Genomic DNA, 230,686 nt, shown 5'->3' with positions numbered 1-230,686 from the left:
CCGCCGCCGGTACCTTCTTTTGATTTGATAAAGCCATGTTTTTTTAACATACCAAGTACTTTGCGAATTCGGACCGGATGTACTCCGGCACTTTCTGCGATTGCATCGCTCGTCGACATTCTGTCAGGCTGCAGTGCAAGCAATGTTAAACTGTGAATGGCAAGGGTAAAATCACTGTTCATAGCCTGCCTCCTATCAACAATCTGTAATACTATATATTACAGTTAAAATAGCCAAATGACAATTAATCAGCTTTTAATTAGCCATGTTTTCCATTTCGTAGCTGGTAAATGTGCGAAGTTTTCGCGGCAAGAAGCTGCGGATTTCTTCTTCATTGTAGCCAACCTGCAATCTTTTGTGGTCCAGGATAATCGGCCGGCGCAGCATTTGCGGATTTTTAATGATCAGGTCATATAGCTGATTCAGCGGAAGAGAATCAATATCCATGTCCAGCTTTTGATACGCTTTTGAGTTCTTAGAAAGAATATCTTCCGTTCCGTCTTCCGTCAATCGCAGAATCGATTTGATTTCATCCACAGTCAGCGGTTGGGAAACGATATTTCTTTCGATAAAATCGATTTGATGCTCCTGAAACCAGGCTTTTGCTTTACGGCACGAAGCACAGCTGGATGTTATATATAAAGTTACCATGAACGACAACTCCTTCTTTTTACTGTAAAAATAAAAATTACAGTTTAGCAAAAAAATACTTTGATTTAAAGGTATTTAATATACTGTAATATTAATCTTTACAGTTCAAAAAGTCAACACTATCTTGGTAAAAAAAATCATCTTAAACAGGCAGAGGTTTTGTCACTTCATTTGTATATCGTTTTAAAAATAAGGTTGCTACCAAGCTCTGTAATCCCTCCCCCAGAGCTTAGCAGATTTTTACTTGTTTCAAATAGGGCCTAACAATCATGATGTTTAGCACTTATTCTGTCGAACAGGTGAAAAAGCAGTTTCCAAACTCGTCACAACCGATATAGCAGCCGGCGAATGGTTGATCTTCTTCCCCTAAAGATACCAGTGTACAAATCCGCCCGATACATACTAAAAAGGAATCATCGGGTATCTGGCTTACCGGAATAATTTTCAGCTTTGATAGCGGGAAATTTCTATTACCAGGATTGCACAATGGATTATCCCCATTTTGCTTGTGATCGTTATTGTCGAACGACATATTCATCTCACCCCCTTCATAACAAAATATTCATTGAAGGAGGATTCTGTATGGATATGAATCCATACACCATATTAAATTAAAGCTTACTGTGTCCATCATCATGACTATGACGGACAATAACAAGCCGAAGATGACAAAAGTGTCCGTCATTTGGGGTATGACGAACAAAAATGAGGCGATAGAAGACAAAAATGTCCGTCATAAAGGGCATGACGGACAAAAATAAACCGAAAGAACATAAAAGTGTCCTTCATTAGGGGTATGACGGTCAAAAATAAGCCGAAAGAAGATAAAAGTGTCCATCATCATGGCTATGACGGACAAAAATGAGGCGATAGAAGACAAAAGTGTCCATCATCGGGTTTATCTCGGACAATAACGAGTGAAAGAAGTGAAATATGCCGAATGGCCATCCTCCAACTAGTTTTATATTTTTTTACCTATTTCACCCATAAACTTAAGTAGACATAATATTTTTATAAGGCACTACACCTATTTCACATGCCATTTTCTCCTCCCAAATTTCAAAATGGGCTTTTCCCTTCGAAACTCGGCCAGAAACTTCACGTCAAACTATATGAGGTGAGGAAAATGAGGAAGATAAAGCGATTCATGCAGCTTGGGCTGAGTATTTTATTGATGGGGTCATTACTCTTTTTTGCCAATGGGTCAGGGTATGCTGACGATGCTTCTGTCACAGTAAAAAAAGGAGATACTTTGTACAGCATTTCAAAAAAATACAACCTGACTGTTAAGGAGTTAAAGGAGTTCAATGGACTTAAGAACAATACCATTTATATTGGTCAAAAATTGGTGCTGCCTGTTTTGAACGAACCAGAACCAATGTATTCGGTGATTGGAGGTTCTTTTACCAAGAAAGACAATGCAATAAAGCAAGTCGATAGACTGAAAAAAGAAGGAATCGATGCAACAGTCACCACGAAGGTCATAAATGATAAAACCTATTACCGCATCCAGGCTGGTGTTTTTACCAAAAAGGCAAATGCTGAAAAACAAAAAAAGATGGTGCAAAAAAACGGCGTCAAAGATGCCTACATTGCAGCGTACAAGAATCTCCAAATTAATGAAGTCCATCTGGGCTCCACTTACAGCAAGGTCCTCCTGCAATTTGGAAAGCCTATAAAAACCGAGGACCAGTTGAATGTCCGGTCCCTTTACTACCGTGGTGAAGGTGCAGGAGTAAGAGTGAACTTCAACATGAAAGATGGTTCAGTATTCGGCTTGCAAGCCTATCCAGAATATTTGGAGCTCAAAACCCTTCCAACTCAGAAAAAGCAAGTTATCAATGAGTATGGATATCCGAATAAAGTACAAAAAACCTCTTGCTACGAAAGTGCCACTTGCGGACAATATATTTACCAATTTAATAAAAATGAACTGATCATCCAGTTCGACCGGGATGGCAAGACCGTTCAATATTTTGACTTAAGGAAAATGCCTTAAAACCGCCATATGGCGGTTTTTTTGCCTATTATTCAAAATTGAATAAAAAAATACCAAATATAAATAATAAGCAGGATACTATCTACTCTAAAAGGAGCATGGACAATGAAAAAATTATTAGTTATTGGTTTAACATTATTCTTGTCACTGGAAATGGCGGTTGGAGTATCTCCTGCATTCGCAAAGCCTCAGCACGAATGTCTCAGCCAGTCAGAGGTCAAGTTTGAAAATCAATTCAGGAAACTGTGGGTTGACCATGTTTTGTGGACAAGCAATTACATAACAAGTGCCACAACTGCTGGTGCCGAGGATCAAAAAGAGGTGCTTGAGAGGCTCCTGAAAAACCAGGAGGATATCGGAAACGCGATTAAGCCTGTATATGGAGAGGAAGCCGGAAATAAACTTACAGATCTGCTTAAGGAGCATATTGTCATAGCCGGGGATATTGTTCAAGCTGCAAAAGACGGGAATAATGTAAAGCTCGATCAATTGAATAAAGCATGGTATAAGAATGCTGACGATATCGCTGCGTTCCTGAGCAAAGCCAATCCTAGTTTAAAAAATGATCAGTTAAAAGAATTGCTCTATAAGCATCTTGGGTTGGTGGCTGATGACCTGTCAGCAAGCTTGAAAAAAGACTGGGGAGCTAGAATTGTTTCGATTGATGATGGAATGTCTCATATCGTTATGATGGCAGATGCCATTTCATCAGCTGTTGTAAAACAGTTCCCTGAGAAGTTCAAGAAATAACAAAAAATCTTGGAGGCTGTTGTGGCTCCAAGATTTTTTTATCGATTTTTTTGCCAGAGATAAAAGGCAATTGAAAACGTCGTAGCAAATACAAGTAAGAAGTTGATTCCAATCATCATTGGAACATAGGTAAATGCATTGATTAAACTTTCTGAGGTTGACCACGATGACGCATTAGGCGGACGAGAAAAAGTCCCTGCCAGATCGGGCCCGTTTGCTCCGATGATTATAAACAAAACACCCAGGAAGAAAAACGTCACCGGTACTTTGAATACCTTGAATTCTTTTTCCACCATTCCCCCCCCTTTCTTCCCTGCTGCTAATCCAGATCTCCTGGTTATATTCATTCCTGGACAGGCATATTAATTACTGTACTTTGACCAAAAGGAGCTATTGAATTGATACGTATATTAGGGTTATCCTCTCTCATGCTATTTTGTATTTATCTGGTTTATGCATATCCGCAAATTGCACAAAAAAATTCTGATGTTGAGACAAACGCTACTGTCCAGGAAGACCCGGAAACGAGTAATAACATACTAGAAACCATCATACCTGAGTTTGAATACCTGCACGAAGAAGCGCTAGACAAGGAAGTAGACGGATATATTGTTGAGACCTACAGAGAATATGAAATTCACCGTGACCAGGCTGGAAACATCATAAAACAAATCCCAACATCAAACTATGAGTATATAAGATATAGGAGCTACTAATTCTGGGCAAAGGCTCTTCTTTGCCTATTTTCATTGGAGAGAATAATTTACCGAGGAGTTACTCTCTCATTGAGCACCACCGCTGAGGATTCTTACTCCATTCGGATCCACTGCCTGTTTAACCGGGAAATTCTCCATAACAGCATCCCGGATGGTTACGGTATTGCCGATTATCGTATGTATATCCTTTACAGGGTTTCCCAACAAATTAAGAATATCGTCTTCCAATCCTTCTTTTTTTGTTTCCACTGTTAAGCCTTCAATTCTATCTTCCATTGAATCTATTAAATCATTGTGTGTCTGCAGCTCTATCCGAAACTCATATGGCGTGGATAAAAAGGTCCTTCGTTCGCCATGATCCACTTTCCAGTTCATTTTTTCTGCATTTTTGCAAATAGCCTCTTGTTCCTTTTCTGATACGAGAAAGCCAATATGGTCAAACATGGGCTTTTTTCCATACCCAAAAGTGATATTGATGCTGCCCTTCCTGGCTTCTATAATCCGGAACATCACTTTTTTTTCACGGAAATCTTCCCATTTTAGCGGTGGATTAAAGTTCTGAAATTCTCCCTGATATTTTCCGATTCGCTGAACGATACGGAAGCCGTGATCTTCATAAAATTTTTCTGTCTCTTCGACATTTGGAGTCCAAAAATGATAATGAAAAAGCAAAGTACCACCTCTTTTTATGGATTTTGTCACCAAGATTACCTAATGGGATTGAACAAATAGACCAATCAGCCAATAGATAACGGCTGCCCACAACAATAAAATCATTGCTCCTGCCAGCCAATTCTTCTTTTTCACCCTTCCGGTTGCTGCCACTTTCTCACGTGATTCCTGAATGACATGATCAGGTAGCAGTTTTAACAGAAGCGCAATTCCCAGCGGTACGAGGATGAGGTCATCCAGGTAACCGAGGATCGGTATAAAATCTGGAATTAAATCGATAGGGCTGAAAGCATAGGCAACTACAATCAATGCGAACAGCTTAATATAAAATGGTGTATCCGGGTGTTTGTAAGCTTCTGCAATAACAAAGATGTCTTCTTTGATTTTTTTCATCCGAACTTTGAATTGTTCCATAGCGTTACTCATTGATGTCCTCCCTTTTAACTTTCACATCCTTTTTCTAGCATAAATAGAGCCTGGCACAATGTCCAGGCTCTTCTATTTTAGGTTGCAGCCTTCGTATGGCAGTCATTAATAACACTTTGAAATGATTAATTCATTAAAACCTGACGGCATTTTTTTGATGCTGTTCAATATAAGCTTTCAGGCCAGTTTTGAACTCCTGGATTTCTTCCTTTGTATTATATGGAGCAAGCCCGATTCGAACCCAACCGCCTGATGGATAGACATCCAACACCTCAGCCATTGTGGAAGCATAGAAGTCTCCATCTGCAACACAAATATTGTAATTTTTGGCGAGCCATGCAGTGACTTCACGTGAATGATGTCCTTCTATGGTAAAAGCAAATGTCGGCGTTTTGCGGCCTGATGCTGCTCTATACAGAGTCACTTCTGGCAGGGTTCTCAGAAAGTTCTCCACTTCGGCAGCAAGCTCCTGCTCATATTCATCAATCGCATGCATACCAGACAGCAATCTTTCTCTTCTCGTCTCGCCATAGCCCAGTTCTTCAATGAATTGGATGGCACCCATCACCCCAGCAATGCCTTCATGATTTTGAGTTCCTGTCTCTAGTTTATAAGGAATCTCTGCAGGAGCAGGCTTCAGCTTATAAACCGGAAGTTTTTCAAAAAGACTCTCCCTGACAACAGCAATCCCAACATGCGGACCAAAAAACTTGTACGCCGAGCACAGAAGGATGTCACAGTCCAACTCCTGAACATTGATCGGTAAATGTGGTACACCATGGACTGCATCGACAACCGTCAGTGCCCCGACCTCCTTCGCCCGTTTTATTACGGGATTCAGATCAGTCACGGTCCCGGTAACATTCGATGACATTCCAACCGCGACCAGTTTTGTTTTTGGCGTAACAATCTGGTCTAACTCATCAAGCTTAAGACTGTACTTATCAGAGTCAAGCTTCAGGAACTTTATTTCTGCACCTTGGTCCCTTGCCAAGGTGATCCATGGATCTACATTTGCACGATGGTCTAGCTCAGTGACAACTATTTCGTCGCCTTCATTGATGAAACCAGCCAGACTACGTGCAATCGCAAAGGCATGAGTGGTCATGTTTGCGCCAAATGCCACTTCATTCGCCTTGCATCCAAGCAAATCCGCTACTGCTTCCCTGCCTTTTTCCAGCATCGCATCTGTGTCGGCACTGGTATTGAAGGTTCCGTGGAGATTCGCCATCCCATTCCTTATGTACCGATACATCGATTCGAGCGCAAAATCAACCATCTGCGTCCCGCCTGGCCCGTCAAAATAAATGACTTGCCGGCCATCATCTCTGCGGCTTAAAGACGGAAACCGTTCCCTCACCTGCTCAATCGGAAACTTATCAGCCAACCTCATCACTCCCTCAGATAAAATATACATATATTATGTCATAATATTCTAACAATAACACCTTAAACCCTTCGACAATCGAAGGGTTTAAATGATTAATTATTTTTATACATCAGTTGTCAGTCAGAAGATAGGCAGAAAAAGTTCCCCACTCTTCCTTAACAGCCTTCTTATCAAATGAAAGCATAATTTCTGCATCCCTTTTGGTATTTGCATATTCAACTGTTATTTTACTGATTTCAGGGTTCAGGACCCACCCCAAGAACAAGGTTAGCTGAATCACTTATTCGTCTTCTGGTACGATTGGGCAGACTATATAGCAATACCCGCTCTCCGTACAAACAATCTCGCAGTCTTCAAACGGATCTTCGCCTGTTCCGTAGCAGGCTAAATAACAAATAGGTCCCATACATACCAAAACACAATCGTCAGGTACTTCTCTCACTGGAATGATTTCTAATCTAGGAAAAGGTACCCTGCTCACATTGCGATCACAAAACAAATCAGAAATATCCCCTAAATGATTTTTCCTCCTCATCTTCTCACCTCCATGTTACCATGTTATTCATTGGAGAAGACAAGGGTATGGATGTTCGTCAGGATTGAACCTAAGACATCATAGAGAAAATTGGATTATGACACCAGATAAGAAATGACATCTGAAATTCGCTGTTTAAAAGCTGTGTAATGATGCTCGGCCCCTTCAATCACTTTCAATTCTGCCTGTACTTCTTTCTGTTCAATTATTGAAAAAACCGATTTGTTTGTATCAAGAAACAGTGCTGCGAGTTTTTTGCCGCCTTCATTGGTACCGCAATCTAAATATATTTTTTCAAGTGAAGTTAAATCTGTATCCTTAAGCAGCTGCTCGATTTCTTCCTGATTCCGATAAAAGCCGGAAGAAAGTCCAGCAACTCTCTTAAAAATATGAGGATATGTGCATGCAGCGTAGACTGAAATCAAACTCCCCAATGAAATGCCTGCCATATAGGTTTGATTTGGGCTGGCAGGATACTCAGAATCAATTAAAGGCTTTAATTCATTTACAATAAACTCCATATACTCCTTCCCTTTCCCGCCTTGGGTACTCGGTTTGCCAAGCAGCTTTGTTGTATACTCACCATTTTTCCAGGGACAATACTCATTGACCCGATCTGCAGAATTCTGGTCAATTGCCACCACCATCAGGTCAATCTTATTCTTTTCCAGGAACTTATCCAGCTCAAGACCAACACCGCCAATTGACTCTTCATTGCCAAATACATTCTGGCCATCATGCATATACACCACTGGATACCGTTTACCCGCGTCTCCAGAGGGGACATATATCCGGATTCTTCTTTCCTTGCCAAACAATGAAACTTCAAAACTTTCTATCATAAACAGTACACTCATTTCATTTTTTGCAGAAAATTTTACCATAAAATAATCCATAATTATTATTTATTTTTAAAAAAGGGCTTCTCCTAACTATGCAAACTTCCTCTTAACCACGGTTTCGGGCGATATGAACCGATTGGAATCTGGATCAGGCTCGTTTGTTCACTCATTTTGTAAAGCTCATCCGCCATGCTTGCATTGAAACCAAGCAGTGGATGCCCTCCCAGTCCAAGGGCGGAGGATGTTAAAAGCAATCTTTGCACGAGCATGCCTGCTTCCATTTGTAAAATTCGGTAGCCTCTGTATCCTAGATCTTCCTGGTAAAAATCCCTATTGCATGCAACATGCAGACAAAGAGGCACCTGCTGCAGATTGACGTTATCAAAGGACAAACCTGACTGCAAGAGCATACGATGGTCTCCTTGTTGGATTTCAAGTAATCTATGTTCCATACTGTCATAATAATAGGCACCATTCGTAATACCTTCAACATTATAGAGAGAACTATAGATCGAAACCCTGGGTTCCTGTCCGGAAAAAATATCGTCCAAATCATTGCGATAACGGAACGAAGTCACCGATTCCTTAAGCAGGACCGCCAACTGCTGGTGACTGATCCGCGTTAAAACAAAATCCATTTCAGGCGAAAAGCGTTTTTTGCTTACTTCTGCCAGATCATATGCTAGTGATTCTGTCTGTGGAAGATTAACCACCTGGTTACTGCGAGCATCATAAGAGCGATTCTGAAGCCGCGTGAATGAGTCGGTTGATTCGAATTTTGCGGCTTCATTCATGGTTATTAATTTAGGAAATTCGAGAACGTTTTTCGACCTTTCTACCCGCTCAAAAACAATTGGCCTTAATTCTCTTTTTAACCTATCCGCTGTTTGAAAATTAAACGTTCCGTTGCCGTTACCAGTCCAGTTTGTCGGTTCCACCGACAGCGGGATCACCGAATAGATGCTCTCCTCGTTTTCTGATAAACCAAGAAAGTGATTGATTGCTGAATCCAGATATTGATAGTAAACCCCGGCAGCAAAACCAAAACGTTTTGCACTCTCCAGCAGCTGCCCCATCAGGACGCCGGCATCCAGGCCTTGCAGCCGATAGGAGAAATTATTGTACTTAAAGAAGTTTTTCCAGAACATAGTGGAGATGAATACTGTGCCGAAGCAGGATGAAAGCTCACAACGTTCTCCTAAGGCAGCGGAAATGTAGGAATCAAAATTTCCAGCCCGCAAAAGGACAAGTCGGTGGTGCGACGGGTCATAATGGTAGACACCATCAGGAAGCCCTTTTACCTTCAAATATATATACAGTTCATTTGGATAGAGCGCTCCGCCAGAGGGAGCAAACCTTCTATAGGAATGGATCGGGTTTGCTTCCTCAGGAAAAACTGACTCGCTCACTTGAGAGAATCCATAAGAATACCAGAGAAAATGGCCAATTCCTTCTAAATCAGGACTGGCTGGCATTCTGTATTCCGCGAGAGACAACGGAACCTCCGCAGAGAGAGGCACCACCGGGAGTCCTTTGTACAGCTTATAGGCTAAAGGCGAATCCTCCCAATTGGGTTCCCAGTTATCCTGGTTGGCACGATCGATATTAAATTGTAAATCCTTCAGAAATTCATCAAGTGTCATTTTCGCACCTCCTATGGGAACGGATGCGGCAAGTGGTTTAGTTCTTCATATGTCAATGGTTCTTTCTTAAAACCAAGCTGCATCGGGACATAGAGCACCCGATCAAGCCCTTTGAGTCGGGTCAGATGGTGCCCGAAAGTCATTGGCAGCATTCCAGGTATCATCACTTTCACACAATAAAGCCCATTTTTCCTAAGTTCTGGCGGAGTCTGGTCGACAACGATGACATTGAGTCCTATTTGACGGAATTTCCCGAGAACTTCATTCAAATCTTCTGTTAAGTCATCATAACGCGACTCCCAGTTAAATGCATCACGAAAACTTTGGATGGACCGGTTGTCATCGAGCAGGAAGTGCAACCGCTCTTCGGACTGTGGCAGTCCGTATAGCATTCCATGGTCATCCATTTGCCGCACAAGATAATCATCCTCAAGCATTTGTAAATACTTTTCCTTGTTCTCTTCGAGTTTCCCATCAAGATTGAGCATCATCCCCGCAAGCTCCTGGATCGCACTTTTGGCAGCCTTCACTGGATCAAGATGGGCCCCTGCAGCACAGATGATGTTCAATCCCTTCCCCTTCAGGTTCTTCGCCATTGCCCAGACGCTTGGTATGCCATGCTCCATCGTAGCGTTATACAAAAGCAAATCATAACCAGCTACCGCACGCATTCGCTCTGCCATTAATTGCAATTCTTCGTCTTCTGCTGAAAAAGGATCAAGGCGGGGCAAGTTCAGCTTTGCATACCAGGATAGAAGGAAGGAATCTCGCTCGACAACCTCCATGATGCCAAAAAAAATTGCCTCTTCCATGCTCCCTCCAAGGGCACAGCCATTGGAAGTTTCATAGACAAATCCCGCTGACCCGCATCCCAGGCTATAATAGGAGAGCAGTTCAGGCACAAGGATTGGCCGCTCTTCTGTCAAAGAATAACCCCAAACCCAATCCATCGGCCGATCAGGATCAAACTTCTGAAATGGAAACCCGGGCTTTTCATATTGCTCATCCGCGTGGACGCCAACTTCTAAAGGGTTCAATGCCTGTGCCTCTAAGTTTCGGTAACTGTCATGAATAACTGGGCGTTTCCCGCGAGGTTCAAGTCCGCAATGGCGTTCAAGGCCCTCCAATATCGCAGTCAGTTCACTATCTGCATAGCATTGTGTCCTTCCAGCTGTGCCTTCGTTGCCCCCTGAGATCATCGGCAGATTGACACTCGAATCAGCGAATGGAGTAACAAGATCGTACATTTTGCTGTTTAACAGTCCTGTCCGGTTGTCAAAGTAGTCCGCATAGAGAACTTCCTTTAATTCATCCAGCGGAGTAGTGCGGTAGCTGCCGGGGCTGATTTTTGGACTTGCTTTTAACGAAATTTTTGCGAGTTCAGCCGAATCCTCAGGAATTGGGCTGCATACCGGGCACAGAGAATCAGCAAGGAAAGAATGCCACGATCCATTTAATGTCTTTAGGTCGGTAAAATACATCCTTCCCTCGAGCTTAGACTTTTTCCCTGCAAGGATCTTATCTGTCTCCTGCACGATTACATGCGCGAGCTGTAAGACTCCGTTTTGTGAGGCCCATGGATCCCTTGTCATCCCTTCTTCAGCAGCCAGCTTTTCCTTCACTGCCTGCATTTCACTTCGTTCCTGGCCCCCAAGCAGCCTTCTCAGATCGGCACATTGTGAACATCCTGGAGTATCTGGGCGAACGAGAGGGCCTGCAATTCCTTCTCCAAATGAAACAAAACCCCGGAGCCATGCGCTCCCTGTCATTTTCATTGTTTCTTCAGCCTCTTGATGGGCAGTGGGATTCCATGCATCGTGCAATACAAGGATCAACTCCGAATTTGCGGGAAGGCTATTTTCAAAATCAGTCCGTCTAAATACCTGGTAACGGGTTGATAATTCTTCCCCCACACGTTCAGCAAGCCTGCCTTCTCCAATTATTACTACGAAGGAACTCAATTCACTCCCTCCTCTCGCAGCAATACACCAACCAGCCCATTGAGTTGCTGATTAAATATCGGGTCAATCCGCAAGTCAAAGACTGACAGCCCCGTTCCGTTCTCTTTCAGGACATCCAAAGCTGCATACATGGTCTCCGTCTGGATTCTTTCTGGACAATCATGAATCGTGATGGTTTGTTTTTGCCACTCTTCAAGCTGCACTTCAGAATCTTGAAGGCAATCACCGTTAACATCGTTTTGAAAATCGTATAATGCATTCTGCAAAGCGTTTCTAAATGCCATTGTTCCATTCAAATCAGTATTGCCATACCAGCCTTTGCTCGTTCCAACCCAGAAAACAGGAAAACCGTTAATGTCCTTTCCTATTCCTACTCTCGGTGCACCCTGCATTGTCGAAAGAGCAGTAATATAGAAACGACAACGATTATCTTCAAGTTGCTCAACGTCCACAAGACTTATCAATTCTTTTTGGCCATCTCTTCGATTATTCAACTTCTCGGACAGACATTTTTGCAAACCGCGGCCAACTGCTTCCGCAAAGGTTTCTCCTGCGCCGACACCCATAAACTCCTCATTATGAAGCAAACCCGCCATTCTTGCTGCATAATCTTCAATTCCCGATAAAGCCGCTTCTATTCGTGCCTCTTCATGGGTAAAACCACTGCATACTCGCGATTCCAACAATTCGGCCGGACCTTCAGACAGCGGATTGGCTGCTTGAACACGACATTGTGCCAGTGGAAGTTGCTTCAGGTCCGCTTCCTCCCAGACATGCAAGATCCCGGTCCCCTTGGAAGTCAATAAGCTAAAGTATTGGAAAAGCCTTTCCGTTTCTGCAGTACTTTGGTTCTCTCCTAGCCGGAACTCCAGGGTTTCTATCTTTTCCAGGGTGGAGACTCTCGTTTCCAATGGATGAGGAAAAAATGAATGCCAGCTTCCTTCAAGTGTCTCTAAATCCAGCAGAAAAATCCGGTTTTTTTGTTCAGCCTTTGTGACGCCAGCAAGATCTTTAAATAATTCAAAAGTGACCACGTTCGCCAGCAATGCTCCTGTTGTCAATGAAGCTGAAGGGACTCCCTGTTCTTGTTCAAAAACAGCGGAATGTAACCGTCTCCAGGCTGACTCCCAGCATACCTCTGAACCTGGATTAAATATTGGGCCAGCCAAGCCTTTATTTTTAAGAATTATAGCTGGAAGGAATGTTTTTTTCTCATCCCTGCAAATGTTTTGCCACATCTTTAATTCTTCCTGATTGCCTCCTTGTGATACATAAAGGATATGGTCAAACGAACTCCGCAGCTCACGCCAGTTCTCTTCTTTTACCTGCAGTTCCTGGTACGCCACCTCGGAATCTGTTTTATGGGCATGTGCCACCAGCTCCGCAAGTCTTTTTCTGTTTGTATGAACTTCACTTGTAATCATGACATTCAGTTCTTTCAGGCCAGATTCCAGTAAAGAAGATACCAGCGAATTTAACATCGGCCCTGAGCCAACCGCAAGGACATTTGAATCGCGGAATTTCTGGAACCTTGCAGCCCCGGAGCCGGCCAAATTGTCAACAAACTCGATTTGCGAGGCGAATTTTTTCATAACTTCCTCAGATAGCGTATGGGAATCATCCTTTGCAGCATCCCGTACAAAGCCATTCTCTAAAAGAACCTCCGCAATTTGAAAGACACGCTCCCTATAAGGCCCGGGCAGCCCATCAGTCAATTTTTCAAGTGAATACTCCCCATTGAACATCGGCAAAAGCTTCTCAACCCACTGATCAATCCCGATTCCCTCAAGACGGAAGGAACAAGAGTTATTACGTAAATACACTCCCCTGTTAGGTTCAGAGAGATAAAACGTATCCCTCTTCACCTTTAAACGCATGCTAGGATCCAATTTTTCCATTTCACTCCTCCTTAGGCTTTTCCAGCCCCCGCTCTGCCTAATTACCTCGCATTATCATCGTATGTATCTCAATTTGTCCCTTATGTCTCATCTGGGAATAACAAAAGCTCCTGCAATTCATTTTGCAGGAGCTTTTTTTACCAGCTATATTATTTTAACCCCGATGGCACCGGCCACAACCGCCGCATCGACCGCAGCCGCCGCAACGGAAGCAACCGCCACATCCGCCACAGCGGAAACAGCCGCCACAACGGAAACCTCCGCAGCCAAAGCAGCTGAAGAAGCAAGAGAAACCAAAACATCCGCCAAAGCCACCTAAACCCAAACCTAGAAAACGCTCATCCCCTGCATGATACATGTTCTGATCCCAGCTGACAGGTTGAGTTGCCTGGAAATCACCAACATTCAACATTTGCAGCTCATTATGAAAATCATTCATCATTTTTCTTTACCTCCTCGAAATAATAAAGGGCCGTTCTACACAACAAAAAACAAAAAGCATAACAAGAAATATTCCTGTAGATAAGATGCAAACAATAATTAATACTCTTCAACAATTTATGTAGACAAAAGGGCCTTTGTCACATATACAAAAGCCTATTTTGTGTGGTGAAGGGAAAAAGAGCAAGTTGTGGGCAATAAGTTAGGTACGCAAAACCAAATCAAACACCTGTAATAGTTGAGTTTTTCACTGCAAAATATTCTGCAAACGACATAGCAAAGATGTACAATAGAGCTATAAAATTTATTCATTTTGGAGGTAAACAAATGAGGGATCATGAAATTGATTACAAAATTTACGGGGACGACATGCAGTTTGTTGAGGTTGAGCTAGATCCGAGTGAAACGGTTGTCGCCGAAGCTGGAAGTCTGATGATGATGGATCAGCAAATTGAAATGGAAACGATTTTTGGGGATGGCTCCGGAAATGGCGGCGGTCTAGTTGGCAAGCTGTTCGGCGCCGGTAAACGCCTGCTGACTGGCGAGAGCCTTTTTATGACAACCTTCACCAATACTGGACACGACAAAAAGCATGTTTCCTTTGCTTCTCCTTACCCAGGAAAAATCATTCCGATGGATTTGAGCGAGCTAGGCGGAAAAATCATTTGCCAAAAAGACGCTTTCCTGGCTGCTGCAAAAGGAGTATCTGTCGGAGTTGAGTTCCAGAGGAAGCTTGGAGCCGGTTTCTTCGGCGGCGAAGGTTTTATCATGCAAAAGCTTGAAGGAGACGGAATGGCATTTGTCCATGCTGGCGGAACAATACATAAGAAAGAACTCCAGGCGGGAGATGTCATCCGCGTAGACACCGGCTGTCTAGTAGCGATGACAAGTAATGTGGATTATAACATCGAAATGGTAAAAGGAGTCAAAACGGCCCTATTTGGCGGAGAAGGATTATTCTTCGCTACACTGAGAGGACCAGGCACTGTATGGATCCAATCCCTTCCCTTCAGCCGACTTGCAAGCAGAGTTTTTGCCGCAGCACCTCAAGGCGGAGGGCAAAACAAAGGTGAAGGCAGTGTACTCGGCGGAGTCTTCCGTATGCTGGATGGCGATTGATTAACAAAGCATGGAAAGTTTTTATGGTTCGGACAAAATCCCTGTTGGCGAGCATGGGTTTTGTCCATAACCACATTCTAATAGATTCTTCATTAAAATAGATTAGAATTATTCAAATTATCAGTTTACAAACAGAACAACCGTTCCATATAATAGTAATAGATTCACTATAATCAAAAGATCAGGGGTGGTAATAAATGAGTAAAATCGCTGAATCACAAAGATCTTTTATTTACCTGGAACTGGACGAGCTTTATTTTAATTCGAACCTCTTGGAACCTCAAAAACAGTCAATCTACCAGGAGTTCAAGCTTTTCCTGGAAAGTGTGAATGACACTTCTCTTCTAACTGAAATCACTGATTCTATATTCGAACTTGGGGTTTCCGAGGAAGACCCATTCCCAGATCTATTAACCTTGAAAAACCAGCTATCAGACAAGCAACTGATGCTCAAATTATGATACGATAGAATGGTAAAAAGCTCAGAGATTTTTGTCCCTGGGCTTATTCTTTTCATATAGCACCTTCCATTATTCCCTCTTAAAGTTATAGACGATGCTATTCAGTAAGCGTTTTTGAGTAATTATTATAAACATTAAAGGTGTTGCTGTATTCGTATCAAGCACGTGACCTAACAAATCTATCCCATTTAGTGTCCAATATAACGAAGATCTTCTATCGGACGCTTTCTCTCGCTTTTCTCTTCTGTTTGTCCCATAGACCTCTTCTATAGGACACTTTCTCTCGCTTTTACATTCTTTTTGTCCAATAGACCTCTTCTATCGGACACTTTCTCCCGCTTTTCCCTTCTGTTTGTCCGATAGCCCCTTCTTTCACCGGCTTCCTACCTCTACGATGGAACAATAGGAGGATAAATCCCCTCATTTTAAAAAAGCACTTGATTACTCAAGTGCTTCGCCTCTATACAATGCTTTTACCGCTTTTACCTAGAGCGTAATAGATTCCGTGCTGAAGGGTCTGTAGGCATTCATATTTTTTCAGTCTGGTCATTGTTTCGGTGATCACCATTGCCAGTTCGGCTGAAATTCCTACAAGAATAACTTCCACCCCTAACAACCTGGCAGCTGAACCAAGTTTATCTATCAACTCTGCAGTGTAAGTGGAAATGTCCTTGTTCAAACCTGTGAGATCCAGCAAAACGTATCTCGCTTGATGCTTGGGCAAATTATTCAAGGTGTTGTTAATCAAATCCTCTGCACGGTTCTCATCATATCTGCCAATCAATGGAACGACGACTATCCCCTCAAGCACAGGAATCATCGGGGAGGATAACTCCTTGACCAGTTTCTGGAGCATCTTCGTTTTTTCCGCTACCAGGCTCTCTAATTCCTGTATATGTTTATCTTCTTGTCTACTTGCCAACCCCCGTATGTTTTGTTGGATACTCATAACAGATGGGAAGTATTCCACAACTGTATATGGATTGGATTCATTTTGGTATTTAATGATCTTATACCAGAAGTTCCTTCCGAATAATCCTGTAAAAACCCCGGCATAATGCGCAGGAACGAAAATACCCTGCTTTTCCTCGGAACCCAATTTGTTCATTTTGTATTCCCAGTCATCTTGGATATATAAGGTGAAGTTTTTTGTATTTACATTCATTTCCTCAACACTTACGTATCCCCATCCTGCTGGTACATATGTATTTGACAGCCATTCCACAACATTGGATGTATTGATTTCCTTCATTTCCTTGAATCCTTCACCAACGATGATGCCCTGTCGGAAACCAGTGGCCTCTAGTACAAGGTTTGTTGCTTCTTCACCTGTAATTTCATTGATTGTGTCAAAGAACGTTTTCATTGCAGACACCCAGAAAAAAACGACGTCCCCACCCTCGAACAATACTTGACCTGAGTTTAAGTCCCATTTAAGTTCTACGCCGCCGACAATAAGATCCTTTTGCATCTCCATTTAAATCCCTCACTAGTCATAGATTATGTAAAATGTACATTGAGATTTATTATCAATTATATTTCGGCTTAAACATCCTAATTTCCTGCAAATTTGTAATTTTTTCTATAATCAAATATACTCAAATTTATTGTTGAACAAAAGGGTCAGTGGTCTCAACAATTCTTTTTTAAATAAGATGAGAAGGCTGCACAGGATTCCCCTATGCAGCCTTCTATTATTAATATGGATCAGATTCGTGGCTTTTCTGAACAGCTTCTTTTGCTGCTTCATTGGCTGACAGTGAGCCTTGGGCATATTTTGATTTGCCTGATTCATGGCCAGGCACATTATCTTCATTCGACATAGCTTCCAATTCTTTCGTTCATTTTTCAATCCCCTCTTTTACACGGCAGCCGTAGTCTTCATCAGCTTGAGTGAAGTGCTCGATCATAGCATCCTGAATCTTTTTACTACATGCAGTTTGGGAAAATTTATGCAGTGTAAGAAAGCCGTCAATAAAACCCATTTCGGTTACTATGAAAAACATTTATCAGTATGTATTAAGGGGGATGTTTTTCTCTTTCCAACCACTCTATACCATGAAACCTTCTAGTTAAATCAACACTCGTCCAATGACCTTTGAGCAACACCCTAAACCATGAAAAAACGCATCGATCCATTGATCAATGCGCTGGGCTTTAAAATATATTAATCACCAATAATCTTCATTTCTTTAAACGGGTAAAAAACGACCTTTGTTGTTCCTACGATATTTTCGATTGGGACGGCTCCGATGTGGCGGCTGTCTTTACTGTTCCTTCTGTTGTCGCCCATTACAAAAACATGGCCTTCAGGTACAACTTCAGCTCCAACAGCGGTCTCTTCCAAGGTAAACGATCCTGTCAGCGGCCCATCAATCAATTGCTTTTTGATGTCATCCAAATACGGCTCATCATATGGCTTTCCATTTATATAAAGAACGTCGTTTTTATATTCTACACGGTCACCTGGCAACCCGATCACCCTTTTAATGTAATCCTTCTCCTCGGTTGCATGGAAAACGACAATATCAAACCGTTTAGGTTCACCGACCTTTGTGACGAACATCCTCTCTTCGTTATGCAGAGTTGGTTCCATGGAAGCACCTTTTACTTCAATTGGAGTAAAGAGAAAGGCACGTATAACAAATGCCAATAATATTGCAATCAGGAAAGCCTTTATCCATTCCCAAAGTTCATTTCGCTGTTTTACCATAGAACTGCATCCTCTCTAAATTTTAATCTTTAAGAGCTTCCACATACTAGCATGGAATTCCTTCTTTCCATTATATCAATTTTTACAAAAAAAAAGAGGCCGAAGCCCCTTTTTGTTGTTTAAAACTTATTTATTCACATACTGCATGAGCGTATCCGGGTCAAAACCAAGAACCCAGTTGCCATTCACTTTCGTTTGCGGCACACCCATCTGCCCAGTTTCTTCAACCAGCTTCTGTGCAGCTTGTTGATCGTATTGTACATTAACTTCTTTGTAGTTTAATCCTTGACCCTCAAGGAATTGTTTCATCATTGTGCAGTAAGGTCAAGTGTTTGTTGTGTAAACTGTAATATCATTCATTTCAAATGCCTCCTTAAAGTTTGTTATACCCTATAATGTATTATCCCAGTTATGCTAAATTTTTGCAAAAAAGATGCACCGGGATACCATTGTTTTTCCCTATTTCCACGAAAAAAAACAGGATGGGAGGTATCGTTTACATCACGGCAAGAACGATGATGAGCGAGGCAAAAACAATAATATTGTGAGAAAAACCTGATTTTCCCCTGCATCCCTAATTGTATTATATTAAGAGCCATCAGATAGGCCTGATCTTAAAATGCCAGGGATAAGATTCGTTTATCAATGCTGGATCATTACCACCGCAGCACTAATTCCCAATACGATTTGCAGCTTATCCAATATCGTGAGTTTCTTTTTCATCTTCCATCCCCCGATTTTCCCCAAAAATAAAGAGAAGTACTTAATTGCCCTATATATGCTGGCATGTAGCAGTTAAAAACTTACATATGTAAAAGCATCGAATGGTTATTGTCTTGGTGCCATCAGCATCACAGATACTCCTACCAGGCAAATCGCCGCGCCAACCCAATCGTATAAATCTGGAGTTTTCTTATCGATTCCCCATCCCCATAATACGGACAGAATAATGAATACCCCTCCGTATGCAGCGTATACTCTTCCGAACGACGGGAAGGCCTGGAATGTGGCGATGACTCCATATATAGCGAGCGCGAATCCGCCACCGATTCCCCAATAAAGTGGTTTTCCTTCCCTCAGCCACAGCCAGATCAAATATCCTCCGCCAATCTCAGCAATTTTCCCGCTAAAATGAACAATATAATGGCACTAAAGATGATTATCACTTCCTAATTGTGTTTGTAACTGTATTATAACTAAAAAATATGCTTCGACGACATCGCTGCATAATGTTATATAGCGGAAAAATTGATTATATAGCAGTTTTTCTTTTTTATAGCGACTTTTTCATATTTATAGCGAGTTTTTCTTTTTTATAACGACTTTTTCATTTTTATAGCGAGTTTAGGCTTTTTATAGCGACTTTTTCATTTTTATAGCGAATTGGAAATTTCATGCGCTTTTTTCCAGTTTCAATTCTATTCATGATAAAATAAGGAAAACTGTTTAGGCGGGTTGTTTATGCTGAGTTGGCAGTATGTTCGAAGTGTCAGTTTGAAAGTTGATGAAGTTCCTTCATTTCGCTCATACCCATTTAATCTCTCCAGCTTTAAAAATTTGGATGAGATAGATTTACATCCAAAGGTGACATTTTTGATTGGTGAAAATGGGATGGGTAAATCGACTTTGCTTGAAGCGATTGCAGTGGGTCTTGGCTTTAATGCTGAGGGTGGTTCGTATAATTTCAATTTTTCCACCTATGACTCCCACTCAGAGCTGGGGAATTACCTGCGGATCGTAAAAGGAGTGGAACGTCCACAGGATGGCTTTTTCCTCCGTGCGGAGAGTTTTTATAATGTTGCTTCTAATATTGAAGAAATGGATCGTGAAGTTATGGGAGGTCCAAAGGTCATTCATTCGTTTGGCGGGCAGCCTCTCCACGAGCAGTCACATGGTGAGGCTTTTTTCTCAACCTTCCTTCACCGCTTTCGCGGAAATGGTCTATACATATTGGACGAGCCAGAAGCGGCTCTTTCCCCGTTAAGGCAAATGTCGATGCTGACCCGAATACATGATCTTGTTAAGGAAAACTCCCAGTTGATTATTGCTACTCACTCCCCGATAATCATGGCTTATCCTGATGCCACGATATATGAATTCAGTGATGAAGGTATTTTTAAAAGAGATTTGGAAGAGACGAATCATTACCGGATCATGAAGCAATTTTTCGAAGACAAATCAAGGATGATCCATCACCTTTTGAGTGAGTAATCATCCTGGAATTAATCCTGAATAGCCTGTGTTAAAATGTAAAAAAGAAATAAAATTCCAGGGGGGAATTGGAATGTATAGCAATGGTTTAATCCTTGAAGGTGGAGGCATGAGAGGTGTCTACACGGCTGGGGTACTTGAATATTTTTTAGAAAATGATTTATTTTTCCCATATATCATCGGCGTTTCTGCCGGTGCGTGCCAGGGCTCTTCCTATATTGCCAGACAGCCAGGGAGAAATAAGCAAGTGACGATTGATTATGTGACACATCAAGATTATATTTCTTATAGAAATTTGTTGTTAAAAAAAGAACTGTTTGGGATGGATTTTATATTTGATAAGCTTCCAAACGAGCTGGTACCCTTTGATTTCGAGACATTCAACACTGCCGCGGAAACCTTTGTGATTGGTACGACAGATTGCTTCACTGGCGAACCTGTTTATTTTAACAAAAATGATGTGCCTGAGGATATTCTTAAAATCATCAGAGCTTCCAGCACTCTTCCATTCATGGCACCTGCGATTGAGTTTAGGGGAAAGACCCTTATGGATGGCGGAATATCCGACCCGATTCCTATCAGGAAAGCAATGGCAGATGGAGTCCAAAAAAGCGTGATCGTACTGACGAAGCCAAAAGGATACCGGAAGAAAAAGTCCTCCTTTTCTTGGCTGCCGCGGTATGTGTATAAAGACTTCAAAGGTCTTCACAAGGCACTTGAAACTCGCTATAAAATGTACAATGAAACGCTCGATTACATCGAAGCTCTTGAAGCGAAAAATGAAGTGATCGTCATCAGGCCATCAATGAATCTCAAGGTTGGCCGTGTAGAACGAAATCCAGATAAACTGACCCAGTTGTATGAAGTGGGCTATGAAGACGCGAAGGAAAAATTCGCCCGGGTAAATGACTGGCTAGGTGCGTGATTCGATGAAGGTTACTGAAGCTCTGGAAATTTTGACAAACAGCCTGGTTAAGGATAAAAGAGTTCAAGCCATCTTTGTAAAGGGTTCTGTAGGACGAGGAGAGCAGGATGAACATTCTGATCTTGATCTATACTGCCTTGTTGACCAAGATGACCTCTCAGATTTCCTTTTGAGCCGAATCGATCATCTAGAAACCTACGGAAAGTTGCTTTTTTATGATGATATTTATATCATCGCCCCGCAGATTATAGCGGTGTACGAAAATATGCTGCACGTTGATTTATTTACGTTTACCGAGGAGATTTTTGTTGAAAAGGACTATTTCAAAGTAATCTATGACCCGTATAATCGGCTGGAAAGATTTGAAGCTTCTCAAACTCTTCGTTTATCTCCAGAAGAATTTCAGGACGCGGTCGATGATATAGCCTGGTTTCTATTTCAGTACAAAAAGTCATCTGCCCGCGGCAATGATTTATGGTCGGTGAATATGCTCAATCATGTGATGACTCACCTTGCGAAAGTGCTGCTTCACAGGTATCGACCGGAACGAGCACAGTTGGGTCTGAAGGTTTTAGAGTCCTCACTCCCAGATGCCATTATTGAGAACGTCCGTCAAATACAGGAAAACCTCACTCCGCAAAAACATCAGATTGCATGTGTACTTCTCCGTGACCTATTGAAAAAAGAATCTGACTGGATTCTTAATGAAGTCGGCAATCCTGATAAAATCTACCCGCTGTGGAAGCTAATGGTGGTGTGTTGACCATTGATCCTGCTGGCTTCAAATTGCTTGCCAGCAGGCTCCAGTGGTCCCCGCCCCACATCTATGCACCTAAAAAAACGACCACTCTCCATCGTTGGAGAGTGGTCCTTCACCTTAAAGCCTGACTCCTATGAATTTCAGTTCAGTCATTTCCTCGATTGCATATTTTACGCCTTCCCTGCCGAGCCCGCTGAGTTTTACACCGCCATATGGATAATTGTCCTGACGATAGACGGAGGCTTCATTGATCCAGACACCGCCCATTTCCAGTTTATCAGCTACCCGGTAAGCACGGCTTATGTCCTTTGTGAAAACCCCGGCCTGCAGACCGTAAATGGAGTCATTTGTATTTTCAATCGCTTCATCCTCGGTCCTAAACGGCATTACGGTGACAATCGGAGCGAACGCTTCTTCTGTTACGACCTTCATCTCCTTTTTGACATTCGTGATAATCGTTGGGTACACGATTGTTCCTTTTCGCTCACCTCCAGTTTCAATTGTTGCTCCCTGTTCTCTTGCTTCTTCTACCCATTCTTGGATTCTCTCAGCAGCATCCTCGTCAATCATTGGGCCGAAGTCCGTTTCCTCATCCAGCGGATCACCAATCTTCAGCTGTTCCGTTGCCTCTTTATACTTCATAAGGAACTCATCATAAACTTCTTCCTGTACATAAATCCTCTGTGCTGAAACACAAACTTGCCCTGAGTAGCCAAATGCAGCATTCACCAATCTTTCAACGGCATCATCAATTTCCGCGTCCTCAAAAACAATATTCGGCGAATTCGAACCAAGCTCCATTGTGACCTTCTTGAAACCAGCCGTATCTCGGATAATTTTTCCGACCGTCAGACTTCCGGTAAAAGTGATTTTCGGGACGTTTTTATGAGGGACAAGGGTTGAACCTGCCACTTTTCCAGTACTGAGCACCAGGTTCAGTACTCCATCCGGCAACCCCGCTTCATGGAAGAGCTTCGTCAGCATATATGCTGAAACTGGGGTTTTTTCTGCCGGTTTAAAAATCACCGTATTCCCGGCTGCAATTGCCGGAGCAATTTTATGCAGCGATAAATTCAACGGGAAATTGAAAGGGGTAATTGCACCAATTACGCCCATCGGCACCCGCTTCACCATTCCCATACGCTGGTCGCCGCGAAGTGCAGCATCCATTGGCAGCACTTCTCCTGTCATATGCTTTGAAAGTTCACTTGAAAACCGGATTACCTGAATGGATCGCTGAATTTCGGCTCTGCTGTGCTTTATCGGCTTTCCTGCTTCTATTGCAACGACCTGGGCAAAGTCTTCCTTTTTATCCTCCAATAGCTGTGCAGCCCTAAGCAGGATATCTGCCCTCTCATGGGCAGGCATCATTTTCATCGTGTTATTGAAAGCCTTGACACTGTTTTCGATCGCTTCCTCCATTTGTGCCTCATCTGCCAATTGCATTTCTGCTACAAGTTCACCAGTGAAGGGGTTTCTAACCTCCATCGTCTCTCCGTTGCTTTCTGTCTGTTCTACTCCATTAATAATAGAAGTAATTTTCATGACATCACCGCCTTTTCCTAGCATAAGATTTCACCTAGTTTCTCTGTTAGCTTCATATTTTCACTGTAATCCACTGGACAATCGATCAAGACCGGCTTATTCATTTCGACTGCTTTCTTGATGGCATCCTTTAATTGTCCGCCTTCTTCGATTCCAATCGCTTCAAAACCATACGATTTTGCAAGCTGAATAAAATCGGGATTACCAAACTTAATGTTGGAGGATCTGTTAAACTCTTTCATTTGTTTCCATTCAATGAGCCCGTATCCGCCATCTCGCCATAACAAAATAATGATCGGCAAATTTAGACGGACAGCTGTTTCAAGCTCAGCACTCGACATTTGGAAGGCACCGTCACCGACCACAGCAACAACATTCCTTTCTGTGTGCACCATTTTGGCCGATATGGCAGCTGGAACAGCAATTCCCATCGAAGCAAGGCCATTGGAAATCAGGCATGTATTCGGTTCAAAGGTATGATACATTCTCGCCATCCACATTTTGTGTGCCCCAACGTCCGAGATGACGATGTCCTTTTCGTTCATAACTGATCTCAAGTCACTGATGATTTTTTGCGGTTTTACCGGGAAGCTTGAATCATCTGAGTAGGATTGGAATTCATCCAATGTTTTTTCCCTTACATGGGATACCCATTTGTTTTCTCTGTCCCCGGCTGTGGTGACTTTCTCCAATTGTTTAAGGTTTTCGTTAATATCCCCTATGACACTGTGTTTCACTGGATAATTCGCGTCTGTTTCAGCTTCAGTTGTGTCGATGTGTAAAATAGGGCTTTCTCCATCTGGATTCCAGTTTTTCGGCGGATATTCTGCCATGTCAAAGCCAACGGCAATGATTAAATCGGATTGTTCAAAACCACAGGTAATATAGTCCTTGCCGCTGATACCTGCTGTCAAAAGGCTTAAGTCGTTTTTCCAGGAAATTGCTCCTTTACCCATAAACGTATGAACAACGGGAAGATTTGCTTTTTCCGCTAGACGTCTGAGACTATCCTCAGCCTGTCCTCTTTCCACTCCCATTCCTGCCAGGATCAAAGGGTGCTTAGCCTGTTCGATAAGCCGTGCTGCGTCCTTAATGACCCGTTCCCCCGCTTCCATTATTGTCGGTTCCATGATCTGAAGAGGACTGCCCTCCACATCCATCGCGGCAATATCCTCAGGCAGGTCAATATGTGTGGCACCAGGCTTTTCACCTGTAGCAACATCAAATGCCTTTCTGACCACCTCTGGAATGATTTCTGCTTTTTTCACCTGTGTATTCCATTTCGTCACAGGTTCATAGATTGAGACCAAATCATAATATTGATGTGATATTTTGTGCTGTCGGTCCAAACCTGCTTGGCCAGTAATGGCAACAATCGGACTGTGGTCCATATTTGAATTTGCCACCCCTGTCAAAAGGTTCGTTGCTCCTGGTCCAAGCGTCGCAAGGCAGACTCCCGGTTTACCGGTAAGTCTTCCATATGTCCCCGCCATGAAAGCGGCATTGGTTTCATGCCTCGTCACGATGAACTCAATACTGGAATCAAGAAGCGCATCCATAATATCTAGATTTTCTTCTCCAGGAACTCCGAAAATGTATTCTACACCTTCACGTTCCAAACACTTGATCAGTAATTCCGCGGCTTTCATATCAACACTCCTTAAATGGAATTTACCATGATCCTCTAATTGTCTATTCCACGCAGGTTCCCGATTAAACGTTACGCCTCCCGAATAAAAAAAGTGCGTACACCCATGGTGGATGTACGCACTTTTTTGTTTTATTTAGATTTAGGCTTGTCCTTCACCCTTGGATTTTTGTCCTGGGGCAAACCAACCGATCAGGGCGATTGCTACCAATACACTGTAGAAGATAGTTGTCCATAATGTACTGTGAGGGAAATCATGATCCAAAATACCAATCTTCTCATGAGCAAGGGTAATAACGGCCAACTTCACACCGACCCAAGCAACGATTGCATAAGCAGTTGTTTCCAATGCAGGGCGCTCATCCAGCAGCTTAACAAACCAGGTTGCTGCATATTTGATCAGGATCAGGCCGGCGACTCCCCCAAGAAGTACTACGAGGAATTTACCACCATCCATACCGCCAAAGTTTCCTAGCGGTGAGTCCGGAAGTCCTAGTGCAAGCGCGACTGCAGCAAGAATTGAGTCAATTGCAAAGGCAAGGTCTGCCAATCCGATTTTGCCCACAGTCGGCCAGAATCCCAATCCTCTTGCTTCTTTCTCATCCTCTTTATGTATGTCCTCATTTTTCGCACCAAATTTAGCTTGGATGACATGCTTTAATCCAAGGTATAATAGATACGCTGCTCCAATTGCCTGTACCTGCCAGACATTTGCAATATAAGAAATCGCAAATAGTGCACCGAAGCGGAAGACAAACGCCATGAGTATTCCATAGCTGATCGCCTTTTTCTTTTGATCATCAGGTAAATGTTTAGCGATGATTGCCAATACTAGAGCATTGTCAGCCGATAACAAACCTTCCAGACCGATCAAAATTAATAATGCCCAGGCATATTCAAGCCAAATTGATTCCATAAACCTCTCTCCTTCCTCATTGGACCCAGGCTTTTTCCGTAATTCATCCACTTTACATACGCATTTTGGGGCTGCAAGGCCTAGAGCATTTTAAAGCAATAAGAAGAATTTATCGAAAAACTAACCCAGAAACCTCTTTTGTCGTTATCAATAGAATGACCCATAAAACCTCGGGCAATCCGCACAATTTACAGAGTCCCATTCTATGTAACCTACATTTATCTATTTCAATATACCTTTTAGAAGGTATAGATAAACTTACCATTATCGACTATAATACTCTATATTTTTCCGAAAAAATATTCAACAATTATCTCTTTTTTTCAGCAAAAAAGAAGCTTGTCTAAAATATCGCACAACCTTTTAGTGATCTATCTTGGATTGTTTCTTTACTGCCATACCAAGTGCCATCATCAGCAGGATGAGCTGCAAGCCGTAAAATATTAAGGAAAAGATTGATTTTAATGCCAGACCGACGAGCACCGATGAACTGGATAAAAGTATCATTCCCACAATTGCCCCATTGCCCTGCCTTTCGGATCTGTTTTTCCAGATAAAACCCGCCGTCGAGATGATGAACACAAAGGTTATAGCGGAAAAAACAAGCTCCACAAATGACACCTCTTTTTAAAATTTTATCAGACTTCCCAATTATATCATTTTTTTCAGAATGTGTTGTATAAATTAAAGTTGCGCGTGAGAGAACCCCTTCAAAGGGGAATTTTGGTTTGAAATGTTTGAGAGAACCCCTGCATAAGGGCTTCTTTTGGCTTGAATGGTACCCTTATGTGTATCAGAATTCGTGCATAAGGGCATCTTTTGGCCTGAATGATGCCCTTATGTCTGTGAGAATCCCTGCATAAGGGCATCTTTCGGCTTGGGAGGCACCCTTATGTGTGTGTGAACCCTGCATAAGGGCATCTCTTGGCTTGAAAGGTACCCTTATGTGTGTGTGAATCCGTGCATAAGGGTATCTCTTGGCTTGAATGGTGCCCTTATGTCTGTGAGAATCCCTGTATAAGGGTATCTCTTGGCTTGAATGGTGCCCTTATGTGTGAGAGAACCCTTTCATAAGGGTATCTTTTCGCTTGAATGGTACCCTTATGTCTGTAAGAATCCCTGCATAAGGGTATCTTTTGGCTTGAATGGTGCCCTTATGTGTATCAAAATCCGTGCATAAGGGCATCTTTTGGCTTGAAAGGTGCCTTTATATATGAGAGAACCCCTGCATAAGGGCATCTTTTGCATGGAAGGTGCCTTTATAAGGGCTATGATCTAAGGTTATCCATCATATCTCTATTATCAAACCCTCCGTCTTATCGACTGGTTTTACAAGCCCCTACTATATATCGACTATATCCGACATCTTTCGCTAACAAAATGTTATCAAATGCTAGCAGTTAGCAACACCTTGCTATATTTCAGGTGAGACAGTTAAAAATCCTCCTGGTGTGACTTATTCATTTGCCTTCTTTTTTGCTTTAATTGACTCACTTTATTGTTGCGCTCTATTGTAGTTTTCGGATGAAAATGATGAACAACTCTCAGTTTTCTTTCTCTTTGCCAGTCATGATCATCTTCATCAAATTCATTTATCAAACAGGCTGCTCGTATTTCGTTTTTAGCTGTCACAACACGCTTGCTTGGGCGTCGTTTACTTGAATGACCACTTCGGTGAAACTTTGGATTCATTTCAGTACACCCCCTGCTTATTATCCCCTCACCCATTATTTTACCATGGCCATAGTTGTCCCATTAATAAATATTAAATGAATAATGATTGCTTAAATATCCGGTATTTCCATAAGAAATGAAAGCTTACCTGCCGTTTCAAATTAAAAAATAATATCTTCCTAAAAAAACCTTTTCATGAGTGTAATTTTACACTATATTGTATGTAAGGTAAACATTTCTAAAAAGGGGGATATGAATGAATAAAAATGAAGTGCTTTTGAGTGGCATTGGAATTGTCGCCTTGTTACTTGTGGCCTGTATTGGTTATCTTTTATTTGCTGATCGTGATGTTTATACATATCATACTGGGCTTGGAAGCAAAATTGCTATCTCGAATGATGATCAGCAAATAGCCTTTTCTATTTTTAACAACGGCAGTGAGGCAATTTATACAGCCAAAATGGATGGATCGGATGTCCATAGAGTAAGTAATCCGGTTAAGGCGTATCATCGTCAGCCAACATTTTCGCCTGATGGCAAGAAGATTTTGTATTTATCACAGAATCGTAACCGAATTCAGTCTCTCTACATTGCCAATAGTGATGGCACAAATCCTGAAAAGCTTTCCAGGAACACTCAGCATGTAACAGAGGCCATTTTTTCAGATGATAATCAGACGGTTTTCTTTGCCAGCACAGCAGCTGAGAATGTAAACAAGTCTGAAGGGGAAACTCAGGATGGTTTGGACCTTTTCTCCGTTAAAATTGACGGCACAGAAATGGAGCAGCTGACTGACAGGGACTTTTATACGATGGAGAGTCTTTATTACTCAGGAAAAGACAAACAAGTGATTTTTAAGGACTACAATGATACGAACGCCTTTGATCTCGAAGATCGTCGAGTGTATATGGCTGATTTCAGCAGTGAATTGCCAAAGGATTACTTCAATATGGAAATTTCACCTGATAATGGATTGGTCGCTTACACGACGGTTTCTGAGGAATCGAAGGACTCTTCACTGTTTGAATATGATTTATATCTTAAGAATTTGAAGAACGGTGACACTCAAAGATTAACAGACTTAAATTCATCTGTTGTCTCACCTGTTTTTTTAAACGATAAAAAAGAAATCCTCTTCCTGAAATATGTCAACTGGCCAAAGGAGCCAGAGGAATATAAATTGATGACAGTAGACTTGGAAACAAAGAAGTTGAGAGAGATTGCGCTGAAACTGCCTGAACTTAAGAGGGACAATTTTGTGATGATGAAGGCAGTTGATAATTCCGTAAACGGCTGGACACTAGGTATCTTGTATACGGTCCTATTCATGTTGATCACACTCTACATCAAGCCGAAAAAAGTATTTACACCGGCATTCATTAGTCTTGGAATCGGAATGCTGACGGTTGCCGCAAGCTTTGTATTCGCATTTATGATGGATCCATGGGCGGGAATTGGCGTCGGAATGCTTGCTGCCTCACTATTGGTATGCAGTGCGGTTTTGTTCATCTTTGCCTTGATTCTGAAGTTGTATCGTAAAGGAGCGAAGTAATCATGTCTGATTCTGTAGGTACCATTTTGACCATTTTGCTGAACATTGCCCTATTCGGAACGGGGAATTATATTGCGGTGAAGCTTTCTCAAGGGAATATTAAAAAACGTCTTTTGGCCGGTGTACTTTTTCTTCTTTGCACACCCATCATCTTTTTCAGCACACTCTATCTCGGTTTTACATGGGATGACACAGGTTGGGGTGCAGGGACTCTGGCTGTTATATTTACCGGGCTTTATATATTGAATGGATTGGTCGTCTTATTGTCCACGATTCATCTTTATTTCAGAAAGTAACTTGAAAGCATCATTTCCAAACCATATTCACACTCTTACACACCAAAAAAAGCTGCCAATGGCAGCTTTTTAATCTTTCTTTTGGTCTTTATCGTCTTCCCTGAATTCCTTTTTGATCTCATCTGTTATTCCATCTGTCGCATTCTTAAATTCCCTCATTGACTTGCCGACTGCTCGTCCGATTTCAGGGAGTTTGTTTGGCCCAAAGATGATCAGTGCAATCACAAGGATGAGAATTAACCCTGGAAACCCTATATTTGAAAGCATTCTATCTCTCCTATTAAAAAAGGTTACTTCTATTATAACGAAAAACGTTTGCGTTTTGAACCCAAACTCTTTTCTACGAATGAAATCCGTTGTTTGGCAAAGAATAACGTTGATATTTTTTTCAAAAGGAGAGATATAAATGAAATGGAGATCGATATTTTTTTGCTTATTTTTAATGGCGGGAATGGCCGGAACTGCCCAGGCACAAACCCAGCTGCCAGCTGACTTTGGAGCAAAGGGGGCACTTCAGGATTCATCGATTACGCTGGATGAAGCCCTTGTTTACGCAATCCAGGATGAATACCTCGCCCAGGCCCGTTATGATGCCGTCATCGGGAAATTTGGCAGCATCAGGCCTTTCACCAATATCAAAGCAGCTGAGCAGCAGCATATTAATGCCCTTTTGGCTTTATTCCAGAAGTATAATAAACAAATTCCAGAAAATAATGCGAAACAATTTGTAACAGTGCCTGAAACATTAAAAGATGCGTTCAACCAAGGGGTTCAAGGTGAAATTGACAACATCGCAATGTATGATAAGCTTAAAACGATACCTGGCCTCCCTGAAGACGCTAAAACGGTATTCACCCAGTTAGGGAATGCTTCTAAAAACCATTTGAGAGCGTTTCAAGCAGGCGCAGAGCGGAATTAAGAAGGCTTATACTCTTTGTAAAAATAAACAGGATTGAAAGGAGATTGGAGCTGGCTCCCATCTCTTTTTTGTATTTCTATCTGAAAAATATACTAATAAATAGAGGATTCTAAGAGTTCGCATCTAATTAACTTCTTAAAAAGGAGGAATAGATCCATGAATCCATTTGTATTTGCTTGTATTGCTCCCCACGGAGGCGAGATTATTCCTGAACTGAAGGGATTAAATCCTGACCGTATGGCTGTCACCAGAGAAAGCATGGAAAAGCTGGGTAACTATATGTCTTTGGCTCGTCCTGATTGTATTGTTGTCCTCACCCCGCATGGAACAAGAATCAATGGCAGATTCTCGATTTCTGATTCTGAAAAGATGATGGGCGGCTGGGAAGAGAATGCTGTATATTATGAGATGGAAAAATTCGTCGATCGGGACCTGGCGAGGAAAATTGATGAAGAGGCAAATAAAAATGGTATCCTGTCTTCCACTATTAATTATGGGACTTCGAGTGGCCCGATTTCCTGTCTGCAATTGGATTGGGGAGCAATCGTGCCGCTCCGTTTCATGCCCGATGTCCCTATTGTAGTAATCACTTCTCCAAGAGAGTTAAGCTTCGATGATCATTTTAAATTCGGTCAATCACTTCGAAACGCAGTTGCACAATATAATGGACGGGTCGGGTTGATTGCCAGCTGTGATTGGTCCCATACTCATGATGAAAAGGGACCATATGGTTTTCACCCTGCAGCGAAAGAATTAGATGAACAGACAGTCCACTTAATTAAGGCAAATGAATTAGAAAAAATGGCAGAATTCAACTCAAGCTTTATTGATGCTGCAAAACCAGATGGCATCTGGCAGACACTAATCCTGGCTGGAGCCATCCCTCCTGAAGAACGTCATGTAGAGTTCCTGTCTTATGAAAGCCCTACTTATTTTGGATTAATTTGCGCTGGATATTTTACAAAAGAAAAAATCCAGTCATGATCACTGGATTTTCTCATTTATTTCAGCCTTTATTTCCTGTATGAGTTTTTCTGATAAGTCTGCAGGAAGAGACGAACCATTTTCAAACACCCAGGCGTTCATTAACTCAAGGTCCGACTTTTGAAAGGTTAACATATACTGTTTCTCTTCATAGGTGATTTCCGCTGTTATATGCTCCTGGTCATAGGTTTCATCATCAATAATCATATTTGTAATCGAATATGGTTTCATGTTTCTACTCCTTTTTGGGGTAATAGCTTAGTAAAAGAATACCCTTAAAGTTTGCTGTTTAACATGATTTCGCCGTTCAAACAGGAATGGACGCTTAGCACCTAGTAGAGAAGGACCGCCAATGGGCGGTCCTTCTCTCAATAGTAATGTCCTTTCGATGTCTGTTCAAAAACCTTCCAATGTCCATTCATGACAGATGAGTGAAAATTCATGACGATAAAATTTCTTGTTGCTTCCTCGTCCTTTGTCTGAATAAAAAAAGTGTCCGAACCCCGATAATCAACTTCTATTACTTCAAGTCCCTGGAACGTTCCGTCTTCTGAAATAAACTGTTTCAGAGCTCTTTTTTCATTAAACTCATAATAAAGGTTATAAGGTCCCATTACAGAAATCATAAGGAACAAAAACAACATTATTATTAGGATTTTTTTCATATTCTACCCTCTAAATAGCTTCTATTCTAACGTGACTATGTGAAACTAGTGAATGAAATTCAATATCCGCACGCAGTTTACATAATAAATTTATGACAAACCTTTTTTGCGAAAACTCATTATGCAAACCATTTAATATAAACTCCCACCGCAATAAAAGAAAGTAGAATGACAACTATGTAAATGACGGATAGATTCGTTGTATTCTTTTTTGCAGCATTCCTGTAGTCGGCATCCCCTTTGCCGAACAGCATTATTGTTAAAAGCAAAGCGCCTATAACAATGATAACAACCAAAACAAGTCCAAGAGTCATGATTACACCTCTGATTCTAAATATAGTCTCCTATAATTATAACCCTTTTTCTTTTCTGGGAGGGTTAAAAAGAATCAATGAGACTTTATTTGTGGAGATCCGCCGACATTTGAGGCCGGCTCTGCTTTTACCTGCTTTAATGTTGCTACGATCAAAAAACTTACGATGACCAATAAGAGCCAAGAACTCACTTTTCCAAGATGAACCAGGCTCCATGCTTCCATTTGATTTGGGTATTGCCAGGCACCGAAAAACGTGGCGATATTTTCTGCTACCCAGATGAAGAATCCGATTAGGACAAAAGATAAAGCAATTGGCATACGATACTTGATTCCGCCAACTTCATATGTAACCCAGGATTTCCAAAAGACGATCATTACCATAGCCGATAACCACCAGCGAATATCCAGCCAGAAATGATGGGTGAAAAAGTTCAAATAAATTGCAGCACCTAATGGAACAACTAGCAGAAACGGCGGCCAATCAACGAGTTCAACTTTCAGCCGCCTCCATGCCTGGCACAGATAACTCGCCACACTGGCATACATGAATCCGCTGTATAAAGGTACACCAAATACTTTCGAGTACCCCTCTTCTGGATATGTCCATGAGCCCATATTTACCTTGAAGATTTCAAGTGCCAGCCCAATGAGATGGAATAAGGTTATTACCTTGAGTTCGTCCCTGGTTTCAAGACCGGAACGCACCATCCACCATTGCATCAATAGGAATATTAGCAGCAGCCAGTCATAACGAGGCAAGAGTGGGAGTTCTATGATTTTTGTGATCGCCAATGAGGCAAAGATCACTACAGGAAACAAGCATGACAGTGCCTGTTCCCAGCCAAAACGCACAAGCTGCATGATTGTTCTCATGGTTAATGCCTCCACTCTTATTCTTGAATATCTCCATCACTCTGATATTCCAATATATCCCCTGGCTGGCACTCCAGAGCCCTGCAAATGGCGTCCAAAGTAGAAACCCTGATAGCTTTTGCCTTTCCATTTTTTAAAATAGAGAGGTTCGCCATGGTGATTCCAACCTTTTCGGATAACTCCGTTACGCTCATCTTTCTCTTAGCCAGCATTACATCAATATTAATTACAATTGCCATTGTTATCACCTCAGACTGTTAAGTCGTTTTCCGACTTTATTTCTATGGCATGCTTCAAAAGCTTTTCGAGGACTGCGGCAAAAGCAGCGATCACGATTGGAGCAAAAGTAAACACCATTCCGATAAGGATGACACCGGGAGCATCGTCATTCTCACCGATCAAATAGAATAATGGCATGCTTGCAAGATATAAAATACTGATTGCAACGGCACAAAACTTGATGTTTTTCAACGCTTTTACAGACCAATCCGAAAATGCTATGTCCTTATCAATATAGCCTAACAGCAGGAAAGCCTGATACAGAGCGATAAAATAAGGAATCGCTGAAGCATACATCACCCCTATGATGGGATACAAAAAATTAGCAAGCACCCAGTTGCCTTGCGATGCATCCCTGATCAGCCATGGCAGAAAAATAAAGCACGCCGCCAGTACCGGGACTGCCAGAAGGAAAACAACCACCTTTAAGAACAATGTTTCACGTTTCATAAAAGCACCTCATTCACTTAATGTCACATTGAATTTAACAAATTATTTATCGTAAATCAATATATTATTTGTGTATTTCATTAAAATTTTATTGTGTTTGCAAAAAAATGGGCATTTCTCTATGTAAAGAAATGCCCACAACAATTATAATTAACTTAATTAAGAATACTCCTTCTTAACGTCAAATCTGCTCATCAATTCATACGGTCTTGCTCTAAATGCTTCATACGGTAAATAGTTCGCTTCCATGGCATCAAGTGCCCTGCTTTTAAATTGTTTTCTAGTAATATAGTGATCAATATTATCCCGGGTTAACTCAGTAAAAATCACTTCCGATGTTTCATTTTCTGCTTTCCTTCCTTCTCCAGACTGATGCTCACCCCGAAAAACGATGCAAGTCACACCGCTTGTGACATTTTGATAGATTCCTGTTATTCCAATCAAGCTAACTTTGATTCCTGTTTCTTCTAAAATCTCTCGGTGAATGGCCTCTTCTAATGTTTCTCCTTCTTCCACCTGGCCACCGGGCATTTCCATTGTATCGGAACGGTGAAAATTTCTTACTAGTAAAACTTCATCTTTTTTATTTGTAATGTATCCACTGACAGACATTATGTGTTTAGGTGGATGATAGGCAGATGGATAAGGTTCTGCCGAAGATAACAGTTCATAACTGTTTTTGCAGGCCAGTCCTTCTGCCTTTTGTATTTCCTCACTATCATCCCTGACTATTTCTAGGTTTTCAAAGTGGGATTTGTTCTTGAATTCCCAGATAGTCAGAATCTCATCTTCCTTGTCATTCACCCATCTGCCTATTAATTTAGCACTATTTTTAACGTATTCGCGGTACTCGTGAGTGTGAAAGATTCGATTGAAGTCCTCCAGTTTACCGGATTGTATTCTTTCTGTTTTTCTTAAAAAAATCATGTTACCACTCCCCTTTTTCCCTATAATTTCCATGAACACAGTTCTAAATCCTGCTAAGGAGAAATTTTGAGGTAACATAAAAAAATAAAGCCGCCGAAACGGCGACTTTATCAGGTATTGTTTTGTTTTACTACGTTGGCTTCCACTGATGCATTTTTATCGCCAATCGACAGCCATGTTACAAATATAAGCATGATCATCGCGCCCATCAGCTGGACATTCTGCAGCATGGTATCGAACCAGATAACCGAGATGACCATGACAGTCAAAGGCTCTACACTCGATAGAATGCTCGTTTCGACAGCGCTGATATAGTTCATGCTTCCGAGGAATAGCAGGAATGCCAATGTACCGAAAACAATCAAAATAGCCATAATGAACATCATTTTAGGCTGAGTAATAATCGACCATTCCTCTGAAAGCCAGACTCTATTAATCAGGCCAAGCATCATGCCGCCGAACAACATGCTCCAACCGACGATGGCCAGGACGCTCCATTCTTTCATGAGCCGTGATGGATAAAGTGTGTAGAACGCAAATGTCAGCCCTACCGCAATTCCCCAGAGCAAGGCTTCTGTGCTGACCAGCAAACTGCTCATGGAACCATTCGTCAATAAAAGGAACAAACCGGCCAACGTTCCGAGGATGCCCAATATCTGATAGCGAGGCGGCCATTTTTTATGGTGAAAAGAAACATAAAGGACCACAAATATCGGAGCAGAAAATTGAAGCAAAGTTGCCACGACAGCATTGCTTGTCTGAATCGCCATTGTAAATGTGAACTGCAATCCGACCATTCCCAGGATACTGAATAAGATCAGCTGATTCCGCCAGTATGGTGTTTTTACTACCGTGAAAATATCTTGTTTTTTCATCGCAAGATACGCCAGGATGCTGCTTCCGGCAATGATCATCCGGATTGTCAGGATAAAAGGAACCGACAATTCCGTATTAGCCAGCACCCATTCCGTGATCGAACCTGTCATTCCCCAAAGCATTGCACCAATAACAATCATAAGGATACCTTTTAATCGCAACATCATGAACGCTCCTATTAACAAAAGATTCTAACCATTATAAAGCTACAAAATGTCATACTAACTATTATACTACCATATAAATTGAAGAAGTCTTTTAAACTAGAGGAAAAGTTAATAGAACTATTGCTGCCACATAACAAAAGATAGTGTTCATGGCGAGAGGTCCTTCCTGCATTTAGCCAACCCTTATTTTACCAGACCGTTTTCTAACGCTAATCTACTAAAACACCTGATCATGGGGTAAATAATGGACATGCCGGAAAAATAAAACGAAAAGTGGTGAATAGATGGAACTTAATAGACAACTACCGATAACCAGACAAAAATTGGCTGGCAAATACCTGCCTTTTGCAATCCTAGGTACTGCCGGGACGCTTTACGCCTTGAGCGTAAACCGCCGGCGAAAGACTGCGGGTTCTTCCCACGCGAAAGTGCTTAAGAAGATTGACCATGGAACCAATGTCATCACTCTTGAATGGGAAGCTCAAGCTGATTCCTACCGTGTATACCGGGACAGCGAGCTCATCTATGAAGGATTTGAACCGAGTTTTGCTGACAATGAGCTGACTCCTGGCACACTGTATTCTTATAGTATCGAATCTCTCGCACAAGGCGAAGTGCAAGAGAGAATGCGAATACAAACGACTACCTCCGTGAATCACAAAGAGAAAGACAATGTTCTCGAGGATCTACTCATTACCACGATCGTCGCAGAGGGTCAAATCAGTTTTGAATGGGAGCCGATCGAGGGTGTAACGGAGTATACCATCCATCGAAACGGTATGCAGCTAGAGAAAGTGACTTCCTGTACATTTACCGACAGAGGGATCCAGGATGATCAATTTTATACTTACACAATTAAGGCAAGACGACCTTTGCAGCGTTCGGAACAAGTAAAATGGGAGCTGAAATCGTTAATTGCCAATGCAGTGGGAGCAATCAAGAAGGATTCTTCTACGAGGATGGCAGCTGATGAAGAGTTTTCCATCACAAAACGGATTGGCCCGATTCGTGTGCTTCTGAAACCAGATCGTCCACACAGCATTAGCAACGGAAACTGGCAGCTGAGATACACAACCTTTTTAAAAGAGGAGTGGTTGAAAAACCCGAATGCCGCTTCCGGGGATCAATATTTTAAGGGTGATCACCGTTCCTTTGAACCTGACTCGTCTCAATATCGGACCAGAGGTGAAGTCTTTATCGATACTGACAGCCAATCCGCATTGCTTAGCAAAAGCACTGGAATTACAGAAGCGTTCAGCGGAAATCAAGAGCCTGTCGAATCCGCTCAAGCGACTGATGATGGAATTCAATTAGAAAAGGTCCTGGCAGATGATGACCGAATTAAGTTTATTCTAAAGCACTCGGTCAGCAATCCGCTTGTTGTGTCCCCTGCCATTGATTATGTTGTGTGCGGAGTCTTTTATAGAGACAATGAATTCGATTTGATCGGAAACCATGATCAGGCACCGGAACATGAAATTTATCTTAAAGAACCAGGCAAAGACAATTGGCAGGTCATCCATCAGGCTCACAGCAAAGGCCTGGAAATGATGGCTGACCCCATGGCAAACCACAACTGGCGCTACTCCTCCTTCACCAACTAAAAAAGAACGGAAAAGCTGTTTGGCTGCTTTTCCGTTCCTTTATATTATAGAAATCTTCTTCTCACATTCGGCGGCGGCAGCATACAGCTATCCTTTTGGCCGAACCATTTGAACCGATTTTTAGCAATTAGATCGTAAACAATATTCCTAACTGGAGCAGGTACAAGGATCAGAACATAGAGCAGCTTCCAGGGACCTTTTAGATGGCGGCTGATTCTGAGAGCGGCGGCTGACTTATAATAAACATTTCCATCCTCAATCAAAATCATGCTGTCCACATCATCTGCAACATTATATTCCCTCAACAGTTCCTGGCCTGCATCACTCTGAAGTGAAGCAAAGCGGAACATCTCTTTGTCATCTCGTTCCAGAATAAATTGGACACTGGCATCACAGAAATTGCAAACCCCATCAAATAGAATAACAGGATGCATGGAATATCCCTCCTTACTTCACCTAACTATATTAACATTTATCCTATTATGTCAAAATGAAACTAATGAGGGCACAGAAAAAGCCGGCAGCATCTCATGACTGCAGGCTCTTTAAATTATGAATTCTATACATTTACATCTGTCCGAACTGAATTTGCGGATATACACCAGATGAAAAGGGTCTTTTTTTTCACATGATTCCCTTCAACATTCCTTTCCAATACATGACAGGAAGGATATTTTTCTTTAGTATATACATGCTGTAACGTTCCTTAGATTGATCGAATGGGAAGGTTTCGGCTGGTTTATTCTCATACAGGAACTCAGCCAGTACCAATTTATTATAGCCAGTAATCAGTGGACAGGAAGTGTACCCATCATAAGAGAGTTTCAACGATTGATTTTTCATGTAGCTAAGCAAGTTACCTGCTGCGACTGGAGCCTGTTTCCTGATTGCTGCCCCTGTTTTTGAGGTTGGAAGGTTCGCGCAATCCCCTACACCAAAGACATTTGAATATTTTTTTGACTGCAGTGTTTTCGAATCAACATCTACCCATCCACCGGCATCGGCCAATTTACTTTGAGCAATAAAATCGGGTGCTGACATTGGCGGGACAACATGAAGCATACTATAAGGAATTTTTTCCGTTTCTCCTGTCCCTGAATTTTCAAAAACTGCAAGTTTGTTAGCTGAATCTACTTCGATTAAGTTCATTTTATATTTAGTAGTTATCCCTTTTCTGGCAATGACCTGTTCGAGGGTATTTGCGTATTTCTTTACTGCAAAAACACTGTCAGATGCTGATGCGAAAATAATCTGGCTCTTATCTCTGACACCAGCCTTTCTGAAGGCATCGTCAGCAAGGTACATAATTTTCTGAGGTGCTCCGCCACATTTGATCGGAGTGTTAGGGTGTGTGAAAATGGCATTGCCGCCTTTGAAGTTCTGAATACTTTCCCAGGTTGAATCAACATAATCGTACGAATAATTGCTGCAGACACCATCCTTGCCGATGGCTTCTTTTAACCCTTTAATTTTATCCCAGTCGATCTGGATGCCAGCAGCCATTACCAGAAAGTCGTAGTGAATTTCGGTTCCGTTTCCTGTCGTGAGACTGTTAGAATCAGCATCAATTGAAGTAACAGCTTCCTGAAGCAGTTCCACTCCAACTGGTATAAGTGATTGCTGGTCCCGCACTGTAACTTCCTTTTTAACCGCACCAGCACCAGCAAGTGTCCACAATGGTTGATAATAATGCTTTTTGGCTGGGTCAACAATAAGAATTTTCCCCTTCAAATCCGGTGCCCCTTTAGCGAGCCTGGCAGCGACCGAAATACCAGCTGATCCACCACCCACAATTACTACCTTATAATTCACCTCATCCACCATCCCTGCAAAGATTTGAAAATCACCATATACCACTATAGGTATTACTATAACCACTATGAAAATTATAATAAATTAATCAGAATATTTCAATTTATTTCTCTCCTCATTTTCATAACAATTGGGTACCTGCCTATTTGTCCCGGGACATCTACCCTATGCTCCACACTTTGAATATAGTGTAGAAGCTATTGGAGGTGACTATGATGAACGGCTTGTATGCACATGGTTCCTCCTCCCAGGATCAGTTGCTAGCATGGGAGAAAGAAGCACTGGAAAAATTCTTCGCTAAAATGGGGGATAAGGAAAAACCTTTTCCCTGCATACCGGCAACGATTGGATTTTCAATGAATCAGTTGAAATACGGATTTGTTGGCAGTCCAAGGAGGGACACTACAATAAAAGAAATTGCTAGTTTGTTATCTAGCTATACAGAGCAATCGAGAGGATTTGGCGATTATACTTCTTTGATTATTTTCTTTGAAACGCCAGAAGAAATGAAGGAAGTTCCTGTCGAAGAATTTGAACAACTATTCTGGGAGCATCTTTCTGGTTTAAATGGGTTGGATAAATTCGACTGGCCAGAGGATCTACCCCAAGATCCCCATAATCCAATCTGGGAATTTTGCTTCAATGGCGAAAAATACTTTATGTATTGTGCTACCCCTGCACACAAAAACCGGAAAAGCAGACATTTTGACGTATTGATGCTCGCGATTACCCCGAGATGGGTACTCCAGGAATTCAATAAATCAAAAAGCTATGCAAAAAGGATCAAGGCCCAGGTGAGAAAACGGCTGGCGAAATATGACAGCATTTCTATTCACCCTGACCTTAACACTTACGGAGCAGAAGATAATTTTGAATGGCGGCAATACTTCCTGAGGGATGATGATACTTCTTTATCCAAATGTCCTTATCATCAAGTCCTGAAGTTTCTTGGCAAACATAAATGAAAGCGCAGGACAGCTCCTGCGCTTTACTGTTGGCTTAGTTGTTTTAGTAAGTCATCGGTCGTTACGATTGTGGCAAACTCCTTTTGAAGCATCGCGAGTTCGAGTTCCTGGATTAAATCAGCTGTATGCTTCACTCCTTTATTGTCCGTGATTTCAAAAGCTGCAATTGCGTCAGACACAAGAAATGTATTAAAGCCCAGGTTACCACTCATTCTGGTCGTTTTAGAAACACAGTGCTGAGTAGATAATCCGGTGATTACAACGGATTTTATCTGATTTTTCTTCAGATAGGACTCAAGCTCCGTTCCGATAAAACCGCTGTTCACATTTTTCGAAAAAATGACCTCCCCGTCCCCTGGCTTGGTGATTTCTTTAAATTCCGTACCTAATGAGTTTCGGTGATGCAAAGGAGACGCCGGGTCTAGTGACAGATGCTTCGTATAGATGATATGGCCATTTTTATTCCGCCACTCAGTTAATAGCCTTGCGATATTCCCCTCTGCTTCCTGGTTGTTCCGCTTTCCCCAATAAGGATCGTCAAAGCCCTTCTGCACATCCAAAATCAACAATGCAGGCAATTCAAGCAAATTCATACTCATCCCTCCTTAGTCATTCCACATTTTTTGTCATTTCGGTATTTTTTACTCATGATGTTCGTCCCCCATGGAAATTACTTCAAATCTATCCTTGAAACATGTTAAACTCTATGAAGGTGTTTTTATACACAATTGAAAGGCGAAAAGGAGGATTATCTTGAAACGACATTCGCTCTTTTTTTTACTAATCATTTCGCTTTTTCTTACAGCGTGCAATAATGATGAACCTGATGAAGAGGTTGTAGCAGAAACTCCTCCGAAAGAGGAGGTTAAAAAGGAACCTGCAAAGCAGGACCTGCCAGGAAAGTTGAAGGATATCAATCTGGAAGTTTCAGAGGAAAACCTGAAGGAATTAAAGCCTGGTACAATGGTGGATGACCTTACATATGAAAAGGATATCGAGGATATCGGTTTCAACACTCCAGAGCTGGAGCCTGAACTTAAAAACAAGCTTCCTGATGAGCTCGATCAATTAGCTCAGGGAACAGATGACCTGGAAACCATAAAAAAAGCCCTTATTTCCTTACTTGCGAGTCCACATTATAAGCAGGTAATTGAAAAAGCTGATGCATATGAGCCTTATTTTGAAGAGCCTTATTTACCAGATCCTGAGAAGACGGAGGGCCCAGAAGAAACTAAAGCTGCAGAGAAAGCCATTATCCTTCTTGATGCAAGCTCTAGCATGCTGCAGCAGTCAGGAGGCAGAGTGAAGATGGATATCGCCAAGGATGCTGTTAAAAGCTTTGCCAAAACCATCAGCCAGTCTGCAGAAGTCTCCCTAGTTGTCTATGGGCACCAGGGATCGGATTCTGATTCTGATAAAGAAGTATCCTGTTCTGGAATCGAAGAGGTTTTTCCAATGGGGAAATACTCGAAGGAAAACTTCAATGGAGCCGTCGACTCATTTGAAAGCAAAGGCTGGACTCCGCTCGCAGGAGCCATTGAAAAAGCTGCCGAGATGACAGCTGGCGATGAAGGAAATATAACCATCTATATCGTCAGCGATGGTGCGGAAACATGCGATGGAGACCCAATCCAAGCAAGTAAGGAACTTGTGGTGAATAACGCAAATCATTCAGTTAACATCATTGGATTCGATGTAGACAGCAAAGCTGAAGACCAACTCAAAGCTGTTGCTGAAGCCGGAAACGGTAAATATTTCAAAGCAGAAGATCCTGAAGAATTAAAAAACACAATCCAGTACGAATGGCTGCCTTCCACGCTCGACCTCGCCTTCGCCTTTACGATGGCGCCTGACGGCTGGGATATGGTCGAGGAATACAAAGTTGCAGAAAAATATCCGCTCGAATTATGGACCATTGGAAGAAAAGAAGCCCACCGAATCATCGATGCAGCAGCCATCATGGCCGAAAATGACTGGATCACCGATGAACAGTATTCTGAACTCCGGGATTGGGGATTTGAACGAAGCGAAGCCATGAAGGAACTTCATTACTCCATGTCCAAAGCCAATCGAGAAAAAGCAGATGCAAAAAGCAAAGAAATCAGGCAAAGAGTCGACGAATGGGTGGCAAAAATGAAAGAACTCAAGAAAGAGCGCGGCGATACCTGGTAACCAACAAGCTGGAATATACCCTTTTCCGACTTAACTACAAGTGGCCCTCAATTTGAGGGCCACTTTTCTTGTTCACAGAATAGCCTTCTTTTGTTCATCTATTGCTCATTTTCTTGCCAAATCTTCAACTCACTATGAACCTATAATTAAGTTGTAAATCTCTTCAAGGAGTTGGCGGAAATGCGAGAGAAAATGCTGGATCTTATTTTAGGCTTTACCCTTTTTTGTATTGAATGGACAATCCTCTTATTGCTCACCTTAAAGGAAAAAGCAGAATACTGAATAGATTTGAAAACTCTTGCCTTTTGCAAGGTTTTTTTATTTTTGGGAGGAAAATCCCTTTGAGTATTAATTTAGTAGTGAGAGATAAAGGGATAGATAGGTAATATAGATATGAGCTAGATAAAAAAACAACCCCACAAAATACTCTGGTTATTTCTAGTCAAATTTGAAATACATGGTAAAATATTTAATAGAATGGGGGATGAATAGATTGGTAACGACCGACTCTTTGAAAAAAGAACTAAAAGGACTGGATTTTAATAACCCTGAAACGATAATACTTAAAGACCTCGATACACTTATTGCACATATGGTAGATTATATTGGCTCGACTGATCCGGAATTAAGAGACAAACTGATTTATACTTCATTTTATTACATCATTAATCAGGATTATTTAAATCACCCGCAACTGGAGTATTTACTCCAAACATGCCTTGATCAGAACCATTTATTTTTAAGCATAGGTTCAAAAAACGATGACTCGGTATTTACCAGAGCATTTTCTTCATTGGTGGTTGCTCTCGTTTTAGGAAAAGATCGCAAAGAGCGATTTCTATCAGAGGATACCGTCAAAAAGACCATTGAAAGCAGCATGAAATACCTTCTTGAGGAAGAAGATACACGGGGATATATCGAGGAAAAAGGCTGGGCCCATAGCATCGCTCATGGTGCCGATTTGCTGGATGAAGCCATTAAGCACCCTTTGTTCGATAAGACCTTGGCAAGCGAATGTCTGGATACGATCAGGAGATGCATTTTAATAGAAACAGCTTATGTGGACGAGGAAGATGAGCGACTGATTGCTGCCATAATTTCTCTATTGGAAAAGGAAATGAATGAAGACATTTTAAAAGATTGGGTTGCTGAACTTTCGGATGAAGTAACAGAAATTAGAGCCAGCAATGGCTTTTCACCTACTTTTTTCCGAAAAAATACTAACTTAAATCAATTCCTGAAAGCACTTTACTTCCGATTACTTTTTCTTGGAAGAGGCACTCAAACTCGCAAAGAAATCGAACGTATTTTAAAGGCCAATCTTTTAGTTTAAAGTGCTCGTTTTACTGAGCATTTTTTCTTTCCCAAAATGATCTCTATTTTATTATATACCATCCTTTTACATCAAAAAGAACGCAAACAGTATGCGTTCTCTTGTCTTTACAACATTTGCTCAGCAATAGCTATTGTATCTTCTTTTATTTGATCCGCGGATATATTTGGATTGGTGTAGCCAATATTATAATAGATACCATCTTTTACAAACGAAAGAGTTCCGTTATAGTATCCTGCTACTCCCTTGGTTATTTGAACTTCTTCTCCTAGCGACTCGGCGTACTTTATTTTAAAGTTATGGACGGAAATCATAAGTATAATTTTATCATCTTTGTTTTTTGAAACACTCATTAAATCGACTTGTAACTCTTTACCATCATGCTTGAAATCTTCAATGGTCATTTTCAGGGGCATGGCGTCAAAAGGAAGATCCTTAGGCGGCTTTACTTCAAATGGCAAAGCTTCTAAACCTACTTTAATGGATGGTACATTATATGGGATGGGGATACTTTTCAATTGTTCCTCGGTGGCATTACCGGCTTGTTCAGCTTTCTCAAGTTTATCAGTGTTGAGGGTACCGTTTTGTTTTTGCTGACAACCGACCAGCAACATTACAAAGATTATAGGAAAAAATGATAGCTTTTTCATTTGTTCTCCCCCTTTACTTTTTAATACGGGGGAAGCCTTCAAATGTTACAAAAAATATCCATAATTTCAAAAAAACAAGGACTACTTCTTACCATTCCAAATCTTCTCTCCAAAACCCACCGCCAGGACACTGAAGATACTTCCAATCAATATAATAAAAGCTGTCATTCCTTCTCCTCCTTTTTTTCCCACCAATGATTAGGCCTTTTCAATGTAGAGGGTAATTTGGTTGCAGGATTTCCCTTGGCGGAGTTGATCTGTGCCTGTGTAAGAAAAAAGCTGCCTTCCAGATTGGCCCCGCTTAAATCAGCGTCCCTCATATCAGCACCGATAAAATCACACACTCTTAGGTCTGCTTCCCGAAGGTCAGATGCAATCAGCAAAACCCCACGAAAATCAGAGCCTTTTAGGTCAGCACGTCTAAGCTTTGCTCCAACCAGATTCTTGCCTTTTGTTTTTTTTCCGCTTTTCACTTTACTTCGGACCAATTCGCTTGTCTGTAACAGCAGTTTGTTTACAACTGACCGATACACGGGGATATCCAAAGCAAGTAGTTCACCAGCCTCTAGATAGGTAAGCTCCTCTATTTTGGCATAGATATCCTTAATCTTAATTTGAAGTGATTTTGCCTCTTTCAATGCCTTTGCTTCATTCAGGTAACAAAGCATTTCATGTAGCTGCTGCATGATTGGAAAAACATCATACATTTCCGTCGCTTTCTCTGGCTGTTTTCGCCAATCAAGTCCTTTATAGGTTACCTGGGAAACTTTCTGGCCAGCCCCAAAGCATTCGTATACGGTACATCCTTTGTAACCTTTATCCCTAAGTTTTTCATGAATTCCACAGCGGAAATCCGCCTGCAAATTCCTGCAAGGAGACCCGCTTTCTTTATCAACAGGAAAATCCGCGGATTTCGCATATGGCAGAGCCACACAGCATAACCCAAAGCAGCTTTCACAATCAGCTCTAAGATTATTTTTAATCAATTGGCTAGTCATTTCTCTCATTGTCTCCATTACCAGAAGTTGTTAAATTTAGATTAACATAAATTCATAATCCCTTAAATAAAAAAAGAGCAGGGATTTTCCCTGCTTAGAGGTTTAACGGGTCTTTGCGACTGCTCCATATTCCGCAACCAGTTGTGATTCTAGAAACTTTGCAAGCTCTAACATTCCGTATTTACCTGCTCTTGCTTCTGCGTCTGAATTGTAATTCGTATTTGTATTAATATCGTAAGTAAAAATTTCACCAGTCTCATTTCTGATAAATTCAATTCCGGCTACTTGAATATTATTTGATTCTAATACTCTCTTATATATTTCAATAACGGGATCTTTAAAGCCTTCAATCACTTGGAATTTCGGCTTTTCCTCTACTTCTTCCCCTACAGGGCAGAACAGGTCGCCGATCTGGCAGGCATCTGCCGGGCATAATTCAAATCCTTCTGATGTATCAACTTTTACTGCGTAAACAAATTCTCCGCCGACAAACTCACAGCGAGTGATATAACTTTCAGGAGACTGGATATATTCCTGAATCAGTGTTATTCCATCAACAGGTTCCTCAAACGACGGGCCCTCCACATATGCCTTAAGTGCTTCAACAGATTGAAACAACTGCACGCCAAGCCCTTTTCCAGCTCGATTGTGCTTCGTGATAAAGGCTCTTCCCTCAAATGGTTTTGCCGCTTCCAGCAGCTGTTGTTTTCCCACAGTGGCGATAGTCCGCGGAGTCGTTACCCCATGCTTGTTCAGCTCAAGGTATTGCTTCACTTTGCTGACTTCCAGTTCCAGAGCCCTTGATCCGTTGTACACCTTCCGGCCATGTCCCTCCAGCCAGGCTATTACCTGAGCCGAATATTCAGGTGCGAACCGATGTCCTCTTGTATGGGAAGAAGCACTCATTCTGCTGTAAAAAATCCCCTCTGGCGGCTTCTTTGAAAAATCAAGCAGCCCTTCGTCCAGATGCCACTCTTCAAAAGGTACTCCCAGCTCCTCCAGGCGTTTTGTTAAATGGACAGTCCATTCACTGTTTTCATGGATGATATAAACTTTACTCATGATCTTCATCTCCTTAAGTTTATTTATCTATCAAACTGTCAGCTGCTTTCTTTTTACCTCCACAAGCGGCATGACCTGTTTCGCGAATCTCTCCATCTCTTCCAGCTGTGGCGAGAATTGCAGCAGAAGCAATCCCAAGCCTGCTTCTTCATACTGTAAAATCCGCTCGGCAATTTGGTCAGGTGTACCTACCAGATTAGGACGCAATCCTCGGTTAGACACCGAATAATCCTGAAGCTGGATTTGCTGCTCCAGCTGTGATTTGCTGGTGAAGTCCTTGAACCCAGCATAGGCACTGGATTCTTTTACAGAAGTGATCCGTTCCAATTCTGCGAATGCTTCTTGCTCAGTGTCCCGGCAAATTACGTATGCTGCCATTCCAAACTCAGACAGTTCAGGATTTAAAGTAGCTTCCCTGCGATTTTTCATATCTTTAATTTTCTGTTCAATTTCTTCCGCCGTTCCGCCGTGCATAACATAAGCATCACATTTCTCGACAATGGTTTGTTTTCCCTTCGGACTTTCGCCGCCCGCATATAAAATTGGATTCGGACGCTGAACTGGTTTAGGGAACAACTTCGTATCCTTCAGCTGATAGAACTTGCCTTCATATGAAAAGCTTTCTTCACCCCATAGCCCCTTCAATACGTCGATGAATTCATGTGTACGATCATAGCGCTCGTCATGCTCTGTAAAAATACCGCCGTACTGGCGTGCTTCTTCCTCCCACCATGCTGAAACCACATTCAGAGTAAAGCGCCCATTGCTGATCTGATCGATGTTTGCTGCCATTTTTGCCGTAACCGCTGGGTTGTGGAATCCTGGCCTCACCGCTGACATGATTTCGATTTTTTCTGTTACTGTAGCCAATGCGGCAGCGGTTGTCCACGCTTCAAGTGAATCATGCTCAGGACCTTTTATATCATTCAAATAAAGTTCGGCAATTAAAGTAGTTGAGTAACCCCATTTTTCTGCTGACTGAATCACTCTCTTTGCATAATCAAAAGTTGGTGGCATTTGTTCATCCTCAACATTTCTTAACCACCCGCCAAAAATCGGCAGCCAAAATCCATACTTCATTCTTCTCTCTCCTCTGCTCAAATCATAATCTCAACTTTACCAACCTGTTAAGTCGGTATTAAAAACAAAAACATGGAGACCATATAGTCTCCCCTAAAACAAAAAGCTCCCTTCATAAAGAAGAGAGCCGTTTTATACTCTCTTCTCATCTTTCAGACAAAATTGTCCGCAGGAATTGGCACAGTATTCGTTCAGAACCTGTTGCCGAGGTTTCGCAGGGCCTATCCCTCCACCTCTCTTGATAAGAAGATATCTGTATTAATTTTTAGTTCGTTAAAGTGATAATATTCTAAATTCAGCCAAAAGTCAATTCGTTTACCGAAGTAAATTTTTAGCTTCCTACCGGAAAACCTAGCAAAAACTTATTCACCCTCTGTGCAGCTTCCTGCAGTCTTTCGGGAGGCTGAACCATGGCAATCCTGACATAGCCTTCTCCCTGCTGTCCAAAGGCGTCACCTGGAACCACAACAATCCCTTCCTCTTCAATCAACTTGAAGGCAAATTCACGAGACTTCCATCCATCCGGAATTTTAGCCCAGACAAACATCGTTGCTGGAGAATTGGCCACCTGCCAGCCGCTATTTCGGAACCCTGCCACCAACGCATCCCGCCTTGCTTGGTACTGTTTCAACTGATCCTCAAGAAAAGAAAAATCAGAAGTCAGTGCAGCAATGGCTGCTTTTTGAATTGGATAAAAAACTCCATAATCGATATGTGATTTAAAGGAAGCCAGTAAGTTTATAACCTCCGAATTTCCCGCCACATAGCCAATTCTGCAGCCAGCCATATTAAACGTTTTTGAAAGCGAATTGAACTCTATGCCAACTTCCTTTGCCCCTGGAACAGACAGGAAACTGATTTGTGGATTTCCGTCATAGATCAATTCAGAATATGCGAAATCATGGACGACTAATATATTATGTACACTGGCAAATTCAACTACTTCTTCAAAGAAGTTTCTATCTGCAAGTGCTGTTACAGGATTTCCAGGATAGCTTAAAATCATCATTTTCGTTTTTCGCAAAACTTCATCTGGAATTTCATTTAGCACGGGCAGGAATTTATTCTCCTCCAACAGCGGCATAGGATAAATTTCCCCTCCAGCAATCGTTACGCTAGCTTCGTAGATTGGATACCCTGGATCTGGGACCAGTACATAATCACCCGGGTCAACTATGGCAGTCGCCAAATGCGCAAGTCCATCCTGTGAACCCATCAACTGCAATACTTCTGTTTTTTCATCAAGCTCGACAGAATACCGCTGGCTGTAAAAATATTTTACTGCTTCATTAAACTCGGCGATGCCCTTTAATGTGTAACCATATTTACCGGGATCCATTGAATATTTCGCCAGTGTTTCCATCACAAATGTTGGCGGCTGGAAATCCGGACTCCCAATGCTTAAGTCTATGACATCCTTGCCATTCATCAATGCCATATGCTTCTTGTCTACTACTTCCTGAAAAATGCTCGAAGTCATCTTTCTGATCTTTTCTGATCCGTAAATATTCATGGACATTCCCCTTTACTGTTCAATGATTCATGATGTTTTCATGGAAGCTGATTCCTCTGAATTTTTTAAATATAAAATCGATTATAGCAGTTTCACTTTATCAGTTCTAGAAAAAAATGAAAAATGAGCTGCATTGCAGCTCACAGAATAAGTTCCATTTTAGAATAAAAGGTGTGCGATCGGCGCTACAATGATAAGTGTAAGGATTGTTCTCTGAATCCAAATGACGACCAATTTTCTCAGGCTGATTGGAATTTCTGTAGACATTATGCTTGGAATCAGTGCAGAGAAAAAGACTATGGCTGAAACTGAAACTACGCCAATAACAAACTTGGTTACCATTGGCGCTTCCGTTACAAGCATGGCAGGCAGGAACATTTCGGCGATTTCAATTGCAGATGCCTTGGCTGCCAGCATGGGTTCAGGAATCTGGAGTATCAATGTGAATGGGTAGAAAATATAGCCAATCAAATCGAATACAGGAGTAAACTCTGCTAAAACAAGACCCAACAGACCTACAGATAGAATGGACGGCAAAATACCCATTGTCATGATCATTCCATCGCGCAAGTTATCCAGAATATTTTTCCCCAGGGAGGGTGCTTTGTTCGCTGCGATCATAGCTTCTTCCCATGCTGTTTTGAGACGCTTCTCCGTCACTGGTTCCTCTGGAACACCTTTTCCCTCATAGTATTCGTCACTCATCGTCCTTAATGGACGCAACCTGACTGTGATAGCGGTTACAATAAATGTAACGAAAAGTGTCGTCCAAAAATACGTATTCCATACTTCCATTAATCCCAGCGTTTTTGCGACTACAATCATGAACGTGGCAGATACGGTAGAAAAGCCGGTCGCAATAATGGTTGCTTCTTTGATCGTATACTTGCCTTCCTTGAACACCCGGTTAGTAATGAGCAGTCCGATTGAATAGCTTCCAACAAAGGATGCAACTGCATCAATCGCTGCTCTCCCAGGGGTCTTCCAGACTGGCCGCATGATTGGCTGCAGAAGAACACCAAAAAATTCAAGGAGGCCATAGCCGACAAGCAATGCCAAAAAAACGGAACCAATCGGAACCAGTACTCCTACCGGAATAACCAGCTTTTCATATAAGAAAGGTCCCATGCCAGGTTCAAATAGCCATGCTGGCCCAACATCTGTCAACATCATTAATGCTACTATAACTCCAATTACTTTCAGAAACGAAAAAATTATAGTCGTCGAATTCTTATTCCAAGTTTTTCTGTAAAAAGGATAGATGGCACCAAATAAAATTACAATAAATGCGTAATACGGAACTGCTGCAGAAAAAGTGGTATTAATCCAGGTCACTAAGTGGTCAAGCGGGATCGACGATTTCCCGCCCACAGCAATTGGAACAAAAAACATGAATATGCCAATCGCACTAAACAGAAAGAACTTAATCATACTCTGGTTTGATAATGGTAGTTCCGGCTGTTTGCCAGCCTTTACTTCAGGCGTGTTCTGCACACAACTTCCTCCTTTATTTGATTATTCAGATTATTCGTAAGAGAGGAGCATGATTTTGCTCTTCTAGTTACCTAAGGAAAAGTGTTCTTTTAATATTTATTCAAACTTGAATGAAAATATAGTGAAAGGATTCTATTTTTTGTTTTAAATTCAGTCGACAATCTCTAATATTCCTTATGTTCACACAAAAAAGGACTGCCAGAGCAGCCCTTACATCGCTATGTCCGTGTAATAATCTTATCAATAATTCCGTACTCCAAGGCTTCCTGTGCACTCATGAAATAGTCGCGGTCAGTGTCCTTTTCGATTTTTCCCACTGGCTGGCCAGTGCGTTCTGATATGAGTTTATTCACATGGTCACGAAGCTTTAGGATTCTTTTAGCGGAAATTTCTATTTCGGTAGCCTGCCCTCTTGCCCCGCCTAGCGGCTGATGAATCATAATTTCGCTATTTGGCAGTGCAAATCTTTTTCCTTTTGTGCCGGCAAGCAAAAGCATTGCGCCAAACGATGCTGCCATCCCGATACAGATGGTGCTGATATCTGGTTTGATATACTCCATCGTATCAAAAATCGCGAACCCTGCAGTTGTTGAACCCCCGGGACTGTTGATGTAGATAGAAATATCTTTGTCCGGATTATCTGCTTCAAGAAATAATAGCTGGGCTATGACACTGTTGGCCACATGGTCGTTGATCTCATCACCAATCATGATGATGCGGTCTTTCAACAATCTGGAATAAATATCGTATGAACGCTCGCCACGATTAGATTGCTCTATGACATAAGGAATCGTACTCACATTGTTCCTCCCTTTTCTGCTTATGCAGCCATTTTGAAAATAGAGAGAGGTGAACGAGAACATGAATGCAATGACATTTCCGGAACGGATGCTGCAAGAGACGGAATCTCCTGAATGTTTTCCAACAAAACTGACGGGTCCTCGGATTGCAGCGATTCGCAAAGTAAGTCTGATAGCAGGTTTTCTTCATCATCGCTCAAATCCTGCCCCAGCTCTCGCAGTCTGCTATCCTTATCAAGCCTCTTTCTTGCCCGATGAAGCGAAGCTTTAACAGCCATTTCACTAGATCCCATCAGCTCGGCAATTTCATGTGACTGAAAACGAAATGCTTCCTTCAAAACCAAAATCACCGCCTGCTTCGGCGTCAATTTGGACAAAAGCGTCTCAACAGTATCGATCACATTCCCTTGAGTGCTCGATTCTAGATTTTCCGGAATCCCCGTTACTTCACGGCTGTGCTTCCTGATTGTATCCACCCACTGGTGATAAGCCATTTTTTTCAGTAAGGCTCTGCTGATCTGGGATGGCTCATAATGACGGATTGCCTTCATGGTCACTTCCTGCAAAAGATCATCACCATCCCAGCTGCTCTGGGTTAAAAACCGGCAATATCGCTGCAGGCTTTGATAATGGCTCATGACACCCGATTCCTCTTCATTATTTACATTCCTGAGCTTGTCGATCGACATTCTGTTCACTCCTTTGAACCTCTCTGCACCTTTAACGGATTGAGGGGGATAAAAGATACGGCCTTTAAAATATTTTTTTAGTAAACGGTATCATTATATATATTACTCACTGTGTTACATTGAAACTAATGTAAAAATTAACGTATGACTTATTTTTGACAGCTATCCATCGTTTTGATCTAATCCTGTCAAGATCACTGGCTTTTTTTGACAGCTTTCCCTCGTTTTGCTCCTAACCTGTCAAGATTACGGGCTTTTCTTGACAGCTTTGCCTCGTTTTGCTCCTAACCTGTCAAGATTACGGGCTTTTTTTGACAGCTTTCCTTCATTTTGCTCCTAACCTGTCAAGATTACGGCCTTTTCTTGACAGCTTTGCCTCGTTTTGCTCCTAACCTGTCAAGATTACGGGCTTTTCTTGACAGCTTTCATTCGTTTTGTTCCTAACCTGTCAAGATTACGGGCTTTTTTTGACAGCTTTCCTTCATTTTGCTCCTAACCTGTCAAGATTACAGGCTTTTTTTGACAGCTTTCCTTCATTTTGCTTCTTACCTGTCAAGATTACGGGCTTTTCTTGACAGCTTTCCCTCGTCTTGCACTAAACCTGTCAAAATACTGACTAATACTAAATGTCTATAGTTCGTTAACTAAACTTAACTACTCTCATATGGTTCAATTATTGTTCATTCGCTTTTCCCAGTTCACCTTAAATTCAGGTGAGGCATCAGGTATAACAAAATCCTCTATCACTTGATTCACTTTTTCCTCCGATACAAGATTGTAGGTCGATAACTTTATTGTTTGATTGTTTATTGTCTTTATAACAAGATATTTCAATGAACTTCCTCCCCACTTAATATCACCGATCTCATTAATGGGAATACTTTTTCTTCTTCCTTTTAAGATTCCCGATTCAATAGTGAATATAGTCCTCCCAGATAGAATCACACTAATGAGTTTTAACAAAATGGAACCAGAAAAGATTAACCCAATGATTCCGATGATGCCGACTAAAAAGCCCCTTACGATTCCTGAATCAGGAGCGACTACGAAAAGAACAAATGCTGATAATAATGTCCCAAATAGTGCAGAGGTAATCATACAGCCGGCTCCAGGAGCTGTATAAACGACTTCCACCTTATTTTCTGTTACTTTTATATTATGTTCTTCCATTTTAAGTTCACCTTTCACAACCATATATAATAAAAGCTTACAGAGCTAATCTCTTTAGCCTGCAAGCTTCTAAAAATTTATGCGCCTTTATTGCTCATACGCTTATTCCAGTTCTCTTTAAATTCTGGAGTCGCATTTGGAATTACATAATCATTAATCACCTGGTTCACTTTTTCTTCTGGAACGAGGTTATAAGAAGATAACTTTACAGTCTTTCTGTTTGTCGTTTTGATTGCCAGATATTTCAATGAACTGCCAGCCCACTTCATATCTGTGATTTCATCAATCTTAACTGCTTTGTTCTTCCCTTTAAAATACCCATCCTGAACTGTGTATACTGCCTTCCCGGTGAGTAATGCTCCCACAACCTTAAACAGCACCATACCGATAAACAACGCTCCAAATCCACCAATGATAACTCCAATAAATGCTCTGACGAACCCTGAAGTAGGGACTATGTAAAATAAGATAAAGAGGGACGCCAAAAACATGATCCCTCCTCCAGTTAGCATGCAGCCAACTCCCCCGCTTGTATAAACTACTTCGACACGATCGTCGTAAATTTTTATGTTATTCTCTTCAATTTTATTTTCCATATTGCACCTTTTTCAATGACTCTATGACATTTTCTTTAATTAATTGGTCAACTTTACTGCGCTCGCACTGATTCATATAAAAAACATCCTCATTTTTTTCAATGATCCAGTTATTCTTGCTGTCATTTGTAAATAACACGACATTCTTTGCTACTGGCTCCTTTTGTTCCGTAAACTCCATGAATAACAGAGTATTTAACAATCCATTAGTTGATTTAAGAGTTTCATAGAATTCCTGTTTTTCCCCATGGAGCACAGGAAGTTCAAAATGTTTTTGGTTACCCTCCAGTGAGTCAAGCAACTGTTCAAATTCTGTCTGGCTTAATTCAAATCCGCTGCCACTACCATCTTCGCTTATGCGGTAAAATGCAGAAATTACATCTGCTGCTTTTCCTGCAGTTACTTTTTCAAAAACATGTACCTGCTCATCGAAAAGCAGGGAATGCTGAAGGACCGTCTTCCCGTTAAAATGGAATGATACAGACTCCTCCCCGCCGTCTTCCCCATGACGGGAAGCTTTGATTGATTGGTCTGAGTAATTTAACATAGAGATGACCTCAGAAAGCTCTTCCACTAACATGAATTTGTGATTTTCATATACCAAAAGACTTTTAGACAAAAGTGAACGTGTTGTAATTTGAAGCAGAAGATCCATTTTTTCATCGTCCAGATCTCCGAAATAAACCTGCTTCAATGCATTCCCATGTTCAAAATATCCTTCATTGTAAAAACAGTAAATTAATTCTTCGATAGAAAGTGAAATTTTATTCATGTTTCCCTCCTAGCCTCCAAACCCAAGGATTGACTTTGCCCCGCTCAATAGGCTTGAAGCATGTTCTTTTACATCATTAAATCCATCCTTCACCTTACTTACACCGGAAGCAATAGCCTCTGTTCCTTTATGAATCCCATCTTTAAAGTGCAGGGCAGTTTTATCGACCCATGCAGGTGTTTTATTTGCAATCTTGTCGCCAACCCAGCTACCAACAAAACCGCCGATTGCAGCACCAGCAACTGTTCCTATAGGTCCAGCTACACTTAGGAGAGTTCCGCCTATAACAGCCCCGGCAACAGAGGTCGCAGATACAACCGTAGTTTTATAAACTGCACTGCCTACCACCTTCGCGTTTTCTTCTTTCAACTTCTCTCCGCTATAAAGGTTATAGTTCTCGGTAATTTTTATCCCTGCGCCAATTGTTTCGGCTCCGGCTGTTATCAGTACGGCCAGTGCGGCATTTGACTTTCCTAACCTCAGCCCGTTTTTCAATACACTTCCTGCATTATTTTTAACTGCATTGAGCATCGTACCGGTTTTACCTTCAGCAATAAGTTTCGAAACGCTGTTACTGAGGCCAACAATGTCCTTTGGGAAATAATTAGCTGTTCGCTTGTAGATTAATTCAGACAGTGTTTTTTTGCCAAAAGCTCTTGTAGGGCTGACCATCAACCGTGCAAGCATATTCATTTTAGAGCTTTCAATTCTGTGAATCATGCTAGCCATAGGCAACCGCATCTTACCCAGTAAAACGTCATCGACTACCTGGAACTTGCGGAGTACTCCATCAATATCTGAGAACCTGAATCCAAGCAAGTGCATGAGTCCTGCCCCTGCAGCATATTGTGCACCATGCAGAAAATCCACCCATCTGCCATAGGTATTATTGTACGTTTCATATAAATTACTGGCAAAGTGTCCATCAATCTGTTTCCTTGCCGCTTCAATCGCCTTATTGACAGCATCCGCCTGACGATTCACGCGGTTTTCCGAATTCCCATAACGGTCGGCGGATTGAGTGGTAAAGGATTTCAATTGCTTCATATGCATTTCAATTCGGTCAGAGGAAGCCGAAACACGCCGAAATTGACCGCTGATTCCATTGCGTCCGAGTATCCGTGGATCAACACTGCTTCTTACCCCGGCAACCTTATTCTGAATGCTTTCAAGTCGGCCGATTGTATGACTCAAGCCTGAAACGGAATTATTTACAGTATTAATGTTAAATACAATTTTTGAAGACAAGGACCTTCACTTCCTGTTTTAAAATTTACAAACAACACCAATGGGTTGGTGAAGTTTTCCATACTTTTCATTATAGATGAGAATGTTTATTAATTAAATATTATTACCTAAATATAGGTTTAAAGGATTATTTAACCAATTTATAATCAAGGTCTTTTTACCCGCATTTTTCAGCAGTTAAACTCGTTTTCGGTGCGAATGTCCAATTAACCAGGAAAATTCCAATGAAAATCAGGGCCCCTCCGGCATAGACATACCATTGCACGACTTCATTCAACAGCACCCAGCCTGAAAGCACACCGAAGAAAGGGGCAAGGAACAGGAAGGCACTTGTTTTTCCAGGATCACCCTGATTTATTAGGTAAAACCAGATTGCAAACTGAACGATTGACGCCATGATGGCCAACCATAAGATAATCGTAATGGAAATGGGGTTGAGCGCCAGCCTTGGTGTTTCCATTGTAAGCCCCATCAACAAAAGGATACTTCCACCAAATAACATCTGGTATGCGGTCAACACCCAAACATTGAAACGGCTTCCCCATTGTTTGATCAGGATGGTGCCAATCGACCATGATACCGCCGCGCCTAGACCTAGAAGTGTTCCGGTGGTGAGTTGCAAATGGAATCCCAAAGTAATAAATACTCCTAGAAAGCCGACAATGGCCCCCAGCCACTGAATAAGCCTGTATCTGATTCCCAGGAAAATGGTCCCCATGATCACAACCATCAATGGATTGGTAAAGGTTAAGATGGAGGATTCTCCTGCCGTAATTGTCCGTAAGCTAAGGAAGATACAGCCCATGACCCCTGCTGTTTGCATCAAGCCAATGACAAATATCCTTCCCCAGTCAGCAAGTTTTGAAGGCAACGGATTTTTCCTGACGATCACAGCCATCAATAATCCGGCAATCGTGAACCTCAATCCAACCAATAATAATGGGGAAACATATGTCAAACCGATTTTCCCGACTGTAAAAGAAGAACCCATCAGAAAGGTAGTCGCAACCACTAGCACAACAAATAAATATGGATGTATCCTGGTTTCAGGCAAATCAATCCCTCCTAACAATTCCTACTATATTCTTTCTCCGGGGATCGAATTCCTTCCATTGCGAAACCGAAAGTTAATCGGCTTTCATGGAGCCTGGCTCACTTAATCATAAAAAAAGGACTGTAATCAACCCCAAAACACTTCGAGGTTGCCTACAGTCCGAGAAACATTTTAGCTATTTTCTTGAACATCCCTATATGCTAAAATTTGCACTTTCAAAGAAGAATAAACTCCCACCGCTGCATTTCCATAGAAAAAGCCCATGAAAACACCTGCCCAGAGGTTATGTGGGTGGGCAATGAAAATAGAAATAATTAAACCAATCAAATTTGCAATTCCAGGAACGCAGGCCTTACGGGGATGCAGCAATATTTTTAGTATCTGTGTCGCAAAAATGACAACTGGGACTGCGATAACTGCATCCCAAAAGTTCGTGTGAATGATTGGAAAAGCCTCCATGTAATGTACCAACCTTCTTTTTAATGAATATCTTTTCCAGTCTATTCATTCTTATTACATAGATTGTTTTTAGCGTTTTTTGAGGGCTTTCATCTCATAAAATTTCCTCGCTTTTCTTTACATCGGCAAACCAGCGCAGCACTCCATTGTGATGGTTTATAATCTGCTGTGCTGATAATTCTGTGGTCGGCCAGGTGCTATGCAAATCAGACACTAAGGTTACTTTATATCCCTTGCTGAATGCACTCCGGCAGGTCGTATCGACGCAAACTTCTGTTTGGATTCCTGCTAACACCAAATGTTGAATGTTCTTTGCTTTTAATTCCTGTTCTAGAGTAGTGTTGACAAATGAATCTGGAGTGTTTTTTTGGACAATGATGTCACCCTCATGAGGTGCTATTTCAGAATGGACTTCCCACAAATAAGTACCATGCACCAAGGAAAGGTCGTTGTGTTGGATGTAGATAATTGGCATCTCCTGCGCACGTGTCCGTTCTATCAGTGTTTTCATTCCTTTTAGCAACCCTTCCCCATTAAATACTACGTTCCCTTCCTGAAACATTTCATTTTGGACATCTATTACTAACAGGGCTTTCCTTTTCATGGCCTCATTTTCTCCCCTTATAAAAGCATCTTCTCTAACTTATTGAGCGCTTCAGTTCCAGCCAGAGTGATAAAATAGGAATCAAATACTCCCTTGCATTGACTCTAGCTGTTGGTACTTTCTTGCTACTTCATCTATCTTTCTGCTGGTTCTTTTTCACTCAGTTCACCATTCTCAATCGTAATTAACCTGGATGCAGAATTGACAAACAGTCCATTTTCAACCACCCCCGGAATCATGTTCAACTGCACCTCAAGTTCAGCGGGGGATTCGATTCGCTTAAAGTCACAGTCCAGTATGTAATTGCCATTATCCGTTATAAACGGTTGAACTTCTTTTTCTCTCAATTTCGGCACACACCCCAGGCTTTTGATATTCCTGGCAGTCATTTCAACTCCAAATTGGACAACCTCCACTGGCAGCGGAAAAGTCCCCAGCTTGTGCGCCAATTTGGTGGAATCGGCAATCACAATAAAGCTGGAAGCAGCATTTGCGATGATTTTTTCCCTTAGTAATGCCCCTCCTCCGCCTTTGATCAAGTTCAAATTGGAATCCACCTGGTCTGCCCCGTCAATGGCAATATCAAGTGCATCGACCTTTTTCAAATCGACCAGGGGAATTCCTTCTTCCTTCGCAAGCGCTGCTGTCTGTTCGGATGTCGGGACTCCTTTGATTTTCAGCCCGCCTCTTACTAATTCACCCAGTTTTCTGATTGTATAATAAACGGTGGAGCCAGTCCCCAGACCAACCACCATTCCATCTTTGATATACTCAACCGCCTTCTCGCCAACCATCCGCTTTTCATTCATTTGTTATCACCTCTCGTTCATTTTACCCTTTAATTAAGAAATACTCGCTATGGCGGTGAATATGGAATCTCTTTTTAGCGTTTAACCATTTTCACGAAATAATCCATTAAATGTCATCTTTTAGCATTTCATATGATTTAAAAAAACAACTTTTTTGTAAAATTAGATGGCCCCAACATTCTCTAACACCTCGGGTATTCACGGATATTTTCTTGAGTAATTGGCCTGTGATTTCAATATTCTTCCTTTTCTCCTCCCAAGACACACTCAAGATAATTCGATAAAAAGACCTTTTTTTCCTTTATGTTGTGTAAGGTGTTGTATAACGTCTTTACTCCTTGATTATTACCTTGACAATATCAGCAAAATCGATGGAAATAGCAATGCCATCTTCAGTGACCAACCGAACCCGCTTCCGGATGGGATCGAGGTAATGGATATGCCCTGTTTCTTCATATGTAAATCCGTCCCACCATTTTGTGATGATGACTGGGTATGTATATTCCATCGCGCAGCAAATCTGGTTCTCCAGTTCCTGGATTTCGTATTCGTCGAGCAGCGGACGAGGCTGCCGCAATTCATCCCGGGCGAGTTCTCTCAACAAGGCACGATGTTCCGGCATAAAATGTGCCGGCATAAATTTCAGCTTTCCTCTGTCTCGTATTCTCATGCTGACCATCCTTTCGGGATAACTTATCTTCATTATATCCCGAACAAACGTTCGTAAACCATACCAATTTTATTTTTCCATGAAAAAAGACCAGCCTCAGCCAGTCTACGCAGTCACTTCATGATATTTAAAATAAGTCGAGAGCTTTGAATCGACATGATCCTTCCACCCATCAAGCGGTACGTTCAAATTCTTTAGTATTTTATAGGCATGAACCCAGGCACTCATCTCTGCCGTTATCCGGTAGGACCAGTCATTCAGCCATTTTTCATAATCCAACTCTCCATTTACAAAGTCAATTAAATGGCCGACTTCATGGGCAAAAGCATAAATATTTTCAAGCGTGGTCGACAATGGAATTGTTATGGACATGTTAGGATTAAAATTGATTTTTTTCTTAGAATCATAAATCACCCTGCAGTTCAACTTCTCCGCCTCTTCTACTAAACGTAAAAAAGTACCATACGTTACCATACCATTTTCCCCTTTTTTCTTTCTAGTTTTCTAACTATTATATACTAATTTCTATAATTGCATACCCTTTTTCTTAATTTTCAGAAATCACCTTTTTAAAGATAGGACATCTTTTCTCGGCATATCTTGATAAAAGGTACAAATAATTGGGAGGTGATTTACTGTGAATATACATGTCATTAAACCTGGGGACAGTCTATGGAGAATTGCACAGGGATACCAAACAACAATCAACCAAATCGTTTCAGCAAATGAACTTGATAATCCTAATGTATTAGTAGTCGGGCAATCGCTTGTGATACCCGAGAATAACCGGGAATATGTCGTCCAGCAGGGTGACAGCTTATGGTCCATCGCCTCCCGTTACGGGGTTACTCTCCAGGAACTCGCAAGCTACAATAATATAACGGATCCATCATTGGTGTTTGTTGGCCAGTTGCTTAAAATGCCTTATTTTTCACACAGGATTCAGGCTGGGGAGACCCTCTGGGCAATTGCACAGCGATATGGAGTGACGGTCAACCAGATTTCAGAGGCTAATAATATTTCGAATCCCTCTCTTATTTATACAGGGTATGTTCTGAGAATTCCCGCACCTGCAAAACCAGTAATCGAGGTTAATGCCTATATAACCAGGATGAGTGAAGCAGGAAGTCTAACTATCTTAAAATATGGCTCCCTTTTTACCTATCTATCGCCTTTTTCCTATAAGGTGAGTGAAAGCGGTGAATTGATTGAACTGCAGGATGCAAGAGTTCTTCAGGCTGCAAAAAGGACCAACACTTCCCCTCTGCTGACAATCACAAATGAAGCGGATGGGGCTTTCAATTCAGACCGGGCGGCTGCCATCCTGCGCAACCCAGCTGTTCAGGATACTATTTTGACCAATGTCCTTGCAGAAATGAGAGAAAAGGGCTATTCAGGACTGAATATTGATTTCGAGTACGTGTATCCCGAGGACCGGCAAAACTACAATGATTTTCTGCGAAAGGCTGTTGCCCGCATGCATCCCGCCGGTTTTACCGTCTCCACTGCCCTGGCTCCGAAACAAAGAGCCGACCAGCAAGGGTTGCTGTATGAAGCCCACGATTATAATGCACATGGACAAATTGTTGATTTTGTCATCATCATGACGTATGAATGGGGCTGGTCTGGAGGCAGGCCATGGGCAATTGCGCCGATAAACGAAGTGAAGAAAGTCTTGGATTATGCAGTCACAGCCATTCCGCGTAAAAAAATCCTGATGGGTGTGCCTTTGTATGGCAGGGACTGGAACATTCCGTGGGAGCAGGGAACTTACGCGAAGACACTGAGTCCAAAAGGAGCAGTTGAACTTGCCGCACAGCAGGGAGTGAACATACAGTTCAACGAACAGTATCAATCCCCCTTCTTCCGCTATACAGACACAAACGGACAGCAGCATGAAGTATGGTACGAAGACGCAAGAAGCGTACAGGCGAGATACGATACGGTAAAAGAATACGGACTGCGAGGTGTGAGCTACTGGGTACTAGGGCCTTCTTTTCCGCAGAATTGGCCTGTGCTGCAGAACAACTTTAGGGTGAGGAAGCTATAAAAAATACAGCAGAATCCTGCGATTTTGGAATCGCAGGATTTTTTAAATGCCATCAAATATGGATCTCGCAAGGAACCTGAACAAATAGAATACCAGCCGGAATGGAAGAAGGATCAACTCCGGAATATAAAAAAGCACATCAAAAACAAAATCCACAAAAGTATAACTGCCGTTCCGCTTCTTTTTCCTTCTCTTTTCCGACCGTTTTTCTGCAAACATACCAGGTTCCTCCTGTGATTTTACTTATCATTGCACTCATTACAAATTATTTTACCCTGATACTGTATAAATGCTTTAGATCTCTGTCATCTCCTTTGATTGGTATTTCATTTTAACTAAGTCACCTGGGTTTTAATACGATTTTTTAGCAAGAAAGTTTCAAATTATATTCAAAATTGATGTAGGTCGGAAACCTCTTTCTGCTTCTAAAATACCTTTCAACCGTCGATAAAATCACTCCAACTGTCGAAAAATGCTGTCCAACCGTTAAAAAAACTGCTACAACCGTTCATATTTTCTCTCTAACCGTTAAATATCTCTTAATCAAAGCCAAAACAATCTCCAATTGTTAAAACCCTGACCAGTTCCGGCCAGGGTTTTAGAATTTTAATATATATCCTGCCTAATAAAGACCCCAAATGAAACAATCAAGGCCGCTAATCCCCAAACAGCCAGCACTACAAGTGAAAAGCCCAGCGACATTCCTTCGATTGGCGGTGCCTGTCCGGACAGGTAGCCTGTCAGATTCAAATTGATCATGAATAGGTATTTTGCCGATTCCCATGAGGAGACCATATTGCTAAGGATGGCACCGGATATAAGTGCTGCGAGCATGACACCCATTCCGGCTGGTGTGTTCCTGATCAGAACGGATAGCATGAAGGTGATCGTGCCGACAATCAGCGCCACAAACCACACAAGGCTGAATTCCATCAGTAGATACTGCCACTGGGGAATCATCTGGACTGCATTCGTGTTCAGTTCATTCCCTTCAACACTGAACCCGGTGATCACAGAGGCTGACCATCCTTGATAACCAAATATTAGCCCGGATATCAAATATGAGAGCACTCCAAACAGGACAACGATGATTGAGACGGATAGAATCAATGCGATGTATTTGCTCATCAGGATCTTCCAGCGCTTCACCGGCCGTGTCAGCAACAGCTTTACCGTGCCTGCTGTCCGCTCAGATGATACGATATCTGCCGCGACAACCATGATCATCAATGGAAGGAACAGGTTGATCGAATGCTCGGCGAACATCCTCGCGAAGCTTGGTGCACCAGGCTCCATCGGGTTCACATTTTTATCGAGATAATATTGTTGCTGCTGGATCCGCAGCAGCAGCTCGCTTTTCCACTCGTCTGAAATCCCGCTGCTCGTGATCCTGTTTTGCGTATCAATGATTTGCTGCTGCAAGGTCGTCCGCCAATCCACATCCCCGAAACGTTCAAGCCGCCTTTCAATTTCCCTGTATTGGGAATAGGTGAAAAGCGCCACAAGAACCGCGATGATTCCAGCGACTATCAGGATTCTCTTTTTGCGGACGATTTTAAGCATTTCATTCCTGACGAGGCTAATCAATCGATTCACCTCCAGTCAACTCAAGGAAAAGGTCTTCAAGCGCAGGCAATTTCCTGTTCATTTCGTTTACTTGAACCCCTCTTTCCACTAACATCTGATTCCATTTTGCCGATTGAGTTTCAAGATAAGGGGTGATAATAGCCCCATCCGGGCCGTCCAGTACATCTGTAACACCACTTAAAATCTCTTTAGCAGTCTCCCGGGGTTCTGCCTGCCAGATAATTTTTTCCTGCAAAGCCAAAAGGTTTTCTACATAATCGACTTTAATCACCGAACCCCTCGAAATAATGGCGACACGGTCACACATCAGCTGGATTTCACTTAACAGATGGCTTGATACAAGAACAGTCAACCCTTCTTCCTCAGCGAGATAACGGATAAAATTCCGCATTTCCCTTATGCCCATCGGATCAAGGCCATTTGTCGGCTCATCAAGGATTAACACCTTCGGCTTGCCAAGCAAGGCCTGGGCAATTCCAAGGCGCTGCCGCATCCCGAGGGAATATGTTTTAACAGGGTCATGAATCCTCTCTTCAAGACGAACTAGTTCGACAACATAATCCATATAGGCACGGTCAACATCTGGCAGCATCCTCGCAAAATGCTCAAGATTCTCCCAGCCTGTCAAATAGGAATAGAGTTCGGGATTTTCCACGATACAGCCCATCTGCGCCATTGCTTTTGTGAAATTCTTCCTGACATTATAACCGCCAATTTCAATTGTTCCGGCACTTGGTTTGATCAAACCGACAAGCATGCGGATGGTCGTCGTTTTGCCCGCTCCGTTGGGCCCAAGGAACCCAAAGACTTCCCCTCTTTTCAAATCAAAGTCGATTCCTTTGATGATCTCTTTTTTGCCGATTGTTTTTCTCAGCCCTTTTACAGACAGCGTAATCTCACTCATCCTTCTCCCCCCTTACCATGTAATCAAAGACGCGATCCGTTCCGCAATCAGCCTGTACCCCTCTGCATTCGGATGGAATTTATCTGTGTACAAATAGTCGTTGACACTCAACTGGAATAAGTCGAAGGTAGGCACATAAATAGCCTTCTTCTTCTCATCAAGAAGTTTATTTGTATCGTAATTCCAGTCACGGACAATTTTCGTCGTTACCGCTGAATCATTTAAATCGATGAATGGATTATACAAGCCAATATGGAAAATGACTGATGAATCATTCAAGCTCCGCAATTCTGTCAGGATGGAATCAAGATTTTTTAAATATTCTTCCTTCGCCAGGGTTATTTTCTGTTCATCCATCTGTAAAATCGTTTGTCCGCTCTGGAACAGATCATTGCCGCCAATCGTAATCAGTATATAATCTGCATCCTGGACTTTCCGCCGGATTTCGCCCTGCTTCAGCTGTTCAAGCAGTTGATTTGAACGATAACCTTTGACTCCATAGTTATGTATTGAAATTTTCTCATTTGATTTTTCTTCTAACTCTTCGACAAGATAACCAATATAACCCTTGCCTGTGTCATCCCCGGTTCCCCGTGTCAGTGAATCTCCGAGGGCAACAATGACCTTGGCGTCTTGATCTGATGGTTTATCCTCAACCGGCTTTGCCTGCTCAATGGCACCAGTTGAACCTTTGCTGAAAAATTGATTTTGAATTGTCCAGCCGAGACCAAACAGCATTATGATCAATGAAAGCACTGAAAAGAACAGTGTTATACCAACAGAATATTTTTTCACCTAAACATCCCTCGTTCCACTAATTGGTAAGGTTTATTTTATAATAATTTTCCCGTTATTAAAAATGATAATACTGTGGCAGATGTGCTGGCAGTGGCTTCCTCTCTTTTAAAAAGCAAAAAAGCGCGCAGCATTTTATGCTGTACGCGCTTTTAGATGGCAAATGCATGTTTCCCTATTGTTTTCACGACATCACGAGTGAAAATCCATTTGCTTGTTGCAGTTTCTGGATTATAAAAATACAGGCAATCAATTCCATTCTCATTTTCCAGTGCATCTTCAACTGCTTTGATTGCTTCTTCGTTTGCAGGTTTATTGATTGCACCATTTTGGACCGGTTGGAATGCGTTTTGCTGGTATATGACTTCTTTTACGGTATCAGGAAATTGTTCGTTCTCCACTCGATTCAGGACAACTTCTGCCACAGCCACCTTGCCTTCATATGGCTCACCTTTTGCCTCCGCATGAACAAGGCGTGCTAGAAGCTTCACTTCCTCTTCCTTGATGAAACGTTTATCTGTGACTGAAGACTCCTTGACGACAACATCCACTTTTTTCGTTTTCAATGTATCCGCCTTAATGGGTTTAGTTGTTTCTGCAGCATAAACTGTATATGAACCAATTACTAATGTAAGGATCGAAACCAGCATAAGAATTTTTTTCATAGTAAACCTCCTGTTTCGTTTATTAGACTTTACAGGCCCTATAATAGGCTAACAGGCTTACAATCATATCACACTAGTGAATCATTGGGTTAAACTTTAACTTATACCAAGAAGGGTAAAAACTGTATCAATTATTACGGGATTATTCTTACTCGTAAACTTTGTTACAAATTTTTAATGCTTATATCTAATTTCCTATCTATTTCGTAAGTCTAAATAACTGTTTTTCTAAAAATTCAGAATAAATATTTTTTACTATCACACTTCATGTTAAGATGTTGGAAACTATTAACAAAGTGGAGGATGATAGAATGAAAAAGAAAAAAGCACTAGGTTACATACTTACAAGCGGTTTAATCTCTGCTTCTCTGCTGGGCACAACAGTCACAAGTTTCGCAGACTCAACGACAACTCCAAATGGTCCATGGGTTCAGGATGAACAGAATCTGTCTTTTGAAAGCCTTATGTCAAATGAGCAACTGGAAAAAAAACTAATACAGATAGAAAAAACCTCCCAGGGCAGGATGGTCCTGGAGCAGTTCGGTACGTCTAATGACGGCTATCCGTTATACGTCAGCAAATTCGGTGACAATGATCCGAGCAAAAAGCGGGTATTAATTTATACTCAGATCCATGGCAATGAAACACTTGGCACCGAGGCAGCTGTTGAATTAATGCAAAAGCTGGCAGCTGGCGGACAAGAAGCGGATAAAATTCTGGAAAAAGTCAGTGTCTGGTTTGTTCCGCGGATCAATCCGGACGGTACTGCCAATCTGTATGAAGGCAAGCCGTTCCCAACTCGATACTCCCATCAAACATGGAACCCAGAGGAACTTGGCCTCCCTTCCGGAACGAAAGCCCCTTGGTATTATAATGCGGAAGGAAGCGAACGAGGACAAAACAACGAAGGAAAAATTGTCTATGGAATCCCTGGTTTTGACCTAAATCGAGATTTTCATCCAAACTATGATTTTGACGTAACTGAAGAGATCAGCAAGGATCCGGCCAAAGTAGCAAGTATTTTAAATGAAAGAGGCACAAACAATGGTTCCCAGGCATCACTTGTCTTCTCTCCTGAAACACGTGCATTGACAAAACTTGTCAAGGAACTAAATCCAGACGTGGCCATCGACTTGCATCACCGCGGATTCAATCGCTTGTCTGAAGATGACAGCCGTTCCGTATCCATACAGCTACTCGCGCAATTCACGACCAAGCCATACACAGATCCTTTCAGCGAGAAAACTTATGACCTGGACCCTGAAGTATTGGAATTAAGCAAGAAAGTAAATGCAGTGGCATATGAATCCTTGCAACGAGGCAATTCATCTTACGGAGCCATTCAAAAATACCCTACGGTCAACTATCCGGGATCGGGTCTTGGCGCCATCCAGCTGAACGGTACAGCAACAATGCTAATTGAAATAAAAGTGCAAACCCAAACCCTTGGCCAAAAACAAAACGGGATGTTAAAGGAAACGGCAAAAGTTCCAGCGATGGCCGTGTTGAACAGCATAGCAGATGGATCAGTTGAAAAAGCGGATCCTGCTGTCTATGATGCTATACCAGAATATGCTCTTCCGGTAAGTCCTGGCGGCGGGCACGACCATTAAGCACAGAAACACCGCACGAGAGTCCCTCCGTGCGGTGTTTCTATTTTGGTTGATGTTCATGACTAAACCACTTCAGACAATGTTTCAAGATATGCATTCGAGCGGTCAAAATAAATAGATCATCAGAGTTATTTTCAACATAGCGTTCGATAATACTGAATCCTTTACTGAACCTGCCCACCAGCAATAAAGTGTATTTTTCATCCCAATCAAACGTATTGATCCTTTTCAGTTCAGCAGCCAGCAATTGAAATTTATACTCTTCTACCCATGACCTGACCTGATACAATTTATCGTGATTTAAAATCAATCCGGATTTCTCCTGATAGCATTTTTGAACAAAGTCGGAAAAACCCCTTATTTGATTAGCCAATAGATTGGCTTTTTGCATTTTAAATTTCAAGTTTTCCCCTCCCTCAAAACAAAATATGCTTTTTGCCGCAAATTTATACAAATCCAGGAAAATAGTCCGTTTTGATATGAATGTAGTTAATTTATAATTATGCGTATTATTGTATTTTTATATAAAAGGAGGAAATTCTATGAAGAAGTCCATTTGGTCCATTCTAGCTGCTTTCGTACTGTTATTCTCTGCCACAGGAAGCGCCTGGGCGTATGCCCCGTCTTTCGTACATAAGTCTGGAACACTCGCCTACGAACATACCAAGTACTTATCTGAAGAAATAGGCAGCCGAGTGACAGGTACCGAGGGAGAAAGTTTGGCAAAAGAATATATTAAGAAACAATTTGAAGATACGGGTTACAACCCTGATGTACAGGAGTTTTCTTTTACAAAGAGGGGTACATCGCTCTCATCCTCAAATGTGATTGCAATCAAACAAGGTCAATCACCTAAACAAATTATCGTTGGCGCTCACTATGATTCAGTTAAGACTGGCAAAGGGGCAGATGATAACGCATCGGGAGTTGGAGTGATGCTCGAAGCAGCACAGGTCCTGCAAAAGGTATCAACTCCATATACCATCGTCTTCATCGCTTTCGGAGCTGAGGAAGGCGGTTTGAATGGTTCAAATTATTATGCAAGCCAGATGACAGCAGCCGAAATTGACAATACGATTGGAATGATCAATCTCGACAGTCTTGCTGTTGGCGACAAAATGTATGTCCATGGCGGCGCAGATGATGCAGGTTTTATCAGGGAACAAGCTTTGAACATTGCAGAAAAAAGAAAGCTTGATATCGGCATAAATCCAGGTCTGAATGAACACTATCCGGCAGGAACAACAGGTGACTGGAGCGACCACGCTCCGTTTAATAAGCTTGGCATCCCATTCGCTTACTTTGAATCTACTAATTGGGAGATTGGCGAATTAGATGGCTATGAACAGACGATGGAATATGGCGGTGTCTGGCACACAGAAAACGACACGCTCACTTTCATCGAAACCGCCTACCCAGGCAGAATCCAGGAACGCCTTTACAGCTACAGCCAGGTCCTGTCAGAGCTACTTAAACATTTTGATAAAACCAGCACATCTAAATAGGATAAGAAAACTGCTCGGGTAAGATTCAAAACCGTTCCGTTTTAAGGTGCATATCTACTAAATGACAATGAAAATGGCGTGCAAACTGACATCAGTTTTGACACGCCATTTTTCTAATTTAATATATTTTCAGTCCTGAAATATAATTGATCTTTTTAGACATAAGCACATTTTTATTTCATTCTTTAACATTCTTGCCCCGTTTATTTAATAACAGATCGGATAAAATGGCCTTTAATCCTCTCATGATCAAACTACCGCTTAGCTTAAACAGAAATATGTTGTTCCAATTCTTTGTTTAGAATAAAATCCCCTTGATCGTTTTTTAGAAACGGCAACACTGAATCAACTGAATCAACATTTAATTCACCATAAATATGTGGATATTTTCTACCACTATTTTCATCATCTTCCCATTTAATATCTGCTTCAACTTTTCTAGAGTCAATGCAAAGAAGCAACAGAGGTTCATCAATATCTTTAAAGTTAGGAGCGACTCTCCAAAAATTTCCAATAGAAGAACAGTGAATAAAACCAAAAGCCTCAATTGATTCTTTGCCGTAATAGGAGTTTTCCTTAATTTTATCCCAATTACTTTTGGTCAAACAATGCAAAATAATCATCTTTTCGCTTCCTTTGTATATATTTAATTTTAATTTAAAAAAAACATTTTAAGCATCTCTAATCTGGTACATACTATATCCTTAGTTGAAAAGTCAAAGTTAATTTAAAATCTCCCAATTCCTCAATTAATTTCTTTGCCTTACCATAAGGAATTTCCTGTGTAAGTACAAATGGTAAACTTTTAGACATCTTAAGTAATTCAGATGTAGACATATTTAATCCCAATATCGCTTTAATTTTAATTAAGTCTCTTAATCCTCCGTCTTGAATGTTTACTACAACTATTTTACAATTTTCTGACCAATCAATATTTGAAGATGTTTCTTTTAAATCAATTCTCAAACCAATATTAACCCATTCATTTAGATTTGTTGAAATTAATTCTGCATGATCAGGAATCATGTCTCCAGAATCTACAATTAATATTTCCTCTTTATCACTCAGTGACAACAGAAAAACTCTTCCACCACTATCATCTCCGATAGAGATAAAACCAGGCGCATACTCCTCTGTTTCCCATGCTTCATTACGTTCAAGAATGTCATCAGTACCATAAATGATTATTCCCTCATTAGTTACTAAACCATTAGAAGCTCGTAATAATTCTTTATATGGAATGGGAAGTGTAGTATTAAACCTTTTTTCTACTATTTCAATATCAATTTCAGTAGCTGCAGGGCTTAAAATTAAACCACTAACACCATTTAGATTCAAGACCAACGCACCTGCTTTTATAAAAATTATTGTTCTTTTCATAGTCAGCACCATATTCCAAGTTTGACTAACTGCTTCACCAAATATTATTTATTAAGCGAATTATCAATCTTGGTATAAACATTAAGATGTTCCAAACGACCTCACCAATTAGTTCAATTAGGGTATCTTTAAAAAAGCCGCCTCTATTTCTTTTTTTATTTTTCATTTTTTAGCTCCCTATTAATCACTCTTTATTGAACAATTCTTATTTGGAACAATACTACCTATTTATTCAATTTCTTTTTATGTTATCCTGCCCCGTCTCCTAATATAGTTACTAATTATTAAACTAACAAGCCCTTAATTTCAATAAGAAAAAGCCACCTGATTCGGCAGCTAGTCAACCTTAACTCCACTTAACCTTTTTGAAAAAGAAGAAATGAAATCATTTATACTCCTATAAACTTCATCTGGCTGGACATTAAATTCGGCAGTCTGATAATTTGGCAGCCATTGAACTCCAACCGTAAGTACATTCGCTTTTTTACCGGCAAGAATATCAGCGTCGCTATCTCCCAGGAAAACAGCCTCGTTTGGTAACAAGTCTAGAAATTCCAATGCCTTATAAATTCCCTCTGGGTGAGGTTTAGGAAACTCGACATCATCGCCTGTAATAATTACATCAAAAAATTCATTTAACCCTAGACAATCTAAAGATATGTCGAGACTTCTTCTTGCTTTCCCGGTCACTATCCCAAGTTTATACCCGTTTGCTTTTAATCTTCTAAGTAAAGTGTTTATATCCTCATTATTCTGAACGAGATTTTCATGTCGATCTCGATATATTTCATAATATAATTCAATAGCTTCATCATAATTATTATTATTAAGGTTTTCACGGATAATTCCAGTCTCTGAGGGTCCGAACATTGCCTTAATTTCCTCCGAGTTAACCTCACGATTATCAAATTGCCTAAACACAGATTCAAATGCCACGAAACATACCGGTAATGTATCAGCAAGTGTACCATCAAAGTCAAAAATCACTGCTTTAATAACAATCACATCCTTTTCCAATACATTACATGTTCTACATTGTGTAATTATTTTCCTTCTTCAACATTACTGGCGGGCATAAAAGGAAAAATGGCGTGGACAATTTCCACGCCATTTGTTGTGCCATTTTCGCTATATTCATTTAATCTTGGAACGGTTTATCAATGTCCCTAAGCAGTTTTCAATCTAAATATTGAGCCATTTTCTTAAGCAATTCACCGGAATTATTTGCAGTCACAAACTCCCCATCCACCATCGCATACGGAGACAACCGGCATTCCTTACATCTGCTTTGGCATTCGAACTCCTTATAATTCACATTTTTGCGACTCAAAAACTCATTATATTCAGCGTAATTTTCTTCTTTTAAAAACTGCTCTAAATTTCGCTGGCAAAATTCAATCTTCACTTTCTTTTGTTTTGAAAAAAGCTTTTGAATTACATTCATATGAGAAACTTCCTTTTCTAAAAAAGTCTAGTTGCCAAAAGGAGTATACAGTGATTGATTATTAAAATAGGCTTCTTTATTAGTAGTATAAACAAGCACAGTAACATATGCCTTATTATAGGATCAAAATAGACAGGGAATATACTTCAATAACACTAACACGAGCATCTTATCAATGAAAAGTATATCATTATTTTTGATATACCATAAACACTTAAATTTTAGTAGTTTTCCAAATAAATTAAGGGGAGAATGATATGATCATTCACGAACGGGAAAAGGATTTTATCATGGTTGCCCAGCATGACCATGCCAGGATTTCTATGGAAACGGCTATAAATTGGAGAGATGATTATTTTGAGGGGTTAGACAGAAAGGACTCTGTGGTTCTCGCTGTTCGAGAGCATGATCGATGTTGGATTGAACCTGACAAAGACCCATTATGGAACGAACAAACAGAGCAGCCCTATTCATTCATGGATTACCCGGGCAGCCCAAAGCTTGACTTTTACAAAAGAGGGATCGATGAAGTCGTGCAAATGGATCCATACGCCGGCTTACTATGCAGCCTCCACTATGCCTCCTTCCTTGAAGATGCGACAAGCACGATAGGAAAGAATTTTTGGAACGAGGAAAAACAAAGACAGGAGTTCTTGCTAAAAGACTTAAGGATTACACATGACCCGGTCCTCACTTTCCATTTAAATCTATTAAAATTCTGCGATAATCTCTCATTGTACATTTGCCTCAATGAACCTGGAACGCCAAAAGAACTTGAGCATTATTTTTACCGGGATGGGTTTCCGCAGCGATTCTCATTTGCTGGGGAAAAACCAATCCACGCCAATTGGTTAGACAAGGAAACTGTCACCCTTTCAATTTCGCCATTTAAAAGACCACTTAAGGTTAAGCTTCCCTATAAGTCTGTTGCCAAAGAGCAAATCATAACATCCGGACTGTCTGCTGCCTACAATAAAAGCGCCCTTTTACAAAGGGAAGTTAACTTTGTTTAAAACGAAAAAGACCGCTTTTTACTAAAGCTGGTCAGGGTTAATAATATACAATTAATGTTAAAAGAGAGACAGTGACTGAACTTAACCCGAAAAAGAATGCACCAATAAGAATTCTCCCGTAAAGATTGCCTTTGAACTCTTTTAACTTTTCATTGTCTGCTGCCCTTTCGTCTTCACGTTCCATTGCTCTTGATTTCGGGGAGATAAATGTTCCGAGTTTATTGAAACCATTCATGAACAAAGACAGAAATCCAGTTTTCAAAATCAGGAAGGCCGCTGCCACTAACAAGGATATAATACCAACCATGAATGACCGATCGATGACTTCCCGCCACGAGAGTGAAAGAACTGGTTTTGCTAACAGCCATGCCAGCATGATGAATAGAAAGGCGGTTATTTTCTTTCCCATTGTCATCCTCCTTATTCGTTAAAATTGTATGACAGGAAAAAACAGGGGGCTGTTTTTTCCTGCCAAATCACAAAATAGTTACGGAATATACATAGTCAGTGTATTACTCAGATACCTTCTTTGCCCATTTAACGTTAGGATAACGGTTATATGGGTAGACAAGTCCCTCAAAATTAGGGGATGTCAGGTATGTGTTCGTATAATGATACACAGGAACAAATGGGAGGTCATCCATCAGCACATCTTCTGCCTGGCGCAGTAAGTCAAAGTGCTTCGCTGGATCCTGTTCAGCTTTCGCCTGGTCCATTAGGCTATCGTATTTTTCATTTCTCCATTCTGTACGGTTATTCGGGCTGTCTCCAAGGAAGTAATCAAGGATGACTGCCGGGTCAAGCAGAACGCCGATCCAGCCCATGCGTGCCATCTGGAAGTTGCCCTGGTCCGTAGTATCAAGGTAAGTCTTCCATTCCTGGTTAGCCAATTTGATATCCACTCCAAGATTCTTCTTGTACATTTCCTGGACAGCTTCTGCAATTTTCTTGTGGTTTTCAGCTGTGTTATACAAAAGCGTTACTTCCGGAAGAGTGGACCAGCCTTCTTCTGCCATTCCTTCTTCTAAAAGCTTTTTCGCTTCTTCGATATCTTCTTTAAAGTACTTGCCGCCTTGATCACGGAAATCTCCATCAGGCGTTTCAACACCAGGTGGCACGAATGCGTATGCAGGTGTTTCACCAGCTTTTGTGATATTCTTCGTCAGGGCGTCCCTGTCGATTGCCATTGCGAATGCACGCCGTACTTTTTCATTCGTGAATGGCTCTTTTGTGATATTAAACATGTACATATATGTTCCAAAGTAAGGGACGTTCTTGAAGTCTTTGTTTTCCTTTTCCTGTTCTACTACATCGGATGGAAGAGTGGTTACAAGATCTAGTTCCCCTGTTTTATACATCTGATAATAAGTAGTTGCATCGTTAACCATTTTCCAGGTAACTTTTGTAAGATTGATATTTTTGTTGTCATAGTAATGTTCGTTCTTTTCGACCACTACTGAACTGTCATGCTTCCATGCAGTCATTTTGAAAGGCCCGTTGCTGACATACCCTTCAGCTCCTGCAGCCCAGTCTTTGTTGTTTTCAACAAGGTCTTTTTTGACAGGGTAGAAAGTCCACATTGTTAAAAGTTCTTTGAAATAGCCAAGCGGATCATTCAGTTCGACCACTAAAGTCTTTTCATCAGTTGCCTTTACTCCAACATCTTCAGCAGAACCTTTTCCTTTGTTGAAGTCTTCAGCACCCTTCACGTAATAAAGGTAGAAAGCGAATTGGCTTCCAGTCGCCGGATCAAGTGTACGCTTCCAGCTGTACTCAAAATCTTCAGCGGATACCGGTGAACCATCAGACCATTTTGCATCATCACGGATGGTAAATGTGTATGTCTTGCCGTCTTCAGATACTTTCACATCTTTTGCCGTACCAAGTACTGGCTTGCCATCCTTGTCCTTTGTGAACAAGCCTTCAAACGTATGATCCAACACCCATCCGGAAGTTGTATCTGTTGCCATTGCCGGATCAAGCGCTGGCGGTTCACTCATTGCATTCAATACAAGCTCTTGCTTAACGCCTTTCGTGCTTTCTTTAGACTCAGAGCCTGATGAAGACTTTTGGCTGCCCCCGCCGTAACAGCCGGATAAAACCGAACTGACGAACATAAGGGCAGCTATCATGGATAGCAGCTTTTTCATTGTTTTTCCTCCTCGAAATTGTCTAGATGTTAGTTATATAGATGGCATGCAACGAAATGGTCCTTTTTGACTTCCCGGAAATCAGGAATTATCTCGGCACAAATAGACATCGCATGCGGGCATCTTGTACGGAAGCGGCAGCCGCTTGGAGGGTTGACCGGGCTCGGGGGATCCCCCTGAAGCACGATCCGCTCCCTTTTCGCGGCACCTGGTTTTGCAACTGGAATTGCAGACATTAGTGCCTGTGTATAGGGGTGAAGCGGTTCAGCGAACAAGTCATTGCTGCTGGCAAGCTCCATCATTTTCCCTAAATACATGACACCGATCCGGTCACTGATATGCTTGACCATCCCCAGGTCATGGGCAATGAACAAATAAGTGAGTCCCTCCTGCTCCTTCAGATCCTCCATAAGGTTGATGACCTGGGCCTGGATGGAAACATCGAGTGCTGAAATTGGTTCATCCGCAACTATGAACTTTGGATTGACCGCAAGTGCCCTCGCAATCCCAATCCGCTGACGCTGCCCTCCGCTGAATTCATGCGGGTATCTTCTTGCATGTTCTGGGCGAAGGCCGACTCGTTCCAGCAAATCATATACACGATTTTGCCTTTCCTGCCCGCGGGCAAGACGATGTGCATCGATTCCTTCCGCAATGATATCGCCTACCCTCATCCTTGGGTTAAGGGATGCGTGCGGATCCTGGAAAATGATTTGCATTTCGCGATTCGCGATTGCCTTCTCCTTCCGATCCATAGTGGATAGATCGACACCGTTATAAAACATGGTTCCTTCTGTAGGGTCTTGAAGACCGACAATGGTTTTTCCCAGAGTCGATTTGCCGCTTCCGGATTCACCCACAAGTCCGAAAGTTTCTCCCCTTTTGATTTCAATTGAGATAACATCAACAGATTTAACTGTCTTGTCCTTTTGGATTGTGAAATACTTTTTTAGATTTTCGATTTTAAGAAGCGTATCAGCAGCTTTAGCTTTTGGCTCTTTAATGGTTGCTTCGGTCATGTTGTTTCCCTCCCTGCAGCGACAAGATCTTCGACTTTCGGTGACCTCGGATCGTTCAGCCAGCATCTTGCATAATGCCCTGACTCTGTCTCGAATGCTGGAGGCATGTCCTGAAGGCAAACTTCCATTGCATATTTGCATCTAGGAGCAAAAGGACATCCCGGCGGCGGCGAGAACAAATCCGGAGGCGTTCCTTCAATCGGGATGAGCCGCTCTTTTGCAGAGCTTGTATGATCGGGAATTGATTCCATCAATCCCCATGTGTAAGGATGGCGCGGGTTTTCAAAAAGTTCATGGACCGTACCGCTCTCGACCATCATTCCTGCATACATGACTATCACTCGTTCAGCTGTTTCTGCCACAACGCCCAAATCATGTGTAATGAGGATAATCGCCGTGTCAGTTTTTTCCTTCAGGTCCCTCATCAGATCAAGAACCTGTGCCTGGATTGTCACATCCAATGCTGTCGTTGGCTCATCAGCAATTAACAGCTCCGGATTGCATGCCAGGGCAATCGCAATCATTGCCCGCTGCCTCATGCCGCCGCTGAATTCATGTGGATACTGGTTATAGCGTTCTTCAGGGTTTGGAATTCCCACGAGGCGGATCATTTCGATTGCCCGCTTTTTCGCCTCCGTTTTTTTCATATTTTGATGGACAAGCAATCCCTCTTCAATTTGTTTTCCAATTTTCATGGTTGGATTGAGAGATGTCATCGGGTCCTGAAAGATCATGCTAATCTTTGAACCTTTCACTTTTTGCATTGCCCGTTTTGATAGTTTTAAGAGATCGTTGCCTTCAAAAAGCACTTCTCCATTTTTGATAATTCCTGGGGGTGTCGGGATCAGCCCCATTAAGGTTTGTACAGTCACGCTTTTACCGCTTCCACTTTCACCAACAATGGCGACAATTTCACCTTTGTCCACATGGAAGGAAACATTTCTGACTGCCTTAACTTCACCGCCGTATGTTTTAAAATTCACTTCGAGGTTGTTTACTTCTAGTAAGTGACTCACAGTTGTTCCCTCCTATTTCCGATTCCTAGGATCCAATGCATCCTGAAGTCCGTCCCCAAAGGCATTAAAGGCAAACATCGTCAGGGAAATCATGAATCCAGGGAAGAATAGCCTCCACCATTGGCCGCTTAAAATGACTCCAAGAGCATCGTTCGCCATCGTTCCCCAGCTTGCAAATGGAGCCTGGACACCTAACCCAAGGAAGCTCAGGAACGATTCTGCGAAGATCGCCTGTGGAATCGTGAAAGTCAGATTAACGATGATGATTCCAAGTGCGTTTGGCAGCAGGTGACGCAGGATGATTTTCGCATGGGAAGTTCCCAGCTTCTCGGCAGCCATGACATATTCCTGCGATTTCAGCTGCAAAATCTGTCCCCTGGTAATGCGGGCCATGCTCACCCACCCTGTAACGGACAGGGCGATAATGATTGATGTCACACCAGGATCCATGATGACCATCAGCAAAATGACGATTAAAAGATAAGGAATTCCATAAAGAATTTCGATTACTCTCATGATGGCGTTATCGACTCGGTCGCCTTTTTTGCTGCGTCCAGCCATGTAGCCGGCAATTCCTCCAATGGTAACACCAAGGATTAGGTCGATCAAGGCGGCAACAAACCCGATTGTCAGGGAGACCCTTGCACCATACCAGGTTCGAGACCACATATCGCGGCCAAGGTCATCTGTTCCAAACCAGTGAGAGCTGGATGGTGCAATATTCCCCTTCATTAAATCCTGGTCGGATGGGCTGTAGGGCACCATCTTCGGGCCAAAGAGCGCGAAGAAAACAATCACTAATAGAAGAGACAAGCCAAGGATGGCCAGTTTGTTTTTCATGATATTGATAAGTGTTTCCTTCCATACGCTCAGTGATGGGCGCTGGATGGGGTCGAGAACTTTCTTTTCTGGAGAAACGGGTACGAATAATTTGCTGTCAAGTTGTTTAGGCTGCATGCTATTTCCCCCCGCTTGTCAATTTAATTCTTGGATCAATCAGTCGGTATGAAATATCAATCAAGAACAGGATCACAACAAGTATGGTACTGAAGAAGATCGTTGTTCCCATGATTACTGGGTAATCCCGGTTAAAGATGCTGTCTACGAAGTATTTTCCCAGGCCAGGGATCGCAAATATTTTTTCTATAACGAATGTTCCTGTAATCAAGACGACTGCCAGCGGCCCGATGAACGTGATGACCGGGAGGATAGCATTGCGGATGCCATGTTTGATGACTAACTGTACGGTAGATAATCCTTTTGCATTTGCGGTCTTAATGTAATTTTGGTTCATGACATCGATCATGCTCGAACGCATGAAGCGAGCGATGACTGCCATCGGCGAAGCAGCCAGGGCAAGAGACGGCAGGATACTATGCTGGAAGCTTCCCCATGACGCGACTGGCAGCATTCGCCATTCCACGGCAAAATATTTGATTAAAAGCGGCGCCAATATGAAGCTTGGCACTGAAATTCCAATAATGGCAATCATCATCGCAAAAAAGTCCAGCGGTTTGTTGTGGTTCAGTGCAGCTATGATTCCCAGGATGAGTCCAAAGAACATTGCGACAGTGAGTGCCTGAATCCCAAGAGTGGCCGATGCCGGCATGCCATCAAGAATGATGTCATTTACGGATCGTGTCTGGGATTTAATTGATGGTCCCAGATCAAACATCATGAGATTTTTCATATAAAGGGCATATTGCACAGGAAGCGGCTCATCAAGGTTGTACTTTGCCCGGATATTTTGCAGAACTTCCTCCGGCAGAACATCTGCATCCGACGCGAATGGATCCCCAGGGATAAATTTCATGATGACAAATGTTAACGTAATGATGACCCAGATGGTCAAAAGCATCGTTAAGAGCCTTTTGACTATGTACATTCCATTCACCTCGTTATTTTAAGATTTAAGCATTTACTGAACCGAGAACTCCATTTGTGGCAGTCATGGCAATAATGACGCAGCCCCACATATGCTTGTATGCCGTAACCATGTCATCGCAGGTGAAGCGGATGCTTTTAGGGCCAGTCAGTTCTACAGTTGGCAAAGTCGTTGTCATTTTTGCCTGCTGCGGGCCTTTAAATTTAAGATCAAACTTAACTGGACCATCAGACACGGTGAAAGGCTTCGCCTGCTTTGCTTTTTTCACAGCCGCTTCTGCCTTTGTACGGATTTCTGCACGTGCAGCTTCTGGATGAAGCAATTCGGCAGCAAAACGGTCAACCGCTCTTTTGGTTACCGCACCTTCAACTTCAGGAAGGGTTTCCTGCACTTCTTTTACATAAGCGTCGTCGCCGCTGATGAATAGCGGAGGAACGCCAAAGGAACCGGCAACATAGGAATTCAATTCCGTTTCTCCTACCACTTTCCCGTTAACCTTCATTTCCTCGACACAGATTCCGGCCAAAGTGTGGCTGATGACTGTTACATCGGAACCGCCTTCGCGTCCATGGTGGCCGACAAACATGATGCCATCGAAGGTCTCATCCAATCCTTCAAGCTGGCACATGACCCGATTGCTTCCGGAAACCAGACGTGCGCGTAGATCCAGCTCTTCAATGATGATATTTGACATATTTCCGTGTCCATCTGCTACAACAATTTCCGTAGCTCCTCCGTTAAATGCGCCTTCGATTGCTGCATTCACATCTGCTGTCATCAGTTTGCGGAAACGCTGATATTCGGACGGAGTTTTTAACTGCTGGTTTGTAGCAACACCTGAAATGCCTTCCATATCTGCGGAAATAAATATTTTCATTTTCTTAACCTCTCCCCTTTTTTCAATTTTTCGATAACTAAAGTTAAATGAAAGCTATAATTCTATTAAAATTCAAAACTCTGCTCTTCTGATAGATTCAAAATAAACGCCTTTAACAAGTCTTTTGTTGCCTCAAGATCTCCCAAATCCACCACTTCAACAGGTGAATGGGCGTAACGGGAAGGAACGGATAGGACACCGGTTGGAATCCCTTTGTTGGCATAGTTGACTGCTCCGCCGTCTGTCCCGATACCGGGGAATACTTCAAGCTGGTAAGGAATGTTCTGTTCTTTTGCAAGATTCACGAGCGTCTCTTTCATGGTTTTATGTACAATCAGGCTGAAGTCCATTACCTTGATTCCTGTACCCCGTCCAAGACCAAGACTCTGGTCCATTGTCTCCTCTGGTGTATCACTGACAGCCGTAGTATCGACAGCAATCGCTGCATCTGCTTTAATATGTTCGGAAGCTGTCTTCGCTCCTCTCAGCCCTACTTCTTCCTGTACTGCAAAAAGGAATATCAGCTCTCCTGCAAAGTTTTCTGCCTGGATTTCTTCCAGTGCCTGCAGCAGGACGGCAACCCCTGCCCTGTCGTCCAACGATTTCGCTCTTACTCTGGGTGCATACTCAGGTCCAAAGACAACGAATTCGCTTCCCCATGTGATCGGCGTTCCGATCTCCACTCCCATTTCGAGGACCTCATGGCGTGAAGAAGCACCAATATCAATATAAAGCTGCTGATGTTTTCTAAGTTTTGAAGGGTCATCAAATTTCACATAATGAGCGGACATTGTACCAATCAGTCCAGGTAACAATCCTTGACACCCCATTACCGTTACCGGCTGCGCCAGAAGGGTTCGGTCATCATTTCCGCCTAGTTTTTCAAATCTCAGCAGTCCGTTCTCCTCGATCTTTTTAACCATAAAGCCCACTTCATCAATATGCGCGGTTAAAATAACTTTTGGCCCAGGCTTGTCCCCTTTCTTCCTGGCGATGACATTTCCGATTGGGTCAATGCTGACCTGATCAGTCCGTTCCTCAAGGTACTCTTTCAAAAAATAGGATACGGAATGTTCATAACCGCAAGGTCCCGAGAGACCTGTCAGTGTTTTCAATAAATCAAGCATCATCTTGCCCCCTCCTAATAATACTCATATGAATTTTTGTAAACATCCAGCTGGATAATACTGTTCATTTCGATGATAGAAGGAAGTTCGTTTATCTTAAGCATGGTTTCGTTTATATCATCCTGTGTTGGTACAGCAATCTGGACCAATAGAGGATATGGGCCTGACGTCAAGGTGATATAGCGTATTTCTCTGAACTCTTTCAAAGAATCGATGGCTTCCTTGATCTTTTGCGGCTGAACCTTCAAAAGAATAATTGCTCCTGCTTTGATCCCAATCGCTACAGGGTTAACTACTCCTACTACATCAAGGATTCCGTTGTCCTTTAGGTTCTTATATCGAAGCCTGACTGTCTTTTCCGTCACATTAAGATTGGCGGCTATTTCAGAAAAAGACATCCTTCCATCATTGGCTAAGTGTTTGATAATTCCCCTGTCCATTTCATCTATTTCGTATTTCAAAACTTATCCTCCTTCCGGTAATAGCTTGTTTATATTTTATCCTTTTTAGTACTTTTGTATTATATAGATATTAATTTAAGTATGTTTTAGCTTCAATAGTATCGTAATAAGGAATTAATATGTATTATAGTAAAAGAATTTTCTAAATTCAATAGATTTTTCAAAAAATCTTTAATACGTTGCAGTATTAACCCTTTTTATTATCAAAATTGTTAACAGAATTTCAAACAACTGTAACCTAATCTTTCACTAACTGAAATCTTTTTATGGGATAATAGCCCTTCTGATAAAAAGAGATAGTTCAACCCGGGTGGTGTTAAAGTGACGAAAAAAAGAGGCAGAAAAATCCGGTGGGGACGAGTGATTGGCGCCCTGCTTATCCTTGCGATCTTTACTGTTGGGCTTTTTACCATATATCAGTACATAGAAGGAACTTACCAAGCATTCAATCAACCATTTAAAAAGGCCGAAGCAGAATCGTTTCAAGGAGAGAAGAATACTCAAGAAGAAGTAAATGTTCTATTATTAGGCAGTGACTCTCGCGGAGAAAAAGCAGCGCGAACTGATTCCATCATGGTTGCCCATTACAACCCAAAAACGCATAAGGTAAAACTGATTTCACTTATGAGGGATATGTATGTGAACATTCCTGGACACGGTCAGCAAAAATTAAATGCTGCCTACTCTTTCGGAGGCCCGGAATTACTAAGGGAAACGATTAAAATGAATTTGGGTCTCGACATACATCATTATGCTATCGTCGATTTTAAAGGCTTCGTAAAAGCCGTCGACCTCCTCGTCCCAAACGGAATTCAAGTGGACATACCATATGAAATGTCCGATGGCATCGGTATGACCCTCGAACAAGGAACACAACAGCTCCACGGAGAAGAGCTATTAGGATATGTCCGTTTCCGCCAGGACCGGTTAAGCGACTTCGGACGAGTCCAAAGGCAGCAGGAAGTAGTCTCTAAATTAAAAGATGAAGCCATAAGCCTTAACAGCGTGGCCAAGCTTCCCGAACTGTTAGATCTCCTAGGTTCATATGTCGAAACGGATATTGAAACATCCACACTCCTGACCATCGGAAAAGACATTCTGACTAATGAAACCGGAGAAATTCAAACCATCCGCCTTCCTGAAGACGGCAGTTTCGAGAATGAACGTTATGAAGGGATTGGAGAAGTGCTCGAGGTTGATTTTGAGCAAAACAAGAGAGCCTTGGAGAAGTTTTTAGAAGATGGAAAAGAATAACTGAAGTATCGGAAACGATGTTTCATGATAGTTGGGGAGTCCATTTAATGGTCTCCTCTTCTTTTTTCTTTGTTATTTTACTGGCATGAAATTTTCATCTCAGTAATCGCTCAATAACTTACAATAATAGGCTTGAGTCTAATTTATTTTTTCCCCGCACCCTGAAAAAAAACGATTGCAAAAGAAAAAAAGAACTCATTAAGAGCCCTTTTTCAAACTAACAAAAACACACGATATGGATTGGAATTTTTAAGGGATTAAATCACATTCTCAGGTGGATCGGTTTTATCTCTCCCGGCTGCTGTTAAAATACCTTAAATAAATTTCAACCAGATCATAAAAAAGGGTATCCGTTCATTAAACAAACAAAAGCTGATTCTTCCATACCGTAGAAAAAAGATGCTTTATATTTTTTATCTGCAGGGTCCCAATAAAAAACTCATATATCCATTACGGTGTACCGTAATGGATATTTTGCAAGCCAATTTAAAATGTTCCTAGTCAATCTTAATCTGTGATTTACTATATAATGTTTTTAATATTTACCGGAACCTCCAGTAACCATCCAACATTTCAAAAACGTGACTTTGGTTCGTGTCAGTTAGGTTCACTAAAAAAAGCGTCTCCCCTTTTTCTTTTAATACCTTAGCAGCCGGACCATCTCCAATTGGTGTAAAAAATAATAAATTAGTTCCGTCCAATTTTAAAATTCTACAACGCGCATTTATTTCCGTATCGATAAATTCCTCACCTTGTTTAAGACCAAATAATTCCCTCCAAATTTCTGGTGTTTTATCCAAATCATGCACGACAAATCCGACACTCTCCAATTTTGGTTGACCAACCATGTGCGACCCTATGACTCCTTGTTCTTCTAATTCTGAATATCTTTCTTCATCCGATTTTTCCCATTGAATAAAAAAAGGTAAAAAAACCTTTTTTTCCGGGTATACAGGGAATAACAATGACCACCTGATTACTTGACCATCACCACGAACTCTCTCCCCAGTTAGCGGCCCATATACTGTTAGTCCTTCTGTCTTAAGTTTTATTGCTAATTTTTCTATTTGATTTGTTCGGATAGCTACGGTCGCAGGACCTTCCCGATTTTCTTTTGCTAACTGTTCAACGATTTGCGTTATCAATTGATTTTCATCATGCTTTTCAGCTATTGATAGATTTTCAATTCCTAAAAATTCAATATAACTTAAGCCAAAATAAGATAGGGTATTATATGTTCCCCAAGACTCATGTCGGCCTCCGGTCACAACATGAAGTCCCCTTTTGTGTAAGGGGGATATTGCTTTCTCTGGTTGCTTTAAGAACCAAACAAGGTGATCAAAGAAAAATTGCATTACTTTACCCCTTTCTAACAATAAAATAAACATTAACAATATTTAATTAATTTTCTCTATTATACTGTAAAGAAGTAGGGGGACGTACTTTTTGCTCTTAAATTGGACGAGGTGCTTAATCTTTCCAATTAACCTTGGAATAACTATACTTCACACAAAAAACCGCTCAGCATTCGGAGCGGTTACTATTTTTGTATTTGTCGGGACCGCCTGGGAATCGAATCCCTCTAGCCTGGCAGGTACCTTGTTTTACGATTTCGACTAATTCATTATTTTAAACAGTAATATTCGGTCAGGTACTTAAAAAATATTCAGTATTTTCATAATTGTGTTAAAATATTGATATTAATTGACCAGGAGGTAAATCATGAAAAGGAATAAGTTAGTAATTGTAGGAGTTGGCCATGTTGGCTCGTATGTTCTAGCTGATGCCATGAAATTGGGGCTTTTTAGGGAAATAGTTGTCATTGATAAAGATAAGGATATTGCTTATGGTGAAGCCCTTGACCAAGCGCATGCAACCGCTCTTACCTATATGTCAAATACAACAGTTTATACCGGGGATTATTCCGAATGTGCTGATGCAGATGTAATTATCTGTGCTGCTGGTCCAAGTATGATAAAAAGTGATCAAGATACAATGCCGGACAGGGCCAAATTAGCTGTTGTCAATTCAGAGGTAATTCGTGAAGTTATGACTGGAATAACTAAATATACGAAAGAAGCAATCGTAATTCTTATAACAAATCCGTTAGATACCATGGTGTACATAGCAGAAAATGAATTCGGATATCCGAAGGGACGAATATTTGGAACCGGAACAATGCTTGATTCTGCACGTCTCCGTAAAATAATCGCTACTAATTATGACATCGATCCAAAAAGTGTAACAGGTTATATGATGGGCGAACACGGACACACAGCTTTCCCAGTTTTAAGCCGCTTAAGTGTGCAAGGGTTTGGTGAAAATGAACTCGACCAAGTTTTTCAGGGAAAAGAACCATTAAGTCGGGAAGGTTTGAAAAAACAAGTTGTAAAGGCAGCCTTTGATGTGTTAAATGGAAAAGGGTGGACAAATGCAGGTGTTGCCCAAGCTGCTGTTACACTGGCAAAGGCAGTAATGCTGGATGAACGCAGCGTTTACCCGGTGTCCACAACATTACACGGGCAATATGGATACGATAGAGATGTTGCATTAAGTATGCCATGTATCATCGGCAGAAATGGCGTAGAAAAACAATTAGAAATTACTCTCGACTCACAAGAACTTAAATGGCTGCATGAATCAGCGGAGTATATCAAAGCAGCGATGAAAGTTGCAAAGACAGGCAAAACTCAGAATTCTAAAATTCCTGGGTGATGTTACATTTCTTTTAAGGCGAACAGGATTTGTACTGTTCGTCTTTTTTTTATATTTCCTAAAGCATAGATGTTTATCTTCAAAGCACGTTAGAAGTCATGTAATTCTACTTTTTTTAAAGGTTTATATCTTCAATCCTCCACTTTTTAATACGGTCATCCCTTCCCCTTGCCTTTGTCAAAACAAATCGATACTTATTTTCAATTTCCGGTACGGTTTTATAGGTGAGATTTTTCTTTCTATGTTTTAATTTTTTCAAGCCCAAGCATGTCTAAATTAAAAACTTATAAGTTTTCTCTAACTAATTTCTTCTTGTTTTTCAGTCTTTTGTCGACTACCTTCAAATTCGCTATCAAATCCAACGTTCTCAACATAGAATAGGTGCCTGCCCCCTGCCTTATATATCTTTACCGGGATTAGGCACCTATTTTCATTTCTATAGCTTGACTTCGACTGGACGGACTGGGCTCTTCTCTTCTGTGCTGACAGCAGGTTTTTTAGACCAGTAAGTGGCAAGTATTGGTCCAGAAATATTGTGCCAGGCAGCTCCCAGAACACTTGGAAGTGCAGCCAGCGGCCCGAAGTGTGCGGTCGCAAGGGCAACGCCAAGTCCTGAGTTTTGCATTCCAACTTCAATCGCAATCGCTCTTCGATTTACTTCATCCTGACCAAGCACTTTTCCTGCAAAATAGCCAAGCAGAAGTCCGAATCCATTGTGAAGCATGACAGCGGTAAAGATCAACAACCCTGATCCGGCAATAGTTGCCGCATTGCCGGAAACGACAGCAGCCACAATCGTGATAATCGCCGCAACTGAAATAAGCGGTAAAACTGCTAAGCTTTTTTCCACTGCAACAGGGAAAAATTTCTTAACTGCCAGTCCTAAAACAATGGGAACAATAATTACTTGGACAATGGACGTGAACATGGCTACAGCATCAACCGGCATCCATTGACCTGCCAGCAAAAGCAAAAGCAACGGTGTAATGATTGGAGCCAATAATGTTGAAACGGAGGTCATGGCAATAGATAATGGTACATTTCCCTTTGCCAGGTACACCATAACGTTAGAAGCAGTTCCCCCTGGTACAGATCCGAGCAGTACCAGGCCGGCTGCCAATTCTGCCGGCAAATTCATTAGTTTTGCAATGGCGAAAGCAACGGACGGCATGATGACGAACTGTGCACAAACTCCGATGAACACAGGCAGCGGTTTCGTAAAGATGATTTTAAAATCGACTGCCTTCAATGTGAGCCCCATTCCAAACATGACTACGCCAAGCAGGATGGTGATATAGCTTCCCAGGCCTAAAAATGGGTCTGGAACCATAAACGCAATCACCGATATTAAAATTACCCAAACAGCAAAATATTTTCCTGCAACAGTACTTACCGCCTCTAATAATTTCATATCATCACACTCTTTCTTTTTTATTCAAGATTTTATTTGGATTCAAAAGGTTATCCGGATCAAGGGCCTTTTTGATTTTCTCCATAACCGCCAATGCTGGTCCATGTTCAATTTGCTGATATTTTTGCTTGCCGACACCCACTCCATGCTCACCCGTGCAGGTTCCACCCTGCTTAAGGGCATAGAGGACAATTTGTTCATTGAGGTCCTCAGCCTTTTTAATCTCCTCAGGATTACTCATATCAATCATCAGGAGAACATGATAGTTTCCATCCCCCACATGACCGAGAATTCCGCCGGTAAGACCGAGTGAATCGACTGCTACCCTTGCATGGCTTATTGCGCCTGACAGCTTTGAAATCGGAAGGCATACATCCGTCACCATCATTTTCTTACCAGGGTGCCCATGGATATAAGCATAAGCAAGATTATGCCGCGCCTCCCATAACCGATTCCTCGCTGCATTATCTGTTTCAAACTGAATATCCAGACAATGATGATCTTCAACGATTTCTGTTGTGAACGCTATATCCTGCTTCAAGCCCGCTTCATTCCCGTGAAACTCCAAAAATAGTGTTGGAGTTTCACTATAGCTAGTTTCACTAAACAGGTTCACCTGCCTCATGGAAGGTTCATCGACAAGCTCTACCCTGGCAATCGGCACACCTGACTGTAAAATCGAAACAACTGCTTCTACCGCATCGTTCAATGAAGGAAAAGAAGCTCTTGCCGCCATCACATGCTCAGGAATCCCATATACTCTTAAAGTCAGTTCCGTAAAGAGTCCAAGAGTACCCTCCGAACCAACAAATAAACCATTCAAATGGTATCCTGATGAAGACTTGGCGGCCAAATTTCCAGTATGTATAATCGAACCATCCGCAAGCACCACTTCAAGATCACGTACTTGGTCACGCATGACCCCATATTTGACCGAAGACGTTCCACTTGCATTTGTCGCTGCCATTCCACCCAGCGTCGCATCTGCTCCAGGATCCACAGAGAAAAACAGGCCATATTTTTTCAATTCTTTGTTCAGCTGCGACCTTGTCACACCAGGCTGTACCCTGACAAGGAAGTCCTTTTCACGTACTTCCACGATTTTATTCATAAGCGAAAAATCGATTGTGATGCCATGTTCGTATGGTATGACATGACCCTCTAGACTGGTTCCAAGCCCAAAAGGCACCACTGGGACTTTATATTTGTCTGCAAGGTGTACAATTTCACTGACTTGCTGTGCTGTTTCCGGAAAAACAACAAGATCGGGAAGACTTTCCCTATGGTATGATTCATCCCGGCCATGCAACTCCCTTACTGACTGATTTTCCGATACCTGCTGTTCAGAAAGGATCTCCTTTAAAGCATGTACGATGTTCATACTAGCTGTTTCCATCCAATACTCCTTCTTTCTGCCACAATGAATTTGGTCAGACCAAAGATAAAATTGGTCCAACAAGTTAAAGTCAATTATACTAACTTATCAGAAAAATTCAATAATTCTTTCAAAACTTTTTGTCTTGATTATTAGATTTTACGTCTGTTAAATTTAGGACAGTATTTGAGAACTATTTTGAAAAGAGGCTACGGTTAATGGCGGAGAAGAAAAAGACCTATCTAGTTTTAGTGGATAAAATTACTGAACGCTATTTGACAGGAAATCTTAAACAAGGTGAAAGGCTGCCTTCAGAAAGAGAATTGGCAAGCCAATTAAACGTCAGCCGGACAACCATAAGAGAAGCCCTGAGGACCATGGAACAAAACGGGGTAATAGAAATCCGCCAAGGAGGCGGAAGCTACGTTAAAATTTCTGACTTCCAATCGAGAAAAGAAGAAATTATTGCAGCTGTCAAAGCTGAGACACCACTTGTTTATGAAACGCTGGAACTTAGGCGCGCCCTAGAAGTTGAATCAGCCTTCCTCGCCGCAAAAAGAGCTGCTTCAGCAGACCTTGAAAAGCTGCGGACGGCTCTCAACAATATGGCACAGTCCCTACAGGATCCTGAGTTGGGGCTTAATGCGGATCTTGACTTTCATATCGGAATTGTCGAGGCCACCCATAACTCCATATTTATACAACTGATACATACCATTAGCGGACATATGAAAGATACCATCAGGGCTACCCAAAAGCATCGCTTTAAAGATCCCTCTCGGTACGGAGATACACTCGACGAGCATAAAGAAATCTATCTAGCGATAGCCTCCGGAAATGCGAATAGAGCCAAGGAACTTATGGAAGATCATATTACAAGGATTAGAGAAGAACTGTTAGAGTCGATGGTGGTTGATCTAGGGAAATGAGATGGATTTTAAGGCAGGATTAGGTTTGTGGATAGTATTGCTGATATCTATAGAGCTGTAATAGATGATGATACTCACTTTTAGTTGACTATAGGTTCATCTGCCCGTTTATTTTGAATACTACTTCTTAGAGTGCGGCTTAAGATTAAAACAGAAAAAAATCCACCCATCATATCTGATAGTTGGATTTTTGGCAGGTTCTAAAACGTTTATACTGTTATGTATTTAATAGAAGGAATAATTGTGTATGTATTAAAAGCGCACACTGTCCAAAGCCAAGTAGTATCATTTAAAAAAAACAGGTAAAACCGATAAGTATATCGAAAAAATGGCGGGACCGCCTGGGAATCGAACCCAGCTAACCTGGCACGCAGGTCACAAGCGGTTTTGAAGACCGTGGAGGACACCAGTACCCCATTCAGCCCCATTTGAAGAACAAGGTCTATTATACTTACAAGCTGTTGATTTTACAAGAGAGTTACTCAAATTGTCACAAGACTTGTCTTCCCTTGACCGCTGATACTATAATAAGTAAAGATATTAGAAATGCGTGGGTGAATGGTTATGTATCAGCTTGAAGGTTGGTTTTTATGGTTTATTTTATTCTGGGTCGTAGTATTGGTTGGCTTATTCGCGATTGGCGGATATTTCATGTTCCGCAAGTTTTTGAAAAAGCTGCCTAAGGACGACGGCAAATCGGATATGGACTGGGAAGAGTATTATGTGAATCAGACGAGGCACATGTGGCCTGATGATCAGAAGGAATTGCTCGAAGATTTGGTAAGTCCGGTTCCTGAATTGTTCAGAGATGTGGCTAGGCACAAGATTGCCGGTAAAATCGGTGAGCTTGCGATTGAGGAAAATGCGGATAAGATTACGCAGGAGCTTGTCATCCGCGGCTATATACTGGCTACACCAAAGCGGGACCATAAATTTTTGCGAAAGCGTCTTGCTGAAAAACAAATCAGCACCGCTCCATTTGAAAGCCTGTTTTAAAACTGCCTTAGCGATAAGGCAGTTTTTTTCGCTTGTAGTTAAGCTGCTCCTCCGGAACGTTTCTTTTTTCGCTTGACGAAAAGTTTGAATACATCATCACTCTTCGTCAGTATGATGACTTTGTCCTTGTATGGCTTCATCAGCTTGATTGACTCTACCAGATTGTTGCCATCATATTGGTGGTTCCACTTAAGCAAATCGATCAGCGTCTTTAGGTTCTCTTTTCGCGGAGAATGTGCCAGCTTTGCTTTTCTTAAAATAAACCTTTTCACAATTCTCCAGTCGCGGACGAACACATTCGTCTTAAACACAAAAATATAGTCAGCTTGCCGGAAGCTTTCTTCAAGCCAGCTATAATACACTCCTTCGATAATCCACTTATCCTCCGATAGAACCTTTTTCAGCATTTCGGCCCTTTTTACCGGAGGAGTTTGGGAACCGAAATACTCAGAATCTTGATCCCAAAAAACGCTGTCCAAATCATGCTTTGGAACCCCAAGCATTTTTGAAAGTTTTGCCGCTATGTATGTTTTCCCGCTACCCGGGCCGCCAATCATATGTATTTTCGTCACTATCTTTCACCCTGTCAATTAGTCTTTGTCGAGATCATTGTCAAAAACTGACGGTGTTCTTTCTTCTTTTATGCCTATATGTGCTTTAATGATAGCCAATTCTTTTAAAATCAGCCTTGTATTCAGCCAGGCTCCAACTGCAGCGAGAAACGCAACCACTAAAATGATTATCAACCAAATATTGATAACAATCAAATTGCTCACCTCTCAACCAATTTTACCACAATCTAACATGAAAAAATGATAGAATTCATGAGGGAGGGATTTTCATGATAGAGATCGGGTTCTGGATCTTTTACTATTTGCTGTTAATGACGATTTTCGTCAGGGCCATTTATATGGTCATCAAGAAAAAACAGGTTGCCCTTGCAATGGTTGTGATATTGCTGATCATTTCTGTGCCTATGGTCAGCCTGATGAATAGCATTGGCAGGCCCCTTGAGATGAATGAATTCGAATTTTTAGCAAAGGAATTCAAACATGGAGCACTATGGGCCATTTTCACCATTGCAGGATACATCTACCTGCTCGTTTGGTTCTTGTTTTCTTTTAAAAAAATAACGAGTTTCAGAATCTGAAACTCGTTTCTCACCTTATTCTTCTTCTCCGCCTGCTATAGGCACCGGACCGCATAGCCTTTACCTCACACACATTCCCTGCGATTAGGAGAACAACTCCAATAGCAATTAAACTAAACATAACTGAAGGTGAAATGGTCGCAATATATCCCATTCCCTTCATGAACATCGGTACAAGGAAAACAGCAAGACCAAGGGCTTTCAGAAAAAATGCATAAAACTTCAAAGACATCTCGGCTCCTCCTGACTGAATCAAGTGGTCTTATCATTGTATTCAGTGAGGGTTGAACAGTTCACAAAAAATTCAATATTTTTAGATTGGTAAAATAGTATGATGGTGGTGACTAATTAAAGGAAGGAAGATGATTGTGGCTTTTAAGGAGCGGAATGAACCCATCATTTTATCAAAACTGCGAATTTTAAATAAAAGACTTGCGTTATCAGATGAGGAAAAAAGGTACCTATCGAACCTCGAAAAAGGATATCAAGGCGAATTACAATTCGATGCCATGACAGAGACACTGACAAGCAACTGCTTAATTTTGAATGAATTGCTGCTCGAAGTAGAGAAAGCAACCTTTCAGATAGATACTCTAATTATATTCGCTGACACGTTATACGTTTTTGAAATAAAAAACAACCACGGAGATTACCTGTACAAACAAGAAGGACTTACCTCGACTACAACCGGAGCATCAATGAAGAATCCCCTTGATCAACTTAATCGCACTAAGCTGCTTTTTAAAAAGCTGTTGAATCAACTCGGCTACAACTTTAAGCTTCAAGGCTCCGTCGTTTTCGTTAACCCCGAGTTCACACTGTATCACGCACAACCCGAACTCCCATTCATTTTTCCCACCCAAATCAAACGACTCCTCAATCATCTCAATAACCAACCCGGAAAAGTATCCACCAACCATAATAAACTTGCAAGCAAACTAGTCTCCATTCATCAAACTGACAGCTTATCCAATAAACTACCTTCCTTTCATTATGATGAACTCAAGAAAGGGATTACTTGTTTGGAATGTGAGTCTTTTGCGGTGACAGCTTCTCATAAGTTTCTAGAGTGTGATGATTGTGGGAGGAGAGAGTTGATAGAGTCAGCCGTGATAAGGACAGTTTCAGAACTTATGATACTTTTTCCTAACAAAGAAATCACTTCTAACACTATTCAGGAATGGTGTAAGGTAATTAATTCAAAAAAGAAGATTAGAAGGATTCTACTTAAGAACTTTGACACAAAAGGCAGTAAACAATGGAGAAAGTATCATTGAAACATCCTTATTCATGACAGGACGGATACTTCTTCTCCTTGTCCTGCATTTTTTGTCCATCAGGGCCTCTATGACGGACACTTTTTCCTTTTTCCCTGCCTTTTTTGTCCGTCATGGCTTCTATGACGGACACTTTTTCCTTTTCCCCTGTCTTTTTTGTCCGTCACGACCTCTATGACGGACACTTTTTCATTTTTTCCTACCTTTTTTGTCCGTCACGACCTCTATGACGGACACTTTTTTCCTTTTTCCCTGCCTTTTTTGTCCGTCACGACCTCTATGACGGACACTTTTTTCCTTTTTCCCTGCCTTTTTTGTCCGTCACGACCTCTATGACGGACACTTTTTCATTTTTTTCTGCCTTTTTTGTCCATCACGACCTCTATGACGGACACTTTTTCATTTTTCCCTGCCTTTTTTGTCCGTCATGACCTCTATGACGGACACTTTTTCTCCTTTTCCTGCATTTTGTGTCCATCATGAGCTCTATGACGGACGTTTTTTCCTTTTTCCTGCCTCTTTTTGACGGTCAGCACCTCTATAATTAACACTTTTTTTATCATTCTGTCCTTTGACAGGAACTTTTCCCATTGAGCATCACTTTCCTGCGTCTTTATCTGATTCGACATAATTCACGAATCAAACAAAAAAACAACCAGCCCCACCTTCGCTGATTGCCTCGATAGCCACACTTGCTATCCTGCCTAGTATTTATATTAATGGAGAAATATAAAATCCGTTGCCTGAATTTGTTAAGGATTTTTTAATATCTGTTAAAGCAGATAGAAGTGGGCACATACCAATAGGAAATTAATGATGACTTTGTAAACCATCGCCAACACTCCTTATATTATGAGATCCCTTCCATCTATACTTTAGCACAGTATTGTAAAGATGAAATGAAGCAAATTCGGCTATTTTGTAAACTTTTTACCTGAAATTCTATTAATATCTAGTTAAGTTAGAGGATACCAGCTTCAAAGCCGCAGCAAGGTCCACATCTTCTTCTAAATGGAGTGGCGACCATGGAATATAAATATGAGGTTCAATCCCTACTCCTGTCATACCACGACCAAGATCAATTCTGGACAAACGCGAGGTTGGATACCATAGTTCATATCCTTCATCCCACCTCTGGATGGCCAGGTTAGCATAATCGTTCAGCCCTGCCGTTGGTCTTCCAATAACGGTAATTTTGCTGGACTTCATGCAAGTTTCCACAAACGAATCACCTGCACTTCCACAAAAAACATCCGTCATCACAACAATCGATTTAGGCACAGACTTTCCTTTTACAAAAGTATCCGGAATAAAATCACCAAAATCGAATTCCACAAAACCTTTCCCGTCATTTCGTTCCCATTCCCTCTGCCATGCTCTCAAGAAAACCATGGTCTGTACATCTTGTACGCCTTTCATCTGCTCCTCTACCATTTCTAGCTGCCGTTCTGTGTTGGCCTCGGTACAGTTGAATAGCATTCTTTCTTCTGGGTCCGCCAGTTCTACTCCTTCTTCTGGCATCAAATAGGGCAAGAGGTTAAAATAGCTTGCATCACTACCTCCATAATTCACTCTGACATCTATAATCCAGTTTTCCAAAGACTCAAGGAGATGTTTATGCTCATCAATCATCCTGATTATAGAATCTGGATCCGCAAAGTCTGTCATCGTCAACAACAGTGTCCTATCATTCAACTTCTCTACAGAATATACTGGCTGATAGTCATCTTTTGGATAAAAATGAAACCAAACTTCACTCCCGGAATCCTTTACACCATACTCATATAGCTCAAGAATCGGCCCCCAGTTTTCCCGTTCGGCATGGCTCTCACTCAATAGGCTCGCATGCCGCTCCCTTAGCTCCGATATCGCCCATCCACCAATCGAAGTAAAAGTCGTACCTTTTACAAGCCGCTTCTCAGCTCCCACCTCGGTGACATAAAGCTTGTCCTCATACCTTCTTACCTTAAACCCTCTGTCCTGCGTGGCTTCCTTCTCCACGTTACGGTCCTCAAAATAAATATGCTTATCCTTGAAGTCTTGCAAATATTCTTTTACGACACTGCCAAAGTCATCTTCCTTTACCTTTTCAAGAAAATACTCCGGCCGATCCCACCCCTGCTTGTCCTTCCACCCTGCATAATCATGATGCATAATATGGACGATATCTTTAAAAATGGCATCCATACTATCCCTCCCTGCATCTAAAAATACTTATGTAATAGTCCTCCACAGGAAAATCTCCGATACATTCAAAGCCATTCTCGCTGTAAAAGCTTTTTAACTTTTCATTTCCTGCCCAGCAATCCAGATACAGTTCCTGCCCGAAACCTCGTGCTTTTTGACATGCCCAGGACACAAGATCAGCACCGTATCCTTTTCCCTGGTAATCGGGGTGTAGAGCTAGCTGGTATAAGTATTTTACGGCTCCCTCAATATGCCATTGCCCCACATCTTTAATGCCAAATGTCCCGATAATTTTTCCATCAACTGATGCAACATACAAAAATCCAACCTGTTCCAGCAGCTGTTTTTCATCCCATGGGTAATTCCACTGATTCACACCTTTTTGGTGTAGTGAAAGCGAAGCTGCATTTAACACAGACAGGATTTCACTAACATCCTCTATCTCTGCTGATCGGATTTCCATACCAATTAGCCCTGCTTCCTGCAAGCGAACATCAATACCAGCGGAACCCTTATCCTCCGCTCGTATTCTTCCCTGGTGGGGAAGTTTTCAGCTTCCGGAGTCCCTTCTCTCAAATCTTCTATTATAAAGCCTGCTTCCACTATGAGCTTGAAGTATTCTTCTACTGTCCGATGGTATTTGATTACCTTTTTCCCAATCCACGGTTCAGAGCGTTCTCCCTGGTTGAAATAATCATCCACAATCCAGTCAGTTCTTCTGCCGCTGCCTTCAGCACTTTTCGAGGAGGAGGTGAGTACCGGGTGCTGAACGCTGAAAACAAACCTTCCGCCGGGGATCAGCGAGTCGTGAACCTTTGTAAAAATACTGCCTAAGTCCTCTAAATAATGCAGTGCAAACCGAGAAAGGACTAAATCATATTCCTCTGCCAGCGGTTGCCATTCTTCCATTGAAGCGTGCAAAATCTGGCCAGAAGTGCCTTTCAAATTTCCCACTGCAACATGCATCATATTTTCGGAACCTTCCAACCCGATATATGCACCAGCACCTTCTCTCAGGAGTTCAACCCCTATCTCGGCATCGCCGCAACCCAGATCGAGTATCTTTTTACCTTTCACATTCCCCTTTAACTCGAGCAAGATTGGTTTTTCTATACTATTATTTGGACTTTGAGGCCGTGTTCTTCTCTTCATGTAATTCTGGAAAAAATCCTCTTCCTCATAAGCCGATGACCCTCTATACTCCATATAACCCCTCCATTGCCTTAATAAGTTAAATCTTCGATATTTTATCATATTAGGAGTGAATTGGAATATAGATTTCTATCATTTCTATATCATTCCCAACAGGATGATAGGTTTCAATTATGTAGTTTCCATCCAGTTCCTTTTGATATCCCTGTCCATCGATCCACTCATCAAGTGTTGAATACAATTTTCCGATTTCATTCCCTTTCCCAGAGATCATTCCGTAACTATGCTGAATTTCTAAGAATTCAATTTCCTCCGGCACGGATACAGGCTTTTTCTCCACAAGGATACCAACGTAAAAGATCCCTTCAGCATGACTGTTACTTACTTTTGGCTCATAAACTGTCACTTCGGTTCCCTCATAGTTCGGAATACGCTGTAAAAATCGCTGTGCCGCCTGAGGTACCAGCTGTGCAAAACTTTCAAATGGCCCACTATGTTTCATCCCAATCACTTTAAATTCCCTGTTCACAACCTGGCACATATTTGATCCTCCTAAAAAAATTCGTATAAACCTTCTTTAAAGTAAAGGTATTCTTCATCTGATACTCGGTATCTGGTATATCCTTCGTAAAAAGAAGTCAGCATTTCCGGCTTATCCCTGAATTTTCGAATCGCCAGAGATTCATCATAACGAGGATCCCCAAGCGTCATACCAGCAACATCGATAAACAAACGGACCTCTCCATCCACCACCAATACGTTATCTGAGGTGCAATCTCCGTGGATGGTCGTTTGTTTTACCTTCTGCGGTTTATCTCTTTCCAACTGTTTCAATAATGTTAAATTGCCATCAGCTTGTCCAGACTCAGCGTATAATCGAGCCCTCATCAACTGGGTTTCGAGCCAGTCTGTTTCTGATTTCAAACCGGCTTCTTGCTCGTGAAGCTGTTTTATAAAATCACCAAAACTCCTCACCAGCCTTTGTTTTTCCTTCATAGTCCCGGCCTTTTTTAATGCAGCAGTCAATGTAATTCCATCCTCAAAAGACATCAGCAAATGGCTGGCATCCTCTTCCTCGACGAAACCATAATACTTCGGAACAGGAATGGAATTTTGGTGGGATAAAGTTTGAAGCACTTCTGCCTCTGACTTTAACCATTCTCGGTATTTGACTTTAGATGCACTTTTCATAATATACATGCCATCAGGTGTAACAACTTTCCTAACCTGAGAGGTACACCCTTGTTCAGGAAGTGTTACGATCTCAATTGCATCCTCCAAAAGACCCGCGAATAAAATTTCGCTGCCGCTCATAAGTAAGTTCCTCCCCCATTCCGCCTCGTTTGAATCTAGTTACTGTTCTGTTCTTTCTATTTATTAATATAGGTTTAACTCCAGATCACAATTTAAAATGAAGTTTGACAAAACTGGCAACCTCGGCTGCAGTTAAATTGGTGTTATTAATCCGAATATAGTTCGCTCGTTCAATTTCACCTTCATATGAATTTAAGCGATACTGATCCATTGATTTCAGCAAATCGTTTTCGGACCGTTCTATGTTTCGCTTGGAAGCTTTTTGCTCCAGCCGATATGTACTTCTGTTTCTTACGAGCCTCTCTTCCAGGTCTGCCTCAAGCTCAACAAAATAAACCGAGCCGCCTTCTGACTCGAATAATTGGCAAACTTTCTCGACATACTCCCAGTCTTCCTTTATATCAAACGCCCAGACATACGTGAAAATCATTCCGCTTTGATCACTTTTTGCCATAGCTTTAAAGAGCTCTTCTCGAAACAGGCCAACTAGCCTTTTCCCTTCCCTTGTCCCATAGTCAAAAAAGGGATTTACCAACTCAATCGTCATATGATTATGAAAAAGTTTTAAATCAGTTATTTTTTCCAGTTCATGCCCCACTGTCATTTTCCCTACCGCCTGCGGGCCAAATATTAAGACAAACTTCATATTGACTCCACTTCCATCCTCTTTTTATACTCTTTGCTTAGCTCACTCCATACATCGAATTTATTTCCATCGAGATCATAAAAAACAAAATTGCGGCCAGCATGTCCCCGGTTTTCAATCTCACCGACATTCATTCCTCGTTCAATAAAATCAGCATGCATCGCTTCAAGAGTGTCTTCACCATCAACCTCAAAAGTAAGAATGAACCTTTCTGATCCATGTACATCCTTAAAGTTTGAACTTTCACCCGGAGACTTCACCAAAAACAGACTAATATCAGCCAAGTTCATAATTGCCTTATCTTCATCCAGATAATTTAAACTTGCACCAAGCATATCCTTATACCAATCCGATGATTTCTCTGGTTCTATTACCGGTATGTAAATTGTCCCGACTCTGATTAATTGATTTTTCAATTGCCTCCACCTCTGTTATAAAGATTCTCTATTTCACTGATATCCCCTTCTTATTTGTTTAAAAATTCCATATTTAAAAAAACACACCCAAAACGAGTGTGCTTTAAGCTCAATCTTATATCCAGTCGTTGTATGAATTTTTAAAATCCCAGCAAACAATATAAAACTTTCCACCTGCCATAGTGAAAGTAACTGCGGGGCCTATAAAAAATTATAGACAAGAACCATCCAAGGATAAGAAAAAAACTCACTCTTTCCCCTTGATTTTCTCCCTTAGTTCCTCTAACTCCTCGATTGAAAGGCCGCCAAGTGCTTGTGATATTTCTGATTCGATCTCTTTTCTGTTTCTTTCACGATATTGATCCCACCAGTCCCGGAGACCCTCCGTGTTGTTAAGCAAATATTCGATGTCAATAACCTCGACTTCATCATCGGAAATATAATTAAGTACGGCTGCCAACATTTTATTTAATTTTTCAATTTCATTATTTTCTTTGTCTTGCTGGATTTCTTTTTCCGGACCCTCAGCTTCTTGTACATCAGGATTCTCTGCTGCTTTCCGTGGCAAGGTCTCACCTTCTTTTTTACCTTTTAGTATGCATTATTCCCTAAAGATTGGATTTTTATTGAACAGATAATTCCCCCCCCATGTTACATTTTTAATGATGAGGTGGTACATTTGCTATGTACATTATCCTTAATGCTACTTTATTATAATCAATGGACTCTTAACAGCAAGCCCGCTGGAATAGTCCTAAAGCTATTTCCTTTCACCATTCCCCAGGTATTGATTGAGACGTTCGCTGCCAAAAAAACAGATTTAATCACATGGAGGAAGGGTTGGACATGGTATCACTCATTCATTAGTTTAGCGATTAAATTATTGTTATGCCGAGGAATCATTTCAACCATCCGAATCATCAATAAAGATGATCTCTCAGTAGATTAATATCCTGAAAAAGACCAAATCAAAGGATGATTTGGTCTTTAGCGATTTTCAATTATCGATGCCTTGTAAAACCTAAATAACGCGTTCCTTGAAAAGTCAGTTCTCCATCATCACCTTCAACCAACTGGCCGTACTCCTGTCCGTTTACATGAAGCTCCAATCTGTCTCCACTATCAAACTCAAATGTCACATAATAAACATTACGTGCTGCAGTTTCTCCACCTCCGCGCACGCTCGTTCTTTTGGTTACAACTTTAGCGAATGAGTTTACGCGTGGTGATTGGTTATTTTTACTCCAGGTACCTAGACTTTTGATAATCGTAAAAATTATTATGCCGAATACCAATATAAAGACCGCTCCTATAAAAATAGGGCCAAACGTAAACATAAAATCCATTCCCATTGGTTCTTCTATCATGAGCCATCCTCCCCCTTGTCACTCAACGCTTATATATCTTTACGAAAATATAAGAAAAAAGATTCAAATCATTTCCAATTACATTATCGTATCCATCAGTTCAACTTCGATTTCCTTCGGATTCGACCAGTCATGAAATACTTCCAAATGCCATTGATCCATCAATCTTCGATATCCGTTTCCTTCAATCCATTGATGAAGCTTGCTATATGTATCTCTTATTTTTCCATTAGATCCTTTGTGCCGTATGACCGCATATCTTTGTGCTGGAATCCTCAGGGTCACCATGTTTTCAGGAATGTCCTCGTAGTCAGATACTTCAACACAAACCCAATAACCATCCTCCTCGTCTGAACAACTGTCAACAACAAAAGCCCCATGCTGCAAAGATGGATTTAATACATTCTTTATTTCATGTACTCGCTCACTCAATTGCTTTGATGCTTTCGGAATTTCCTCGATATATTCATTACCAGGACAGAATACCCGGATGCCTACTAGTTTAATTTCTGAACACTGCTTGATTTCAGTCATAGCCTATTCCTCCCCTCATAGCTGCTTGATATAACATTACTATGCGTGAATTTTAAAGATTAAAATTCCTCTAAATGCAAATGGTAAATAAACATTTCTCCTTCTCTTCCCATAGCCCTTTTACCTTGGTCAACGAAGCCGCCTTTTTTGTAAACATTTTGCGCTATAACATTTGAGTGATTTACAGCCAGTATTATTTCATTCACTAAAGGAAAGTGGTCGTTTGTAAATTGTTTCAATAACCGGATTGATTCTGAACCAATACCCTTTCCTTGATAAGGAAGATTGATGGAATAGGCTCTTAGCAGCATTGCATTCTTGTTTTCACTGTACACCTTCGCTCCCTCCCAGCCATGAAGCACAAAAAATCCCGCCGGATGCCTATCATAAAGAATGACAACTGGATGCCGGTCTGGCTCTACATCACATTTTTCCAGAGCTTCTGCAGGAAGAGCAGTGAATCTCCTCTGTTCATCTAGCAAAGCGTAATTCAATAAGCGACTTTTGAATTCATTATTATAAAGCTGCAGAGAAACCATTTCTTTTTTAGCCATTGACATCCAGAACTCCCCTAGTATTTTATGATATATTAATAGAAACCCTGCCCTCTTTGTTCTCAGCATGATTCCATACTACCTGTATTTCGAAAATCCCTTCCTGAAAAAACAACGGAAACCTTCTTCTAACTGATTCCTGCATGGGCAAATGGCAGGCTTCTTCAATGCTTACCCAAACTGCTTTTCCTTCAGGACCATCCTTTAGGAGTTCCCCTTTGAAATCAGTAGTAATATAATGGAAAATCATATACCTGTCCCTCACGGCAGGATTCACATATTCATAAAGACCCTTATATTTTAAATTGCTTACGTCGAGCCCTGTTTCCTCTTTCACTTCTCTTATAGCACCTTCAACAATGCTTTCCGGAAAATCCACTTTTCCTCCAGGAGGGAGATAACCCTTGAAATGATCATGCTGACGGTCGAGGAGTAATACTTTATCTCCATTTTGGATCATGCACATCGTCCAAATCTTATAGTTTACTTGATCGCTCATATAATCTCCTTATACTTCTTTACTTTCATCTCATTACGTTTCTTTTAAAAACAACCCTAATACCTGGATACGATACCTATAAGCAGTTTAAAATTCTTATCTTTCTTATGTACTCTTTTAAAACCTTCCCTGCAATCCAATATGAACACTGTTTTCCATAGCCAAAATCTTATATATGCCGATTGAAAATGAATGGGTCCCTGTATTCCCCTCACTTCATATTCATTTCCGTACTCCATTTCAATTTCAGTCCTTACCACCCATCTGTTTCCGATGCCTGCCTCGATATATTTCAACTGATGATATCTCCTTATTTCTTACTCCCTAAAATGGCCGTTATTCTTTTATGCATTTCCCTCTCATCAATATATTCAAAGAAACCAATCTGATTTCCCCAAGGATCGGAAAAAGTCGCCCACTTAACAGGAACTTCTTCTCTCTCGTAAATCTCAAATAGCTCAACATCTAGTTCCCTGACTAATCGAGATCGTTCACCCTCAAGCGACCTTACTCCCAAACGCAATGGGCCGCACCCTTCCGCAGGTTTCCCTTCCGCTACCTGAAGCCACGCCCCGGGAATCAACTCCCATTCAGCAAACCCACTATGAGGGGTAAAATCCGGCTCTTTATTAAGTAAATTTTTATACCAGCGCAAACCTTCTTCAAAATCTGTTACTCGCACCTGATACGTCATTTCAAAAATCACTTTTATTTCCTCCTTTGTCTTTAATGATTCATTTCCAATTTTGCACCTCATATCCAAGAACCCAGTCCAGCCTTTTGATTTTCATTTCGTCTGGTGTACTTCTTAGCAGGAGATTTCGTAATCTAATCGCGGCCGAATTTTCGAGTTGCATCATTCTGGCCATCATCCTGGAGCTTTGAACAATTTTTTTAGTACGGGAACTCCTCAATTGTTCATATTGGTTCAGTGCTTTTTCAATTTCCCTTGGATATTGTTCTAGACAATTTGTAAGGACTAGCGCATCCTCCATCGCCTGGGCTCCACCCTGACCGAGATTCGGAAGCATCGGATGTGCTGCATCTCCCAAAAGTACAGCTCTTCCCTTATGCCAATCATCAACTGGCTTTCTGTCAAAAATCTTATGTACAAGGATTTTCGATTCTTCAGTTGATTCAATGACTGCTTCTATAGGACCCCACCAACCCTTAAAATGCTGTAGAACAACGCTTTTAATCTTTTCTGTCGTTATTAGAGTCCCTTCTGGCATGTTCACCGCTGCGAACCAAAACACGCGACCTTTTCCTAAATGAGAAAAACCAAACCTTTTACCCCTTCCCCAAGCTTCAAAGCCTCCACCGAGCTCCACTGGGAAACGATCATCCTCAAAATAAGATATCCCCCTGAAAGCGGTGAAGCCTGAATAACGCAAAGGAGAATCCTCAACAATTTCCTTTCTCACCCTTGAGTGAACACCGTCCGCTCCGATAAAAAGATCTGCAATATCCATCTCACCATTCTCAAAAAAACTGGTGACTTTCTTCCCCTCCTGTTTCAGCCCTGAAAACTTTTTCCCAAACACAACGCTATCAGGTGTTAATTTTTCATATAAAATCCTTTGCAAATCCGGCCGGTAAATCAAATAACTATAAGTGTCATACCGCTCGGCCTGTTTATGGACCGGCATGTTCACAATGAGTCTGCCATCAGAGGTTCTAATTTCTGCCTTCTTCACTGGTGAACCCGCTTGACGCACTTGATTGGCAACCCCTAACTTTTCCAATACCTTAATCGCATTGGCTGCCAGCACAATGCCTGCACCAGTTTCTTTCAGCTCTGTACCTTTCTCAAAGACTTTTACCATCAATCCCTTTTGCTGCAAGGCACTCGCGGCAGATAAACCTCCAATACCAGCACCTATAATCGTTATCTCAGGTTTGTTCATTGCTAAAGACATCTGCCTCGCTCCTTTCTATCCAATCCCGTATTGAATATTCTTTCTTCACTGGTTTTGTTTGGTATGACAGCGTTGTTAGATTCTATCGGACATTTTTTCGCTCATGCACGTTCCCGTTAGTCTGATAGAGTCTGTTTATCGGACACTTTTCCACGCTGCACGGCTAGATTTGTCCTTTAGAGCCCTTCTATCGGACACTTTTTCACGCTGCACGGTTCGATTTGTTCTATAGACCTCTTCTATCGGACACTACTCACTTCTGGACGCTCCAGTTTGTCTGAAAGAGTCGTTTTTTTTAAACTAGTTTCTGAATTGACCTTTTATAGAGAACATCCACCCTCGCATATGGTAAAATTATGTAAAGTTAATCCAAAGAGGTGCTAACTATTGACTAGACCAAGAGCTTTTGCTGCTATCATTAATGAAAATAATATCCTTATGACCAAACATGTCTACCCTGATGGAGAGTTCTGGACACTTCCAGGCGGTGGTTTAGAGGCCGATGAAACGTTCGAAGATGCGGTCGTTCGAGAAGTGAAAGAAGAAGTGAATTTGGATGTAGAAGTAGTGGATTATCTTTTCACCGGTCAATACAGCGGTGGTGAAGAGCAGTGTTTCCTTGTCCGCCAAATGAACCATCAAGAACCTATCCTCGGTTGTGACCCAGAGTATGGCGAGAGCCAAACATTAAGTGAAGTACGGTGGCACTCACTGGAATCCATGAAAGATGACCTGCATGTTTCAAAAGTTTTAGAAGCTTTGAAAATAGTAGTTTAAATCCATCCGCATTCACATATTTGTTCTAATATATAACGGCTGGAAGGTTTGAATTATTTCAAACCTTCCTACCGCTTATTTTTATAATAGATAAAAAGACACAGTCCATTTTCCCGTAAAAACTTCTCTATACATTCATGCCAGAAATCAGCTTTCCACCTTTGCCATATAAGAGGCCGGATTCAACTCTTCGCTTTCTATGACCACTGCAGTTAAACCCTTGTCTGTCTTTGTTTCATGCCACTCGCCTTTTTGCCAGAATACTGCAGTGCCAGGCTCTACTTTAAAGTATTCTTCCGATTCTCCGCGAACAATGCCGGAGCCGCTTACCACCAGCAATAGCTGCGGCATGGTTGCCTGATGAAAACCGATGATCCCATTCTCATCTAGATACATAAACCCAATATGGGTTGCGTTCACTGTCCTTACAATCCTTGACATCACAAAGTCCGAATCAAATTTTGTGATGGCCCCTCCAATGTCCTTTTTAAAATTATAGAATTCCATTTTGCCACCTCCATTCCTTTTCAACAACCCCGGACCGCGTTCACTTTCCAGCCCTGATACTATATTGCTTTACAATCAAATGCTGAGGAGTTTCAGGCACTGCATGAAGAGAGGTTCTGATAAACTCGGGGTACAGCTTTATCTTTGCAAGTTGGCTGATTGGCACCCATTGGTAAACTAATCGTTCTCCTTCTTCCCCAATGAACGCATCTGCTTGAAAATCGAAGCTGCCTTCCAATGGTGATACATGATAATACAAGCCAATTTCATGAAAATCTCTATGTTTGTAGTCAAAGAAGTTTTCGGTAAACCATAACAGCCGATCCACTTTGACGTCTATTCCCAATTCTTCCTTTACTTCTCTTACAATACTGGTTTGTGAATCTTCCATTACAGTGACCCTGCCACCTGGCAATGCCCAGTGTTCATCGTCTGCCTGCCTATGTATGAGTATATGGTTGTTAACTATCATCACAGCTGCGACACGATAATTAAAAACCGTCTTTTCCATGTAAAATGTAGCGTCCATCACTGTTCCTCCCCTTTGTAAAAGCTGTCCAATTCTCTTGCCAGACTGGATCTGCGAAACCCTTTTTGCCGCTTCAATTCCTTCAGTTCCTCTAACGTCTGATAGGAAAGGCGGATGCAATAGTAATTAATATATTCAATGGCAGCAAACAGATATAGAAAAAGAAACCAATACCGCTCCAACTGATTGCGAATCATCAAATAGGCCAATATAAACAAACCTATAAATATGAAAAATGCATTCATCTTTTTAAATAAGGAAAATAATTTAAGCTTTTTAGCCGGCAGCCTGGACAAATTGTCCTGTTTCAACTGTTGCAGCTTCAAATACCAGTAATAACTTCCCTGCATCAAGATAAACTCCAGCAATCCAAAGGCATAAATGGAAGAGAATGCTCCTAAGTATGGAATCGACCATTCAAAAAGCTGGATATATATGATCTAAATGTTTGCAAAGGTAAAAACCGCAAAGAGTTCACCAGTATATAAACTGACTAATTTTCTTTTTACTTTTTACTGCATGACCCTAGTCTGCTAGTGTATATTGCTTCATAAGATTCTTAATCATCGGATTCAGCTTCTCTGGCAAATCATTCACATGAAAAAAGCGGGTCTCTTCCGTTTCCACTCCATCTGCTTTCAATTCTCCACCTTTAATATCCCTAGTCATATACGCAACCGTTACCGAATAAAACTCATCCCCGTTTGGCAACTTTACGTAGTACTCCTTACCCGAGAAAACTCCAACCAGTTCTAGTCTCCCTATTTCGAGCCCAGTTTCTTCGAACACTTCACGTCTGCCTGCATCCTCTGTCGACTCCCCTAATTCAAGAAAACCTCCTGGAACACCCCATTGTCCGTCGTGACGTTTCTGCAATAAAAACTCTTCATTTTCGTTGATCACTGCCACTGCTGTTCCCACTAAAATAAGCGGCTGGTGGCCAATCACCTTCCGCAAATCCTCGATATATCCCATGACAACCTCCAATAGGTAAAAATTAACTAGTTAAACAAGATTCGACAGCGGCTTAGCATTTCCTTCTTTTTCCCATATTTAATATAGAAATTAACTGCTAGTAATTCTAAATTGTGTCCGTTAATCTCTGCTATAAGAGAAACTTTTCCTCTTGTTCTCGCTCTTTTTGTCAGTCATAAAGGCTATATTGGACACTTTTCCTCTGGTTCTCACCCTTTCTGTCCGTCATCATGGCAGTGACGGACACTTTTCCTCTGATTCTCACTCCTTTTGTCCATCTTCAACGCTATAAAGAAAACTCCTCATGTTCTTGCCCTCTCACGATAAATAGCACTACCCAATCGGGCAGTGCTAAGTACATTTTATTATGTTCTAGTAATTATAATGACACCGCCACAGTGGGACATCGCCTGAAATTCCAACTTGCATTCCTCTTTCAACATAGATTGCAATTCATCAAAAACAAAGTAAAATTCATCTTCGTCCCAGAAATCAATACTGTCATGTCTGCAGGTTTCTAGCTCTTGTCTAGTATCAAAAGCGATGTCCCCAATCAAGATTTTTCCTTTCTCCTCAAGCATTGGCAATAATATTCTAATAAACTGTCTTTTTTCCTCGTCGGTTAAATGATGCAATGCATATGTACTGACAATGTAATCATACTTCTTTGCCTTAATATCTTCAGGCAGTCCGTTTGTAATATCCCATTCGATCAAGTTGGCCTTCGGCATCTTGGGTTGAGCGAGTGCAATCATCCGTGATGAAAAATCTATTCCATCGATCTGATGTCCATGGTCATACAGCTTGGATGTCAAAACTCCTGTACCAAAACCGATATCTAAAACCCTCGCATTTTCTTTCCCCATCACTTTTTTAAAAATGGCATTTAAAATAGCCCTATACCCAGCGAATGGGTAGACTCCGCTTTCCTCGCTTACCTGCACGGTCTTATCATAGCCATTCGCCCATAAATCAAAGCCCTGTTTGCTTAACATGGACTTTCCTCCTCTGTTCTCATCTGACGCTATCCAATCTTTGATAATAGTCAAATACATCCTTTTCGAATACAGCTACCGGCTTCCAGGTCACCTGTTCCAACGCCTCATAGAAATCCTCTGTTTCTTTTGTTTTATAAATCAATTCATTCACTACATTTATCCCATATTCTTGGATCAGATAATTTACAGTAAAATAACTTTGCAAATAGGGTTCTGAGATGCCAGCATGACGAACTTCATGAAAATCATCGTCCCAGCTGATTTCCTCAAGGGGCTGTGTTTCGTATGGAATTAAACCGATGTCAACTTCTGTTTTGTCGTTTGCAACATACTCAGCTATCCCTTCCAGGAACCAGGTCGGAAAAAGTCCACCATAGGTTTCCGCTCCAGTTATTTTAATGAAAGTGGCGTAATGTGCATACTCGTGCAAAATCGATTTTTGAAAAAAATACAGTGGTGTTTCATCCCCCTGTAAAATCCCTTCAACATATTCTGTGTCAGCATTTACAACAAGGACCTTCTCAAACTGAGAATAATAACCTGAGACATCATCAATTTTAGAAATCTGTACAATATCTTCTTTTTTCATAAAAATCATATCGATAGGAACGTTTTCATATCTGTCAAAAAGTTCCCCTGATTTCTCTTCAGCCAATTTCAGCGTTTCGATTGTCAAGGGAATCAGTTCTTTGTTCTCTTCCTGATAGTAAATGGAAACATGTTTATACTGCTTGTTCATACCTGCAGCTTTATACTCTTTTTCCAATTCACTGTCAAAGTTCTGGTTGACAAATGATTTGGCAATCACGAAAAAGCTTGAATTTTCACCTGTTCGCTCATTGAATTCATCTTGAAAGGATTTCGCCATTCCGACCCATCTGCTTAAATAAAGACCAAAGATGATTGCAGGGATGATCAGCCATAACCATCTTTTAGCTCCCTTCACTCCTTGCCTCTATTCACTTGCTCTTCAAGCAAAGAGATAATCTTGTCATTCTGCTCGATCATTTTCTCATTTTGTTGTCTCAGCTTCGTAAAATCAAACATAAATGCAAATAACATGATGGTAATGATGATTGTCATTTCCTCACTCCTCCACAGTAAGCCAGTTGATCGCATCGTTTAGATCCTCTGCAATATAGTCAGGCTGCACCTCAGCCCAGCGTCCTTTGTACTCCTTGTTACGGTAATTTTCGAAAGCCTGGTTGCCGCTGCCAGTTTTCACCAGGATTTTCATGCAACCTGCTTCATCAGCAGCGAGTAGATCTGTCCATCGATCACCGATGACGACACAATTTCTTAAATCCAGCCCGTTTTCTTCCGCTGCCCTTTTCAACATACCAATACCAGGTTTCCTGCATTCGCAGCCTTCACCATGACGATGAGGACAAAGGTAAACCCTATCAAAACCAAATGCCTTCAATTCACTGTCAAAGCTTTCAACAGAAGCTTCTTCGTCAGCCACTCCCGGCTGGTTCGTGAACGAACAGACTAAGATCCCGCGCTTTTTCAATTGCTTAATAGATTCTTCAACACCCGGAAACAATGTAAATTCTCCCGGAAAAATGACGAAATCACTTCCACCCAGAGTACCATCCCGGTCGATAAAAACTGCCTGAAAACTTTTCATTTTCACCAACAATCTCTCCCAATGAATAATTACTATAATCATAACATTCCAGATTTTAGATGAATATCCATTTATTATAAAAAGTTCGCCGCTGTCCACTTTTTCATGAATATATGCAATAAAAAAATCCCCTCGCAACATGCGAGTGGATTTCAATAAATTATTGCCGGTCATCCATGCAATTCATTATGCAGCTTTTTGTACTGCATATACATAGCAATCCGCCATGGTACAATCATTCCGAATGCCAGGATCCAGAACATGCCGCTCAGTTCGCCAACATCTATGGTACTGCTGAGAACGAGCTTGGCTATTACGCGGACTATCAATAGACCGATTAATATGAAAACAAAAGCCTTGGACCTTTTAAGAAAAATTTCCCGGCCGCGCACTTCAAATTGCGAAGTTTTAATCAGCAGGATCGAGAATAACATTCCTACTGTAAGTGCCTCAAGAATCTGTAAAAAATGCACCCGGAACATCGGGAAGATAAACATGAGGGCACCGGTACTCATGAAAATTGGCGGCAAAATGATTTTCTTGGCTGATGCTGGTTTTTTTGCTGCCTTCATCCTCATGACTGTCACGAAGATTGCCATTCCAACTGCGCCAACTGTAGATGCCAGAACATAATTCATCTATATTTCATCCCTTATTTTTAGATTACCCTATTATTATAATGAAAAATAGCCATTTAAGATACACTTAAATGGCTATTATTTATCTTAGAACTCTTGATACTGAGTCGACTACTTGGGAATCATCAAACGGCTTGACAATAAAATCCTTAGCTCCCGCTTCGATTGCATCCACCACCATCTTCTGCTGGCCCATCGCTGAGCACATGATGATTTTTGCATCCTTGAAATCCTTTTTGATTTCTTTTACTGCATCCAGGCCGCTCATTTCAGGCATTGTTATATCCATTGTCACTAGATCGGGCTTAAGCTCGCGATATAGAATGACTGCCTCACGTCCGTTTTCAGCTTCTCCTACTATTTCGTGATTTGCTTTCCTCAGAATATTGGTTAAGGTGATCCTCATAAATTTTGCGTCGTCAACTATCAAAATTCTGGCCATTATATCCTCCCCGACAATCACAACAAGTATATTTTATCTGTAAAAATTCCCCTTAATTACTATATAACTATAAATAGTCATTATTTTCAATGTAAAGACACCGACAAAATTCTCATATACAAAAACGGAGGATTATCTCATCTTTAAAATCCTGTGAAATCGCCAAATAACATGGAAAGAACTGAAATCAATTTTGTCATCCAGTCAAAGAATAGCATGACTCCCACCAGAATCATGATATAACCGCCGATTTTCACTATTTTTATATTATGCTTGCGGATCCACTGCATTCTTCCGATAAAGAAAGAAAGAATGAAGAATGGAATCGCGAATCCGAGAGTGTAAGCGATCATATAAAGCATGCCTGAGCCTGGGTTGGAGCTTGCAAGCAGGATGACAGATGCAAGAATGGGGCCAGTACATGGTGTCCAGCCAGCAGCAAATGCCATTCCAATCAAAGATGATCCAAAATAACCAGATGGCCGGTTCTTAAACTCAAATTTACGATCTTTCATCAAGAACTCAGGTTTAAAGAATCCAATCACCATCAATCCGAAGGCCACAATGAAAATTGCCCCAAGCTGACGTATAAGGTCCTGGTACTGGATGAAAAATTGCCCTACAAAAGAGGTCCCGAAGCCGATTGCAATGAAAATGACCGAGAAGCCAAGCAGGAAAAACAAGGTGTGGAGCAAACTCCTTTTTTGCAGCATTGCGTTTTCACTTTTCAATTCCCCTACCGACATACCTGTAATATAGGATAAGAAAGCGGGGTAGAGCGGTAAACAGCATGGAGAAATAAAGCTTAGGAAGCCGGCTCCCATAGCGATAAAAATATTAACATCTGACATCATTCCATCTCCAGTCCATATTCGATAGTCCCATTCTAACAAATTATTTTCACTATTATCATAGTTCAACTGTGAACAATTTATTAATTCTATAAAAATGATGTTTAACTTTAAAAAAACTGGGTAATTAACTTTAGTGTCTTATTTTTACAGGAAAATATTTTACAAATGTTTCTTTTGAAATTTGCCAGTATATGCTATATACTAATATAGCACTTGTAATAATTTCTATATTTATAACGATTTTACATAATATACTGTTGAAACACATAACAGAGAGGATTTTCACATTGTCTAAAGAGCAACTGATCACCCTTATAGAAAAGAAGCGAGAAGAGCTGATTGAAATTGCATCGAAGAACGGCTTGAGTTCCACGATTGCCATTCATTACAGCCAAGAACTCGATGAATTGTTGAACGAATATAATCGCGTCTATATTAAAAAAATTGCAGCCCATTAAAAAACAGCTAAACGCAGCAAGCGTTGTAGCTGTTTTATTTTTATTATCCCACAACACCCTCTAACCGCTCAACTGAACCATTCTGAAGCAGATACATCTTATGGTAAAGTCCCTGTTGGGATATCAATTCCTGATGTGTCCCTCGCTCTATGATTTCCCCGTGATGGAGGACAATGATCTCGTCTGCATCCTGGATCGTTGAAAGTCTGTGTGCGATGGCAATCGTTGTCCTGCCCTTTCGCATTTTGGACAATGCTGTCTGGATAGCTTCTTCCGTTTCGGTATCAATGTTTGCCGTCGCTTCGTCGAGAACAAGGACTTTTGGATTCGCAGCGATTGTCCTTGCAAAAGCGATCAGCTGCCTTTGTCCGCTAGAAAAAGTCGATCCCCTCTCCGTTACCTTGTGTGAATAACCATTTTCAAGCTTGTTGATAAAAGTGTCAGCCTGGACGAATTCAGCCGCTTGCTTGATATCCTCATCACTCAAATCCTGATTATGCAATCTGATGTTATCTCCGATCGTGCCGTAGAACAAGAACGGATCCTGCAGCACAAGTCCCATTTTATTCCGAAGCTCATTCACCGGGTAATTCTTGATGGAATGACCATCGATCAAAATCTCACCGCGCTCAAATTCATAGAAACGCATCAGCAGGTTGATGATCGAGCTTTTGCCGCTGCCGGTGTGGCCGACAAACGCAATCGTCTCCCCAGGTTTTACGGAAAAATTGATATTTTTCAGTACATCCCGCTTGCCATCATACGAAAAGCTGACATCCTTGAATTCGATTTTGCCATCAGTGATTTTATCCGCTTTCGTTCCAGTCTGTGCCGGAGCCAGCTCCTCTTCATCGAGAAGCTTGAACACCCGTGAAGCAGCAACAATCGCCTGCTGATACATGGATAGCCGCATCATCATATTGTTCACCGGTTCAAAAAAACGATCCAGATAATTGATGAATGCGTAGAGCACTCCAATTTCAATCGGGCTGTCAAAGGAAGTGATCCCGAAAAAGCTGAGCACGATGATCAAGGCAAGTACATACACCAGGTCAACAGCCGGCCGCAATAGCAGCCCATCTGCCTTGATGTTTTTCATCCCCGCCTCGAAATGCTTGTCATTGATGTCACCAAACTCCCTTTTCAACCTTTCTTCCTGGCGAAACACCTGGATGATGGACATCCCCTGGAGTGATTCACTGAGCTTTGCATTCAGTTGGCTAAGCCGCTCACGCATATCCTGGTAAAACTTCGAACTCAATTTCCTGTATAAGCTCATGATGAACACAATGAACGGTAAAATCAGCATCGTAAACAAAGCCAGTTTAACGTTCAGGATGAACATCGCGACGAAAATACCGAACAACAAGATCCCGCTCTGGATAAAGGTCGCTATGACACTGACAAACATATCCTTGATCGCCTCAGTATCATTCGTGACCCTGGAAACAAGCGAGCCTGCAGGAGTTTTATCAAAATACTTCAAGCCCAACTGCTGAACCTTCGTAAAGACATCAATCCTCATCTGCTGAATGATTTTAAGCGCGATTTCCTGGAATTTCAAAAGCTGAAAATAGGAAACAAGCACATTGAGGACCTGGATGCCGATATACGCTGAACCAAGCAGTAATAAAGGTTGGAACGGCAAATACCCTTCCCTCAAGTAATCATCGATAAAAATCTTCACTAAAATCGGTCCAAGTACATCCCCAATTGTCGCGAGCAGCAGGAATCCAAATGCGACAGAAATCATTTTTATATGCGGCTTAGCATAAGCAAGAAGCCTGAACAGCACCGACCGCTGTTCTTTTGTGTTTAATACAGTCGTTTTGTCCATGGTCACCCTCCCTGCTCGACAAGTTCTTCAAGCTGCTGTCTCAAATACATCTCTTTGTACCAGCCATCTTCCTCCATTAACTGGTCATGCTTACCACGTTCAGCTATTCGGCCATCTTCAAGGACGATAATCAAGTCCGCATGATGGATCGCACTTAAACGATGAGCAGTGATAATCGTGGTTTTATCTTTCCGATTTTCTTTTAGTGCTGAGAGAATTTGTTCCTCGGTCTTAGCATCCACGGCTGACAGTGAATCATCGAGTACCAGGATTTCAGGATTCATGACAAGAGCACGCGCTATGGAGATCCTTTGCTTCTGGCCTCCTGACAGAGAAACGCCTCGCTCCCCGACAACTGTCTGGTAGCCATCAGTAAATTCAAGAATGTCCTCATGGATGTTCGCCACTCTGGCCGAATTATGGATGACATCCTTCTCGGCAAATGGATTCGCAAAAGCGATGTTTTCTTCGACTGTAGCTGAAAAAAGGAAGTGATCCTGCGGGACATAACCGATTGCCTGCCTCAGCCTGTCAATCTTATAATCCTCGATGTTCCTGCCGCCAATGGAGATGCTTCCATCCAAAAGATCGAATTCCCTGATCAGCAGCTTCAGTAGGGTAGTTTTGCCTGCTCCCGTTTTTCCAACAATTCCGAGCGTCTGTCCTTTTCCAAGCCCAAATTTGACCTTTTTCAAAATCGGGTCCGTGTCACCTGGATAAACAAATGTTTCAATATTATATTGAATATCTCCCTCTGGTACTATGTCCAGTGCCTCGGCTTTGTCCTGAATATCAATCTGTTCATCAAGCAATGCAGAGACACGGTCATACGACGCCCTACCACGCTCGACAATATTAAAAAACCAGCCGAATGCCAGCATCGGCCAAACCAACAATCCGAGATAGGATGTGAAGGAAACCAGCTGCCCGATCGTCAACTCTCCATTTAGGACATATCTTGATCCAAACGCAATGGACAGGAAAAAGGAAATCCCGACTATGATGGAGATCGTTGGGTCAAATAGAGCGTCTACTTTTGCAACGGAGATGTTCTTGTTCACAACATCCTCTGACTGCTTTCTAAAATCCTCGATATCTTCACTTTCCTGGCCAAACGTTTTAATTACTTTTATGCCAGTAATGCTTTCCTGGGTCTTGTCATTTAAATCCGAAAAAGCTTCCTGTGCCTTATGGAATCTTTTATGAAGCATAGTTCCGTACCAGCTTGTCAGCATGGCCATGAACGGCATTGGAATCAAAGCGATCAAGGTAAGCTTCCAGCTGATGGTCGCTGCCATGGCAATAATGACAAACCCGCCTGTCGAAACCGAGTCCACGAAGGTTAGAACCCCGGCACCTGCTGTCTGCTGGATTGCCGACAAGTCGTTTGTTGCATGTGCCATCAAGTCCCCTGTCCTTCTTTTTTGGTAAAAGGATTGCGACATGCTGGTGAAATGCGCATACAAACGGTTTCTCAACAATCGGGACAGTTTTACCGCAGAACCGAAAATCATGATCCTCCAGTAATAACGGAGCGAATACATCGCCAGACCGGAACCAGCCAGCACGACAATCCATTTACCCAGCTTTCCAGCCGTAAGAGTCCCATTCGTAATTTCATCTACGATAATCCCGATTACCCGTGGAGGCACCAGCTGGAGCATCGCTACGAACAGCAAAAGGAAAATCCCTGTTAGATAAGCTTTTTTCTCTGACTTAAAGTACCACAACAAATCCTTGAATACGCTCATATGTATATCCCCCATACGCCTCAAATGCTTAAATAGTTTAACAAATATTTGTAAAATGGGGAAGATTTTTTCTTTTGTGAAAATCAGCTTTTTGGTATTCTTATCCTAAAAAGCGAACATTATCTATTTATTCGATTAAGAAAATACGGTTTTAATAGTTGAAGATTACAAAAAGGATGTTATAATGACTATAAATTAATTTATTCACTCATATAATCGCGGGGATATGGCCTGCAAGTTTCTACCGGATTACCGTAAATGATCTGACTATGAGTGAGCAATGCAGAGGCGGATTTCTGACCTCTTTTTGTCTTAAGTTGCTTTCAAAAGCCCAAAGACCATTGCTTCACTCAGTTATGACGTGAATGCATGGACTTTGGGCTTTTTTTATCGGCTCGGATAAAAGAGGAGGATTAACATGGAACAGCTTATTGAAAAAATCAAAAACGATGGTAGTGTCCTTTCTTCATCCATTCTTAAAGTTGACTCTTTCCTGAATCACCAGATTGACCCACAGCTTATGAATGAAATTGGATCAGAATTTGCAAAAAGATTTGCTGGATCAGGGGTTACGAAAATTGTAACCATCGAATCATCTGGTATAGCACCAGCTGTCATGGCAGGGCTTCACTTAAAAGTACCAGTGATTTTTGCAAGGAAAAGAAAATCTCTTACTCTTGTAAATGACCTGATTACAGCTTCTGTTTACTCCTTTACCAAAAAAGAGAGCAATGACATTGCAGTGTCCAGCAAATTTCTTTCTGAACAAGATAAGGTATTAATTATTGATGATTTTCTCGCAAATGGACAAGCCGCATTGGGGCTGGCAGAAATAGTGAACAAAGCCAAAGCCTCGATTGCAGGTATTGGAATCGTGATTGAAAAAGGATTTCAGGATGGCGGACGTTTGTTGCAGGAAAAAGGCTACCGGGTAGAATCACTGGCAGTCATTCAATCTCTTGAAAACGGCATCGTAGAAATTGAAAATACAGAAGAAGGAAAGGCGGAACTAACACGATGAGACAGAATCCATTTAAAATTGCTTCATTAGGAATCCAGCATGTATTGGCCATGTACGCAGGTGCTGTAATTGTACCGTTGATTGTCGGGGGCGCCCTCGGACTTTCGGGAGAACAACTAACTTATTTGGTTTCAATTGATATCTTTATGTGTGGTATCGCTACGCTTCTGCAGGTTTGGCGGAATAAGTTTTTTGGAATCGGCCTCCCTGTCATGCTGGGCTGTACTTTTACAGCAGTAGGACCGATGATCGCCATTGGCGGACAGTACGGTATCTCTGCCATCTATGGTTCGATACTAATTTCAGGTATTTTTGTCGTTGCTATTTCAAAGTTCTTTGGGAAGCTAGTCCGGTTTTTCCCACCCGTGGTTACCGGTTCTGTTGTGACCATCATCGGAATCACCCTGATTCCAGTTGCAATGAATAATATGGCTGGCGGCCAGGGAAGTCCTGACTTTGGGTCCCTGTCGAATATCGGCCTTGCCTTTGGAACATTGCTTTTCATTATCCTTCTATTCCGTTTTTCCAAAGGTTTTATCCGTGCTATCGCCATTCTGCTCGGACTTGTGGCAGGAACGATTGTTGCTTATTTTATGGGACTTGTTGATTTATCAGCTGTTAAGGAAGCTTCCTGGTTCCACATGCCAGCACCGTTTTACTTCGGCCTACCGACTTTCGAGGTATCAGCCATTCTGACGATGATCCTGGTTGCAGTGGTAAGTTTAGTGGAATCCACAGGAGTCTACTTTGCACTCGGAGATATCTGTGATGAAAAGCTTGAGGAAAAAGATCTGGAGAATGGTTATCGTGCAGAAGGGCTCGCAATCATACTTGGTGCTTTCTTTAACGCGTTTCCCTATACAACTTATTCGCAAAATGTCGGCCTTCTACAAATGTCCGGGGTTAAGTCAAAAAATGTCATTTACACAGCAGGGTTCTTCCTGGTCCTCCTCGGATTGATGCCTAAAATCGGCGCATTGACCACAATCATCCCAACTCCAGTACTTGGCGGAGCAATGGTCGCGATGTTTGGCATGGTCGTTGCCTATGGAATTAAAATGCTAAGCAAGGTCGAGTTCTCATCACAGGAAAACCTATTAATCATTGCCTGTTCTGTTGGAATGGGCCTCGGAGTCACAGCAGTACCAGAGTTATTTTCACAGATGCCGTCCAGCATCCGTATCTTGACAGACAACGGAATCGTTGCAGGAAGCCTGACAGCGATTGCTATGAATCTAGTTTTTAATGTGTTTAAAGAAAACAAAAAAGTTCAGCAAACCACATTTGCCGGACAAAAAGCTTCATAGGTTTATAGAAATGTAGAAAAGAGGTGCCAGCTTGTTGGCGCCTCTTTTCATTGTGAAAAATATAGGTGACATGATTTTCCCTACATTGGACTTTTCGGGCGTAATCGGCTTTATTGGTGACTTCTTTTTCCTAATACTAGAGTTATTGGGGACCATTAAGCTCTATTGGTTACACCGTTTTCCAAATACTGGATTTTCAGGGTCCCAATAAGCTCTATTGGTTATACCGTTTTCCTGAATATGGATATTCAGAGCCCCAATAAGCTCTATTAGTTATATCATTATCCAAATAATGGATTGCAAGGGTCTCAATAAGCTCTATTGATTACATCATTATCCAAATACTGGATTTTCAGGGTCCCAATATGCTCTATTGGTTACACTTTTATCCAAATACTGGTTTTTCAAGTTCCCAATAAGCTCTTTTGATTACAGCATTATCCAAATACTGGATTTTTAGGGCCCAATAAGCTCTATTGGTCACATCATTTCCCTAATACTGGAGTTTCAGGTATCCAATCGACTTCATTGGCGACCTCTTCTTCCTTATACTGGATTGCAAGGTCACCAATCAAGCTAATTAATCACCTTTTTCAGATTCTAACAGACCAGCTTCCTTCTATTGTAACGCCTGACTCAAATCCTCCAGTAAGTCCTCTACATCTTCAATCCCGACTGATATGCGGATCAGACCGTCGGTAATTCCCAATTCTGCTCTTCTCTTTGCTGGAATAGAAGCGTGGGTCATTTTTGCCGGAACAGAAATTAAGCTTTCGACAGCTCCAAGACTTTCAGCAAGCGTGAAATATTTTACTTTTCTAAGTACCTCTGCTGCTTTTTCTTCACTTCCGACATCAAAGCTGACCATTCCGCCAAACCCGCCTGCCTGTTCTTTTGCGATTGCATGTTGTGGATGCGATTCGAGGCCTGGATAATAGACTTTCCCTACATTCTTATGACCAGATAAGAACTCGACGATTTTCTTCGTGTTTGTTTCATGCGCTTCCATTCGCAAGCCCAAGGTCTTTATTCCCCTGACTAATAGCCAGGAATCTTGAGGGCCTAATATCCCTCCGGTCGAGTTTTGGACAAAATGAAGATCTTCAGCAAGCTGTTCATCATTCACGACAACCAGACCAGCTACCACATCACTATGGCCGCCAAGATATTTAGTGGCCGAATGAAGGACGATATCTGCACCAGTATTTAACGGCGTTTGCCAGTATGGAGTGCTAAAGGTGTTGTCAACTATTGTCAACAGTCCATGTTCTTTTGCCAATCCGGCACTTGCCTTTATGTCTGTAACCTTCAAAAGCGGATTTGTTGGCGTCTCGATATATAAGGCTTTTGTGTTTGGCTGGATCGCCGACTTTATTGCATCGAGATCTGTTGTATCTACAAATGTTGACTCTATGCCAATCCGGTTAAGCACTTTATTCATGACACGATAGGTTCCGCCATACACGTCATCTGTCAGGACAATATGGTCTCCTGAATTAAATAGCATCATAACGGCTGTAATCGCAGCCATTCCTGACCCAAAAGCAAATCCTCGCTTCCCGTCTTCCAGGTCCTTGATCAGTTCTTCCAGGGCGAACCTCGTCGGATTCCCTGTCCTTGAATATTCATAGCCGCTATGGACTCCGACATCTTCCTGTTTGTAAGTACTGACCTGGTATATCGGAAAGGAGACAGCACCAGTTGTTTTGTCACCTGGAATACCACCGTGAATCAATTTTGTTTTGCGTTTCATTTATATTCCCCCCTCGTATATTTTTTTGCTTAAATAACGCTCGCTTCCATCAGGAAAGATCGTTACGATTTTTGTGCCTGGAGGGGCTTTCCGTGCTTCCAGTAATGCTGCATGAAGAGATGCGCCAGATGAACTCGCAGCAAGTATTCCTTCATTAGCCGCAAGTTCTTTCACACGATCAAATGCATCCTGATCTGAGACAGTATGAATCTCATCAAAATAAGAAGTGTCCATATAAGACGGAAGAAATTCCATCCCTATGCCTTCTGTTTTATGGGAGCCAGCTGCGCCCCCGTTTAGAATCGAGCCTTCTGGTTCAACAATGACCGTCTTTACTCTTGGGTCCTTCTCTTTTAAAAACCTTGCAGTACCCATGAAAGTACCTCCCGTGCCAGCACCAGCTACGAAAATATCAATCTCCCCTTCCAGGTCATCCCAAATTTCCGGTCCTAACGTTTTATAGTAGGTTTCCGGGTTGGCTGGATTGGAAAATTGTGACGGCGAATAGGAATTTGGGATTTCTGAAAGCAATTGGTCTGCTTTTCGGATGGCTCCCTCCATTCCCTCCGAAGTCGGCGTATGGATGATTTTCGCACCGAGTGCCTTCATGATTGCCTGCTTTTCAAGGCTGAATTTTTCCGGGACGACAAAGATTACATTAATGCCTTTGTTGATCGCCGCTAATGCGAGCCCAATCCCGGTATTTCCTGCAGTCGGCTCAATCAATGTGCCACCGGATGCCAATTTCCCGGTACGGAATCCCTCGTCGAGTAAATCGATTCCCAGGCGGTCTTTAATACTGCCGCCCGGGTTCAGATATTCCAGCTTTGCAAAAAGACGTACTTCGGCAGGCAGATGGAACTGGGTAAGTTCGATCATAGGTGTATGCCCAACCAATTCATGGATACTGCGGTAAACCGTCATTGTATTTAACACTCCCTATTCAGCAAAAACCTGGCGCCATTCATCTTTCTTTTCCAGCATTTTCGCAGCAATTTCTTTAGCACCCTCTAAGCTGTGGCTTGCAGCCCAGCCGCACTGGATTTCGTTGCATGCTGGCACCTCATCTGCCTCAAGTACATCATTCAGTGTTTTTTCCAGTACATTGAGGATATTGTCGTAATCATCATGATTGATCACAGAAAGGTAGAATCCAGTCTGGCAACCCATAGGACTGATGTCTACAACTGTATCATGATGGTTGCGGATATTTTCAGCCATTAAATGTTCCAGCGAGTGAAGACCTGGCATTTCCATATGTTCCTTGTTCGGCTGGCAGAAGCGGATGTCATACTTATGAATGACATCCCCATTCGCACCCTGAGTTGTCCCAGCTAGCCTGACATATGGGGCAGCAACTTTTGTGTGATCAAGATTAAAACTTTCCACATTCATTTTCTTAACCATTATTCTTCAACTCCTCTAACATTAGTAAGATTAGTTCTGCGGAATTTTTAGCGGCCGTTTCAAGGAATTGATCGAATGAGACATTCGAGTCTTTCCCTGCAATGTCTGATAAAGACCTGATGATGACAAATGGCACTTGAAATTGATGGGCAACCTGAGCGATTGCTGCTGCCTCCATTTCCGCAGCATACAACTCAGGCATCTTGCTTCTGATGAACTCAACCCTTTCAGGATCGTTCATAAATGAATCACCAGATGCAATCAAGCCCTTCACAACCTGAATGTCATTGATTTTTTCAGCGCTCTTTTCAGCGACACTTACCAGGTTGTCATCCGGTGAAAAATAAGCCGGCATCCTTGGTACCTGGCCATATTCATACCCAAAGATTGTCACATCTACGTCATGGTGTCTTACCTCAGTTGAGATGACGACATCACCGACATTCAGCTCCTTATGGAAACCGCCGGCCGACCCTGTGTTGATGATGACATCAGGATGGAACTTTTCAATCAACAAGGCTGTTCCCATTGCCGCATTTACTTTCCCAATTCCCGACTTTAGCAGTACAACTTCCTGGTTATCAATCTTGCCATTGTAAAATTCACTTCCGGCAAGATTAATCTCTTCGATGTCTTCCATTTTACTGCGAAGCAAATCCACTTCTTCATCCATTGCACCGATAATTCCAATTCTCATTGCTGCAACTCTCCAATACTGTCTTTAATTTTTGTTTACCTTAACAGCCTCCATCAGCCAAACATAGGGATTCATCTTTTCAAAACGAACCTCAAAACCGTTTTTTTGAAAAAGATGTTTCAGTACTTCAAGAGTTGTATAGTACTCACGCTGAAGGTCTTCAAGGAGATTATTGAAACCCTGCTCTTTTACGATGCGATGCCTTTCCTCGCGATCCTTTTCATCCAAAAAGGCGGTATCAGCAAACACAATTTTTCCTTCAGCCTCTAATAATTCACTATATAGTTTGATTGCGGAATCCTTTTCTTCATCTGTTAAATGATGAAAAGCATAGGTGCTGACGACGGAATCAACTTTTTGGGGTAATTCCGGAAAATGGATAAAATCTCCATCATACAAGTCCATATCCAAAAATCTTGCTTTCGTTTTCTCCCTCATCACTTTGGAAGGTTCTACACCGTAGACCACTCTTCCCAGAGAAATCAGCTTTTCTGTCAGGTTTCCTGTTCCGACTCCAAACTCCAGTACTGTCCCTGTTGACTTAGATGCTACTGCATATAATATTCTATCATAATCTTCGAATACTTCTTTATACTCAGCATCATGACCTGATACGGTTTCGTCATAAAATTCAGCCCAATCATCAAACAACGGGATAAATTCTCTCCCCATTTTACCTCACCCGCTTTTAATTATTATAATTCCTATAAGTATAGTATGAATTAAAATATTATAAGACACATACTAGCACAGAAAAAATTTGAAATCAATTTTTTCTCGTCATTTTACGCTCATCAAACAAGAAAACAACCCGGCAATAGTGTATACTTAATTCATATTAAGAACTTTCAGGGGGAAAATATGGGGAAGAGAGTATTGGTTGCAGAGGATGAGCAGAGGATTTGCCAACTGCTAAAGATGTACCTAGAGAGGGAGTCTTTTGAGGTTGAGGTTGCAAACAATGGTGTAACAGCACTGGAGAAAGCAATCCAAGGGTCCTTTGATATCATCATTCTTGACATTTTAATGCCTGGAAAAGATGGTTTCACAGTCTTGGAAGAAATCAGAAAAACCAAAGCCACGCCCGTGATCATGCTTTCTGCTAAAGGGGAAGCAAATGACCTTAAACGAGGGGAAGAATTAGGGGCCAGCGATTATATTTTAAAGCCCTTTAGCCCAAAGGATGTAGTGTCAAAAATAAAGGATTTGGTATAAACAAAAGGCATTGTGCAGTTACAATGCCTTTTTAGCTTATAAAAACTGACCGTTCCGAATCTCCTGCAATTCTCCATAAAATTCTATTTTGTCGTTATCGATGACGATACCATCACCATCGTTACAAAGGTATATTCCTTCATCATTGAGGGCGGAATAATCCAATAGCTTTTCGTGACGAGCTTCCAGCCGGCCCCCATGTGGCATGAATTCAAATCCTACCAGTCCCAAACCATTCAAACAATCTAACTCCACTTCATTTTCATCCAGAAATGCCGCTATTTTAATGGAATGTGACATGATCATGCTTCCTGCACTGACACCGATTAACAGCTTACCCTCGAGTGCCATCTTACTTATCAGTTTAAGCATATTCCGTTCCTGAAGGTTTTTCAAAAAGGAGAATGTATTTCCGCCAGACAAAAAAATCCCGTCACAACCTTTGAATTCCTCCAGCTTACTTTCATCGAACTCCTGGTCGACATCGAAATATAAGAAGTCCGAAACACCCAGCTTCTCCAGCTCCCGCTTCCCTTTTTCAAAATACATTCTTTCCTTATCGGTTCCCGACGGGACATAGGCAACCTTAAAAGGACTTTGAGACATTAATTCCCCGATTCTGCTCACCAGAGCTGGATTATTATTACTGACCTCACTCAGCAGTACTAATTTTTTCATCAAATCACACTTTCAAGAATTTTTACCAGTTATGTTCAACATTCATCTCATTAAGTCCTTTAAAAAGCTGAAAAAAGAGCCTGGAAATCCAGACTCCTCATTTTTTATTCGACCAAATCACAAATGGTATCAACACAAGCGATAGTACCCCGCCTGCCAGAGATAAGAACGCAAAGCTCGAATTAGCCACGACCATGCCCGATAGCATCCCGCCAGACGCTCCTGACAACGCGACCATAACATCAATCGTTCCTTGCATTTTTGCCCGGTTTGTTGGATTTGTTGCATCGACTAGCAATGCTGTACCGCTGATCAAACCGAAGTTCCAGCCCAGCCCAAGTAAGATGAGAGCCAAAGTAATCCAGAGCATGGACTCACCCGGGGCAACTGCAGCCATAACGCCTGAAGCGAGCAATGTAACTCCTGAAGCAACCGCCATTGCCGCGCGTCCGATTTTATCCACAAGCACACCTGTCAGTAAAGATGGAAGATACATGGCTCCAATATGGAAACCGATGACCATCCCCACTGCACTCAAACCATGGCCATGACTCCCCATATGAACTGGTGTCATGGTCATGATCGCAACCATCACCATTTGGGTCAACACCATGATCAGAGCAGCCACGGCAATACCCCGTTTATCCGTTGCTTCTTCTTCCTCGATAAACTCCCGTCTGGCGACTCTTGCATTCCGTTCTGCCAACGCTATTGCCCTTGCAACGACAAACGGGTCAGGACGAAGGAAAAATAACAGGATCAGACCTGCAACAATATAAGCTGCAGCAGCCAAAATAAAAGGTCCGGATAAAGCCGGAACTCCTACCGATAGTGCGAAGTTCCCCATAACATCTACAAGGTTCGGACCGGCCACAGCACCAAACGTTGTTGAGACCATTGCAATACTGACAGCTGTCGCACGCTGTTTAGCACTGGCTAAATCGGTACCTGCATAACGAGCCTGCAAATTGGTCGCACTACCTGCACCATAAACCAACAGAGCTGCAAACAGCAGATATATATTATTGGTAACAGCAGCAATAATGACTCCAATTGCACCGATTCCACCCGTCAAAAATCCGGAAGCCAGGCCGGCGCGCCGTCCATACCGCTGGGAAAGCCTTCCGACTACGAGGGCTGCCCCAGCCGATCCTAAGGTAAAAAGAGCGGTCGGAAGCCCGGCCACAGTATCAGTGCCAAGCATATCCTTTGCCAGCAACGCTCCTACCGTGATTCCAGCAGCGAGACCTGCACCCCCAAAAATCTGTGAAAGGACAACGATGATTAAAGTCCTCTTATATAAAGCTTTCTGCTTTTCGGGAGATTCCACGTAAGCTTGCAGCCACTCCGGCTGACTCTCTGCCGCCGCTGCTTCATCATATTGTTTTGACATTTTTTCAGCTCTCTCTTTCTCTTCATAGATAAACCGATTATACCACAAAGGGTATGTTTCGGAGTGCAAATGGATCAATAATTTTCAAGCTCAGCCAACAAAGACTGTTGTAATACGTCGACATCCACCACTGCAGAGTCTATGTCCGCAGGAAAATTCGAGGGCTTGATTCCATCAGCCTTCATCCCTGGTATCCATTTTTCAAGCAAATCCTCCAGCTCAATCCTTTTTGTGGTGCAAGCTTCCCATTCGTCCTTTACAAAGGCTTCAGCGAATTTTTCATTAGGGAATAATGGCAGCAATATCCTTTCCATATCATCCTTAGCGGTTGCCCATCCATCATGGTATAGGCCCCAAACCTCTTCATAATCTGCGGCTTTTTTGATAAAGTACTCGTATCTAATCTTAGCAGGCTGCCGTATTACAGCCTCAAATTCTTTTTGGTTCATAACCGTTCGTTTCTCCTATCTATGCCCGTCTTTTCTCGCCTGAATATATCCATAATAGGCGCAAGTCCCGTTCTGACTAAGATCCTTCACCTCGAAACCGCATTTTTCATAAAAAGTGAAGTTGTTCGCTGAAGTATGGGCAAACCAGTCTCCGTGAGGCAATTTTTGAAGACATAACTGCACTAGCTTCTTTCCGATACCCTTTCCTCTGTACTCCGATAGTACAGCCAGCTCCATAATATTTGCAGCCATAATTTGATCTGAAATGACTCTGACCATACCAACCATTTCATTATGGTCCCATACCGTGAAAGCCCAGGTAGAATTTCTAAATATCAATGTAAACTTCTCCTTTTGCCATTCAGGAGTATTCCTTGACCATCCAGCGTCTTGGAATAACTTCTCTACCTGACCTGCAGGAACCCCATTTGTACCTTCGCGGATCACCAATCCGTTAAAATACTGATACATACTTTTTCCCCTTTTTTATGTTTGTCAGGGAACTATATTCTTTATCAGCCACAAGATGTCCTGCCATAGTTTCACATTTACTTTTGCCGGTTAAATTCATCTGCAATGACAAAATCTAATTAAAGGAGGTGCTTTATATATGGTCAGAATCCATAATCCTATTAATGCTGATAAAAACAAGCGAGGCACAGACGGACAATTACATGGCGGAACATTAGAAACGGCAGATGAGTTTTTTGATTCGATTTTTCAGCAAGGAGCAAAAAAGAAGGCCGGAGACAAACAAAAATAACGCCGATTTTGGGCGTTATTTTTATTGATTAGTTGAATCAGCCAATTCAAGATCCCCTCTATCCTTTTAAAAGGCCATTAAGAGAGTTTCTTAGACATTTCACCTTCTGTGCCACTTCAAATTGTCCATTAAATCCGGTTTCTTAGACATTTCCACTCCTAATCCACTCCGAAATGTCCATTAAATCCAGTTTCTTAGACATTTCAGTTCCTAAGCTACTCCAAAATGTCCATTAAATTCGGTTTCTTAGACATTTCAGCTCCTTACCCACTTCAAAATGTCCATTAAATTCGGTTTCTTAGACATTTCAGCTCCTTACCCACTTATAAATGTCTAATAAAACTCCACTAATAAGAAAAGCACCCATGCATATGATGAGTGCTTGTCCTTCTTTATTATTTACCTGTCTGCTTGTTCATTGCTGACATCATTTGATTGATTTTCTTCTGGGATGGTTTCATACCCATTTGCATCATCATCATTTTAAGCATTTGTTCGTTGATTGGCGGATTTTTCTTTAAGTAGCTCTCCATGTATTTACGAGCAATGAAAAATCCTAGCGCTACACCGACAACTAATGCCAGTATACCAACTAGAATTATTGTCCACATAAAACTTCCTCCTTCATGTTGTCTAACATACAGTGTACTAAACCAACAGCTATTATACAATATCTGTGTATTTTTTTCTCTATCAAAAACACTCTTTAATGAACTTTTTCGTCATTTTCTATAAAAAAGCTATCTCTAAAATGTACAGGTGAAAATATTACACGTATTTCCGCTCTTTGATCGGCTTCAGCCATCCATATTTGTTTGATTCAAGGTCGATCGCAAGGAAGGATGATTCACATTTGCGGAGGATTTCAAAGAAGACTGTTTCAGTGTCCACTTGACCATCGGAATCCAACTCGAGCCACCTTTCATGGACCCTAAGTATGGCTAAACTATTGTTTGTTTTGTTTTCATATACATATGTTCCGTTCTCGACATAAAACCCTTGTGTTTTGGAAAGCTGCTGATGCAGAAGCTGATGGATTCGAAGGGCAGGAATGGACTTGGTCACGAAGTCTACTTGTTTTGATATGATGGATTTCAAATAACCTTTTGCTTGACTATATTCTAGAAACAATTGATAAAACATCCGTTCTCTTCCGAAATAATGGGAGGCAAATTCATCTTCTATTAGATATAGCTGGTAGGATCTCACCTGATCCCCTCCTCTGCAGACAAGCTTTTGTCTTTATTATAGAAAAACCATCGGTCTGCGTTTGTCTAAATATGCCGAAAATATCCACTAATCTTGTCGAATTCAAAACTTTCTTACATTTTATTATAAATTTAACATCATCCATTGTCACTACTTTAGCAGCAATGCCAATTTTGGAGTGAATGATACCCTTATTGGCGCAAGAACTCTTGCATAAGAGTATCTTTTGCCTTAAATGGTACCCTTATAGGAGCGAGAACCCTAGCAAAAGGGTATCTTTTGGTACGAAAGGTACCCTTATGAGAGCGAGATCATCTGCATAAGGATACCTTTTGGCTTGAATGGTACCCTTATTGGCACAAGAACCCTTGCATAAGGGTATCTTTTATCGAAAAAGAGGAATAGTCATTCCTACTTAGGGGAATATATCAATGTTACTTTGAAATAGAAAGGATGACTATACATGGCTACTGTACTTTATATTACTGCGAATCCAAAACCCGTAGAAGAATCATTCAGTTTAACGGTTGGTGAGGAATTCATCAAGGCTTACCGCGAGAACAATCCTGCAGATGAAGTCGTTAGACTCGATCTTTATAAAATGGACGTACCGTTTATCGATACAGATGTTTTCAGCGGCTGGGGCAAGTTACAGAAAGGTTCTGCTTTCGAACAGCTCAGTGACGATGAGAAACAAAAAGTTAGTGCAATCAATACTCTTACTGACCAATTCGTTGCAGGAGACAAATATATCTTTGTAACTCCATTCTGGAACTTCAGCTTCCCTCCGAAAATGAAGGCTTACATTGATAATATTGCGATTGCCGGAAAAACTTTTAAATATACAGCAGAGGGACCGGTTGGCCTGCTTGGCGGAAAGAAAGCTCTCCATATCCAGGCGCGCGGCGGAGTCTATTCTGAGGGCCCTGCTAAAGAAATGGAGTTTGGTGACCGTTACCTGCGTACCGTCCTGGCATTCATGGGTATAGAAGATGCAGAAACACTTGCGATTGAAGGAATGGCAGCTATGCCTGAGAAAGCAGAGGAAATCAAGCAACAAGCCATCCAGCGTGCAAACGAACTGGCAAAACAATTTTAGACAAACAAAAAAGCCTGTTTTCAGGCTTTTTTTACTGAATTATTTAACTCCGTCCAATGGAATGTCCTTACGGTGGTCAAAGCTGAAAATGGTTCCTTCGCTAATTTGCTGTTCTACTGCCTTTTCCTGCTGGGCAGCCTGATCTACTAAAGCACCCTCCAACGGAATATCCTTCCCATACTCAAACATACGATACACCTCCTGTATCATATTATGGGTATTTATTACTAATATATTTACCTTTTTGTTTCTTTTCCCTTCAAACTTTAGTAAAAAAACACCCATTAGATGGGTGTTAAGTTTTTAAATGTGTCTCGATAAATCTGAATATAAATCTATATTTTGTTTCAAATCCATCTGGTACTTTTGCTATTTGCAATAATCTTACAAAGGTGATTAAGTTATGCGAATAAACATTGGAAGTTCATGTACCTGTTGATAGTCAAGATGATAACCGGAGATGAAAGCTGTCACAAAGGGAGTTTCTCTACTTTCATTCGTATGAACGAAAAGCAAACATTCCGGTCTTTTCAATATTGGAACAGTCAATTGGAACAGTCAACCAGAAAAATTAAAATGCTCGTTTAGTTGAATCTTCATTTAAACTCCCAGGACTGTTGACCGAAATGGTTTCCATATGCCTGGCAACTTTTGTGCTATAGGTGAAATCTCCATAGCAATATGGATAGCGGAAATTATTCTTGTCTCCCCCACAATTATAGGTTTGCGGATTTTTCTCAACCTGGATCATCGAAAACTTCTTTGCGAGTTCCTCGCTGTGCTTGTTGCCATTTTGAGCAACAAAATCGATGTAGCCGATTCCCATATTATATGCCTGGATAACCGTTGGAAAATCGACTTGCATCTTTTTGCCATAATCCATAACCCGGTGAAAATACTTAACACCCTGCTGTATGCTTTGATGGGGATCCTGGATCGAATTTGGCGCTAATCCCATGGATTCAGAAGCTTGCATGGGATCACCACCCTTTCCTTTGCTTTCCTGCATCATTAGTGCGGCAACAGTAACAGTATGTTCCTCGAGGCCGACCTTTTGCAATTCCTCCGCAATCAACGGAGTATATTTAGCAACCTCACCAATAGAACTGGTCACCCCGACATTCATCTTCTTTAGGTTATAAATATCTAAATCAAGGAACCTATCAAATAGGAAGAAACCTATAAAGGCAAGAAACAATAAAATTGCCAGATTGAAGTTCCTTTGGACTTGATTTTTCTTTTTAGGTTTCTTTTTGGTGTACTTCATTCGTTCTCTCCCAAATGATTTTCTATTTCTATTTTATTAGAAATCATCTGAAGTTAAAAGGGAGCAGCCATCATTTTTAGCAGCTCCCTGAATCCTTATTCTTCATAAATCATTTTACGAGTCATTCCTCCATCAATGACGAGGTCCTGCCCATTTATAAAATCATTATCCTTGTCAGCCAAATATAAGCACGCTCTTGCAATATCTTCCGGTTTCCCGACACGATTGGACCAATGCTGAAGATGGTCCTTCTCACGCAAATCTTCATAATCTACTGTCTGGATCCACCCGGGGCTTATTGAGTTGACTGTAATCCCTTTCTCTTGAAGCGAAGCGGCAAGTGCATGTGTCAAGGCAACGATTCCGCCTTTAGAGGAAGCATATGCTTCTGAATTTGGTTCAGACATAGTTGCCCTCGTTGATGCGATATTTATGATTCGTGCACCTTCATTCATCCTTCTGGCCGCTTCACGTGAGCCGATAAACACACTCCTGAGATTGGTAAATACAACATCCTCCCATTCTTCAGTAGTAAGCTCGAACAACGGCTTGAACCGCGACACTCCGGCATTATTTATCAATACATCTATCTGCCCGAAGTCACTCAACACACTGTCCACAAGATTGACAATGTCCTTTTCTTTTCTGACATCTGTTTGATAAAATCTTGCTTTTCCGCCGATTTCTTTAAGATCGGATATTAATTCTTTTCCCCTGGATTCATCTATGTCTGCGATACATACATTTGCATGTTCTTGCGCAAATGCTCTTGCAATCCCTTTGCCGATTCCATTAGCACCGCCCGTTATAATTACAGTCTTTCCTTTAAACCCACTCGACATAAACAATTCCCCCTCCTAATTTACCAAAGTTGATATATATAGTGATTCCACTTTGCGTAACCATTCAATCTCTTTATGTAAATAAAATAAGCCAGACTGCATATGCAGTCCAGCTGGGGATTATTTACTTTCTGTTGATACTTGCCACTCGATGCCAAACTTATCGGTCACCTGGCCGTAAGCGGGACTCCAGAAGGTTTCCTGAAGGGGCATTGTTACCTTTCCATCCACCTGCAATTTATTAAAGATTTCTTTTGCTTCAGCAGCATCATCCACCAGAAGCGCGATTGTTACCTGGGAACCAAGCTGGTATGGGTGGCCAGGGAATGTATCTGATAGCATGAGGCCAGCACCGCCAATTTTCAACTGGGCATTCAACACCCGGTTCTTCGCTTCTTCAGGAAGAGGATGATCAGGGTTTGCAGGCATATCACCGAATGTTTGCAGACTGATCACTTCTGCTCCCAATGCTTCCTGATAAAATTTCACTGCTTCCTGGCCATTCCCGTTTGTTACTATGTAGGGGACAATTCCTGTTACCATAACAGCACTCCTTCCATTTTTAAGAACATCAGTTCGTTAACATTTTATCATTTACTGTCTCTTTTTTCAATTCTATATAAAAAAAGGTTATTTTCCCAAGGGATATAGCTATGCTAAAATACAAAAAAAAGCGGAGGTTCTTTTAATTAAAAGAGCACGTAACCATTAATGGTTACGTGCTCTTTTATAATGATAATTTTAGTCTTGCTCGATCAATGCTTTTACGCGAGCGACTACATTGTTGACAGAGAATCCATACTCTTCCATGATCTTTTCACCAGGCGCTGATGCACCAAATGTATCGATCGCAAGTACTTCTCCCTCGTCCCCAACATAACGGTGCCAGCCAAGTGATGAGCCCATTTCGATTCCTAGACGCTTCTTGACAGACTTTGGAATGACACTTTCTTTGTATTCCTTTGATTGCTGCTCGAAGCGATCCCATGCAGGCATGCTGACAACCGCAACGTCGATGCCTTCAGAAGCTAAAGCCTCTTGTGCCTTAACTGCAAGTCCTACTTCTGAACCTGCTGCAAGGATCAATGCATCTGCTGTTTCTTTTCCAGCTGGAGAGATGACATAAGCACCTTTTGAAACGCCTTCGTACGCATTCTTGTCCGTATTCTTGATTGTCGGCAGGTTTTGGCGAGTCAGCACCAGAGCTGTAGGATTCTTAGTTGATTCAACTGCCAGCTTCCATGCAGCTGCTGTTTCGTTGCCATCCGCAGGACGAATCACTGACAGGTTTGGCATTGCGCGAAGTCCGGCAAGCTGTTCTACAGGTTCGTGGGTTGGACCATCTTCCCCAACCGCGATGCTGTCATGTGTGAACACAAAGGTTACAGGCAATCCCATTAACGCAGCAAGTCTGATTGCTGGTTTCAGGTAATCAGAGAATACGAAGAATGTTCCGCCAAACACCTTAAGGCCTCCGTGAAGTGCCATACCGTTCATAGCTGCTCCCATGGCGAATTCACGCACCCCGAACCAGATATTGCGGCCTTCGAATGAACCTGGGAAGAAATCGCCTGTTCCCTTAATCATTGTTTTGTTTGAACCAGCAAGGTCAGCTGATCCGCCAATCAAGTAAGGAAGGTTTTTCGCAATGCCGTTAAGTGCTTCACCAGAAGATGCTCGGCTCGCAAGGCTCTTGCCTTCTTCGTATACTGGAATGTCCTTATCCCATCCATCTACTAACTCACCCTTTATAGCTTTTTCAAGCTGGGCACCTAGTTCAGGATACTCACTCTTATATTGAGAGAATTGTTCATTCCATGCTTGTTCAGTTTGTTCACCTTTATCAGCAATTTGCTGTTTAAAGTGATCATAGACTTCACTTGGTACATGGAAGTCTTCTTCAAATGTCCACTTGTAAGCTTCCTTAGTCAGCTTCAATTCATCTGCGCCAAGCGGAGCTCCATGAACATCTGATTTACCGGAGAGGTTCGGTGAACCATATCCGATGATAGTCTTAACTTCAATCATGGTCGGACGATCTGCATCTGTTTTTGCTTCCTCGATCGCTCTAGCGATTTCTTCAAGGTTGTTGCCATCTTCAACGCGGATATATTGCCATCCGTATGCTTTAAAACGCCCCTCAACACTTTCAGAGAATGACTTATTAAGATCGCCATCCAGTGATATATCGTTTGAATCGTATAGAACAATCATTTTGCCCAATTTAAGGTGAGCTGCAAGTGAAGCTGCCTCAGCAGAAACGCCTTCCATTAAATCGCCATCACCGCAGATGCTATATGTATAGTGATCAACGATATTGTAGTTATCCTTATTATAAACAGCAGCCAGGTGACGTTCAGCCATCGCCATACCAACCGCCATGGCAATTCCCTGGCCAAGCGGTCCGGTTGTTGCATCTACACCGGCAGTGTGTCCAAACTCAGGATGTCCTGGTGTCTTGCTTCCCCATTGACGGAATTGCTTAATATCTTCCATTGATAGATCATAACCTGCAAGGTGCAGTAAGCTGTATAGCAGCATAGATCCGTGTCCGGCAGACAAGACAAACCGATCGCGGTTGAACCATTCTGGATTCTTAGGGTTGATATTCATATAACGAGTCCATAATGTGTAAGCCATCGGTGCTGCCCCCATCGGCATGCCTGGATGGCCGGAATTTGCTTTTTCAATCGCATCAATTGATAAAGTACGAATGGAATCAATTGAAAGCATATCAATTTCTTTAAACATTTAATACATCCTTTCTATAGGTACTGGCTACATCATTAATATTATAGCGAGAGAAATTATTATACAACAAATTATGCCTGAAGGAGACAGAAAAGGCCGTATTGTTATTTATTTTGACGCATACTCGCTGTACTTATGTAAGCAAACGGTTCAGATGAAGACGGAATAAGATTTTGACATAGAAGCTAAGAGGCCTTTAAAATTGTTCGATTGCTGATTTTTCACTTCAGTAGTCGTATATAACATTCAGTTTTTTCATCTGTCATGCTGCCTAAATAAAAATGGAATACATTCTCTCATGTATTCCAAATTGAATATATTAATGAAGTTTATTCTTCATTTTTTCTTCTTTTAGTTTTTCAGGTGTAACATCATTGCCTTCTGGATCAACAATGGTAACTCCCTTTAGTGTATTGAGCATTGAAGAACGGAATGACTGGAGATACTCGGCGCGAAGCTTTGTCTGTTCCTTTGCTTCCTCTTCAGTCAGCGTTGATGTTTTTGCTTTCCTTGCCAGTTCATTGATTCTAGCAATTTTATCACTTGATAGCATTGTAAAGCTCCTTTGTGTAAAAAATTACGTCAAATGACATCTTACTAAATTTTTTCTAGTTTTACAAGAAAGGAGCCTCATTCCTCATTTGATTCTATATATTCAAGATATCGTCGATTCACTGTAGCCTTGGATACATTGTAGCCAAATCCTTTCAGAGTAGCGGCAATTTCAGCAAAAGTAAGGCCATTATTCCGCAGCCTGACAATCTCTGCTATCGGCATATCTTTACGTTCCCTGCCGGAATGCTCGCCCTGATTTTTGAGATTGCGCTGAGGCTTGTATCCATGTTCAACCGCGCGTTTCATTCCGCGTTTAATCTTTATATTATGGATCTTCCTCTGATATTCTTCTACCATACTGACAATCTGGAGCACCATGGAATCCGATTCAGAAAGCTGAAGTTCCCCGCTGTGAGAGATGCTGTATAACTTAACGTTCTCCTTTAATATGCAATGGAGAATAGCAACCTTTGCATTACCCCTGCCAAGTCTAGTCTCATCCTGAATCAATACGGCACCGACTGACTTGTCCTTTATCAGCTCCAGCAGTTCAAGGATCCCGTCCCTTTCAAGGTCATACCCGCTGGCTTGTTCCTTGATGATGTTCATCACTTCAAATCCATAATGTTCTGCAAGGCGGAGCAATTCTTCCTCCTGCCTTGCAAGCGAAGTTTCCTGCGTTTCTTTCGTGGTACTTACCCGGCAATAAATAATCGCTTTCATGCTGTCACCTAATTCTATGTACAAATTATCTTTCAGCCCCGGCAATCTGTGTTGGCTCCAGATATTCAGCCGTCACCGGGATGACAAGTTCATCTCCCGGAAAAACCCTTTCTCCAACAATCCCATTTTCCTTTTCTACCCAGCTCACGAATTCATTTTTCGATAAGCGATGTTCACTGGCGTAAGTCTCTGCAATCTCCCATAGTGACTGCCCTTCTTCTATAGTAACAGTTATGTATGCATCCTCATTATGTAAATTTGCTTTTGCCACCAGCGAAAAAATCAGGCTGACAGCAAGAAGGATTAAAGCGTAAGAATAGTTTTCCCATAGTCTTTTCATAATCGACACTCCTAACGAATATATGTTCGCCTATTTGCTTTTTATTATAATACGAACATTTGTTTTGTGTCAACTCAAAATTCGAACTTATGTTTGTATCTATCAAATAGACATGGTATAATTAGGACAAGAAAATATACGAGGTGCGTGAATATGACAAAGTTATCAAAGCGGCAACAAGATATTTTTGAATTCATAAAAGGTGAAGTCAAGAAAAAAGGATATCCGCCATCCGTACGTGAAATCGGCGAAGCAGTTGGACTAGCATCAAGTTCTACGGTACACGGCCACCTTGCAAGGCTCGAAAGCAAAGGGCTGATCAGACGCGATCCAACAAAACCGCGTGCAATTGAAATACTGGAAATCGAAGAGGAAAACCGTATCCCTAAATATAATGTTGTCAACGTGCCTGTTGTCGGTAAAGTAACAGCCGGTATGCCAATCACGGCTATTGAGAATGTTGAAGAATACTTCCCGCTTCCAGACCGCCTTGTTCCTCATGATGAGCAGGTTTTCATGCTCGAAATCATGGGTGACAGTATGATAGAGGCTGGTATCCTGGATGGGGATTATGTAATCGTCAAGCAGCAAAAGACAGCCAATAATGGAGACATTGTAGTAGCAATGACTGAGGATGACGAAGCAACTGTTAAACGTTTCTTCAAGGAGAAGGACTATTTCAGGCTCCAGCCGGAAAATTCATCAATGGAACCGATTATCCTTCGGAATGTATCGATTCTTGGTAAAGTCATTGGTGTATACCGTCATATGCACTAAAAAGCAAGCGGACTCCGCTTGCTTTTTTTTCGTTCTATTAAACTTTCATTCTTTAAATGTTCTATGAAAAAGCATATTTCTTTCCAAAGTAGGTACAAACCCTGACAACTTGTCCCTTTCCGAATAAAATATCGTGTATTTTAGCTATGGAAGACGTTTAATCTCGAATGAGATCCAATCAAAATAATAACTTTGCAGCAGGAGTCTTTTACCCTAACCGCAACAACAGCCAGGTAAGGGCGACAATTGATTTTGAAGATCTTTGCCTTGCTGTCCGTCGTTGCATCATCAACGACCTGGTTGCTGGTGCTCAGGATGAGAATGATCGTGACCGCGATGATAGAAAGTGCGGATGCGTAGACTAATTTCAGCAAAAAAATCCCGCAAGGCTTGGGCCTTTCGGGATTTTTTCTATACTAATGAATGTCACTAACAGGAAGCACTGCTGTTATTTCTTCCATAAATTCTGCTTTTTGCTTACCAGTAAGCCATAAATGGACGATACCTTCGTCCTGGCTGCTCCTGATCAACCGGCCTATTCCCTGTCGTAACCGAAGCAGCATATATGGTACGTCTACTTCTGCAGAAGGGTTGGCCGCATGCTTCCTTTTTGCCTGGAAGACCGGATCATGAGGCGGGAATGGCAATGAAGCAATAATGACCTGGGTCAATGATTCACCGGGGACATCAAGTCCTTCCCATAAACTGTATGAGCAAAGTACAGTGCTTTTGACATTCTGGAAGTCTTTTACGGTTTCACTAATCTCACGGTCGCCTTCAAACAGGATGTCAAAATCCCACTCCTGTTGATTGGACCATACTCTGAACCTTTCCATTTCCTGCATGGAAGAAAACAAAACCAGGGAGCTTCCGCTTGAAGCCCGCAGATCAGCACCTATTTTCTCCCATTTTTGATTTTCAGCATCCTGGACATGGACTTTAATTTCCATTTGCTCTTGATAATCAAACGGTGATTCAACCGTGAAGGAAGTATATTTTTCAATACCAAGACTCTTCGCTATATAGTTGAAGTCCCCTGCCTGGGATAAAGTTGCTGATGAAAATACAAACGGAATATTTTGTGCAAAAACTTCTTTTTTCAGAATGTCCTCTACCAGGCGAGGCATGATGACTAGTGAAGACTGAACTTCATTCTCTTCAAGCCAGAAAATCCCTTCGTCGTTCTTCAGGAAGATCGATAGACCATACGCAAAAAACTCGAGATATTCTTCCATGATTTTTAAGTGGTATTCGTCAATCAGGAACATTTCTGCGTCAAATACCAGCTGGTCCATTAATTCGCTGACCTTCTTTTCCAAAGTTTCAGCTGTCTTCCTGATTGCAGGATGCTTTGCAACTTCTTTTCGATTCGAACCCTCAACTGCAGTTGAGTTCTCCACCAGCAAGTCGAACCAAGAGTCATGCAGCTCTATGATATCCTCGATTAAATAAAGAGATTCCTCCCGGACATCCTGATGCATATAGCCTGTTAACACAGTCGTCAGAGTTTGCGAATTAAATCTGTATGTCAACCCTTTTTGCGCTGCGAATTCAAGCAAATGACCTTCATCAAATATGACGGTGCTCGCTTCAGGCAGCAATGGCATCTGGCCCTCTCTTTTCCGTGATTCTTTTGTCCACACATGCTCCATGTAAAAATCATGAGAACAAATAATCAAGTCTCCGGCATGCCGGTAGTAATCACGATTCAATGTTTGCCCGCAGCGATGGCGCCAGCTGCATGTCGAGCATTGCTGAAGTGGATCCCACGCCATCTGGGACCATTTTTCATTGGTCACCCAAGGATATTCCTTTCGGTCACCGTACCGGCTGAATGAATTCATGGAAATGCCTTCATCAAAAATAAAATCAGGCAGCTGATCATGGACATCAAGAATTTCCATGTCGTCAGACGTGTTCGAAAGCTCATCAAGCTTCTTTACACATACATATTGCTCCCTCGCTTTTGCCAGCCGGACGTCCACTTTGAGTCCCAATGCCTGCTCGAGTTTTTCGATGTCTCCGCCCTCTTTTACAAGCTGTTCAATCAGTGTTTCATCTGAGCAGGATACAATCGCAGGCTTTCCCATATAACGGGCGTAGAGGATAGCGTAAATCAGGTAAACGAAGGTCTTGCCTGTCCCTACACCAGCTTCCGCAAACACAATCCCTTTGTTCTTAAAGGCCTGTTCCACCTGGAAAGCCATATAAATCTGTTCGTCTCGCAACTCATAGCCCTTTTCAGGCAAAATATCATAAAAAACATCACCAATGTAATCCCCTAATAAATCAAAGAATGTGTCATTTTTAGTGATGGTAAATGGAAGATTTTTTGTCATTCAGGTTCTCCTTGAAAATTGATTCTGGCAAAAAGCCAGCTTTAATCATAACAGAAAAAAGTGCTGGAAGTGAAAGAATTCATTCTGGTAAAAATTCTGATTACTCTTTTGGAATTTTCTGTTATTATTAATTCAGACTTTAACCAAAGGAGTAAGTTTATGAAGGCGAAAAATTTAAAACACCTTATTATATTCGTTCTCGCAGCATTGATTTTACTCAATCTTTATCAGTATATAAAAATCACTGACCTAGAAATTCAAGCAGGATCTGAATTCCAGCAGACAGTAAGAGACTCTATATTTCTACTGGAGAACGATGCTGATCCGACCCTATGGATAAAGATCTTGAAAGAAGAGGATGGCGAATTCACTTTTGCCAGTCATCTAGGGGAACTGTCTATTCTGAGCCGACAATATTATATGATGAATGGAAAGATTTCAAATTTAGGAGAAGTCTTGGATCAACTTGCAGACCATTATAAGCACTTAGCGTTCAATATTAAAAATGGGAGAGATTACACACAAATTGAAGAGCAAATCAACAAAGATAGAGAGTTTCTAGTTATGTTGTTAAATGATATCGACTCAATTTCGGGTGAAAATGAAAAGCGTTATTACAGGGAATTTTCTGATTCTGAATCCAAAACTTCTAATTTGGTATGGAGGGAGTATAAGAAATATGAAGAGCGATGATTATTTTATTCGTTCTGAAGATATTAAAGATATTCATGGTATCAGGGTTTTAAATCAAGCGGCTTTTGTCAATGGTGAAAATGAAGCACGTTTGTTTAACTAATCCGGGATTCTGAAAATTTCATTCCTGACTTAAGCCTGGTAGCTGTTGACGAGAAAGGAGAAATCATCGGACACATTCTTTTCAGCATCATCAGTCTTCTTGCAAAAAAAGGAGTGATCGCAACAATCGGTCTCGCTCCAATGGCTGTGAAGCCCGAATATCAAAATAGCGGAATCGGTTCAGCACTTGTCAAGGAAGGTTTAAATAAATGCAAGTCTTTAGGATATCAACATGTATTTGTACTTGGCCATCCGAACTTTTACCCTAAATTCGGGTTTCAGCCCTCGAAGAATTTCGGTGTCAACCCTCCCTTTCCACTACCAAATGAAGTGTTCATGGCAATTGAGCTTGAGCAGGGCTTATTGAATGGTTTAGAAGGAAAAATAGAATATCCCCCTGCTTTTAGTGCAGTAAGCTGAAAAAAGTGCCCGTACTGGCACTTTTTCTTTTTTTGACCCTGAAAGCAACGACCTATTCACCTGGCAGCAATGCTGATTTTAAGTCATGAACTTCCGTTTTATCTGTTAACCTTCCATACCCTTCATTTTCCTTGCTGCTGATAATGGTGGCAGTTTCTCCCTCAAACCAGACTCGGTATTCATACAAGCTTTCAGGCATATTCTTCTCTTCCTGGATGAAGAAAACCGCCAGTACATCTTCTTTCCTTGTCATTTCCGGCTTCGTCTTTGGGGACCATTTGATTTTTTGGAACGCTTGCTCTAGAGTTTGGAGCTCATCTTTAGAAGCAATTATTCTCTCCTCACCGTCTTTATTGCCATCCTTTGTTAGTTTTTGCACATCAACCCTGGTCAATTGCGGTTGGAAATCTGAACTGCAGCCAGTCATGAATATTATTAGGATCATTGTTAAAATAGCAAGCTTTTTCATTTAATCCCCTCGATTGCACTATTCTAATAGATACTACAATGTTGGATTAGCATCCATGATTCTTAGCACTTATAATTGGAATATCATTCAAAATAGTGAAGCCAGTATCATAACACCATTTCAATGATTCTCCTGAACTCTTCTTCATCCGTTTCCAGTCCTGCCTTCTTATGTAGAACTCTATATAATCTCATTACTTCTGGAAACATTAATGTTAATGCCCCCAAAATTTGTTCCTTTTCTCTTTTACAATGCCATTTGGCCAGCAAGGATAATTGCCGCTCATTCAATAAACTTCTTTCTCCTTCAACCTTAGACCAAACACCATATGAAGAATCCAGATGATTGCCGGCTTCCATATACCAGCCGCCAGCAATCAACCATCTTACCCGGTCCAGGTTTGCCAATGCATAGTACCAATCTTTTCGCATTACAGCGCGGTATGTTTCATGGTAAAAAGCCAATATCTTACCTTTCCAAAACTCAACAGCTTCTGAATCTAACACAATTTCAATCCTTGAAGATTCTTCGAAAATATCTGTTAATATATCACCAGGATCATACAAAACCTCCAAGCCTTTCAGCCAAATTGAAGGCTTCACTTGTCCTTTAGTTTTATACCAAGTGTCCGCTTTAACAAAGGAATCAAAATGTGCGACCACAACTGGTGAATCCGGGTGACTGTCTTCAAAAAATAAAACATTTCCCCAATTCAAAGAGCGCTGCCTTTTATTGCGAATAAAATCTTCCAGACTGATATCCTCAACAATAATATGTAAATCTATATCTGAATAGTTATCATAATTTCCTTTTGCCAATGACCCGCCAAGATAAATTGCCCTTACTTTTTCATCGTCAGTAAAGTCTGCAACTGCTTTTAGTAAAATTTCATGACGGTCTCTCGATAAATTCATATCCCTTTCAAAATGCTTAGTTTCTAATCCCGCACATTATATATCACTCCTTTATTATGATAATACATCATTACTTAATGCTGTTTAATTAACCCCCTAAATCAAAACTTGATGATTTAACATTGAGATTTATGATGTTATAATCATCTTCTTTTAACTCTTCCACTGAGGTAATGACTTCAAGGAACCGTTTGTAAAAATCATTGATTCCAGGCTGTTGATCAACGGCATGAATACTGTCAGTATAGCTTTTTTCGTCCTGATAGATATGCATCTCAATCCACTTTGAACTGTCTGCCTTGCTTTGTAAGTAAAGAGTTTGTTTATTTGTGAAACGCGAATAAATTTGCTCTGCTTTAACTTGAATCTCAAGGTAGTCCTTTTCCCTTTCTGGCTTAATGCTGTAACTATATGTTTTTACGAACATAATGGAGATTATCGTCCTTTATATTTTTCTTGAGTAAATCTCAATCCTTCCGGTCGAAATACTCTTTATGGTTCTTGGTCAGTTGAAACAATTCAAATTCATTTGATTCAATCAGTTTCTTAATTTGCTTGGCCTCGGTTATTGCGATGTTATATAATTCCTCATTAATCACTCCTGTTAAAAGTGCTTCCTCTAGTTCATCATGATCTTTATAGTAGATTTCTCCGGTTGGCATTATGATAATATCCAGAAACAAGTCATCCCAATAGGGACGGTTGTTTTCAACCCCATTTCTAAGGCAAATGTCGATATACCACTGAACAACCTCCCCTTGGGAATTGAACATGGTTGTGACGGAATGGCGTTTTCCTTCTGGAAAATGCTGCAGCCAGGTAAATCCATCGTTTACTATACAAACCTTTTTATCTTCGTATTGAAAAAATAATGGTTCAGTGACTTTATTTACTTTCAATGAAGTTACATACCCTCGGAAGCCATCCTCTTCAAAAAATCCCTGTTTGAACTCCTTCTGGCTAACCCTTATCCAATCGGCGCGGTCACCGTACCTTCTTTTTAGCAAAGTCTCATTCATATAAATCTCCCATATTATTAGTCAACGGAATATTAAATTCTTGCAGCTTTTCCATAATTCTATGCTTGTTATAAGATACCTTGCTGTTATTTGGCAATTCAATCACTTTCCCATCGTTGGTGGTAAACATATAATGATCGGATACAGTTACTCCTTTGGTTTTGACGAATATCTCCTCAGCTTGCTTAATATCCTTCCAGCCATACGAATGTATATCATTGAAACTTTTTGCCTCATTAAAATGCAATCCCTCGTCATTAAGATAGTAATAATTCGAAATACCAAACATAAAGAATGGTACGCTTCCGAACATGAGAACAATAATGAGCCACTTGATCCCTTTCCGTTCAAATTTCCATTGAACAAACAAATATATGAGCAGGGTAACAGCAAGCCAAAGCATGCCGATCATGAACAGAATGTAAGCTGAGGGCGGTGTCGCATAAAACCATTTATCTTTAGTCAGGTACAGATAATCCTGTATAAAATAAACGAAAACGAGAGGAATGAATAAACTGCTGATGATCAGAATGATGGCCGAAACAAGAATTATATTCGAGGTATTCTCGGATTTGAGGGATAATTTAGCCATAACTATTTCCTCCTTTTACCAATATAAATAATATACGGGTAAAAGGGAAGGAAGGTTTCAAAAAAATCTGATTATTCGAGCTCTTCCTCATCCTTTAGATAATTTCTTCTTCCAGTCCTTTCACTGTTCTAATGAAAATAAGTAGGTATAATGAAAAAAACATAATTCCACCCATAAAAAATACTCAATAAAAAAGGACCCTTCTCCATTAATGACACCCTATCTGGTAAATTTGAAGCTAAAGATTCAAGCTGAACCAGCGGCCATGACCCTCGGTTTCCCCGATTGTGTTCAGGCTTTCTTTTCCATCCAGATAGTAATCCAGGTGGAGCCTTGAGTCGTAGATATTATTGTAAATATGAAAGATGTCCCTTCTTTCACCAATCTCTTTTACTTGGTCCAAAAGCTTTTTCTTGGTTGTGCCGGGCATTTGGTTGGCAACATGGGTATGAAAAACGCTGATTACCTGCTCATCAGGGATTTCACCAGCAAGGGAGCTGAGCATTTCTGCTCCATCCCCTTCTATTAATCTCAAAGACTGGTTAGCCACAAAGTTCGCTGCTTTTTCAAACAGTTCCCGCCTTTCATGATGTTCCGGCCAAATGAGAGCATTAAGCCAAAGATAATCCTCCATATTCTTCACATCATTAATATGCAGGTCGATTCCAATCCTCGTCTTCACCTTAGGGATGTCCATTTCACTAAATAGATTATTTTGTCCTTCGATCTTTGATGTTAAGTGAACAGGCGAATCAGTTTTCCCATATATTTGGCCTGTACCATATGAATAGCTATATTGATCCAGGAAAAGCTGCAAGCCCGCACTAGTCCCGATTTCAATCAAGGCCAATGGTTTTTGGACCATTCGGTAAATATGGCTGAAAACCGGGTATAGATAAGAACAGCGCCTTACCTCATTTGTCTGAACGATTTTGCTTTCAATTATCTCAGTGATCTCTTCTCTATATTCCCGGCAAAAATCCACGAAAGCAGCAAAAGCTTCATCACTCTCCCGTGGATTGTCAGTCAGGCTTGGGTAAAATTCAGCAAGTGGATGCTCATACCCTTGCATCAGCAAATAATGTACTGCCCCCAAAAGCAAATTTGGCACCGGCTGGCCAATCCTCACTTTACTTGCAAGTTCAAGCATTTCCCGATCCTCAGCTATTTTTAAAGAAAGACATTCATATAATGGACTTGATCCCCAGCATTCATGAACAGCAAAATGTTTAAACTTCTCGAAAATCTTTGAATCCATATCGATCCCCCCGAATGATGATCAGTCCCACCATAAGAATAATTTCTTCGACTCTTTCAATTCTTCCATTAATCCATTGATTGAACCTGACCCTTGCTCAACGATGTCTGGACAGAATTTATACATTTCGGTGGCGAAAGACCTCAAATTTTTACCATCAGGAATTACCTGGAACGTGGCTTCCACCCAGTCAAAATCCGCCCCTATGATGGTGAATGGATACCTGAGATGCCACTCCTTCAGTTTGGAAACAACCATTTCGTTGCTAATATCATAGTTATCTCCATTGGTTTGCTGAATTTTAATGATGTCAAACTGGTCTGAAACTTGGCTGATACACACCTTATTATGTTCGGTATCACATATAAAAGGGAGGAATCCTAATACCTCCATTTCCTTTCTCATTTTTAAAACAAGATTTTCCGCTTGATCCTGTTTTACCTCCATACAGACTCCTATGATTTCTCCCCTCTTATCTGTATACAGATCTGTTTTATAGAACGGCTTCAACTTGCCAGTGGTGAATTTACTTATGATGGAAAGCACCTCATCAGGAATCCCCAGGTCAGCTATATTACTGTCTTGGTTTGAACCTCCGCCAATGCTAAATATTTTTTTCCAATTCATTCACTATCACCTTCTATACAAAATGGAGCGTCCACCAATTGATGACATGTTAGGACTTTATCGGCTTTCACCCTCGGATTGAGCTTTTCCAGATAATAATCCTCCGCTTTCCAATATCTATTCTCGAACTTTTCGATATTCTTCCGAGTTCGGGCATTTTCCCTCCGAAATCTTATTTCACGTGGGCAATCGATAAAAATGGCATAGTCCAGATACGCTTTCCATTCTTCCCGCTGCAGGAATATCCCTTCGACCAAAACAACCTTCTTGCCTGTTAAGTCCAGCTTTTTATATACTTGCTGATCCAGTTGCTCATCATAGAATGGAAGCACCAGTTCATTTTCTTGTTGGAGTTTTTCAAATAATATTTCCTCCAGTTTCTCAACTTCCCACTGCAAGTAATAATACTCCTTCCACTCCGCTTCACCGGTTCCATATCTTTTCGTCCGATCGACAATATGGTCATCCAAATGGATGATCTGGCTTTTCATTTCGTATTCTTCGAGCAATGCAGCCAACTTCTTTACAATGGTCGTTTTCCCTGACCGGCTGAGCCCGTCAATGCCAATGATCAATCTATGCTTATGATTACTCATCGACATGAATTCACTGACTAACTTTTCTAAGATATTCAAATTTGCCTACCTCTCAATTCACTGAAGAAATTCCTTAACATATTCGATATCCGACCTTACATTTCCTTTTTTAGGCAAAAAAACAACCACCTTAATTGGTGGCCTTCATTGTCGAAGATTGAACATAACGCTCGGCTTCCTCTATGCTTTCCTTTAACCAGATTGGTGCTTTTGAATTTGCATAAATTTCTTCTGCAGACATCCAATATACCGCCTCCACCTCATCCGGACTTTTTGCAAACGGTTCTCCTGTTTCAATGACACAATGGAACACCAGGTCGAGTACTTCTCTCCCGTCAGGCAGTACAAACGAGCTGCTTCGCAGATATTTCAAATTGCAATTAATTTCGATTCCGACTTCCTCAAATAGCTCCCTTTTCAAGGTCCGCTCAAGCAAGTCTTTAGAAAATCCTTCATTTTCTACTTTGCCGCCAACAAGTGATAATTGCCCTCCAGCGTGTTCTTCCTTTGTACTCCTCTCAATAATGAGCCATTTTCCCTCTCTGGATCGCACCTTCCACATTCAAAATAAACATTTTTGTCCTCCTCTTTAACAAATCATTCTTAATGCTTCAGACGCCCGTATCAAATGCGTTCTTTATGACTTTAGGCCTGTAACTTTTCCAAAATGGACAATAAAACATTATCTTCCAAAAAGTTACACATATTATTTACCATATAAATATACTGAAAATTCGATAAATTTACGCATGCTTTTCCACCATTAATACTTGTATAATAGTAATACATCCAGAGTTACCTAAGGTCGACCAACAAAAATCTGGACTTTAGGAGAGTGATCAATTTGTTAGAAAACATGATTTTCGCAATGGTCATTGGTGGATTTGTTGGACTGACGGCACATGTAAGAAAACGCGGCAAAATCATCATGCCAAGAAAAACAAAGAAATTTATCTACCTCGGTTTTCTTGAAGAAATCCTTACAGGTTCCTTAGCAGCAGCACTGTTGGTAGTCTCATCCGAGGCTGACTCAATGCTCCGGGTATTTTTAATGTCCATAATGGCTGGTTTCGGGGGGGATGCCTTACTAAGAGGACTGGAATTATTCCGAATAAGCAGCGGTAACAATGGCGGGGAGGATATTGGCAATGAAAAAACCAATACCTCGGCCTGAGAGAAAGAAGTTTGCTAACGCCACTGGTCAAGCAGCTTCCTGAGTGCTTGTTTTTTTTTGATAAAAATGAACTTGGGAAATATTAAACCACCCCTTTTATCCCCAAACATTTCTCTTCTAATAAAATTTCCTGTTAAATACCATGTTAAATCATAATTGGAATATGAATCTTCAGTTCAGGTACATCTGTTAAAGGATCAAAGCTTCCTGGATACTCTTCCAGATGCTCCAAATCATTTTGTATTAAGGTATAACCTTTTTCTTTTACCCAGGTATACAAAGTTGTATATGCTTCATGCACTGCTAATCCTTTATAATCTAAGCTGGCAAATGTATACGCCGGAACCGTAATGAGCTCCATTTCTTCAGGTATAGACTGAGCATCTTTCACTTCAAGGGCAAGATAGTATGTAAAGCCATGTTCTGTGTTGTGGTAAGATAGCCCAATAATGTTTTCAGGCTCGATAGCATTTTTAATCTGATTCTTTCTTTCAAGGAATTCGTGATGAAAAGTCTTAATTTCTCCTCTGGCTGCCTGTTCAAAAGTTCCGATCCATTTAACTCCCACAGCTTTAAATGATTCTTTTTTGACTACCATTGCTTGCATTTTATATAGTCTCCTTTTTCCATACATTTTTGCCATCAGCGAGGGAAAAGTAAAATTAAAACATTGAGGAGAAACATGATGGACCTTAAACTTTTCCAGCTGATCAACAGACTTTCCGGCCGTTATTCAACAGCGGATAAATTAATGATCCTTATTTCAAATCGTGTACGTTATGTTTATCTTTTTATCATTGTAGTGATGCTCTTCAAGAACAGATTCAACAAAAAAATTGCAATTGAAACGAGCCTTTCAGTGGCTGTTAGCTTGGCTGCCCAATTCTTCATCCACTTATTTTACTTTAAGCCACGCCCATTCATGAACAGGCGCGTTGGAATTCTTATTCCTTCAAAAATGGATTCTTCCTTTCCCAGCAAGCATACAATGCTCGCTTTCACCGCTTCTACCACTGTCCTTATGTTCCACCGGACCCTGGGGACAATCATGATGTGGCTGTCGGCTCTTACAGGTTTATCTAGAATCTGGGTAGGACACCATTACCCATCTGATATTATTGGAAGTGTGTTTCTTGGTTCATTAATCAGTGTTATGACAAGAATCTTTTCATTCAGTAAATTCGGAAACAAACCTGAGCCCAGCTAGTTACAGGAATTTCGCATAAGTTCAAGTAATTCTGGCCTGCGATTTATTAAAAATACATCTTCAATTGGCAAAGTTAGGTACCAGGATCGCTGAAAAGAACCACACAAAACCAGACGGTCATATAACAAAGCGATATTTAACCGGTTATTTTCACGAGTTGTTTTTACTGAGCCTGCCAGCTCCTTGTATAACTTGGTCATGGAATCCCCATCAAAGACACGTTCAACCGCTATTTTGCCAGCAAAACTTCTCCACCATACCAGGAAAGCCTTTGAGCTTTCCTCAAACCCAAACACTCCCGCAGCCGACTCTTGAAATAACCTTTGAAACAGAGCCTTCTCATCAGTTAGAATGCCATTATGGTCGAACCTCTTATTTAGGTTTTTTTGAAGCAAAGTTTCCCATACTTCCTTAAAGGCATCAACAAATTGAACATTACCCAGTAATCCCCATTTGCTCGAATCAACAAAAGGAAAAACCAGTCGACCCTCCTGATACCTATTCTGATTCAAATAGACATTCTGAAGAAAAACCATATAGTTTAAGGAATACGGAGCATTTACTTCTATTTCAAATCCATCTACTTGCATGTAATCACTATCCTTAAAGACTTATTGCCAATTAGCAATGCTTCTCAACTTTTACATTTCGATCCTTTTATTCTATCCAAAACCTTCTTACTACGTTGCCATCTTCCTCTGTAAAGCTGACATCCTCTACTCCGCCATTATTGATTATGGTTCTTGCGGATGCAATATTGACAGCATCACAAACGACAAGAACCTTCCCGATTCCCAATTCCTTCGTTTTTTCCAGTGAATAAGCAAGGATATTTGTCGCGTACCCTTTACGCCTTTCACTAGGGCGGATTCCATAGCCTATATGGCCGCCAATGTTGAATAGTTTCTCAGTAAGGCCATGCCTGATGTTGACTACACCCAATACTTTTTTGTTATCGTTTACCAGCCAGTATGTAGAGTCTTTAACCCAGCCTTTCGGAATGTTGACCCCTTTTTCATTATCCGACAAGAATTGGACCATGCCAGGAAAATCCGATGGGTCCCTTGCAATTACCCAGGGAATCATATCTTCTCCGCTTTCTTCCCACTCATGATAAAACTCAAGATACTCACTTTCCAAATCTTCTGTTGGCTTAATCAGATGAACTTTTTCTTCCATTAGCAAATATCCCCCTAGTTTTAACCCGCCCATTTTTTCTACCGAATATAACTAACATCAGCCCAATAGATAACCCAGCTGCTATAAAAAAGCCTATGGCATAAGAAGGAATACTAGCTTCCGGAACGCTGTCATTGATTTCGAAACCTAAGAAATGAATACCGATTCCAGCTCCATCAACATCAGTCCCTAGATTCCATAATTCCATCCCTTGTTTTAAAAACAATACAGAAACAACAATTAAAACGATTGACGCAAGCCAGTATTTCATCTTATTTTCTACTCCTTTTTAAAGCCACCATTTTCCCTGAGGAACCATGATAGTCTCCATTTTGAGTTTTTCGTGAAACCAGTCTCTAATCAACGTTTTCTTTACCAAGTATTCAGAAGCTGAGTGAGAGACGCCAATCAACGACATGTTGGATTCACTGACATAATCCATCATCTGCTGATATTTCCTTTTCCCGTAATCATTATCAATATGGCAATGGATTTCACCTGTGATATATGCCTGAGCTCCCCTTTTTTCGGCTTCCTTCATCCAGTCGACCTTGTCACCGCATCCCGCAACAATCGCTACTTTTGTAATTCGATCATGTTTCTTGCCTTCTAGATCGACATATGGGATCTCAAAAATCTGCTCTAGTTTAGTAACAAGACCATCGGTACTGATTTCGTTTATTTCACAAATAAACACCAGATCCTCCCCATTATTCCCTGGTAAAAACCCATCGATTCTCCTCCCGCCAATGGATTGCTGTATCGCTACACTAGTCCCCAATTCTCGGTGAAAATCCAATGGTTCATGAACTGTATATACGGATAGCTTTTTATCTATCATTCTATTCAAGAATTCTTCTTTTATTGGTACAAACCCGCGTCCCCATTCCCCATTGGGATCACCACACTCCATCAGGAGCGAGTGGTGCATGAAAAGCAGGTCTCCTTCTGTGCTGGTACGGATAAAATATTCAAGCACCTCATCGGTTGGAAACACAGCAAGGAATACCTTGCTTACTTCAGGCGCCCCTTTAATCATTAGCCCGTTAAAAAGCTCAGTATATCTCTTTTCAAAGACTTCCTGCCACTCAAATCCCATAGATTCATAGACAGCCGGGATGAACCTGCTAAAGCCCGGATCCTGGCCAAATGACTCCACATCGAACTCCCTATTTAAAGCAATCACTAACTCCTCCAGATTCAAAAAACCACTCCCCATTTGTTTCAATTTAAGGTCTTATTGATTATTACGGACACTTTTAACTTCGTTTCTCTCATTTTTGACTGTCATAGCCCTGTTGATGGACACTTTTGACTTCGTTTCTCTCCTTTTTGTCCGTCATAGCCCTGTTGATGGACACTTTTGACTTCGTTTCTCTCCTTTTTGTCCGTCATAGCCTCGGTGATGGACACTTTTGTCTCAGTTTCTCTCATTTTTGTCCGTCATAGCCCCGTTGACGGATACTTTTGACTTCGTTTCTCTCCTTTTTGTCCGTCATAGCCCAGTTGATGGACACTTTTGTCTTAGTCTCTTACATTTTTGACTGTCATTGAACATCTTTCTTCAGTCTATAGGCTGCCAGCTGTTCTCCCCAAGGAGCGACTTCTGTCTCAACAAAGCCCGCTTTCATATAGGTTGCTTTTGCACCTGCGTTTTCCTGGTTGTAGCCAATCATTATGAGCGGAATTCCAGCAGTGTTTTTCTTTTTAATCTCGTCAACGATCAATATAACAGCTTCCGTTCCCAGCCCTTTTTCCTGATGTGCCTTATCGATCATCAGCCGATATATCCAATAGTTATTGTCATCCGGGTCAATGCCGTACATCGCAAAGCCTACCATCTGCTCACCATCATAAATCCCGTAAGCTTAAAACTGGTCAAGGAACTTGACTTCAGCAATTGAAAACAGCTTTGAAGCCTTAAATGGCTTTTGCTCTTCTTTAACTTTTAACTGGATTGGCTCCTCCCAGTTGCCCTTTATTATTGGCTTTAAAATTAACATCCTAAAATACTCCTTTGTATCTATAAAAATATAAAACTTATCCGATGATAATCATGTTGATATTTTAGCTAATTTTACCATTAGTTGAAAAATTCTCAACCTTTTTGGGGGAGTTTTTTATCAAGGACTTTTTTCGCAATAATCAAATCATACTAACGAACATTTAAGAATAATAGAAAGGCTGTCATGAATCTTCATGGCAGCCTTTACACTTCATTATTCGAAACTATCCGCTTCTGCTGGCAGTTTCCTGACTTTCAACAAGTACTCCCTCATTTTCTGCTCATTCTCCCTTGGATACTGATACCCCAAACTCTCCCCGACTTCCTGGGCCAGACGGCTGAACAGGTCTGCAGTCCTGAAAAGGGCTGCCCAGTTTTCTTCAATCCCGGCTCCTGCATAAGTCCCCTCCAATTCTGACCATGTATCGGGATCCAGGTAACGTTTGAACCAGCGCCCGAACTTGTTGGGATTTATTGACCAATCATATTTGACCCCAAGATACCATTCAATTGCTGGCTGAAGGTAATCGAATCGGATCACATTGTCGAGCATGAATTTTGCAAAATACAGTTCATCACGCCAGAGACTGTTGGCTACGTATGCCGTATCTCCCCAAAAACTGTGGATGATCTCAGCATAGATTTCTTCCGAGGGCCTCTTTGTGATAAAAGCCTTATAGGAAGGAGCGGGCATTCTTTTAGTGTAATCATCCTTGTCCAATAGAACTTTATAGCCATTATCATATTTTGCCGGCAGCTCTTTAAGCTTTGTGAGGCTCTTTATGAAATCATTGGTTGATATCTGAAAATCGATTTTTGTGCCATCCTCGTAAAGGACTAGACGCGTACGCCAATTCCCGTCCTGCAAAACCACTTTCTTGATGAGCGTACCAAATTGATCGAGCCAGCCATCGTCACTCATAAAACCATCTAAATCATCCACAAATATTTCGAAATCATAGTCGGTAAATAAGTCTGTGAAAGCGTGCGGGTTGGCTCGGGAACTTGTCATAAGAACTGTGCGTATATGATCATTTCGCTGTGCCCAATCAACCAGCAGGCTCAACATTTCTTTTTCCTGTTTCATCTGCTAATTTCTCCCTTTCGAAACCACTTTACATAATAACTTTATGATTAACAAAGTTATCTGGATGCAACCAATCGCTATTCACTTCTCCGGCTCTCGTTGTCTTTACTCAACCGTTCAACTTCTTTTTCCAAAAAATCTAGCCGTCGATGGATTCGGTAAATTATCGGTAAATATCCAATAATGACAATAACCAACCAGCCCATTGATTTCCCCCTCTAAAAAATACTATTTATTATACTTCTTTTATAATTTGATTTATCCTTTAATTATAGAGAACAAGCTTTTAATTATTTGAATTCGCCACCCCATTTTGATACAGTTTTAAAAAGGAGTAGTTTTCCCTATATCTGTGTTGTTAATTACAGTAAAGTATATATTGAGGAGTGTACAAAGAAATGGAATCAACTTTTAACGAAAAAGATATAACCGATTTCATTAAAACAAATAGAGACCAGTTTGAAAAACAATTATTATCAGAAGCAGTGAATGTTGCTACTAAAATTCACGAAATCCTTCAAAAGGGAAATATTGACCTGTTAAAGAACGCTGAAAAGTTGATTGTCTACATAGTTGAGGAGCAAGAAGATGAACTGATCGCTTTTGCTGAACAAGAAGGGATCGCCTGGGCAGAACATTCTTTGACTGTTGCCTTCAAACTAGAATGGATTCAGGCCATCCGCCGGACGTTATGGCAATTTCTGAACCAGTATGACCAATTGCATAATAATGATACCGATCGCGAGGATTTTTTCCAGCTGGAGAAAAAGATCAATGACCAGGTAGACCAATTCTTGAATACCTTCTTCTTAACTTATACAAAGTACAAGGATGAACTGCTCAATTCACAGCGAAAATTGGTTGAACATCTCTCCGTTCCTATTATCCCTGTCAGCGCTACTGTTGCCGTACTTCCGCTAATCGGGATGATTGATGATTACAGAATGCAGATTATTGAAGAAAAGGTCCTGATGGATATATCCAGGCTAAAAGTCCAGACCTTGATCATGGACCTATCCGGAATTGCGGATATGGAAATGAACGTCATCGACCATTTCCAAAAAGTCTTGAATGGTGTTGCCATGATGGGCTCTAAGGCTGTCATAACCGGGATGCGCCCTGAGCTTGTAAGGAAAATGATCCATACTGGAATCAACCTGGATCAAAAAGCAGATACCAGGGGAACATTACAGCAGACTCTTAGGTCTTATCTAGATAGCGAACCAAAATAAAGACACTAAAAGCCCCTTTGTTTTTGACAAAGGGGCTAGCTTTTTATGATTAATGCACTCTCTGATCTAACTCAAGCAGAAGCTTATTATTTTCCTCAATATCGCTGTTGATGCCATCGATCTCTGAGGAGATATTCAATTCCTGTTGTTTAACTGAGCCAATTTTCCGCTGTTGGGCTTCTTCACGGTCAGTGATGTTTCGCAGACGGTCCGCCAGGGAGGTACTCTCGTCCTTAATGGACAGTATGCCAGACGAGATCGTTTCCAACTCTTTGTTTTGTGATTTTACCTTTGCGTCAATTTGCTGCATCAGCCCGTCAAAATCATTAAATGAAGAGAAACTTGAACTGATTTTATTTTCGATTTCTTCCAGTTGTGTGGAAATGTTTTGTGACGCATCTGAAGAAGCAGCTGCCAGTTTGCCAACTTCTTTTGCCACCACTGAAAAACCTTTCCCATGCTCCCCCGCTCTTGCCGCTTCAATGGAAGCATTCAAGGCAAGGATTTTTGTTTGGGCAGAAATTGAAGAAATAGTCGAGCTGATGCTTCCAATCGTTTGTGTCAAACCCACTAATTCCTTCAGCAATTCAGATGTTTGTTTCATATGGTCAGAGGCCTGTCTATTATCCTCTATGACAGCAACAGAGCCATCAACTACCTTATCAATTGCCTCACTGTATCGATTGATCTGTGTTTCCATTTGCTCAAATACAGAAAAGAATTGTGATAACGCCTCTTTATTCTGAGTTAGCTGATTTTCCAGTTCATGAATGGACGATAGATTGTGTTTGACACTGGTTTGAATTGTATGGGTAGATAATACAATATCCTGGAAGGTCTCCCTCATTGCTCCAACAAAAACAGCAGCGTTCCCGGTACCCTCCGGTTCCTCCCCGGCTTCGCCAGGAAGACGGAATTCATCCACTTTGCTGAAAATCTCTTCGAGCGCCGGGCGATCGAATTGCGAATCCCCGATATAGCTGTAACGGATGACATGATCTTCATCCAAAATATAGGTGCTTGGAATTGCAATCCTGAAACTATCCCATTTAATAGGGACAAATACTTCATATCTCTTAATGACTTGCCTGGATTCATCAGACAAAATCGGAATTTTTATTCCTTCTTTGTCTACATACGATTGGATTCCTTTTAAATTCTGGCCTGCAATACCCAATACTTGAAGCCCTTTTTCTTTTAGGAAATCATAATGTTCATTCAGCTGGACCAGCTGATTCCGGCAGTTCGGTCACCATGTGCCTCTTAAAAAGACAAGAATGACAGGCTGGCCGGAAAAATCAGATAAACTATATTTTGTATTATTTGTCCCCTGCAGCGTAAAATCCGGTGCTTGCTTGCCTACGTTCAATCCTTTATTGGCCAATATAATCTCTCCTCTATCTATATCATGCAAAAGCTTGGCTCACAGATTATTATCGGCCTAACTAGAACTTTGTTAAAGCTATAACTCTCTAAGAAGTCATATCATAAGGATTTCGCGGATATCATCCTCTGTCAGGGTCACTGAGGATTTTTCTTCAATGATTTCTTCGATCATATTTCGCTTTTTCTCCTGCAGCTCATTCATTTTCTCTTCAATCGTTCCTTTTGAGATTAATTTAATGACCTGAACTTTATTTTTCTGGCCCATACGGTGTGCCCGGTCAGCAGCCTGCTCTTCAACCGCTGGATTCCACCATAAATCATAAAGGATGACTGTATCGGCTCCAGTCAGATTCAAGCCCGTCCCTCCTGCTTTCAATGAAATCAGGAAAAAATCCCGCTCTCCGGCATTGAACTTTTCGCAAGTTTGTACCCGGTCTTCGGATGGCGTCTGTCCATCCAGGTAAAAGTAGGGAATGCCCTGATATGCTAACTCCCTCGCAATCATGCCAAGCATTTTAGTGAACTGTGAGAAGATCAATACCCTCCTGCCAGCATATCTGGATTCCTCGATTATTTTCTTCAATTGTTCAAACTTTGCAGAACTTCCCTTGTATCCATCGACAAACAGGCCCGGGTGGCAGCAAATTTGCCTGAGTCTGGTAAGTCCGGCGAGGATTTTAATCCGATTTTTTCTGATTGTGTTCTTATCAAGCTGCTTTAAGGTTTGATGACGAAGCTTGGCCAAATATGCTGCATAAAGCTTCTTTTGTTCAGGAAGCAATTCCACTCTATCAATGGATTCTATTTTTTCAGGCAGCTCTCCAAGTACCTCCTCTTTTACTCTCCGCAGCAAGAATGGCCGGATTCTTCGTGCGATTGTTTTGCTTGTCAGATGGCTGTATTCCTTTAATCCCTGGAACAGCTCCGGGAATACTACCCTGAAAATGGACCACAGTTCTTCTGTTGAGTTTTCAATCGGCGTTCCAGTCAAGGCAAATCGGTGCTCTGCCTGGATATTCATAACCGCCTTTGCCGTTTGCGTCAACGGATTCTTGAAGGCTTGTGCTTCATCGAAAAAGACAGTATGGAATTTTATTTTTTCATATAAGTGGATGTCTTGCCTTAACAGCATGTAAGAAGTGATGACGACATCCATTTCCGAAACAGCTGTTAATAGTCTGGCCCGTTCGTTTTTATTTCCGTCAATGATTACAGCATCTATTTCTGGTGTGAATTTCAAAAATTCACTCAGCCAGTTATAGACCAGTGATGAAGGACAAACAATCAGAATTGGCTGGTTCCTATCCCTTGCATCTGGGAGTTCTGAAGCTATATAAGTGATGCTTTGAAGCGTTTTCCCCAGCCCCATGTCATCAGCTAGGATGCCTCCAAAGCCATAACTTGCGATTGTCTTAAGCCACTGGTAGCCCTGCTTTTGGTATTCGCGCAAAACTGGCTCTAGTTTTTCAGGAATCACGTATTTAGCTTCTGACGGAAGGGTGATTTCCTCCAAAAATTGCCTGAAGGATTCTTCTGCAAGAATGACAGATTGATCATCGAATGAATCCAGCATCTGCATTCCCCGTATGATCGGCATGTTCAACCCTTTTTCCAGGTCCTCTGCCTGGATCGGCCCTGCTTTTAAGAAACGCTGGATTTCTTCCCATTCTCGTGTTTCAAGCGACATTAGCATCCCATTGCGCAAACGGAAGTATTTCTGCTTCTCTTCCAGTGCTTCAAGGATTTCCCGAATTTGCTTTTCGGCTATTCCATCCATTTCAAACTTGAACTCAAGCCAGTTTGTCCGTTCTTTTTTTACCTTCACACGGATTTGCGGTCTGGCCGGCTCCCTGAATATCCTGTTCCTGACCGCAGTCGTTGCATAGACCTGAACAAATTTCTGGAGTTTCGGCAGCACATGATACAGGAATTCATATTCGAGTTCTTCATTATGCAAAAAATAACCGCCATCCGTTTTGGCGAAAGAACTTTCGTCCAGTATATCAATGATCACATCTTCTTTTTCAACATCACGGATCAACAGCGAATTCACCCGGGGTTCCCTGTCCTCGAGCGGGTTGAATACAATATTGCCATATTGGAACTCCAGTCCTGCCAGCAATCGGTTATTGACCCTGTCAAGGTAAAGCTTCGCCGCCAAGGGGTCTGTCAGGAATTGCTTCGCCATGTCGCCATCGATTTGCACCTCGCCAATACGGCGCAGGCCGGGAACGACTTTTTCCACGAAGAATCCCATTTGATCCTGTAAAATTGGAATGCTGTCTGTCTTTGATTTCGCCAGCATATTTTTCAGTTCAAACAATCGGCTGAAATCCTCCGGGCTTAGTTCCACTAATTGGCTGTTGGACAAAACCACGTTATATTTATCGAAAACAGTCAAAGCATGGATGCCGACAATTTTCAAGGAATAGTCATTCGCTGTATTTTTTTCAAAATTGAATTCCAGCGGAAGCTTTTCGTTGCTAACAGTGAATTCTGTAATCTCGCCGCCACTTTCCAGTTTTGCATCTGGCACCTTCCTAAGCAGCTGCAGTATTTGCTGCCAAAATGATGGCGGTATGATCACTATCGAAGCATCGTCTCCTTTATTAATAGCCAAATCCGCATCCTGGACAATTTGAGTCAGCAGCATAATGACAGAATCCGTTTCATTTTGAAAGCAATGGAGCTGTGGATCGTATTGGAACAGAGGAGAAATCACTGCTGGCTCGCGTTGCGCTATACTCAATAAAAAGCTTGCCAGATCATCGACTTGGACTGGCCCCAGGCTGATGGAGACACCTAACAAATTCTCCTGGTTGCTTCCTGCCAGTGGCTTGATTACAAACTGAGTATTCAAGATTTTCCTCGTCTCAAAATGCAGCTGATGGCCGCTTTTCCTCCTGGGCTCTTCAGTGAAAATGGCCAGCATTCCATCAGCAAGTTCGTTTTTCGTTGGAATTATCCTGGTAGTACTTCCCCGCTTCTGTTGATCGAGAATCGCAATCAGGACAGATGCCACATGCTGGCACTCTTGTGTGACAGATGCAAGCTTCGGGCATGTGCACTCAGTCTGGAAATGTCCATCCCCGGTATTCATGACAGTGACATGGAAGTCATCTGCACCTGATACAATTGCTTCTGCACGATTGGCACTATAATCAGTAAACTTCACTTTATCCGCACGGTAAAACGCATCCCCGCGTTTGAAGGAAACAGTTCCACATAAATCTTTGATGAGTTTTTGATGCAGTTTGATTTCCATGCCTGCTTCCCTCCTGGCAGATGCGTTTATCAATAATTATTAGTGTAGACTTTATCACGGCATTTGTTAAGCAGGAATATAAAAAGCATGGAGGATTCTCCATGCTCACAAGGTTTAATTAGGCAGATTCAATTGCCAGGAGACGCCAAACCTGTCAACTGTCCAGGCGAATTTTTTACTGAAGGAATAATCCCCTAAGGGCATTAATACTGAACCTGCTTCAGACAGTTTTTCAAACAAATGGTCAATTTCATCTTCAGAACTGCAGGTAAGGTAGATTGAAAAAGATGGAGTAAACGTGAATTCATGATGTATATTGCTGTCGATGCACATGAATTCCTGCCCTTTTAAGGTAAAGGTCGCCAGAATGACGCTCCCTTCCTGTCCGGGCCCATCTGGTCCATACCTTGATATGGAGGTGATTTTGGAATCTTCGATAAGCGAAGTATAATACTTCATTGCCTCCTCTGCATTACCCTCGAACATCAAAAACGGGGTTGCTTTTTCCATGTGATTGCCTCCTATTCTTCATCAGATTCCACAAAGTTTTTCAGTGCCGATAATTTGTTATCCCAATAGATTTCGAAAAAGGATAGCCATTCCTGTAATTCACGGAGCGGTTCCGGCTGCAATAGGTAACGTGTTTCCCGTCCAATTTTCCTGCTGGTGACGAGCCCCGCTTCTGATAACACAAATAAATGCTTATTGACGGCAGTCCTGGTTATCGGGAATCTTTCAGTTATGGAGGCGATCGGCATCTCCTTATCGGCAAGAAGCTTTAAAATTTTTCGGCGAGTCGGATCCGCGACAGCCTGGAACACATCATGTCTCGCTTGAGAAGCTGGCATGTTAACCCTCGATATAGGAAGGAAGTGCTTCTTTGACGATCTTATCCCAGCCATTATCCATGATACCCTGGACAATTGTGTGTGGCTGGCCGAATTCAGTAACCTTTTCAGGATCCCAGCCGGAGTGGATTAATGTAAATTCAGTCTTGCCATCAAGATCGCTTAACTCAAATACAAGATGCCAATCCTTTCCCCAGTCAAAACCAAGTCGATTTGGCGGATCCAATTCTGTCACCTTGCATGGCGAATCACCAAAAGGCCCAGCGTGCAGAATGAACTCCCTGCCAAGTTCTGCTTCGAACGTATTCGGCATCCACCATGCGGCTATTCCTTCCGAAGTGGCAACTGCTTTCCACACTTTTTCAATTGGTGCATTCAATAAGATTGTTTTGCGTATTTCAGGTTGTATAGTCATGGTTTGACCTCCAATGTTTTTATAACACCTTTTTGTGTCACTTTATAATTTATAACACCATATAGTGTTATGTCAACCAAAAAACCAGATACTTGATCAGTACCTGGTTAGATTTCAATGATAATCGGCAGGATCATCGGCTTCCTTCTTGTCTGCTGGAAAATATGCTGGCCAACCGCTTTTTTGATTCCCTGCTTGATGACATTCCAGCGGTGAACATTATCCTCCTGCAGTTCAGTTACAGTCTTCGTAACGAGATTATTCACATCACGCATCAGGTCCTCCGAGTTTTTCACAAACACAAAGCCTCGCGAAATGGTATCAGGCCCCGAGATTATTTTCCGTTCGGCCTTGCTCAAAGTCAGGACAATCACCAGCATGCCATCCTCGGAAAGCTGCTTGCGGTCCCTGAGCACGATTTCGCCAACATCCCCGACACTGACACCATCCACATAGGTATCACCAGCCGGAATATTCCGCGTCTGGCGTGCTTCACCATTTTCAATGTCAACGATATCCCCATTTTTGATAATGAACGTATGCCCTTGTTCCACTCCCACCGATTCTGCCAATAAACGGTGATGGTGAAGCATCCGGTATTCTCCATGAATCGGGATAAAATATTTCGGTTTCATCAATGTAAGCATCAGCTTGAGGTCTTCCTGATAGCCATGCCCTGAAACATGCATGCCCGTTGTACTGCCTGAGCCGTAAATGACTTTCGCACCGAGCCTGAATAAATTGTCGATGATCTTCGATACATCTTTTTCATTCCCTGGAATCGGGGATGCCGCCATGATGACCGTATCTCCTGGGTATATGTTGACATCACGGTAATTTCCTGTGGAGAGCCGGGATAGTGCCGCCATCGGTTCCCCCTGGCTGCCTGTACAAAGAATGGCCACCTTGCCCGGGTCCAACTGGTCGACAGCTTGCGGCTGTATCAGCATTCCTTCCGGGACATTCAAGTATCCTCGTTCTATCGCAACATCCACAACATTCACCATGCTCCTGCCAAGCAAGACAAGCTTCCTGTCTGTTTTGATTGCTGCTTCGACAACCTGCTGTACCCTGTTCACATTCGAGGCGAAAGTAGAAACAAAAATTTTGCCTTCCGCCTTCATGAACGCCTCTTCCAAATGGCCGGCAACCATCCGTTCAGATGGTGTCAATCCTGTCCGTTCTGCATTTGTGCTCTCAGAAAGCAAGGCCAAAACACCATCTGTCCCGATCCTCGCCATTTTATGGATTTCCGATTGTTCATCATTCGCAGGGGTAAGGTCGAATTTGAAGTCTCCTGTATGGACGACATTCCCTTCAGGAGTGTGGAAAACAATCCCGAGGCAATCCGGTATGCTGTGGCTCACTTTGAAAAAGGAAACCTTGACCTTGCCGAAATCCAGTTCTGAATCTGAATTGATTTTCTTCAGTTCCGTACCTCTTAATTGCTTGTGGTCACTCAGTTTCAACTCGATTAATCCAAGCGTGAAATCTGTCGCATATACAGGCGCCTTAAGCTTTTTGAAAAAATAAGGAACACCGCCAATATGATCCTCATGTCCATGAGTCACAATCAACCCGCGGATTTTTTCCCGATTTTCCTCCAAATAAGTCATTTCAGGGATGATCAAATCTATTCCGAGCAAACTCTCATCAGGAAACTTGCCTCCGCAATCAATCACAAAAATATCGTCCTCATATTGGACAACATACATATTCTTGCCGATTTCATTGATGCCGCCCAGGGCAAAGATAGATAAAGTCACATTATATCCTCCTAAACGTAATCGATTTTGATAGTATTGCCCATTGTTTTTCCGATTATTTCGTCTTGAAGTTTCTTTACCCTTTTACAGAAGGTGAATATGCTTGTTGGCGAAAATATAACTTTTAATGGCTGAGTTCAAAATTTTATTGTTGATATTCATCTGTTCATTAGCTTTTTCGGAAAAAATATATGTATTTTCGCAAAAAAATGAATTTATTCGCAAAATCGATCTCTTTATTCGCAAACTGGAAAAAAACATTGATTTTTCCCATTTTTTATATAAAAAGACCAACTCGCTTTTACACGAATTGGTCCTCATTCTTATTTTTCGATCCATGTATACATATACTGATCGTCCTCAATCTCTTTAGCTTTTTTAACGGTCTTCAGCGGACGGAAGGTATCAATCATGACGGCAAGCTCAAGTGTCTCTTTCTTGCCGATGCTTGCTTCCGTCTTACCCGGATGCGGTCCATGCGGGATTCCGCTTGGGTGTAAAGTAATCGAACCTTCCTTGATGCCTTTCCGGCTCATGAAGTTTCCTTCCACGTAGTACAGCAACTCATCGCTGTTGACGTTGCTATGGTAGTAAGGCGCCGGAATCGCTTCAGGATGGTAATCATAAAGCCTCGGCACAAACGAACAAACTACATAGTTATATCCTTCGAATGTCTGATGGACCGGAGGCGGCTGGTGGATCCGGCCTGTGATCGGCTCGAAGTCCTCGATATTGAAGGCCCACGGGTACAGATATCCATCCCAGCCGACGACATCAAGCGGATGATGGTTCAGCACATGGCGGTGAAGATGCCCGCGCGTCTTTGTAATAACCTCGTGTTCTCCTTTTTCAGAGACCGTTTCCAAAGTCTCTGGTCCGCGGATATCACGCTCGCAGAATGGGCTGTGCTCAAGCAGCTGGCCATATTCGTTGCGATAGCGGCGCGGTGTGGTAATCTGGCTGAACGATTCCACAATCAGCGCTTTCGTCATTTCTGAACCGTCAGGCACCACCCTGTAAATCGTGCCAATCGGAATCACTACATAATCTCCCGGCTGATAATTCAAAGTCCCAAACATCGTTTCAATCTTACCTGATCCATGGTGGAAAAAGAACATTTCATCTCCATCGCCATTTCGGTAAAATTGTTTCATTGGTTCATCAATATTGGCAAAACCAATGAGCAGATCGTCATTGCCAAGTATATATTCTCTTCCGCTTAGGGCGTCACCTGTTGCCTTAATCTGGTCAGTCAGAAAATGCCTGTGGTTCAGCGATCCCTGCTCCTCATATTCAGGCAAATAACTGCCAATCAATTCGCTTTTTACTACTTCAGTAGGCATATGGTGGTGATAAAGGATCGACTGAGTACCGGAAAAGCCCTTCGTTCCCATTACCTGCTCACGGAATAGCGAACCATCCTCTTTTTTAAAAATGGTATGGCGTTTCTTCGGGATTTCTCCCATCTGACGGTAGTACATGAATCCACCTTCTTTCTAGTCTTCAATAATTTTATTTTTAAGGGCACCCAGTCCCTCAATCTCAAGTTCGACTTCATCGCCAGGCTCCAGCCAGCGGTGCACGTCACTGCCAAGCTCGAGTATGCAGCCTGTTCCGACAGTGCCTGAGCCAATCACTTCACCCGGGTACAGCGTCGTCCCCGCCGAAGCACGTTCAATCATCTCTCCAAAGGAATAATAAAGATCCTTCATATTGCCAGAAGAGAGCTCTCTGCCATTCACTCTTGCTTTCATTTGCAGGTCATATCCTTTGCCGGCTTTACGTGATTCCAGCTCATCCTTTGTAACTAGATATGGACCGAAGGATGTGGCAAAATCCTTTCCTTTTGCCGGACCAAGTCCGACCTTCATTTCCTTCCTCTGAAGGTCTCGCGCACTCCAGTCATTCATGACCATAAAACCAAAAATATGCTGTTCGGCATCTTCGGCTTTTATGTTGCTGCCTTCTTTTCCGATGACACAGGCGATTTCAAGCTCGTAATCCAGCCACTCGCATGTGCGCGGCCGCCTGATTTCTTCTTCAGGATCCTTGATTGCGAGATGGTTGGTAAAATAAAACACGGGGATCTCATACCATTCCGGAATCATCTCAAATCCTCGGTTCTCCCGGGCAGTTTTTACATGCTGTTCAAAGGCGTAGAAATCACGGACGCTCTTCGGGTTATGCAGCGGCGCTTTCAACCTGACTTCTTTCAGCAGATATGTTCCCGTTTCGCTGTCCAATAGTGCTTGATCCTGTTTGATATATTCCAAATGTTCTTCATGATTATCAAGGAATGACAGCATATTGTCCGGCAAATGCCCATTGGTTGCTTCATGCATATCGACGGCTTCATTGCGTGAATTAATCCAGCCGGCACGGATGGAACCATCTTTTTTCAAAAACGTTATGAATTTCATGTCATCACCTATTTCCTTTGCAGCTCAAAGGTCCTGGCAAGCGGCAGCGTGTACGTTGCGCCAGCCAGCCTGCCGACCGGGTTCAGCTTTTCTGAATTGATCCTGCCATTTTCATATAAATCATCGTCGACATGTACATGAACGACTTTTCCGATTACAAGGCTGCCGGCACCAGCTTCGTCCTGCCCGAAATGGAGGACCTGATTAAGTTCACACTCAAGGTGTACCCTGGACTCCCGGACCCTCGGGGGTTTAACAACGGCACTTTCTGTCTTTGTCAGACCAGAGGCCTCAAACTCATCAACATCAGATGGGAATTCAGTTGCGCAATCATTCATTTGTTGGATGAAATCCTCACTGACAATATTGATGACAAACTGTTTCGTTGCTTCAATATTGTTCAATGTATCCTTCTTCGCTCCATCCGTCCCTCGCCTCATCGGAGAAAAGCAGACCATCATCGGATTGGCGCTGATGACGGTGAAAAAACTGAAAGGCGCCAGATTGGTAGTTCCGTTTTCATCCTGGCTTGAGACGAATGCGATTGGGCGAGGCAGCACCGAACCCTGCAAAAGTTTATATGCGTCTTTCCATTCGAGACTGTCTGTTTTGATTTCCAACTCCTACACCGCCCTTTCGTGAAAATGCTGGCTGACGACGTGCAGGATGAATTCATGATCCTCACGGGTGCCAAGTGTGATCCTGAACGCTTCCTTATAGCCAGGAAGCTGCATCTGGCGGACAAGGACACCGTTCTCTGTCAGTGTCTGGATGACGGGAGTGTTCGTGTAAGCAAAAAGGAAATTGGATTGTGAAGGGAAACTCTGAATCTCCAACTCCCTGAACTTTTTACGGAGGAATTCCCGTTCTGCACTATTTTTTGCTGCGCAATCCTTTACGAAGTCCGTATCCCCAATTGCTGCCATGGCCGCAGCCTGCGCCAGCTGGTTCACATTGAATACATCCCTGACTTTATGAAGCTCTTTTGCGATTTCCGGATGCATGATTCCATAGCCTATCCTCAGGCTAGCAAGACCATAGATTTTCGAAAAAGTCCTTAAGATGGCGAGATTTTCATACTGATCAAGCAGAGGCATCGAATCCAGAAAGTCCTCGGAATCGGTGTATTCAAAGTATGCTTCATCCATTACGACCAGTACTTTTGATGGCACATTGCCGATAAAAGAAAGCAGCTCCTGTTTCGCAACAATCGTACCTGTCGGATTGTTTGGATTGCAGACAAATACCAGCTTCGTTTTTTCAGTGATGGCTTCAAGCATTGCATTCAGGTCATGCCGTCCTTCAATCATCGGAACAGTGACCGCTTTTCCGCCTTCTATAAGGACATTCGTTTTATAGCGTGGAAACGTTACTTCTGCCATAACCGCTTCATCATTTTTATCGATATAGGCTCGTGTCAGCAGCCGGATGATTTCCTCTGATCCATTAGAAACCAGAAAGTGCTCCGGTTCCAATCCATAATGTGCTGACAGCTTTTCGGTGATGCCTGAAGTCATTCCGTCTGGATAAAATGCCAGATTCCCAGATGCCTGCAGGATCGCTTCTCGCACCTTTGGTGAAGTCCCATAAACATTTTCGTTATCAGATAGTTTCCTTACTGTTGTAAGCTTGTATTGTTCTTTGATTTCCTCAATTGTCTGGCCGAGGGCATATGGTGTGATCCCTTCAAGTTCTGCTCTAGCATTTACCTTCATGTTCATCCCCCATTTTTCAATTCGCCGTTTATGACAAAAGGGAGCAATCCGCCCCCTTTTATCCCGGTCTTTATAGGTTGCCGCGTCGTTCCTGTTCACGTTCAATCGATTCGAATAGTGCCTTGAAGTTGCCTTCTCCAAACCCTCTCGCGCCTTTACGCTGGATGATTTCGATGAAAAGAGTCGGGCGGTCGACGATTGGCTTCGTGAAGATTTGCAGCAGATAGCCCTCATCATCACGGTCTACTAAAATACTAAGCTCTTTCAGCTTCTCGATTTCTTCGTCAATTTCACCAACACGCTCTGACAGCATTTCATAGTAAGAATCAGGAGTGTTTAGGAACTCAACGCCGTTTTCACGCAATTGTGATACCGTGCTGACAATGTCTTCTGTTAAAATCGCAAGGTGCTGGACGCCAGGACCATTGTAAAATTCAAGGTATTCCTGGATCTGTGATTTGCGCTTTCCTTCAGCCGGCTCATTAATCGGGAATTTAATCCGGCCTCCATTATGCATAACCTTGGACATTAGCGCTGAATACTCAGTCACAATGTCCTTATCTGTGAAGTGCTTCATTTCCTTGAAGCCCATGACGTTCGCGTAATAATTCACCCATTCTTCCATTCTCTCAACATTGCCGACAACATGGTCGATGCCGATGAAACCTGCGTCATTGACCGGAACTGTTGTTGTATGCTCAACAAATCCTGGCATGAAAAGACCTTTATAATTCTTCCGCTCAACCAGTGTATGGATGGTATCACCGTATGTACCGATGACCGCCTTTTTCAAGACACCATTTTCATCCGAGACCTCATGCGGCGGCTGGATTTCGATTGCTCCGCGGCTGACCGCTCCCTCGTAGGCCTTCTCGACATCATCCACTGCCAGTGCGATATCCTTCACGCCATCTCCGTGCGTTTTCACAAACTGTGCTACACGGGATGAGTCATTATAAGTTCCAGTTACCACAAGACGGATTTTGCGCTGTTGCAGCACATAGGACGTCGTTTCCCGGTTACCTGTTTCAAGTCCTGAATAAGCGACTACTTTAAAGCCAAAAGCTGTCTGGAAAAAATGTGAGGCCTGCTTGGCATTGCCTACATATAGTTCCAAATAATCTACATCCTGTACCGGAAAAAAATCTTCTGTTGTCTGGCCAGATACCATTACCTTCTCTTGCATCATAAAACCTCCTGTTAAAAATATTTAAAATATTTAAAATAATTTTATAGTAATTCTATCTGCTCTCTCAAGAGCGCGATGTAAAGCTATAATGCTTTTATGTGGTGAAGAATTCTGATTGGATTACTTCAATTCAAGAAGCATCATCTTCGGATTCTCGATTAACTGGGCGAAGCGGTTTGTAAATGCTACTGCTGTTGCACCATCGGCTACCCGGTGGTCAAAAGCCATCGACAGATTCATGATCGATCGGATCGCAATTTCATCTTGTTCCGTCACGACGGGACGTTTCTTTGTTTTATGGAAAGAAACAAGCGCTGTCTGCGGGTGCTGGATGATTGGGGTTGCGCCGATGCTGCCGCCGAGCGGTCCAACATTGCTCACCGTGAATGTACCGCCTGAGATATCTTTGACCTTGAGCTTGTCATCCAGGGCAAGCTTTGTCAGCTGCTTCATCTCTTCATGAATTTGTTTCAGGTTCTTCTTCTCGACATTCCTGATGACCGGGACAATCAGTCCTTCTGGAGTGTCCACGGCAATCCCGATATGATGTTCACGAAGCAGCTGGATGCTTTCATTTTCTTCATCCAGCTTTGCATTGAACACCGGGAATTCTTTCAGCCCGATCGAAAGGGCTTTTATAAAGAAGGCAGTCGCTGAGATGGAATTTCCTGATGCCTTGATCTCTTCCCTTAATGTAATCAATTCACTGACATCCACTTCCTCGAAATGGGTGCAATGCGGAATGGTATACAGAGACTGAACCATCTTTTTCGCAATCTGCTTTCTGCGTCCCCGGAAGGGCAGTATATCTCCGGAAGTTTCCGCAGTATCATTCTGTACATCTTCGGTATATGCTTTTTCAGTCGCAGCCAGGTGTTCAGAATGGAGTCTGCCGGTTTCTTCAGAACTACCTTCCGAAAACTTCACAGCCCGTCTTTCGGAACCTGATTCCGAAACACTCGGAGCCACCTGTTCGGAACCCGATTGTGAAACCTTCGCAACCTGCAGTTCGGAACCAGCTTCCGAACCATTCACAGGCTTGCTGTCTCGTAAACTGGCAAAAGCCAATACATCCTGGTCTGTGATCCGCCCAGCCGGTCCAGTACCTATGACCTCCATAATATTCACACCATTTTCCCGGGCGATTTTCCTTGTATATGGAGAAGCAAGAATCCTTCCAAGACGAACACTGACACCAACGGGTACAGCAGGCTCTGCAGGTCTGCCAAGAACTTCTACTGCTTCTGCAGGCTTTGTTTCCTCATCCCCAGCTTCCCTGACTTCTTGCAGCCCAACATTTGCTCCCAATCCGGATTGGTCTTCAATAATCAACAGTGACGATCCTACTTTTACCGTTTGCCCTTGTTTCAACAATAATTCTTTTACAACACCGGAACAGGGGGCCGGAATCTCAGCGGTCATCTTGTCGGTCTGGACTTCAACCAATGGATCATCGGCCTTGACTAAGTCGCCAGGCTTCACCAGGTAACAATTGATGTCCGCTTCGGTCATCCCTTCCCCAATGTCGTGGAGTTTTACTTCAACCATCGGCAAGCCTCCTAAAACTTCATCACTTTCTCGATTGCTGCTGCGACTCTTTTCGGGGTCGGCAGATAGTGGTTTTCAAATCCAAAGTATGGAACTGGGGTATCAAATCCTGTTACTCTTTCAGCCGGCGCCTTTTGGTAAAGAAACGCTTCATCATTGATCAATGAAATCAGATCACTTCCCGTGCCGCCTGTTTCATGTGCTTCATGGATAATGACGGTGCGTCCGGTTTTCTGCACGGATTCTATGACAAGGTCCTTATCAATTGGATATAATGTCCTGAGATCTAGAAGCTCGCATTGAACTCCCTTATTCTTCATTTCTTCAACAGCCTTCATGGCTACTGGAACCATCGCACCCCAGGAAATGACCGTCACGTCGTCGCCTTCAGTCAACTTCTTGCCTTTGCCAATTTCAACAGTATATTTCCCTTCAGGAACTTCATCGCGGGACGACCGGTAGCTTCGCATCGGCTCTAAAAAGAGAACAGGATCGGGATCTTCAATCGCGGCAATCATCAACCCTTTTGCGTCATATGGATTTGATGGACATACAACTTTTATGCCCGGCATGTGGGTAAAAATAGATTCCGTGCTGTCGCAATGAATTTCCGGAGCACGGACACCTGCTCCATAAGGAGCACGAATGACCATAGGCACTGTATAATGGCCCATCGTCCGCATTCTTAATCTCGAAGCATGTGTCATAATTTGTTCGTATGCTGGATAGATGAATCCCAAGAACTGGATTTCCACTACCGGCCTGAAACCATTCACCGCCATTCCAATGGCCGCACCGACAAAACCTGCTTCACTTAATGGTGTATCAATCACACGTTCCTCGCCATATTTCTCCTGAAGACCATCAGTCGCACGGAATACTCCTCCGTTTTTCCCAATGTCCTCACCGAGGAGAATGACCTCATTCTTTTCTGCCAGCATCGTATCCAGTCCATCGGTGATCGCCTGGACCAGCGTCAAGGTCTTGGTCTGCACTGCTGTTTCCATTAAGCCTCACCCCCGATCAGTTCAAGATACTTCCGCTTTTGTTTCTCGATCGTCCAGGTTGGTTTTTCAAAAACAAAATCAAAGATCACTGACGGATCTGCAGCAGGGAAGCTCTCCATTTCCTTCACTGCGGCATCAATTTCCGCTGCAGCCTGCTCTTCAACTTGTTTGGCCCATGCTTCATCAAAAAGACCTTCATTCTTCAGCCAGCGTTCCAGCCTGAGCAGCGGATCTGTTTCCATCCGCTTCATTGCACTTTCATTCTGGTCACGGTATTTAGAGGCATCATCTGCAGTTGTATGGGATCCATATCTCCATGTCATCGCTTCAATCAATGTTGGCCCTTCGCCATTGCGTGCCCGTTCAAGTGCCTTTTCAGTTTCAGAAAAAACGGCAAAAACATCGTTGCCATCCACCCTCACACCAGGCATATCATAGGCAAGTGCTTTTTGCGCAATCGTTGCCGAATTCATCTGCTTGCTGATTGGCACTGAAATCGCATACTGGTTGTTCTGGCAGAAATAAACGACCGGGGATTTAAATACGCTGGCAAAATTCAGCCCTTCATGAAAATCACCTTCGGACGTTGCTCCATCCCCGAAATAACAGATGGCAGCATTCTTTGTGCCTTTTTGCTTTTCAGCGAATGCTGCTCCTGCAGCATGAGGAATTTGTGTCGCAATCGGGATGGCCGGCGGAAATATCTTTTTCCCATTCGGCGGGACACAGCCTTCGTTACGCCCATTCCAAAACAGCAGGATACTCCGCAGTGAATGGCCGAACACCATCGCCGCACCATGATCGCGATAAGTCGGGAACATCCAATCATCGGTTTCAAGCGCAAGAGCCGTTCCTACCTGGGAAGCCTCCTGGCCTTCGAATGGAGCGTATGTCCCGATCCTTCCCTGGCGCTGCAGGCTTACTGATTTCCTGTCCAGTGTCCGGATTCTTACCATTTCCGCATAGAACTGTTTCACTCGATCTTCGGTCACCAAATATTTATATTCCTCGGACACAATGTTTCCGTTTTGGTCCATTACTTGTAAAGTTGGAAAATCCTTATCCATGTGCTCACCCTTTTTTTAAAAATCGCACTGAATTTTTTATAGCGAACAAACTTAATTTCTAAGATTCTATTACATTCTCACAGCCCATTTAGGACGTTTCATATGAGAGAAGAAGCTGTTCCTTCTGGTCCTAGCTTCTATCCGGTTTTCACAGAATTTATTTGCTGCTTCCATTGTGGTGATTCCTTCTCGTTCTGCATGGCTATATACATTCAAAAGAGAATTATAGATTGCTTTTGTCTTTTTAAGGACGCGCTCTTTGTTCGGTGAATAAAGCTCATCCGCCACCTGGATCAAACCGCCGGCATTGACAATATAATCAGGTGCATACAGAATTCCTTTTTCCTGGAGGGCATGGCCATGGCGTTCTTCCTTGAGCTGATTATTGGCAGAGCCGACCACCGCTTTTACCTGCAGCTGAGGGATAGTGTCATCATTGATGATTCCCCCCATAGCACATGGAATGAAGATATCGGCAGGCTGTGAATAAATTTCATCACTGCCCACAACCTTGATCCCTGCTCCCATTTCCTTCGCTTTCTGGACTATCTGGTCGATCGCTTTTTGATTAATATCTGTTACATACAGGTCTGCACCATTTTCCAGCAGATATTCTGCTACCTTGTAGCCAACCTTGCCGAGACCCTGGATGGCATAGGATTTGCCAGAGAGATCATCCGTGTCCCACAGAGCTTTGCTGGTTGCCTGCAATCCAAAGATGACTCCCTGCGCAGTCGGCACAGAAGAATCACCGCTGCCGCCATATACTTCATCAACGCCAACGATACAATTCGTTTCCTTCAATGCGTGAACAAAATCCTCCGGGTCGGTCCCCATGTCTGTTCCTGTATAAAAACGGCCCTGGATGGATTCGACAAACTGGCCAAATGCCCTGAACAATTCTGGGCTCTTATCCTTCGTCGGATCACCGATAATGACTGCTTTTCCCCCTCCGAAATCTACATCGGCAGCTGCGCATTTATACGTCATCCCTTTTGAAAGCCGGAGTACATCTTCAAGTGCATCATCGACTGACTTATAAGGGTACATGCGGCAGCCTCCCAATGCTGGTCCCAACCGTGTACTATGAATCGCGATAATCGCCTTTAACCCCGTTGCTTCATCATTACAAAACACGACCTGCTCGTGTTCACGAATTTGTTCAAACATATCCATTTTTTCTTTCCCCCTTTATTCCGTTAAACCATGTTAACGCTTTCATTTTTGTTCAAAATTTTTTAGCTGCCTGTCAATAATTCAGTTATCCTTGCCTTGGGAAGGACTACTTGTTTAACTTCTCCAACACCAACCAAACGCCCATTGGTTTCTGCCCGGACATTGGTAAGGATGGAATTATCCTGCAGATCTGTGACGGTCGCTGTAATGACCACTTTAGCTCCTTCAATACAAGGAGCAATATGCTTGACGGTCACTGCACCACCCATTCCCTCTTCATCATCTTCTAAAAAGGGAAGTATAATTTGTCTCGAAGCCCACTCCATGTGATACACCATCGATACCGTGGAGTATACTGGATGGACGAGCTTTCCTTCAAAGCGGGCAAACATATCTGGTGTAACAATGACTTCGATGGAGGCCGTGTGCCCTGCTTTTAAGCCATCTCGCATCATATCCCACCTTTCCAAGTTGCAAATATGTATAACGTTTATTTAACGTTATCATAACATTCCGTTAAATAAATGGTCAATAAATTGTAAGAAATTTTGGTATTTTCTTAAAAATAATTCTGATATAATGATCTATTCTTCTTTTTAACCATAAAAAAAATCAACCAGCTATTTCCGTAGCTGGTTGATTTTTTAGCTGAGCAGCGCCCTGTCACTTGCCATCTTCGTTCCGCGGATTCGCTGGAATTCATTCAGCAGGTCTTCAATTGTCAGCTTGGCTTTTTGTTCTTCATTGACTTCGAGGATGATTTGTCCTTTATCCATCATGATCAGCCTGTTGCCGAGGTCGAGTGCCTGCTGCATATTATGGGTTACCATCAGCGTTGTCAGGTGGTACTTATCAACGATTTCTTTTGTCAGATTTGTGATAAGCTCAGCACGTGAAGGATCAAGTGCTGCAGTGTGTTCATCCAATAAGAGGATGGATGGCTCAGTGAATGTAGCCATCAGCAGGGATAACGCCTGGCGCTCCCCGCCTGACAGCAATCCGACTTTGGCATTCAAGCGGTTTTCAAGGCCTAAGTGCAAGGACTCCAATACTTCCTTAAATAGCTCCCGGCGTTTTTTTGTCACCCCACGGCCAAGAGTACGTCGCTTGTTCCTTGAGTACGCAATCGCCAGGTTTTCCTCGATTGTCATGCTAGGAGCCGTACCGGCCATTGGATCCTGGAAGACACGCCCGATCATTTTGGACCGGTTGTACTCAGACATATAGGTAACATCCTTCCCATCCAATTCCACTTTTCCATGGTCAGGAATCATCACCCCCGAAATGATGTTCATCAAGGTAGACTTCCCGGCACCGTTACTGCCGATGACGGTAACGAAATCACCTTTTTTCAATGTGAGATTGATATTATCCAGGGCTATCTTCTCATCTGGAGTGCCTTCGTTGAATACTCTATGAATCTGATTTAAGTGCAGCACCAGCCTCACCCTTTCCTTCAGAAGGAACAGCTACCATCTTCATGTTCTCAAGCTGTCTTTTGACCTTCCTATTTTTCTCTTTGTAGCTTTCAATCATCTTCGGAGCAGTCAGAGCAAGGATGACAATCACTGCTGTAATCAGTTTCATGTCACCTGGTTCAAGGAACTCTACCCTTAGGGCCAGTGTAACCACAATACGGTATATAATCGAACCGCCAATAACCGCGAATGTTGTCCTGGCAATTGATTTTGTTCCGAACAGCGCTTCACCAATAATGACGGAAGCAAGTCCGATGATGATCATCCCAATTCCCATTCCTACGTCCGCGAATCCACCCTGCTGGGCAATAAGTGCACCTGAAAATGCTACCATCGCATTTGAAAGTCCCAGGCCGAGGATGATCATCAGATTGGTATTTGAAGAAAAACTGCGGATCATTCTTTTATTGTCACCTGTTGCCCTTATTGCAAGTCCGATTTCGGTTTTAAGGAATGCGTCTGTCAGGAACTTGATCGCAAAGGTCACAAAAATCATGAACAGCAGGATTCCCCATGTACGAGGGAGGCTATCTCCCAGTCCTACAGCTGTCAGCATGCTATTAAAGAAGCCATCGATTCCTGTTTTCTCAAAAAAGTCCCTCACAGAGGTCATTGCAGTATCGGTGTTCAACAGCGGCACATTCGACTTGCCCATAATTCTTAGATTGATAGAATATAAGGCAATCATCATCAGGATCCCTGATAATAAAGCATTCACTTTACCGACAGTATGAATCACACCGGTCAGGCACCCTGCAATGAATCCCGCAACAAGTGCCACCATTGTCGCGGCAAATGGATTTGCTCCATTCACGATCATGATCGCGGCAACCGCAGCTCCAGTTACGAAGCTGCCGTCGACCGTCAAATCCGGAAAATCCAAAACCCGAAAGGATAAGTATACGCCCAGAGCCATGATCGCATAAATAATGCCTGACTCAAATGCTCCAAATATCGAAGTAAACAAGTTGAATCATCCTTTCTCTTATTCTTCGTAAAATTCAGCGTTGTCTCCCCATTCTTCCTTGACCTCAACACCTTGTGCTTCTGCAGCTTTTTTATTGATTGTCAGTGTCAGAGATTCTGGAAGTTCTACAGGGATTTCAGATGCTTTCTTGTCGCCTGATAAAATTTTTGCTGCCATTAGACCTGATTGGTAGCCGATGTCATAGTAGTTGAAACCGCTGGCTGCTACTGCACCGCGTTTCATTGAATCAAGTTCCCCAACAAACAATGGGATCTTCTTTCCGTTTGCTACAGAGATTACTGATTCAAGTGCAGATACGACAGTATTGTCCGTTGGCACGTAGATCGCATCAACACGGCCTACGAGAGACTCAGCTGCCTGCTTGACTTCGGCAGATGTTGAAATGGAAGCTTCCACTACTTTCGCTCCATTTGCTTCTGCAAGCTTCTTCACTTCCTTCAGCTGAACTTCGGAGTTCTGTTCACCAGCATTGTAGATCACCCCGATTTTCTTGGCTCCGATTTCATTTGTCATGAAGTCGATGGTTTTTTTCGTCGCATCTGGATGATTATCAGTCGTACCAGTGATATTGTCGCCAGGCTTGTCGAATGCTTCCACAAGTCCCGCTCCCACAGGGTCTGTCACAGATGTGAAAATGATTGGTATATCCTTTGTTGCATTAAGTGCTGCTACAGCGCTCGGGGTTGCATTGGCAAAGATCAGATCGACCTTGTCGCCGACAAAGTTGTTGGCAATCGTTGCTGTATTGTTCATGTCAGCTTGTGCGTTCTGGAAGTCATATGTTACATTTTCACCTTCCTTAAAGCCTTTTTCCTCGAGGGCCTTTTTAAAGCCTTCTGTCGCCGCATCTAGTGATGGATGCTCCGCGAATTGGGTCAAACCGATTTTGTATTGATCTTTTTCTGCTGAACCATTTGATGATTCTTTTCCTCCACAGCCAGCCAATAGCAAAGCACTGGCTAGTACAAGAGAAATAGCTTTTACTGATTTTTTCATGTTAATCCCCCTTGATTTTTTTATAAACCGGCTTTGATTTATGTATGTTTAATACTTTTAGACAGCCGGAACGCACCATTTTTAATTTGACTTGGAACTTTTTGAAAGCGATTCCAAAAAGTATGATATTTACTATAGACACCGTAAATATAACGTTATATTAACACCAGCCCATTATAGTGTCAATAATATTCCGAAAATTTAGTATGTTGAGATTTCGGTTTGCTTTTTTTTCCATCCCCTTGCTTAGGAGATAAATATTCTCCAAGTATAATAAAGTTCTTTCGGTTACTTTACCGCTTTTATGCATAAAAGTAAAGGCGTATTTATTATTTTTTTCTGATTAATTTAAATTTTTTGTTCAAAATTAAAAAGCATGCCCCTTTTAAGAAGCATGCCTCGTAAAATTATAAATTTGCCTCTGCAATCTTCAATCGTTCTTTTGCTTCCATTACCATCCGCTCAAGCAATTCCTGTACGGTTGGAATGTCAGTAATCAACCCTGAAACCTGGCCGCCATTCATGAACCCGGTTTCTTCGTTTCCTTCCAGTGCGCCTTTTTTATGTATGTCCTCTGTCGTCAGTTCTGCAAACTCATCGGGTGTGATTCCCTGTTTTTCCGCTTCCAGCAATTTTCCTGCATAAGAGGTATTCAGCAGTCTTCTTATTTTTCCAACAGACCTGCCAACGATAACTGTTTCATGATCGTTTGCCTGCAATAGCTTTTGTTTATAAACTTCATGAAATGGAGCTTCCTCAGTAGCGATAAAACGGGTCCCCATTTGGACACCGCTTGCTCCCAGTGCCAGCATGGCCGCCAGCCCTTTTCCGTCCCCAATACCGCCAGCTGCTACAACAGGAATGTTTACCTGGGCGACAATCTGCGGAATGAGCGCCAAAGTTGTAGTTTCGAGATTCGAGTTGATCCCAGCTGCCTCAAATCCTTCTGCCACTAAAACATCTGCTCCTGCAGCTTCTGCTTTTTTCGCCTGTTTAACGGATGCAACAACGGTTATGACTTTGATCCCAGCTTCTTTCAGCTTGGGAATGAAAGGCGCAGGATTGCCTGCTGATAAAGTGACGACCTTCACCCCTTGTTTGACTGCCAGCTTGAGGATATCCACCACATTGGGTGAAACACTTAAAGCAATATTCACCGCAAAAGGCTTTTTGGTCCTTTTATTGGTTTCCATAATAATATGTTCCACTTCTTCAGCAGTCATTGTACCGGCTCCAATGGTTCCTAATCCTCCAGCCTCTGAAACGGCCGCTGTCAAAATTGCATTGCTGATGTTCCCCATCCCACCCTGGATGATTGGATATTTTATGCCCAGAACAGAAGTGATTCCATTCACAAAAATTCCCCCTTCGTATTATTAATGTTATACTAATTTTAAAATTAAGACAATTAAGAAAAGGAGTGGCTATCGTGATTTTATCTTATTTAGAGAAAAAGCCGGCAGTTCATGAAACGGTATTCCAGGCACCGGGAAGCTATATTATCGGAGACGTCAAGATTGGAAAAAATTCGAGCGTCTGGTTCAATGCAGTTTTGCGGGGAGATGAAGATACGATTACAATAGGCGAAAGCTGCAGTATCCAGGACAATGTAACCTGCCATCTGTATGAAGGCTCGCCACTTGTCATAGAAGACGAGGTGACTGTTGGCCATAATGCAATCCTTCATGGCTGTACCATCAGGAAAAGATGTATTATCGGAATGGGATCCACGATCCTTGATGGAGCGGAAATCGGAGAGGAATGCATCATCGGGGCCAACACCTTGATCCCTGCCGGGAAGAAGATTCCGCCACGCTCTCTGGTAGTGGGTGCACCTGGTAAAGTAGTTCGGGAAATCGGCGAAAAAGATTTGGAACTGATTCAGCTTTCCATCGATACATATGTTCAAAAGGGCAAGGAGTACCGTGAAACACTTAAAGAATCAAAGTAATTGGAAAAAGCCTGGCATTGGCCAGGCTTTCGTTTTCATATTAAACCCACTTAACGATATCATCCAGTGGTCTTCTCGTTTTCGGCTTTGGCTCATTCACACGATAACCAAACGCACACATAACCGAAATGCCAAAGTGACCATCTTCAAGCAACCCTTCTTGTTCCAGCAGCTTGTTCATTTTTTCAAAATTAAAACCTTCAATTGGACAGGAATCAATGCCAATTTGCGCCGCTGCTGTCATCATATTGGCCAGGGCAATATAAGTTTGCCTGCATGCCCAATCAAAAATCGGACGATCACCATCAAGCAATTTAAAATCAGACTTTTGGAATTCCTCAATTCGCTTCAGGTAATTGGCCATGAATTCCTCAGGCATCTTTTTCTTATTTCTGAAATGATCCTGCAGGTATTCTGAGTCATATTTTGTATCAACTTTCGTCCTCGCAAGGATAATCACAAAATGGCTTGCCTCCGGAAGCTTGCCAAACGCTCCCCAAGCGGTATTTTTAACTTTCTCGCGCAACTCTTCACTCTGGACAACAAGAAATCGCCATGGCTCAAATCCAAAAGAACTTGGGGATAATTGTCCAGTCTCGAGGATAAACCGGAAGTCTTCCTCTGGAATCTTTTTGGCTGGATCAAATTGCTTTGTGGCATGCCTGAAATTGAAAGCGTCGAGAATCTCCTGCTTCAAAGCCTCTTTGTCTTGCATATGTATCTCTCCTTCCAAGTTTTGTTTTTTTAAACTTATCATATTTCTTTATAAATTTCCTACAAAAAAGGATACGCCTCAATTACTCTCCCTTTTCTCCCTTTGGTGGATTCAGCCTGCGAGAGTGAGTTCAGGATGGCTTCCTCGGTTGCTTCAGCTGCAGCCGTGAAAAGCTCGTTCATCAACGGATGAGCATCCCTTATCTGGCTGCTTGTGCAAAGAAATTCTTCTGAATGATGCGTTGTGTTATTGGCAGTTGAAAAAGCAATCACAATATCCCCGCTTCCATGGCTAAAATGACTCCCGGTCCGGCCAAGACCAATTCCGCATCTTTTTGCCAGCCGCAGCAGCTGGCGGTCACTTAACGGGGCATTGGTTGCCAGGATGATGATGATGGAGCCATCTGCCGTTTCGGATAATCCTGTTTTTATTTCCTCAATACCATACTTTACTGCCATGAACTCTTCTTTTTTGCCAAAATTACTGAGCACCAGGCAGCCAACCGTATAAGCACCGGTATGATCAGTCACCCTTGAAGCCGTTCCTATTCCGCCTTTATGACCGAAGCAAACCATCCCTTTCCCTGCTCCAACGGCACCCTCTGCGGCAGGAGTCGTTGAAGCCTTCTTTATTGCTTGTATTGCATGGTGAGATTGTACCGGGAAAAGGCGGATCGAGTTTAAATAGCTGTCATTACATTCACCCACCACAATATTAATCGTACCGGTCGTCTCGCCAATCTCTTCATTTTCAGCAAGCATGTATTCCAGAGTACCCTGAGTGACTGCCGGTACCGCAAACGTATTCGTCAGCATTATGGGCGACTCGATTGTTCCAAGTTCATTTAGCTGGACAAGCCCCGTCGTTTTGCCAAAACCGTTAAGGACAAAGCTGGCAGCCGTAACTTTCTCTCTGAACAAATTTCCGCCGTGCGGCAAGATCGCCGTCACACCGGTGCAGGCATACTCCTCACCTATGTCATCCAGTTGTTCATCCAGTGTCACATGGCCCACCATTACTCCAGGAACATCGGTTATACAATTGTTGGCTGCAGGGGACATCCTGCCAATTACAAAGCCTCTGTCTCTTATTTTCATGTTCATTCTCCTAGATTCTATTTGTAGAAAACCAGTTACGTTTTCTTCTAGTGGAAATCGATAGTTGCTTCGGGCATTCTCCTGCTGGGTTTGTTGAAGCTTTGTACGAACCTGAAGCTACTTCGGACAGCTTTTTGCTTTTCCTCCTGAAACCTGTCCGAACTCCGCGCTACTTCGGACAGCTTTTCTCCTTCTTCCCTTAAACCTGTCCGAACCTGAAGCTACTTTGGACAGCTTTTCTTCGTCTTCCTCTAAACCTGTCCGAACCACGGGCTACTTCGGACAGCTTTTCTCTTTCTACCCCTAAAGCTGTCCGAACTCCGGGCTACTTCGGACAGCTTTTCGCTTTTTCTCCTGAAACCTGTCCGAACCTGTAGCTGCTTCGGACAGCTTTTCTCCTTCTTCCCCTAAACCTGTCCTAACTCGGCGCTACTTCGGACAGCTTTTCTCCTTCTTCCCCTAAACCTGTCCGAACCTGTAGCTACTTCGGACAGCTTTTCTCCTTCTTCCCCTAACCCTGTCCGAACCTGTAGCTACTTCGGACAGCTTTTCTCCTTCTTCCCCTAAACCTGTCCGAACTCAGGTATACTTCGGACAGCTTTTCTCCTTCATCCACTAAACCTGTCCGAACTTGAAACTACTTCGGACAGCTTTTCTCCTTCTTCCTTTAAACCTGTCCGAACTCGAAGCTACTTCGGACAGCTTTTCTCCTTCATCCACTAAACCTGTCCGAACCTGAAACTACTTCGGACAGCTTTTCTCCTTCATCCACTAAACCTGTCCGAACCTGTAGCTACTTCGGACAGCTTTTCTCCTTCATCCACTAAACCTGTCCGAACCTGTAGCTACTTCGGACAGCTTTTCTCCTTCTTCCATTAAACCTGACCGAACACGCGACTACTTCGGACAGCTTTTCTCCTTCTTCCACTAAACCTGTCCGAACCACGGGCAACTTCGGACAGCTTTTCTCTTTCTACCCCTAAACCTGTACGAACTCCGTGCTACTTCGGACAGCTTTTCGCTTTTTCTCCTGAAACCTGTCCGAACATGAAGCTACTTCGGACAGCTTTTCTCCTTCTTCCATTAAACCTGACCGAACATGAAGCTACTTCGGACAGCTTTTCTCCTTCTTGCCCTAAACCTGTCCGAACTCGGAGACTAAAAGAAAGCCATCCAGGACGGATCGAGGATGGCTTGATGCTACTCTAAGATATACGGGTGGTCCATGACATTGTAGTCAACGTCTTTATGCTTGATTTCATTGCCATCTTTAAAAACAGATTCAAAGAAGCGGGATGCTGGTTCTGCGAGTTCTTTATAGTATTCACTGAATAAAGCTGCTGCATGGCTGCCGAGCCATTTTTCCGGCAGAAGTTCTTCAGGGAGTCCTGGGTCAAAGAAGAGGAATTTCCTGTATTCATGGACCAGCTTGGTCCGTTCAACGAAGCATTCAGCGTCGGTCATGCTGCCTTTTTGAATCTTGTTTTTATCGATGATGTATTTTTGGCTGTATTCACTGATAAATTCCTGGTACTTTGCGTTTATTTCAACAAGGTCCCAGCTCTTTTCCACCAGTCGCTGGTTTTCATGGGGGCCTTTATACTCGGCAACGAAGAAATCAACATATTGTTCTATTTCGTATTTCTCAATTAAGTCCTTGACCTGTCTTTCAAGATTGTTGGCCGAGATCCAGAAGCTGTTCGACATCGAACCAAAGCCGCTCCAGATCAGTTCCTTGCGCAGCTCGTCCCGGACGTTGCGGATTTCCTCGGGAATCGTATACATAAGGATTCTCCATTTGCCGTCCCATTCTTCTGGCTTCAATTTGAAAATACGCTTACCTGCTTCATCGATTCTTTTCTGGCCGCGCGGTGTCAGCGAGTAATAACTTTTGTTCCCGATTTTCTCAGCCTGCACCCACCCCTGCTTATTCATGCGGGAAATTGCAGCCCTCACCGACTGGTCATTGTGTCCAAATTCATTTAGCAACCTTATCAAACTGCCGATCCAAATCTTGCTGCCATAGTGGGAAATATAGTCTCCATACAGGGTGAAAATCATTGATCGTGTATTCAAATTTTCTGTCATCCTCATTCATTTTTAATAGTCGTTATAAAACCGTTATAAAACATTTTACAGTATAATCACTATTTTGCAAAAATAATGCGCTTAAATGTGAAAAAACCACAGGGATTTCTCCCTATGGGTTATTGCGCAGTGAAAACTGGCTTTCGTTTTTCACTGAATGCGTTCAATGCTTCTACACGGTCTTTTGTCGGTATTGTTACCTCATACGCCTTCGATTCGATGGCGAGACCCGTCTGCAGGTCAGTACTGCTTCCATGCTGGATCGCATACTTCGCTTGCCTTACCGCAATTGGTGCGTTCTGCAGAATTTCCTCGGCTAATTCCTTGCAGGCAATCATGACTTCCTCTTTAGAGGTAACGGCAGTGAGAATTCCCAGCTCATAAGCGGTCTCAGCTGAGATTTTCCTTGCTGTTAAAATCAATTCCTTCGCCTTCATCTCTCCAATCAGCCTTGACAGACGCTGTGTACCGCCTGCACCTGGAATGATCCCCCAGCTCACCTCTGTCATTCCCATTAAGGCGCTATCTGCGGCAATTTTAAAATCACAGGCGAGCATCAATTCGAATCCTCCGCCAAATGCAAATCCGTTAACAGCGGCAATCGTTGGCTGGGGCAGCTCTGCAACAGCGCTGAAGACATCACGGATTTTTTTCACATTGCGGCGCACTTCTTCCTCGGTCAGATGCTTTCTTTCCTTTAAATCCGCCCCGGCACTGAATGCTTTCTCTCCAGCGCCTGTAAAAATGACCACTCTTACATCCGAATCCGTATGGAGTCTGTCAATCAGGTCCCCAAGCTCCACCAACGTTTCATAATTGAAGCAATTCAATGAATCCGGGCGGTCGATCGTGACATATGCGATGTGCTTTTCTTTCTGGAATTTGATGTTGTTCATTTATTTCTCTCCTATATTCTCGATAATTGTCGCGATTCCCTGGCCAACGCCAACACACATCGTCGCAAGTCCGTACTTGGAATCCCGTTTTTTCATTTCATATAAAAGGGTCGTTAAAATTCGGGCACCGCTTGCCCCAAGCGGATGGCCAAACGCAATTGCTCCGCCGTTGACATTGACCTTAGACTGGTCCAACCCCAGCTCTTGGATGCAGCCGAGGGATTGGGCAGCGAATGCTTCGTTCAGTTCGATCAGATCCATTTCGTCAACAGACAATTTCGCACGCTTTAATGCTTTCTGGACAGCATAGACCGGCCCCATTCCCATGATCGAAGGCTCAAGGCCTGCAGTTGCGGACACAACATATTTGGCCAGCGGCTTCAGCCCCAGCTCTTCCGCCTTCTCACGGCTCATTAGCAGCAGTGCAGACGCGCCATCATTCACTCCAGATGCATTCCCCGCTGTAACAGTACCATCCTTGAACAATGGCTTCAGCTTGGACAGTTTCTCGATTGTCGTGCCTGGTCTCGGATGTTCGTCTGTGTCAATTACCGTTTTATTGCCTTTTTTATCTTCATACACAACAGGAACAATTTCATTTTCAAACTTCCCTGCCTCCATCGCTTTTTGGGCGCGAAGCTGGCTTTCTGCTGCAAATTCGTCCTGGGCTTCACGTGAGATGCTATATTTTTTAGCAACATTTTCTGCAGTCTCCGGCATGCTGTCAGTTCCGTACATCTCCTTTAGCTTGCTGTTGATGAAACGCCAGCCAATCGTTGTATCAAACATCTCCATATTGCCGCGCGGAAACTCTTTTTCAGGCTTTGCCATCACAAGCGGGGCCCTGGTCATGCTTTCCGTTCCCCCGGCAATGAAGATATCGCCTTCTCCGGCCAGGATCGCCCTTGCTGCATAGTTGACCGCATCCAGTCCTGAACCGCATAAACGGTTGATCGTTGTCCCGGCAACCTCCACCGGCAGACCGGCCAACAGACCTGACATCCTCGCGATATTCCGGTTATCCTCACCAGCCTGGTTGGCATTGCCCAATACAACTTCTTCGATTCCAGCGGCAGGCACGGCTGGATTACGCTCAACCAATGCCTTGATGACAATCGCACCTAAATCATCAGGGCGGATATGACGGAGACTGCCGTTGTATCTTCCAATCGGAGTCCTGACTGCATCTACAATCACAACTTCTCTCATCCTGATCCTCCTCTATTTTGCCGTCACTGATTCTCGGTAGTCATATACACCGCGCCCAGTCTTCCTGCCTAGACGGCCTGCTTTGACATATTGCTCAAGCAGTGGTGCTGGACGGTATTTTTCACCGAGTTTCTCATGAAGGTATTTTAAATTATTCAGGCGTGTATCCAGACCTACAAGATCGCCCAATTCAAATGGTCCCATTGGATAATTCAGTCCTAGCTTGATCGCCTTATCGATATCCTCTGGCGTGCCCAATCCTTCCTGCAGCATATAAAATGCTTCGTTCCCGACGAGCGCGCTGATTCGGCTAGTCACGAAACCGGGGAATTCATTGACAATAACCGTTTCCTTGCCCATTTGGATGGCGGCCTGCTGGATTGCCTCTGCTGTCTCATCGCTCGTTTCCAGACCGCGGATGATTTCAACTAGTGGCATTTTATGGACCGGGTTAAAGAAATGCATCGCAATGACCTTCTCAGGACGCTTCGTAAAAGAGGCGATTTCCGTAGGGCTCATTGTCGATGTGTTGGATGCAAACAGGCAGTCTGACGGTGCATGCTGGTCAATTACTTCAAAAATCGTCTTTTTGATATCGATTTTTTCCGGGACAGCTTCGATTATTAGATCTGCATCCTTCACGTTCTCAGCGAGAAAGTTGGAATAAGATAATCTGGATTTTGCAGATTCTGCATCGTCTGAGCTGATTTTACCGCGGGAAATCCCCTTTTCAAAGATGCTGTTGATTTCCTGTTCAGCCTTGTACAGTTGTTTTTCATCAACATCGATCAATACTGTTTCAAATCCGCCCAGGCAGCTGACGTAGGCTATGCCTCGGCCCATTACACCTGAACCGATTATGACGAGTTTTCTCATTATATATCCTCCTTAATAAAGGCTGTTTTCGTTAGAAAGTTGTTAAAATCCTAAAGCCTATTTTAACGCGACCATTGCTAATTTATATGTCGGTACCAAGTCTGCAAGCTCTTTTCTCATAATCAGCTTTAATTTCTGAAGAAAGTTTGGTCATTTCAACCTTATTTTGCAAGCAATAGCAACAAAGTTTGAAAAAAGAGCCTTTATAAAAAACTGAAAGGCGAGCACCCGAATCGAGGAGTGCTCGCCTCATTTTTTATACGTTAAACGGGTTTAGCGGGCGGCTGCCGTAGTAAGAGACGATACTCTTTGTTTCTGTATATAAATCAAGTGTTTCAATGCAAAGTTCGCGGCCGAAACCAGATTGCTTGTAGCCTCCGAATGGCGTGCCTGGGAATGCTGAGAATGGGCAGTTGACCATCACGATTCCTGCCTGGATCTGCTTGGAAATCCTGGTCGCTCTGCCGTAATCCTTTGTCCAGATTGCAGAACCAAGGCCATATTCACTGTCGTTGGCCAGTTTGACTGCTTCTTTTTCGTCCTTGAACTTCATGACGACTACAACTGGTCCGAAGATTTCTTCTTTAACAGCTTTCATGCTGTGGTTTGTTTCAGCAATGATGGTAGGCTCATACCAATAGCCATTTTCAAAGCCTTCCAGATTGGCAGCCTTTCCTCCAGTCAAAACTTCAGCACCGTCTTCAATAGCTGATTTCACATATCCATCGATTACATTCAACTGGTCTTCACTGATGACAGCTCCGACATGTGTTTCTTTATCGAAAGGATTACCAAGCTTTAGCTGCTTTGTTTTTGCCACGAATTTCTCGATGAATTCATCGTATACATCTTCATGGACGTATAAGCGTGAACGGGCTTCACATGATTGGCCAGTATTATAGAAGATTCCAAACAGGGATCCATCTACTGCAGCATCAATGTCAGCATCGTTAAAAACAATGCTTGGTGATTTTCCGCCTAGCTCAAGTGTTACGCGCTTAAGAGTCTGGGAAGCTCTTGCCATGATATCCTTGCCGATAGGCGTTGAGCCCGTGAATGCAACTTTGTCGACTTTATCGTGTTCGACGAGATAGTTTCCGACGACAGAGCCGGAACCTGGGATGACGTTCACTACTCCTTCCGGAACACCAGCTTCGATGCAGATTTCACCAAGGACGATGGCGGTCAAAGGTGTCAGGGAAGCTGGTTTAATGATCACGGAGCAGCCGACAGCAATAGCCGGAGCAACCTTCCATGCCGCCATCATCAAAGGATAATTCCAAGGAATGATCTGGGCACATACACCAACCGGCTCTTTTTCAGTGATATTCTGGAATGCACCAGGCATGCTGTTGACAGCACCGCGGTGGCTGACGATCGCACCTGCGTAAAACTCGAAATCTTCAATAGCCTGCATCACCTGTCCCTGTGCGGCAGCAAGAGATTTACCAGTATCAAGAATCTCCAATTCTACTAATTCATTAAAACGGGAGCGCATAATGGATGCGATTTTATTAAGAGTCCGTGAACGTTTGTTGACAGGGAAATGGCGCCATTTCCCGAAATCGAATGCGTTTCGTGCTGCCTGGACAGCAAGCTCCGCATCCTCTTTAGAAGCTTTGGCAACGGTGGCGATTTCTTCGCCAGTAGCAGGATTATATACCTTATATGTTTCGCCATTCGCGCTGTCCTGGCGACCTCCATTGATAATCAGCTGATATGTCTCTCGTTTTACCGCCATTGGTTCGAATTTTTGTTCTTTTACTGTCGTCACGCGTAACATCTCCTTTTAGTGGATTGATCGTTTATTCACCTTTGAAAACAGGTTTTCTTTTTTCCATGAACGCCTGGACGCCTTCCTTATGGTCAGCTGTCTGTCCGGCAATCCGCTGGCTCTGGGCATCTCGTTCAAGATACTCTTCAAAGCTTGAATGCCAGCTGGCTTTCAGATTTCTTTTGATCAGGCCGATTGCCTTCGTTGGCATACCGGCAAGCCTTTCTGCGAATGCCGCGACATTTTCATTCCAGTTATCCAATGAGTAGACTTCTGTTATCAGTCCTAGATCCTTTGCCTTTTCAGCAGGAACCTTCTCACCAAAAACAGCCAGTTCCATTGCTTTTGCATGACCGATCAGACGAGGCAGGTAATAAAGGTTTCCTGCATCAGGCACGAGGCCAACATGGATAAATGCTTCTACAAAACTGGCTTTTTCCGAAGCGATCCGGAAATCGCAGGCAAGTGCAAGGCTCATGCCGGCACCGGCCGCTACACCATTGACAGCGGCAATCACCGGTTTTTCACAGCGGTCCAATTCAAGAAGCATTGGGTTATATCTTTTTCGAAGCACTTCCCCGTGATCCATGTCATCAGACACGCCAGCCAAATCCTCCCCCGAACAGAATGCCCTGCCTGCACCAGTGATGACCAGGGCACGGACTTCTTTGTCCCTTGATGCAGTCCTGATTGCCGACTGGATCTCCCTGTTCAGCTGCTCTGTGAAGGCATTCAATTTATCAGGACGGTTCAGGGTGATGTAGGCTACCTTGTTCCGCACTTCATACAAAACGGTTTCGAACACAGCTATGTACCCCCTTATCTTCCCTTGAATTCCGGCTTCCGCTTTTCCTTGAAAGCCTTCATGCCTTCCTTCTGGTCTTCAGTGGCAAAAAGCATATAGAAATTCTTGCGCTCATATTGCATGCCTTCGTACAGAGAATAGTCCACTGCCTTCAGTACTGATTCCTTGATCAGCCTGACGGCGATTGGTGCCTGATTTGCGATTGTATCCGCAAATTTCAGCGTTTCCTCCATCAATACTTCCTCTGCAAAGGTCGAATTGATGATTCCGAAATGAAGAGCTTCTTTTGCAGTTATCCGCTTGCCGCTGAGAATCCATTCCATTGCTTTCGTTTTGCCGACTAGCTTGGTCAGGCGCTGTGTTCCCCCGGCACCAGGCATGACACCCAGGTTGACTTCAGGGAATCCGAACTCTGCATTCTCAGCAGCAAACAGCATATCGCAGCAGAGTGCCAGTTCAAACGCACCGCCAAGCGCGAATCCGTGGACAGCACCGATGACCGGCTTCTTAATCCAGGCTAATCGATCCCAGTCGGTGAACTGGTTTAATGTTTCCATGCTGATGGCATCGGCATCCACCATTTCTTCGATATCCGCACCAGCTGCAAACGCCCTTCCTTTTCCTGCGAGGACGATGACTTTAACTTTTGGTTCATTATCGTAATCTTCCATCGCGGACAGAACCTCTGAAACCATTTGCCTGTTCAGGGCATTGAGAACTTTTGGGCGGTTAAGCTCAATCAGGCCAACTTCCCCTTTGACAGATGTTTCAATCAGCTCATAGTTTTTATTCATTCACTTCTTCACCGATCATCATCGTGACCAGATCACCTGCAAAGCTCATGACATCCTTTCCGGACGCCTTTCCTTCTGCTGATTTCATTCCAGCCTTCAGCGCTTCATGATCGTCATAGTACATTTCGCACATTAAATAATATTTGCCTTCCCCACCCATTGGGCTGCCGACGATACGGGTAACATCCATTTTGCGAAGTCCCGGAATTTTAGCTGTCAGCGGAGCATGTGTTTCAAAATAATGCTTATCAAATGCCTCTTTGTCCTGTGGATGCTTATAAATCGCGATTAGTTTTACCATTGATTATCTCTCCCTTTTTGAAAAAAAATAGTTTTTACACCAAAGTGAATATATGCGCAGATTCTTGGAGCTATTAATCAATTGATCTGACATTTTAGGTCACATCAATGTTGATACCGGTTTCATTGCTTCGAATGGATTTTTGCAAGACTTGCAGTAGAGTATACTGCGGCATGCTGTCGGACCAAAGAGATTTTCCATTGTTGTATATGTCGAGCCGCAATATGGGCAATCTGCCTGCCACTCGCCTGTTTCCGCCAAATGCCTCGGCGGCGGGGCGATGCCGAATTCCTTGAGCTTTTCCCTGCCAATTTCGCTGACGCGATCAGAGGTCCATGGCGGATGGAAAATGAATTCCACCTTTACCTTTTCGACTCCGTCGATCGCCGAAACGGCATTGACAACATTGTTTTTGATGATATCAAGCGCCGGGCATCCCATGAATGTCGGCAGAAGCTTGATCTGGACTGTCTCCGGCAGGACATTGAGTTCTTCCACCATGCCAAGCTCGATAATCGAAACACTATCGATTTCAGGATCCTTAACAGTTTGCAGTGCCTCATAAACCTTATCCCTCAGCATCCATCATCACCAGCTTGCTGCCGGATCAAAGTTATAAACCTCACCCAATGTATCAAGAGCTGTCTGCAAATCTGCTGTATGTTCGCCATTTCGCCCATTTCCGCCCTTCATCCCGAAACTCTTCGGCATCTTCAGGTCAAGCGACTCAAACAATGGCGACATCAGTTGTACCCATCTGGCCTTCAGTGCTGCCTCAGAATCTATCAAGCTATGTTTCGCAAACCCTTCACCTTTTGCCCCTAAGGAAAACAGGCCATCAAGTTCTTCAAACACTGCTTCCATGGCAGCTTCCATCCTTGACCTCGCTTCTCCTCCAGCACTGACAAGCTGTGAAAACCAGGTCTTCCAGTGCAATAAATGGTAGTATAGCTCCATATTGATCTTGACAGCGGCCTCGCCAAGCGGCTGGTACGAAGAGTTCTTCAATGATTCGATTTTCACTTTCTTGGCCTGGGCGTAAAAAAAGTTCCTGACGACCGCGAATGCCCAGTCATAGTGTGGCTCTGTCAAATAGGTTCCAGGACCATTCACCTTTTCCAGCAGGACCGCATTCTTTCGTTCAGCTGACGGTCTCGCATGGGCAAGTCTGTCAGGATCACCCGCTCCAAGATCACTCAGAAGCTGGTAGAAAATCGCTGCGTGTCCCATAGTATCCTGGCTGATGGATGAAAATGCGACATCTTCCTCAATGTGTGGGGCAAGGCCAAGCCACTCCGAGCCACGATAGGCAATGATGAAATCGTCATCGGCCAGCTGGAACAGGAGTTTATGAACAGCATCGCAGTAAGCTTTATTTTTCAGTGCATCTTCAAGTGCATATTTCATGTCCCCTGTTTCCCTCCCCACGACAGAATTTCTTTTTCATCAAGCATCTCCTGCTCATAATGGCGCCATTTCTTTTTCAAATAGCCATAACCTTTCGTATTGCGGTAGTCCTTATTATCAAGCCTTTGCAATGTTTGCCGTTCTTCGAGCGACATCTTCCTTACATCATCCCGTTTAACCACCCAAATATCGGCAACTGGTTCGCGGCGCATAAAGTTTTCCTGTGCCATCACGAGCGCCAGCTCATGGTTCGGAGCGAGCAATGAGAATTGATATTGCATCGGCGATGTATCCGTCCGCTTGCTGAATACCTCAAACTCCTGGTAAAATCCTTTCCCAGACATGAATTCATCCCCTTTCCCTTGAAGTCAGAGGGCAGTTGGATCTGCCCCATCTGTTTTATGCTTGAGCGCTTAACGCATCGATTACCCATTTATTGTTGCTGTAGGAAATCTCCCTTAATCTAAGACGCTCCTTAGATTTTGGCCCATTGTTCTTGATGATTTGCTTGAACTTGCTCCAATCCGGCTGCTTGTATTGCCACATGCCCGACTCCTGGTCAAAATGCATGGTTTCATCTGGAAGCTTCAGGCCAAGCGAAAGGACCCTCGGGATATACTTTGTGAAAAAATCCTGGCGCAGGTCTTCATTTGTTTTGGTTCTGATCCTGTATTTAATCGTCGTATCCTGTTTTGAAGCTCCTGTTGTCGATGCATCCCCGGGTCCAAAGAACATTAACAGCGCTTCCCACCATCGGTCAATCGAATCCTGGATCATCGCTTTTTGCTCATCTGTTCCTTCAGCGAGCGCCATGATGATCGCCTCTCCATGCTGGGCGTGGAAAACTTCCTCTGCACATATGCGTTTCAATGCTCTTGCATATGGACCATAAGAAGCATCAAGCATATTCGTCTGGGTGATGATTGCCGCTCCGTCCACAAGCCATCCGATCAATCCGGCGTCCCCCCAGGTCTTCGCTTCCATATGAAACACGTTGTGAAACTTGAGGTCACCGGACAGCAAATCTTCGATGATGTTTTCCCTTGATTTTCCTAGAGGCTTCATCAAATCCTCTGCCACTCTTAATAGCAGCTGCCCGTGGCCCATTTCATCCTGGACCTTTGCCATGATTCCAAGCTTTCTTTTTAATGAAGGAGCTTTAGGTACCCATTCCTTTTCAGGAAGTGCCCCCATAATTTCACTGATGCCATGCATTGAAATCAGCTTAATCAGCGTCATCCGGTAGTCTTCCGGCATCCAGTCATCCGCCTCGATTTTTTCTCCAGCTTCGATCCGCTTCATAAAATGCTGATATTTTTCCTCATCCGTCAACTGGTCGAAGGAAATTGTATTTTCCATGCTGTTTTGCCTCCTTATGATTCCGTTCCAATTGCTTCTTTTGTTTTATCGATGATCCGTACTGCTTTCCCTTCAGAACGAGGGATAGTTTTTGGACGGTGGACACGCACCTCCATCGAAATCAGGCACTGGCTTTTAAGCAGCGATTGAATCCTTTGCTCGAGCTGATAAACCATATCGGAAATCGGATCCTCACCAATCAGGGTAAAGTATTCCTCATTCATCTCAACATGCAGTTCCAGAACCTTTAATGTCCGCTTCTGTAAAATTTGAATCTGGTAATGAGGAGCCAGTTCCGGGACTGTCAACATGCAATGTTCGATTTGTGAAGGGAAGACATTGACACCATTGATGATCAGCATGTCGTCGATCCTGCCCTTTACTCGCGACATTCTCACCGTTGTCCTGCCACAGCTGCATTTCTCCCTCGTCAGCGACGCGATATCTCCTGTCCGGTAACGGATCACCGGAAATGCTTCCTTCGTCAGGCTTGTGAAGACCAGTTCTCCTTCTTCCCCATCAGGTACTGGTTTTAATGTTTGGGGGTCGATGACTTCTACGTAAAAATGATCTTCTGCGACATGGAGCCCTGCCTGTGCTTCATGACACTCATTCGCGACACCAGGCCCAATCACTTCACTAAGCCCGTAAATATCACATGCTTTGATTCCCAGCTTTTCTTCTAGCGTTTTTCTCATTTCTTCTGACCAGGGTTCCGCACCGAATATTCCATATTTCAGTGATGTGTTACGAGGGTCCTTGCCCATTTCCTCCATCGTCTCAGCGATGTTCAGAATGTATGAAGGAGTTCCGCATATGACTTCCGGTTTAAAGTCTTCAATCAGCATGATTTGTCTCTGGGTATTCCCACCAGATACCGGAACTGTCACCATTCCCAGCTTTTCACTTCCGTAATGAAGCCCGAGCCCGCCGGTAAATAGGCCGTATCCATAGGCATTATGGAGGAACTTCCCTGGTTCACCGCCAGCCAGAGCGATTGCCCTCGCGACAATTTCTCCCCACATATCAAGATCATTCTGGGTATAGCCTACAACTGTCGGCTTTCCGCTTGTACCAGATGAAGCATGCACCCTCACAAGTTCACTCTGGGAAACAGCAAACAATCCAAATGGATAGTGGTCACGCAAATCCTGTTTCTCGGTAAAAGGAAGCGCTTCCAAATCTTTCAGACTGTTCAGCATTTCAGGAGAAAAATTAGCTTTTTCGAATTTCCTCTGGTAGAACGGTACTCTCTGAGCTACTTTTTCCACTACTGACTTAAGCCTTTGCAACTGAATTTCCTCAATAAACTCTCGGCTCTTCGTTTCGATTTCATGTAAAATCAAGATTCCGCCCCCTGCATTACATAAAATTTTATTTATATAACGTTATATTACCGTAACACAATAAATGTGTTATATATTTTAAAACAAAGATAACGTGTAAATAGGAAAAAGTCAATTATTTTTCTGAAAATTTTAATTTTTGATTGTGAGTTTTATCCAACCGATGGAAAAAGTAGTGATTTGCGGGGATTTCGTTGTGATTAAAGAGCTTTTCGTAGTGATTGAGCGGAAAAACGTAGTGTTTATAGATAAAAAAATTAATGTTCGTCGATAAAAACACAGTATTCATTGATACCAACGTAATGTTCATGGATAAAAACTTAGTATTTTTTGATAACAACGTAGTGTTCAATAATTAAATGACTAGAATTCACAGATCAAAGGGGAGTGTTTACAAAATAACTTAGGAGATGCCACATTATTTTGTTACCTTACACTTTTAAATGAATCTGATTTCCGCTTTTCAAACAACCATAAAATAAAAAAGGTCTCTTGATATCAATATCAAGAGACCATATAGATCCTATTAATACATGCTCATATACTGTTCGCGTTCCCAAGGGTGAACCTGTGTGCGGAACATATCCCATTCAATCTCTTTTGCTTCAATGAAGTGTTCAAGGATATGGTCGCCCAGTGCTGCGCTGATTACTTCATCTTTCTTCAGCTGGTCAAGGGCAGCTGCAAGTGTTGCCGGCAGATCGTCGATTCCTTCTTCTACACGCTCTTCTTTGTTCATCACGTAGATGTTGCGGTCGACTGATGCTGGAGGAGCCATCTTCTTCTTGATGCCGTCAAGTCCTGCAGCCAGCAATACTGCCATAGCAAGGTATGGGTTAGCAGCCGGGTCAACACTGCGAACCTCGACACGTGTGCTCAATCCGCGTGATGCAGGGATACGGATCAGTGGTGAGCGGTTCTTTGCGGACCATGCTACATAGCAAGGTGCTTCATAGCCAGGAACCAGGCGCTTATATGAGTTGACTGTCGGGTTTGTTACGGCTGTAAAACCAGCAGCGTGCTTCAATGTACCTGCGATGAACTGGTAAGCTGTTTCACTTAGTTCAAGTCTTTCATCGGATGGATCATAGAATGAATTTTCGCCGTTGCTGAACAATGACATATTGCAGTGCATTCCTGATCCGTTCACACCGAACAATGGTTTTGGCATGAATGTCGCATGCAATCCATGTTTACGTGCGATTGTTTTTACAACAAGCTTGAATGTTTGGATCTGGTCACAAGCAGTTAGTGCATCTGCATATTTGAAGTCGATTTCATGCTGTCCAGGAGCTACCTCATGGTGTGATGCTTCGATTTCAAAGCCCATTTCCTCTAGCTCTAGCACGATATCACGGCGGCAGTTTTCACCAAGGTCAGTCGGTGCCAGGTCAAAGTATCCTCCATTATCGTTCAATTCAAGTGTTGGCTCGCCATTTGCATCAAGCTTGAACAGGAAGAATTCCGGTTCTGGTCCAAGGTTGAAGTTCGTGAAGCCAAGCTCTTCCATTTCCTTCAGGATACGCTTCAGGTTTCCGCGAGGGTCGCCAGCGAATGGTGTGCCATCAGCATTTTTGATATCACAGATCAAACGGGCAACTTTCCCCTTTTCTGCTGTCCAAGGGAAAATAACCCATGTGTCCAGATCAGGGATCAGGTACATATCAGACTCTTCGATTCGAACGAAGCCTTCAATTGAAGATCCGTCGAACATCATTTTATTATCAAGTGCTTTTTCAAGCTGGCTGATCGGAATTTCAACGTTCTTGATTGTTCCCAAAATGTCAGTGAACTGCAAACGAATGAATTTTACATTTTCTTCTTTTGATAAACGAATAATATCTTCTCTCGTATACTTCTTAGCCATCCTAAATTTCCTCCTAAAATTTAAACTTTATCAATAGTACATTAGTGAAAGAATCTCGACATGTCGCCTCGATCTGTTGATCGGTTGAAGCGGCCTGCCTGGAGCAGTTCTTTGCGAAGCAATTTTCTTAAGTCTGCATCGGAAAGATCCCGTCTCGTTTTTTCGGCTTGTTTCTTCTCAGCAGCACTCAAGTGCGCTTCTTGTTTTACATTAAATATTTTCTTGATGCCTGCCATGTTGACACCCTGGTCAATCAAATCTTTGATTTCTAAGAGTTTGTCTATATCATTCAAGGAAAAGAGGCGTTTGTTTCCTTCGGTTCTAGCCGGAGAAATCAATTCATGCTCTTCATAGTAACGGATTTGCCTGGCAGTCAAATCTGTCAGCTGCATGACAATCCCGATGCTGAAAAGCGGCATATTCCGGCGAATTTCACTTCCGCCCATTATGATTTCTCCTCCTTCCTCTTAAGATAATCTCATTATATTCAATGTAAGGTATCTTGTCAAACATATGTTAGATTATCTAACATGAAAAATCATAAAAAAACAACAGGACCAATTTAGCAAGCGCCCTGTTGTATATTTACCTATTTTAATAAGATTAAACCTTTTTCAATCAAAGAATCAATCGCGATCAGAACTGCCATCTTCACATGTGAATAGGTCAATCCCCCCTGTACATATGCTACATATGGCGGCCTGATTGGTCCATCCGCAGTCAATTCAATGCTTGCACCCTGGATGAATGTACCAGCAGCCATGATGACATCGTCTTCATAACCCGGCATGTAGGCTGGATGTGCAGTTACATGAGAATTGATTGGGGATGCATACTGAATGGCCTGGCAAAAGGCAACCATTTTGTCTCGGTCATCAAATTGGACAGCTTGAATTAAATCAGTACGCTCCGCATCCCATTTGGGAGATGAATTCATTCCTAAGCGATCAAGCATCGCAGCCGTGAAAACAGCTCCCTTCAATGCCTGGGCGACAATATGCGGTGCCATGAAAAAGCCCTGGTACATTTCCTGTAAAGAATACAGGGAAGCCCCCGCTTCAGCACCAATTCCTGGGGAAGTCATCCGGTAGGAACAGGACTCTACATATTGTGTTTTGCCCACAATGTAACCGCCAGTCTTTGCAATTCCACCACCAGGATTCTTGATCAACGAACCTGCCATCAAATCAGCACCGACATGGCATGGCTCCAGTTCTTCCACAAACTCACCATAACAATTGTCAACAAATACGATGACGTCTGATTTTATTTCTTTCACAAACCTGATCATTTCGCCGATTTGTTCAACTGTGAACGATGGACGAGTCGCATAGCCTTTCGAGCGCTGGATACCAATCATTTTCGTTTCGGGCTTGATTGCTTTTTTTACCGCGTTCCAATCGATCTCGCCTTTTTCTGTAAGGTTGACAGTATTATAGGAGATGCCGAATTCTTTCAAGGAACCATTTCCTGTTCCACGAATGCCGACAATTTCTTCAAGTGTGTCATAAGGCTTTCCAGTGATGTATAAAAGCTCGTCTCCAGGACGAAGGATCCCAAACAGCGCAATTGAGATCGCGTGTGTTCCTGAAATGATTTGGGGGCGAACAAGTCCCGCTTCAGCACCGAACACCTCTGCATAAATCTTTTCGAGTGTTTCTCGTCCAGCATCGTCATAGCCGTATCCAGTTGTCGGAATAAAATGCGAATCACTTACACGATGTTTCTGGAAGCTTTGCAGCACCCTGAATTGATTGGTGTCGATTCGTTCTTCAATTCCCTTGTGCACTCCGGCAATTTGCTGTTCCACTTCACTGATTAGCGGCTGCAGCATATGCCCGTTCTTCAATTGTGTATACATGTTGCTCTCCTATCTAATAACTCATTTTAAATTGTATATCGCTTTAGCTGACCGGTTATTTGATGATCAGTTAAAGAGAACCCTCTGCATACATAGCCTTGTTTTTCTTCGTCAAAGGCGAGTTCACGGAGAATGGTCTCATTTTTCAGCTGAGCCAGCAGTTTCCCCTCATCAGATGGCACCAGGACATGGAATGGCTCCATCATGCTTATGATCGTCTGTTCAATCTTCAGGAGCAGGTTCCTCCGGTCTTCCTCACTGAACGCACTTATGAATGCCGTCTCGTTCTTGGCGTTTGGCACGAAATCCTGATGGGCGATATCCCGTTTATTGTACACGGTAATCTGGGGTATCTGATGGACTTCGAGATCCTCCAACAGTTTATTGACTGTCTGCTCATGGGAAAAATAATCCTCATTTGACATGTCAACAACATGAAGGAGTAAATCCGCTTCACGGACCTCTTCCAGAGTGGAACGAAATGCGGCTATCAGAGTTGTAGGCAGGTCCTGGATGAATCCAACAGTGTCCGTCAGCAGCGCTGTAAAGCCACTTGGCAAAATTGCTTTCCTTGTCATCGGATCCAAAGTTGCGAACAACTGGTTTTCCTCGAATGAGTCTGCTTCAGTCAATCGATTGAACAATGTAGATTTTCCTGCATTTGTGTAGCCGACAAGTGCAATCTGGAAGGCCTTGTTCTTTTTCCTTCTTTCCCTGTAACGATCCCGATGCTGGACGATGACTGACAGCTGATTTTTGATGTCATCAATCCGTCTGCGGATATGGCGGCGGTCAGATTCCAGTTTTGTTTCCCCGGGTCCTCTGGTACCGATACCTGCACCGAGCCGTGACATTTCAGTCCCCTGTCCGCCAAGCCGCGGGAGCAAGTATTGGAGCTGGGCGAGCTCAACCTGGAGCTTCCCTTCCTTCGATCTCGCCCTTTGCGCAAATATATCTAGAATCAGCTGTGTCCGGTCAATGATCCTGGCCTTCAAGCCAGCTGACAGATTCCGATTCTGGCTGGGCGAAAGCTCATCATTGAATATGATCAGGTCCGGCTCGAGTTCGTCAACGAGCGCCTGCAGTTCTTCTACCTTGCCTTTCCCTATGTATGTAGCAGGATGGATTTTGGGCCGCTTTTGAATAACCTGCATCAGGACATTTCCCTTCGCGGTTTCCGTTAGCGATTCAAGCTCCTCCATGGAATACTGAAAACGAAGATCATCTTCCTCCGTCGTCTGGCAGCCTACAAGAATGACTTTTTCGAATACATTATCCTGTTCCACGCAGCACCCTTCTCTCCTTATATAGCTAAAGACATCATACCAAAATACATCGTCAAATAAAAATTTTGAAAACAGCGGAGAAATACGTTGTAAATTGGAACAGACATGATAAAATCAATATGTTTGCATTTTCATATTTTAGTATTATGACACCATTTGAACAAGAGGAGAAATAAGGATGACATGGGAAGTTCTCAGCATGATCGGAACAATAGCATTCGCAATCAGCGGAGCGATCATTGCGATGGAAGAGGAATACGACATCTTCGGAGTTTATATATTAGGGATCGTGACAGCATTTGGAGGCGGGGCAATACGAAACCTCCTCATCGGGGTTCCGGTTTCGGCGTTATGGGATCAGGGAATATTCTTTAATTTGGCGTTGCTTTCAATCACCATAGTCTTTCTGTTTCCCCGCAATCTTTTAAAACACTGGCAGCGATGGGGCAATTTCTTCGATGCGATTGGACTTGCAGCCTTCGCGATCCAGGGAGCGATTTATGCTTCCAATATGGGACACCCATTAAGTGCAGTTATTGTAGCAGCTGTTTTGACCGGAAGCGGCGGTGGAATGATCCGCGATCTCCTGGCAGGCAGAAAACCACTGGTGCTGAAAGCTGAAATTTATGCAGTATGGGCAGTGCTTGCCGGCCTGGTCATTGGACTGGGAATGGCAGATAAAGCAGTCGAACTTTATGGACTATTTATTGTCATCACTGCCCTTCGTGTCCTTTCCTACACATATAAGTGGCATTTGCCCGTACGGAAATTGGGAGTTAACTAAAGACGAACCAAAAGAAGCAGAGCCGAAAAAATGGCTCTGCTTTTTGATTTGCTGTTCAAAGATCTATATGATTTTCCGCCCCATCTGGCCAATTGCATAATGAATACCATGCTGCAGGGTCTGGAAGCAATCGAATTTCGCGAGGTTGATGTTGGACTGTGTAATTTCAATTCCCAGCGTGGATGAAATGCCTACGAGAATTGTCTTCGTACCGATGAGCCGTGCAGCTGATCCGATTTTCTCGATTAGACTTACGGCATGTGGTCCGATTTCCTGGTCCAATCCTGTTAAATCCAGGACAAGATAACTTGCTTTATAGGATGGAAGTCGATTCAGTGTCTTGACAATCAGCTGGTCTGCCCTTTCTTCATCATATTTTCCAATAAGCGGGACAACCACGATTCCTTCGAGGACAGGGATGATTGGAGAAGAAAGCTGATGGACCAACTCTTTTAATTCAGCTGTAGTTTCCTCGACCAGGGATTCCAGCTTCTTGATTTGTTCAGACTCTTTCTTGCGGGCCAGCTGATGGATATTATCAGCAATGGTCACGCTGGACGGAAAATACTCAATTACGCTGTATTCATGTCCTTCAAGTTGATGCTGCTTGATTTCATACCAGATATTCGTTCCAAATAAGCCGGAAAACACACCTGCATAATGTGCAGGCAGGAAGCTGCCTCCCTTTTCCTTTCCCTGGGCGACATTCACTTTATGCTCCCAGCTGTCCTTCATAATAGCGGTAAATGTTTTTGTCTCAAAATCCAGGTCCTTGATGATTGTCAGGCCCCATCCTGCTGAAGCATATGTATTGGTAATCATCTCAGCTGCTTCTGCGACACTGACTTCTTTCATCTTTTCAAAATATTGTCCAACTACAAGACCCTGGCGGAATCCTGTGGATTCAAACACAAGATTGGAAGCTTCTTCACCTGATATTTCTTCAATTGTATCGAAAAAGGTTTTCATCGCGGAAGAGATCCAGAAAAGAACGGCATCATCACCTTCAAAAATGAATCTTCCCGATTTTATATCCCATCCAAAATCAATACCTTTGATATCATAATGATACTCATACCCCATCATTCATTAACTCCTTTATCTCTGTCTAATTGGTTTTGCCAATTTTGTTATTCCCTCAAAGAAACACCATACTATTTACCCAGTTAAGCGTTTTTTAAACATACCGATTAATAGTTTGTCCAATTCTTCTGTAAATCGTTCAGGATATTTGAAGCACTAAAAAAAGGGATTCCAGTTCCCCGGAATCCCTTTCGTTATTTTTATTTTGGCTCTGTTTACCACGGCTGTTGATTTTCGTTCCAGGCGCTTCGCTTTCCGCGGGGCTGGCGCTGAGCCTCCTCGTCGCTTTGCTCCTGCGGGGTCTCACCTGACCAGCTGAGCCCACAGGAGTCTTCGCGCCTTCCACTACAATCAACAGAGTTTAAAAATCAACATTCAGCTTTAACAGAGCCTTTATTTTAGAAATGACATGACTGAATTTGGATCAAACCCCAGTACCCAGTTTCCATTGACATTGGATTGTGGCACACCCATTTGCCCTGTTGCATTTACCAATCTTTGTGCTGCAATCGGGTCTTGCTGGACATTCACTTCTTTGTAGGAAATCCCTTTATCATCCAGGAAATTCTTCAGCATTGTGCAATAAGGACATGTATTCGTTGTGTATACGGTAATTTCGTTCATTTCTAAATACCCCCGTTAAAATTTTAATATACCCATATGGGTATATTAACAAGAATGAAAAATAATGTCAACAGGATTGCTGACATTATTTCCCCTTTTGATCATCCGAAAAAACGAGATCATTGCTCCTCAGCGTCATCAGTTCATGGCGGTCATATTGATTCTGCATAAGCAAGCGCATGGCCTGTGCCCTGATCGATTTTTCAATGACGTTCCTGACATATCGTCCATTCGAGAAAGCTGCAGCACCAAGGGTAGATTTCACTGTTACTAGATGTTCCCTTAGTTTCCGTTCGGCCTCATGGCTCAAGCTATATTCTCTTTCCTTCAGCATCCGCTGGCCGATTTCCATGAGCTGGTCGATGGAGTAGTCGGGGAAGTCTATGACCAGCGGAAATCTTGAATGAAGGCCGGGATTCAGGGTCAGGAAAAAATCCATTTCCCGCGAATAACCCGCCAGAATTAAGATGAATTCGTGCTGCTTATCCTCCATATGCTTTACCAATGTATCGATTGCTTCCTTGCCGAAGTCTTTCTCTCCCCCACGGCCCAGTGAATATGCCTCATCTATGAACAGAATTCCCCCCATCGCCTTCTTTATCAAATCCCTCGTTTTTTGTGCTGTGTGTCCAATGTATTCCCCAACAAGGTCCGCTCTCTCTGCCTCGATCAAATGTCCTTTTGACAGGACATTCATCTTGAGGAAAAGCTTCCCGATAATCCTCGCCACCGTAGTTTTACCGGTTCCCGGATTTCCTTTGAACATCATATGGAGAGCCTGTTTTCCGGCTTTTAATCCCATCTCTTCCCGCTTTTTATTCACATAGATCCAGGCATAGATTTCTTTGATCATCCTTTTCATTTCTTCCATGCCAACCAGGGCGCCGAGCTCTTCCTCTATTTCCTTCAAAGCTGTATGCTCCTGCGGGATGGACTTTGGAACCAGCTGCGGCTCAGGCAATTCCTTCGTCAACGCCTTTCTTTTCTGGGCGTTCAATACAATGCTGATTTGACCGTTGTTTTTCTTGCGTAGCGGTTGGTCCAAAGATATCACCTCTCATTCTGAAAACAATATACGCATTATCGCTGTATATGTGATATTCACCTATGAATCATGAAGGTCATTTTTGATTATTTTTTCATAGATTTTTTGGGATGGTATCTCGACAAAATTCCAGCAGGACTTTTATTTTTTGTCATATTATGCGGTTTCCCAAGAAATAAAACTTCTATATTTATATGTATTCAAGGACGATGGAATTCATTTTTAAAATAAACATTTAATCTTTACCTCTTACTTTTATGCATCTTGCCAAATAAAAAAACCCGCAGTCAGCGGGTTTCCTTCATGAGTTATTAATTAAGCCTGTCCCTCGAAATCGATCTGGACATTTTTTTGCGGCGCAAAGGTTGAAATGGCATGCTTATACACAAGCTGCTGTTTTCCTTCTGATTCGAAAAGGACGGTAAAGTTATCAAATCCTTTGATTTGTCCTCTCAGCTGAAATCCGTTCAATAAAAATACGGTCACATTGATGTTGTCCTTGCGTAACTGGTTTAAATACTGGTCCTGAATGTTCACTTGTTTCATGGGCGGGATCCTCCTCTTTTATCTCTATTATTATGTATTCGCTTTTATCTTGAGCTTTCCTTCAATGAACTGGGAAATTTCAGCGAATTTTTTTTCAGCGCCATTAGACTCTGACATATCAAACCATTCCACATTCATCTTGTTTCGAAACCAAGTTAGCTGCCTTTTTGCATAGCGGCGGGAATTTTGTTTTAAATTTTCAATAGCTTCCTCCAGGCTAACCTTCCCATCAAAGTATTCGTAAAGCTCTTTATAGCCAATTGCCTGGATCGATTGACAATCCTTCAATCCATTATCATAAAAATACTTTACCTCATCGAGAAGCCCTTGCTCCATCATAAGGTCGACACGGAGGTTAATCCGGCTGTAAAGCAATTCCCTTTCCATTGTCAGCCCAATGATCGCAGTATTATACATCAACTCTGGTGACTGGTTTGCCTGCAATTCGCCCGCAGTTTTTCCAGTACAGTGGTTGATTTCGAGCGCCCTGATGACCCGGCGGATATTATTGGGATGAATTCTGGATGCACTTTCCGGATCCACAATTTCCAGCTTCCCATGTAGAGATTCCGGGCCTTTTTCTTTCGCTTCATTCTCTAAGCGGCGGCGAAAATCCGGGTCGGAAGGCGCCTCGGTGAAATGATAATCATAAATAGCGGACTGAATATATAATCCGGTACCGCCAACAATCATCGGTATCTTCCCGCGTCCGCTGATCTCATGTATTTTCTCGCGGACGATTTCCTGGAACTCCGCAGTTGAAAAACCTTCATCCGGGTCTTTCACGTCAATTAAATGATGGCGGATTCCTTCCATCTCTTCCCGGCTGATCTTAGCCGTTCCGATATCCATTCCTTTATAAATCTGCATGGAATCCCCGCTAATGATTTCACCATTGTACTTTTTAGCTAGTTCGATACTTAACTTTGTTTTGCCAACAGCAGTCGGCCCAATTAATACAATCAGATTCTGTTTCTCTTCCAAAAAATTTCACACTGCCTTTTCATTGAGGGTGTCAGATCGTTAAATCTGACATCTTACATTTATTTTACCATTAAGTAGAAAGCAGTTGAACATCTATGCATTATACCCCTTTTTTACAAGTATTATTCTCATATATCATTTCTTGATAAAATTTTCCTAAACCTTTACAGTTACATAACGATTCGGTAACAAAAGCCCTTTCACCCCCAGAATCATGGTAGTTTAATAGAAGTCTATGATGGTTTTATAATTTATAGGGAACTGGGTGAACACAATGTTATCTACTACAGAAATCGGAATTGATTTAGGTACTGCAAATACTCTTGTATATAGTAAAAATAAAGGAGTCGCCCTTAACGAGCCTTCAGTTGTGGCGATTGATACTGAAACCAAAAATGTTCTTGCTGTCGGCAAGGAAGCGAAGGAAATGATCGGAAAGACACCTGGCAAAATCGTTGCCATCCGCCCTTTGAAAGATGGAGTGATCGCGGATTTTGATGTGACGACCGAAATGCTGAAACAAATTATGAAGAAAGCCTCCAAAAAAGGCGGTTTTTCACTTCGTAAGCCAGATGTAGTCGTCTGCACACCATCTGGTTCGACAAGCGTTGAGCGCCGTGCAATTCAGGATGCTGTCAGAAATGCCGGCGCCAAAAAGGTCCATCTGATTGAGGAGCCGGTAGCTGCGGCGATTGGGGCTGGCCTTCCTGTTGATGAACCAGTGGCAAACGTTGTTGTTGATATTGGCGGAGGTACGACTGAAGTAGCGATTATCTCTTACGGAGGCGTCGTAGCCTGCCACTCGATCCGAATCGCCGGAGACAGACTTGACGAGGATATCATTCAATATGTACGCAAGGAATACAATGTACTGATCGGGGAAAGAACCGCTGAGAGAATCAAGATGGAAATTGGTTACGCGCTTGTAGACCATGAGAAATTGGAAATGGACATTCGCGGCCGTGACCTCGTAACAGGACTTCCAAAGACTGTTACTCTTAATTCATATGAAATCAGGGATGCCATCAAGGAATCTCTTCTTCATATCATGGAAGCGATCCGCGCGACTTTGGAAGATTGCCCCGCTGAATTGAGCGGAGATATTGTTGACCGCGGCGTAATCCTTTCTGGAGGCGGCGCCCTGCTGAACGGTATGCAGGATTGGCTCGGAAGCGAAATGGTTGTACCTGTCCATATCGCTCCAAACCCGCTGGAATCTGTAGCAATCGGCACAGGGAAAGCACTGCAGTATATCCATAAACTTCAGCCAGCTGTAAGATAAATATCAGATTCTAAAAAAAGATCGCTATTTAGTTAGCGATCTTTTTCTATTCATTCTGTTAAAACACAACTATTTTCAACTAGATCCTCATCTTACCAGATACCTTTTATGTCACATAGTGTATATGAATATTTGTAAATCCTGCTCATATCTTTGTAACACTTGCAATCTATTTGATTCCATAGCATCTATCTAAAACTGTGTTGATTTAATCTTTCAAATACTTTTCCTGAATGATTTTTATATGATGAAGTTCATGTCCTGCAATCATATAAGCGATCGTTTCCACTGTTACTTCAAATCCATTGGCATTGCCCTTGTTCTGTAAAGATTTTTGTGGCAGGCCTTTCAACAAACTGATCGTTGCTCTTCTAACATTTTGATAGTCTTCCAGCAGATCAGCTATCGGTCGTTCATTAAAGGAAGCCTCTTGTACATATTCATTTTCGTCGAATCCCATCAAAGGACTCTTGTCCCCACGGGCAATACGGAGGATTCTATAGTTCATGATCCTTTCGGTATCAGTTAGATGTCCCAATACTTCAGATAAAGTCCATTTTCCTTCTGCATACCTGTATTCAGCCTGTTTTTCTGTGACCGCAGAAAATATTTCCTGCGTCGATGCCATTTGTCCGTTGAGGATTTGGATTATGTCGCCTTCTGGTATCAATTGAACATAACTCCTCATATATACTGGAAACTCTTCTAGATCTGGTCGTTTTAACATTTGATCGCCACCTTTCTTCGTTCGATTTCTAAATTCGTTATAATGTGGTTTATTCCTCTTAAAAAATAAAAAAAGGCACCAGATGCAGTGCCTTCAGGAAATTTAAATTCACTCTGATTGCTGCTTTCTTAGCCTGTTGAAATAAAGGAAAACCGGAAGCGGAATGACAATAAAGCCGAGACTCTTGATGATTTGGTTGATTGCCCTGTCCTTTTGCCGCTTTTCTTCCTCTTTAACATAGACCTCATAGTTACTCCGCAGTTCTTGTTCGCTCATTTCGGTTTTTGAACCTTCTATTTTACCAGCTATCGTCAATTGCTTATATTCTGTAAAACTTTGATAATAGCCTGACGGGCTTGCAAGATCAGCTGCCGCCATGAAAATTGACACCCCTCCGCCTATGACCATCATCAATGTTGCAAATAAAACTAGATAAGTGTATAAATGTCTAACCACTTTTTCTCCCCCCTGCTCCTTATTTTTAACTGCAAAAGCTACAATAAAAACGAGTACCACAATCGGCATGATTGTAAATAATAACGAAAAGGCAACCAATGAATCTCCCCCCTCCTTCTATCATATTAAAATCAGCTGGTATGGATGATGATTTGTAATTATTTTTCTATTAGTGTAATTTTACACCATTTTATACATAAATTAAAGCATTTTTATCCTATTGATGAAAATCTTTCATTATTAATAAAAAAAACAGTGTCTCCTTTTGGGAAACACTGCTTTCTAGCATTACATTACTCTTTTGAACATTTTCTCCATTTCATAGGTTGAATAATGGACGATTATGGGCCTGCCATGCGGGCAAGTGAAGGGATCAGACGAGCGGCGTAGTTCATCAAGCAAAGCCTGTATTTCATCCATACGCAAGTGATGATTCGCTTTAATGGATGCTTTGCAGCTCATCATGATCGCTGCTTCCTCCCTGAGCTTTTTAATATCCACCTTTTTCATCAGCAAAAGCTGTTCGATCATGTCTTCAATCAGCTCTTTTTCCTCGCCGCGGGGAAGCCACTGTGGGTGCGAGCGGACAATGAAACTGTTGTAGCCAAATGGCTCCAGGAATACACCGACCTTCTCAAGTTCGTGTTGATATTCACTGATTTTCATGCATTCATCGGCAGAATATTCAAGTGTAATCGGAACAAGCATTTCCTGAAGCTCTGTTGCCACCTGGCCGACCTTTTCCCTGAAATATTCATATTTGATCCGTTCCTGGGCAGCATGCTGGTCAATGATATATAAGCCACGGTCATTCTGGGCAAGTATATATGTTCCGTGCATTTGCCCGATTGGATATAAAGGAGGAACCCGGGAGGATGTCACCTCTGGCTGGTTTTCTGGAACGTCAATAAAAACCTCAGGTTCACTCGCGTTTTTGCCATCATCATCTTGTTCATCCCTTGCATCGAACTTCGTCTCCATTAAGGGCTCCTGGGCTACGAAGGCATTTTGCCAGTTTGGCATCTCTGTTTTTGGGAAATCCTGCTGTCCTGCTGCTTTGTAACGCCCGCTCAGTTCTTCTGCTTTTTCCTCAACGAAAGGTTTGCTGGCCATAGAGCTTTGCCCATTATCTTGCTGGTTAGCAGGATTCTCCATGTGGTCAAGTTCCATAAAAGTTTGTTCCGATTTGGGTTTTTCCTGTTTTTGTGCAACAAACCCTGCTGGGATCAGCTCTTTCGTTTTGAAAGCATCCTTAATCACGCTTGACACCAGATTATTAAGTTCCTGTTCCTTGCTTAATCGCACTTCCATTTTCGAAGGATGGACGTTCACATCAATGAGCAGCGGGTCCATTTCGATGTTAAGCAGGACAACCGGATACCGGCCAATCGGAAGCAGGGTATGATACCCTTCCTGGATTGCCTTCACCAGCGCATAGTTCTTGATAAAACGTCCATTGATCATCGTCGATATATAGTTTCTTGATGCCCTTGTAATCTCAGGCATTGAAATATAGCCGCTGATTTTATAATCCAATGACTCACCGGAAATGGGAATCATGGATTTGACCATATTGATGCCATATATAGCAGCGAGCACCTGGCGAACGTCTCCATTTCCGGTCGTCTTCAATAGCTGGCGTCCATTATGGACAAGCCTGAATGAAATAGTCGGATTCGCCAGTGCCAGACGATTCACGACATCGGTGATATTGCCGAGCTCTGTATGGATGGTCTTCATATATTTAAGTCGTGCCGGTGTGTTGAAAAACAGGTCAGAGATACTGATATCCGTTCCTTTTCGGCTGTCTGCCTTTTCTATCGATTCGACTTTGCCGCCTTCGATCAACACTTTATTGCCTTCCAATCCGGTAGATGTCTTCATTTCAAGTCTCGAAACAGAGGCGATACTTGGCAATGCCTCTCCCCTGAAGCCGAGTGTCCTGATCCGGAATAAGTCGTTTTCATTCTTGATTTTGCTGGTAGCATGCCTTTGGAAGGCGATAAGAACATCCTCTTCCTCGATGCCATCACCATTATCTGTTATCCGAATCCTTGCAAGCCCAGCTTCTTCCAAATCGATTTCAATTACAGTACTGTTGGCATCGATTGCGTTCTCAAGCAACTCCTTTACAACGGAAGCCGGCCGTTCAACTACCTCACCGGCTGCGATTTTATTCGATAGTGCATCATCGAGCTGCATGATCTTTCCCATTTCTTCACCTCCAGCAATCATGAATTTTTTATTTAAAGGCTCTGTTAAACCAGGCTGTTGATTTTCGTTCCAGGCGCTTCGCTTTCCGCTGGAAGAATAATGAAAACGCCCAACTGCCGGCTTTTTCAAAAGGCAATTCTTCCCGGCTGGCGCTGAGCCTCCTCGTCGATTTGCTCCTGCGGGGTGCAAATGATTCCTCACGTGAATCATTTCACCTAGGTCTCACCTGACCAGCTGCGCCCGCAGGACATTGTAAAGCTTCCCCGAATGGACCCACGCACGATGGAAATGCGTTAGCATTTTCGGAGGAGTCTACGCGCCTTCCACTACAATCAACAGGAATAAAAACAACGTTGGGCTTTAACAGAGCCAATTTTAAATATTATCTTGTTATTCATTACTTTCTTAGCTTTTTTTGCAATTCATAAAGCATATTCATCGCCTGTAATGGCGTCATATCCAGAATCTCAAGTCCGCTCAATTGATCGAGGACCTGCTTTTCTTTCTTGCTGGCCTTATTGGTTTTTTGTTGTCCGGGCTCTTCATCAAAAAATGACAGTTGTGCTGCAGCTGCTGTTTCCCTGGCCTGAAGCGAACTTTGGTCTACCTCCGCAGATGCCTTGACAGTATCCAGGCCATTTTCAAAGCCCACATCACCTGAAACCTGGCTGTCCGTCTGCTCTAGGATCTGCAGGATTTCCGCAGCACGTTCAATCAGTTCTGACGGCAATTCAGCCAGCTGGGCAACGTGGATACCGTAACTCTTATCCGCTGCGCCTTCTCTGATTTTATGAAGGAAGACGACCTTGCCGTTTTGCTCCACAGCACTGACATGGACATTTTTCAATTTATGCAGTTCCTTTTCAAGCGTAGTCAATTCATGATAATGAGTTGAAAACAAGGTTTTTGCGCCAATTTTGTCATGGATGTATTCAATCATTGCCTGGGCGAGAGCCATTCCATCATAGGTCGATGTTCCCCGGCCAATCTCATCGAATAGAATCAGGCTGTCCCTAGAAGCATTAATAATCGCGTTCCTCGCCTCAAGCATTTCAACCATGAAGGTACTTTGACCTGAGACGAGATCGTCGGCAGCCCCGATTCGGGTGAACACCTGGTCAAAAATAGGCAGCTCAGCCTTCTCAGCAGGTACAAAGCAGCCAATTTGAGCCATGATGGCGGTTAATGCAACCTGGCGCATATAAGTGCTTTTACCAGACATATTCGGACCTGTGATCAGCAGGACTTCACGTTCATTATCCATATAGCAATCGTTGGGTACATATTCCTGCGCGTCCATCACCTTTTCGACTACAGGATGGCGTCCATCCTTCAAATATATTTTCCGGTCAGCGGAGAACACAGGTCTGGCATAATGCCTTTGTTCACTAAGTTCTGCGAACCCAAGCAGGACATCCAGTTCACTGAGCGCCTTTGCAAGTCCTTGCAATCTCGGAATATATTCTTTGATTGTTTCACGTATGCCGGTAAATAGCTGGTACTCCAGCTCGACACTTTTTTCCTCGGCAGCAAGGATTAATTCTTCCTTTTCCTTCAGCTCAGGAGTGATGAAACGCTCTGCATTTGAAAGAGTCTGCTTTCTCTCATACTGTCCTTCCTGCAGCAAATGCAAATTCGCCCTAGTCACTTCGATATAGTAGCCAAACACCCGGTTATAGCCAACTTTAAGCGATCTAATGCCCGTCTTTTCACGCTCTTCACGTTCAAGCATCGCAATCCATGTCTTCCCATTGCGGCTCGCATCACGATACTGATCCAGCTGCTGGTCATATCCGTCACGAATGATGTTCCCCTCTTTTACTGAGATAGGGGGATTTTCCACGATTGCCTGTTCAAGCAAATCGGCAGCTTCCTCACAAGGATCTAGCCTTTCTGCCATCCTGGCAGCTTCCTCATGGGAGAGATTCTCCAGTATATCTTTCAGCACAGGAACCTGGAGCAATGATCTTTTCAGCTGCATTAAGTCTCTAGGATTCAAATTGCCAAAAGCAACGCGGCCTGCCAGGCGTTCCAGGTCGTATACGTCCTTCAATTTTTCCCGTAATTCCTGTCGTTCGAAAAACTGGCCAACGAATAATTGAACCAGCTCCTGGCGGCGGCCGATTTCAGTTTTATCAATCAGCGGCCTGTTGATCCATTGCTTAAGCATCCTGCCGCCCATTGCTGTCATCGTCTCATCCAGCAGCCATAAAAGCGTACCTTTTTTCGCTGTGGAACGGATTGTTTCAGTAAGCTCTAAATTCCGCTTTGAAAAATAATCGATCTTCATATATTGCTGAACATGGTAAACTGAGACCTTTTGCAAATGGTCAAGACTTCGCTTCTGGGTTCGGTACAGATAATTGAACAGTCTTGAGACAGTGGTGATCAGTGCCTCATTATCCAGTTCCGCAAACAAATCTGAAAAACTCTCATTCACTTCGCTATTATCCTCTATTGAAAGAGCCAGAATGGATCGTTCCCGGAGCTTTTTCTGGATCTCTGGTGAAAGTGTGCTTTCGATGACGACTTCCTTTGCGCCAGACATCGATAATTCGTTGATCAGCTCATCAATACTTCCATTAATCAATGTTGCCCTGCTTTCTCCAGTTGAAAGGTCGCTGCAGGCAAAACCGAATTGATTATTAGAAAATACAGATACAGTGGCAATGAAATTATTCTCTTTTTCAAGAAGCCCTCGCCCTTCCATCACTGTTCCGGGCGTAATCAATTGGACCACTTCACGCTTCACGACGCCTTTGGCTGTCTTCGGGTCTTCCGTTTGTTCACAGATGGCCACTTTGTACCCTCTGTTTATCAATTGTTCGATATAGTTAGGAGCAGAATGGTATGGAACTCCGCACATCGGGATCCGTTCCTCACCGCCGCCCTCTCTGCTGGTCAGTGTGATCTCAAGTTCCTGGGATGCCTTTAGCGCATCCTCAAAGAACATTTCATAAAAATCTCCCAGACGGAAAAATAAAAAGGCATCCTGGTAATCTGCCTTCACTTGCAGGTATTGCTTGATCATAGGGGTATATGCAGCCATATTATCCTCCAAAATTCACATTGCGTAGTTGTTGAGTTTATACTCACGTTTACCATTTCATATACTTCTCTGTTTTAAGGAAGAGAAGCACCTCTGATTTTACCTTTTCACGGTTCTTTCCCTTTTTCAGACAAAGTAAAGAGCCGCTGTTTCGACTCTTACTCTAAATATCTATTATAACTCGACAAATTATAATTTTCGATAGAATCCACTTAAAAAGAATTACCAGCCCATAAATGGACTGGCAAAAATTCAATCAAATTTCATTTTCCTTAAGCCAATAGTAAAAAAGATCGTACTGAAAGTGAGCAGTACCAGTGTGGAGCTGACAATTGCCGGGGTATAAAGGCTGCCACTGACGATTTCCCGAAATCCTGTGATCATCCAGCTCTGAGGCACTGCTTTGGCAATCTGCTGCATGAACTCCGGTACAATCTCAATCGGCCAATAGACTCCGCCAAGCATACAGGTACTGACAATCAGTACTGCACTTAATGCCCCAGACTGTTGTCTGGTTTTCACGATGCCAGCCATCATTAGGCCAAAGCCTACAATCGTTATGATCACCAATGCCGCAAAAGGAGCGAAATAAACCAGATTTCCCCAGGAAGAACCATAGATCAGGTTCATCACCGCCATCAGTACGGATAATTGAATAGCTCCCATCAAGAAATAGGAGATTAAATACCCTGCCATGACCTGGACTTTGGTAGCAGGAGAAGTGAGCAGCCGCTGCCAGGTTCCGCCGATTCTTTCGTCAAGGATGGCTGATGCAGCTCCTGAAATACCAAACATCATAAACATGATGGTAAAACCAATCGCCAGCATTCCCACAGACTCTGATTCTGATTGCTCTTTTTTGGCTATTTCCCTGTTCACCCCAATCGGATCCTTTGCTGCCACTTCTCCAATCATATCAAAAGCTTTCTCTTTGCCTTGAGCCGCGCTGACTTCCATTGACTGTCCAACTGTCCTTCCGACTCCTTTGATATAGTTGTTCAAAGCAAGATACTCCTGGGTTTTTCTTTGGACAATCATTTGAAATAGAGGTTGTTCCTGTTCATAATTTCCAATCATTGATTCAGCCATGACCACTGCTGCGATTGCTTTCTGGTTGTCGACCGAATCTCTTGCTGCTTTTTCACTAGCCCGCTGCCATTTGTACTGGCTGTTAGAGGATAAGAGCTTCATGATCGAGCCATCCACATCCTCTTTTGATTCTACCACCATGACCACTGGCTTATTTTTTTCAGAGGATCCACCTGAGCCAATTCCGCCAAAAATCAAGCTGAACATAATGGGCATGACAAACATCAAAATGAGTGCAGAAGGGGTCTTAAACAATGTTTTCAGATGTAAAACCGCAATGGAGAACACTTTAAGCATGTGAAGCCCTCCTTTTTACAGAAAGGGATGCAAACGCAAGTACAATCGAACCGACTCCGATGGCAATTAAAATACCAGCTTCCACTAACACTTGCCCCACGTCTGCCCCGGTCATCAACTCAAGGAATGTCTGGAGTGCAAGAGCATTGGGAAGGATTTTTACGACTGAATTCATCCACTCCGGAAAAACATATAACGGGACCATGCTCCCCCCAACAGCCGCCATGATCTGCGTGCCAAGCATACCAGCCGCATTGAAGGTTTTCTCTGTTTTCACAAGCGTGCCCAGAAGGACTCCCAGCCCGCATACGCTAAAAACGAAAGACAGGCCAACCACCATGACACCCAACATCGAATTTCCCCAATCAACTCCGTACAGGTATCTTGTTCCGATAATGATGATGAAAAATTGAATTGAGGACATGAACAGCAAACCGATGAATTTGCCTATAAGGTAATCAGTATTGGTCAACTTGGTGATCAGCAGACGATTAAAAACATCCTGTTCCTTTTCTTCAATCATTGTGCATACACCCGTAATAACGGTCATAAGTAAGAACATCACTCCCATACCTGCTGCATAATACTGGAACGAGCCAACGGGCTTCTGTTCCTGCTTCACTGCAACCTCTTCGACAAGGTCAAAAGTTTCAATGGCAGGCAGAGCAAATGCAGTAACGGACTTTCCAGAGTCTGGCGGACCCGCAACCTTTATGGCTGCCATATTAACGGCAGCACCCTGCGCGAACTGCAGCACTGCGCTCTCCACGATCGACGACTGGATCGAAGCAGATGGAATGGAGATGATTCGAACTTTTGATTCTTCACCTAAAATGATATGATCCGAAAAATTTGGTGGAAGTATGACTCCCACGGAGATGGCCTGCTGTTTTAATTGATCGTTTAATTCGTCTTCACCCATTGCCTCAGCAGAGATAAGATCTGGCAGTCCTTCCATTAAGACTTCTTCCTCTAAAACCTTGCCAAGTGCGCCTTCATCAAGATTGACAATTCCAATCTTGAATTCTTTGATGGGAGCTTCTTCTTCATTTCCCATCATATTGCCGAATGCTGCGCCAAGAATTCCAATTAATAAAATAGGCATGAAAACAAGTGTCAGCAACGCTTTTTTGTCTCTTCCAAACAGGAGTGCATCCTTCAATGCCAGCCACCAAAATCCCATGATAATCCCCCTCAGTCTCTTAAGCTTCGTCCGGTCAAATGGAGGAAGACACTTTCAAGATTTGGTTCAACGATCTCAACAGATGTGATATCGAATCCTGCTCCAGTAACTGTCTGAATCAATTCACTCAAGACCTTTTGCGGTTCATTATGAAAGATGGCTAGTTCACTTTCTTGGATAGCCAGATCCTCTTCAGGCACTAATTGGCTCAGTGCCTTCTTTATGTTCTCAGGTTCGTGCGCTTCCGAGAAATTCATGACAATCCGAGAACGATCACCGATTGTCTCCCTTAATTCAGAAATTGTTCCTGAAGTGATGAATTTTCCGTGGTCCATAATGCCAATCTTTTCACAAAGATACTCGACTTCCTCCATATAATGACTTGTATAAATGACTGTCATTCCTTCTTGATTCAGCTTTTTTACTGTTTCAAGGATGTGGCTCCGTGATTGGGGATCGATCCCTACAGTCGGCTCATCCATGATTAATAACTCAGGATTATGTAATATGGCAGCTCCAATATTGACTCTCCGCTTCATTCCTCCAGAAAAAGTCTCAACCTTTTCCTTTGCCCGATCAGCCAGCCCGATGATTTCCAGCACATCGTTTATCCTCTTTTGCAGGTTTTGTCCCCTTAAACCGTACATCCTCCCCCAGAAAGCAAGGTTTTCCCTTGCACTCATCGTTTGGTAAAGAGCTATTTCCTGTGGAACTATTCCTAAAAGTCCCTGTCCTCTCTTGGGTTGCCTGATCATATCAATGCCAGCAATCTCGATGCTTCCCGAACTTGGAGGAAACAGTCCGGATACCATCTGGATTGTCGTTGTCTTACCAGCGCCATTAGGGCCAAGCAGACCAAATGATTCCCCCTTGTTAACAGAAAAAGAGACATTTTTTACAGCCTCAAAATCTTTGAATCTCTTGGTTACCTGATTCACTTGAAGTACTTGCAACACAAAACACCTGCTTTCGTACTATTATTCTTCCATTATCGCAAAAAAAATCCCAGCATGAAATAAATTCCATTAAAAATGGGCATATCATCCAAAAATCACTTAGGATTACAGCCCTTTTTATTTAGTAAAAAAACAGGACAATTATTTGCCCTGTTTTTAAGAGTAAAATACATTGTATTTCCTTGCAGTCTCAACCCATTCATAACGCTTGTGGGTACCGAGCTTCTCACCGATTTTCTGTCTGTGATTTTCAACAGTTTTGACGGAAATGTCAAGCCTTTCTGCTATATCTTTTTGCGAGTATCCTTTAACAGTCAGTACGAAAACCTCTTTTTCGCGTTTTGTTATCGGGAGGTCGACCAGATTAAAATGATCCCCTTCTGAACTATCTTCCCAAACATATGTATCGAACACCTTTTGGTTTGCCAAAATCTGATCAAGGGATTGGATGAGATCATCCCGCTTCAACTGTTTGATTAAAAAGCCGTCAGCTCCTGCCTCATAAGCTTTTTTCTGGTAGACTATATCATCGTGCATTGAAAAGATGACAATCTTGGCCTCCGGCAGCAATTTCCTCAATCTTTCCAGAGTTGACATACCATCCAACCCGCCGGGCATCGAAAGGTCCAGCATGACGAGGTCTGCCGGAAAATTCTCCGCAGCTTTTACAGCTTCATAACCATCACAGGCACAGATCCTTCCATCAATGCAAAATGATTGTTGAAGAAGCATGCTCAATCCATCCCTGACAATCTCATGGTCATCGATGATCATTAAGTTCACTTTCCCTCTCTCCCTCCGCTTTGATCAAAGATACAAATCCTTCCACCCTTGTCGGCCCGCCCTCTTTGCTAAGCCACTTGATATCTCCATCAAGCATTTTGCAGCGCTCATACATATGCTTTAAGCCAAGTCCTTTCTTTTTACAGCCTTCTGATAAAAATCCTTTTCCGTTATCGTATAAATTGAAAAAGACATATTGATAATAAGTTTTTAAATGAATGGAAACATAGGTTGCTTGTCCGTGGCGAACCGCATTGGCAACACTTTCCTGGATGACCCTGAATAGATGGAGCTCTTTTTCCGGGTCAAGCTCCTGTTTTTTATCCAGCTCCATTTCAAGGAAGATTTCTATCTGATATAATTTCCGCCAGTCCTTAACAGCCTGGCGAAGTGATTTTTCGAGGCCGATATCGTAGACAATTTCTGGCCGGAGACTTTTGGTCAGCTGTTTGATATTTTTAAGCGTTTTTTCCATGACATTCATCATATTGAAAAGATGGTGCTGATATTTCTCATCGCTGAATCCCTGCTTTATGACCTCCAAGCCAAGGAATATACTATATACGCTTTGGCCAATATGGTCGTGCAATTCCCTGGCAATCCTCTTCCGTTCTGCTTCCTGGGCAAGCAGCGTCTCCCGGACAAGCAGCTCATGGAACCTGGCGCGTTCGCTGTTTTCATTCTGCACTGGCTGTCGGATGCGCAGGACATAATAGGTTACTTCAGCTATTATCAGTTTTTTCAGGGACATTTCAAACTCTTCAAGTCCTTCATATACAGCCAGATGGGAGTTAAAAGAAGGAATTGGCTCATCAGCCGTAAGAATACAGCGGTTCTCATCCTCATTCACTTCACGTTCCTGGCAATAAGTGCAATATGGCACCTTCTCTCCAAGTTTCCAGCCTGTCATTTCTATAGCCTTTTCATTAAGGTAATGAATCGTCCGCTCTGTATCCATTACAATCATACCCTCAGGCAAATGATTCACAATATCTGCCAAATATTCTTTCTGCATCAACATAGCAATCCCTCGCAACTGCGGTATCTTTACAACTCTATTGTAACCTCTGTTTTTGTGGGTAAAATGTTTTGTTTATTAACATTGAGTGACATCTTCCCATTGCTGTATAAAAAAAAGACCCGCATAGAGTCCTCTGATTCATCCTTATAATTTTTTTTGGTATTTGCTATGATGGTCCGTTTCGCCCAAATATTCAAAGCCGTTGTCTAAATAAAACTTGTTCAATTTCCTGTTATCCGAAACGCAATCTAATTTGAGGAATGATTTGTCTGTTGATATGTTTTGATGAATCCAGTCCAATAGTTCGCTTCCCACACCGGTTCCTATCAATTCTGGAGAAATGGCCAATCTGTGCAAATAAAGTGAATCCCGGGCGAAATCTTCACCAAAGATATGATGATCCCATTCACTCTGGTTTTCCGAAATAGTAAAGGTAGCAATCACTTCATCTTCATTCAAAACGATATAAGTTTCCATCTTCTTTACCGCATGCAGGATTTCTTCATCATCCCCGCCACTAAGAAGGTATCGCCACTGATTGATATCATTGTCCTTCATCCACTGTGCGATTCGCTTTAAAAACTGGACCACCTTTTGACCGTCATCCATTCCGGCAATTTTTATCTGAGATTCCTTGAGCAAAATACCACCCTGCTTTCAATCTTTTGTATAGGCTCTTTTCTCAAACATTGTTGCTATTGAATACAAATTAGGATGGAACTACCTAAGTTTCTTCACAAAATTCACGCTTAATATGAGAAAAGAGCTTGCCAACTTAGTCCCGACCAACAAAATGGCTTTTATCACGTTAAAATCGGCTTTAGGATTTTAACAACAATCTTTACGAATACAGCCTTTGTATAAGATTTCGCGATGAAATGTGATTTTCCTCTAAAAAAAACAGGCTGGTATCAGCCTGTTCATAAATTGGGCTATTTCAATGATTTAAGGACTTCCTCAATATCCTCCTGGACCATTTCAGCAGCTTTGGCCATTGTCCTGACATCCTTTGAGGCCCAGTAATCATAAAGCCGTGCCAGATCATTCCGATTATACACCTGATTCCCATAGTGGCTGTAAAAATAGGCCACCAAAAGGTTCACAACATTTGCCGGAAGCTTGTTCCGAGTCGAAATCGAACGTAGCGCAATATTCTCAAGCCCACGGATGTTATGATCAGTGATCTTTTCAACTACTTCGATCGGTTTGGCAGTTTCACAGAAAGAAAGGAATTCTGGATCAGTTATTTGTCTATTCATAGTAAATCTCCTGCTTCATTTTTTCAGATCGCTTTAAGCGCATTTTCCAAAAGTTCAATGTCATTGGCAATTGATTTCTTTATTGTCACATCTTCACAACGCTGAAAATCTTTTTTCAGCTTTCTTAATTCTTCGTGGAAGATCTGAAATTCATAGTTGATATCCATAATCACCCTCATTATTCTTTGCTGTTCTATGAAATATTTTCCCACTAAATGCTTCCATCAAACTATTTTTATGTAAGGAAAAGGTGATTAAGCTAACATTACCATTAAGCAGGTGTGAAAGAAAAGAGGTAATTTGGGTCATTTGATTTTCCCAATTGGCACGGATTCTCCTTCTTTCACCATATTCTAAATAGAATGCAGATGGTGACTCTTAGCCAGCTTCAAAACTTTTCGGACAGACCAGCGCTGGTGCTCATGAAATAGTTTTTCAATGGCTTCGTCCAATTCGATCCATTCCAAGTGGTGGTCTAGTTCAGCAGGCCCATCGGCTTTTCCCGCAATATGAGCTAAATAGAAATCTCCTTCGGACAAATAATGTTGTTGATCATTTTCCGAATAAAAATATTGCTTCGCTTTGCCAATCCATTCACCGACTGTAAGAATCAGGGCGGTTTCTTCTATACCTTCCCTAACGAGACATTCCTGGTGAGTTTCATAATCTTCCATGCCGCCACCTGGAAGGAAATACTTACCCTCATCAGTCCGGATCAAGGCGATTTGATTCTTTTCATTAAAAATCAATCCATAAACACCTGGTCTCCATTTGTAACTGATGTCTGCTTCCTTTTTTCCAAAGATTATCATTTCTTATCCTCTCAGTTTATCAGGTGCATTTTATGACATTATCGCTGGAAATCCCTTTTAATGTCAACAAGTTGAACATCGATAAGGATTCAGCTTAATTATTGGTTTTTTAAGGTGATAATTCTTCTGCAATCGGGAGTTTTTTTGAACACGATTATAGTTCAGACATTTTCGGATGTTGACCGCATGGTTTTGTTGTCTGAACACGCTCCTACTTTACACATTTCGAGTTGCTGAAGCCAGGCTTTTGTCCGAACATGGTCCTACTTCAGACATTTCCAGCTGCTGATGCCTGAGTTTTGTCCGAACATACTCCTACTTCAGACATTTCATGCTGCTGATGCCTGAGTTTTGTCCGAACATGGACCTACTTCTGACATTTCGAGTTGCTAACGCCAGACTTTTCTCCGAAGACTACCCCACTTCGGACATTTATAGCTGCTGACGCCAGGCTTTTGTCCGAACACGACCCCACTTCAGACATTTCCAGCTGGTGATGCCTGAGTTTTGTCCGAACATGGACCTACTTCAGACATTTCCAGCTGCTGATGCCTGAGTTTTGTCCGAACATGGACCTACTTCTGACATTTCGAGTTGCTAACGCCAGACTTTTGTCCGAAGACTACCCCACTTCGGACATTTATAGCTGCTGACGCCAGGCTTTTGTCCGAACACGCCCCCACTTCAGACATTTTCAGCTGGTGATGCATAAGTCTTGACCGAACATGGACCTACTTCAGACATTTTAAGCTGCTGATGCCTTAGTTTTGTCCGAACACGACCCTACTTCAGACATTTCCAGCTAATTATGCCTAGGTTTTGTCCGAGAAAAAGACAAATTAAAAAGCGTGAAATCTTATATCAAGATTTCACGCTGATTCGTTTTGTTCTTATAAAAAGATGACAGGTACTGCTGCGGCTAGCAATAGATAACGAAGGATGAAGCCTCCGGTAAGAACTGCGCTTTCGGTTATGAGGGTTGCGGCAATCCCGCTTGTACCTCCGGCTGCAACTTCCAGTCCTGCGCGGCTGGTGTTCAGCTTTTTGAAGTTAAATAACTCCAGACCTTCGATGATGATTGGCACAATCAGCCCTATTGCAATCAAGCCGACCCAAAAAATTGTGCTGTATTCGCCAGTCAGCAGCATGGATACCGATTGGGCAGCCGATTCATTGGTTGAAGATGTGATCAAGAACATTGTGAATATCAGGAAGACTTCAGCAATCAGCAGCGATAGGTGAATTTTTTTGATGGACATCACATGATGGATGACTTTTTTATCCATTATCGATGCCGCAAGCATCGTCCCGGCAATCCCTGTTGAGAAGGCAGATACAACAAACAGGATAGGCAAAATGGCCGTGTTCCAAAGTGGTACAGCACCAATGACACCAATTAGGAAGCCTGTATAAATTGCTGTTGCAACAGCAAAAACCATGCCGACGTATTCGATTATTTTGTTTGTTTCTTTTTTCAACAATTCCATCACGGCCATGTAGGCTGCAGCCATCATAAAGAAGCTGATGAAATAAGTCCCAATGGTCATGACTGAATTGAAATTCGTGAACAAATAGATGAAGCGCAATGGATCTTTCAATCCTGCCTCTGCATCGACAATGAGAAGCAGTAGACCTATCCCCATCAGGATTGGACTGATCAGCCTGCCAGCAAAACGGACGGCAACAGCAGCAGGATATTTCCTTGCTGCATAGGAAGAGGTTAAGAACGCCCCTGCACTCAGCCCGGCAAGGAATAAATAAGCTGCGATAATAGTTCCCCAAACCATTTATAATCACCTCACGTAATAAATTTTTGCCTTCCCTAAATCCGGTCTCAAAGGCTGGGCATTTAATTTTACAATCGCCTTTGATACTTCACTGTTCGGATCATCAAGGTCACCGAAAATCCGGGCATTGCTAATGCATGTTGTGACACAGGCCGGCTGTTTTCCTTCCGCCACAAGTTCGGAACAGAAACGGCATTTTTCCACTACTCCCGTCTCGTGATTCTGTGTTCTTGCTCCGTAATGGCAAGCAACCATACAATATTTGCAGCCTATACATTTCTCGGAGTCTACAAGTACGATGCCTTCTTTTGTCGAGTATGTAGCCTTGGTCGGGCAGACACTTACACATGGTGCATCCTCGCAATGCTGACATTGCACAGGGATGATTTCGTTCTTTACGTTCGGGAAAACGCCCGTTTCTTTTTCGTAAAATTTAATAAAGGACTCTGCGACCGCAAGTTCATTCTGCATCTGGCAGCTCACCCGGCATGCGTAACAGCCGACGCATTTTCTTGTGTCTATCACCATTCCATAGCGTGCCATCAGCCATTCACCTTCCTAACCTTCACGATTACTTCGTGGATATTTCCTGCTCCGCTCCATTTTTCAAAATCAAAGGGTACATGTTCCATGTAGCCAAAGCCCACACCGTATCCGGTCTTTAAATCCTTGGAAGTTATCCCATAGTGGCTTGGAACAAAGATTGCTTCCGGATGGATCCTCTCCGTTACTTTAACACGGATTTTGCTGGTGGCTTCGCTGGATTTCACTTCAACCATATCCCCATCCTTTATTCCCAGCGCTTTGGCACGAACAGGGTTGATCCAGATTCTTTCTAAATCATAATCTTTAGTAATCTGCATCAATATGGGGATATTCGCAGTTTGTGTATGGCTGTGGATTGCCTGTTTTCCTGTGATTAACCGGAAAGAATCATCTGCAGGACTAACTTTTGGCTCGATCCATTCGACAATTGGGTTAAAACCGGCTTCTTTATACGTTTCACTGTAGAATTCAATTTTTCCAGATGGTGTCTTTACTTTCGGCATTTCACCCATCGTAATTTCCTCAGCAGGGAACATGATGGTTCCTTTTTCCCTCAGCTGCTTATAAGATATACCTGTTGGTGCAAGCATTGCTTCGTTCAATTCATCCAGCGTGAAATTGAAATATTGGCCGACACCGCAGGCTTTTGCCAGCTCTGTATAAATCTCATGGATCGGCTTTGTCTTAGGATGGACTTTATCAACCATCTGCTGTCTTAAGGCGATTCCCGGTACTTTACCGGATAACTCTTCAATGACCTCATCACGCTCGATATAGGTGACTTCCGGAAGAACATAATGGGCTAATTGAGCCGTTTCAGACATTTGGACATCAATGGCTACAACCAAATCCATTTTTGAAAATGCTTCTTTCATCACTTTTGGATTCCCATAGCCAAGGGCAGCATTTGAATGGTAGTAAATAGCAGCCTTCATTTTGCCTTCCAGTGCTTCTTTCGCAACGATTGTTGCGACACCGCTACCCTGGTAAGCAAGAGGGAATTCCTTTTTGCCTGCCTTTGGTGACTCTGGTTCTTTCGGGTTTGGATATTTCACCTCATCTAATTTGCCCAGGTGGGGTTTAGCTCCAAAGATACTTCCGCCTTTTTGCTGGTAATTACCCAGTAAAGCATTGAACATGGCGACGGCGCGGCCGGTTTCTGTGCTATTTTCATAGTTGCAGCCAAATGCGCCTCTCCAAGATTGTTCAATCAGGGCTTTTGGTTTTGCTTTCCCCATATCGATTGCAATACGGGTGATATCCGCAGCAGGAATACCAGTGATACCCTCTGCCCATTGCGGAGTGTAGTTTACCAATTCTTTGGCATATGCTTCAAAACCAACTGTATACTTTTTAATAAAATCCAAATCATGAAGGTTTTCCTTGATAAGAACATGTGACATTGCCAGCACGAGGGCAAGGTCAGTACCTGGACGAATGGCCAGCCACTCAGTAGCGAGATTGCCCGTGTTATTCAATCGCGGATCCACGATGACAATCTTTGCTCCATTGTCCCGTGCAGCTGCCAAAGACTGGACCGAACTCGGACGGATTCCATCGCCGTAGCTTCTGCCAATGAACATAATATATTTTGCATTGCTGATGTCCGCACTGGTAGCAGTCACTCCGACTGTATGAAGAAAACCCGCATCTCTTGAATTTGAACAAACGACATGATGTGTATAATAATTGGCCGAGCCCAGCGCATTAATAAATCGTGGAGAATAGAACTTTCCTGTAGCTCTTGGGTCTTCTGTGAGCGCCACCGCCTCGGGACCATGCTCTTTGATGATCTTATTTAATTTTTCAGCAATTTCTTTATAAGCCTGCTCCCAGGTAATGGGCTCGAAGTTATTCTTTCCATCCCGTTTCAGCGGCTGGGTCAGCCTGTCTTGAGAATAAACAACCGTCGCATACCCATGTCCTCTGGCGCAAAGCTTTCCTTTGGAATATGGATGGTCTGGATGCCCGGTAAGCTTCCATAAACGCCCATTCTTGATGTGGCCAACCATTCCGCATTTGCTGGAGCATGCATTGCATGTACTGGGAATTTCTTTAATTTCCGCGTTAGCACTAGCTTTTACATATTCTTTAGACCATTCATTAAAGCCAACAGTCCCCGCAGATGCCAGGGCAGCTGTCGCGGCAGAAGCTTTTATGAATCGCCGCCTTGATAGTTTTGTTTCTAGCATTATACTAGCCCTCCTTTTTCTCTTGACCCTTTTCCGCCTTCAGTCAGGCAGGCTGCTTCACAAACCTTGAACAGATCAAACCCAGCCTTCCCTCTTTGCAATCGTCTCATTGCTCGCACCGAAAGCATCACCACCTTATGTTGCAGACCTTTTTAATTATCCATTTTCTGCTGCGCTTCAATAACTTTTATTAAAAAACGAGTAATCCCTTCATAGAAAGAATGGATCGATTTTTCTTTAAGTTTTATTTCAAATTCACTCAGCCAGTCCAGGTGATCCTCAATGAACTCTCTGCTGAATTTTTCAGGAGCATGTTCGATGAAGTATGCTGCCAGCTCAAGCAGAATGGATATATGATCGGGAATGCCTTTGTACTGCATTGGAATTTCCATTTTCAGTTCATTTAAGAGGAAGGTAATGTGCAGGGCCGGATCACCTTGCAGGTAGCCTTTTTCCCGAGCAAATGGAAGAGTACAAGTTTCATCCTGGGTCCACGGTTTATATAGCGACTCTATCGGAAGGACGGCTTTCTCTTCTGCTGACCCGATCGCCTTTTTATGTATTTTGCATAATTGTTCAAAGTCATCAGGCAAGATCCCGTCTAATGAAGATTCAAAACCATATAAATCCCTGGCCAGTAACTCTAGCCTTTTCAGTAAATGGTTTTGCTCCATCTCTTTCCAGGTCTCCAAAACAGGCGGCTTATATAAGTCTGCAATAATGTTAAAAACCACCGCAGTTCCGGCTCTCTTTTCGATTGACTCAATCATCTGGTTACACCACCTTTCGATTACATCTTCACTATATTTCAAGCAAGTTTGTGAAACAACAAACATTCTGTGGAGAATAGCCTTTTAGTATGTGAAGGATTTCACCTAATAAGACTGGAAGATTTTCATTGACCTTCCCGCCATACACTGTGCTAAGTCCGCTCTAACCTGCTTTTTTTCTATATTTGTGCTAGAGGTTTTGTGAACATTCCTTAACATCTATATGAATTTCTGGCGAACACGACTTTTTTAAAAGACTTTAATCGTAGAATGGTAGTGTAGTAAAAATGAATGTTGAGGTGACCTTCAATGTCGCTGATTGGCAATTGGATTGAAAGCTTGAGTTATGAATTGGAGATTTCCTCCTCCTGTACAAGAAAAATCAGTCACATGAGTTCCTGTACAGCCTGCATAGACGAATGCCCCACAGAAGCCATACGTGTGGAAAATGGCGAAATAAATATTAGCAAACAATCATGCACGACTTGTGGTGTCTGTATCACGATTTGCCCGGTACAGGCGATTAAAGGACAGTCACCACCAAGGAGAATCATCCAAAATCATATTTTATTGGAGGATGGTTCTGCTTTACCTACTGTCACTGAACTTCTTTATTATCATAAGAAAGGAATACGACGCGTCCATGATCCATTGATGTGCGAGGAGCTAAAGGAGAAAGTCAAGCGGACAAATGAACTGCTCGCGAAAATGGAATTTGAGCCACTATCCCTCGTAAATAAAGTTGAATTAGATATAGGAGATCAGCTCCTGATATCAAGACGTGCCTTTTTTGCCAAGCTTACTTCAGACAGCAAAAAGACCGTTCTTTCTTCTATGACTCCAATCAAATGGCGGTTCAATGAAAGCAGCTTCAAAACCTCGAACCTTTTTAAAGGTTGGTCATTTTATGAGGTAAAGTTGAATCAAGAGGATTGTACATTATGCGAGGCATGTTTTGCGATTTGTCCCTCTGATGTATTCCGCCTTGTTGATGATTCATTGAAACTTACGGATCATAACTGCAGCGGCTGCCGTCTTTGCAGTGACATATGCAGAGAAAAATCAGTGCAAATCTTCCCTAAAGTCCATAAAAGTGATGAAGAGAGATTCCCGGTCATCAAAACTAACTGCCAAAAATGCCATACTCCCTTCCATTCCTGGAGAGCAGCAGAATTATGTCCAATTTGCAGCTCTGTTGAAAAACCGAATTTCTTCTTATAAATACATGAACGAAAACAGGCAGCAGCGACCCCGGGTTACCTTACAGGGTAGCTGCTGCCTGTTTATTGCGTAAAAAAAAACTAGGAAGTAGAAGCTTCCTAGTTCGATGTTATTCTTCCTCACCAAGCAGGAAGTCTGGGTTCAAGTCTTCAAATTCATCGTCATCGACTCCGTGACCCCACTCGTCCTCGTCACAGTCACATCCGCCTGGGTGAGTGACGACACAAACCTTGGTTTCACCGATGACTTCGACCAGGAATTCCCTTTCGACGTGAACGATGATTTTGTTGCCATTTGGCGAAATGACCGCTTCGATGCAGTTAGGCTGCTGAAGGACTTCAACGAGCACATCATGGTCATCCATGCAATCTGGATCACGGTACTTAAGCTTGATGACATCGCAGTAAGTTACTTTCTCCGTGACTACTTCTGTTTTTGTATTATCATCAAAGGAGTACCAGATGTTGGCTTCGTAGGACCCGTTTACCTCAACCACTTTCCCTACTTTCTTTGCCTTGTACTTATGGTTTATGACCCAAGCGCCAAGAATGCTGCTTGGATGATGCGCTGGGTTGATCGTATGATTGGACTGTGTGAATTTACGTCCTTTCGCTACGACGGCTTTCGTGATAATCTCTCTGTAATCTCCCATGCGAGCGAAACCTCCTCAATCTTTTTCAATTCATCCTATGCGTGATATTAGACTAGTGTGCGATTAATTTTAGAACCGCTGTTAAAAATTTAGGCATAGTTCATTGTATGCCCACAGGCGATGAATGTTCCCGATTGATGAAAGATGATGGGTAATTCATTTGAGCATTCACTGGAGTCCATTTATAGTGAGAAACCTGAAAAAGAAAGCAAAATAATGTTTTGCACTTGTAGACGGAAAGCTCTTTTTCGCATGGCTCTGTTAAAGTTCAATATTGGTTTTACACCTGTTGATTGTATGTAGTGGAAGGCGCGTAGACTCCTCCGAATTTTTCCTCATGCGTTGGCGAGTTCGAGGAAGGTTCTCAATATTCTGCGGGCGAAGCTGATAAAGTGAGGCCCCGCTGGAGCAAAGCAACGTGAAGGCTCAGCGGAAAGCGAAGCACCCGGAACGCATATTAACTGTCCTGTTTAACAGAGCCTTTTCCATAAAAAAGACACCTGCTATAAACAGGTGCCTTGTTTTAACTAGTGATTTAATGTTCGTGGGTGTGGCAGCTTGCTCCGTTCTGGAGTGAAGCGCCGGTTTCGCCGCGGAGGATATCTCCTCCGGTTGATACAACGATTTCATCTGTAACAGTATTGGAAATAGTCGTTGCGACCATCTGCAGCAGGTCATTTACATCGATCTGGGATTGCTTGAATTCCTGTACTACCGGAATTGCGTCAAGCTGCGCTTCTAAGGAAGCGATTTTTTCCTCGGTCTTTTTCAAAGCTTCTGTTTTTCCATAATGCTGGAAGTTTACGGCTTGTTTTTGAAGACCTTTTATAGAAGAAATAAGCGTTCTTACTTTTTCATTCTCATGAATTTGTGCTTCAGCACGCTTAAAAAAGTCCACTTCTTCTGTTTCAGCAATCATTCGTGCGATTTCTCTTGAGCGTTCGATAATGTCATCTTTATTGTATTTTGCCAACTTACTTCACCTCAACTGGTTCGTTTTCTTCTACCATTTCCCCATTTAAAGACCATGTTTTTGCATCTGTGATCTTTACTTTGACGATTTTGCCGATTGCCGACTTAGGAGCTACGAAATTGACGAGCTTCAACTTGCTTGTATATCCCGCAAGTACATCCGGATTGTTTTTGCTTTCGCCTTCGACCAGCACTTCAACAATCTGATCTTGATACTTCTTCATCGACTGGGCAGACTGTTCATTCACAAGAGCATTCAGACGCTGAAGACGCTCCTTTTTCACTTCCATTGGAACATTATCCTGCATTTTCGCTGCTGGAGTTCCCTCTCTTGGAGAGTAGATGAAGGTATACGCTGATTCATAGCCAACCTCACGGACGAGTGACAATGTCTCCTCGAATTGTTCATCCGTTTCATTCGGATATCCGACGATGATATCCGTTGTCAAAGTTGCATTCGGAATGGCTGCCTTAATCTTGCGTACAAGTTCAAGATATTGTTCACGAGTATACTTCCTGGCCATGATTTTCAATACATCGGTAGAACCTGATTGCACTGGAAGATGGATATGGTCCATCAGGTTTCCGCCTTTTGCCAGGACTTCTATCAAGTGATCATCGAAGTCACGTGGATGGCTCGTAGTGAATCGAATCCTCGGGATATCGATTTTACGGATTTCATCCATCAAGTCTCCCAGTCCGTATTTAATATCTGAGAAGTCTTTTCCATATGCGTTTACATTCTGGCCCAGCAGGGTAATTTCCTGATAGCCCTGTGCCGCAAGCTGGCGAACTTCCTGGATGATATCTTCAGGACGTCGGCTTCGCTCTTTGCCCCGTGTATAAGGAACGATGCAGTATGTGCAGAATTTATCGCAGCCATACATAATGTTAACCCATGCCTTGATATTGCCGCGGCGTACCTTAGGAAGGTTTTCAATGACATCCCCTTCCTTGGACCACACTTCCACGACCATCTCTTTGGACATGTATGCTTCCTGGAGAATATTCGGCAGGCGATGGATATTATGCGTACCAAAAATCATATCAACCTGGTTATAGGTTTTCAGGATTTTATTGACGACAGATTCTTCCTGTGACATACAGCCGCATACACCCAAAAGCAGATCCGGTTTTTCACGTTTCAGATGCTTTAAATGACCAAGTTCACCGAACACCTTGTTTTCAGCGTTTTCCCGGATTGCGCATGTATTCAGCAGGATGACATTCGCATCCTCGACACTGTCAGTAGGCTCATAGCCTAACCCAAGGAAAATACCAGCCATGACCTCAGTGTCATGTTCGTTCATCTGGCACCCATACGTACGGATATAGAATTTGCGGCCTTTTCCCATCCCGATGAATTCTTGTGGGATGTCGAAGTCCTTATGGTACTTTACCTCTTCTTTTCCGCGCTTTTTCGCATCCTTCAAAGAAGGAGCAGTATATACTGTTTCAAAGTACTTGCTATAATCCTTGCTGGATTTTTTGTCCGAAGAATTTTCAGTTTGTACTTGCTGTCCTTCCAGGCGTTGATTTTCGTTCATGACAGATCTCCTTTCAATAGAAAGCGTGCAGGCAGCATAGATTCCCGGTAATTTTTCCCAGGAAGCATACTGAACTGCATTCTACTTGCAAAAAGGGCGATATTTTACCCTGAAATTATTAAATATACACATTATAATAGTATAAACTCTTGAATCAATGAAAACAATAGTATGCATTGGAAATACAGCATTCACGGTAAAAAAAGCCGACACAATCATATTACCTTATAACTGTCATTATAGTAGTGATACTTATCACTATAAATCATTTCGCAAGTTTTCAGTTTCATACTCTTACTGAAAAATAAAACCCCAATCCATGATGATTGGGGTTTTATTGCAATGTGCAGATTTATTACATGAATTCAGCAACAAGCTTATCAAAATGAGCCTGGTCAAGCTTAAGGTCTGCTTTTGAAAGCGGAGTTTCAGAATAACCGCTAACCAGATCCTGATAAGACTTTTGCTCTGTATTTTGATAGATTAGGCCAGTAACCAAACCTTTATGTTCCATCAAAGTCTGCATAGCCGCTTCACGATTTGACGGGTCATAACCGTCAATGTCGCTCAGCTTTGTCAAGTTTTCCTTGAACCAGTCATATGTGTTGACCTTGTTGTAAGTTACACAAGGGCTGAAGACATTGATCAGTGAGAAACCTTCATGCTTAATACCTGCTTCAATCAGGGCAGTCAAGTCTTTCAGGTCAGTTGAGAAACTTTGTGCCACAAAAGTAGCACCAGCTGTCAAAGCCAGTTCCATAGGGGAAATAGCTTGCTCGATGGAACCTGCAGGTGTTGATTTTGTCTTGAATCCAGCTGCCGAACGCGGAGAGGTTTGTCCCTTTGTCAGACCATAAATCTGGTTGTCCATGACAATGTAAGTGATATTGATGTTACGGCGGATCGCATGGACAGTATGCCCCATACCGATCGCGAAACCGTCCCCGTCACCACCGGAAGCGATAACCGTTAAATCACGGTTCGCCATCTTCACACCTTGTGCGATTGGAAGTGAGCGGCCATGGATTCCGTGGAAACCGTAAGAATTGATATATCCAGAGATACGGCCAGAACAGCCAATACCTGAAATGACGGCCAGATCTTCGGGTTCAAGACCAACGTTAGCAGCAGCACGCTGCATCGCTGCCTGTACAGAGAAGTCTCCGCAGCCTGGGCACCAGTTTGGTTTTACATTATTGCGAAATTCTTTAAAAGTCGCCATCCTAGAACAACTCCTTGCATTTTGTGTGGACTTCCTGCGGCAAGAACGGATTTCCGTCGTACTTAAGGATCTTGTGGATCTTCTCGTGTCCTCCGACATTCATCTTCATGATGTTCGCAAGTTGTCCTGTCGCATTGTTTTCAATAACTGCCACTTTCTTAGCAGAATTTACAAGCTGCATCATTTCATCAGCAGGGAATGGGTGGATCAAACGTACATGAGCATGGTTTACTTTCAAACCATCCTTCTCCAGTCTTCCCATTGCCTCTTCGATTGCACCTCTAGTAGAGTTGAAACCTACGATTAAGAGATCAGCTTCCTCATGCGGAGCATTTTTATGGATTGGCGTATCGAACTTCAGATTGCTGATTTTGCGGAAACGCTTATCCATTTGGGCAATGCGGTTCGCAGCAGATTCTGAAGGCTTTCCTGTTTCGTCATGCTCAACACCAGTAACGTGGTGGATTCCGTTTTTCATGCCTGGAATGACACGAGGTGAAATACCATCTTCAGTTACTTCATAACGCTTGAAGTACCCTTTATTCTCAATTTCAGGAAGTTCTTCTGTCGCCAGCTTGCCTCGGCGGATTTCCACTTTATTAAAATTAAGCGGCTCGACTGTTTGCTTTCCAAGTGAAAGCTGAAGGTCAGTCAGGACGATAACAGGGCATTGATACTCTTCAGCAAGGTTGAATGCTTCAGCTGCATCATAGAATGCTTCCTGGACCGTACTTGGAGCCATGACAATTTTAGGGATTTCGCCGTGCGTTCCATAGATCATTGCCATAAGGTCTGATTGTTCCTGTTTAGTAGGGAGACCTGTTGATGGACCGCCACGCTGTGTATCAACGATAACGATCGGAGTTTCAGTGATTCCGGCAAGGCCGATTGCTTCCATTTTCAAAGAAAGGCCAGGACCCGCAGATGCTGTAATCGCACGAACTCCGCCATAGTTAGCACCGATTGCCATTGTAGCAGCAGCGATTTCATCTTCTGTCTGGATGACAGTTCCGCCAAGAGCCGGCAGCTTCTTGATCAGATATTCCATGATTTCTGATGCAGGCGTGATTGGATAAGCAGCCATAAAGCGGCAGCCTCCTGCTACTGCACCCATTGCGATTGCGTCATTGCCGATCATGAACAGACGTTTCTGTCCATCAGCCTTTTCAAGCTGCATCGTCTCGGCACCAGACAATTGTTCCTTCGTATATTCGTAGCCAGCTTTAATGGCTTCCATGTTTTTATCGACAACCTGTTGTCCTTTGCGTCCGAAGATTTCCTGGACGACTTCCTCGAAAACCTGGATGTCCAGGTCAAGGATTGCACTTGTCGCACCAATCGCGACCATGTTCTTCATAAGAGATGTTCCAAGTTCAGTAGCTATTTCCGTAAATGGAACCGCATACAATGCAGCTTGAGTATCTTCTGGCTTTTTAGGATCAAACTTCGCATCAGCCAAAATGACGCCTTTCTCATGCAATTCCTTGTAGTTAACATCGATCGTTTCCTGATCGAACGCTACAAGAATATCTAAATCGTCAGAAATAGATCGAACCTCTGTAGTGCTTACCCGAATCTTGTTATTTGTGTGTCCGCCCTTGATACGTGATGAAAAGTGACGGTAGCCATACAAGTAGTAGCCTAGACGGTTCAAAGCAATAGAGAAAATTTCCCCGGTAGATTCAATTCCTTCTCCCTGCTGTCCGCCAACTTTCCATGAAAGTTGATTGATCATCTCTTACACCCCTTTAGATATGTAAAAACGCTTCGTTATTAAGTGTAGCACTTTTCCAAGTAATTCACTAGAATTTAGTGGGTATCTCTAAAACCCCTGTCAAATCTAGTAAATGGATGGTACTAAACGCTTTCAATTCTAGACCTATGTGAAAAAAAAAGCAACCCTTTCAGAATAATTCTTGACGAAAATATGAATATTTTTTTATTTGTTAAAATATTTTAAGTTTCCTGCATTCTGGCCCTCTTATTCAGGGACTGAATCCTGTTGTGTCTATTGATTTCAGCTGTTTTTCAACGGAAGTTTGGACGCCATATTGTCAAAAAGAAACTTTCGGACTTGTATATCAGTATAATATTTTTGCAATTCGTTCCAAAGGTTCTCATATTGATCATTTCCCGATAGATTCTTCACCGTAAATTCTATACCGTCAAAATCTGAACCGAAGCCTACATGATTTTCTCCTCCAAGAGTACAGACATGTTCCAGATGGCGGATTATATCATCAATCGATGCCGATTCCTTTTTACCCGATAAAAATTCCGGGACAAATGTGAGGCCCATGACAGAATCCAAATCGATCAGCGCTTTGATTTGGTCGTCCCTCAAATTCCGCGGATGCTGGCATTTCGTATAACTGTTTGAATGGGACGCAAACACACGGTCTGATACTTCCAGCACATCCCAGAACCCCCTCTCGGATAGATGGGAGACATCACAGGCTGTTTCCGTTTCATTCAGGAGCTGGACAACCTGCCGGCCAAATCTCGTAAGCCCTGCTCCCCGATCCTCTAACGCCCCGTCGGCGCAATAATTTCCAAAGTTCCACGTCAATCCTACAGAACGCACCCCAAGCCTTAACAGCGTTCGTAACTTCAACAAATCCTGACCAATGGCATCACAACCTTCAAGAGTCAGGACAGCACCTATTTCTTGTTCGGTGAGGTCATTAATCTCTGCCCTGTTAGTCACAAGCTTCATTTGGGGATTCGCCAATAGAACCTTTTCATAGAACAAATCTACCATCCTAAGTGCTGCCTCGAATTTCAGATCAGGATGGACCGATTCGGGTACATAAATGGCGAACAACTGGACTTTTGTTCCTGAAGCATTCAACTTTTCCAAATTGACCTGTAATTCCCCTGCTTTAACATAATCAAGTGTCGGATCCATTAATAGTTTATAGAGAACATCACAATGTCCATCATAGATTTTCAAAAGAATTCCCCCTTGTGCCCATTATACAAGAAAATAAAAGAAACCTGCTTGCACATGCAAACAGGCGAGTATATCAACAATTTCTTATGTGTTTGATTTTTACATTATCGGGGTTCAACAATCAACTTAATGGCTGTCCGCTCTTCGCCATCAATCAGGATATCAGTAAATGCCGGGATGCAAATTAAATCAACGCCGCTGGGTGCTACGAACCCTCTTGCGATCGCTACTGCCTTAACGGCCTGATTTAATGCACCCGCCCCAATTGCCTGAATTTCTGCGCCCCCTCTTTCGCGCAGTACTCCAGCAAGCGCACCAGCTACAGAATTAGGATTAGATTTTGCTGAAACTTTTAATATCTCCATTCCTGGCTCCTCCTTATTTTGTCCCGTACCAGATGTCCTGTTTGTGGACATCCAGGTTAGTCTGTTCCACTGCTACTATATTCAGGAGGAAGCCCACATATGACCTTCAGTTAAAAAAAGCATTGCAAGTGATGGCTTTGATTGTGTTTTTTTTGCATGGCAAGGCTTTTTTATATTGGTAATTCCCTTTAGAACCGGGATCATACCCCTGTTATGATGCTATTCGGGCGGAATGATGCCCTTATGCGGACTCTTGCCTTTTCATAAGGGTGTCTCTCAGGCGGAATAGTGCCCTTATGTGCACTCTTGCCTCTTCTTAAGGGTGTCTCTCAGGCGGAATAGTGCCCTTATGTGCACTCTTGCCTCTTCTTAAGGGTGTCTCTCAGGCGGAATGATGCCCTTATGTGGACTCTTCACTCTTCATAAGGATATCTCCTGGACGGAATGGTACCCTTATGTGGACTCTTCACTCTTCATAAGGGTATCTATCAGGCGGAATGATACCCTTATCGGGACTCTTCACTCTTCATAAGGGTATCTCTCGGGCGGAATGGTGACCTTATGCGCAATCTTCACTCTTCATAAGGGTATCTCTCAGACGGAATGGTGCCCTTATGTGCACTCTTGCCTCTTCTTAAGGGTGTCTCTCGGGCGGAATGATGCCCTTATGCGTTCTCTTGCCTCTTCATAAGGGTGTCTCTCGGGCGGAATGATGCCCTTATGTGGACTCTTAGCTCTTCATAAGGGTGTCTCTTGGGCGGAATAGTGACCTTATGCGTTCTCTTGCCTCAACCATAAGGGTGTCTCTCAGGCGGAATGGTATCCTTATGTGGACTCTTGCCTCTTCATAAGGGTATCTATCAGGCGGAATGGTGACCTTATGCGTTCTCTTGCCTCTTCATAAGGGTGTCTCTCTGGCGGAATGATGACCTTATGTGGACTCTTCACTCTTCATAAGGGTGTCTCTCTGGCGGAATGGTGACCTTATGCGCAATCTTCACTCTTCATAAGGGTGTCTCTCTGGCGGAATGGTGACCTTATGCGTTTTCTTGCCTCTTCATAAGGGTGTCTCTTGGGCGGAATGGTGACCTTATATAGACTCTTCACTCTTCATAAGGGTGTCTCTCTGGCGGAATGGTGACCTTATGCGCAATCTTCACTCTTCATAAGGGTGTCTCTCGGCGGCAATGGTGACCTTATGTGCACTCTTCACTCTTCATAAGGGTATCTCTCTGGCAGAATGATACCCTTATCCACACTCTTTTCTCGTCATAAGGGTATCTCTCGACAGGAATGATACCCTTATGCGCACTCTTTTCCCATCAAAAGGGTATTTCTCGACAGCAATGATACCCTTATCCACCCTCCTACCTCTTCACAAGGGTATCTTTCACCCAACTTAATCCTTCTCCAAATAACCGCATTCAGCTCATAAGTAAAGACTGCAGATAAACTCGAATGAGTTTTCCTGCAGTCTCACGAATGTCACTCTAATGTTTTATTCATAAAAAGGGTGGTCTTCATTTATAAGGATTTTCTGGATTTTCACTGCTTTGCCAGTTTTCTTATCCAAATCGATCAATACTGCTGATAGCTGGTTCCTTCCGTCCTTGGCTACTTCGAAACGGGTTGGCAGGCTTGTCATGAACCTTCTGAGAACTGCTTCTTTTTCTACTCCCAAAATGCCATCATATGGACCGGTCATGCCTACATCGGTCAGATATGCTGTACCAGAAGGCAAAATTCGTTCATCTGCAGTTTGGACATGGGTATGCGTACCGACTACAGCGGATACTTTTCCATCAAGATACCATCCCATTGCCTGCTTTTCGCTAGTTGCTTCTGCATGGAAATCAACGAATATGAGGGACGTG

At 42.5% G+C, this 230,686-nt stretch carries 252 protein-coding genes, 1 tRNA gene, 4 pseudogenes and 2 riboswitches (2 of these 259 cut by a window edge); of the genes and pseudogenes, 45 read left to right on the top strand and 212 right to left on the bottom strand.

From position 1 onward, the window contains the following. The 3 genes from M3593_RS10350 to M3593_RS10340 form a co-directional block, all read right to left on the bottom strand. A protein-coding gene (locus tag M3593_RS10350) for an RrF2 family transcriptional regulator (RefSeq protein ID WP_144475842.1) crosses the window boundary here: on the bottom strand, window positions 1-182 show its 5' end (the start). Its footprint begins 244 nt before the window's first position; 182 of the gene's 426 nt are visible here — the first part of the coding sequence; it begins with the start codon at window positions 180-182; the stop codon falls past the left edge of the window. 73 nt (window positions 183-255) lie between these two features. Beyond that, entirely contained in the window at window positions 256-651 is a 396-nt protein-coding gene (gene spxA, locus M3593_RS10345; RefSeq protein ID WP_144475843.1) for a transcriptional regulator SpxA, read from the bottom strand. A gap of 283 nt (window positions 652-934) precedes the next feature. Beyond that, window positions 935-1,189, bottom strand: coding sequence for a hypothetical protein (locus tag M3593_RS10340; protein ID WP_251541595.1), 255 nt, complete (start codon window positions 1,187-1,189; stop codon window positions 935-937). 588 nt (window positions 1,190-1,777) lie between these two features. On the opposite strand from M3593_RS10340, the gene M3593_RS10335 reads away from it, so the two are divergent. Both M3593_RS10335 and M3593_RS10330 read left to right on the top strand, forming a co-directional pair. Further along, window positions 1,778-2,650 carry a LysM peptidoglycan-binding domain-containing protein gene (locus M3593_RS10335; RefSeq protein WP_251541596.1) on the top strand — a complete coding sequence of 291 codons (873 nt, stop codon included), beginning with the start codon at window positions 1,778-1,780 and terminating at the stop codon, window positions 2,648-2,650. Between the two features lie 105 nt (window positions 2,651-2,755). Next, window positions 2,756-3,400, top strand: coding sequence for a glycosyltransferase (locus M3593_RS10330; RefSeq protein ID WP_144475846.1), 645 nt, complete (start codon window positions 2,756-2,758; stop codon window positions 3,398-3,400). Between the two features lie 38 nt (window positions 3,401-3,438). Here the strand turns inward: M3593_RS10330 and M3593_RS10325 are convergent, their stop codons facing one another. Continuing rightward, window positions 3,439-3,696, bottom strand: coding sequence for a hypothetical protein (locus M3593_RS10325; protein ID WP_251541597.1), 258 nt, complete (start codon window positions 3,694-3,696; stop codon window positions 3,439-3,441). 102 nt (window positions 3,697-3,798) lie between these two features. Here M3593_RS10325 and M3593_RS10320 point away from each other — a divergent pair, with 102 nt between their 5' ends. Then, window positions 3,799-4,116, top strand: a complete 318-nt coding sequence (locus M3593_RS10320) for a hypothetical protein (RefSeq protein WP_144475848.1) — start codon at window positions 3,799-3,801, stop codon at window positions 4,114-4,116. 66 nt (window positions 4,117-4,182) lie between these two features. Here the strand turns inward: M3593_RS10320 and M3593_RS10315 are convergent, their stop codons facing one another. From M3593_RS10315 to M3593_RS10275, 9 genes are all read right to left on the bottom strand, one after another. Continuing rightward, window positions 4,183-4,788 (bottom strand): VOC family protein, encoded by a 606-nt coding sequence (locus M3593_RS10315; protein ID WP_251541599.1) that lies wholly within the window; start codon window positions 4,786-4,788, stop codon window positions 4,183-4,185. Window positions 4,789-4,827: 39 nt separating this feature from the next. Continuing rightward, the gene (locus M3593_RS10310; protein ID WP_251541600.1) at window positions 4,828-5,214 is read right to left on the bottom strand and encodes a YkvA family protein; all 387 of its coding nucleotides are present in this window, start codon (window positions 5,212-5,214) and stop codon (window positions 4,828-4,830) included. 133 nt (window positions 5,215-5,347) lie between these two features. Continuing rightward, window positions 5,348-6,607: a cysteine desulfurase-like protein gene (locus tag M3593_RS10305; protein ID WP_251541602.1), complete on the bottom strand. Its 1,260-nt coding sequence runs from the start codon at window positions 6,605-6,607 to the stop codon at window positions 5,348-5,350. A 106-nt stretch (window positions 6,608-6,713) separates the two neighbouring features. Further along, the gene (locus M3593_RS10300; RefSeq protein WP_186326722.1) at window positions 6,714-6,884 is read right to left on the bottom strand and encodes a hypothetical protein; all 171 of its coding nucleotides are present in this window, start codon (window positions 6,882-6,884) and stop codon (window positions 6,714-6,716) included. A gap of 350 nt (window positions 6,885-7,234) precedes the next feature. Next, window positions 7,235-7,981: an alpha/beta hydrolase gene (locus tag M3593_RS10295; RefSeq protein WP_251541604.1), complete on the bottom strand. Its 747-nt coding sequence runs from the start codon at window positions 7,979-7,981 to the stop codon at window positions 7,235-7,237. Between the two features lie 86 nt (window positions 7,982-8,067). Then, window positions 8,068-9,624, bottom strand: a complete 1,557-nt coding sequence (locus M3593_RS10290) for a SagB family peptide dehydrogenase (protein ID WP_251541612.1) — start codon at window positions 9,622-9,624, stop codon at window positions 8,068-8,070. Between the two features lie 11 nt (window positions 9,625-9,635). After that, window positions 9,636-11,585, bottom strand: coding sequence for a TOMM precursor leader peptide-binding protein (locus tag M3593_RS10285; protein WP_251541622.1), 1,950 nt, complete (start codon window positions 11,583-11,585; stop codon window positions 9,636-9,638). Further along, window positions 11,582-13,483, bottom strand: a complete 1,902-nt coding sequence (locus M3593_RS10280) for a putative thiazole-containing bacteriocin maturation protein (RefSeq protein WP_251541624.1) — start codon at window positions 13,481-13,483, stop codon at window positions 11,582-11,584. Before M3593_RS10280 ends, M3593_RS10285 begins: the two co-directional genes overlap by 4 nt. 154 nt (window positions 13,484-13,637) lie before the next feature. Further along, the gene (locus M3593_RS10275; RefSeq protein WP_481825323.1) at window positions 13,638-13,895 is read right to left on the bottom strand and encodes a heterocycloanthracin/sonorensin family bacteriocin; all 258 of its coding nucleotides are present in this window, start codon (window positions 13,893-13,895) and stop codon (window positions 13,638-13,640) included. Between the two features lie 356 nt (window positions 13,896-14,251). Between M3593_RS10275 and M3593_RS10270 the strand changes: the two genes are divergently transcribed. Together M3593_RS10270 and M3593_RS10265 are read left to right on the top strand one after the other, a co-directional pair. Next, window positions 14,252-15,043: a TIGR00266 family protein gene (locus M3593_RS10270; protein ID WP_144475856.1), complete on the top strand. Its 792-nt coding sequence runs from the start codon at window positions 14,252-14,254 to the stop codon at window positions 15,041-15,043. Between the two features lie 197 nt (window positions 15,044-15,240). After that, window positions 15,241-15,504, top strand: coding sequence for a hypothetical protein (locus M3593_RS10265; RefSeq protein ID WP_251541625.1), 264 nt, complete (start codon window positions 15,241-15,243; stop codon window positions 15,502-15,504). 460 nt (window positions 15,505-15,964) lie between these two features. Here M3593_RS10265 and M3593_RS10260 read toward each other — a convergent pair whose 3' ends face one another. The 5 genes and pseudogenes from M3593_RS10260 to M3593_RS10245 form a co-directional block, all read right to left on the bottom strand. Continuing rightward, window positions 15,965-16,981: an STAS domain-containing protein gene (locus tag M3593_RS10260; RefSeq protein WP_251541627.1), complete on the bottom strand. Its 1,017-nt coding sequence runs from the start codon at window positions 16,979-16,981 to the stop codon at window positions 15,965-15,967. Window positions 16,982-17,201: 220 nt separating this feature from the next. Then, window positions 17,202-17,438: pseudogene (locus tag M3593_RS24010) on the bottom strand (catalase); the annotation flags it as partial. 233 nt (window positions 17,439-17,671) lie between these two features. After that, window positions 17,672-18,217 (bottom strand): signal peptidase I, encoded by a 546-nt coding sequence (gene lepB, locus M3593_RS10255; protein ID WP_144475862.1) that lies wholly within the window; start codon window positions 18,215-18,217, stop codon window positions 17,672-17,674. Between the two features lie 126 nt (window positions 18,218-18,343). Next, window positions 18,344-18,577, bottom strand: a complete 234-nt coding sequence (locus M3593_RS10250) for a glutaredoxin family protein (protein WP_251541629.1) — start codon at window positions 18,575-18,577, stop codon at window positions 18,344-18,346. A gap of 468 nt (window positions 18,578-19,045) precedes the next feature. Continuing rightward, a pseudogene (locus tag M3593_RS10245) lies at window positions 19,046-19,374 on the bottom strand (YnfA family protein). Between the two features lie 304 nt (window positions 19,375-19,678). Here M3593_RS10245 and M3593_RS10240 point away from each other — a divergent pair. The 3 genes from M3593_RS10240 (at window position 19,679) to M3593_RS10230 (ending at window position 22,116) form a co-directional block, all read left to right on the top strand. After that, a complete protein-coding gene (locus tag M3593_RS10240; protein WP_251541631.1) occupies window positions 19,679-20,428 on the top strand; it encodes an AAA family ATPase in 750 nt (249 codons plus the stop codon). A 73-nt stretch (window positions 20,429-20,501) separates the two neighbouring features. Then, entirely contained in the window at window positions 20,502-21,353 is an 852-nt protein-coding gene (locus M3593_RS10235) for a patatin-like phospholipase family protein (RefSeq protein WP_251541633.1), read from the top strand. A 4-nt stretch (window positions 21,354-21,357) separates the two neighbouring features. Next, window positions 21,358-22,116, top strand: coding sequence for a nucleotidyltransferase domain-containing protein (locus M3593_RS10230; protein WP_251541635.1), 759 nt, complete (start codon window positions 21,358-21,360; stop codon window positions 22,114-22,116). Between the two features lie 114 nt (window positions 22,117-22,230). Here M3593_RS10230 and M3593_RS10225 read toward each other — a convergent pair whose 3' ends face one another. From M3593_RS10225 to M3593_RS10205, 5 genes are all read right to left on the bottom strand, one after another. Continuing rightward, the gene (locus tag M3593_RS10225) at window positions 22,231-23,658 is read right to left on the bottom strand and encodes an aldehyde dehydrogenase family protein (RefSeq protein ID WP_251541637.1); all 1,428 of its coding nucleotides are present in this window, start codon (window positions 23,656-23,658) and stop codon (window positions 22,231-22,233) included. A gap of 17 nt (window positions 23,659-23,675) precedes the next feature. Continuing rightward, complete coding sequence (locus M3593_RS10220) at window positions 23,676-25,307, bottom strand: acetolactate synthase large subunit (protein WP_144475868.1); 1,632 nt, start codon at window positions 25,305-25,307, stop codon at window positions 23,676-23,678. Between the two features lie 141 nt (window positions 25,308-25,448). Beyond that, window positions 25,449-26,222 (bottom strand): TerC family protein, encoded by a 774-nt coding sequence (locus M3593_RS10215; protein ID WP_251541639.1) that lies wholly within the window; start codon window positions 26,220-26,222, stop codon window positions 25,449-25,451. 363 nt (window positions 26,223-26,585) lie between these two features. Then, window positions 26,586-26,834: a hypothetical protein gene (locus M3593_RS10210; protein WP_251541641.1), complete on the bottom strand. Its 249-nt coding sequence runs from the start codon at window positions 26,832-26,834 to the stop codon at window positions 26,586-26,588. Between the two features lie 822 nt (window positions 26,835-27,656). Next, a complete protein-coding gene (locus M3593_RS10205) occupies window positions 27,657-27,914 on the bottom strand; it encodes a hypothetical protein (RefSeq protein WP_144475871.1) in 258 nt (85 codons plus the stop codon). Window positions 27,915-28,152: 238 nt separating this feature from the next. Between M3593_RS10205 and M3593_RS10200 the strand changes: the two genes are divergently transcribed. After that, window positions 28,153-29,448: a TolB-like translocation protein gene (locus M3593_RS10200; RefSeq protein ID WP_251541643.1), complete on the top strand. Its 1,296-nt coding sequence runs from the start codon at window positions 28,153-28,155 to the stop codon at window positions 29,446-29,448. A 2-nt stretch (window positions 29,449-29,450) separates the two neighbouring features. Further along, complete coding sequence (locus M3593_RS10195) at window positions 29,451-29,744, top strand: hypothetical protein (RefSeq protein WP_251541645.1); 294 nt, start codon at window positions 29,451-29,453, stop codon at window positions 29,742-29,744. Between the two features lie 69 nt (window positions 29,745-29,813). Here the strand turns inward: M3593_RS10195 and tatA are convergent, their stop codons facing one another. After that, window positions 29,814-30,011, bottom strand: coding sequence for a twin-arginine translocase TatA/TatE family subunit (gene tatA, locus M3593_RS10190; RefSeq protein ID WP_144475874.1), 198 nt, complete (start codon window positions 30,009-30,011; stop codon window positions 29,814-29,816). A gap of 139 nt (window positions 30,012-30,150) precedes the next feature. Here tatA and M3593_RS10185 point away from each other — a divergent pair, with 139 nt between their 5' ends. Then, window positions 30,151-30,663 (top strand): ferritin-like domain-containing protein, encoded by a 513-nt coding sequence (locus M3593_RS10185; protein WP_144475875.1) that lies wholly within the window; start codon window positions 30,151-30,153, stop codon window positions 30,661-30,663. A gap of 156 nt (window positions 30,664-30,819) precedes the next feature. After that, complete coding sequence (locus M3593_RS10180; protein WP_251541647.1) at window positions 30,820-31,647, top strand: DODA-type extradiol aromatic ring-opening family dioxygenase; 828 nt, start codon at window positions 30,820-30,822, stop codon at window positions 31,645-31,647. Here M3593_RS10180 and M3593_RS10175 read toward each other — a convergent pair whose 3' ends face one another. The 8 genes from M3593_RS10175 to M3593_RS10140 all read right to left on the bottom strand — a co-directional run bounded on the left by M3593_RS10175 (window position 31,648) and on the right by M3593_RS10140 (window position 36,197). Continuing rightward, entirely contained in the window at window positions 31,648-31,878 is a 231-nt protein-coding gene (locus M3593_RS10175; protein WP_251541649.1) for a hypothetical protein, read from the bottom strand. 137 nt (window positions 31,879-32,015) lie between these two features. Continuing rightward, entirely contained in the window at window positions 32,016-32,312 is a 297-nt protein-coding gene (locus tag M3593_RS10170) for a hypothetical protein (RefSeq protein WP_251541651.1), read from the bottom strand. A gap of 119 nt (window positions 32,313-32,431) precedes the next feature. Beyond that, entirely contained in the window at window positions 32,432-32,626 is a 195-nt protein-coding gene (locus M3593_RS10165; protein WP_144475879.1) for a hypothetical protein, read from the bottom strand. Window positions 32,627-32,700: 74 nt separating this feature from the next. Continuing rightward, a complete protein-coding gene (locus M3593_RS10160) occupies window positions 32,701-33,501 on the bottom strand; it encodes a DUF817 domain-containing protein (RefSeq protein WP_251541652.1) in 801 nt (266 codons plus the stop codon). A gap of 17 nt (window positions 33,502-33,518) precedes the next feature. After that, window positions 33,519-33,740 carry a helix-turn-helix domain-containing protein gene (locus tag M3593_RS10155; RefSeq protein WP_251541653.1) on the bottom strand — a complete coding sequence of 74 codons (222 nt, stop codon included), beginning with the start codon at window positions 33,738-33,740 and terminating at the stop codon, window positions 33,519-33,521. 10 nt (window positions 33,741-33,750) lie between these two features. Next, window positions 33,751-34,230 carry a DUF2975 domain-containing protein gene (locus M3593_RS10150; RefSeq protein ID WP_251541655.1) on the bottom strand — a complete coding sequence of 160 codons (480 nt, stop codon included), beginning with the start codon at window positions 34,228-34,230 and terminating at the stop codon, window positions 33,751-33,753. A gap of 159 nt (window positions 34,231-34,389) precedes the next feature. Continuing rightward, complete coding sequence (locus tag M3593_RS10145) at window positions 34,390-35,157, bottom strand: NUDIX hydrolase (protein WP_251541657.1); 768 nt, start codon at window positions 35,155-35,157, stop codon at window positions 34,390-34,392. A gap of 110 nt (window positions 35,158-35,267) precedes the next feature. Next, window positions 35,268-36,197, bottom strand: coding sequence for a DMT family transporter (locus tag M3593_RS10140; RefSeq protein WP_144476073.1), 930 nt, complete (start codon window positions 36,195-36,197; stop codon window positions 35,268-35,270). A gap of 287 nt (window positions 36,198-36,484) precedes the next feature. Between M3593_RS10140 and M3593_RS10135 the strand changes: the two genes are divergently transcribed. Beyond that, window positions 36,485-37,804 carry a DUF3238 domain-containing protein gene (locus tag M3593_RS10135; protein ID WP_251541659.1) on the top strand — a complete coding sequence of 440 codons (1,320 nt, stop codon included), beginning with the start codon at window positions 36,485-36,487 and terminating at the stop codon, window positions 37,802-37,804. A gap of 44 nt (window positions 37,805-37,848) precedes the next feature. Here the strand turns inward: M3593_RS10135 and M3593_RS10130 are convergent, their stop codons facing one another. Beyond that, the gene (locus M3593_RS10130) at window positions 37,849-38,238 is read right to left on the bottom strand and encodes a thiol-disulfide oxidoreductase DCC family protein (protein WP_144475884.1); all 390 of its coding nucleotides are present in this window, start codon (window positions 38,236-38,238) and stop codon (window positions 37,849-37,851) included. A 190-nt stretch (window positions 38,239-38,428) separates the two neighbouring features. Then, a complete protein-coding gene (locus M3593_RS10125; RefSeq protein WP_251542312.1) occupies window positions 38,429-39,628 on the bottom strand; it encodes an NAD(P)/FAD-dependent oxidoreductase in 1,200 nt (399 codons plus the stop codon). A gap of 203 nt (window positions 39,629-39,831) precedes the next feature. On the opposite strand from M3593_RS10125, the gene M3593_RS10120 reads away from it, so the two are divergent. Beyond that, on the top strand, window positions 39,832-40,581 hold the full coding sequence (locus M3593_RS10120; protein ID WP_251542313.1) for a YqcI/YcgG family protein: 750 nt from the start codon (window positions 39,832-39,834) through the stop codon (window positions 40,579-40,581). 23 nt (window positions 40,582-40,604) lie between these two features. Here M3593_RS10120 and M3593_RS10115 read toward each other — a convergent pair whose 3' ends face one another. Beyond that, the gene (locus M3593_RS10115; RefSeq protein WP_251541661.1) at window positions 40,605-41,174 is read right to left on the bottom strand and encodes a cysteine hydrolase family protein; all 570 of its coding nucleotides are present in this window, start codon (window positions 41,172-41,174) and stop codon (window positions 40,605-40,607) included. A gap of 160 nt (window positions 41,175-41,334) precedes the next feature. Here M3593_RS10115 and M3593_RS10110 point away from each other — a divergent pair, with 160 nt between their 5' ends. Beyond that, window positions 41,335-42,753 (top strand): VWA domain-containing protein, encoded by a 1,419-nt coding sequence (locus M3593_RS10110; RefSeq protein WP_251541662.1) that lies wholly within the window; start codon window positions 41,335-41,337, stop codon window positions 42,751-42,753. A gap of 511 nt (window positions 42,754-43,264) precedes the next feature. Then, a complete protein-coding gene (locus M3593_RS10105) occupies window positions 43,265-44,086 on the top strand; it encodes a DUF2785 domain-containing protein (RefSeq protein WP_251541664.1) in 822 nt (273 codons plus the stop codon). 107 nt (window positions 44,087-44,193) lie between these two features. Here M3593_RS10105 and M3593_RS10100 read toward each other — a convergent pair whose 3' ends face one another. The 18 genes from M3593_RS10100 to M3593_RS10015 form a co-directional block, all read right to left on the bottom strand. Then, window positions 44,194-44,736 (bottom strand): hypothetical protein, encoded by a 543-nt coding sequence (locus M3593_RS10100; RefSeq protein ID WP_251541666.1) that lies wholly within the window; start codon window positions 44,734-44,736, stop codon window positions 44,194-44,196. A gap of 164 nt (window positions 44,737-44,900) precedes the next feature. Next, entirely contained in the window at window positions 44,901-45,734 is an 834-nt protein-coding gene (locus M3593_RS10095; protein WP_251541667.1) for a pentapeptide repeat-containing protein, read from the bottom strand. Between the two features lie 102 nt (window positions 45,735-45,836). Then, window positions 45,837-46,796 (bottom strand): ATP-grasp domain-containing protein, encoded by a 960-nt coding sequence (locus M3593_RS10090; protein ID WP_251541669.1) that lies wholly within the window; start codon window positions 46,794-46,796, stop codon window positions 45,837-45,839. 30 nt (window positions 46,797-46,826) lie between these two features. Continuing rightward, a complete protein-coding gene (locus tag M3593_RS10085) occupies window positions 46,827-47,876 on the bottom strand; it encodes an LLM class flavin-dependent oxidoreductase (protein WP_251541671.1) in 1,050 nt (349 codons plus the stop codon). Between the two features lie 142 nt (window positions 47,877-48,018). Beyond that, window positions 48,019-48,124: riboswitch (SAM riboswitch) on the bottom strand. Between the two features lie 83 nt (window positions 48,125-48,207). Continuing rightward, window positions 48,208-49,389, bottom strand: a complete 1,182-nt coding sequence (locus M3593_RS10080; protein WP_251541673.1) for an LL-diaminopimelate aminotransferase — start codon at window positions 49,387-49,389, stop codon at window positions 48,208-48,210. Between the two features lie 159 nt (window positions 49,390-49,548). Further along, the gene (locus M3593_RS10075) at window positions 49,549-50,820 is read right to left on the bottom strand and encodes a YjiH family protein (protein WP_251542316.1); all 1,272 of its coding nucleotides are present in this window, start codon (window positions 50,818-50,820) and stop codon (window positions 49,549-49,551) included. 281 nt (window positions 50,821-51,101) lie between these two features. After that, complete coding sequence (clpP, locus tag M3593_RS10070; protein ID WP_251541675.1) at window positions 51,102-51,683, bottom strand: ATP-dependent Clp endopeptidase proteolytic subunit ClpP; 582 nt, start codon at window positions 51,681-51,683, stop codon at window positions 51,102-51,104. 20 nt (window positions 51,684-51,703) lie between these two features. Beyond that, window positions 51,704-52,372: a sigma-70 family RNA polymerase sigma factor gene (locus M3593_RS10065; protein ID WP_251541676.1), complete on the bottom strand. Its 669-nt coding sequence runs from the start codon at window positions 52,370-52,372 to the stop codon at window positions 51,704-51,706. A gap of 669 nt (window positions 52,373-53,041) precedes the next feature. Next, on the bottom strand, window positions 53,042-53,542 hold the full coding sequence (locus M3593_RS10060; protein ID WP_144475893.1) for a DUF5381 family protein: 501 nt from the start codon (window positions 53,540-53,542) through the stop codon (window positions 53,042-53,044). A gap of 77 nt (window positions 53,543-53,619) precedes the next feature. Further along, window positions 53,620-54,138 (bottom strand): DUF5381 family protein, encoded by a 519-nt coding sequence (locus tag M3593_RS10055; protein ID WP_144475894.1) that lies wholly within the window; start codon window positions 54,136-54,138, stop codon window positions 53,620-53,622. Then, entirely contained in the window at window positions 54,128-54,910 is a 783-nt protein-coding gene (locus M3593_RS10050) for a hypothetical protein (RefSeq protein WP_144475895.1), read from the bottom strand. The genes M3593_RS10055 and M3593_RS10050 overlap by 11 nt, the downstream gene beginning before the upstream one ends. Before the next feature lie 9 nt (window positions 54,911-54,919). After that, window positions 54,920-56,158: a glycine zipper 2TM domain-containing protein gene (locus M3593_RS10045; protein WP_251541678.1), complete on the bottom strand. Its 1,239-nt coding sequence runs from the start codon at window positions 56,156-56,158 to the stop codon at window positions 54,920-54,922. Between the two features lie 157 nt (window positions 56,159-56,315). Further along, a complete protein-coding gene (locus M3593_RS10040; RefSeq protein ID WP_251542318.1) occupies window positions 56,316-57,197 on the bottom strand; it encodes a DMT family transporter in 882 nt (293 codons plus the stop codon). Between the two features lie 186 nt (window positions 57,198-57,383). After that, the gene (locus M3593_RS10035; protein ID WP_251541680.1) at window positions 57,384-57,671 is read right to left on the bottom strand and encodes a hypothetical protein; all 288 of its coding nucleotides are present in this window, start codon (window positions 57,669-57,671) and stop codon (window positions 57,384-57,386) included. Between the two features lie 94 nt (window positions 57,672-57,765). Further along, window positions 57,766-58,275, bottom strand: a complete 510-nt coding sequence (locus tag M3593_RS10030; RefSeq protein WP_251541681.1) for a cysteine hydrolase family protein — start codon at window positions 58,273-58,275, stop codon at window positions 57,766-57,768. Window positions 58,276-58,409: 134 nt separating this feature from the next. Further along, the gene (gene rpiA / locus M3593_RS10025) at window positions 58,410-59,084 is read right to left on the bottom strand and encodes a ribose-5-phosphate isomerase RpiA (RefSeq protein ID WP_251541683.1); all 675 of its coding nucleotides are present in this window, start codon (window positions 59,082-59,084) and stop codon (window positions 58,410-58,412) included. Window positions 59,085-59,415: 331 nt separating this feature from the next. Further along, on the bottom strand, window positions 59,416-59,754 hold the full coding sequence (locus M3593_RS10020) for a YolD-like family protein (RefSeq protein WP_251541685.1): 339 nt from the start codon (window positions 59,752-59,754) through the stop codon (window positions 59,416-59,418). Between the two features lie 105 nt (window positions 59,755-59,859). Continuing rightward, a complete protein-coding gene (locus M3593_RS10015) occupies window positions 59,860-60,228 on the bottom strand; it encodes a hypothetical protein (RefSeq protein WP_251541687.1) in 369 nt (122 codons plus the stop codon). 163 nt (window positions 60,229-60,391) lie between these two features. Between M3593_RS10015 and M3593_RS10010 the strand changes: the two genes are divergently transcribed. Continuing rightward, a complete protein-coding gene (locus tag M3593_RS10010) occupies window positions 60,392-61,804 on the top strand; it encodes a LysM peptidoglycan-binding domain-containing protein (protein ID WP_251541689.1) in 1,413 nt (470 codons plus the stop codon). 42 nt (window positions 61,805-61,846) lie between these two features. On the opposite strand, the gene M3593_RS10005 is transcribed toward M3593_RS10010, so the two are convergent. The 5 genes from M3593_RS10005 to M3593_RS09985 all read right to left on the bottom strand — a co-directional run bounded on the left by M3593_RS10005 (window position 61,847) and on the right by M3593_RS09985 (window position 65,755). Further along, complete coding sequence (locus tag M3593_RS10005) at window positions 61,847-62,023, bottom strand: hypothetical protein (RefSeq protein WP_251541691.1); 177 nt, start codon at window positions 62,021-62,023, stop codon at window positions 61,847-61,849. 387 nt (window positions 62,024-62,410) lie between these two features. After that, entirely contained in the window at window positions 62,411-63,391 is a 981-nt protein-coding gene (locus tag M3593_RS10000; protein ID WP_251541693.1) for an ABC transporter permease, read from the bottom strand. Continuing rightward, complete coding sequence (locus tag M3593_RS09995) at window positions 63,384-64,295, bottom strand: ABC transporter ATP-binding protein (RefSeq protein ID WP_144475904.1); 912 nt, start codon at window positions 64,293-64,295, stop codon at window positions 63,384-63,386. Before M3593_RS09995 ends, M3593_RS10000 begins: the two co-directional genes overlap by 8 nt. Before the next feature lie 12 nt (window positions 64,296-64,307). Next, entirely contained in the window at window positions 64,308-65,090 is a 783-nt protein-coding gene (locus tag M3593_RS09990; RefSeq protein ID WP_251541696.1) for an SGNH/GDSL hydrolase family protein, read from the bottom strand. Window positions 65,091-65,242: 152 nt separating this feature from the next. Beyond that, window positions 65,243-65,755, bottom strand: a complete 513-nt coding sequence (locus tag M3593_RS09985; RefSeq protein WP_251541698.1) for a cell wall hydrolase — start codon at window positions 65,753-65,755, stop codon at window positions 65,243-65,245. 311 nt (window positions 65,756-66,066) lie between these two features. Here M3593_RS09985 and M3593_RS09980 point away from each other — a divergent pair, with 311 nt between their 5' ends. Continuing rightward, window positions 66,067-67,368 (top strand): M14 family zinc carboxypeptidase, encoded by a 1,302-nt coding sequence (locus tag M3593_RS09980; protein WP_251541700.1) that lies wholly within the window; start codon window positions 66,067-66,069, stop codon window positions 67,366-67,368. 40 nt (window positions 67,369-67,408) lie between these two features. Here the strand turns inward: M3593_RS09980 and M3593_RS09975 are convergent, their stop codons facing one another. Then, on the bottom strand, window positions 67,409-67,771 hold the full coding sequence (locus tag M3593_RS09975; RefSeq protein ID WP_144475907.1) for a hypothetical protein: 363 nt from the start codon (window positions 67,769-67,771) through the stop codon (window positions 67,409-67,411). Window positions 67,772-67,910: 139 nt separating this feature from the next. Between M3593_RS09975 and M3593_RS09970 the strand changes: the two genes are divergently transcribed. Further along, window positions 67,911-68,873, top strand: a complete 963-nt coding sequence (locus M3593_RS09970) for a M20/M25/M40 family metallo-hydrolase (RefSeq protein ID WP_144475908.1) — start codon at window positions 67,911-67,913, stop codon at window positions 68,871-68,873. Between the two features lie 266 nt (window positions 68,874-69,139). Here M3593_RS09970 and M3593_RS09965 read toward each other — a convergent pair whose 3' ends face one another. The 4 genes from M3593_RS09965 to M3593_RS09950 form a co-directional block, all read right to left on the bottom strand. Beyond that, window positions 69,140-69,496, bottom strand: coding sequence for a DUF952 domain-containing protein (locus tag M3593_RS09965; protein WP_144475909.1), 357 nt, complete (start codon window positions 69,494-69,496; stop codon window positions 69,140-69,142). A gap of 73 nt (window positions 69,497-69,569) precedes the next feature. After that, window positions 69,570-70,253, bottom strand: coding sequence for an SMI1/KNR4 family protein (locus M3593_RS09960; RefSeq protein WP_251541701.1), 684 nt, complete (start codon window positions 70,251-70,253; stop codon window positions 69,570-69,572). A 336-nt stretch (window positions 70,254-70,589) separates the two neighbouring features. Then, window positions 70,590-71,270, bottom strand: coding sequence for an HAD family hydrolase (locus tag M3593_RS09955; protein WP_285847969.1), 681 nt, complete (start codon window positions 71,268-71,270; stop codon window positions 70,590-70,592). A gap of 160 nt (window positions 71,271-71,430) precedes the next feature. Beyond that, window positions 71,431-71,697, bottom strand: coding sequence for a DUF1450 domain-containing protein (locus M3593_RS09950; RefSeq protein WP_144475911.1), 267 nt, complete (start codon window positions 71,695-71,697; stop codon window positions 71,431-71,433). Between the two features lie 257 nt (window positions 71,698-71,954). On the opposite strand from M3593_RS09950, the gene M3593_RS09945 reads away from it, so the two are divergent. Next, the gene (locus M3593_RS09945; RefSeq protein ID WP_251541703.1) at window positions 71,955-72,710 is read left to right on the top strand and encodes a DUF3891 family protein; all 756 of its coding nucleotides are present in this window, start codon (window positions 71,955-71,957) and stop codon (window positions 72,708-72,710) included. Window positions 72,711-72,747: 37 nt separating this feature from the next. Here M3593_RS09945 and M3593_RS09940 read toward each other — a convergent pair whose 3' ends face one another. The 9 genes from M3593_RS09940 to M3593_RS09900 form a co-directional block, all read right to left on the bottom strand. Beyond that, window positions 72,748-73,119, bottom strand: a complete 372-nt coding sequence (locus M3593_RS09940; protein WP_251541705.1) for a DUF3899 domain-containing protein — start codon at window positions 73,117-73,119, stop codon at window positions 72,748-72,750. A 103-nt stretch (window positions 73,120-73,222) separates the two neighbouring features. After that, on the bottom strand, window positions 73,223-74,860 hold the full coding sequence (locus M3593_RS09935; protein WP_251541706.1) for a peptide ABC transporter substrate-binding protein: 1,638 nt from the start codon (window positions 74,858-74,860) through the stop codon (window positions 73,223-73,225). 29 nt (window positions 74,861-74,889) lie between these two features. Then, a complete protein-coding gene (locus M3593_RS09930) occupies window positions 74,890-75,879 on the bottom strand; it encodes an ABC transporter ATP-binding protein (RefSeq protein ID WP_251541708.1) in 990 nt (329 codons plus the stop codon). Beyond that, a complete protein-coding gene (locus tag M3593_RS09925) occupies window positions 75,876-76,895 on the bottom strand; it encodes an ABC transporter ATP-binding protein (protein ID WP_251541716.1) in 1,020 nt (339 codons plus the stop codon). Before M3593_RS09925 ends, M3593_RS09930 begins: the two co-directional genes overlap by 4 nt. A 12-nt stretch (window positions 76,896-76,907) precedes the next feature. Then, window positions 76,908-77,852, bottom strand: coding sequence for an ABC transporter permease (locus tag M3593_RS09920; RefSeq protein WP_251541719.1), 945 nt, complete (start codon window positions 77,850-77,852; stop codon window positions 76,908-76,910). A 1-nt stretch (window position 77,853) separates the two neighbouring features. Continuing rightward, window positions 77,854-78,780, bottom strand: a complete 927-nt coding sequence (locus tag M3593_RS09915) for an ABC transporter permease (protein WP_144475918.1) — start codon at window positions 78,778-78,780, stop codon at window positions 77,854-77,856. A 25-nt stretch (window positions 78,781-78,805) separates the two neighbouring features. Further along, window positions 78,806-79,657, bottom strand: a complete 852-nt coding sequence (locus M3593_RS09910) for a M55 family metallopeptidase (RefSeq protein ID WP_251541721.1) — start codon at window positions 79,655-79,657, stop codon at window positions 78,806-78,808. A gap of 65 nt (window positions 79,658-79,722) precedes the next feature. After that, entirely contained in the window at window positions 79,723-80,787 is a 1,065-nt protein-coding gene (locus M3593_RS09905; protein ID WP_353056084.1) for a M42 family metallopeptidase, read from the bottom strand. Window positions 80,788-80,798: 11 nt separating this feature from the next. Then, window positions 80,799-81,245, bottom strand: coding sequence for an Lrp/AsnC family transcriptional regulator (locus M3593_RS09900; RefSeq protein WP_251541723.1), 447 nt, complete (start codon window positions 81,243-81,245; stop codon window positions 80,799-80,801). Between the two features lie 321 nt (window positions 81,246-81,566). Between M3593_RS09900 and M3593_RS09895 the strand changes: the two genes are divergently transcribed. Then, window positions 81,567-82,499, top strand: a complete 933-nt coding sequence (locus M3593_RS09895) for an LCP family protein (protein ID WP_144475921.1) — start codon at window positions 81,567-81,569, stop codon at window positions 82,497-82,499. Window positions 82,500-83,041: 542 nt separating this feature from the next. Here M3593_RS09895 and M3593_RS09890 read toward each other — a convergent pair. Next, a complete protein-coding gene (locus M3593_RS09890; RefSeq protein WP_251541726.1) occupies window positions 83,042-83,854 on the bottom strand; it encodes a VOC family protein in 813 nt (270 codons plus the stop codon). A 367-nt stretch (window positions 83,855-84,221) separates the two neighbouring features. Between M3593_RS09890 and M3593_RS09885 the strand changes: the two genes are divergently transcribed. Then, complete coding sequence (locus M3593_RS09885; RefSeq protein ID WP_251541727.1) at window positions 84,222-85,214, top strand: L-lactate dehydrogenase; 993 nt, start codon at window positions 84,222-84,224, stop codon at window positions 85,212-85,214. A gap of 436 nt (window positions 85,215-85,650) precedes the next feature. Here the strand turns inward: M3593_RS09885 and M3593_RS09880 are convergent, their stop codons facing one another. Continuing rightward, the gene (locus M3593_RS09880) at window positions 85,651-86,625 is read right to left on the bottom strand and encodes a bile acid:sodium symporter family protein (RefSeq protein ID WP_251541729.1); all 975 of its coding nucleotides are present in this window, start codon (window positions 86,623-86,625) and stop codon (window positions 85,651-85,653) included. 4 nt (window positions 86,626-86,629) lie between these two features. Further along, a complete protein-coding gene (locus tag M3593_RS09875; protein WP_144475925.1) occupies window positions 86,630-88,021 on the bottom strand; it encodes an FAD-binding oxidoreductase in 1,392 nt (463 codons plus the stop codon). A gap of 197 nt (window positions 88,022-88,218) precedes the next feature. Here M3593_RS09875 and M3593_RS09870 point away from each other — a divergent pair, with 197 nt between their 5' ends. Then, complete coding sequence (locus M3593_RS09870; RefSeq protein ID WP_251541731.1) at window positions 88,219-88,929, top strand: FadR/GntR family transcriptional regulator; 711 nt, start codon at window positions 88,219-88,221, stop codon at window positions 88,927-88,929. Window positions 88,930-89,258: 329 nt separating this feature from the next. Here M3593_RS09870 and M3593_RS09865 read toward each other — a convergent pair. Continuing rightward, window positions 89,259-89,355: transfer RNA gene (locus M3593_RS09865), tRNA-Sec, on the bottom strand. A 138-nt stretch (window positions 89,356-89,493) separates the two neighbouring features. Between M3593_RS09865 and M3593_RS09860 the strand changes: the two genes are divergently transcribed. Beyond that, window positions 89,494-89,925, top strand: coding sequence for a DUF2621 domain-containing protein (locus tag M3593_RS09860; protein WP_144475934.1), 432 nt, complete (start codon window positions 89,494-89,496; stop codon window positions 89,923-89,925). 38 nt (window positions 89,926-89,963) lie between these two features. Here the strand turns inward: M3593_RS09860 and M3593_RS09855 are convergent, their stop codons facing one another. After that, window positions 89,964-90,497, bottom strand: a complete 534-nt coding sequence (locus M3593_RS09855; RefSeq protein WP_251541733.1) for a P-loop NTPase family protein — start codon at window positions 90,495-90,497, stop codon at window positions 89,964-89,966. An 18-nt stretch (window positions 90,498-90,515) separates the two neighbouring features. Beyond that, entirely contained in the window at window positions 90,516-90,692 is a 177-nt protein-coding gene (locus M3593_RS09850) for a hypothetical protein (protein WP_251541735.1), read from the bottom strand. A 74-nt stretch (window positions 90,693-90,766) separates the two neighbouring features. Between M3593_RS09850 and M3593_RS09845 the strand changes: the two genes are divergently transcribed. Further along, window positions 90,767-91,075, top strand: coding sequence for a hypothetical protein (locus tag M3593_RS09845; protein WP_251541738.1), 309 nt, complete (start codon window positions 90,767-90,769; stop codon window positions 91,073-91,075). 10 nt (window positions 91,076-91,085) lie between these two features. Here the strand turns inward: M3593_RS09845 and M3593_RS09840 are convergent, their stop codons facing one another. Beyond that, window positions 91,086-91,307 carry a hypothetical protein gene (locus M3593_RS09840; protein WP_144475937.1) on the bottom strand — a complete coding sequence of 74 codons (222 nt, stop codon included), beginning with the start codon at window positions 91,305-91,307 and terminating at the stop codon, window positions 91,086-91,088. Window positions 91,308-91,443: 136 nt separating this feature from the next. On the opposite strand from M3593_RS09840, the gene M3593_RS09835 reads away from it, so the two are divergent. Then, complete coding sequence (locus M3593_RS09835; protein WP_251541740.1) at window positions 91,444-92,352, top strand: nuclease-related domain-containing protein; 909 nt, start codon at window positions 91,444-91,446, stop codon at window positions 92,350-92,352. 945 nt (window positions 92,353-93,297) lie between these two features. On the opposite strand, the gene M3593_RS09830 is transcribed toward M3593_RS09835, so the two are convergent. From M3593_RS09830 to M3593_RS09795, 8 genes are all read right to left on the bottom strand, one after another. After that, window positions 93,298-94,539, bottom strand: a complete 1,242-nt coding sequence (locus M3593_RS09830) for a S41 family peptidase (RefSeq protein ID WP_251541742.1) — start codon at window positions 94,537-94,539, stop codon at window positions 93,298-93,300. A 1-nt stretch (window position 94,540) separates the two neighbouring features. After that, window positions 94,541-95,002 (bottom strand): GNAT family N-acetyltransferase, encoded by a 462-nt coding sequence (locus tag M3593_RS09825; RefSeq protein WP_251541744.1) that lies wholly within the window; start codon window positions 95,000-95,002, stop codon window positions 94,541-94,543. A gap of 5 nt (window positions 95,003-95,007) precedes the next feature. Then, window positions 95,008-95,745: a class I SAM-dependent DNA methyltransferase gene (locus M3593_RS09820; RefSeq protein ID WP_251541746.1), complete on the bottom strand. Its 738-nt coding sequence runs from the start codon at window positions 95,743-95,745 to the stop codon at window positions 95,008-95,010. 49 nt (window positions 95,746-95,794) lie between these two features. Then, window positions 95,795-96,232: a GyrI-like domain-containing protein gene (locus tag M3593_RS09815; protein WP_251541748.1), complete on the bottom strand. Its 438-nt coding sequence runs from the start codon at window positions 96,230-96,232 to the stop codon at window positions 95,795-95,797. Between the two features lie 11 nt (window positions 96,233-96,243). Continuing rightward, on the bottom strand, window positions 96,244-97,005 hold the full coding sequence (locus tag M3593_RS09810; protein ID WP_251541750.1) for an aminoglycoside phosphotransferase family protein: 762 nt from the start codon (window positions 97,003-97,005) through the stop codon (window positions 96,244-96,246). Between the two features lie 85 nt (window positions 97,006-97,090). After that, window positions 97,091-97,651, bottom strand: a complete 561-nt coding sequence (locus tag M3593_RS09805; protein WP_251541751.1) for an AAA family ATPase — start codon at window positions 97,649-97,651, stop codon at window positions 97,091-97,093. After that, window positions 97,648-98,067: a VOC family protein gene (locus M3593_RS09800; protein WP_251541753.1), complete on the bottom strand. Its 420-nt coding sequence runs from the start codon at window positions 98,065-98,067 to the stop codon at window positions 97,648-97,650. Before M3593_RS09800 ends, M3593_RS09805 begins: the two co-directional genes overlap by 4 nt. Before the next feature lie 247 nt (window positions 98,068-98,314). Next, window positions 98,315-98,635, bottom strand: coding sequence for a hypothetical protein (locus M3593_RS09795; protein ID WP_251541755.1), 321 nt, complete (start codon window positions 98,633-98,635; stop codon window positions 98,315-98,317). Window positions 98,636-98,767: 132 nt separating this feature from the next. On the opposite strand from M3593_RS09795, the gene M3593_RS24005 reads away from it, so the two are divergent. Next, entirely contained in the window at window positions 98,768-99,016 is a 249-nt protein-coding gene (locus M3593_RS24005) for a CBO0543 family protein (protein WP_283905390.1), read from the top strand. 52 nt (window positions 99,017-99,068) lie between these two features. Here M3593_RS24005 and M3593_RS09790 read toward each other — a convergent pair whose 3' ends face one another. The 7 genes from M3593_RS09790 to M3593_RS09760 all read right to left on the bottom strand — a co-directional run bounded on the left by M3593_RS09790 (window position 99,069) and on the right by M3593_RS09760 (window position 102,940). Further along, window positions 99,069-99,434: a DUF2500 domain-containing protein gene (locus M3593_RS09790; protein WP_251541757.1), complete on the bottom strand. Its 366-nt coding sequence runs from the start codon at window positions 99,432-99,434 to the stop codon at window positions 99,069-99,071. Between the two features lie 78 nt (window positions 99,435-99,512). Continuing rightward, entirely contained in the window at window positions 99,513-99,968 is a 456-nt protein-coding gene (locus tag M3593_RS09785) for a GyrI-like domain-containing protein (RefSeq protein WP_251541758.1), read from the bottom strand. A gap of 59 nt (window positions 99,969-100,027) precedes the next feature. Beyond that, a complete protein-coding gene (locus tag M3593_RS09780) occupies window positions 100,028-100,528 on the bottom strand; it encodes a GNAT family N-acetyltransferase (RefSeq protein WP_144475949.1) in 501 nt (166 codons plus the stop codon). A 19-nt stretch (window positions 100,529-100,547) separates the two neighbouring features. Continuing rightward, entirely contained in the window at window positions 100,548-101,021 is a 474-nt protein-coding gene (locus M3593_RS09775; RefSeq protein ID WP_251541760.1) for an 8-oxo-dGTP diphosphatase, read from the bottom strand. A gap of 56 nt (window positions 101,022-101,077) precedes the next feature. Beyond that, window positions 101,078-101,317: a DUF3977 family protein gene (locus tag M3593_RS09770; RefSeq protein ID WP_251541761.1), complete on the bottom strand. Its 240-nt coding sequence runs from the start codon at window positions 101,315-101,317 to the stop codon at window positions 101,078-101,080. A gap of 14 nt (window positions 101,318-101,331) precedes the next feature. Beyond that, a complete protein-coding gene (locus M3593_RS09765) occupies window positions 101,332-101,727 on the bottom strand; it encodes a VOC family protein (RefSeq protein ID WP_251541762.1) in 396 nt (131 codons plus the stop codon). A 28-nt stretch (window positions 101,728-101,755) separates the two neighbouring features. After that, the gene (locus M3593_RS09760; protein ID WP_251541764.1) at window positions 101,756-102,940 is read right to left on the bottom strand and encodes an FAD-dependent monooxygenase; all 1,185 of its coding nucleotides are present in this window, start codon (window positions 102,938-102,940) and stop codon (window positions 101,756-101,758) included. A gap of 387 nt (window positions 102,941-103,327) precedes the next feature. Between M3593_RS09760 and M3593_RS09755 the strand changes: the two genes are divergently transcribed. Beyond that, window positions 103,328-103,717: an NUDIX domain-containing protein gene (locus M3593_RS09755; RefSeq protein WP_251541766.1), complete on the top strand. Its 390-nt coding sequence runs from the start codon at window positions 103,328-103,330 to the stop codon at window positions 103,715-103,717. A 147-nt stretch (window positions 103,718-103,864) separates the two neighbouring features. On the opposite strand, the gene M3593_RS09750 is transcribed toward M3593_RS09755, so the two are convergent. The 11 genes from M3593_RS09750 to M3593_RS09700 all read right to left on the bottom strand — a co-directional run bounded on the left by M3593_RS09750 (window position 103,865) and on the right by M3593_RS09700 (window position 110,287). Beyond that, window positions 103,865-104,224: a cupin domain-containing protein gene (locus M3593_RS09750; protein ID WP_251541767.1), complete on the bottom strand. Its 360-nt coding sequence runs from the start codon at window positions 104,222-104,224 to the stop codon at window positions 103,865-103,867. Window positions 104,225-104,264: 40 nt separating this feature from the next. Continuing rightward, complete coding sequence (locus M3593_RS09745; RefSeq protein WP_251541768.1) at window positions 104,265-104,753, bottom strand: NUDIX hydrolase; 489 nt, start codon at window positions 104,751-104,753, stop codon at window positions 104,265-104,267. Next, the gene (locus tag M3593_RS09740) at window positions 104,753-105,103 is read right to left on the bottom strand and encodes a hypothetical protein (protein ID WP_251541769.1); all 351 of its coding nucleotides are present in this window, start codon (window positions 105,101-105,103) and stop codon (window positions 104,753-104,755) included. Before M3593_RS09740 ends, M3593_RS09745 begins: the two co-directional genes overlap by 1 nt. Window positions 105,104-105,278: 175 nt before the next feature. Then, entirely contained in the window at window positions 105,279-105,728 is a 450-nt protein-coding gene (locus M3593_RS09735; RefSeq protein WP_251541771.1) for an NUDIX hydrolase, read from the bottom strand. Between the two features lie 365 nt (window positions 105,729-106,093). After that, window positions 106,094-106,723 (bottom strand): class I SAM-dependent methyltransferase, encoded by a 630-nt coding sequence (locus M3593_RS09730; RefSeq protein WP_251541772.1) that lies wholly within the window; start codon window positions 106,721-106,723, stop codon window positions 106,094-106,096. A 19-nt stretch (window positions 106,724-106,742) separates the two neighbouring features. Then, window positions 106,743-107,672 carry a gluzincin family metallopeptidase gene (locus M3593_RS09725; RefSeq protein ID WP_251541773.1) on the bottom strand — a complete coding sequence of 310 codons (930 nt, stop codon included), beginning with the start codon at window positions 107,670-107,672 and terminating at the stop codon, window positions 106,743-106,745. Next, window positions 107,669-107,809, bottom strand: a complete 141-nt coding sequence (locus M3593_RS09720; protein WP_251541774.1) for a hypothetical protein — start codon at window positions 107,807-107,809, stop codon at window positions 107,669-107,671. Before M3593_RS09720 ends, M3593_RS09725 begins: the two co-directional genes overlap by 4 nt. Window positions 107,810-107,813: 4 nt before the next feature. Next, window positions 107,814-108,356: an HAD-IIIA family hydrolase gene (locus tag M3593_RS09715; protein WP_251542323.1), complete on the bottom strand. Its 543-nt coding sequence runs from the start codon at window positions 108,354-108,356 to the stop codon at window positions 107,814-107,816. A 170-nt stretch (window positions 108,357-108,526) separates the two neighbouring features. Further along, on the bottom strand, window positions 108,527-108,994 hold the full coding sequence (locus M3593_RS09710) for a CcdC family protein (RefSeq protein ID WP_251541775.1): 468 nt from the start codon (window positions 108,992-108,994) through the stop codon (window positions 108,527-108,529). 82 nt (window positions 108,995-109,076) lie between these two features. Then, window positions 109,077-109,436: a response regulator gene (locus M3593_RS09705; RefSeq protein ID WP_283905115.1), complete on the bottom strand. Its 360-nt coding sequence runs from the start codon at window positions 109,434-109,436 to the stop codon at window positions 109,077-109,079. Between the two features lie 143 nt (window positions 109,437-109,579). Further along, window positions 109,580-110,287 (bottom strand): cytochrome c biogenesis CcdA family protein, encoded by a 708-nt coding sequence (locus tag M3593_RS09700; protein ID WP_251542327.1) that lies wholly within the window; start codon window positions 110,285-110,287, stop codon window positions 109,580-109,582. A gap of 290 nt (window positions 110,288-110,577) precedes the next feature. On the opposite strand from M3593_RS09700, the gene M3593_RS09695 reads away from it, so the two are divergent. Then, entirely contained in the window at window positions 110,578-110,748 is a 171-nt protein-coding gene (locus tag M3593_RS09695; protein ID WP_144475963.1) for an aspartyl-phosphate phosphatase Spo0E family protein, read from the top strand. A gap of 43 nt (window positions 110,749-110,791) precedes the next feature. Here the strand turns inward: M3593_RS09695 and M3593_RS09690 are convergent, their stop codons facing one another. Together M3593_RS09690 and M3593_RS09685 are read right to left on the bottom strand one after the other, a co-directional pair. After that, on the bottom strand, window positions 110,792-112,585 hold the full coding sequence (locus M3593_RS09690) for an ABC transporter ATP-binding protein (RefSeq protein ID WP_251541776.1): 1,794 nt from the start codon (window positions 112,583-112,585) through the stop codon (window positions 110,792-110,794). 2 nt (window positions 112,586-112,587) lie between these two features. After that, window positions 112,588-114,336 (bottom strand): ABC transporter transmembrane domain-containing protein, encoded by a 1,749-nt coding sequence (locus M3593_RS09685; RefSeq protein ID WP_251541777.1) that lies wholly within the window; start codon window positions 114,334-114,336, stop codon window positions 112,588-112,590. A 188-nt stretch (window positions 114,337-114,524) separates the two neighbouring features. Beyond that, a riboswitch (purine riboswitch) is annotated at window positions 114,525-114,626 on the top strand. Between the two features lie 128 nt (window positions 114,627-114,754). On the opposite strand from M3593_RS09685, the gene M3593_RS09680 reads away from it, so the two are divergent. Together M3593_RS09680 and M3593_RS09675 are read left to right on the top strand one after the other, a co-directional pair. Next, window positions 114,755-115,357 carry a xanthine phosphoribosyltransferase gene (locus tag M3593_RS09680; protein WP_251541779.1) on the top strand — a complete coding sequence of 201 codons (603 nt, stop codon included), beginning with the start codon at window positions 114,755-114,757 and terminating at the stop codon, window positions 115,355-115,357. Then, a complete protein-coding gene (locus M3593_RS09675; protein ID WP_144475967.1) occupies window positions 115,354-116,664 on the top strand; it encodes a nucleobase:cation symporter-2 family protein in 1,311 nt (436 codons plus the stop codon). The genes M3593_RS09680 and M3593_RS09675 overlap by 4 nt, the downstream gene beginning before the upstream one ends. Before the next feature lie 619 nt (window positions 116,665-117,283). Here the strand turns inward: M3593_RS09675 and M3593_RS09670 are convergent. The 5 genes from M3593_RS09670 to M3593_RS09650 are packed head-to-tail and all read right to left on the bottom strand — an operon-like array spanning window position 117,284 to window position 121,193. Beyond that, complete coding sequence (locus M3593_RS09670; protein WP_251541781.1) at window positions 117,284-118,417, bottom strand: bifunctional cystathionine gamma-lyase/homocysteine desulfhydrase; 1,134 nt, start codon at window positions 118,415-118,417, stop codon at window positions 117,284-117,286. Beyond that, the gene (locus M3593_RS09665) at window positions 118,418-119,341 is read right to left on the bottom strand and encodes a PLP-dependent cysteine synthase family protein (RefSeq protein WP_251541783.1); all 924 of its coding nucleotides are present in this window, start codon (window positions 119,339-119,341) and stop codon (window positions 118,418-118,420) included. A gap of 15 nt (window positions 119,342-119,356) precedes the next feature. After that, window positions 119,357-119,824 carry an S-ribosylhomocysteine lyase gene (locus tag M3593_RS09660; RefSeq protein WP_144475970.1) on the bottom strand — a complete coding sequence of 156 codons (468 nt, stop codon included), beginning with the start codon at window positions 119,822-119,824 and terminating at the stop codon, window positions 119,357-119,359. Continuing rightward, on the bottom strand, window positions 119,817-120,521 hold the full coding sequence (gene mtnN / locus M3593_RS09655) for a 5'-methylthioadenosine/S-adenosylhomocysteine nucleosidase (RefSeq protein WP_144475971.1): 705 nt from the start codon (window positions 120,519-120,521) through the stop codon (window positions 119,817-119,819). The genes M3593_RS09660 and mtnN overlap by 8 nt, the downstream gene beginning before the upstream one ends. Before the next feature lie 24 nt (window positions 120,522-120,545). Then, window positions 120,546-121,193, bottom strand: coding sequence for a class I SAM-dependent DNA methyltransferase (locus tag M3593_RS09650; protein WP_251541785.1), 648 nt, complete (start codon window positions 121,191-121,193; stop codon window positions 120,546-120,548). Between the two features lie 189 nt (window positions 121,194-121,382). Here M3593_RS09650 and M3593_RS09645 point away from each other — a divergent pair, with 189 nt between their 5' ends. Further along, complete coding sequence (locus M3593_RS09645) at window positions 121,383-121,736, top strand: response regulator transcription factor (protein ID WP_144475973.1); 354 nt, start codon at window positions 121,383-121,385, stop codon at window positions 121,734-121,736. 36 nt (window positions 121,737-121,772) lie between these two features. Here the strand turns inward: M3593_RS09645 and M3593_RS09640 are convergent, their stop codons facing one another. From M3593_RS09640 to M3593_RS09625, 4 genes are all read right to left on the bottom strand, one after another. Beyond that, window positions 121,773-122,414 carry a Type 1 glutamine amidotransferase-like domain-containing protein gene (locus M3593_RS09640; protein WP_251541792.1) on the bottom strand — a complete coding sequence of 214 codons (642 nt, stop codon included), beginning with the start codon at window positions 122,412-122,414 and terminating at the stop codon, window positions 121,773-121,775. 97 nt (window positions 122,415-122,511) lie between these two features. After that, window positions 122,512-123,807: an MFS transporter gene (locus M3593_RS09635; protein ID WP_144475975.1), complete on the bottom strand. Its 1,296-nt coding sequence runs from the start codon at window positions 123,805-123,807 to the stop codon at window positions 122,512-122,514. 74 nt (window positions 123,808-123,881) lie between these two features. Next, on the bottom strand, window positions 123,882-124,256 hold the full coding sequence (locus M3593_RS09630) for a DUF2750 domain-containing protein (protein WP_251541794.1): 375 nt from the start codon (window positions 124,254-124,256) through the stop codon (window positions 123,882-123,884). Between the two features lie 15 nt (window positions 124,257-124,271). Beyond that, complete coding sequence (locus M3593_RS09625; protein ID WP_251541796.1) at window positions 124,272-124,727, bottom strand: GNAT family N-acetyltransferase; 456 nt, start codon at window positions 124,725-124,727, stop codon at window positions 124,272-124,274. A 139-nt stretch (window positions 124,728-124,866) separates the two neighbouring features. Here M3593_RS09625 and M3593_RS09620 point away from each other — a divergent pair, with 139 nt between their 5' ends. Next, the gene (locus tag M3593_RS09620) at window positions 124,867-125,019 is read left to right on the top strand and encodes a hypothetical protein (RefSeq protein ID WP_186326732.1); all 153 of its coding nucleotides are present in this window, start codon (window positions 124,867-124,869) and stop codon (window positions 125,017-125,019) included. Window positions 125,020-125,414: 395 nt separating this feature from the next. Here the strand turns inward: M3593_RS09620 and M3593_RS09615 are convergent, their stop codons facing one another. Further along, a complete protein-coding gene (locus M3593_RS09615; protein WP_079508605.1) occupies window positions 125,415-125,630 on the bottom strand; it encodes a YneF family protein in 216 nt (71 codons plus the stop codon). 157 nt (window positions 125,631-125,787) lie between these two features. Beyond that, entirely contained in the window at window positions 125,788-126,228 is a 441-nt protein-coding gene (sirA, locus tag M3593_RS09610; RefSeq protein ID WP_251541798.1) for a sporulation inhibitor of replication protein SirA, read from the bottom strand. 463 nt (window positions 126,229-126,691) lie between these two features. Here sirA and M3593_RS09605 point away from each other — a divergent pair, with 463 nt between their 5' ends. After that, entirely contained in the window at window positions 126,692-127,327 is a 636-nt protein-coding gene (locus M3593_RS09605) for an FMN-dependent NADH-azoreductase (RefSeq protein ID WP_251541800.1), read from the top strand. A gap of 39 nt (window positions 127,328-127,366) precedes the next feature. Here the strand turns inward: M3593_RS09605 and M3593_RS09600 are convergent, their stop codons facing one another. The 8 genes from M3593_RS09600 to yneA form a co-directional block, all read right to left on the bottom strand. Then, complete coding sequence (locus tag M3593_RS09600; protein WP_251541801.1) at window positions 127,367-127,516, bottom strand: hypothetical protein; 150 nt, start codon at window positions 127,514-127,516, stop codon at window positions 127,367-127,369. A 382-nt stretch (window positions 127,517-127,898) separates the two neighbouring features. Next, window positions 127,899-128,594, bottom strand: a complete 696-nt coding sequence (locus tag M3593_RS09595; protein WP_251541803.1) for a lysozyme family protein — start codon at window positions 128,592-128,594, stop codon at window positions 127,899-127,901. 95 nt (window positions 128,595-128,689) lie between these two features. Next, window positions 128,690-129,436 carry an SDR family NAD(P)-dependent oxidoreductase gene (locus tag M3593_RS09590; protein ID WP_144475981.1) on the bottom strand — a complete coding sequence of 249 codons (747 nt, stop codon included), beginning with the start codon at window positions 129,434-129,436 and terminating at the stop codon, window positions 128,690-128,692. Between the two features lie 120 nt (window positions 129,437-129,556). Continuing rightward, window positions 129,557-129,979 carry a VOC family protein gene (locus M3593_RS09585; protein ID WP_144475982.1) on the bottom strand — a complete coding sequence of 141 codons (423 nt, stop codon included), beginning with the start codon at window positions 129,977-129,979 and terminating at the stop codon, window positions 129,557-129,559. A 198-nt stretch (window positions 129,980-130,177) separates the two neighbouring features. Beyond that, window positions 130,178-132,187: a transketolase gene (tkt, locus tag M3593_RS09580; protein WP_251541805.1), complete on the bottom strand. Its 2,010-nt coding sequence runs from the start codon at window positions 132,185-132,187 to the stop codon at window positions 130,178-130,180. Between the two features lie 319 nt (window positions 132,188-132,506). Then, window positions 132,507-132,740 (bottom strand): DUF896 domain-containing protein, encoded by a 234-nt coding sequence (locus M3593_RS09575; RefSeq protein ID WP_144475984.1) that lies wholly within the window; start codon window positions 132,738-132,740, stop codon window positions 132,507-132,509. Window positions 132,741-132,817: 77 nt separating this feature from the next. Next, window positions 132,818-133,465, bottom strand: coding sequence for a YneB family resolvase-like protein (locus M3593_RS09570; RefSeq protein ID WP_251542329.1), 648 nt, complete (start codon window positions 133,463-133,465; stop codon window positions 132,818-132,820). A 25-nt stretch (window positions 133,466-133,490) separates the two neighbouring features. Beyond that, a complete protein-coding gene (gene yneA / locus M3593_RS09565; RefSeq protein WP_251541807.1) occupies window positions 133,491-133,805 on the bottom strand; it encodes a cell division suppressor protein YneA in 315 nt (104 codons plus the stop codon). Between the two features lie 153 nt (window positions 133,806-133,958). Between yneA and lexA the strand changes: the two genes are divergently transcribed. Further along, window positions 133,959-134,582, top strand: a complete 624-nt coding sequence (lexA, locus tag M3593_RS09560; RefSeq protein WP_144475986.1) for a transcriptional repressor LexA — start codon at window positions 133,959-133,961, stop codon at window positions 134,580-134,582. 167 nt (window positions 134,583-134,749) lie between these two features. Beyond that, window positions 134,750-134,947, top strand: a complete 198-nt coding sequence (locus M3593_RS09555; protein ID WP_251541808.1) for a hypothetical protein — start codon at window positions 134,750-134,752, stop codon at window positions 134,945-134,947. 51 nt (window positions 134,948-134,998) lie between these two features. Here M3593_RS09555 and M3593_RS09550 read toward each other — a convergent pair whose 3' ends face one another. After that, window positions 134,999-136,921 carry an ATP-dependent DNA helicase gene (locus tag M3593_RS09550; protein ID WP_251541809.1) on the bottom strand — a complete coding sequence of 641 codons (1,923 nt, stop codon included), beginning with the start codon at window positions 136,919-136,921 and terminating at the stop codon, window positions 134,999-135,001. A gap of 159 nt (window positions 136,922-137,080) precedes the next feature. Here M3593_RS09550 and M3593_RS09545 point away from each other — a divergent pair, with 159 nt between their 5' ends. Further along, on the top strand, window positions 137,081-137,614 hold the full coding sequence (locus M3593_RS09545) for a hypothetical protein (RefSeq protein WP_251541811.1): 534 nt from the start codon (window positions 137,081-137,083) through the stop codon (window positions 137,612-137,614). Between the two features lie 102 nt (window positions 137,615-137,716). Further along, window positions 137,717-138,136: a GNAT family N-acetyltransferase gene (locus M3593_RS09540; protein ID WP_353056085.1), complete on the top strand. Its 420-nt coding sequence runs from the start codon at window positions 137,717-137,719 to the stop codon at window positions 138,134-138,136. A 52-nt stretch (window positions 138,137-138,188) separates the two neighbouring features. Here the strand turns inward: M3593_RS09540 and M3593_RS09535 are convergent, their stop codons facing one another. From M3593_RS09535 to M3593_RS09495, 9 genes and pseudogenes are all read right to left on the bottom strand, one after another. After that, window positions 138,189-138,605: a hypothetical protein gene (locus M3593_RS09535; protein WP_251541813.1), complete on the bottom strand. Its 417-nt coding sequence runs from the start codon at window positions 138,603-138,605 to the stop codon at window positions 138,189-138,191. A 107-nt stretch (window positions 138,606-138,712) separates the two neighbouring features. Beyond that, window positions 138,713-139,519, bottom strand: coding sequence for a nucleotidyltransferase domain-containing protein (locus tag M3593_RS09530; RefSeq protein ID WP_251541816.1), 807 nt, complete (start codon window positions 139,517-139,519; stop codon window positions 138,713-138,715). A gap of 88 nt (window positions 139,520-139,607) precedes the next feature. After that, window positions 139,608-139,946 (bottom strand): hypothetical protein, encoded by a 339-nt coding sequence (locus M3593_RS09525; protein ID WP_251541818.1) that lies wholly within the window; start codon window positions 139,944-139,946, stop codon window positions 139,608-139,610. A 40-nt stretch (window positions 139,947-139,986) separates the two neighbouring features. Then, window positions 139,987-140,538, bottom strand: coding sequence for a ribonuclease FAU-1 family protein (locus tag M3593_RS09520; protein WP_144475993.1), 552 nt, complete (start codon window positions 140,536-140,538; stop codon window positions 139,987-139,989). Then, complete coding sequence (locus M3593_RS09515; protein WP_251541820.1) at window positions 140,531-141,130, bottom strand: hypothetical protein; 600 nt, start codon at window positions 141,128-141,130, stop codon at window positions 140,531-140,533. The genes M3593_RS09520 and M3593_RS09515 overlap by 8 nt, the downstream gene beginning before the upstream one ends. Before the next feature lie 238 nt (window positions 141,131-141,368). Continuing rightward, a complete protein-coding gene (locus M3593_RS09510; protein WP_251541822.1) occupies window positions 141,369-142,388 on the bottom strand; it encodes a DUF2332 domain-containing protein in 1,020 nt (339 codons plus the stop codon). Window positions 142,389-142,409: 21 nt separating this feature from the next. Continuing rightward, on the bottom strand, window positions 142,410-143,015 hold the full coding sequence (locus tag M3593_RS09505) for a DUF4253 domain-containing protein (RefSeq protein ID WP_144475996.1): 606 nt from the start codon (window positions 143,013-143,015) through the stop codon (window positions 142,410-142,412). Continuing rightward, the gene (locus tag M3593_RS09500) at window positions 143,012-143,611 is read right to left on the bottom strand and encodes a kinase (protein WP_144476084.1); all 600 of its coding nucleotides are present in this window, start codon (window positions 143,609-143,611) and stop codon (window positions 143,012-143,014) included. Before M3593_RS09500 ends, M3593_RS09505 begins: the two co-directional genes overlap by 4 nt. A 130-nt stretch (window positions 143,612-143,741) precedes the next feature. Further along, window positions 143,742-144,186, bottom strand: a pseudogene (locus tag M3593_RS09495) (NUDIX hydrolase). Window positions 144,187-144,455: 269 nt separating this feature from the next. Here M3593_RS09495 and M3593_RS09490 point away from each other — a divergent pair. Continuing rightward, window positions 144,456-144,785: a DUF4257 domain-containing protein gene (locus tag M3593_RS09490; protein ID WP_144475998.1), complete on the top strand. Its 330-nt coding sequence runs from the start codon at window positions 144,456-144,458 to the stop codon at window positions 144,783-144,785. 145 nt (window positions 144,786-144,930) lie between these two features. Here the strand turns inward: M3593_RS09490 and M3593_RS09485 are convergent, their stop codons facing one another. Then, entirely contained in the window at window positions 144,931-145,392 is a 462-nt protein-coding gene (locus M3593_RS09485; RefSeq protein WP_251541824.1) for a GyrI-like domain-containing protein, read from the bottom strand. Between the two features lie 75 nt (window positions 145,393-145,467). On the opposite strand from M3593_RS09485, the gene M3593_RS09480 reads away from it, so the two are divergent. After that, on the top strand, window positions 145,468-145,992 hold the full coding sequence (locus M3593_RS09480; protein ID WP_353056083.1) for an undecaprenyl-diphosphatase: 525 nt from the start codon (window positions 145,468-145,470) through the stop codon (window positions 145,990-145,992). On the opposite strand, the gene M3593_RS09475 is transcribed toward M3593_RS09480, so the two are convergent. The 6 genes and pseudogenes from M3593_RS09475 to M3593_RS09450 form a co-directional block, all read right to left on the bottom strand. Then, the gene (locus M3593_RS09475) at window positions 145,989-146,582 is read right to left on the bottom strand and encodes a hypothetical protein (RefSeq protein WP_251541826.1); all 594 of its coding nucleotides are present in this window, start codon (window positions 146,580-146,582) and stop codon (window positions 145,989-145,991) included. The two genes, M3593_RS09480 and M3593_RS09475, sit on opposite strands and share 4 nt — an antisense overlap. A 67-nt stretch (window positions 146,583-146,649) precedes the next feature. After that, window positions 146,650-147,171 (bottom strand): GNAT family N-acetyltransferase, encoded by a 522-nt coding sequence (locus tag M3593_RS09470; RefSeq protein WP_251541827.1) that lies wholly within the window; start codon window positions 147,169-147,171, stop codon window positions 146,650-146,652. Then, a complete protein-coding gene (locus M3593_RS09465) occupies window positions 147,146-147,442 on the bottom strand; it encodes a hypothetical protein (protein ID WP_251541829.1) in 297 nt (98 codons plus the stop codon). Before M3593_RS09465 ends, M3593_RS09470 begins: the two co-directional genes overlap by 26 nt. Window positions 147,443-147,460: 18 nt before the next feature. Continuing rightward, window positions 147,461-148,390 carry a Nif3-like dinuclear metal center hexameric protein gene (locus M3593_RS09460; protein ID WP_251542335.1) on the bottom strand — a complete coding sequence of 310 codons (930 nt, stop codon included), beginning with the start codon at window positions 148,388-148,390 and terminating at the stop codon, window positions 147,461-147,463. A 328-nt stretch (window positions 148,391-148,718) separates the two neighbouring features. Then, window positions 148,719-149,174, bottom strand: a pseudogene (locus M3593_RS09455) (GNAT family N-acetyltransferase). A 216-nt stretch (window positions 149,175-149,390) separates the two neighbouring features. Next, the gene (locus M3593_RS09450; protein ID WP_251541831.1) at window positions 149,391-150,263 is read right to left on the bottom strand and encodes an aminoglycoside 6-adenylyltransferase; all 873 of its coding nucleotides are present in this window, start codon (window positions 150,261-150,263) and stop codon (window positions 149,391-149,393) included. A 398-nt stretch (window positions 150,264-150,661) separates the two neighbouring features. On the opposite strand from M3593_RS09450, the gene M3593_RS09445 reads away from it, so the two are divergent. Then, window positions 150,662-151,495 (top strand): STAS domain-containing protein, encoded by an 834-nt coding sequence (locus M3593_RS09445; protein WP_144476006.1) that lies wholly within the window; start codon window positions 150,662-150,664, stop codon window positions 151,493-151,495. Window positions 151,496-151,544: 49 nt separating this feature from the next. On the opposite strand, the gene M3593_RS09440 is transcribed toward M3593_RS09445, so the two are convergent. The 20 genes from M3593_RS09440 to M3593_RS09345 form a co-directional block, all read right to left on the bottom strand. Further along, window positions 151,545-152,864: a redoxin domain-containing protein gene (locus M3593_RS09440; protein ID WP_251542336.1), complete on the bottom strand. Its 1,320-nt coding sequence runs from the start codon at window positions 152,862-152,864 to the stop codon at window positions 151,545-151,547. A 111-nt stretch (window positions 152,865-152,975) separates the two neighbouring features. Next, entirely contained in the window at window positions 152,976-156,146 is a 3,171-nt protein-coding gene (locus M3593_RS09435; RefSeq protein ID WP_251541833.1) for a DEAD/DEAH box helicase, read from the bottom strand. 114 nt (window positions 156,147-156,260) lie between these two features. Next, on the bottom strand, window positions 156,261-156,656 hold the full coding sequence (locus M3593_RS09430; protein WP_251541835.1) for a VOC family protein: 396 nt from the start codon (window positions 156,654-156,656) through the stop codon (window positions 156,261-156,263). 11 nt (window positions 156,657-156,667) lie between these two features. Next, window positions 156,668-156,994: an ArsR/SmtB family transcription factor gene (locus tag M3593_RS09425; protein WP_251541844.1), complete on the bottom strand. Its 327-nt coding sequence runs from the start codon at window positions 156,992-156,994 to the stop codon at window positions 156,668-156,670. 1 nt (window position 156,995) lies between these two features. Next, window positions 156,996-157,409 carry an SRPBCC family protein gene (locus M3593_RS09420; RefSeq protein ID WP_144476012.1) on the bottom strand — a complete coding sequence of 138 codons (414 nt, stop codon included), beginning with the start codon at window positions 157,407-157,409 and terminating at the stop codon, window positions 156,996-156,998. A 107-nt stretch (window positions 157,410-157,516) separates the two neighbouring features. Continuing rightward, the gene (locus M3593_RS09415; protein ID WP_251542337.1) at window positions 157,517-159,124 is read right to left on the bottom strand and encodes a ribonuclease J; all 1,608 of its coding nucleotides are present in this window, start codon (window positions 159,122-159,124) and stop codon (window positions 157,517-157,519) included. Between the two features lie 374 nt (window positions 159,125-159,498). Further along, a complete protein-coding gene (locus tag M3593_RS09410; protein WP_251541846.1) occupies window positions 159,499-160,656 on the bottom strand; it encodes a homogentisate 1,2-dioxygenase in 1,158 nt (385 codons plus the stop codon). 15 nt (window positions 160,657-160,671) lie between these two features. Then, window positions 160,672-161,595 (bottom strand): fumarylacetoacetate hydrolase family protein, encoded by a 924-nt coding sequence (locus M3593_RS09405; protein ID WP_251541848.1) that lies wholly within the window; start codon window positions 161,593-161,595, stop codon window positions 160,672-160,674. Between the two features lie 8 nt (window positions 161,596-161,603). Beyond that, window positions 161,604-162,215: a flavin reductase family protein gene (locus M3593_RS09400; protein WP_251541850.1), complete on the bottom strand. Its 612-nt coding sequence runs from the start codon at window positions 162,213-162,215 to the stop codon at window positions 161,604-161,606. A 3-nt stretch (window positions 162,216-162,218) separates the two neighbouring features. Then, window positions 162,219-163,310, bottom strand: coding sequence for a histidinol-phosphate transaminase (hisC, locus tag M3593_RS09395; RefSeq protein ID WP_251541851.1), 1,092 nt, complete (start codon window positions 163,308-163,310; stop codon window positions 162,219-162,221). A 70-nt stretch (window positions 163,311-163,380) separates the two neighbouring features. After that, window positions 163,381-164,499 carry a 4-hydroxyphenylpyruvate dioxygenase gene (hppD, locus tag M3593_RS09390; RefSeq protein WP_483308912.1) on the bottom strand — a complete coding sequence of 373 codons (1,119 nt, stop codon included), beginning with the start codon at window positions 164,497-164,499 and terminating at the stop codon, window positions 163,381-163,383. Between the two features lie 120 nt (window positions 164,500-164,619). Continuing rightward, window positions 164,620-166,047, bottom strand: a complete 1,428-nt coding sequence (locus M3593_RS09385) for a dihydrolipoamide acetyltransferase family protein (protein ID WP_251541853.1) — start codon at window positions 166,045-166,047, stop codon at window positions 164,620-164,622. Between the two features lie 11 nt (window positions 166,048-166,058). Then, on the bottom strand, window positions 166,059-167,054 hold the full coding sequence (locus tag M3593_RS09380) for an alpha-ketoacid dehydrogenase subunit beta (RefSeq protein WP_251541854.1): 996 nt from the start codon (window positions 167,052-167,054) through the stop codon (window positions 166,059-166,061). After that, window positions 167,054-168,121 (bottom strand): pyruvate dehydrogenase (acetyl-transferring) E1 component subunit alpha, encoded by a 1,068-nt coding sequence (gene pdhA / locus M3593_RS09375; RefSeq protein WP_251541855.1) that lies wholly within the window; start codon window positions 168,119-168,121, stop codon window positions 167,054-167,056. Before pdhA ends, M3593_RS09380 begins: the two co-directional genes overlap by 1 nt. A 69-nt stretch (window positions 168,122-168,190) precedes the next feature. Then, a complete protein-coding gene (locus tag M3593_RS09370) occupies window positions 168,191-169,297 on the bottom strand; it encodes a Leu/Phe/Val dehydrogenase (RefSeq protein ID WP_251541856.1) in 1,107 nt (368 codons plus the stop codon). A 62-nt stretch (window positions 169,298-169,359) separates the two neighbouring features. Continuing rightward, complete coding sequence (locus tag M3593_RS09365) at window positions 169,360-169,749, bottom strand: thioesterase family protein (RefSeq protein ID WP_144476088.1); 390 nt, start codon at window positions 169,747-169,749, stop codon at window positions 169,360-169,362. A 192-nt stretch (window positions 169,750-169,941) separates the two neighbouring features. Next, on the bottom strand, window positions 169,942-170,736 hold the full coding sequence (locus M3593_RS09360; protein ID WP_251541857.1) for an ABC transporter ATP-binding protein: 795 nt from the start codon (window positions 170,734-170,736) through the stop codon (window positions 169,942-169,944). Next, entirely contained in the window at window positions 170,711-171,742 is a 1,032-nt protein-coding gene (locus M3593_RS09355) for an ABC transporter permease (RefSeq protein ID WP_251541858.1), read from the bottom strand. Before M3593_RS09355 ends, M3593_RS09360 begins: the two co-directional genes overlap by 26 nt. Window positions 171,743-171,760: 18 nt before the next feature. Then, window positions 171,761-172,759: an ABC transporter substrate-binding protein gene (locus M3593_RS09350; protein ID WP_144476024.1), complete on the bottom strand. Its 999-nt coding sequence runs from the start codon at window positions 172,757-172,759 to the stop codon at window positions 171,761-171,763. Between the two features lie 407 nt (window positions 172,760-173,166). Next, window positions 173,167-174,114 (bottom strand): NAD(P)H-dependent flavin oxidoreductase, encoded by a 948-nt coding sequence (locus M3593_RS09345; protein ID WP_251541859.1) that lies wholly within the window; start codon window positions 174,112-174,114, stop codon window positions 173,167-173,169. Between the two features lie 74 nt (window positions 174,115-174,188). Between M3593_RS09345 and M3593_RS09340 the strand changes: the two genes are divergently transcribed. Continuing rightward, window positions 174,189-174,710 (top strand): gamma carbonic anhydrase family protein, encoded by a 522-nt coding sequence (locus M3593_RS09340; RefSeq protein WP_251541860.1) that lies wholly within the window; start codon window positions 174,189-174,191, stop codon window positions 174,708-174,710. 40 nt (window positions 174,711-174,750) lie between these two features. Here M3593_RS09340 and M3593_RS09335 read toward each other — a convergent pair whose 3' ends face one another. The 19 genes from M3593_RS09335 to hflX all read right to left on the bottom strand — a co-directional run bounded on the left by M3593_RS09335 (window position 174,751) and on the right by hflX (window position 194,391). Continuing rightward, entirely contained in the window at window positions 174,751-175,425 is a 675-nt protein-coding gene (locus M3593_RS09335; RefSeq protein ID WP_251541862.1) for an NAD(P)H-dependent oxidoreductase, read from the bottom strand. A 59-nt stretch (window positions 175,426-175,484) separates the two neighbouring features. Beyond that, entirely contained in the window at window positions 175,485-176,528 is a 1,044-nt protein-coding gene (locus tag M3593_RS09330; protein ID WP_483308913.1) for a DmpA family aminopeptidase, read from the bottom strand. A gap of 1,194 nt (window positions 176,529-177,722) precedes the next feature. Continuing rightward, window positions 177,723-178,598, bottom strand: coding sequence for a phenylacetic acid degradation operon negative regulatory protein PaaX (gene paaX / locus M3593_RS09325; RefSeq protein WP_144476029.1), 876 nt, complete (start codon window positions 178,596-178,598; stop codon window positions 177,723-177,725). Between the two features lie 131 nt (window positions 178,599-178,729). After that, window positions 178,730-179,506: an enoyl-CoA hydratase-related protein gene (locus tag M3593_RS09320; RefSeq protein WP_144476030.1), complete on the bottom strand. Its 777-nt coding sequence runs from the start codon at window positions 179,504-179,506 to the stop codon at window positions 178,730-178,732. Further along, window positions 179,507-180,715: a 3-oxoadipyl-CoA thiolase gene (gene pcaF / locus M3593_RS09315; protein WP_144476031.1), complete on the bottom strand. Its 1,209-nt coding sequence runs from the start codon at window positions 180,713-180,715 to the stop codon at window positions 179,507-179,509. Between the two features lie 12 nt (window positions 180,716-180,727). Continuing rightward, window positions 180,728-181,591: a 3-hydroxyacyl-CoA dehydrogenase gene (locus M3593_RS09310; protein ID WP_285847972.1), complete on the bottom strand. Its 864-nt coding sequence runs from the start codon at window positions 181,589-181,591 to the stop codon at window positions 180,728-180,730. 256 nt (window positions 181,592-181,847) lie between these two features. Further along, the gene (locus M3593_RS09305) at window positions 181,848-183,365 is read right to left on the bottom strand and encodes an aldehyde dehydrogenase family protein (protein WP_251541866.1); all 1,518 of its coding nucleotides are present in this window, start codon (window positions 183,363-183,365) and stop codon (window positions 181,848-181,850) included. Between the two features lie 31 nt (window positions 183,366-183,396). Further along, window positions 183,397-184,170, bottom strand: a complete 774-nt coding sequence (locus M3593_RS09300; RefSeq protein WP_251541868.1) for an enoyl-CoA hydratase-related protein — start codon at window positions 184,168-184,170, stop codon at window positions 183,397-183,399. A 14-nt stretch (window positions 184,171-184,184) separates the two neighbouring features. Further along, on the bottom strand, window positions 184,185-184,964 hold the full coding sequence (locus M3593_RS09295) for an enoyl-CoA hydratase-related protein (protein ID WP_251541869.1): 780 nt from the start codon (window positions 184,962-184,964) through the stop codon (window positions 184,185-184,187). After that, window positions 184,957-185,265, bottom strand: a complete 309-nt coding sequence (locus tag M3593_RS09290) for an EthD family reductase (protein WP_214704267.1) — start codon at window positions 185,263-185,265, stop codon at window positions 184,957-184,959. Before M3593_RS09290 ends, M3593_RS09295 begins: the two co-directional genes overlap by 8 nt. Window positions 185,266-185,364: 99 nt before the next feature. Continuing rightward, entirely contained in the window at window positions 185,365-185,847 is a 483-nt protein-coding gene (gene paaD / locus M3593_RS09285) for a 1,2-phenylacetyl-CoA epoxidase subunit PaaD (protein ID WP_251541875.1), read from the bottom strand. Between the two features lie 6 nt (window positions 185,848-185,853). Beyond that, window positions 185,854-186,672 (bottom strand): 1,2-phenylacetyl-CoA epoxidase subunit PaaC, encoded by an 819-nt coding sequence (gene paaC, locus M3593_RS09280; protein ID WP_251541884.1) that lies wholly within the window; start codon window positions 186,670-186,672, stop codon window positions 185,854-185,856. After that, the gene (gene paaB / locus M3593_RS09275) at window positions 186,669-187,016 is read right to left on the bottom strand and encodes a 1,2-phenylacetyl-CoA epoxidase subunit PaaB (RefSeq protein ID WP_144476039.1); all 348 of its coding nucleotides are present in this window, start codon (window positions 187,014-187,016) and stop codon (window positions 186,669-186,671) included. Before paaB ends, paaC begins: the two co-directional genes overlap by 4 nt. A gap of 55 nt (window positions 187,017-187,071) precedes the next feature. After that, on the bottom strand, window positions 187,072-188,031 hold the full coding sequence (gene paaA, locus M3593_RS09270) for a 1,2-phenylacetyl-CoA epoxidase subunit PaaA (protein WP_144476040.1): 960 nt from the start codon (window positions 188,029-188,031) through the stop codon (window positions 187,072-187,074). 14 nt (window positions 188,032-188,045) lie between these two features. Next, window positions 188,046-189,377 carry a phenylacetate--CoA ligase family protein gene (locus tag M3593_RS09265; RefSeq protein WP_251541886.1) on the bottom strand — a complete coding sequence of 444 codons (1,332 nt, stop codon included), beginning with the start codon at window positions 189,375-189,377 and terminating at the stop codon, window positions 188,046-188,048. A 526-nt stretch (window positions 189,378-189,903) separates the two neighbouring features. Further along, a complete protein-coding gene (gene glnA, locus M3593_RS09260; RefSeq protein WP_144476042.1) occupies window positions 189,904-191,244 on the bottom strand; it encodes a type I glutamate--ammonia ligase in 1,341 nt (446 codons plus the stop codon). Between the two features lie 41 nt (window positions 191,245-191,285). Beyond that, window positions 191,286-191,690, bottom strand: coding sequence for a MerR family transcriptional regulator (locus M3593_RS09255; RefSeq protein WP_144476043.1), 405 nt, complete (start codon window positions 191,688-191,690; stop codon window positions 191,286-191,288). A gap of 143 nt (window positions 191,691-191,833) precedes the next feature. Further along, a complete protein-coding gene (locus M3593_RS09250; RefSeq protein WP_144476044.1) occupies window positions 191,834-193,105 on the bottom strand; it encodes a methionine gamma-lyase family protein in 1,272 nt (423 codons plus the stop codon). 26 nt (window positions 193,106-193,131) lie between these two features. Further along, on the bottom strand, window positions 193,132-194,391 hold the full coding sequence (gene hflX / locus M3593_RS09245; RefSeq protein WP_144476045.1) for a GTPase HflX: 1,260 nt from the start codon (window positions 194,389-194,391) through the stop codon (window positions 193,132-193,134). A gap of 178 nt (window positions 194,392-194,569) precedes the next feature. On the opposite strand from hflX, the gene M3593_RS09240 reads away from it, so the two are divergent. Beyond that, complete coding sequence (locus M3593_RS09240; protein ID WP_251541888.1) at window positions 194,570-195,175, top strand: trimeric intracellular cation channel family protein; 606 nt, start codon at window positions 194,570-194,572, stop codon at window positions 195,173-195,175. A gap of 63 nt (window positions 195,176-195,238) precedes the next feature. Here M3593_RS09240 and M3593_RS09235 read toward each other — a convergent pair whose 3' ends face one another. The 5 genes from M3593_RS09235 to miaA form a co-directional block, all read right to left on the bottom strand. After that, a complete protein-coding gene (locus M3593_RS09235; RefSeq protein WP_144476089.1) occupies window positions 195,239-196,258 on the bottom strand; it encodes an STAS domain-containing protein in 1,020 nt (339 codons plus the stop codon). Between the two features lie 393 nt (window positions 196,259-196,651). Then, window positions 196,652-196,882 carry a glutaredoxin family protein gene (locus M3593_RS09230; RefSeq protein ID WP_144476047.1) on the bottom strand — a complete coding sequence of 77 codons (231 nt, stop codon included), beginning with the start codon at window positions 196,880-196,882 and terminating at the stop codon, window positions 196,652-196,654. Window positions 196,883-196,967: 85 nt separating this feature from the next. After that, window positions 196,968-197,927: a stage V sporulation protein K gene (gene spoVK, locus M3593_RS09225; RefSeq protein ID WP_251541890.1), complete on the bottom strand. Its 960-nt coding sequence runs from the start codon at window positions 197,925-197,927 to the stop codon at window positions 196,968-196,970. 315 nt (window positions 197,928-198,242) lie between these two features. Further along, the gene (hfq, locus tag M3593_RS09220) at window positions 198,243-198,473 is read right to left on the bottom strand and encodes an RNA chaperone Hfq (protein WP_041966638.1); all 231 of its coding nucleotides are present in this window, start codon (window positions 198,471-198,473) and stop codon (window positions 198,243-198,245) included. 30 nt (window positions 198,474-198,503) lie between these two features. Next, window positions 198,504-199,457: a tRNA (adenosine(37)-N6)-dimethylallyltransferase MiaA gene (gene miaA / locus M3593_RS09215; protein WP_144476049.1), complete on the bottom strand. Its 954-nt coding sequence runs from the start codon at window positions 199,455-199,457 to the stop codon at window positions 198,504-198,506. A gap of 274 nt (window positions 199,458-199,731) precedes the next feature. Between miaA and mreBH the strand changes: the two genes are divergently transcribed. After that, entirely contained in the window at window positions 199,732-200,739 is a 1,008-nt protein-coding gene (mreBH, locus tag M3593_RS09210; protein WP_144476050.1) for a rod-share determining protein MreBH, read from the top strand. Window positions 200,740-200,947: 208 nt separating this feature from the next. Here mreBH and M3593_RS09205 read toward each other — a convergent pair whose 3' ends face one another. From M3593_RS09205 to M3593_RS09125, 17 genes are all read right to left on the bottom strand, one after another. Continuing rightward, on the bottom strand, window positions 200,948-201,466 hold the full coding sequence (locus M3593_RS09205) for a DinB family protein (RefSeq protein WP_144474962.1): 519 nt from the start codon (window positions 201,464-201,466) through the stop codon (window positions 200,948-200,950). A 108-nt stretch (window positions 201,467-201,574) separates the two neighbouring features. Beyond that, entirely contained in the window at window positions 201,575-202,021 is a 447-nt protein-coding gene (locus M3593_RS09200; protein ID WP_144474961.1) for a hypothetical protein, read from the bottom strand. A 189-nt stretch (window positions 202,022-202,210) separates the two neighbouring features. Then, on the bottom strand, window positions 202,211-204,136 hold the full coding sequence (gene mutL / locus M3593_RS09195) for a DNA mismatch repair endonuclease MutL (protein WP_251542340.1): 1,926 nt from the start codon (window positions 204,134-204,136) through the stop codon (window positions 202,211-202,213). Window positions 204,137-204,533: 397 nt separating this feature from the next. Then, complete coding sequence (gene mutS, locus M3593_RS09190; protein ID WP_251541897.1) at window positions 204,534-207,185, bottom strand: DNA mismatch repair protein MutS; 2,652 nt, start codon at window positions 207,183-207,185, stop codon at window positions 204,534-204,536. A gap of 252 nt (window positions 207,186-207,437) precedes the next feature. Continuing rightward, the gene (locus M3593_RS09185) at window positions 207,438-208,571 is read right to left on the bottom strand and encodes an ABC transporter permease (RefSeq protein WP_144474959.1); all 1,134 of its coding nucleotides are present in this window, start codon (window positions 208,569-208,571) and stop codon (window positions 207,438-207,440) included. Next, window positions 208,564-209,754: an ABC transporter permease gene (locus tag M3593_RS09180; RefSeq protein WP_251541899.1), complete on the bottom strand. Its 1,191-nt coding sequence runs from the start codon at window positions 209,752-209,754 to the stop codon at window positions 208,564-208,566. Before M3593_RS09180 ends, M3593_RS09185 begins: the two co-directional genes overlap by 8 nt. 11 nt (window positions 209,755-209,765) lie before the next feature. Beyond that, complete coding sequence (locus M3593_RS09175) at window positions 209,766-210,707, bottom strand: ABC transporter ATP-binding protein (protein WP_144475013.1); 942 nt, start codon at window positions 210,705-210,707, stop codon at window positions 209,766-209,768. A gap of 159 nt (window positions 210,708-210,866) precedes the next feature. Next, window positions 210,867-211,484, bottom strand: a complete 618-nt coding sequence (locus M3593_RS09170) for a response regulator transcription factor (RefSeq protein ID WP_251542341.1) — start codon at window positions 211,482-211,484, stop codon at window positions 210,867-210,869. Then, the gene (locus M3593_RS09165) at window positions 211,471-212,514 is read right to left on the bottom strand and encodes a sensor histidine kinase (RefSeq protein ID WP_251541901.1); all 1,044 of its coding nucleotides are present in this window, start codon (window positions 212,512-212,514) and stop codon (window positions 211,471-211,473) included. The genes M3593_RS09170 and M3593_RS09165 overlap by 14 nt, the downstream gene beginning before the upstream one ends. Before the next feature lie 144 nt (window positions 212,515-212,658). Next, window positions 212,659-213,156: a GNAT family N-acetyltransferase gene (locus tag M3593_RS09160; protein WP_251541904.1), complete on the bottom strand. Its 498-nt coding sequence runs from the start codon at window positions 213,154-213,156 to the stop codon at window positions 212,659-212,661. Window positions 213,157-213,446: 290 nt separating this feature from the next. Then, entirely contained in the window at window positions 213,447-213,773 is a 327-nt protein-coding gene (locus tag M3593_RS09155; protein ID WP_251541906.1) for a hypothetical protein, read from the bottom strand. 23 nt (window positions 213,774-213,796) lie between these two features. Next, the gene (locus tag M3593_RS09150; RefSeq protein WP_186326644.1) at window positions 213,797-213,940 is read right to left on the bottom strand and encodes a hypothetical protein; all 144 of its coding nucleotides are present in this window, start codon (window positions 213,938-213,940) and stop codon (window positions 213,797-213,799) included. A 186-nt stretch (window positions 213,941-214,126) separates the two neighbouring features. Beyond that, window positions 214,127-214,585 (bottom strand): NUDIX domain-containing protein, encoded by a 459-nt coding sequence (locus M3593_RS09145; protein ID WP_251541915.1) that lies wholly within the window; start codon window positions 214,583-214,585, stop codon window positions 214,127-214,129. Between the two features lie 890 nt (window positions 214,586-215,475). Further along, window positions 215,476-216,372 carry an NrfD/PsrC family molybdoenzyme membrane anchor subunit gene (gene nrfD, locus M3593_RS09140; RefSeq protein ID WP_251541916.1) on the bottom strand — a complete coding sequence of 299 codons (897 nt, stop codon included), beginning with the start codon at window positions 216,370-216,372 and terminating at the stop codon, window positions 215,476-215,478. Between the two features lie 6 nt (window positions 216,373-216,378). Beyond that, window positions 216,379-216,915, bottom strand: coding sequence for a 4Fe-4S dicluster domain-containing protein (locus tag M3593_RS09135; protein WP_251541918.1), 537 nt, complete (start codon window positions 216,913-216,915; stop codon window positions 216,379-216,381). After that, window positions 216,915-219,110 carry a molybdopterin-containing oxidoreductase family protein gene (locus M3593_RS09130; protein ID WP_251541927.1) on the bottom strand — a complete coding sequence of 732 codons (2,196 nt, stop codon included), beginning with the start codon at window positions 219,108-219,110 and terminating at the stop codon, window positions 216,915-216,917. Before M3593_RS09130 ends, M3593_RS09135 begins: the two co-directional genes overlap by 1 nt. Before the next feature lie 152 nt (window positions 219,111-219,262). After that, entirely contained in the window at window positions 219,263-219,880 is a 618-nt protein-coding gene (locus M3593_RS09125) for a TorD/DmsD family molecular chaperone (protein WP_251541934.1), read from the bottom strand. Window positions 219,881-220,189: 309 nt separating this feature from the next. On the opposite strand from M3593_RS09125, the gene M3593_RS09120 reads away from it, so the two are divergent. After that, a complete protein-coding gene (locus M3593_RS09120; RefSeq protein ID WP_144474949.1) occupies window positions 220,190-221,101 on the top strand; it encodes a 4Fe-4S dicluster domain-containing protein in 912 nt (303 codons plus the stop codon). Between the two features lie 109 nt (window positions 221,102-221,210). On the opposite strand, the gene M3593_RS09115 is transcribed toward M3593_RS09120, so the two are convergent. From M3593_RS09115 to M3593_RS09080, 8 genes are all read right to left on the bottom strand, one after another. Beyond that, on the bottom strand, window positions 221,211-221,753 hold the full coding sequence (locus M3593_RS09115) for an outer spore coat protein CotE (RefSeq protein ID WP_144474948.1): 543 nt from the start codon (window positions 221,751-221,753) through the stop codon (window positions 221,211-221,213). A gap of 535 nt (window positions 221,754-222,288) precedes the next feature. Beyond that, the gene (locus tag M3593_RS09110; RefSeq protein WP_144474947.1) at window positions 222,289-222,726 is read right to left on the bottom strand and encodes a YlbF/YmcA family competence regulator; all 438 of its coding nucleotides are present in this window, start codon (window positions 222,724-222,726) and stop codon (window positions 222,289-222,291) included. Between the two features lies 1 nt (window position 222,727). After that, a complete protein-coding gene (gene miaB / locus M3593_RS09105) occupies window positions 222,728-224,272 on the bottom strand; it encodes a tRNA (N6-isopentenyl adenosine(37)-C2)-methylthiotransferase MiaB (protein WP_144474946.1) in 1,545 nt (514 codons plus the stop codon). Window positions 224,273-224,627: 355 nt separating this feature from the next. Beyond that, window positions 224,628-225,494, bottom strand: coding sequence for a 2-oxoacid:ferredoxin oxidoreductase subunit beta (locus M3593_RS09100; protein WP_251541937.1), 867 nt, complete (start codon window positions 225,492-225,494; stop codon window positions 224,628-224,630). A 1-nt stretch (window position 225,495) separates the two neighbouring features. Then, a complete protein-coding gene (locus M3593_RS09095; protein WP_251541938.1) occupies window positions 225,496-227,229 on the bottom strand; it encodes a 2-oxoacid:acceptor oxidoreductase subunit alpha in 1,734 nt (577 codons plus the stop codon). A gap of 282 nt (window positions 227,230-227,511) precedes the next feature. Further along, window positions 227,512-228,447, bottom strand: coding sequence for a dipeptidase (locus M3593_RS09090; RefSeq protein ID WP_251541940.1), 936 nt, complete (start codon window positions 228,445-228,447; stop codon window positions 227,512-227,514). Window positions 228,448-228,551: 104 nt separating this feature from the next. Next, complete coding sequence (spoVS, locus tag M3593_RS09085; RefSeq protein ID WP_010193268.1) at window positions 228,552-228,812, bottom strand: stage V sporulation protein SpoVS; 261 nt, start codon at window positions 228,810-228,812, stop codon at window positions 228,552-228,554. A 1,498-nt stretch (window positions 228,813-230,310) separates the two neighbouring features. Further along, window positions 230,311-230,686, bottom strand: the end of a protein-coding gene (locus tag M3593_RS09080; RefSeq protein ID WP_251541942.1) for a TIGR00282 family metallophosphoesterase. 422 nt of this gene lie beyond the right edge of the window; only the last 376 of its 798 coding nucleotides appear in the window; the start codon falls outside the window, past its right edge — the gene reads right to left on this strand; its stop codon occupies window positions 230,311-230,313.

It is taken from the genome of Mesobacillus sp. MER 48, assembly GCF_023714225.1.
GTDB classification, from domain to species: Bacteria; Bacillota; Bacilli; order Bacillales; family Cytobacillaceae; genus Mesobacillus; species Mesobacillus oceanisediminis_A.
Note: the sequence above shows the minus strand (reverse complement) of the source record. Positions and strands in the feature narration are given on the sequence as shown.

Bases quoted from the DNA above. Each gene is read 5' to 3' on its own strand.
- spxA (WP_144475843.1), bottom strand. From the start codon at position 651: ATGGTAACTTTATATATAACATCCAGCTGTGCTTCGTGCCGTAAAGCA.
- M3593_RS10340 (WP_251541595.1), bottom strand. From the start codon at position 1,189: ATGAATATGTCGTTCGACAATAACGATCACAAGCAAAATGGGGATAAT.
- M3593_RS10335 (WP_251541596.1), top strand. From the start codon at position 1,778: ATGAGGAAGATAAAGCGATTCATGCAGCTTGGGCTGAGTATTTTATTG.
- M3593_RS10330 (WP_144475846.1), top strand. From the start codon at position 2,756: ATGAAAAAATTATTAGTTATTGGTTTAACATTATTCTTGTCACTGGAA.
- M3593_RS10325 (WP_251541597.1), bottom strand. From the start codon at position 3,696: ATGGTGGAAAAAGAATTCAAGGTATTCAAAGTACCGGTGACGTTTTTC.
- M3593_RS10310 (WP_251541600.1), bottom strand. From the start codon at position 5,214: ATGAGTAACGCTATGGAACAATTCAAAGTTCGGATGAAAAAAATCAAA.
- M3593_RS10305 (WP_251541602.1), bottom strand. From the start codon at position 6,607: ATGAGGTTGGCTGATAAGTTTCCGATTGAGCAGGTGAGGGAACGGTTT.
- M3593_RS10295 (WP_251541604.1), bottom strand. From the start codon at position 7,981: ATGATAGAAAGTTTTGAAGTTTCATTGTTTGGCAAGGAAAGAAGAATC.
- M3593_RS10290 (WP_251541612.1), bottom strand. From the start codon at position 9,624: ATGACACTTGATGAATTTCTGAAGGATTTACAATTTAATATCGATCGT.
- M3593_RS10280 (WP_251541624.1), bottom strand. From the start codon at position 13,483: ATGGAAAAATTGGATCCTAGCATGCGTTTAAAGGTGAAGAGGGATACG.
- M3593_RS10275 (WP_481825323.1), bottom strand. From the start codon at position 13,895: ATGTTGAATGTTGGTGATTTCCAGGCAACTCAACCTGTCAGCTGGGAT.
- M3593_RS10270 (WP_144475856.1), top strand. From the start codon at position 14,252: ATGAGGGATCATGAAATTGATTACAAAATTTACGGGGACGACATGCAG.
- M3593_RS10265 (WP_251541625.1), top strand. From the start codon at position 15,241: ATGAGTAAAATCGCTGAATCACAAAGATCTTTTATTTACCTGGAACTG.
- M3593_RS10260 (WP_251541627.1), bottom strand. From the start codon at position 16,981: ATGGAGATGCAAAAGGATCTTATTGTCGGCGGCGTAGAACTTAAATGG.
- lepB (WP_144475862.1), bottom strand. From the start codon at position 18,217: ATGGTAAAACAGCGAAATGAACTTTGGGAATGGATAAAGGCTTTCCTG.
- M3593_RS10240 (WP_251541631.1), top strand. From the start codon at position 19,679: ATGCTGAGTTGGCAGTATGTTCGAAGTGTCAGTTTGAAAGTTGATGAA.
- M3593_RS10235 (WP_251541633.1), top strand. From the start codon at position 20,502: ATGTATAGCAATGGTTTAATCCTTGAAGGTGGAGGCATGAGAGGTGTC.
- M3593_RS10230 (WP_251541635.1), top strand. From the start codon at position 21,358: ATGAAGGTTACTGAAGCTCTGGAAATTTTGACAAACAGCCTGGTTAAG.
- M3593_RS10225 (WP_251541637.1), bottom strand. From the start codon at position 23,658: ATGAAAATTACTTCTATTATTAATGGAGTAGAACAGACAGAAAGCAAC.
- M3593_RS10220 (WP_144475868.1), bottom strand. From the start codon at position 25,307: ATGAAAGCCGCGGAATTACTGATCAAGTGTTTGGAACGTGAAGGTGTA.
- M3593_RS10215 (WP_251541639.1), bottom strand. From the start codon at position 26,222: ATGGAATCAATTTGGCTTGAATATGCCTGGGCATTATTAATTTTGATC.
- M3593_RS10205 (WP_144475871.1), bottom strand. From the start codon at position 27,914: ATGAATCCAAAGTTTCACCGAAGTGGTCATTCAAGTAAACGACGCCCA.
- M3593_RS10200 (WP_251541643.1), top strand. From the start codon at position 28,153: ATGAATAAAAATGAAGTGCTTTTGAGTGGCATTGGAATTGTCGCCTTG.
- M3593_RS10195 (WP_251541645.1), top strand. From the start codon at position 29,451: ATGTCTGATTCTGTAGGTACCATTTTGACCATTTTGCTGAACATTGCC.
- tatA (WP_144475874.1), bottom strand. From the start codon at position 30,011: ATGCTTTCAAATATAGGGTTTCCAGGGTTAATTCTCATCCTTGTGATT.
- M3593_RS10185 (WP_144475875.1), top strand. From the start codon at position 30,151: ATGAAATGGAGATCGATATTTTTTTGCTTATTTTTAATGGCGGGAATG.
- M3593_RS10180 (WP_251541647.1), top strand. From the start codon at position 30,820: ATGAATCCATTTGTATTTGCTTGTATTGCTCCCCACGGAGGCGAGATT.
- M3593_RS10175 (WP_251541649.1), bottom strand. From the start codon at position 31,878: ATGAAACCATATTCGATTACAAATATGATTATTGATGATGAAACCTAT.
- M3593_RS10170 (WP_251541651.1), bottom strand. From the start codon at position 32,312: ATGAAAAAAATCCTAATAATAATGTTGTTTTTGTTCCTTATGATTTCT.
- M3593_RS10165 (WP_144475879.1), bottom strand. From the start codon at position 32,626: ATGACTCTTGGACTTGTTTTGGTTGTTATCATTGTTATAGGCGCTTTG.
- M3593_RS10160 (WP_251541652.1), bottom strand. From the start codon at position 33,501: ATGAGAACAATCATGCAGCTTGTGCGTTTTGGCTGGGAACAGGCACTG.
- M3593_RS10155 (WP_251541653.1), bottom strand. From the start codon at position 33,740: ATGGCAATTGTAATTAATATTGATGTAATGCTGGCTAAGAGAAAGATG.
- M3593_RS10150 (WP_251541655.1), bottom strand. From the start codon at position 34,230: ATGAAACGTGAAACATTGTTCTTAAAGGTGGTTGTTTTCCTTCTGGCA.
- M3593_RS10145 (WP_251541657.1), bottom strand. From the start codon at position 35,157: ATGATTTTTTTAAGAAAAACAGAAAGAATACAATCCGGTAAACTGGAG.
- M3593_RS10140 (WP_144476073.1), bottom strand. From the start codon at position 36,197: ATGTTGCGATTAAAAGGTATCCTTATGATTGTTATTGGTGCAATGCTT.
- M3593_RS10135 (WP_251541659.1), top strand. From the start codon at position 36,485: ATGGAACTTAATAGACAACTACCGATAACCAGACAAAAATTGGCTGGC.
- M3593_RS10130 (WP_144475884.1), bottom strand. From the start codon at position 38,238: ATGCATCCTGTTATTCTATTTGATGGGGTTTGCAATTTCTGTGATGCC.
- M3593_RS10125 (WP_251542312.1), bottom strand. From the start codon at position 39,628: ATGGTGGATGAGGTGAATTATAAGGTAGTAATTGTGGGTGGTGGATCA.
- M3593_RS10120 (WP_251542313.1), top strand. From the start codon at position 39,832: ATGAACGGCTTGTATGCACATGGTTCCTCCTCCCAGGATCAGTTGCTA.
- M3593_RS10115 (WP_251541661.1), bottom strand. From the start codon at position 41,174: ATGAATTTGCTTGAATTGCCTGCATTGTTGATTTTGGATGTGCAGAAG.
- M3593_RS10100 (WP_251541666.1), bottom strand. From the start codon at position 44,736: ATGAAAAAGCTATCATTTTTTCCTATAATCTTTGTAATGTTGCTGGTC.
- M3593_RS10095 (WP_251541667.1), bottom strand. From the start codon at position 45,734: ATGACTAGCCAATTGATTAAAAATAATCTTAGAGCTGATTGTGAAAGC.
- M3593_RS10090 (WP_251541669.1), bottom strand. From the start codon at position 46,796: ATGAGTAAAGTTTATATCATCCATGAAAACAGTGAATGGACTGTCCAT.
- M3593_RS10085 (WP_251541671.1), bottom strand. From the start codon at position 47,876: ATGAAGTATGGATTTTGGCTGCCGATTTTTGGCGGGTGGTTAAGAAAT.
- M3593_RS10080 (WP_251541673.1), bottom strand. From the start codon at position 49,389: ATGAATATTTACGGATCAGAAAAGATCAGAAAGATGACTTCGAGCATT.
- M3593_RS10075 (WP_251542316.1), bottom strand. From the start codon at position 50,820: ATGATTAAGTTCTTTCTGTTTAGTGCGATTGGCATATTCATGTTTTTT.
- M3593_RS10065 (WP_251541676.1), bottom strand. From the start codon at position 52,372: ATGTCGATCGACAAGCTCAGGAATGTAAATAATGAAGAGGAATCGGGT.
- M3593_RS10060 (WP_144475893.1), bottom strand. From the start codon at position 53,542: ATGGAAGAACATAATATAAAAGTAACAGAAAATAAGGTGGAAGTCGTT.
- M3593_RS10055 (WP_144475894.1), bottom strand. From the start codon at position 54,138: ATGGAAAATAAAATTGAAGAGAATAACATAAAAATTTACGACGATCGT.
- M3593_RS10050 (WP_144475895.1), bottom strand. From the start codon at position 54,910: ATGAATAAAATTTCACTTTCTATCGAAGAATTAATTTACTGTTTTTAC.
- M3593_RS10035 (WP_251541680.1), bottom strand. From the start codon at position 57,671: ATGGAGGCTTTTCCAATCATTCACACGAACTTTTGGGATGCAGTTATC.
- M3593_RS10030 (WP_251541681.1), bottom strand. From the start codon at position 58,275: ATGAAAAGGAAAGCCCTGTTAGTAATAGATGTCCAAAATGAAATGTTT.
- rpiA (WP_251541683.1), bottom strand. From the start codon at position 59,084: ATGAATGAAAAGCGGATGGTTGGCGAGAAGGCGGTTGAGTATATCAAA.
- M3593_RS10020 (WP_251541685.1), bottom strand. From the start codon at position 59,754: ATGAGAATACGAGACAGAGGAAAGCTGAAATTTATGCCGGCACATTTT.
- M3593_RS10015 (WP_251541687.1), bottom strand. From the start codon at position 60,228: ATGGTAACGTATGGTACTTTTTTACGTTTAGTAGAAGAGGCGGAGAAG.
- M3593_RS10005 (WP_251541691.1), bottom strand. From the start codon at position 62,023: ATGTTTGCAGAAAAACGGTCGGAAAAGAGAAGGAAAAAGAAGCGGAAC.
- M3593_RS09995 (WP_144475904.1), bottom strand. From the start codon at position 64,295: ATGAGTGAGATTACGCTGTCTGTAAAAGGGCTGAGAAAAACAATCGGC.
- M3593_RS09985 (WP_251541698.1), bottom strand. From the start codon at position 65,755: ATGAAAAAAATTCTTATGCTGGTTTCGATCCTTACATTAGTAATTGGT.
- M3593_RS09980 (WP_251541700.1), top strand. From the start codon at position 66,067: ATGAAAAAGAAAAAAGCACTAGGTTACATACTTACAAGCGGTTTAATC.
- M3593_RS09970 (WP_144475908.1), top strand. From the start codon at position 67,911: ATGAAGAAGTCCATTTGGTCCATTCTAGCTGCTTTCGTACTGTTATTC.
- M3593_RS09965 (WP_144475909.1), bottom strand. From the start codon at position 69,496: ATGATTATTTTGCATTGTTTGACCAAAAGTAATTGGGATAAAATTAAG.
- M3593_RS09960 (WP_251541701.1), bottom strand. From the start codon at position 70,253: ATGAAAAGAACAATAATTTTTATAAAAGCAGGTGCGTTGGTCTTGAAT.
- M3593_RS09950 (WP_144475911.1), bottom strand. From the start codon at position 71,697: ATGAATGTAATTCAAAAGCTTTTTTCAAAACAAAAGAAAGTGAAGATT.
- M3593_RS09945 (WP_251541703.1), top strand. From the start codon at position 71,955: ATGATCATTCACGAACGGGAAAAGGATTTTATCATGGTTGCCCAGCAT.
- M3593_RS09940 (WP_251541705.1), bottom strand. From the start codon at position 73,119: ATGGGAAAGAAAATAACCGCCTTTCTATTCATCATGCTGGCATGGCTG.
- M3593_RS09935 (WP_251541706.1), bottom strand. From the start codon at position 74,860: ATGAAAAAGCTGCTATCCATGATAGCTGCCCTTATGTTCGTCAGTTCG.
- M3593_RS09930 (WP_251541708.1), bottom strand. From the start codon at position 75,879: ATGACCGAAGCAACCATTAAAGAGCCAAAAGCTAAAGCTGCTGATACG.
- M3593_RS09920 (WP_251541719.1), bottom strand. From the start codon at position 77,852: ATGCAGCCTAAACAACTTGACAGCAAATTATTCGTACCCGTTTCTCCA.
- M3593_RS09915 (WP_144475918.1), bottom strand. From the start codon at position 78,780: ATGTACATAGTCAAAAGGCTCTTAACGATGCTTTTGACCATCTGGGTC.
- M3593_RS09910 (WP_251541721.1), bottom strand. From the start codon at position 79,657: ATGAAAATATTTATTTCCGCAGATATGGAAGGCATTTCAGGTGTTGCT.
- M3593_RS09905 (WP_353056084.1), bottom strand. From the start codon at position 80,787: ATGATGCTTGATTTATTGAAAACACTGACAGGTCTCTCGGGACCTTGC.
- M3593_RS09890 (WP_251541726.1), bottom strand. From the start codon at position 83,854: ATGCAATTTTTCTTTGATCACCTTGTTTGGTTCTTAAAGCAACCAGAG.
- M3593_RS09885 (WP_251541727.1), top strand. From the start codon at position 84,222: ATGAAAAGGAATAAGTTAGTAATTGTAGGAGTTGGCCATGTTGGCTCG.
- M3593_RS09880 (WP_251541729.1), bottom strand. From the start codon at position 86,625: ATGAAATTATTAGAGGCGGTAAGTACTGTTGCAGGAAAATATTTTGCT.
- M3593_RS09875 (WP_144475925.1), bottom strand. From the start codon at position 88,021: ATGGAAACAGCTAGTATGAACATCGTACATGCTTTAAAGGAGATCCTT.
- M3593_RS09870 (WP_251541731.1), top strand. From the start codon at position 88,219: ATGGCGGAGAAGAAAAAGACCTATCTAGTTTTAGTGGATAAAATTACT.
- M3593_RS09860 (WP_144475934.1), top strand. From the start codon at position 89,494: ATGTATCAGCTTGAAGGTTGGTTTTTATGGTTTATTTTATTCTGGGTC.
- M3593_RS09845 (WP_251541738.1), top strand. From the start codon at position 90,767: ATGATAGAGATCGGGTTCTGGATCTTTTACTATTTGCTGTTAATGACG.
- M3593_RS09840 (WP_144475937.1), bottom strand. From the start codon at position 91,307: ATGTCTTTGAAGTTTTATGCATTTTTTCTGAAAGCCCTTGGTCTTGCT.
- M3593_RS09830 (WP_251541742.1), bottom strand. From the start codon at position 94,539: ATGGATGCCATTTTTAAAGATATCGTCCATATTATGCATCATGATTAT.
- M3593_RS09825 (WP_251541744.1), bottom strand. From the start codon at position 95,002: ATGGAAATCCGATCAGCAGAGATAGAGGATGTTAGTGAAATCCTGTCT.
- M3593_RS09820 (WP_251541746.1), bottom strand. From the start codon at position 95,745: ATGGAGTATAGAGGGTCATCGGCTTATGAGGAAGAGGATTTTTTCCAG.
- M3593_RS09815 (WP_251541748.1), bottom strand. From the start codon at position 96,232: ATGTGCCAGGTTGTGAACAGGGAATTTAAAGTGATTGGGATGAAACAT.
- M3593_RS09810 (WP_251541750.1), bottom strand. From the start codon at position 97,005: ATGAGCGGCAGCGAAATTTTATTCGCGGGTCTTTTGGAGGATGCAATT.
- M3593_RS09805 (WP_251541751.1), bottom strand. From the start codon at position 97,651: ATGAAGTTTGTCTTAATATTTGGCCCGCAGGCGGTAGGGAAAATGACA.
- M3593_RS24005 (WP_283905390.1), top strand. From the start codon at position 98,768: ATGCTACTTTATTATAATCAATGGACTCTTAACAGCAAGCCCGCTGGA.
- M3593_RS09790 (WP_251541757.1), bottom strand. From the start codon at position 99,434: ATGATAGAAGAACCAATGGGAATGGATTTTATGTTTACGTTTGGCCCT.
- M3593_RS09785 (WP_251541758.1), bottom strand. From the start codon at position 99,968: ATGACTGAAATCAAGCAGTGTTCAGAAATTAAACTAGTAGGCATCCGG.
- M3593_RS09780 (WP_144475949.1), bottom strand. From the start codon at position 100,528: ATGTCAATGGCTAAAAAAGAAATGGTTTCTCTGCAGCTTTATAATAAT.
- M3593_RS09775 (WP_251541760.1), bottom strand. From the start codon at position 101,021: ATGAGCGATCAAGTAAACTATAAGATTTGGACGATGTGCATGATCCAA.
- M3593_RS09760 (WP_251541764.1), bottom strand. From the start codon at position 102,940: ATGTCTTTAGCAATGAACAAACCTGAGATAACGATTATAGGTGCTGGT.
- M3593_RS09750 (WP_251541767.1), bottom strand. From the start codon at position 104,224: ATGGAATTCTATAATTTTAAAAAGGACATTGGAGGGGCCATCACAAAA.
- M3593_RS09745 (WP_251541768.1), bottom strand. From the start codon at position 104,753: ATGGACGCTACATTTTACATGGAAAAGACGGTTTTTAATTATCGTGTC.
- M3593_RS09740 (WP_251541769.1), bottom strand. From the start codon at position 105,103: ATGCAGGGAAGTTATTACTGGTATTTGAAGCTGCAACAGTTGAAACAG.
- M3593_RS09735 (WP_251541771.1), bottom strand. From the start codon at position 105,728: ATGGGATATATCGAGGATTTGCGGAAGGTGATTGGCCACCAGCCGCTT.
- M3593_RS09730 (WP_251541772.1), bottom strand. From the start codon at position 106,723: ATGTTAAGCAAACAGGGCTTTGATTTATGGGCGAATGGCTATGATAAG.
- M3593_RS09720 (WP_251541774.1), bottom strand. From the start codon at position 107,809: ATGACAATCATCATTACCATCATGTTATTTGCATTTATGTTTGATTTT.
- M3593_RS09715 (WP_251542323.1), bottom strand. From the start codon at position 108,356: ATGAAAAGTTTTCAGGCAGTTTTTATCGACCGGGATGGTACTCTGGGT.
- M3593_RS09710 (WP_251541775.1), bottom strand. From the start codon at position 108,994: ATGAATTATGTTCTGGCATCTACAGTTGGCGCAGTTGGAATGGCAATC.
- M3593_RS09705 (WP_283905115.1), bottom strand. From the start codon at position 109,436: ATGGCCAGAATTTTGATAGTTGACGACGCAAAATTTATGAGGATCACC.
- M3593_RS09700 (WP_251542327.1), bottom strand. From the start codon at position 110,287: ATGTCAGATGTTAATATTTTTATCGCTATGGGAGCCGGCTTCCTAAGC.
- M3593_RS09690 (WP_251541776.1), bottom strand. From the start codon at position 112,585: ATGGACAAAACGACTGTATTAAACACAAAAGAACAGCGGTCGGTGCTG.
- M3593_RS09685 (WP_251541777.1), bottom strand. From the start codon at position 114,336: ATGAGCGTATTCAAGGATTTGTTGTGGTACTTTAAGTCAGAGAAAAAA.
- M3593_RS09680 (WP_251541779.1), top strand. From the start codon at position 114,755: ATGGAACAGCTTATTGAAAAAATCAAAAACGATGGTAGTGTCCTTTCT.
- M3593_RS09675 (WP_144475967.1), top strand. From the start codon at position 115,354: ATGAGACAGAATCCATTTAAAATTGCTTCATTAGGAATCCAGCATGTA.
- M3593_RS09670 (WP_251541781.1), bottom strand. From the start codon at position 118,417: ATGAAACGCAAAACAAAATTGATTCACGGTGGTATTCCAGGTGACAAA.
- M3593_RS09665 (WP_251541783.1), bottom strand. From the start codon at position 119,341: ATGACGGTTTACCGCAGTATCCATGAATTGGTTGGGCATACACCTATG.
- M3593_RS09660 (WP_144475970.1), bottom strand. From the start codon at position 119,824: ATGGTTAAGAAAATGAATGTGGAAAGTTTTAATCTTGATCACACAAAA.
- mtnN (WP_144475971.1), bottom strand. From the start codon at position 120,521: ATGAGAATTGGAATTATCGGTGCAATGGATGAAGAAGTGGATTTGCTT.
- M3593_RS09650 (WP_251541785.1), bottom strand. From the start codon at position 121,193: ATGGGGAGAGAATTTATCCCGTTGTTTGATGATTGGGCTGAATTTTAT.
- M3593_RS09645 (WP_144475973.1), top strand. From the start codon at position 121,383: ATGGGGAAGAGAGTATTGGTTGCAGAGGATGAGCAGAGGATTTGCCAA.
- M3593_RS09640 (WP_251541792.1), bottom strand. From the start codon at position 122,414: ATGAAAAAATTAGTACTGCTGAGTGAGGTCAGTAATAATAATCCAGCT.
- M3593_RS09635 (WP_144475975.1), bottom strand. From the start codon at position 123,807: ATGTCAAAACAATATGATGAAGCAGCGGCGGCAGAGAGTCAGCCGGAG.
- M3593_RS09630 (WP_251541794.1), bottom strand. From the start codon at position 124,256: ATGAACCAAAAAGAATTTGAGGCTGTAATACGGCAGCCTGCTAAGATT.
- M3593_RS09625 (WP_251541796.1), bottom strand. From the start codon at position 124,727: ATGTATCAGTATTTTAACGGATTGGTGATCCGCGAAGGTACAAATGGG.
- M3593_RS09620 (WP_186326732.1), top strand. From the start codon at position 124,867: ATGGTCAGAATCCATAATCCTATTAATGCTGATAAAAACAAGCGAGGC.
- M3593_RS09615 (WP_079508605.1), bottom strand. From the start codon at position 125,630: ATGTGGACAATAATTCTAGTTGGTATACTGGCATTAGTTGTCGGTGTA.
- M3593_RS09605 (WP_251541800.1), top strand. From the start codon at position 126,692: ATGGCTACTGTACTTTATATTACTGCGAATCCAAAACCCGTAGAAGAA.
- M3593_RS09600 (WP_251541801.1), bottom strand. From the start codon at position 127,516: ATGTTTGAGTATGGGAAGGATATTCCGTTGGAGGGTGCTTTAGTAGAT.
- M3593_RS09595 (WP_251541803.1), bottom strand. From the start codon at position 128,594: ATGAAGTACACCAAAAAGAAACCTAAAAAGAAAAATCAAGTCCAAAGG.
- M3593_RS09590 (WP_144475981.1), bottom strand. From the start codon at position 129,436: ATGTCGAGTGGGTTTAAAGGAAAGACTGTAATTATAACGGGCGGTGCT.
- M3593_RS09585 (WP_144475982.1), bottom strand. From the start codon at position 129,979: ATGGTAACAGGAATTGTCCCCTACATAGTAACAAACGGGAATGGCCAG.
- tkt (WP_251541805.1), bottom strand. From the start codon at position 132,187: ATGTTTAAAGAAATTGATATGCTTTCAATTGATTCCATTCGTACTTTA.
- M3593_RS09575 (WP_144475984.1), bottom strand. From the start codon at position 132,740: ATGCTATCAAGTGATAAAATTGCTAGAATCAATGAACTGGCAAGGAAA.
- M3593_RS09570 (WP_251542329.1), bottom strand. From the start codon at position 133,465: ATGAAAGCGATTATTTATTGCCGGGTAAGTACCACGAAAGAAACGCAG.
- yneA (WP_251541807.1), bottom strand. From the start codon at position 133,805: ATGAAAAGACTATGGGAAAACTATTCTTACGCTTTAATCCTTCTTGCT.
- lexA (WP_144475986.1), top strand. From the start codon at position 133,959: ATGACAAAGTTATCAAAGCGGCAACAAGATATTTTTGAATTCATAAAA.
- M3593_RS09555 (WP_251541808.1), top strand. From the start codon at position 134,750: ATGAGATCCAATCAAAATAATAACTTTGCAGCAGGAGTCTTTTACCCT.
- M3593_RS09550 (WP_251541809.1), bottom strand. From the start codon at position 136,921: ATGACAAAAAATCTTCCATTTACCATCACTAAAAATGACACATTCTTT.
- M3593_RS09545 (WP_251541811.1), top strand. From the start codon at position 137,081: ATGAAGGCGAAAAATTTAAAACACCTTATTATATTCGTTCTCGCAGCA.
- M3593_RS09535 (WP_251541813.1), bottom strand. From the start codon at position 138,605: ATGAAAAAGCTTGCTATTTTAACAATGATCCTAATAATATTCATGACT.
- M3593_RS09530 (WP_251541816.1), bottom strand. From the start codon at position 139,519: ATGAATTTATCGAGAGACCGTCATGAAATTTTACTAAAAGCAGTTGCA.
- M3593_RS09525 (WP_251541818.1), bottom strand. From the start codon at position 139,946: ATGTTCGTAAAAACATATAGTTACAGCATTAAGCCAGAAAGGGAAAAG.
- M3593_RS09520 (WP_144475993.1), bottom strand. From the start codon at position 140,538: ATGAATGAGACTTTGCTAAAAAGAAGGTACGGTGACCGCGCCGATTGG.
- M3593_RS09515 (WP_251541820.1), bottom strand. From the start codon at position 141,130: ATGGCTAAATTATCCCTCAAATCCGAGAATACCTCGAATATAATTCTT.
- M3593_RS09510 (WP_251541822.1), bottom strand. From the start codon at position 142,388: ATGGATTCAAAGATTTTCGAGAAGTTTAAACATTTTGCTGTTCATGAA.
- M3593_RS09505 (WP_144475996.1), bottom strand. From the start codon at position 143,015: ATGAATTGGAAAAAAATATTTAGCATTGGCGGAGGTTCAAACCAAGAC.
- M3593_RS09500 (WP_144476084.1), bottom strand. From the start codon at position 143,611: ATGAGTAATCATAAGCATAGATTGATCATTGGCATTGACGGGCTCAGC.
- M3593_RS09485 (WP_251541824.1), bottom strand. From the start codon at position 145,392: ATGCAAGCAATGGTAGTCAAAAAAGAATCATTTAAAGCTGTGGGAGTT.
- M3593_RS09480 (WP_353056083.1), top strand. From the start codon at position 145,468: ATGATGGACCTTAAACTTTTCCAGCTGATCAACAGACTTTCCGGCCGT.
- M3593_RS09475 (WP_251541826.1), bottom strand. From the start codon at position 146,582: ATGCAAGTAGATGGATTTGAAATAGAAGTAAATGCTCCGTATTCCTTA.
- M3593_RS09470 (WP_251541827.1), bottom strand. From the start codon at position 147,171: ATGGAAGAAAAAGTTCATCTGATTAAGCCAACAGAAGATTTGGAAAGT.
- M3593_RS09465 (WP_251541829.1), bottom strand. From the start codon at position 147,442: ATGAAATACTGGCTTGCGTCAATCGTTTTAATTGTTGTTTCTGTATTG.
- M3593_RS09460 (WP_251542335.1), bottom strand. From the start codon at position 148,390: ATGGGGAGTGGTTTTTTGAATCTGGAGGAGTTAGTGATTGCTTTAAAT.
- M3593_RS09450 (WP_251541831.1), bottom strand. From the start codon at position 150,263: ATGAAACAGGAAAAAGAAATGTTGAGCCTGCTGGTTGATTGGGCACAG.
- M3593_RS09445 (WP_144476006.1), top strand. From the start codon at position 150,662: ATGGAATCAACTTTTAACGAAAAAGATATAACCGATTTCATTAAAACA.
- M3593_RS09435 (WP_251541833.1), bottom strand. From the start codon at position 156,146: ATGGAAATCAAACTGCATCAAAAACTCATCAAAGATTTATGTGGAACT.
- M3593_RS09430 (WP_251541835.1), bottom strand. From the start codon at position 156,656: ATGGAAAAAGCAACCCCGTTTTTGATGTTCGAGGGTAATGCAGAGGAG.
- M3593_RS09425 (WP_251541844.1), bottom strand. From the start codon at position 156,994: ATGCCAGCTTCTCAAGCGAGACATGATGTGTTCCAGGCTGTCGCGGAT.
- M3593_RS09420 (WP_144476012.1), bottom strand. From the start codon at position 157,409: ATGACTATACAACCTGAAATACGCAAAACAATCTTATTGAATGCACCA.
- M3593_RS09415 (WP_251542337.1), bottom strand. From the start codon at position 159,124: ATGTATGTTGTCCAATATGAGGACGATATTTTTGTGATTGATTGCGGA.
- M3593_RS09410 (WP_251541846.1), bottom strand. From the start codon at position 160,656: ATGTACTACCGTCAGATGGGAGAAATCCCGAAGAAACGCCATACCATT.
- M3593_RS09405 (WP_251541848.1), bottom strand. From the start codon at position 161,595: ATGAAATTCATAACGTTTTTGAAAAAAGATGGTTCCATCCGTGCCGGC.
- hisC (WP_251541851.1), bottom strand. From the start codon at position 163,310: ATGAAGGTAAATGCTAGAGCAGAACTTGAAGGGATCACACCATATGCC.
- hppD (WP_483308912.1), bottom strand. From the start codon at position 164,499: ATGATGCAAGAGAAGGTAATGGTATCTGGCCAGACAACAGAAGATTTT.
- M3593_RS09385 (WP_251541853.1), bottom strand. From the start codon at position 166,047: ATGGTTGAAGTAAAACTCCACGACATTGGGGAAGGGATGACCGAAGCG.
- M3593_RS09380 (WP_251541854.1), bottom strand. From the start codon at position 167,054: ATGGAAACAGCAGTGCAGACCAAGACCTTGACGCTGGTCCAGGCGATC.
- pdhA (WP_251541855.1), bottom strand. From the start codon at position 168,121: ATGGATAAGGATTTTCCAACTTTACAAGTAATGGACCAAAACGGAAAC.
- M3593_RS09370 (WP_251541856.1), bottom strand. From the start codon at position 169,297: ATGGATATGTTTGAACAAATTCGTGAACACGAGCAGGTCGTGTTTTGT.
- M3593_RS09365 (WP_144476088.1), bottom strand. From the start codon at position 169,749: ATGCGAGATGGCTTAAAAGCAGGGCACACGGCCTCCATCGAAGTCATT.
- M3593_RS09350 (WP_144476024.1), bottom strand. From the start codon at position 172,759: ATGAAAAAATCAGTAAAAGCTATTTCTCTTGTACTAGCCAGTGCTTTG.
- M3593_RS09335 (WP_251541862.1), bottom strand. From the start codon at position 175,425: ATGCAAGACAAAGAGGCTTTGAAGCAGGAGATTCTCGACGCTTTCAAT.
- M3593_RS09330 (WP_483308913.1), bottom strand. From the start codon at position 176,528: ATGAACATGAAAATAAGAGACAGAGGCTTTGTAATTGGCAGGATGTCC.
- M3593_RS09320 (WP_144476030.1), bottom strand. From the start codon at position 179,506: ATGAACAACATCAAATTCCAGAAAGAAAAGCACATCGCATATGTCACG.
- pcaF (WP_144476031.1), bottom strand. From the start codon at position 180,715: ATGAGAGAAGTTGTGATTGTAGATGCAGTCAGGACTCCGATTGGAAGA.
- M3593_RS09310 (WP_285847972.1), bottom strand. From the start codon at position 181,591: ATGAGAAAACTCGTCATAATCGGTTCAGGTGTAATGGGCCGAGGCATA.
- M3593_RS09295 (WP_251541869.1), bottom strand. From the start codon at position 184,964: ATGAATAAAAACTATGAGCTGATTGAAACATCTGTCAAAGGGGAAGTT.
- M3593_RS09290 (WP_214704267.1), bottom strand. From the start codon at position 185,265: ATGGTAAAACTAATCGCGATTTATAAGCATCCACAGGACAAAGAGGCA.
- paaD (WP_251541875.1), bottom strand. From the start codon at position 185,847: ATGCTGAGGGATAAGGTTTATGAGGCACTGCAAACTGTTAAGGATCCT.
- paaC (WP_251541884.1), bottom strand. From the start codon at position 186,672: ATGAAATATGCACTTGAAGATGCACTGAAAAATAAAGCTTACTGCGAT.
- paaB (WP_144476039.1), bottom strand. From the start codon at position 187,016: ATGTCTGGGAAAGGATTTTACCAGGAGTTTGAGGTATTCAGCAAGCGG.
- paaA (WP_144476040.1), bottom strand. From the start codon at position 188,031: ATGGAAAATACAATTTCCTTCGACCAGTTGACGGATGAGGAAAAATAT.
- glnA (WP_144476042.1), bottom strand. From the start codon at position 191,244: ATGGCTAAGAAGTATACGAGAGAAGATATTATTCGTTTATCAAAAGAA.
- M3593_RS09255 (WP_144476043.1), bottom strand. From the start codon at position 191,690: ATGGGCGGAAGTGAAATTCGCCGGAATATGCCGCTTTTCAGCATCGGG.
- M3593_RS09250 (WP_144476044.1), bottom strand. From the start codon at position 193,105: ATGTATACACAATTGAAGAACGGGCATATGCTGCAGCCGCTAATCAGT.
- M3593_RS09240 (WP_251541888.1), top strand. From the start codon at position 194,570: ATGACATGGGAAGTTCTCAGCATGATCGGAACAATAGCATTCGCAATC.
- M3593_RS09235 (WP_144476089.1), bottom strand. From the start codon at position 196,258: ATGGGGTATGAGTATCATTATGATATCAAAGGTATTGATTTTGGATGG.
- M3593_RS09230 (WP_144476047.1), bottom strand. From the start codon at position 196,882: ATGAACGAAATTACCGTATACACAACGAATACATGTCCTTATTGCACA.
- hfq (WP_041966638.1), bottom strand. From the start codon at position 198,473: ATGAAACAAGTGAACATTCAGGACCAGTATTTAAACCAGTTACGCAAG.
- mreBH (WP_144476050.1), top strand. From the start codon at position 199,732: ATGTTATCTACTACAGAAATCGGAATTGATTTAGGTACTGCAAATACT.
- M3593_RS09205 (WP_144474962.1), bottom strand. From the start codon at position 201,466: ATGTTAAAACGACCAGATCTAGAAGAGTTTCCAGTATATATGAGGAGT.
- mutL (WP_251542340.1), bottom strand. From the start codon at position 204,136: ATGGGAAAGATCATGCAGCTCGATGATGCACTATCGAATAAAATCGCA.
- mutS (WP_251541897.1), bottom strand. From the start codon at position 207,185: ATGGCTGCATATACCCCTATGATCAAGCAATACCTGCAAGTGAAGGCA.
- M3593_RS09185 (WP_144474959.1), bottom strand. From the start codon at position 208,571: ATGCTTAAAGTGTTCTCCATTGCGGTTTTACATCTGAAAACATTGTTT.
- M3593_RS09180 (WP_251541899.1), bottom strand. From the start codon at position 209,754: ATGGGATTTTGGTGGCTGGCATTGAAGGATGCACTCCTGTTTGGAAGA.
- M3593_RS09170 (WP_251542341.1), bottom strand. From the start codon at position 211,484: ATGATCATCGATGACCATGAGATTGTCAGGGATGGATTGAGCATGCTT.
- M3593_RS09165 (WP_251541901.1), bottom strand. From the start codon at position 212,514: ATGTTGATGCAGAAAGAATATTTGGCAGATATTGTGAATCATTTGCCT.
- M3593_RS09155 (WP_251541906.1), bottom strand. From the start codon at position 213,773: ATGAATAGACAAATAACTGATCCAGAATTCCTTTCTTTCTGTGAAACT.
- M3593_RS09150 (WP_186326644.1), bottom strand. From the start codon at position 213,940: ATGGATATCAACTATGAATTTCAGATCTTCCACGAAGAATTAAGAAAG.
- M3593_RS09145 (WP_251541915.1), bottom strand. From the start codon at position 214,585: ATGATAATCTTTGGAAAAAAGGAAGCAGACATCAGTTACAAATGGAGA.
- nrfD (WP_251541916.1), bottom strand. From the start codon at position 216,372: ATGGTTTGGGGAACTATTATCGCAGCTTATTTATTCCTTGCCGGGCTG.
- M3593_RS09135 (WP_251541918.1), bottom strand. From the start codon at position 216,915: ATGGCACGCTATGGAATGGTGATAGACACAAGAAAATGCGTCGGCTGT.
- M3593_RS09130 (WP_251541927.1), bottom strand. From the start codon at position 219,110: ATGCTAGAAACAAAACTATCAAGGCGGCGATTCATAAAAGCTTCTGCC.
- M3593_RS09125 (WP_251541934.1), bottom strand. From the start codon at position 219,880: ATGATTGAGTCAATCGAAAAGAGAGCCGGAACTGCGGTGGTTTTTAAC.
- M3593_RS09120 (WP_144474949.1), top strand. From the start codon at position 220,190: ATGTCGCTGATTGGCAATTGGATTGAAAGCTTGAGTTATGAATTGGAG.
- M3593_RS09115 (WP_144474948.1), bottom strand. From the start codon at position 221,753: ATGGGAGATTACAGAGAGATTATCACGAAAGCCGTCGTAGCGAAAGGA.
- miaB (WP_144474946.1), bottom strand. From the start codon at position 224,272: ATGAACGAAAATCAACGCCTGGAAGGACAGCAAGTACAAACTGAAAAT.
- M3593_RS09100 (WP_251541937.1), bottom strand. From the start codon at position 225,494: ATGGCGACTTTTAAAGAATTTCGCAATAATGTAAAACCAAACTGGTGC.
- M3593_RS09095 (WP_251541938.1), bottom strand. From the start codon at position 227,229: ATGATCAATCAACTTTCATGGAAAGTTGGCGGACAGCAGGGAGAAGGA.
- spoVS (WP_010193268.1), bottom strand. From the start codon at position 228,812: ATGGAGATATTAAAAGTTTCAGCAAAATCTAATCCTAATTCTGTAGCT.